Annotated in this window: 171 protein-coding genes, 3 tRNA genes and 5 pseudogenes; 85 read left to right on the forward strand and 94 right to left on the reverse strand. The window is 42.5% G+C overall.

Features of this window, described 5'->3' with window-relative positions; translation table 11 throughout:
• Positions 1 to 6: 6 nt before the first annotated feature.
• The 8 genes and pseudogenes from GKR61_RS05650 to GKR61_RS05685 all read right to left on the reverse strand — a co-directional run bounded on the left by GKR61_RS05650 (position 7) and on the right by GKR61_RS05685 (position 3,991).
• Positions 7 to 444 (reverse strand): antiterminator Q family protein, encoded by a 438-nt coding sequence (locus GKR61_RS05650; protein ID WP_172459964.1) that lies wholly within the window; start codon positions 442 to 444, stop codon positions 7 to 9.
• Positions 445 to 476: 32 nt separating this feature from the next.
• Positions 477 to 833 (reverse strand): annotated as a pseudogene (locus GKR61_RS05655) (DUF968 domain-containing protein); the annotation flags it as partial.
• 184 nt (positions 834 to 1,017) lie between these two features.
• Entirely contained in the window at positions 1,018 to 1,401 is a 384-nt protein-coding gene (locus GKR61_RS05660) for a RusA family crossover junction endodeoxyribonuclease (RefSeq protein WP_336426609.1), read from the reverse strand.
• Between the two features lie 2 nt (positions 1,402 to 1,403).
• Positions 1,404 to 1,730 (reverse strand): hypothetical protein, encoded by a 327-nt coding sequence (locus GKR61_RS17925; protein WP_154636874.1) that lies wholly within the window; start codon positions 1,728 to 1,730, stop codon positions 1,404 to 1,406.
• The gene (locus tag GKR61_RS05670) at positions 1,727 to 2,776 is read right to left on the reverse strand and encodes a helix-turn-helix domain-containing protein (protein WP_154639626.1); all 1,050 of its coding nucleotides are present in this window, start codon (positions 2,774 to 2,776) and stop codon (positions 1,727 to 1,729) included. Before GKR61_RS05670 ends, GKR61_RS17925 begins: the two co-directional genes overlap by 4 nt.
• Positions 2,777 to 2,785: 9 nt before the next feature.
• Positions 2,786 to 2,965, reverse strand: coding sequence for a DUF4222 domain-containing protein (locus tag GKR61_RS05675; RefSeq protein ID WP_112860221.1), 180 nt, complete (start codon positions 2,963 to 2,965; stop codon positions 2,786 to 2,788).
• 284 nt (positions 2,966 to 3,249) lie between these two features.
• On the reverse strand, positions 3,250 to 3,708 hold the full coding sequence (locus tag GKR61_RS05680) for a YmfL family putative regulatory protein (RefSeq protein ID WP_154639627.1): 459 nt from the start codon (positions 3,706 to 3,708) through the stop codon (positions 3,250 to 3,252).
• A gap of 37 nt (positions 3,709 to 3,745) precedes the next feature.
• A complete protein-coding gene (locus GKR61_RS05685) occupies positions 3,746 to 3,991 on the reverse strand; it encodes a transcriptional regulator (protein WP_154639628.1) in 246 nt (81 codons plus the stop codon).
• Between the two features lie 105 nt (positions 3,992 to 4,096).
• Between GKR61_RS05685 and GKR61_RS05690 the strand changes: the two genes are divergently transcribed.
• Together GKR61_RS05690 and GKR61_RS05695 are read left to right on the forward strand one after the other, a co-directional pair.
• Complete coding sequence (locus GKR61_RS05690) at positions 4,097 to 4,786, forward strand: LexA family transcriptional regulator (protein ID WP_230083125.1); 690 nt, start codon at positions 4,097 to 4,099, stop codon at positions 4,784 to 4,786.
• Positions 4,787 to 4,899: 113 nt separating this feature from the next.
• Positions 4,900 to 5,130: a hypothetical protein gene (locus GKR61_RS05695; protein WP_154639630.1), complete on the forward strand. Its 231-nt coding sequence runs from the start codon at positions 4,900 to 4,902 to the stop codon at positions 5,128 to 5,130.
• 475 nt (positions 5,131 to 5,605) lie between these two features.
• Here GKR61_RS05695 and GKR61_RS18010 read toward each other — a convergent pair whose 3' ends face one another.
• Entirely contained in the window at positions 5,606 to 6,049 is a 444-nt protein-coding gene (locus GKR61_RS18010; protein WP_154639631.1) for an ECs1072 family phage-associated protein, read from the reverse strand.
• Positions 6,050 to 6,307: 258 nt separating this feature from the next.
• On the opposite strand from GKR61_RS18010, the gene GKR61_RS05705 reads away from it, so the two are divergent.
• Together GKR61_RS05705 and GKR61_RS05710 are read left to right on the forward strand one after the other, a co-directional pair.
• The gene (locus GKR61_RS05705) at positions 6,308 to 6,550 is read left to right on the forward strand and encodes an excisionase (protein ID WP_154609795.1); all 243 of its coding nucleotides are present in this window, start codon (positions 6,308 to 6,310) and stop codon (positions 6,548 to 6,550) included.
• On the forward strand, positions 6,531 to 7,658 hold the full coding sequence (locus tag GKR61_RS05710) for a site-specific integrase (RefSeq protein WP_154639632.1): 1,128 nt from the start codon (positions 6,531 to 6,533) through the stop codon (positions 7,656 to 7,658). The genes GKR61_RS05705 and GKR61_RS05710 overlap by 20 nt, the downstream gene beginning before the upstream one ends.
• A gap of 121 nt (positions 7,659 to 7,779) precedes the next feature.
• Here the strand turns inward: GKR61_RS05710 and icd are convergent, their stop codons facing one another.
• A complete protein-coding gene (gene icd / locus GKR61_RS05715; protein ID WP_108477970.1) occupies positions 7,780 to 9,033 on the reverse strand; it encodes an NADP-dependent isocitrate dehydrogenase in 1,254 nt (417 codons plus the stop codon).
• A 545-nt stretch (positions 9,034 to 9,578) separates the two neighbouring features.
• Between icd and GKR61_RS05720 the strand changes: the two genes are divergently transcribed.
• The 9 genes and pseudogenes from GKR61_RS05720 to GKR61_RS05760 all read left to right on the forward strand — a co-directional run bounded on the left by GKR61_RS05720 (position 9,579) and on the right by GKR61_RS05760 (position 18,319).
• The gene (locus GKR61_RS05720; RefSeq protein ID WP_154639633.1) at positions 9,579 to 10,232 is read left to right on the forward strand and encodes a hypothetical protein; all 654 of its coding nucleotides are present in this window, start codon (positions 9,579 to 9,581) and stop codon (positions 10,230 to 10,232) included.
• 150 nt (positions 10,233 to 10,382) lie between these two features.
• Entirely contained in the window at positions 10,383 to 11,033 is a 651-nt protein-coding gene (rluE, locus tag GKR61_RS05725) for a 23S rRNA pseudouridine(2457) synthase RluE (RefSeq protein ID WP_108477969.1), read from the forward strand.
• Complete coding sequence (locus GKR61_RS05730) at positions 11,026 to 11,475, forward strand: NUDIX domain-containing protein (RefSeq protein ID WP_036953134.1); 450 nt, start codon at positions 11,026 to 11,028, stop codon at positions 11,473 to 11,475. The genes rluE and GKR61_RS05730 overlap by 8 nt, the downstream gene beginning before the upstream one ends.
• A gap of 83 nt (positions 11,476 to 11,558) precedes the next feature.
• Positions 11,559 to 12,680 carry a tRNA 2-thiouridine(34) synthase MnmA gene (gene mnmA / locus GKR61_RS05735; RefSeq protein ID WP_036953133.1) on the forward strand — a complete coding sequence of 374 codons (1,122 nt, stop codon included), beginning with the start codon at positions 11,559 to 11,561 and terminating at the stop codon, positions 12,678 to 12,680.
• 2 nt (positions 12,681 to 12,682) lie between these two features.
• Positions 12,683 to 13,309 (forward strand): high frequency lysogenization protein HflD, encoded by a 627-nt coding sequence (hflD, locus tag GKR61_RS05740; RefSeq protein ID WP_336426608.1) that lies wholly within the window; start codon positions 12,683 to 12,685, stop codon positions 13,307 to 13,309.
• A gap of 17 nt (positions 13,310 to 13,326) precedes the next feature.
• A complete protein-coding gene (gene purB / locus GKR61_RS05745; protein ID WP_036953131.1) occupies positions 13,327 to 14,697 on the forward strand; it encodes an adenylosuccinate lyase in 1,371 nt (456 codons plus the stop codon).
• Positions 14,698 to 14,904: 207 nt separating this feature from the next.
• Positions 14,905 to 15,579 (forward strand): two-component system response regulator PhoP, encoded by a 675-nt coding sequence (gene phoP, locus GKR61_RS05750; RefSeq protein ID WP_036953130.1) that lies wholly within the window; start codon positions 14,905 to 14,907, stop codon positions 15,577 to 15,579.
• 1 nt (position 15,580) lies between these two features.
• Positions 15,581 to 17,038 (forward strand): annotated as a pseudogene (gene phoQ / locus GKR61_RS05755) (two-component system sensor histidine kinase PhoQ).
• Positions 17,039 to 17,194: 156 nt separating this feature from the next.
• The gene (locus tag GKR61_RS05760; RefSeq protein ID WP_036953128.1) at positions 17,195 to 18,319 is read left to right on the forward strand and encodes a ribosomal protein uL16 3-hydroxylase; all 1,125 of its coding nucleotides are present in this window, start codon (positions 17,195 to 17,197) and stop codon (positions 18,317 to 18,319) included.
• Between the two features lie 94 nt (positions 18,320 to 18,413).
• On the opposite strand, the gene pepT is transcribed toward GKR61_RS05760, so the two are convergent.
• Positions 18,414 to 19,658: a peptidase T gene (gene pepT, locus GKR61_RS05765; RefSeq protein WP_036953126.1), complete on the reverse strand. Its 1,245-nt coding sequence runs from the start codon at positions 19,656 to 19,658 to the stop codon at positions 18,414 to 18,416.
• Between the two features lie 230 nt (positions 19,659 to 19,888).
• Here pepT and GKR61_RS05770 point away from each other — a divergent pair, with 230 nt between their 5' ends.
• Complete coding sequence (locus tag GKR61_RS05770) at positions 19,889 to 20,599, forward strand: SDR family oxidoreductase (RefSeq protein WP_036953124.1); 711 nt, start codon at positions 19,889 to 19,891, stop codon at positions 20,597 to 20,599.
• A gap of 53 nt (positions 20,600 to 20,652) precedes the next feature.
• Here the strand turns inward: GKR61_RS05770 and cobB are convergent, their stop codons facing one another.
• Positions 20,653 to 21,477, reverse strand: coding sequence for a Sir2 family NAD+-dependent deacetylase (gene cobB, locus GKR61_RS05775; RefSeq protein ID WP_036953415.1), 825 nt, complete (start codon positions 21,475 to 21,477; stop codon positions 20,653 to 20,655).
• Positions 21,478 to 21,766: 289 nt separating this feature from the next.
• Between cobB and GKR61_RS05780 the strand changes: the two genes are divergently transcribed.
• Positions 21,767 to 22,264 carry a TIGR00645 family protein gene (locus GKR61_RS05780; RefSeq protein WP_036953122.1) on the forward strand — a complete coding sequence of 166 codons (498 nt, stop codon included), beginning with the start codon at positions 21,767 to 21,769 and terminating at the stop codon, positions 22,262 to 22,264.
• Between the two features lie 72 nt (positions 22,265 to 22,336).
• Here the strand turns inward: GKR61_RS05780 and GKR61_RS05785 are convergent, their stop codons facing one another.
• The gene (locus GKR61_RS05785) at positions 22,337 to 23,314 is read right to left on the reverse strand and encodes an alpha/beta fold hydrolase (RefSeq protein ID WP_154599463.1); all 978 of its coding nucleotides are present in this window, start codon (positions 23,312 to 23,314) and stop codon (positions 22,337 to 22,339) included.
• Between the two features lie 208 nt (positions 23,315 to 23,522).
• On the opposite strand from GKR61_RS05785, the gene GKR61_RS05790 reads away from it, so the two are divergent.
• From GKR61_RS05790 to GKR61_RS05800, 3 genes and pseudogenes are all read left to right on the forward strand, one after another.
• Positions 23,523 to 24,131: a TetR/AcrR family transcriptional regulator gene (locus GKR61_RS05790; protein WP_036953120.1), complete on the forward strand. Its 609-nt coding sequence runs from the start codon at positions 23,523 to 23,525 to the stop codon at positions 24,129 to 24,131.
• 31 nt (positions 24,132 to 24,162) lie between these two features.
• Positions 24,163 to 25,344 (forward strand): GDSL-type esterase/lipase family protein, encoded by a 1,182-nt coding sequence (locus tag GKR61_RS05795; protein ID WP_154639634.1) that lies wholly within the window; start codon positions 24,163 to 24,165, stop codon positions 25,342 to 25,344.
• Between the two features lie 163 nt (positions 25,345 to 25,507).
• A pseudogene (locus tag GKR61_RS05800) lies at positions 25,508 to 26,055 on the forward strand (class IV adenylate cyclase).
• Between the two features lie 54 nt (positions 26,056 to 26,109).
• On the opposite strand, the gene lolE reads toward GKR61_RS05800, so the two are convergent.
• Genes lolE through lolC form a run of 3 tightly spaced genes read right to left on the reverse strand, consistent with a single transcriptional unit; the run spans position 26,110 to position 29,253 of the window.
• Complete coding sequence (gene lolE / locus GKR61_RS05805) at positions 26,110 to 27,357, reverse strand: lipoprotein-releasing ABC transporter permease subunit LolE (RefSeq protein WP_036953114.1); 1,248 nt, start codon at positions 27,355 to 27,357, stop codon at positions 26,110 to 26,112.
• The gene (gene lolD / locus GKR61_RS05810) at positions 27,357 to 28,058 is read right to left on the reverse strand and encodes a lipoprotein-releasing ABC transporter ATP-binding protein LolD (RefSeq protein WP_036953112.1); all 702 of its coding nucleotides are present in this window, start codon (positions 28,056 to 28,058) and stop codon (positions 27,357 to 27,359) included. Before lolD ends, lolE begins: the two co-directional genes overlap by 1 nt.
• Positions 28,051 to 29,253: a lipoprotein-releasing ABC transporter permease subunit LolC gene (lolC, locus tag GKR61_RS05815; RefSeq protein ID WP_154639635.1), complete on the reverse strand. Its 1,203-nt coding sequence runs from the start codon at positions 29,251 to 29,253 to the stop codon at positions 28,051 to 28,053. The genes lolD and lolC overlap by 8 nt, the downstream gene beginning before the upstream one ends.
• Positions 29,254 to 29,480: 227 nt before the next feature.
• Here lolC and mfd point away from each other — a divergent pair, with 227 nt between their 5' ends.
• Positions 29,481 to 32,927, forward strand: coding sequence for a transcription-repair coupling factor (mfd, locus tag GKR61_RS05820; RefSeq protein ID WP_154639636.1), 3,447 nt, complete (start codon positions 29,481 to 29,483; stop codon positions 32,925 to 32,927).
• 81 nt (positions 32,928 to 33,008) lie between these two features.
• On the opposite strand, the gene GKR61_RS05825 is transcribed toward mfd, so the two are convergent.
• The 23 genes from GKR61_RS05825 to yceD all read right to left on the reverse strand — a co-directional run bounded on the left by GKR61_RS05825 (position 33,009) and on the right by yceD (position 54,022).
• The gene (locus tag GKR61_RS05825; RefSeq protein WP_154599459.1) at positions 33,009 to 33,371 is read right to left on the reverse strand and encodes a tetratricopeptide repeat protein; all 363 of its coding nucleotides are present in this window, start codon (positions 33,369 to 33,371) and stop codon (positions 33,009 to 33,011) included.
• A gap of 11 nt (positions 33,372 to 33,382) precedes the next feature.
• Positions 33,383 to 33,985: a UmoD family flagellar biogenesis regulator gene (gene umoD / locus GKR61_RS05830; protein WP_036953106.1), complete on the reverse strand. Its 603-nt coding sequence runs from the start codon at positions 33,983 to 33,985 to the stop codon at positions 33,383 to 33,385.
• 511 nt (positions 33,986 to 34,496) lie between these two features.
• Positions 34,497 to 35,801, reverse strand: a complete 1,305-nt coding sequence (locus GKR61_RS05835) for an NAD(P)/FAD-dependent oxidoreductase (RefSeq protein WP_154599458.1) — start codon at positions 35,799 to 35,801, stop codon at positions 34,497 to 34,499.
• A gap of 297 nt (positions 35,802 to 36,098) precedes the next feature.
• The gene (locus GKR61_RS05840; RefSeq protein WP_108477958.1) at positions 36,099 to 37,718 is read right to left on the reverse strand and encodes a bifunctional metallophosphatase/5'-nucleotidase; all 1,620 of its coding nucleotides are present in this window, start codon (positions 37,716 to 37,718) and stop codon (positions 36,099 to 36,101) included.
• Positions 37,719 to 37,735: 17 nt separating this feature from the next.
• Positions 37,736 to 39,085 carry an OprD family outer membrane porin gene (locus GKR61_RS05845; protein WP_036953100.1) on the reverse strand — a complete coding sequence of 450 codons (1,350 nt, stop codon included), beginning with the start codon at positions 39,083 to 39,085 and terminating at the stop codon, positions 37,736 to 37,738.
• 932 nt (positions 39,086 to 40,017) lie between these two features.
• Positions 40,018 to 41,055 (reverse strand): beta-N-acetylhexosaminidase, encoded by a 1,038-nt coding sequence (gene nagZ, locus GKR61_RS05850; protein WP_410431081.1) that lies wholly within the window; start codon positions 41,053 to 41,055, stop codon positions 40,018 to 40,020.
• Positions 41,056 to 41,108: 53 nt separating this feature from the next.
• Positions 41,109 to 41,993 carry a phosphotransferase gene (locus GKR61_RS05855; protein ID WP_036953096.1) on the reverse strand — a complete coding sequence of 295 codons (885 nt, stop codon included), beginning with the start codon at positions 41,991 to 41,993 and terminating at the stop codon, positions 41,109 to 41,111.
• Positions 41,986 to 42,579, reverse strand: a complete 594-nt coding sequence (gene lpoB / locus GKR61_RS05860; protein WP_036953094.1) for a penicillin-binding protein activator LpoB — start codon at positions 42,577 to 42,579, stop codon at positions 41,986 to 41,988. Before lpoB ends, GKR61_RS05855 begins: the two co-directional genes overlap by 8 nt.
• Positions 42,576 to 42,995, reverse strand: coding sequence for a YcfL family protein (locus GKR61_RS05865; RefSeq protein WP_036953092.1), 420 nt, complete (start codon positions 42,993 to 42,995; stop codon positions 42,576 to 42,578). Before GKR61_RS05865 ends, lpoB begins: the two co-directional genes overlap by 4 nt.
• Positions 42,996 to 43,001: 6 nt before the next feature.
• Positions 43,002 to 43,352: a purine nucleoside phosphoramidase gene (gene hinT / locus GKR61_RS05870; RefSeq protein ID WP_036953089.1), complete on the reverse strand. Its 351-nt coding sequence runs from the start codon at positions 43,350 to 43,352 to the stop codon at positions 43,002 to 43,004.
• A gap of 33 nt (positions 43,353 to 43,385) precedes the next feature.
• Complete coding sequence (locus tag GKR61_RS05875; protein ID WP_036953086.1) at positions 43,386 to 44,168, reverse strand: metal-dependent hydrolase; 783 nt, start codon at positions 44,166 to 44,168, stop codon at positions 43,386 to 43,388.
• A 12-nt stretch (positions 44,169 to 44,180) separates the two neighbouring features.
• Complete coding sequence (gene holB, locus GKR61_RS05880) at positions 44,181 to 45,173, reverse strand: DNA polymerase III subunit delta' (RefSeq protein ID WP_154599499.1); 993 nt, start codon at positions 45,171 to 45,173, stop codon at positions 44,181 to 44,183.
• A 10-nt stretch (positions 45,174 to 45,183) separates the two neighbouring features.
• On the reverse strand, positions 45,184 to 45,810 hold the full coding sequence (gene tmk / locus GKR61_RS05885) for a dTMP kinase (protein ID WP_036953082.1): 627 nt from the start codon (positions 45,808 to 45,810) through the stop codon (positions 45,184 to 45,186).
• 8 nt (positions 45,811 to 45,818) lie between these two features.
• Entirely contained in the window at positions 45,819 to 46,841 is a 1,023-nt protein-coding gene (gene mltG, locus GKR61_RS05890) for an endolytic transglycosylase MltG (RefSeq protein WP_154599456.1), read from the reverse strand.
• A gap of 78 nt (positions 46,842 to 46,919) precedes the next feature.
• Complete coding sequence (gene pabC, locus GKR61_RS05895; protein ID WP_036953079.1) at positions 46,920 to 47,747, reverse strand: aminodeoxychorismate lyase; 828 nt, start codon at positions 47,745 to 47,747, stop codon at positions 46,920 to 46,922.
• A gap of 148 nt (positions 47,748 to 47,895) precedes the next feature.
• A complete protein-coding gene (gene fabF, locus GKR61_RS05900; RefSeq protein ID WP_036953077.1) occupies positions 47,896 to 49,146 on the reverse strand; it encodes a beta-ketoacyl-ACP synthase II in 1,251 nt (416 codons plus the stop codon).
• A 78-nt stretch (positions 49,147 to 49,224) separates the two neighbouring features.
• Entirely contained in the window at positions 49,225 to 49,458 is a 234-nt protein-coding gene (gene acpP, locus GKR61_RS05905) for an acyl carrier protein (RefSeq protein ID WP_006660807.1), read from the reverse strand.
• Positions 49,459 to 49,614: 156 nt separating this feature from the next.
• Positions 49,615 to 50,349: a 3-oxoacyl-ACP reductase FabG gene (fabG, locus tag GKR61_RS05910; RefSeq protein WP_036953075.1), complete on the reverse strand. Its 735-nt coding sequence runs from the start codon at positions 50,347 to 50,349 to the stop codon at positions 49,615 to 49,617.
• A gap of 8 nt (positions 50,350 to 50,357) precedes the next feature.
• A complete protein-coding gene (gene fabD, locus GKR61_RS05915; protein ID WP_036953073.1) occupies positions 50,358 to 51,290 on the reverse strand; it encodes an ACP S-malonyltransferase in 933 nt (310 codons plus the stop codon).
• A gap of 18 nt (positions 51,291 to 51,308) precedes the next feature.
• Entirely contained in the window at positions 51,309 to 52,259 is a 951-nt protein-coding gene (locus tag GKR61_RS05920) for a beta-ketoacyl-ACP synthase III (RefSeq protein WP_036953071.1), read from the reverse strand.
• A gap of 3 nt (positions 52,260 to 52,262) precedes the next feature.
• Entirely contained in the window at positions 52,263 to 53,303 is a 1,041-nt protein-coding gene (plsX, locus tag GKR61_RS05925) for a phosphate acyltransferase PlsX (protein ID WP_071992158.1), read from the reverse strand.
• Between the two features lie 11 nt (positions 53,304 to 53,314).
• Positions 53,315 to 53,485, reverse strand: coding sequence for a 50S ribosomal protein L32 (gene rpmF, locus GKR61_RS05930; RefSeq protein ID WP_006660802.1), 171 nt, complete (start codon positions 53,483 to 53,485; stop codon positions 53,315 to 53,317).
• Between the two features lie 12 nt (positions 53,486 to 53,497).
• The gene (yceD, locus tag GKR61_RS05935) at positions 53,498 to 54,022 is read right to left on the reverse strand and encodes a 23S rRNA accumulation protein YceD (protein WP_036953067.1); all 525 of its coding nucleotides are present in this window, start codon (positions 54,020 to 54,022) and stop codon (positions 53,498 to 53,500) included.
• 142 nt (positions 54,023 to 54,164) lie between these two features.
• On the opposite strand from yceD, the gene GKR61_RS05940 reads away from it, so the two are divergent.
• Positions 54,165 to 54,749 carry a Maf family protein gene (locus GKR61_RS05940; RefSeq protein WP_036953065.1) on the forward strand — a complete coding sequence of 195 codons (585 nt, stop codon included), beginning with the start codon at positions 54,165 to 54,167 and terminating at the stop codon, positions 54,747 to 54,749.
• Positions 54,750 to 54,798: 49 nt separating this feature from the next.
• Here the strand turns inward: GKR61_RS05940 and rluC are convergent, their stop codons facing one another.
• Complete coding sequence (gene rluC / locus GKR61_RS05945; protein WP_036953062.1) at positions 54,799 to 55,755, reverse strand: 23S rRNA pseudouridine(955/2504/2580) synthase RluC; 957 nt, start codon at positions 55,753 to 55,755, stop codon at positions 54,799 to 54,801.
• A 618-nt stretch (positions 55,756 to 56,373) separates the two neighbouring features.
• Here rluC and rne point away from each other — a divergent pair.
• Both rne and GKR61_RS05955 read left to right on the forward strand, forming a co-directional pair.
• The gene (gene rne, locus GKR61_RS05950; RefSeq protein WP_154599455.1) at positions 56,374 to 59,553 is read left to right on the forward strand and encodes a ribonuclease E; all 3,180 of its coding nucleotides are present in this window, start codon (positions 56,374 to 56,376) and stop codon (positions 59,551 to 59,553) included.
• A gap of 206 nt (positions 59,554 to 59,759) precedes the next feature.
• A complete protein-coding gene (locus tag GKR61_RS05955; RefSeq protein ID WP_154599454.1) occupies positions 59,760 to 60,635 on the forward strand; it encodes a colicin-like pore-forming protein in 876 nt (291 codons plus the stop codon).
• Positions 60,636 to 60,662: 27 nt separating this feature from the next.
• On the opposite strand, the gene GKR61_RS05960 is transcribed toward GKR61_RS05955, so the two are convergent.
• The 3 genes from GKR61_RS05960 to GKR61_RS05970 all read right to left on the reverse strand — a co-directional run bounded on the left by GKR61_RS05960 (position 60,663) and on the right by GKR61_RS05970 (position 62,147).
• Positions 60,663 to 60,992, reverse strand: coding sequence for a colicin E1 family microcin immunity protein (locus tag GKR61_RS05960; protein WP_036953056.1), 330 nt, complete (start codon positions 60,990 to 60,992; stop codon positions 60,663 to 60,665).
• Between the two features lie 195 nt (positions 60,993 to 61,187).
• Positions 61,188 to 61,520, reverse strand: coding sequence for a PTS system regulator TmaR (gene tmaR, locus GKR61_RS05965; protein ID WP_036953053.1), 333 nt, complete (start codon positions 61,518 to 61,520; stop codon positions 61,188 to 61,190).
• Positions 61,521 to 61,865: 345 nt separating this feature from the next.
• Complete coding sequence (locus GKR61_RS05970) at positions 61,866 to 62,147, reverse strand: type II toxin-antitoxin system ParD family antitoxin (RefSeq protein ID WP_036953050.1); 282 nt, start codon at positions 62,145 to 62,147, stop codon at positions 61,866 to 61,868.
• 108 nt (positions 62,148 to 62,255) lie between these two features.
• Here GKR61_RS05970 and GKR61_RS17800 point away from each other — a divergent pair, with 108 nt between their 5' ends.
• Both GKR61_RS17800 and sbcB read left to right on the forward strand, forming a co-directional pair.
• Positions 62,256 to 62,387 carry a hypothetical protein gene (locus tag GKR61_RS17800; protein WP_255427171.1) on the forward strand — a complete coding sequence of 44 codons (132 nt, stop codon included), beginning with the start codon at positions 62,256 to 62,258 and terminating at the stop codon, positions 62,385 to 62,387.
• A gap of 113 nt (positions 62,388 to 62,500) precedes the next feature.
• Positions 62,501 to 63,940 carry an exodeoxyribonuclease I gene (gene sbcB / locus GKR61_RS05975; RefSeq protein WP_154599497.1) on the forward strand — a complete coding sequence of 480 codons (1,440 nt, stop codon included), beginning with the start codon at positions 62,501 to 62,503 and terminating at the stop codon, positions 63,938 to 63,940.
• A gap of 178 nt (positions 63,941 to 64,118) precedes the next feature.
• On the opposite strand, the gene dld is transcribed toward sbcB, so the two are convergent.
• From dld to GKR61_RS06005, 5 genes are all read right to left on the reverse strand, one after another.
• Complete coding sequence (gene dld, locus GKR61_RS05980; protein WP_036953044.1) at positions 64,119 to 65,846, reverse strand: D-lactate dehydrogenase; 1,728 nt, start codon at positions 65,844 to 65,846, stop codon at positions 64,119 to 64,121.
• Between the two features lie 332 nt (positions 65,847 to 66,178).
• Positions 66,179 to 67,561: an APC family permease gene (locus GKR61_RS05985; RefSeq protein WP_154639637.1), complete on the reverse strand. Its 1,383-nt coding sequence runs from the start codon at positions 67,559 to 67,561 to the stop codon at positions 66,179 to 66,181.
• 524 nt (positions 67,562 to 68,085) lie between these two features.
• Positions 68,086 to 68,643 (reverse strand): hypothetical protein, encoded by a 558-nt coding sequence (locus GKR61_RS05995; protein ID WP_036953038.1) that lies wholly within the window; start codon positions 68,641 to 68,643, stop codon positions 68,086 to 68,088.
• Positions 68,644 to 68,829: 186 nt separating this feature from the next.
• Positions 68,830 to 70,809 carry a ligand-gated channel protein gene (locus GKR61_RS06000; protein ID WP_154599453.1) on the reverse strand — a complete coding sequence of 660 codons (1,980 nt, stop codon included), beginning with the start codon at positions 70,807 to 70,809 and terminating at the stop codon, positions 68,830 to 68,832.
• A gap of 383 nt (positions 70,810 to 71,192) precedes the next feature.
• The gene (locus GKR61_RS06005) at positions 71,193 to 71,978 is read right to left on the reverse strand and encodes a DJ-1/PfpI family protein (protein ID WP_154599452.1); all 786 of its coding nucleotides are present in this window, start codon (positions 71,976 to 71,978) and stop codon (positions 71,193 to 71,195) included.
• Positions 71,979 to 72,079: 101 nt separating this feature from the next.
• Here GKR61_RS06005 and GKR61_RS06010 point away from each other — a divergent pair, with 101 nt between their 5' ends.
• Positions 72,080 to 72,715 carry a TetR/AcrR family transcriptional regulator gene (locus GKR61_RS06010; RefSeq protein WP_154599451.1) on the forward strand — a complete coding sequence of 212 codons (636 nt, stop codon included), beginning with the start codon at positions 72,080 to 72,082 and terminating at the stop codon, positions 72,713 to 72,715.
• A gap of 76 nt (positions 72,716 to 72,791) precedes the next feature.
• On the opposite strand, the gene GKR61_RS06015 is transcribed toward GKR61_RS06010, so the two are convergent.
• Entirely contained in the window at positions 72,792 to 74,279 is a 1,488-nt protein-coding gene (locus GKR61_RS06015) for an amino acid permease (RefSeq protein WP_036953029.1), read from the reverse strand.
• A 145-nt stretch (positions 74,280 to 74,424) separates the two neighbouring features.
• Positions 74,425 to 75,288 carry a DNA-binding transcriptional regulator YeiE gene (yieE, locus tag GKR61_RS06020; RefSeq protein ID WP_036953026.1) on the reverse strand — a complete coding sequence of 288 codons (864 nt, stop codon included), beginning with the start codon at positions 75,286 to 75,288 and terminating at the stop codon, positions 74,425 to 74,427.
• A 190-nt stretch (positions 75,289 to 75,478) separates the two neighbouring features.
• On the opposite strand from yieE, the gene GKR61_RS06025 reads away from it, so the two are divergent.
• Both GKR61_RS06025 and nfo read left to right on the forward strand, forming a co-directional pair.
• Positions 75,479 to 76,558, forward strand: coding sequence for a YeiH family protein (locus tag GKR61_RS06025; protein ID WP_036953023.1), 1,080 nt, complete (start codon positions 75,479 to 75,481; stop codon positions 76,556 to 76,558).
• Between the two features lie 133 nt (positions 76,559 to 76,691).
• Complete coding sequence (gene nfo / locus GKR61_RS06030) at positions 76,692 to 77,537, forward strand: deoxyribonuclease IV (RefSeq protein ID WP_036953020.1); 846 nt, start codon at positions 76,692 to 76,694, stop codon at positions 77,535 to 77,537.
• Positions 77,538 to 77,618: 81 nt separating this feature from the next.
• On the opposite strand, the gene fruK is transcribed toward nfo, so the two are convergent.
• Entirely contained in the window at positions 77,619 to 78,554 is a 936-nt protein-coding gene (gene fruK / locus GKR61_RS06035) for a 1-phosphofructokinase (protein WP_036953017.1), read from the reverse strand.
• Between the two features lie 182 nt (positions 78,555 to 78,736).
• On the opposite strand from fruK, the gene GKR61_RS06040 reads away from it, so the two are divergent.
• The 3 genes from GKR61_RS06040 (at position 78,737) to yeiP (ending at position 81,284) form a co-directional block, all read left to right on the forward strand.
• Positions 78,737 to 79,177: a nucleotide triphosphate diphosphatase NUDT15 gene (locus GKR61_RS06040; protein WP_154639638.1), complete on the forward strand. Its 441-nt coding sequence runs from the start codon at positions 78,737 to 78,739 to the stop codon at positions 79,175 to 79,177.
• A 147-nt stretch (positions 79,178 to 79,324) separates the two neighbouring features.
• Positions 79,325 to 80,569, forward strand: a complete 1,245-nt coding sequence (mtr, locus tag GKR61_RS06045) for a tryptophan permease (RefSeq protein WP_108477943.1) — start codon at positions 79,325 to 79,327, stop codon at positions 80,567 to 80,569.
• A 142-nt stretch (positions 80,570 to 80,711) separates the two neighbouring features.
• A complete protein-coding gene (gene yeiP, locus GKR61_RS06050) occupies positions 80,712 to 81,284 on the forward strand; it encodes an elongation factor P-like protein YeiP (protein WP_036953010.1) in 573 nt (190 codons plus the stop codon).
• Between the two features lie 150 nt (positions 81,285 to 81,434).
• On the opposite strand, the gene GKR61_RS06055 is transcribed toward yeiP, so the two are convergent.
• On the reverse strand, positions 81,435 to 81,779 hold the full coding sequence (locus tag GKR61_RS06055; protein ID WP_108477942.1) for a hypothetical protein: 345 nt from the start codon (positions 81,777 to 81,779) through the stop codon (positions 81,435 to 81,437).
• Between the two features lie 1,052 nt (positions 81,780 to 82,831).
• On the opposite strand from GKR61_RS06055, the gene mepS reads away from it, so the two are divergent.
• Positions 82,832 to 83,419 (forward strand): bifunctional murein DD-endopeptidase/murein LD-carboxypeptidase, encoded by a 588-nt coding sequence (gene mepS / locus GKR61_RS06060; RefSeq protein ID WP_036953007.1) that lies wholly within the window; start codon positions 82,832 to 82,834, stop codon positions 83,417 to 83,419.
• Between the two features lie 132 nt (positions 83,420 to 83,551).
• Here mepS and GKR61_RS06065 read toward each other — a convergent pair whose 3' ends face one another.
• The 3 genes from GKR61_RS06065 to rsuA form a co-directional block, all read right to left on the reverse strand.
• Positions 83,552 to 83,893, reverse strand: a complete 342-nt coding sequence (locus GKR61_RS06065; RefSeq protein WP_036953005.1) for a hypothetical protein — start codon at positions 83,891 to 83,893, stop codon at positions 83,552 to 83,554.
• 723 nt (positions 83,894 to 84,616) lie between these two features.
• Positions 84,617 to 85,801, reverse strand: coding sequence for a Bcr/CflA family multidrug efflux MFS transporter (locus tag GKR61_RS06070; protein ID WP_036953002.1), 1,185 nt, complete (start codon positions 85,799 to 85,801; stop codon positions 84,617 to 84,619).
• A 24-nt stretch (positions 85,802 to 85,825) separates the two neighbouring features.
• Positions 85,826 to 86,530, reverse strand: a complete 705-nt coding sequence (rsuA, locus tag GKR61_RS06075) for a 16S rRNA pseudouridine(516) synthase RsuA (RefSeq protein ID WP_036953000.1) — start codon at positions 86,528 to 86,530, stop codon at positions 85,826 to 85,828.
• A 222-nt stretch (positions 86,531 to 86,752) separates the two neighbouring features.
• Here rsuA and GKR61_RS06080 point away from each other — a divergent pair, with 222 nt between their 5' ends.
• Together GKR61_RS06080 and rplY are read left to right on the forward strand one after the other, a co-directional pair.
• Positions 86,753 to 88,525 carry a DEAD/DEAH box helicase gene (locus GKR61_RS06080; RefSeq protein WP_154639662.1) on the forward strand — a complete coding sequence of 591 codons (1,773 nt, stop codon included), beginning with the start codon at positions 86,753 to 86,755 and terminating at the stop codon, positions 88,523 to 88,525.
• Between the two features lie 209 nt (positions 88,526 to 88,734).
• Positions 88,735 to 89,016 (forward strand): 50S ribosomal protein L25, encoded by a 282-nt coding sequence (rplY, locus tag GKR61_RS06085; RefSeq protein WP_006660420.1) that lies wholly within the window; start codon positions 88,735 to 88,737, stop codon positions 89,014 to 89,016.
• A 126-nt stretch (positions 89,017 to 89,142) separates the two neighbouring features.
• Here the strand turns inward: rplY and yejK are convergent, their stop codons facing one another.
• Positions 89,143 to 90,144 carry a nucleoid-associated protein YejK gene (gene yejK / locus GKR61_RS06090; protein ID WP_108477940.1) on the reverse strand — a complete coding sequence of 334 codons (1,002 nt, stop codon included), beginning with the start codon at positions 90,142 to 90,144 and terminating at the stop codon, positions 89,143 to 89,145.
• 238 nt (positions 90,145 to 90,382) lie between these two features.
• Here yejK and GKR61_RS06095 point away from each other — a divergent pair, with 238 nt between their 5' ends.
• The 28 genes from GKR61_RS06095 (at position 90,383) to GKR61_RS06230 (ending at position 125,701) form a co-directional block, all read left to right on the forward strand.
• A complete protein-coding gene (locus GKR61_RS06095; protein WP_108477939.1) occupies positions 90,383 to 90,610 on the forward strand; it encodes a YejL family protein in 228 nt (75 codons plus the stop codon).
• Between the two features lie 21 nt (positions 90,611 to 90,631).
• Entirely contained in the window at positions 90,632 to 92,347 is a 1,716-nt protein-coding gene (yejM, locus tag GKR61_RS06100) for an LPS biosynthesis-modulating metalloenzyme YejM (protein WP_154599449.1), read from the forward strand.
• Between the two features lie 106 nt (positions 92,348 to 92,453).
• Positions 92,454 to 92,530 (forward strand) — tRNA-Pro (locus GKR61_RS06105).
• A 141-nt stretch (positions 92,531 to 92,671) separates the two neighbouring features.
• A complete protein-coding gene (locus tag GKR61_RS06110; RefSeq protein WP_154639639.1) occupies positions 92,672 to 93,214 on the forward strand; it encodes a YcxB family protein in 543 nt (180 codons plus the stop codon).
• A 522-nt stretch (positions 93,215 to 93,736) separates the two neighbouring features.
• Positions 93,737 to 94,234, forward strand: coding sequence for a type VI secretion system contractile sheath small subunit (gene tssB, locus GKR61_RS06115; RefSeq protein WP_036952987.1), 498 nt, complete (start codon positions 93,737 to 93,739; stop codon positions 94,232 to 94,234).
• 19 nt (positions 94,235 to 94,253) lie between these two features.
• Positions 94,254 to 95,798, forward strand: a complete 1,545-nt coding sequence (gene tssC, locus GKR61_RS06120) for a type VI secretion system contractile sheath large subunit (protein WP_154639640.1) — start codon at positions 94,254 to 94,256, stop codon at positions 95,796 to 95,798.
• Between the two features lie 22 nt (positions 95,799 to 95,820).
• A complete protein-coding gene (gene tssK, locus GKR61_RS06125; RefSeq protein WP_154639641.1) occupies positions 95,821 to 97,158 on the forward strand; it encodes a type VI secretion system baseplate subunit TssK in 1,338 nt (445 codons plus the stop codon).
• The gene (gene tssL, locus GKR61_RS06130) at positions 97,155 to 97,811 is read left to right on the forward strand and encodes a type VI secretion system protein TssL, short form (protein ID WP_154599447.1); all 657 of its coding nucleotides are present in this window, start codon (positions 97,155 to 97,157) and stop codon (positions 97,809 to 97,811) included. The genes tssK and tssL overlap by 4 nt, the downstream gene beginning before the upstream one ends.
• 2 nt (positions 97,812 to 97,813) lie before the next feature.
• A complete protein-coding gene (locus tag GKR61_RS06135; RefSeq protein ID WP_154599446.1) occupies positions 97,814 to 99,553 on the forward strand; it encodes an OmpA family protein in 1,740 nt (579 codons plus the stop codon).
• A 2-nt stretch (positions 99,554 to 99,555) separates the two neighbouring features.
• Positions 99,556 to 100,047: an Hcp family type VI secretion system effector gene (locus GKR61_RS06140; RefSeq protein ID WP_006660409.1), complete on the forward strand. Its 492-nt coding sequence runs from the start codon at positions 99,556 to 99,558 to the stop codon at positions 100,045 to 100,047.
• A gap of 212 nt (positions 100,048 to 100,259) precedes the next feature.
• Positions 100,260 to 102,923, forward strand: coding sequence for a type VI secretion system ATPase TssH (gene tssH, locus GKR61_RS06145; RefSeq protein WP_154599445.1), 2,664 nt, complete (start codon positions 100,260 to 100,262; stop codon positions 102,921 to 102,923).
• Entirely contained in the window at positions 102,920 to 105,445 is a 2,526-nt protein-coding gene (locus tag GKR61_RS06150; protein WP_154599444.1) for a type VI secretion system Vgr family protein, read from the forward strand. The genes tssH and GKR61_RS06150 overlap by 4 nt, the downstream gene beginning before the upstream one ends.
• Before the next feature lie 43 nt (positions 105,446 to 105,488).
• Entirely contained in the window at positions 105,489 to 107,207 is a 1,719-nt protein-coding gene (locus tag GKR61_RS06155; RefSeq protein WP_154639642.1) for a lipase family alpha/beta hydrolase, read from the forward strand.
• Positions 107,188 to 108,300 (forward strand): T6SS immunity protein Tli4 family protein, encoded by a 1,113-nt coding sequence (locus GKR61_RS06160; protein WP_154599443.1) that lies wholly within the window; start codon positions 107,188 to 107,190, stop codon positions 108,298 to 108,300. Before GKR61_RS06155 ends, GKR61_RS06160 begins: the two co-directional genes overlap by 20 nt.
• A gap of 199 nt (positions 108,301 to 108,499) precedes the next feature.
• Positions 108,500 to 109,624 (forward strand): T6SS immunity protein Tli4 family protein, encoded by a 1,125-nt coding sequence (locus tag GKR61_RS06165; protein ID WP_154639643.1) that lies wholly within the window; start codon positions 108,500 to 108,502, stop codon positions 109,622 to 109,624.
• A gap of 190 nt (positions 109,625 to 109,814) precedes the next feature.
• Entirely contained in the window at positions 109,815 to 110,072 is a 258-nt protein-coding gene (locus GKR61_RS06170) for a PAAR domain-containing protein (RefSeq protein ID WP_154599441.1), read from the forward strand.
• Positions 110,073 to 110,089: 17 nt separating this feature from the next.
• Positions 110,090 to 111,175, forward strand: coding sequence for a hypothetical protein (locus GKR61_RS06175; RefSeq protein WP_154599440.1), 1,086 nt, complete (start codon positions 110,090 to 110,092; stop codon positions 111,173 to 111,175).
• Position 111,176: 1 nt separating this feature from the next.
• Complete coding sequence (locus GKR61_RS06180) at positions 111,177 to 114,530, forward strand: ImcF-related family protein (RefSeq protein ID WP_154599439.1); 3,354 nt, start codon at positions 111,177 to 111,179, stop codon at positions 114,528 to 114,530.
• A 20-nt stretch (positions 114,531 to 114,550) separates the two neighbouring features.
• A complete protein-coding gene (gene tssA / locus GKR61_RS06185; RefSeq protein ID WP_036952963.1) occupies positions 114,551 to 116,161 on the forward strand; it encodes a type VI secretion system protein TssA in 1,611 nt (536 codons plus the stop codon).
• A 23-nt stretch (positions 116,162 to 116,184) separates the two neighbouring features.
• Positions 116,185 to 117,936 carry a type VI secretion system baseplate subunit TssF gene (gene tssF, locus GKR61_RS06190; RefSeq protein ID WP_154639644.1) on the forward strand — a complete coding sequence of 584 codons (1,752 nt, stop codon included), beginning with the start codon at positions 116,185 to 116,187 and terminating at the stop codon, positions 117,934 to 117,936.
• Positions 117,912 to 119,003, forward strand: coding sequence for a type VI secretion system baseplate subunit TssG (tssG, locus tag GKR61_RS06195; RefSeq protein ID WP_154599437.1), 1,092 nt, complete (start codon positions 117,912 to 117,914; stop codon positions 119,001 to 119,003). Before tssF ends, tssG begins: the two co-directional genes overlap by 25 nt.
• Before the next feature lie 15 nt (positions 119,004 to 119,018).
• Positions 119,019 to 119,558, forward strand: coding sequence for a type VI secretion system lipoprotein TssJ (tssJ, locus tag GKR61_RS06200; protein ID WP_154599436.1), 540 nt, complete (start codon positions 119,019 to 119,021; stop codon positions 119,556 to 119,558).
• 1 nt (position 119,559) lies between these two features.
• Positions 119,560 to 119,988: a type VI secretion system baseplate subunit TssE gene (tssE, locus tag GKR61_RS06205; RefSeq protein ID WP_154599435.1), complete on the forward strand. Its 429-nt coding sequence runs from the start codon at positions 119,560 to 119,562 to the stop codon at positions 119,986 to 119,988.
• Between the two features lie 23 nt (positions 119,989 to 120,011).
• Positions 120,012 to 121,355, forward strand: coding sequence for a VasL domain-containing protein (locus tag GKR61_RS06210; RefSeq protein WP_154599434.1), 1,344 nt, complete (start codon positions 120,012 to 120,014; stop codon positions 121,353 to 121,355).
• A 48-nt stretch (positions 121,356 to 121,403) separates the two neighbouring features.
• Entirely contained in the window at positions 121,404 to 123,143 is a 1,740-nt protein-coding gene (locus tag GKR61_RS17930; protein ID WP_154599433.1) for a lipase family alpha/beta hydrolase, read from the forward strand.
• The gene (locus tag GKR61_RS06220) at positions 123,140 to 124,207 is read left to right on the forward strand and encodes a T6SS immunity protein Tli4 family protein (RefSeq protein WP_154599432.1); all 1,068 of its coding nucleotides are present in this window, start codon (positions 123,140 to 123,142) and stop codon (positions 124,205 to 124,207) included. Before GKR61_RS17930 ends, GKR61_RS06220 begins: the two co-directional genes overlap by 4 nt.
• A gap of 415 nt (positions 124,208 to 124,622) precedes the next feature.
• Positions 124,623 to 125,300 (forward strand): DUF1345 domain-containing protein, encoded by a 678-nt coding sequence (locus tag GKR61_RS06225; protein ID WP_036952946.1) that lies wholly within the window; start codon positions 124,623 to 124,625, stop codon positions 125,298 to 125,300.
• A 140-nt stretch (positions 125,301 to 125,440) separates the two neighbouring features.
• On the forward strand, positions 125,441 to 125,701 hold the full coding sequence (locus GKR61_RS06230; RefSeq protein WP_036952942.1) for a DinI-like family protein: 261 nt from the start codon (positions 125,441 to 125,443) through the stop codon (positions 125,699 to 125,701).
• Positions 125,702 to 125,871: 170 nt separating this feature from the next.
• On the opposite strand, the gene GKR61_RS06235 is transcribed toward GKR61_RS06230, so the two are convergent.
• Positions 125,872 to 126,111 carry a hypothetical protein gene (locus GKR61_RS06235; protein WP_036952939.1) on the reverse strand — a complete coding sequence of 80 codons (240 nt, stop codon included), beginning with the start codon at positions 126,109 to 126,111 and terminating at the stop codon, positions 125,872 to 125,874.
• Positions 126,112 to 126,272: 161 nt separating this feature from the next.
• Here GKR61_RS06235 and GKR61_RS06240 point away from each other — a divergent pair, with 161 nt between their 5' ends.
• From GKR61_RS06240 to GKR61_RS06250, 3 genes are all read left to right on the forward strand, one after another.
• Positions 126,273 to 126,947: a response regulator gene (locus tag GKR61_RS06240; protein ID WP_154639645.1), complete on the forward strand. Its 675-nt coding sequence runs from the start codon at positions 126,273 to 126,275 to the stop codon at positions 126,945 to 126,947.
• Positions 126,937 to 128,304 carry a sensor histidine kinase gene (locus tag GKR61_RS06245; protein ID WP_036952933.1) on the forward strand — a complete coding sequence of 456 codons (1,368 nt, stop codon included), beginning with the start codon at positions 126,937 to 126,939 and terminating at the stop codon, positions 128,302 to 128,304. Before GKR61_RS06240 ends, GKR61_RS06245 begins: the two co-directional genes overlap by 11 nt.
• A gap of 125 nt (positions 128,305 to 128,429) precedes the next feature.
• Positions 128,430 to 129,005, forward strand: a complete 576-nt coding sequence (locus tag GKR61_RS06250; RefSeq protein WP_108477916.1) for a cysteine hydrolase family protein — start codon at positions 128,430 to 128,432, stop codon at positions 129,003 to 129,005.
• A gap of 336 nt (positions 129,006 to 129,341) precedes the next feature.
• Here the strand turns inward: GKR61_RS06250 and GKR61_RS06255 are convergent, their stop codons facing one another.
• Entirely contained in the window at positions 129,342 to 129,857 is a 516-nt protein-coding gene (locus GKR61_RS06255) for an anti-virulence regulator CigR family protein (RefSeq protein ID WP_036952927.1), read from the reverse strand.
• A 175-nt stretch (positions 129,858 to 130,032) separates the two neighbouring features.
• On the opposite strand from GKR61_RS06255, the gene GKR61_RS06260 reads away from it, so the two are divergent.
• The 5 genes from GKR61_RS06260 (at position 130,033) to GKR61_RS06280 (ending at position 136,152) form a co-directional block, all read left to right on the forward strand.
• A complete protein-coding gene (locus tag GKR61_RS06260; protein ID WP_036952924.1) occupies positions 130,033 to 131,283 on the forward strand; it encodes a mechanosensitive ion channel family protein in 1,251 nt (416 codons plus the stop codon).
• 308 nt (positions 131,284 to 131,591) lie between these two features.
• Positions 131,592 to 134,021, forward strand: coding sequence for a DMSO/selenate family reductase complex A subunit (locus GKR61_RS06265; protein ID WP_132495376.1), 2,430 nt, complete (start codon positions 131,592 to 131,594; stop codon positions 134,019 to 134,021).
• A gap of 11 nt (positions 134,022 to 134,032) precedes the next feature.
• Entirely contained in the window at positions 134,033 to 134,650 is a 618-nt protein-coding gene (locus GKR61_RS06270) for a DMSO/selenate family reductase complex B subunit (protein ID WP_036952921.1), read from the forward strand.
• A gap of 1 nt (position 134,651) precedes the next feature.
• Complete coding sequence (locus GKR61_RS06275; RefSeq protein ID WP_154639646.1) at positions 134,652 to 135,428, forward strand: dimethyl sulfoxide reductase anchor subunit family protein; 777 nt, start codon at positions 134,652 to 134,654, stop codon at positions 135,426 to 135,428.
• A gap of 124 nt (positions 135,429 to 135,552) precedes the next feature.
• The gene (locus tag GKR61_RS06280; RefSeq protein WP_108477914.1) at positions 135,553 to 136,152 is read left to right on the forward strand and encodes a TorD/DmsD family molecular chaperone; all 600 of its coding nucleotides are present in this window, start codon (positions 135,553 to 135,555) and stop codon (positions 136,150 to 136,152) included.
• Positions 136,153 to 136,213: 61 nt separating this feature from the next.
• Here the strand turns inward: GKR61_RS06280 and GKR61_RS06285 are convergent, their stop codons facing one another.
• A complete protein-coding gene (locus GKR61_RS06285) occupies positions 136,214 to 136,756 on the reverse strand; it encodes a DUF924 family protein (protein ID WP_036952909.1) in 543 nt (180 codons plus the stop codon).
• Positions 136,757 to 137,189: 433 nt separating this feature from the next.
• Here GKR61_RS06285 and GKR61_RS06290 point away from each other — a divergent pair, with 433 nt between their 5' ends.
• The gene (locus tag GKR61_RS06290) at positions 137,190 to 137,465 is read left to right on the forward strand and encodes a hypothetical protein (RefSeq protein ID WP_154599430.1); all 276 of its coding nucleotides are present in this window, start codon (positions 137,190 to 137,192) and stop codon (positions 137,463 to 137,465) included.
• 68 nt (positions 137,466 to 137,533) lie between these two features.
• On the opposite strand, the gene GKR61_RS06295 is transcribed toward GKR61_RS06290, so the two are convergent.
• From GKR61_RS06295 to GKR61_RS06315, 5 genes are read right to left on the reverse strand one after another with little or no spacing between them, the layout of a single operon-like run.
• Positions 137,534 to 139,276 (reverse strand): acetyl/propionyl/methylcrotonyl-CoA carboxylase subunit alpha, encoded by a 1,743-nt coding sequence (locus GKR61_RS06295; RefSeq protein WP_154609582.1) that lies wholly within the window; start codon positions 139,274 to 139,276, stop codon positions 137,534 to 137,536.
• Positions 139,263 to 140,867 carry an urea amidolyase family protein gene (locus GKR61_RS06300; protein ID WP_154599429.1) on the reverse strand — a complete coding sequence of 535 codons (1,605 nt, stop codon included), beginning with the start codon at positions 140,865 to 140,867 and terminating at the stop codon, positions 139,263 to 139,265. Before GKR61_RS06300 ends, GKR61_RS06295 begins: the two co-directional genes overlap by 14 nt.
• A gap of 10 nt (positions 140,868 to 140,877) precedes the next feature.
• On the reverse strand, positions 140,878 to 141,684 hold the full coding sequence (locus GKR61_RS06305; RefSeq protein WP_036952901.1) for a putative hydro-lyase: 807 nt from the start codon (positions 141,682 to 141,684) through the stop codon (positions 140,878 to 140,880).
• The gene (locus GKR61_RS06310; RefSeq protein ID WP_154639647.1) at positions 141,681 to 142,460 is read right to left on the reverse strand and encodes a LamB/YcsF family protein; all 780 of its coding nucleotides are present in this window, start codon (positions 142,458 to 142,460) and stop codon (positions 141,681 to 141,683) included. The genes GKR61_RS06305 and GKR61_RS06310 overlap by 4 nt, the downstream gene beginning before the upstream one ends.
• Before the next feature lie 27 nt (positions 142,461 to 142,487).
• Complete coding sequence (locus tag GKR61_RS06315; RefSeq protein WP_036952895.1) at positions 142,488 to 143,726, reverse strand: NRAMP family divalent metal transporter; 1,239 nt, start codon at positions 143,724 to 143,726, stop codon at positions 142,488 to 142,490.
• Between the two features lie 429 nt (positions 143,727 to 144,155).
• On the opposite strand from GKR61_RS06315, the gene GKR61_RS06320 reads away from it, so the two are divergent.
• The 3 genes from GKR61_RS06320 to GKR61_RS17805 all read left to right on the forward strand — a co-directional run bounded on the left by GKR61_RS06320 (position 144,156) and on the right by GKR61_RS17805 (position 148,377).
• Complete coding sequence (locus GKR61_RS06320) at positions 144,156 to 144,818, forward strand: GntR family transcriptional regulator (protein ID WP_108477913.1); 663 nt, start codon at positions 144,156 to 144,158, stop codon at positions 144,816 to 144,818.
• 395 nt (positions 144,819 to 145,213) lie between these two features.
• The gene (gltP, locus tag GKR61_RS06325; RefSeq protein WP_036952889.1) at positions 145,214 to 146,521 is read left to right on the forward strand and encodes a glutamate/aspartate:proton symporter GltP; all 1,308 of its coding nucleotides are present in this window, start codon (positions 145,214 to 145,216) and stop codon (positions 146,519 to 146,521) included.
• 359 nt (positions 146,522 to 146,880) lie between these two features.
• Positions 146,881 to 148,377: a sulfatase-like hydrolase/transferase gene (locus GKR61_RS17805; protein ID WP_195848378.1), complete on the forward strand. Its 1,497-nt coding sequence runs from the start codon at positions 146,881 to 146,883 to the stop codon at positions 148,375 to 148,377.
• Positions 148,378 to 148,784: 407 nt separating this feature from the next.
• Here GKR61_RS17805 and GKR61_RS06335 read toward each other — a convergent pair whose 3' ends face one another.
• The 4 genes from GKR61_RS06335 to GKR61_RS06345 form a co-directional block, all read right to left on the reverse strand.
• Positions 148,785 to 149,072 carry a putative quinol monooxygenase gene (locus tag GKR61_RS06335; RefSeq protein WP_154599427.1) on the reverse strand — a complete coding sequence of 96 codons (288 nt, stop codon included), beginning with the start codon at positions 149,070 to 149,072 and terminating at the stop codon, positions 148,785 to 148,787.
• A gap of 70 nt (positions 149,073 to 149,142) precedes the next feature.
• Complete coding sequence (locus tag GKR61_RS17580; protein WP_165906929.1) at positions 149,143 to 149,307, reverse strand: hypothetical protein; 165 nt, start codon at positions 149,305 to 149,307, stop codon at positions 149,143 to 149,145.
• A gap of 209 nt (positions 149,308 to 149,516) precedes the next feature.
• Positions 149,517 to 149,592 (reverse strand) — tRNA-Thr (locus tag GKR61_RS06340).
• 5 nt (positions 149,593 to 149,597) lie between these two features.
• Positions 149,598 to 149,685 (reverse strand) — tRNA-Ser (locus GKR61_RS06345).
• A gap of 215 nt (positions 149,686 to 149,900) precedes the next feature.
• Here GKR61_RS06345 and rcsD point away from each other — a divergent pair.
• The gene (gene rcsD / locus GKR61_RS06350; RefSeq protein ID WP_154599426.1) at positions 149,901 to 152,600 is read left to right on the forward strand and encodes a phosphotransferase RcsD; all 2,700 of its coding nucleotides are present in this window, start codon (positions 149,901 to 149,903) and stop codon (positions 152,598 to 152,600) included.
• A 1-nt stretch (position 152,601) separates the two neighbouring features.
• Complete coding sequence (gene rcsB, locus GKR61_RS06355; protein WP_004259923.1) at positions 152,602 to 153,252, forward strand: response regulator transcription factor RcsB; 651 nt, start codon at positions 152,602 to 152,604, stop codon at positions 153,250 to 153,252.
• A gap of 81 nt (positions 153,253 to 153,333) precedes the next feature.
• Here rcsB and rcsC read toward each other — a convergent pair whose 3' ends face one another.
• Together rcsC and gyrA are read right to left on the reverse strand one after the other, a co-directional pair.
• Positions 153,334 to 156,186: a two-component system sensor histidine kinase RcsC gene (rcsC, locus tag GKR61_RS06360; RefSeq protein WP_071992156.1), complete on the reverse strand. Its 2,853-nt coding sequence runs from the start codon at positions 156,184 to 156,186 to the stop codon at positions 153,334 to 153,336.
• A gap of 147 nt (positions 156,187 to 156,333) precedes the next feature.
• Positions 156,334 to 158,937 (reverse strand): DNA topoisomerase (ATP-hydrolyzing) subunit A, encoded by a 2,604-nt coding sequence (gyrA, locus tag GKR61_RS06365; protein ID WP_154599425.1) that lies wholly within the window; start codon positions 158,935 to 158,937, stop codon positions 156,334 to 156,336.
• A 329-nt stretch (positions 158,938 to 159,266) separates the two neighbouring features.
• Here gyrA and ubiG point away from each other — a divergent pair, with 329 nt between their 5' ends.
• The 4 genes from ubiG (at position 159,267) to yfaE (ending at position 164,030) form a co-directional block, all read left to right on the forward strand.
• Positions 159,267 to 159,989 (forward strand): bifunctional 2-polyprenyl-6-hydroxyphenol methylase/3-demethylubiquinol 3-O-methyltransferase UbiG, encoded by a 723-nt coding sequence (gene ubiG / locus GKR61_RS06370; RefSeq protein WP_036952802.1) that lies wholly within the window; start codon positions 159,267 to 159,269, stop codon positions 159,987 to 159,989.
• Positions 159,990 to 160,324: 335 nt separating this feature from the next.
• On the forward strand, positions 160,325 to 162,616 hold the full coding sequence (gene nrdA, locus GKR61_RS06375) for a class 1a ribonucleoside-diphosphate reductase subunit alpha (protein WP_154599424.1): 2,292 nt from the start codon (positions 160,325 to 160,327) through the stop codon (positions 162,614 to 162,616).
• A gap of 11 nt (positions 162,617 to 162,627) precedes the next feature.
• Entirely contained in the window at positions 162,628 to 163,764 is a 1,137-nt protein-coding gene (nrdB, locus tag GKR61_RS06380; RefSeq protein WP_036952796.1) for a class Ia ribonucleoside-diphosphate reductase subunit beta, read from the forward strand.
• A gap of 2 nt (positions 163,765 to 163,766) precedes the next feature.
• On the forward strand, positions 163,767 to 164,030 hold the full coding sequence (gene yfaE / locus GKR61_RS06385; RefSeq protein ID WP_108478594.1) for a class I ribonucleotide reductase maintenance protein YfaE: 264 nt from the start codon (positions 163,767 to 163,769) through the stop codon (positions 164,028 to 164,030).
• Positions 164,031 to 164,179: 149 nt separating this feature from the next.
• Here yfaE and GKR61_RS06390 read toward each other — a convergent pair whose 3' ends face one another.
• Positions 164,180 to 165,520, reverse strand: coding sequence for an anaerobic C4-dicarboxylate transporter (locus GKR61_RS06390; RefSeq protein ID WP_006660307.1), 1,341 nt, complete (start codon positions 165,518 to 165,520; stop codon positions 164,180 to 164,182).
• Positions 165,521 to 166,003: 483 nt separating this feature from the next.
• On the opposite strand from GKR61_RS06390, the gene tyrP reads away from it, so the two are divergent.
• On the forward strand, positions 166,004 to 167,152 hold the full coding sequence (tyrP, locus tag GKR61_RS06395; protein WP_230082430.1) for a tyrosine transporter TyrP: 1,149 nt from the start codon (positions 166,004 to 166,006) through the stop codon (positions 167,150 to 167,152).
• Positions 167,153 to 167,398: 246 nt separating this feature from the next.
• On the opposite strand, the gene GKR61_RS06400 is transcribed toward tyrP, so the two are convergent.
• The gene (locus tag GKR61_RS06400; protein ID WP_006661376.1) at positions 167,399 to 167,941 is read right to left on the reverse strand and encodes a YfaZ family outer membrane protein; all 543 of its coding nucleotides are present in this window, start codon (positions 167,939 to 167,941) and stop codon (positions 167,399 to 167,401) included.
• Positions 167,942 to 168,275: 334 nt separating this feature from the next.
• Between GKR61_RS06400 and GKR61_RS06405 the strand changes: the two genes are divergently transcribed.
• The gene (locus GKR61_RS06405) at positions 168,276 to 169,715 is read left to right on the forward strand and encodes a catalase (RefSeq protein ID WP_036952784.1); all 1,440 of its coding nucleotides are present in this window, start codon (positions 168,276 to 168,278) and stop codon (positions 169,713 to 169,715) included.
• Between the two features lie 84 nt (positions 169,716 to 169,799).
• Here the strand turns inward: GKR61_RS06405 and menE are convergent, their stop codons facing one another.
• From menE to GKR61_RS06435, 6 genes are all read right to left on the reverse strand, one after another.
• Entirely contained in the window at positions 169,800 to 171,215 is a 1,416-nt protein-coding gene (gene menE / locus GKR61_RS06410; RefSeq protein WP_154639648.1) for an o-succinylbenzoate--CoA ligase, read from the reverse strand.
• Positions 171,203 to 172,174, reverse strand: a complete 972-nt coding sequence (menC, locus tag GKR61_RS06415) for an o-succinylbenzoate synthase (RefSeq protein ID WP_154639649.1) — start codon at positions 172,172 to 172,174, stop codon at positions 171,203 to 171,205. The genes menE and menC overlap by 13 nt, the downstream gene beginning before the upstream one ends.
• On the reverse strand, positions 172,174 to 173,031 hold the full coding sequence (gene menB, locus GKR61_RS06420; RefSeq protein ID WP_154639650.1) for a 1,4-dihydroxy-2-naphthoyl-CoA synthase: 858 nt from the start codon (positions 173,029 to 173,031) through the stop codon (positions 172,174 to 172,176). Before menB ends, menC begins: the two co-directional genes overlap by 1 nt.
• A 12-nt stretch (positions 173,032 to 173,043) precedes the next feature.
• Positions 173,044 to 173,826 (reverse strand): 2-succinyl-6-hydroxy-2,4-cyclohexadiene-1-carboxylate synthase, encoded by a 783-nt coding sequence (menH, locus tag GKR61_RS06425; RefSeq protein ID WP_036952772.1) that lies wholly within the window; start codon positions 173,824 to 173,826, stop codon positions 173,044 to 173,046.
• Positions 173,820 to 175,499, reverse strand: coding sequence for a 2-succinyl-5-enolpyruvyl-6-hydroxy-3-cyclohexene-1-carboxylic-acid synthase (menD, locus tag GKR61_RS06430; RefSeq protein ID WP_154599420.1), 1,680 nt, complete (start codon positions 175,497 to 175,499; stop codon positions 173,820 to 173,822). The genes menH and menD overlap by 7 nt, the downstream gene beginning before the upstream one ends.
• Before the next feature lie 157 nt (positions 175,500 to 175,656).
• Complete coding sequence (locus GKR61_RS06435; RefSeq protein ID WP_270103521.1) at positions 175,657 to 176,982, reverse strand: isochorismate synthase; 1,326 nt, start codon at positions 176,980 to 176,982, stop codon at positions 175,657 to 175,659.
• Between the two features lie 648 nt (positions 176,983 to 177,630).
• Here GKR61_RS06435 and GKR61_RS06440 point away from each other — a divergent pair.
• Together GKR61_RS06440 and GKR61_RS06445 are read left to right on the forward strand one after the other, a co-directional pair.
• Positions 177,631 to 178,842: an alpha-xenorhabdolysin family binary toxin subunit A gene (locus tag GKR61_RS06440; protein WP_036952764.1), complete on the forward strand. Its 1,212-nt coding sequence runs from the start codon at positions 177,631 to 177,633 to the stop codon at positions 178,840 to 178,842.
• Positions 178,843 to 178,853: 11 nt separating this feature from the next.
• Positions 178,854 to 179,864 carry an alpha-xenorhabdolysin family binary toxin subunit B gene (locus GKR61_RS06445; protein WP_036952761.1) on the forward strand — a complete coding sequence of 337 codons (1,011 nt, stop codon included), beginning with the start codon at positions 178,854 to 178,856 and terminating at the stop codon, positions 179,862 to 179,864.
• 78 nt (positions 179,865 to 179,942) lie between these two features.
• Here GKR61_RS06445 and nuoN read toward each other — a convergent pair whose 3' ends face one another.
• The 14 genes and pseudogenes from nuoN to GKR61_RS06515 all read right to left on the reverse strand — a co-directional run bounded on the left by nuoN (position 179,943) and on the right by GKR61_RS06515 (position 196,904).
• A complete protein-coding gene (gene nuoN / locus GKR61_RS06450) occupies positions 179,943 to 181,454 on the reverse strand; it encodes an NADH-quinone oxidoreductase subunit NuoN (RefSeq protein ID WP_036952758.1) in 1,512 nt (503 codons plus the stop codon).
• A 9-nt stretch (positions 181,455 to 181,463) separates the two neighbouring features.
• A complete protein-coding gene (gene nuoM, locus GKR61_RS06455) occupies positions 181,464 to 182,987 on the reverse strand; it encodes an NADH-quinone oxidoreductase subunit M (protein WP_036952755.1) in 1,524 nt (507 codons plus the stop codon).
• A gap of 19 nt (positions 182,988 to 183,006) precedes the next feature.
• On the reverse strand, positions 183,007 to 184,863 hold the full coding sequence (gene nuoL, locus GKR61_RS06460) for an NADH-quinone oxidoreductase subunit L (RefSeq protein ID WP_036952752.1): 1,857 nt from the start codon (positions 184,861 to 184,863) through the stop codon (positions 183,007 to 183,009).
• The gene (gene nuoK, locus GKR61_RS06465) at positions 184,860 to 185,162 is read right to left on the reverse strand and encodes an NADH-quinone oxidoreductase subunit NuoK (protein ID WP_006660292.1); all 303 of its coding nucleotides are present in this window, start codon (positions 185,160 to 185,162) and stop codon (positions 184,860 to 184,862) included. Before nuoK ends, nuoL begins: the two co-directional genes overlap by 4 nt.
• Positions 185,159 to 185,704 (reverse strand): NADH-quinone oxidoreductase subunit J, encoded by a 546-nt coding sequence (gene nuoJ / locus GKR61_RS06470; protein WP_036952750.1) that lies wholly within the window; start codon positions 185,702 to 185,704, stop codon positions 185,159 to 185,161. Before nuoJ ends, nuoK begins: the two co-directional genes overlap by 4 nt.
• Positions 185,705 to 185,716: 12 nt before the next feature.
• On the reverse strand, positions 185,717 to 186,259 hold the full coding sequence (nuoI, locus tag GKR61_RS06475) for an NADH-quinone oxidoreductase subunit NuoI (protein WP_004259834.1): 543 nt from the start codon (positions 186,257 to 186,259) through the stop codon (positions 185,717 to 185,719).
• A 14-nt stretch (positions 186,260 to 186,273) separates the two neighbouring features.
• Positions 186,274 to 187,251, reverse strand: a complete 978-nt coding sequence (gene nuoH / locus GKR61_RS06480; RefSeq protein WP_036952747.1) for an NADH-quinone oxidoreductase subunit NuoH — start codon at positions 187,249 to 187,251, stop codon at positions 186,274 to 186,276.
• Complete coding sequence (gene nuoG, locus GKR61_RS06485; RefSeq protein ID WP_036952745.1) at positions 187,251 to 189,983, reverse strand: NADH-quinone oxidoreductase subunit NuoG; 2,733 nt, start codon at positions 189,981 to 189,983, stop codon at positions 187,251 to 187,253. Before nuoG ends, nuoH begins: the two co-directional genes overlap by 1 nt.
• 88 nt (positions 189,984 to 190,071) lie before the next feature.
• Positions 190,072 to 191,433: an NADH-quinone oxidoreductase subunit NuoF gene (gene nuoF / locus GKR61_RS06490; RefSeq protein ID WP_036952742.1), complete on the reverse strand. Its 1,362-nt coding sequence runs from the start codon at positions 191,431 to 191,433 to the stop codon at positions 190,072 to 190,074.
• Positions 191,430 to 192,002, reverse strand: coding sequence for an NADH-quinone oxidoreductase subunit NuoE (nuoE, locus tag GKR61_RS06495; protein ID WP_230082422.1), 573 nt, complete (start codon positions 192,000 to 192,002; stop codon positions 191,430 to 191,432). Before nuoE ends, nuoF begins: the two co-directional genes overlap by 4 nt.
• 2 nt (positions 192,003 to 192,004) lie before the next feature.
• The gene (gene nuoC, locus GKR61_RS06500) at positions 192,005 to 193,807 is read right to left on the reverse strand and encodes an NADH-quinone oxidoreductase subunit C/D (RefSeq protein ID WP_181477305.1); all 1,803 of its coding nucleotides are present in this window, start codon (positions 193,805 to 193,807) and stop codon (positions 192,005 to 192,007) included.
• A gap of 74 nt (positions 193,808 to 193,881) precedes the next feature.
• Positions 193,882 to 194,556: pseudogene (locus GKR61_RS06505) on the reverse strand (NuoB/complex I 20 kDa subunit family protein).
• A gap of 18 nt (positions 194,557 to 194,574) precedes the next feature.
• Positions 194,575 to 195,018, reverse strand: a complete 444-nt coding sequence (locus GKR61_RS06510) for an NADH-quinone oxidoreductase subunit A (protein WP_036952734.1) — start codon at positions 195,016 to 195,018, stop codon at positions 194,575 to 194,577.
• 977 nt (positions 195,019 to 195,995) lie between these two features.
• A pseudogene (locus tag GKR61_RS06515) lies at positions 195,996 to 196,904 on the reverse strand (LysR family transcriptional regulator).
• An 809-nt stretch (positions 196,905 to 197,713) separates the two neighbouring features.
• On the opposite strand from GKR61_RS06515, the gene GKR61_RS06520 reads away from it, so the two are divergent.
• Positions 197,714 to 198,928: a pyridoxal phosphate-dependent aminotransferase gene (locus GKR61_RS06520; protein WP_154639651.1), complete on the forward strand. Its 1,215-nt coding sequence runs from the start codon at positions 197,714 to 197,716 to the stop codon at positions 198,926 to 198,928.
• A 782-nt stretch (positions 198,929 to 199,710) separates the two neighbouring features.
• Here the strand turns inward: GKR61_RS06520 and GKR61_RS06525 are convergent.
• Positions 199,711 to 200,091: a hypothetical protein gene (locus GKR61_RS06525; RefSeq protein WP_036952726.1), complete on the reverse strand. Its 381-nt coding sequence runs from the start codon at positions 200,089 to 200,091 to the stop codon at positions 199,711 to 199,713.
• A gap of 174 nt (positions 200,092 to 200,265) precedes the next feature.
• Here GKR61_RS06525 and yfbR point away from each other — a divergent pair, with 174 nt between their 5' ends.
• A complete protein-coding gene (gene yfbR / locus GKR61_RS06530) occupies positions 200,266 to 200,847 on the forward strand; it encodes a 5'-deoxynucleotidase (protein ID WP_108478584.1) in 582 nt (193 codons plus the stop codon).
• Positions 200,848 to 200,942: 95 nt separating this feature from the next.
• Here the strand turns inward: yfbR and GKR61_RS17585 are convergent.
• Positions 200,943 to 201,334: hypothetical protein (locus GKR61_RS17585; RefSeq protein WP_195848379.1), on the reverse strand; the 392-nt coding region annotated here is incomplete at its 5' end.

Here is a 201,334-nt window from a genome sequence, read left to right on the forward strand (position 1 = left end):
CTCTTATCACACTAGCATTGATTTTGCGTAGCGCACTAATACTTTTTCACTATCCACTGTGTTTTGTTTCCCCATAACTTCACTATCCATTTCTAAAACTACACCAATCATGGCTAAACACCCATCAACAAACCCTTCCGCTACTTGCATCATTTGGCGAACTCGACCCTCGCTAACCTTTAATTTTTTTGCAATGCCACGCTTTGATACACCATACAAATAATGCATAACTATCAGTTCTAGTTCTTCATCTTTTCTAACCGCTTTTAATTTAGCAATGACACTATCAATAATAATTCCATCATTATCAGTACATGAAAGCCTAGGTGCTTCTTTATTTGAGATTAGCCCCTTAAATCCAGCTGCAATATGCGAATAATCTACACCAGGGTTATTACTTGCCCAGCCTGCCCACTTTTCTAAAACTAACTGAATATCTCTCATGCAATAATCTCCACTGCGTTCCGCACAACGCATTAACCGAATACACCCAAACCGATTGACCGGTCGAGAAATTTAAATAACAAAACTAACTGGCTACCATTTTCTTGTTCCCACCCTTTCGGATCCTTGTGTAGCTCGCTGTGGTGAACTCGACATAATGGGATAGTGAACAAGTCATGAGCCTTTGTGCCTATGCCACCCTGTCCGTAGCCGATAATATGATGGGCATCGTCAGCTGTGGCGCCACAAACGCAGCAAGGCTGTGATTTAACCCATTTCAGATAATCGTTACTAGTCCAGCGCTGTAGCTTCGGAAACTTCATAAAGCTTGCTGGTGGCTCGGCGTCTACCGTTAAGTTCATTACTGGCGTTAATGCTTCAATCTCAGTCAACTTGTCGCTGAGGTATTGCTGAGAAAGAGAGATAAGCCCTGATGGTTTATGCTTTAATTCCGCGGGCAAAGTCATCAGCAACATTCTTCCGCTGAATGTATTCATGTGCATACTTGGCTTAAAAATCACAGCGCCAATTTCCGGTACCAGTATTGGCGTTAGTATCCATTGATAACTCATGCTATTCCCCCATATACGCAACCACACTTGCGCTTTCATGCAAACTGATTGTTATTTCAAAACGACCGCCTTTGACAACTTCACACCACTCCATTTCCACTCTCTTCACTTGGTCATCGTCTTTCCAAATATTGGCATGTGTTAATGCGTCAAACGGTGCTTTTAAATAGTTATCAATGTCTCGCTTGTGATTTGTTGGCGGATACATTTTGACCTTTACAGAAACGGGTCCAGTTATCGCTATCGGTTTACGCTTCAATTGCTCATATATAGCAACAATCGCACTCCCCCGAAATTTACGTCCCTTTTCACTGATTAGTGTTCTGCCATTCACATTACGCCAGCATACATTTACGCTCGGTGGAAATGGCAATACGAGTGATATGCTCATCCTCTGACTCCAGCCAGTAGTGCATCAAATTTCCGAACTAAAGCGAATAAAGCAGATTCAGCAGCAATCCCGTTTGCACTCGCAGAGGAATCATGAGAACGAAATTTCCCCTCTTTTAGCATTTGCTCACAATTAGCAGATACACGATAAAGCCCGTCCTGATCTTGATAAATCAATCCATAGTTCAATAAAGATTTGATGATAGCTGTCGCTCCAGCCCGTTTTTTCATGTTGAATTCATTGAAAAGATCATCGCGGCAAAAAGCCCTACCATTGAAATGTGTTGTGTACTCAATATACCGACGCTTTTGTGCTGAAATCATGCCATCACCTCTTTCGCTGCTTGCTCTGCTGCCTGTTGCCAAATACCCGCCCATGCCTTGCGTCCAACAAAATCACTCATTCGACGCACACCTGATTTACCTGCTAACTCTGCCGCAATTTCTTCGATGCGATTTCGAGGCTTAGAATGTGATCCGATGATGCGAGTGAATGCCTCATCACGCTGAACTTGGTCAATTGAAACCTTTTGCTCACCCGCTAAACGGAGGGTTAAATCATCCCACTGGGTACGTAGCGTTCTTGGGCACTGAACGTTTTTCTTCCAGAACTCATCATGGCTAACACGTTTGTAGAATTGGCAAATCTCTTTGTGGGTGCGACCGTCTTGGCTAACCATCAGGCGAACATCGTTAGCCCACTCTGTGAAATTAGGCTCTTTCGGTTCTTGCAGCCCAAGCTCTTTGAAAACTTCACACTTGCGGCTAAACAGCCATTCAGCACACTTGAGGTCATCCGCAGCTCCCCATTTCTGGAAGTTAGGACTGTAAATCACCGCCTCTGGGTAACGATTTAAAAAATCAATTTTAGGCTTGTCGCTGGATTCGCTAGAATTCTGCGACGAAGAGTTAGTTACTGATGGATCTTGTTTTGAAGTTACTAACGGATCGCCCCCAGATTCTGACGGGTCAAAATGATTATTTTTGCTCGATTCTGGCGAGACGAATTTTGATGCAACAGATTTTGACGCGTCAGGATTTGACGTATCAGATTCTGCTTGTTGAGGTAATGCGGCTCTCGCTGCTGAAGCTAATTTATTAACATTAAGCTGATAAATATTGCTCGCATTACGGTTACCTTTACGGCGCTTTTCTCTTGATAACCAACCATCTTTTTCTAAATCTTTGATAGCGGTACGTACTGTGCTTTCACCCGCACCGATTTGACGAGCAATTGTCGGTACCGATGGCCAGCACACGCCCTCATCGTTTGAGAAGTCAGCGAGACGAGCCATGATAGCAACCGAGGTTATCTTCAAACCTGCTGGCGCACAGCCATCCCAAACATAACTTGATAGTTTTACGCTCATAGTTGCTACCTACTCGACTCTTCTGAATTCATCTTTAAATTTGTATAACGGAGCAAAGCATTCATGCTCATAGCCTTCTCGCATGTAAATGACCCACATTTTTTCCCGGTCATAACGAACAACACGAACAGGAATGCCGCGCTTGTCGAGATAAATGCGATTGAGATTATTTGGATCTTCATCAGTCATGTGCCTCGCCTTTGCTATTGAAGTAAAAGTTAGCCCAGTCACTTCTCAACTCAGCGATATCTACCAATTTCTCATTTCTCTGGTAGTTGCCCGACTCATCTGCTGACGTTATGATTTCTACATATTGAAGCGAACCTTGTTTCGAGACTGGTAAGCATCTAAATTGCTTTATTGGTTGAATTTGGCATACACTGTTCATGCTAGTAGTTGCTCCACAAAAGTTGTTATTAGCACCGACGCTCGGGACCGCATATCCTGAGCGTCAACCTTCCTAAAGTTGGTCATTACGCTTTAACCCCATAAACAACAGGTAGTGAATCAATAAAGTGCTTTGCATAAGCAAAAACCTTTTGAGATTTTTTGTTTATCGCGGTGATTTCATCGCCAGTTAAAATGCCATCAGCTATGCTTTCTTGAATTAAAACGGCAAGCGCGCCCTGCATTGCGCCAAGCTTCATTCGAATATCAAACAGCTCAACCTGATCGAGTTTTTCAGCTTCAATGGGTTCCATCGCTGTCATGCCATGGCGATCTAGGTGATACTCCACCAGCAACTTAGTTCCCGACAATTCTTCTATTGCCTCTAATTCGTCATGCTCAAAGAATCGGCAACCATTCTTTTCATACAGCTTATTGTTGAAAGTGGTTTCAGATACCCCCAAAGCCCCCGCCATCGCTGAACGTCCACCGGGGAATGCTTTGCACATTTCTTTCACGACTTCTTTTAGTGTTTGTTTGCACATATCTACAATTCCGTTGTTTTGTTTGTAGTTAACTCAGTTAATTGGTTTTGGTACTGTTTGGTAAACCATCAAGCTCATTTGGGTAAAGATCAGGTCTAAGTTGGTGCGGAGAAATTTCCCACCCTCCCATTTTGCAGAGTTGAATTACACGCTCCGCAGGAACTTTGTTGTTTTTAATCCAATTAAAAACTGATTGAGGGGAATTAAAACCGAATAAACGTGAGACGGAAGACGGGACACCAGCGGCTCTAATTGCTCTCTCTGTAATATTTTCTTTATTCATTTTTCTTCTCCGATTAAGAATAGAATAAATACTACTTTAAGTAGAGGCTACAAGCAACTTAAAATAGAAATGACAATACTTAGAGTGCGAGATAGACTTCTACTTATGGTAGAAAAAACAAAATACAGTGATTTCGCTAAGAGACTTACTGAGCGCATGAGAGATGCTGGTGTTGATGTTAAACAGCTATCTGAGAATGTCGGTGTTTCCTATGAAATGGCTCGACGCTATACGCTTGGAACTGCAAAGCCTAGAGATGACAAAATGGAACAAGTAGCAAATACGGTACATTCCACACCTGTTTATCTCGATTATGGCGTTGATATATATGGAAGCTTTGGCGAAGAACAAGAAAGTGACACGGTAACAGTGAGGCAAATCGAAGCATTTGCGTCTGCTGGGAGTGGTTACATCAATAACCCATTTCCTGAGATAATCCGCTCTATCGAAATTCCCAAAGAAAGGGTTTATGAACTTTTCGGTAGAAATAGTCTTGATGATGTCGTAATTATAAATGCTGATGGTGATAGCATGTCACCAACACTGAACCCAAAAGATTTGCTCTTTATAGATACCAGAATTGAGCAATTTACAGGTGATGGTATTTATGTTTTTAACTTTGAAGGGTCTACATTTATAAAGAGATTACAAAGAGTTAAAGGCAGAAAGTTAGCTGTTATGTCTGATAATGAATTTTACCCACCCTTCTATATTGAAGACCATGAAATGCATGAATTATATTTTCATGGAAAATTAATTCGAAGCTTACCTATGTCGTTAAAACAATTCGCATAATTCAATAAGCCAGCAATAGCTGGTTTTATTTTGCTGTCATTTTCTACTTTTAGTTGTTGACATAATCTACTTTTAGTTGCATTCTTATTTCACACAAGGAATGGGAAAAACTCATGCAACTCAATTCAAATGAACCAATCGTAACCTTTAGCGTGCCAATGTCGCAGGAAGATGCGCAGGCATGGATCCTTCAAAAGGCCGCTGAATTTAAAACGCTAGATTCGCTTAAGGCTAAACAGGCTCTGTACGAGCAAGAAAAAGAAGATCTGCAGCGCAAGATTGAAAAGCTCGATGATGAGATTTTCGAGCAAACCGAACGCTGTAAAGTCACTATTAGTGCTTAGTTGATTTAATTTTGTGGGGTAATTGGTATGAGTAAATTAACTAGGAAAAACAAAAAGATAATTGAGCTTGTTGTTAATGGCGCTCCTGTTTCTTTTTATGACGTGAATAATGGCAATACGATTGGCGCATTATCATTTTTGAATAAAGCTATTGAAGTTTTAGCTGGTGACAATGCGGATCTTCTTGGTGAAGCAATTATTTCTCAATTTACCATTGACACAAAAAATATTAGTAAGCCAGAAACTAGAGCCATTGCAAGCGGTGAAGTTGCCTTAAATTCAACTATGGAAAATGAAGGGCAGCAAGCACTGCCCTATGGTGATGAGCCTTTTATCTATACCGCTAATTTATCCTCTGGAGAAATAGTTGATTGGCTAACTACAAGCCTAAATAAGGCCGAAGGCAAACTATATGCAATTAGGGCAATATCAAGGGGTATAGATGGCCTAATGACTCAGCTTGGAAGTCTTGATGTTAATCTTGAGAAAGAATCATTTGTCCATCACCCAGATTCCAATTTAAAGCGAGACCTAAGTCAATGTCATCACCTGTCTCAGTTAGCTTTATTTTTTCTAAGCCAGTCTGGGCTGACAAAGGGAGATTTTCCAGCCGAAGGTCTTTCAGTAGAGCAAAAACAATGCATTCTAACGAAATGTCAGAAAGCTCATGAATAGAAGCAACTTTATCAATAAGCAATTTGTGTTTTAATGCTTCAACACCCTTAATTGAAGCAAAAGCAGTTGCATATTTAGCCCTATGTTCATGAATTATTATTTCTAGTAATAAAATTAGATAACTATGAGCTTTAGCTAAATGAGTTTTGTTATTTTCTTGAAGAACCCCATACGTATATTTTGTTCCATATGCAGGGTAGACAGCTTCTTGTATTTTATTAAAAAGATTAGTGTATTTTGACATTTTAAATTCTCTTGGTTGTGTAGGGCTTCCAAGAATACCACAGCCGCCTGATGTGGCTAAGTTAGTTCAGGCTCTCATTATCATCTCTATTGGTGTTTTATTTTTGGCGGTGCCATGCCGCCTCTTTTTTCTAAATATAAATAAGACCATTGGCATCAGTCCATACGGGTAAATATGTGCTTAATTACTGTCAGTGGTCTTATTTATATTGTGGCTAAAATATACTTAATCTGTATGCGGCAGAATGTGGAGGTAATTATGCAAATGCTAACTTTGGAGGAATGGGCGAGCGAACGTTATAGAAGTCGCCCTCCTCGACTGGGGACATTACAACGCTATGCTAGGAGTGGCTTGTTCTATCCACCAGCACAAAAAGAAGGTGGTATTTGGCGCGTGAGGGAAGATGCCGACTTAGTCGGTAATTTGACATCACCGGTTATCAATAAGAGTGATAACCCAAAATTACAAAGGATTTTAAACGATGGCTGCCCGTCCACGTAAAAATAACGTCAACATCCCTAATCTCTATCCACTATTTAGCAGAAAAGCTAACAAGGTTTATTGGCGTTATCGCCACCCTATAACTGGCAAATATCATGCACTCGGTGACAATGAGGCTGAAGCCCGTGAAATTGCTATTGAAGCTAATAACCGATTAGCGGAACAACGCAGCCGTCAAGTCATGGCGATCAGCGATAGAGTAGCAAGAATTAAAGGTAAAGAGATCACCGTAAACACTTGGCTAGATCGCTACTGGGTAATACAAGAAGAGCGCCTTGCTGACGGTGATATAAAACAAAACACATATAAGCAAAAAAGAAAACCTGTGGACCTAATGCGCCACTCTCTCGCAATGAAGCCTTTGCCAGCAGTTGATGCGAGAGATATCGCATCAATACTCGATGAATATAAATCTAATGGCCAACATCGCATGGCACAAGTTATTCGATCCGTATTAATCGATGTGTTTAAAGAGGCACAACATGCTGGTGAAGTTCCACCAGGATATAACCCTGCACTCGCCACTAAGCAGCCAAAACGACGGATCACCCGCCAGCGCTTAAACTTGGAAGAATGGCAAAAAATATTTGATATTGCTGATAAACAGCATAAGTATTTAGGCAATGCGATGCTATTAGCAGTAATTACCGGACAACGACTTGGCGATATTTCAGCAATGAAGTTTAGTGATATTTGGGATGACCATTTACATATCACACAAGAAAAGACTGGGAGTAAATTAGCTATTCCATTAGCGCTAAAATCTGATGCATTGAATATGTCATTGAGAGAAGTTATTTCAAGATGTCGTGACCGCGTTGTCAGTCAGTATCTTATCCATTATTTCCATACAACTTCTCAAGCAAATCGCGGTGAGCAAGTCACAGCAAATACAATAACAACAAATTTTAAAAAAGCGCGAAATAAAACTGATATTGATTGGGGTGAAGGAACGCCAGCTTCATTTCATGAACAACGTTCTTTGTCTGAAAGGCTCTATCGCGAGCAAGGGATAAACACTAAAAATTTGCTGGGTCATAAATCGCAAAGAATGACCGATAAATATAATGATGACCGGGGTAAGAATTGGGTGAAAGTAGTTATTTAACGATCACTATTTTGATTGGTTTTGATAATTCGTTTTGATAACTTTTTGATAACCGTTTCAAATGTTACAATAAAAAACGGGAACTATTAAGTTCCCGTTATTAATCACACTACGTAATAAATTACATGTGTTTAATGATTGCGTCGCCAAATTCGCTACATTTCAGTAATTTAGCGCCTTCTAATTGACGTTCGAAATCGTAAGTTACGGTCTTAGCCGCGATTGCGCCTTCCATACCTTTAACGATTAAGTCTGCCGCTTCAACCCAACCCATATGGCGCAGCATCATCTCTGCGGACAGAATGATAGAACCTGGGTTTACTTTATCTTGGCCTGCATATTTCGGTGCCGTACCGTGAGTCGCTTCGAACAGCGCGCATTCAGAACCAATATTTGCGCCCGGTGCAATACCGATACCACCAACTTGTGCCGCTAATGCGTCAGAAATATAGTCACCGTTCAGGTTCATACACGCGATAACATCATACTCTGCTGGACGCAGCAGGATTTGTTGTAAGAATGCATCCGCGATAACGTCTTTAACGATGATATCTTTGCCAGTTTTTGGATTCTTGATTTTAACCCATGGACCGCCATCGATTAATTCACCACCGAATTCTTCTTGTGCTAATTGGTAACCCCAATCTTTAAATGCACCTTCAGTGAATTTCATAATGTTGCCTTTATGAACTAAAGTCACTGAATCACGGTTATTATCGATAGCATATTCAATCGCTGCACGAACTAAACGTTTTGTACCTTCTTCAGAACATGGCTTGATACCAATACCGCAATCTTGTGGGAAACGAATTTTCGTTACGCCCATTTCGTTTTGCAGGAATTTGATCACTTTATCTGCTTCTGCACTGCCCGCTTTCCACTCAATACCTGCATAGATATCTTCTGAGTTTTCACGGAAGATCACCATATCAGTGAGTTCAGGTTGTTTAACTGGGCTTGGTGTGCCTTTGTAGTAACGAACTGGACGTAGGCAGATGTATAAATCAAGCTGTTGACGAAGTGCAACGTTGAGGGAACGAATGCCGCCGCCAACTGGTGTGGTTAATGGGCCTTTAATAGAAACGCGGTAATCGCGGATTAAATCGAGAGTTTCTTGAGGTAACCAAACATCTTTACCATATAACTGAGTGGATTTTTCGCCAGTATAAATTTCCATCCAAGAAATTTTACGCTCACCGTTATAGGCTTTTTTAACTGCTGCATCGACAACTTTTAACATTGCTGGAGTGACATCAACCCCAATACCGTCACCTTCAATGAAAGGGATAATTGGGTTGTTCGGAACGTGTAATTTGCCTTTTGCATCAATGGTAATTTTAGCGCCTTCTGCCGGAACTACTACTTTGCTATCCATTAACCTCTCCTTCACTTGCGTATTTTGCTTGTTAATTTTTTGTAAGAGACCTGTCAATACTACTGCAATCTGCGTCGAACGCCAATGATTACTAAGCTAAGCTTGTATACAGATCGCATTTAACGCATTATCTCCGTGTCCAAACACTCAATAAAATCAAAACAAATTCAATATAATCATGATATTAAAAAAAATGTTAACACTCTAAAAAGTTAAATACTAAGCTAAATCACAACCTAAATACTGAACGACCTTATTCCATAGCTTATCTAAAATACCTTATCCAAACATTCGTACTGCTCACAGAAATTAATATATTCTCATATTATCTTTATGATTTAATAGATTTAATTAAATTATTCGCACTTAATGGTTTTAATGCACGTAAACCGAAACCGCATTGATTTTAAACAATTTTAGATTATTGCTAATTTGATTGAATTCTATCTAGATAAATAATGAAACACCATAATAGATTAAGAAAGATAAACTTTTATTTATTAAAAATATAATTATTAATTCAAGATAATATGAAAGGTGAATATATGGAAAAGTTATCAGACTTAATCAATCTCAAACAAAAAGCATTTTCACAGCATCCTTTTTTTCACAATCCTATTAACCCATCGTTACCCATCAAGGAGTCACTGGCGTTCTTACCCAAAATAGCTTTCTTTATTTTGACGTTTGGAGACATTAATAAATACATTCTTCCCTTTGAAAATCCTCAAGATGATTTAGAAATTGCGGTGAATAATCATGCGTTAGAAGATTCGGATCATTGGTATTGGTATATCGATGATCTCCGCACATTGCGTATGAATGAGCCACAACTTTTTACGGATACCTTAGTATGGTTATGGTCGCCACAAATGGAAGCTAACCGTAAGCTCACCTATGAATTAATCAGTGCCATCGTCAATCAACCTGCCAAAATTCGCTTAGCTGTCATTGAAAGCATGGAAGCAACGGGTCGCGTATTCTTTACGTACATTAATCAAATCGCTAAATTATCTCCTGCGCCACTTAAATATTGCGGTGATCTTCATTTGGCTCACGAATCTGGTCATGCGATGGGCAGTGATGCAGAATTAATTGATACCATTAATTATACGGATGAAGAATACATTCTTTGTGTGCATTTGATAGAGAAAATATTTATCGCTTTCTCTCGTTTTATCGATGAAATAAATCAGTAAGCCATAAGTCAATATCCGATAAATTAGGGAGAGCTACCTGCTGATTGCTCGTATCCCTCCCTTAAATAACCCACCCAAACAGCCTTACTTTATCGCCAAAATATCGCTATTCTATTGCCCATTACATGAATGACTCTCAATAAAAGTATTATGAACGCACCTAATCGCAAGCATACTAAGAAAACTGCACCACATTCAAAGCAACGTCGTTCATTGGCAACGAATTCATCTTCTCGCGTGGCACGCCCAACCCAGCCGCGCAAAGTGATTATTTTCAATAAACCATTTGATGTACTCCCGCAATTTACGGATGAGCAAGGGCGGGAAACGTTAAAAAACTATATTCCCATCTCTGATGTTTATGCTGCTGGGCGTTTGGATAGAGACAGTGAAGGTCTGTTAGTCCTCACTAATGATGGAAAATTACAAGCTCAGCTTACCCAACCGCAGAAAAAAACAGGAAAAATCTACTATGCTCAAGTAGAAGGTATCCCCGATGAAAGCGCCCTCGCAAAATTTCGTCAGGGATTAACCCTAAATGATGGACCTACCCTACCCGCAGGCATCGAGTTAGTCAGTGAGCCAGAATGGTTATGGGTACGAGTTCCACCGATCCGTGAGCGTAAGAACATTCCCACATCTTGGTTAAAGATCACGCTTTATGAAGGAAGAAATCGACAAGTTCGTCGAATGACTGCCAATATTGGTTTTCCCACATTGCGATTAATACGCTACGCCATGGGAAATTTTACGCTCGATAACTTATCTTCCGGCGAATGGAAGGAGGTCACTGTTGTTTAAACCCAATGTTACTGTTGCCACCATTGTCCACGCCAAAGGGCGTTTTTTAGTGGTTGAAGAGTGGATAAATAATAACCCCACATGGAATCAACCCGCAGGACACCTTGAAGCCGATGAAACGTTAGTACAAGCTGCGGCTCGCGAGCTCTATGAAGAGACGGGCATTATTGGTGAGCCTCAGACATTAATTAAAATTCACCAATGGATAGCCCCCGATAAAACCCAATTTATTCGCGTCTTATTCGCCCTTGAACTGGATGCCCCTTGCGAAACCCATCCCCACGATGATGATATCAGCGCTTGTCATTGGGTTAGCGCGGAAGACATCCTGACTAGCCAATGCCTTCGATCCCCTTTAGTGGCCCAAAGTATCCGCTGCTACCAAGAAGGTACTCGCTATCCTTTGAGCGTTTTGGCCGCCTTCGGAGAGCATTACGAATAACATTATTCTCCTAACGCTGGTGCAATAAGGGGGCAACGTGCTAAAGTATGGGGCTTGATTTTTCCGCATTGAGACTATTTCCCATGTCAAATAACAGTACCAAATCAGATAACAGCCAAATTAAGGTCATCGTCGGTATGTCCGGTGGTGTTGATTCATCCGTTTCCGCTTACCTGCTCAAGCAGCAAGGGTATCAGGTGGTCGGTCTGTTTATGAAGAACTGGGAAGAAGACGATAACGAAGAATACTGCACCGCGGCGACTGACCTTGCAGATGCACAAGCGGTATGCGACAAACTCGGTATCGAACTGCGCACCATCAACTTTGCCGCTGAATATTGGGACAATGTATTCGAACACTTTTTAGAAGAATACAAAGCCGGTCGTACCCCAAACCCAGATATTCTGTGTAACAAAGAGATCAAATTTAAAGCGTTCTTAGAGTTTGCTGCCGAAGATCTGGGCGCAGATTATATTGCAACGGGTCACTATGTGCGTCGCCGTGATGTTGATGGCAAAAGCCAGCTATTACGGGGCTTAGACAATAATAAAGACCAAAGCTACTTCCTGTATACCCTCAGCCATGAACAAGTGGCAAAAAGCTTATTCCCAGTGGGTGAATTAGAAAAACCTGAAGTACGTCGCATCGCTGAAGAAATTGGCTTAGTGACTGCGAAGAAAAAAGATTCTACTGGAATCTGCTTTATTGGTGAGCGTAAATTCCGCGATTTCCTCGGACGTTATCTCCCTGCTCAACCAGGTCCAATCGTCACCGTTGACGGTGAAACCATTGGTCAGCACGAAGGGTTGATGTACCACACATTAGGTCAACGTAAAGGGTTAGGCATTGGCGGCACCAAAGACGGTTCTGAAGAGCCATGGTATGTAGTCGATAAAGACGTTGAAAAAAATCAATTGATTGTAGCGCAAGGTCATGAGCATCCACGTTTAATGTCTACAGGCTTAATTGCTCAGCAATTAGATTGGGTTGATAGACAAACATTAACTGAGCCATTGCGCTGCGTGGTGAAAACCCGTTACCGTCAAGCGGATATCCCTTGTACAATCACCCCATTGAGCGCCGAGAAAATCCAAGTCACTTTCGATTATCCGGTTGCAGCTGTTACTCCGGGACAATCTGCGGTATTTTATATCGACGAAGTCTGCCTCGGTGGCGGCGTTATTGAAGCCCGTATTCAGGAGTAAATGTGGCTAAAAACTATTACGATATCACGCTAGCCTTAGCGGGTATCTGCCAAGCAAGTTTGATGGTACAAAAGCTCGCTCATGAAGGCACCTTTAATGAGCAAGATGGTAAAACCATGGTCAATAGCCTGACCAACATGAATCCATCCACCACACTGGATGTATTCGGTAATGACGAAGCGAATTTAAAAACCGGTTTAACTGCCCTGCTTGGCATGTTAACCGGGGGTAATAGTGGGATCTCTGCAGAGATGACCCGCTATATGCTTAGCATCATGGCGCTAGAACGCCACTTAAGTAAAGATGACAATGCCATGAACCAACTCGGTCAACGAATTGAGCAATTTGAGCGTCAAGCTAGCTATTTCGAACCGATGTCTGAAGGTGTTTTTAACGCACTCGCCGGAATTTATGTGGATGTAGTCAGCCCAGCAGGTCCTCGAATTCAAGTGACCGGCTCCCCTGATATTCTGAAAAATACCGTTGTTCAAGCCAAAGTTAGAGCCACATTGCTCGCAGGTATTCGCTGTGCAGTTCTCTGGCAGCAAGTTGGTGGAAGTCGCCTCCAACTGATGTTTTCTCGAAGCCGTCTGTCTAATCAGGCGAAACAAATTTTGTCTCACCTATAAATCTGGAGTTGCTACCAATGGAATTATCCTCACTGACCGCTGTATCCCCGATTGACGGCCGTTACGGTGATAAAGTCAGCGCTTTACGCACTATTTTTAGTGAGTTTGGCTTACTGAAATTTCGTGTGCAAGTTGAAGTTCGCTGGCTGCAAAAACTGGCTGCAACCGCTCAAATCAAAGAAGTTCCTTCATTTGATGCTGACGCAATCGCTTACTTAGATGAAATCGTCGCGAACTTCTGCGAAAAAGATGCAATGCGTATCAAAGAAATTGAACGCACAACTAACCACGATGTTAAAGCAGTAGAATATTTCCTGAAAGAAAAAGTGGCGCACATCCCTGCTCTGCATGCGGTCTCTGAATTTATTCACTTTGCTTGTACGTCGGAAGACATCAATAACCTGTCCCATGCCTTAATGCTGAAAACCGCTCGTGAAGAGGTTTTACTACCACAATGGCGTCAAATCATTGATAAAGTTAAAGCGATGGCGCACGAATACCGTACTTTACCTTTACTGTCACGTACTCACGGGCAACCAGCAACACCATCCACTATTGGTAAAGAATTTGCTAACGTTGCGTACCGTTTAGAGCGTCAATACCGCCAGTTAGAGCAAGTGGAAATTTTAGGTAAAATCAATGGTGCCGTTGGTAACTATAACGCCCACATTGCCGCTTATCCTGAGGTTAACTGGCACGAATTCAGTGAAACATTCGTAACCTCACTGGGCATTCAATGGAACCCGTTCACAACCCAAATCGAACCACACGATTATATCGCAGAACTGTTTGACTGTGTGGCGCGTTTCAACACTATCGTGTTGGACTTTGACCGTGATATCTGGGGCTATGTTGCTTTAAACCACTTTAAGCAAAAAACCATTGCCGGTGAAATTGGCTCATCCACCATGCCACACAAAGTTAACCCTATCGACTTCGAAAATTCAGAAGGTAACTTAGGTTTAGCAAACGCGGTATTAGGTCATTTAGCAAGCAAATTGCCAGTTTCTCGCTGGCAGCGTGACCTAACTGACTCAACCGTTCTGCGTAACTTAGGTGTCGGTTTAGGCTATGCCCTGATTGCTTACCAATCCACAATGAAGGGCTTGAACAAATTAGAAGTTAATGAACAGCACTTACTGGATGAATTAGATCAAAACTGGGAAGTGTTAGCGGAGCCAATCCAGACAGTAATGCGTCGTTATGGCATCGAAAAACCGTATGAAAAACTGAAAGAATTAACTCGTGGTAAACGCGTTACCGCTGAAGGCATGAAACAGTTTATCGATGGTTTAGAACTTCCAGAAAGCGAAAAAGAGCGTCTGAAAGCGATGACGCCAGCCAACTACATTGGCTATGCGATTAATTTTATTGATGAAATCAAGTAATCAATAGTTATTCAAGCAGGCGGCATTCGTGTCGCCTGTTTTTTCTATTTATTTGTTTAACCCGTTTTCCAAAAAATCTCAGATTCGACTATTTTTCCGATCTGTTTGACTTATATTTAGTTAAGATCTTGTTCCCTATCCCATCTCTTTCTACCATACTCATTATAATATTCTCATTTGCATGCTTTCTTTATGTGAGGTTCTCAGATGCGCATTCTTATCGTCGAAGATAACGCCCTACTTCGTCACCATTTAACCGTTCAGCTCAAAGAATTAGGTCATCAGGTAGATTCTGCTGAAGATGCAAAAGAAGCGGATTATTTTCTGAATGAAAGCCATCCCGATATTGCAGTCGTGGACTTAGGTCTTCCAGATGAAGATGGGCTTTCTATGATCAAACGCTGGCGCAGTAACCATGTCAGCATTCCGCTCCTCGTCCTAACTGCACGAGAAAGCTGGCAAGAAAAGGTTCAAGCTCTCAATAGCGGCGCTGATGACTATGTCACCAAACCTTTTCAACTAGAAGAGCTGGTCGCACGGATGCAAGCATTGATGCGCCGTAACAGTGGATTAGCCTCCCAAGTGCTTGAACTTGAAAACTTTGTTATTGACCTTTCCCGTAAAGAATTCACCGTTAATGGTGAGTCGGTCAAACTCACTGCATTTGAATACACCATTATTGAAACCTTGCTGCGCAATAATGGAAAAGTGGTCAGTAAAGACTCCCTCATGCGCCAGCTCTATCCAGATGCAGAGTTACGGGAAAGCCACACTATCGATGTACTTATGGGACGTTTACGTAAAAAAATCCAACAGTTCCATGCCCAAGAAGTGATTGTGACTGTTCGAGGTCAAGGCTACCGTTTCGATGTGAACAGCTAATATGAAACTGCGTAAATTTAGGTTCAAACCCATCTCTTTACAGGCGCGTTTTATTTGTGCGACGTCAGCCGTCATTCTGGCGCTAACCCTCGCTTATGGGATTGTCGCTGTTGTGGGTTATTTGGTCAGTTTTGACCGAACGACCTACACGTTACTACGTAGCCAAAGTAACCTAATTTACAGCCTTGCTCAGTGGCAAGATAATAAAATTGATATTCGCGTTCCCCCAAACTTTACGTTGAACAACCCCTCGTTGATCATTATTTATGATAAAAATGGGCAAACTGTCTGGCGCCAACGAGAAGTCCCCAGCGTCGAGCGTCTTATTCAACTCGATTGGTTAAAAAAGAATGGGTTATACGAAATTGATACCGATTTCGATGAGACGCGCCAATTGATGAACAATAACCCGGACTACAGCCATCGACTCAATGATATAGATAATATCGATGAGCCATTAACTCACTCCGTTTCAGTTAACCAGTATTTAGAAACTGAAACCATGCCAGCACTGACGATTGTCGTCGTCGATACGTTACCTCAAGACTTACAAAGCACGGGCGTTGTCTGGGACTGGTTTGGTTACGTGTTACTCGCCAACTTTATACTGGTGATCCCGCTGTTATGGCTTGCAGCCTATTGGAGTGTGCGCCCCATTAAGTCACTGATTTCGCAAATTAGTAGCCTTGAAAAAGGGGAGCGAGAAACGCTGGATGAAAACCCGCCCGCAGAACTGCGAGGCTTGGTACGGAATTTGAATATTTTGCTGAGTAACGAACGCAAGCGCTATAGCAAATATCGCACTACATTGTCCGATTTAACCCACAGCCTAAAAACCCCGTTGGCCGTATTACAATCCACATTGCGGCTTCTACGTTCTGGTAAGCAAATGACCATCGAACAAGCAGAACCTATCATGTTGGAACAAATAGGACGCATTTCTCAGCAAGTTGGCTACTATTTGCATCGCGCCTCGAATCAGGGGGATGAAAACCTGATGCTGCGGGAAATCGCTTCAGTACCTTCTATCTTAGATAGCCTCTCTAGCGCACTGCATAAAGTGTACCTCAACAAAGGTGTCTCCATCACCGTCGATATCTCCCCTGAAATCACATGGCTGGGTCAGCCTAATGATTTTATGGAAGTGATGGGCAATATTATGGAAAACGCCTGTAAATATTGCCTTGAATTTGTGGAAGTCACTGCCCTTGTCAATCACGATAGCCTAACCATTTTTGTGGATGATGATGGTCCTGGCGTCCCAGAGAGTAAGCGCAGCATGATATTTATGCGAGGACAACGCGCTGACACCCTAAGACCAGGGTAAGGTTTGGGGCTATCAATAGCGGTGGATATCATCGACCAATATGATGGCGAAATTACCATTTCAGATAGCCCACTTGGCGGTGCTCGTGTCGCCGTCACCTTTAGGCAGCAAGCGGTGATTGAAGATGCTTAGGTCTTGAATTGAGATAGCTAGGGCATAAACGAAGATAATTCACTCATCTGTAGATGAAGATGGCTAATCTGTGAACTGACGCCCTCTAAGCCCTGTTTTACAATCCATTTCCGGTATACTATTTAGGAAGTTTTGTCATAACTAGGGAACAATAAGATGGATTATAAACTGAATCTTGACTGGCAGAGTTTTCTGGACAGTCATTGGCAGAAACGACCTCTGCTTATCAAACAGGGTTTTACGCGTTTTATTGATCCTATCTCGCCTGATGAACTCGCGGGATTAGCGATGGAAGATGAGGTTGATAGCCGTTTAGTCAGCCATCAAAATGGGCTCTGGCAAGTCGCCCACGGTCCATTCGAAAGCTACGACCATTTAGGTGAAGAAAACTGGTCAATCTTGGTTCAAGCCGTTGACCACTGGCACTACCCAAGTGCGCAACTGATGAAACCTTTCCGTGTCCTTTCTGACTGGCGTATGGACGATTTAATGATCTCCTACTCCGTTCCGGGTGGTGGTGTAGGTCCTCATCTCGACCAATACGATGTATTCATTATTCAAGGCGAAGGTCGTCGTCACTGGCGTGTTGGGGAAAAAATCCCAATGAAGCAACACTCCCCACATCCTGATTTACTGCAAGTGCAGCCTTTTGACGCCATTATTGACGAAGAGATGGAACCCGGTGATATCCTGTATATCCCACCTGGATTCCCCCACGAAGGTTATGCCATTGAGCCATCACTGAATTTCTCTGTCGGTTTCCGCGCGCCTAATGCTCGTGAATTAATGAGCAGCTTTGCTGACCATTTAATTTCCAATGATTTAGGCAGTTATCGCTACAGCGACCCTGACCTTTCTTTCCGTGATAATCCGGCTGAAATTTTGCAAGGCGAACAGATTAAGCTGCGCGAAATGATGGAATCACTGATTCATGATCCAGAGCTATTCCGTAAGTGGTTAGGTGAATTTATTTCTCAATCACGTCACGAGCTGGATTTGGCACCGCCAGAGCCGCCTTATGAACAAGATGAGATTTATAATTTATTGAAAGACCAGCAAGAAACCCTATATAAACTCAATGGGTTGCGCGCTCTTCGTGTGGGTGATCAATTCTTTGTTAATGGTGAGTCTTTAGAGACTAAATGCTATGAAGCCGCTGATAGCCTGTGCCGTTTCGATTCCGTCAACCATGCAAATCTTGGTGACGCGTTAGATGATGTCAATTTTATTGCCTTAATGACAGCATTGATTAATAGCGGATATTGGTATTTTGACGACTAATTAGTCCTATAATTAACCACCAACAAACAGCAAATACCCCGAATATCATCACATCGGGGCATTTGCTGTTTTTTATATTAAGCACGCATCAAAACTATTTATCAGTATTGCGTTTTGCATGAATAGCCGTTAATTCCGCAATTCTCATAATCACGCTCACCGCCTGCTCCATTCCTTCTTGAGTAATAAACTCATGTTTACTATGGAAGTTATAGCCACCAGTAAAAATATTCGGACATGGTAAGCCCCGGTATGATAGCTGCGCTCCGTCCGTTCCCCCACGGATAGGCTTGATAACAGGCTCAATATCACAGTCCAGCATCGCTTGTTTCGCTAATTCAACAACATGCGGATATTTCATCACTTCTTTATGCATATTGTAGTAGCTATCATCCAATGTCAGCTCGATATAGCAGCTTGGGTGCAGCCCTTCACCCACTTTTTCCGCGATACGAATAATATTTTTCTTTCTCGCTTCAAAATTGGCTAAATCAAAATCACGGATAATGTAGTTCATTTCCGCTTTTTCCACGTTACCTTTAATGGACGTTAAGTGATAAAAGCCTTCGTAACCTTCCGTATTTTCAGGTGTTTCATCCGCCGGTAACATAGAATGGATTCGCGTTGCTAAACCCAACGCATTGACCATCACACCTTTGGCGCTACCAGGATGGGTATTGTTACCCACAATTTTAATAGAGACGTTGGCAGCGTTAAAGTTTTCGAATTCAAGTTCACCGACACCACCACCATCAACGGTATAAGCCCAGCGAGCATCAAATTCTTTAAAATCGATATGTTGTGCACCACGACCAATTTCTTCATCTGGCGTAAAGGCAACACAGATTTTTCCGTGTGGAACATTTTGCCCTTCTAAACGCACAATCGCGGTAATAATTTCTGCGATACCCGCTTTATCATCCGCCCCTAATAAGGTTTTGCCATCGGTCATAATCAGCGTTTTGCCAATCATTTCGTGCAATACAGGGAACATAACGGGGGATAAAACTTCATCACCAATGCCCAGAGCAATATCGCCACCACGATAATTCTCAAGCACTTGCGGGCACACATTTTTGCCCGAATAATCTGGGGCGGTATCCAAATGCGAAATGAAGCCTATCGCAGGCACATCCCAATCAACATTGGATGGCATGATAGCCGTTAAACAGCCATGTTCCGACAGCGTCACTTTTTCAAAGCCAAGGATATTTAATTCTTTGGCTAACGCGCGGGCAAATTTTAGCTGGCCAGTGCTACTAGGTACTGTTTTTGCATTCAGTTTTGATTGTGTATCAAACGCAGTGTATTCAAAAAACCGCTCCAAGAGTTTGTCCATACTTCCTCCCCCTAAATATCAATGGGGATATTATGGGAAAGATCACAGAAACAATTATTGTTTCAAATCAGATTTGCAGCTAAAGAGTGAGGAAGATAACTAATTAATTTAATTTATTGTTCATTTTGAGCTGCACTTTTGGATAACGCAACGCGTTAAGTACCATGTTATATAATGGCTATCTTATATAACGAAATGCGCTATAGAATGATTTTTAAGGTGGGAATACGATGGCAAAAACATTTTTAATTTATGGTGTCAGTAAAGGGTTAGGTAAAGCATTAGTTGAAGGAGTGCCTGACCAAACTGATACTGTGTACGGTGTTTCTCGCACTGAACCGCCTTTTGGTGGTGCGCAATTTCACTGGATATCCGCTGATCTTAGTGATATTCAATCGGCTTCAATTATCAAAAAGCAGCTAGGCGAAAAACCCATTGATACCCTAATTTATAATGTCGGCATTTGGGAAAAACTCGCCTTTACTGAAGAATATGATTTCGAGTCCACCAGCGATATTGAATTACTCACCATGATCCAGACCAATATCGGTGCCTGCCTGTTGAACTTGAAAGCACTTCTTAGCAACTTGCGTTTAGGCACCAATAGTAAAATTATTTTAATTGGCTCTACGTGGGGGTTGGATAATCATAATGGTAAAGAAGTCACCTTTAGCGCAACCAAATATGCCTTACGTGGGATTGTACAATCACTGAGAGAAACCTTGCGCCAAGATAATATTGGCATTTCTATTTTGAATTTAGGTTATCTCGCCACGGAATATCCGTTATCTATGCCAGTGAATGAGGTGATTCAAAAAAGTGAAGGTGCGTTAATTCCGCTGCAAGATGTGGTCAATGCCGTGCGCTTTATTCTTAGCACCAGCAGCGCCACCTGCGTAAAAGAAATTACCATGCCCGCCATGTTAGATGAAAACGTGTGATATCAATCTAATTTGCTCGGTGCATAAAAGGGAGCAAAAGCTCCCTTTTATGTTTATTCTTCGCTGTTTAACTTTGCCAGTAAGTCATCCACATATTCACTAACCACTTTACTCGCCAATCCATAATGGCGCTCTTCAAACTCGCTTTCCACTTGGCTTGGTTCTAAATTCAGTTGTACCGTATGAGCACCTTGTAAACGCGCTTCATGTACAAACCCTGCCGCTGGATAAACATGCCCCGATGTTCCGATGGAAATAAACAGTGTGGCATCTCCAAGTGCTTGGTAGATCCTGTCCATTTCAAACGGCATCTCACCAAACCACACAATATGCGGGCGTAATGGCTGTGGGAACTGGCAGCAATGGCAACGCTCTTCTACGGATAAATCCCCTTTCCATTCGAGGACTTGGTTTGACCAATTACAACGTACTTTTAATAATTCACCGTGCATATGCACCACGCGCTTGCTACCCGCACGCTCATGTAAATTATCAATATTCTGTGTCACTAGCAGGAATCTATCCCCCAGCGCTTGTTCTAATTTTGCTAATGCGTAGTGCGCTGCATTCGGTTGAATATTATCTTGTTGCAACTGGCGACGACGTTCATTGTAAAAGCGCTGAACTAATTGTGGATCACGAGCAAATCCTTCAGGTGTTGCCACATCTTCCACGCGATGCTCTTCCCATAAACCATCTGCCGAACGGAAGGTTTGAATCCCTGACTCTGCAGAAATACCCGCACCGGTTAATACAACCACGTTAATGTTTTGCATACTGAGCAGTCTATTATCAATGTAGTAAGAACGATTGCGAAGTCGCTGACGGCGTTTACATTTATTTTTACTTATTTTTTTCAATCTACGGCGAAATCGCAACATCGGAAATTTCCTTTCATCCTTGCAGTGAATTTGTCGGTATAAAAAGTGGAAATATAAACATGGTAAATTATGTTATTTATACATAATTTAGATAGTAACATACTAACCCCCTTCATCTCCTGCAAAGTAAAACAAATATCTCAATAACCTCGATTTAATAACTTTTTTATCATCAAAAAGACATTTTTTTCACTTTCAGATGACAAAAAACTTTATCCCCATCACACCTAACGGCTAAAATAGCCGCCATCTCACTATTTTGGTTTCTCTTATTTGAAGGATTTCCATGGAAAAGTTTTTTGAAAGAATGATGTACGCTTCACGTTGGATCCTTGCGCCCATTTATTTGGGACTATCACTGACATTGCTGGCGTTAACCATCAAATTTTTCCAAGAAGTATTTCATATTCTGCCAAGCATTTTTAGCATTCCAGAATCTGACTTGATCCTCACGCTGCTATCTCTCATTGATATGGCGCTGGTGGGTGGATTACTGGTGATGGTGATGTTCTCAGGTTACGAAAACTTCGTCTCTCAATTAAATTTGTCTGATCATCATGAAAAGCTGAATTGGATTGGGACTATGGATGCGACGTCACTGAAAAATAAAGTGGCTGCCTCCATTGTCGCCATCTCATCCATCCACTTATTGAAGATTTTCATGAACCTCAAAAACGTCGAAAACGATAAGTTGATGTGGTATGTGATCCTTCATTTAACCTTCGTGCTGTCGGCGTTTGTGATGGGTTATTTGGATAAAATGACCAAGAAAGCTAAGTATTAGTTCTCTCTCAATACACACGATTCGGCATAAAATAAGGGAAGCTCACTGTAGCTTCCCTTTTTGTTTCAAATATTATTGTTTCAAGAACGGTAAAATGTGGCTCATTAACTGTTCAGGACACTCCTCCGTCACGAAATGACCACACTCCCCAAGCATCGCCCCTTGTAATTGGGTTGCTCGCCCCTGTAACGTCAATTGCGGCGCATCTCGGGTTGCCTGATCCGCCCCAATCGCCAATACTGGCATGGTGAGCTTTTTCTGCGCTCGCTGTTTATTTTGCTCAATCGTCTGTGGAATAGCACGATAATAGGCAAAACCAGCTCGCAGTCCCCCCGGAGAAGCATACGCATCAATATACGTCTGTGCGGCAACGCGATCACGACGATAAGCCCAATTATCAAAAATAAAGTTAAGATACTCACGCTCTTTACCTGCCGTCAGCATTTCTGGTAAATCTCGTACTTGGTTGAACATAAAATGCCAGAGGAAAATATTCTCCTCAGGATCAACAAAAATCGCTGGCGCAGGTGCTAATCCCGGAATAACCGCTTCGGTTAAGGCAATCTTTTTCACGTCGGCGGGATAATCACTGGCCAGCGCATACCCTACCCACATACCAATATCATGCCCTATCACCGAATAGTGAGTATGACCCAGTTGCTTCATCATTTCGTGCAATGTGGTTGCGGCAGCGCCCGTATCATAACCACTTTCTGGCTTATCAGAATACCCTGTTCCCAATGGATCAACAGCAATAGCGGTATAACCATTAGCAGCGAGATCCGTCATCACATATCGCCACGTGTACCATGTTTGTGGCCAACCGGGGATCAATAAAATTGGCTCACCTTCCCCAGCGGTAACATAGTGAAGGCGCTGCCCGTTCACTTTCACATAGTGATGTTTAAAGCTGGCCTCATTCGCTTCAATGGTTGGAGGCGTAGCACTTTTGGCTGTTTGAGTTAGGTTTCCTGCTGCTAACGTAGCTGTTGCTTGCAAAGAGAGCGTCATCAGAGAAACGAGTAACACCTTTTTAAATACCGAATTCATATTTGTTCCATACACTTTTATGTGGGTAAAAAGCCACTCATTCACGAGTTGCATTAATTGTTTGTCGATCAGCAATGAATAGGTTAAAGGTTTTTTTAATTCTTTGTCAATCGATAAAGAATAATTATTTGTCATTCGACAAAGAAGTGATAGTATGAACGCATTCTCATTCAGCGCATCATTATCATGTATTAAGAGGAGCATCGTTATGGCGGGAAGACCGAGAGAGTTCGACAGAGACGCGGCATTGAATAAAGCTAAATTTGTCTTTTGGCAAAGAGGTTATGAAGGTACGTCGATGTCAGATTTAGTCTCTGCTCTAGGCATCGCTTCTGCTCGCATTTATGCGGCATTTGGCTCGAAAGAAAACCTATTTCGCGAAGCTATCGCCCTGTATCTAAGCCAAGAAGGCGCTTTTGCTGATACTGCGTTACAAGAGCCTAATACGCGTCTAGCAATAACACAGTTATTAACCCAAGCTGTCGAAACTTACACCCAACAAACGCATCCACAGGGGTGCATGGTAGTTTTATCACTGACCAACTATGCCAGTGAAAATGAAAACATTATGTCTTGGCTAGCGAATTACCGGAAAGACCGTACCACCGCCATCATACAACGTTTAAATAAGGGTGTAACTCAAGGGGATTTACCCAAGGAAACGAACACCCAAGTACTTGGCGATTATATATCGACACTATTTCACGGCATTTCGATTCAAGCTCGCGACGGGGTGAGTAAAGCGCATTTACTCGCGATGGTTGACGTTGCTATGACTGGGTTTGATTCCTTTATCTCAGCATCAACTGCCCACTGATTATCCACTTCAATTTTAGGAAAAAATTGCTATGTCCTCATTCGGTTCATCTCCCAGTCGTGCATGGGTTTGCACATGGCTTTCAACATCTCAACCCACCACCGGTGAGGCATTTCCGTTTCCATTGGAGATCCCAACCTTATTGAATAACCAAACCCTACAGCAAACGCTGCGCATCACATTAGGCGGGCAACAATTACGCCTTGTGTTTTCGAATCGTTATGGCTCTCAGCCCCTAGTATTGGGTGAAAATGTCATTCTTGTAAAATCACCATCTGGCCAGTCATGGAGCGCCCCTGTTCTGTTTAATGGGCAATCCGGTGTTTCTATCCCCGCAGGGCAAGTGGTGTACAGTGATGAAATCATCCATCCTATTAACGATTTGTCTGAAGTCACCCTACGAACCTATCTACCGAATCCTACGCTTATAGAGACCTTTCATTGGGATGCACGACATTATTCTCAATTAACATCGGGTAACGGTGTTCATTCCAAAATGATGAAAGAAAGCCTACCAATCAGTTCGCGTTTATTATTAGAGGCTGTTGAAATTCAGAATCAGGCGCCAAGCCAAGCGATTGTCGTTATTGGCGATTCCATGGTGGATGGCAATGGTGTCGAAATGGGAACTTATCGCCGTTGGGTAGATTTTTTTGCTGAGCGTACCGTTTCTCAGCACACAGCGGTGATCAATGCGGGCCAATCGGGTTCTCGCTTACTCAAAGATGGTATTGGCATCAGTACATTATCTCGCTTTACTCGGGATGTTATTGAGCAAGCTGGCGTAACCATTTGCATTGTACAAGTGGGTCTCAATGATATTGGGCTTGCACAAACCGCTCTAGCGCCTGCGGATATGACGCCTTCCGCTAGCCAGTTGATTGAAGGTTATCGTCAATTACTTGATATGGCGCATCAGCATCATATTCGCGTTGTCGGCGTCACGCTTGTTCCGCTACGCGGTGCAGACGAATATGGATTAGATAACTTCTATACCTCCGAAAAAGAAGCTATTCGCCAAGAAGTGAACGAATGGATACGCACTAGCGATGAATTTGATGCAGTAATTGACACTGAACAACTTGTGCGCGACTCGCAAAATCCTCAACAATTAGCGCTAATCTATGATTCTGGGGATCATCTCCACCTTAACCACGCAGGGCATCTGTTGGTTGCGAATTCAATTTCCTTTGATACTGTTATTGGAGTTTAAAACAGTCATTAGCATTGAAACCATAGGTATGAGAATAACTTTTCGTACCTAATTATTCCGCTATTCTTTGATACAGCTTAACATTACCTTCAGCCACGCCATCATTCCCTATGTTACTATCCACCGACCTAATCCATCATTTAAAACAGCCTTGGATAATAGAATGAGTGACCATTTTATCGGGAAATTTGAAGTCGAAATTAAGTTCAAACTACCCAATTCTGACACTTTTCTTAAGCAGCTTATCAATGATAATGCTGAAGCATTTACCGTAATCATGAGGTTGATGACTTTTTTGACTATCAAGATGGGCAGTTAGCCGCGCAAAATATCAGTATGTCCGTGCGGGAGATGACACCCTCAGGGATTAAACTCTGGATAGTCAAAGGACCAAGCAGTGCCGAGTGTAAAGCGATTGATATTGCAGACTGCCAACATGTCAAAAACATGCTGAACACCTTGGGATATCAATGTTACCTAACGATTGCTAAACAGCGCAGTATCTATTTTCTGGATGATATTCATATCACCATTGATTACTTGGAAGGTATTGGTTGGTTTGCTGAATTTGCGATTATGACAGACGATGAGAGCGAGTTAGACAACTTGTACACCAAATTACTGTCTACCGCGCAACACTATGGTTTTACAGAAGCATTAATTGAAACTCGCAGCTATAAGCAGATGTACCTTGAGAATTTGATGAAATAGCCTTAGATAACATGATGAAATAAGGCGCGACTGTTTCCACTCGCGCCTTATTGATTACTGACCGCTTAGAATGCGGGCTGGGTCTAACTTACTTGCGCGTCTTGCTGGATACCAGCTAGCTAATAAGCTCAGAACAACCGCGGTGGACAGCACATAAATCACATCCATCACATGCAGTTCGGAAGGCAGGAAGTCAATAAAATAGATATCCCCTGATAAGATAGGATGACCGATAATCACTTCAAGTCCCTTAATTATTGTGGTTAAATTCAAGGAGATTAGTACCCCCAGCACCACACCGATAAGTGAACCAACCAGCCCCCCGATTAAGCCATACCACAGGAAGATTGCGCGAATTTGCCTATCTTTTGCCCCCAATGTCCGCAGAACTGCAATATCACTGCTTTTATCTTTGACTGCCATCACTAGCGTAGAGACAATATTAAAACAAGCGACCCCGATGACTAAAATCATCGCCAAGTACATGACACTACGAACCACTTGAATGTCGTTGTACATATAGCCGTAATCGCCTATCCAGCTTTTCACGACCACATGATGCATCGTTTTAAGCCCAGCGTCATACACCACTTTATCGGCTTCGAAAGGATCTTTAGCTTTAATTTCAAAACCGCTAATGCCGTTTCCATAACCGAGATATTCCTGTGCATCCGCTAGCGGAACTAAAGCAAGCTGATGGTCGAGTAATCCACTTAAACGAAAAATTCCCGTCACTTGGACACGAATACGCTTAGGTTGCTGAATTTTCATGCTGTCATCGGTATTCGGAATCATAATTGTTATCCAATCCCCGACTTTTACATTCAGCGAATTCGCCACCCCTTGCCCTAAAATGATTGACTGTTTACCCGCCTCAAAATGTTGCCACGCATCATTTAGGATAAACTCAGGCAATGCACTGACTTGGGATTCCGTCTCGTGAGAAACGCCCATAATCTGGATGGCTTTCAGGTTCGCGCCGCGCTCAAGTAACCCCGTAAAATTCACATAGGGGCTGACCCCTTGCACACCCGGCGTTTTACGGATCACATTTTGGGCAAATTCCCAATCTTGATAAGGGGCTTCAACCGCGTAGATTTGCCCGTGAGGCACCACCGAGAGCACGCGGTTATTCAGTTCTCGCTCAAAGCCATTCATGGCACTTAAGCCGATAATTAACACCGCCACACCTAAGACAATGCCAAGGGTCGAAACAATCGACACCAAAGACACCATTTCTGTCCGGCGACGTCCTCGGCTAAATCGCAATGCCGCTAATAGCGTCAGAGGCATTTTAATCATTACATTGCCCCCAGCGTAATTTCCTGTTGCAAATGACCATCACGCATTTCTAAACGTCGGGATAGACGACTCGCCAGTTTCATATCATGGGTGACCACTAAAAATGCCGTTTTTTGCTTGCGGTTTAGTTCACCCAATAATTCAAAAATCGCATCCGCATTACGCAAATCGAGGTTACCTGTTGGTTCATCCGCCAGCACTAACGCGGGGTCATTCACCAATGCACGAGCAATAGCAACACGTTGGCGCTCACCACCAGATAATTCAGATGGGCGATGATTGGCTCGGTGCTCTAACCCTACCGCTTTTAACATTTCGGTGGCTTTCGCAAACGCCGTTGCTTTCGCAACACCGCCAATTAACAGTGGCATCGCCACATTTTCTAATGCTGTAAAATCAGGTAATAAATGGTGGAATTGATAAATAAAACCGAGGTCTTTATTACGAATTGCCGCACGGGCGTCGGAAGAAAGCTGATTAATCTGCTGCCCACGGAAAATGACATTACCTTGAGATGGCGTATCTAACCCGCCAAGCAGGTGTAATAAGGTACTTTTACCGGAACCTGAGCTACCCACGATAGCCATAGTTTCGCCTTCATTCATCGTGAAGCTGACATTCTTTAACACTTCTGTGGAGAGTGCGCCTTCTTGATAAATCTTACTTAAATGTTCACAGACCAGAAGTGGTTGGTTATTCATATCGTAAAGCCTCAGCAGGTTGTACCGCTGCCGCACGCCAAGAAGGATAAAGCGTCGCCAGCAAAGAAATCAGCATCGCGCACAGCGCAATAATTAAAATACCCGGATAATCGAGTACAATCGGGAGTGCCACTCCCCGTGGTAATAAGCCAATTAACGGCATAATTACGTTCAATTGGCTCGATAGCAGCGTACCCAACACGGTACCAATCAATGTACCGATAATGCCCGCGCCCGCACCTTGGATCATAAAGATAGTCAGGATTTTGCTACGTTTGAGCCCTAAGGTTTTCAAAATCGCCACTTCGCCTTGTTTTTCCATGACTAATAAGGATAACGACGTAATGATATTAAAGGCCGCTACCGCGATAATCAGGCTCAGCAGCAGACCCATCATGTTTTTTTCCATTCTTACTGCTTGGAAAAATTCGCCTTTACGCTCACGCCAATCTGTCCAAACTAACCCTTCCGGCAGTGTCTGTTTGCTCGCCACATCCACTTGCAGAGGTTCGTCCAGATATAAACGCCAGCCAGTAATGTTTCCGGTTGGGTAACGTAGCATTCGCGCTGCATCAGGCTGAGCAACAATCAATTCGCTCGTATCCGCTTCACCATTCGTTTGAAAAATACCCGCAACCGTAAATAAACGCTGACTAGGTATACGCCCCATTGGGGTTAATTGGCTCACGCCGGGAATAATCAAGCGTACTTGGTCGCCGCGTTTTACGCCGAGGGTTTCCGCCAGTCGATTACCGAGAAAAACATTGTATTCCCCATCGATTAAATCACGGCGATCTCCGCTTATCAGCTTATCGAGTAACAAGGAGGACTCATCGGAACGAATTCCTCCCATCACTCCCACTCCTACGTTAGTTCGACTTTGTAAAACCACTTCCGACTGAACAATCGGCTCAATTTTCTTAACGCCTTTGAGGTTTTTTAAGTCCGTGATGGGATGTTGATTGGGATCGATATTTCCCGTATTTGAGGTCAATATGGCCTGTGGCATATAAGCAAGTATGCTATCTTGTAACGAACGTTCAAAACCATTCATCACAGACGTCACGGCAATCAATGCCGCAACACCAAGGGTTATGCCTATTGCCGACAAGCTGGACACAAGACGTCCAAATTTATCGACTGCGCGCCCACGCATATAGCGCAGACCTATAAAGAGTGAGACAGATTGATGCATGAAAACGTAATGTCCCTGTTGCCAAAGCGAAGTGTTCAGGGATAATAAAGGGTACGATTGATGAATGGAACCACCCAACCGCGCTTTTGTGGTTTTTTTTATTATAAATACTATTTGTTTAGATCACTTTCAGACTACTCAATGAGTTCTGTGGGTCGTTTAATTAATTTTTAATTGCCTAACTAATCATTAATTAACTAGTTAGCTATGAGAAGCTGAATATTTCTATGTCGTCAAATTATCGTTATGAACTGCCCAGTCGTGCTGGAGATGTCCGCCATTTAGGCTGCTTAATTGGTGCTGCGGGTCCCTTAGAATGCGCAGAAATGATTGAACGCCATCAAGGTCCTGTCGTGATTGTTACGCGTGATATGCAAAACGCATTACGCGTTCGTGATGAACTTCAACAGTTTACCCAACATCCTATAGAGACACTGTCGGATTGGGAAACGCTACCCTACGATAATTTTTCGCCGCATCAAGAAATCATTTCTCACCGTTTATCCACTCTATACCGCTTGCCAACACTGCAAAAAGGGGCGCTGATCCTCCCCGTTAATACCTTAATGCAGAAGGTATGCCCTGCTGATTTTCTAACGGGACATGCTTTAGTGATGGCTAAAGGCGATAAGCTCTCACGCGATAGCCTGCGAGACGAACTAGATAAAGCCGGATATCGCCATGTTGAGCAAGTACTTGAGCATGGTGAATATGCGATTCGCGGAGCATTACTCGACTTATTCCCAATGGGTAGCGACCTGCCATTTCGTATCGACTTTTTTGATGATGAAATTGATAGCCTACGCACCTTTGACGTCGATACCCAACGCACTTTAGAAGAAGTCAGCGCAATCAACTTGTTGCCAGCTCACGAGTTTCCGACCGATAAAGACGCTATCGAGCGTTTTCGTAGCCAATGGCGCGAACGTTTTGAAGTTCGTCGTGATCCGGAACATATCTATCAGCAAGTGAGTAAAAACACCCTGCCAAGTGGGATTGAGTATTGGCAGCCACTGTTTTTCGCTGAACCGTTGCCCTCTTTATTTGAATATTTACCCGCTAACACCCTGTTTGTTTCGCAAAATCTGCAAGAACCCGCAGAGCGGTTCCAGCAAGATGCTCAGCAACGCTATGAAAGCCGTGGTGTTGACCCAATGCGCCCATTGCTTCCCCCTGCCGAGTTATGGTTAACCGTCGAACAGCTGAATCAAAACTTAAAAAATTGGCCTCGGGTACAGCTGTCTACGGAAAAATTACCGAAGAAAGCCGCCAATACCAATTTAGACTATCAGCCACTTCCGGATATTAGCACTCAAGGGCAAAGTAAAAACCCATTAGAAAAACTGCGTCAGTTCACCGAACAGTTTGATGGCACGATTGCGTTCTCCGTGGAGAGTGAAGGACGCCGAGAAACGGTGAGTGAATTACTCGCTCGCCTGAAAATCCGCCCTGAAATTATCAGCAATTATTTTGATCAAACCCAAGACCGTTTTGCCATTACGATTGGCGCAGCAGAGCACGGCTTTATTCAGCCAGAAAGCCACCGCGCATTAATTTGCGAAAGCGATTTACTGGGTGAACGAGTTGTTCGCCGCCGCAGTGACCAACGCCGCACCATCAATACCGATACGCTCATTCGTAACCTTGCAGAGCTACGCCCAGGTCAACCCGTGGTTCATATTGAGCATGGTGTCGGACGCTATCAAGGCTTAATCACCTTAGAAGCGGGTGGTGTTCCCGCCGAGTATTTGATCCTCACCTACGCAGGCGAAGATAAACTGTATGTCCCTGTTTCTTCATTACATTTAATTAGCCGCTATGCAGGTGGAGCCGATGAAAATGCACCGCTGCATAAGTTGGGTAGTGACAGTTGGGGACGCGCTCGCCAAAAAGCGGCGGAAAAAGTGCGAGATGTGGCAGCCGAACTTCTGGATATTTATGCTCAGCGAGCCGCAAAAGCCGGATTCGCCTTCAAACATGATAAAGAGCAGTACCAAGAATTTTGCCAAGGTTTCCCATTCGAAACTACCACCGACCAAGAGATGGCGATTAATGCAGTATTGAGTGATATGTGCCAGCCTCTGGCAATGGATCGCTTAGTCTGTGGCGATGTGGGCTTTGGTAAAACAGAAGTCGCCATGCGAGCTGCATTTTTAGCGGTCAACAATAATAAGCAAGTGGCTGTACTGGTTCCTACCACTCTACTAGCCCAGCAACATTATGATAATTTCCGCGACCGCTTTGCAAATTGGCCAGTACGTATCGAAATGCTATCGCGCTTTAAAACGGCCAAAGAGCAGCAACAAATTATTGCGGAGGCCGCAGAAGGCAAAGTGGATATTTTGATTGGTACCCATAAATTGCTACAAAGCGATATTCAATGGAAAGATCTGGGTTTACTGGTAGTGGATGAAGAGCACCGTTTCGGAGTTCGTCATAAAGAGCGCATTAAAGCGATGCGTGCTGACGTGGATATTCTGACCTTAACGGCGACACCTATTCCACGTACCCTGAATATGGCGATGAGTGGTATGCGGGATTTATCAATTATCGCAACCCCACCCGCTCGCCGCTTAGCCGTAAAAACCTTTGTTCGCCAATATGATGATTTAGTGGTGCGCGAAGCGATTCTGCGGGAAACCTTACGCGGCGGTCAGGTTTATTATCTTTATAATGATGTGGAAAATATCGAAAAAGCCAAAGCGCGTCTTGAAGCCTTAGTGCCTGAAGCGCGATTTGTTGTGGGTCATGGACAGATGCGAGAACGCGAACTTGAGCGAGTTATGACGGATTTCCACCATCAACGGTTTAATGTCTTGATCTGCACCACGATTATTGAAACGGGTATCGACATCCCAACCGCAAATACCATTATTATTGAACGTGCTGACCACTTTGGTTTAGCGCAGTTGCATCAGCTACGCGGTCGTGTGGGTCGTTCCCATCACCAAGCTTATGCTTACCTGCTGACACCGCATCCAAAAGCCATGACCACCGATGCACAGAAACGCCTTGAAGCAATATCGTCTCTTGAAGATTTAGGGGCTGGGTTTGCGCTAGCGACTCATGACCTTGAAATTCGTGGAGCTGGCGAGCTATTGGGGGAAGACCAAAGTGGGCAGATGACTACCATCGGTTTCACCTTATATATGGAGTTACTCGAAAGTGCGGTCGATGCACTGAAAGAAGGACGCGAGCCATCCCTGGAGGATCTCACCAGTCAGCAAACTGAAGTGGAACTGCGTATGCCAGTACTGCTGCCTGATGAGTATATCCATGATGTGAATATCCGCCTGTCTTTCTATAAACGTATTGCCAGCGCTAAAGATCAGACCGAACTGGATGAGCTGCGTATCGAGCTAATCGACCGCTTTGGTACCTTACCTGATGCAGGTAAATTCTTGCTGTCGACAGCAGGCATTCGTTTACAAGCGCAGAAACTGGGCATGAAGCGGATTGAAGCTCATGAGAAAGGCGGATTTATTGAGTTTAATGAACGCAACAAAGTCGATCCGATGTTCTTAATCAGCTTACTGCAAAATCAGCCGAAAACGTTCCGCATGGAAGGGCCTGTCCGTTTGAAATTCTTCCACGATTTAGCCGACAGAGCGACGCGTTTAGACTTTATCAAGCAGCTAGTCGCTGATTTTGATGAGCATCAGCTGGTATCGTAGGGGCAATCATCCTCAACAAAAAAGCCATCGATTCACTACGATTCGATGGCTTTCTTTTATGTAGTTTTAACCAATAAATGACTACTTTTTATTATCTATCGAATGACCTATCGCTTCTAAGTGTCCCAGAGCATCGCTATTGCCCTGCGCCGCAGATTTCTGAAACCATTCTAAGGATTGGTGAGAGTCATCAGATAAACGCTCACTGGTTTCATACATCATGCCCATCATATATTGCGCTTGAGCATGCCCTTGGCTAGCCGCTTTCAGATACCACTCAATGGCTTTTTCCTCATTCTCTTCAACGCCTTCCCCTACATCATACAGAGTACCAATCTCGTACTGTGCATCGAGGTCACCACTTTTGGCTTTCAACATGAGTTCATTAAATGAGGGGATATTGCGTGACCTGAAACCTAAAAATTCCAGTAATTTTTTCAGCATGCTTTCTCTTTCTACTCAAACATTCCAAAGGTATTTTTACCCGTTTTAACTTCCAGTACGGTAGACGGTTGGTAAGCTTTTGGTAGGTCATCTGGCTTCATACAGTAGAATGGCAAAATGCCTTTTGCCCCTTCACGCAGGGTTTCACATGCCGCTTTACTGGACATGGTTAAATCTAACTGCCCATTTTCATTTAGAGGAATAAACACCGTTGGCTCATACGGCATTCTCACTTTACCAATCGTATCGCCAATACGGTAAATCACATCATAACCCACAATAATCTGCTCTAAACTTTTGGTGATCACACACGTTCTTGGTTCATTGCTGGAGAATGGAGGTAGCGACCTGCCTTGTAAGGATTGGATCATCAAAATGGTTCTGCATTCGCGTTGAGCGGGATGCCAACGAGATAACGACTCTTGCGTGAATGTGCCTAAAATACCCGTGACCGAACAGTTTTCATGTTCCACCATACGCGTTGCCCTAATGGGTTCGGTAGATAAAACAGTGGCAATTTTTACTTCGTCACTGCGCACAAAAGAGAAATAAACGACAGCAATTAGGCAAACAACAACGAATGCGGCTAACAACAACTTAATTTTTAGCTTCATCGCTTGCCCTTTTTTTAAATAGTGAATGTGTTAGCTATTGTAGCTTATCTAGTATCAACTACATTAATTACATACAATAAATATGGTTTTTTAGATTAGTCTGAGTATGAGACATACATCTTATTTACTTACGCGTAATAAGTTTACCGTGAATAGTCGTAAATAATTAACTAAATCCATTTCAATATATTACACCAAATAAAAAGCCCACCTACTACTTTGTTTTATAACAAAAAAAAATAAAAACCCCAATGAATGGATATCATGAGCGATTTAAATTAACAATATGCTGCCTTTTTGTATTAAATCACACTTAACCCAAACTCATTAGGGTAATTAGCTGACTTTATGGCGTTTATTTAATGAATAAATATTTAAAATATATGTACCATTTTAACTGGGTCTATTATTTTAAATACATCTTTATTCTGATTGGAGGATACACACGATTATTCACTGATAACCGTGTATATCCTTGCGATTGCAGAACTGAAAAAACGATAACTACAGATTAATGTAATTTCAGTTTAGGTCGAATAATACGGTTAATGCTGCCAACCAGCATCATTAAGCCCGTTTTTATATAGCCATGTAATGCAATTTGGTGCATGCGATATAGGGAAATGTAGACAAAACGAGCTATACGCCCTTCTACCATCATATCTCCACGCATTAAGTTCCCCATCAAGCTACCTACCGTACTAAAACGAGATAACGAAACTAATGAACCATGATCTTTGTAAATGTAGTTTTTCAGTGGCTTATCTTTCATTAATGCCACGATATTGTCATAGCATAAGCTCGCCATTTGATGAGCGGATTGTGCTCTTGGTGGGACAAAACCACCTTCTGGTTTTGCACAAGACGCACAGTCACCAATAGCGAAAATTCCATCATCCAACGTGGTTTGTAATGTCGGCTTAACCACCAACTGATTGATACGGTTTGTTTCTAAACCTGCAATATCTTTCATAAAGTCAGGTGCTTTGATCCCAGCCGCCCACACCATTAAGTCAGCATAAATTTTGCCGTCTTCTTTGGTATTTAAGCCATCGGCATCCGCGCTGGTCACCATGGTCTTGGTTAAAACTTTCACGCCCAATTTATTCAGTTCTTGGTGTGCTGCGCTTGAAATGCGTGGAGGTAGCGCAGGTAAAATACGCTCCCCCGCTTCCACTAGCGTCACATTTAACGCATCAGTGTCTAACCCTTTAAAACCATAGCTTGTTAACTGCTCCACTGCATTATACAGTTCTGCAGAAAGCTCAACCCCCGTTGCTCCACCGCCGACAATGGCGATATTCACTTTTTCTTCCGCATTATCACGTACTGAATAACGCAAGAATAAATTCAGCATTTCATCGTGAAAGCGGTGAGCTTGTGCAGGACTATCAAGGAAAATGCAGTTTTCTTTTACGCCTGGGGTACCAAAATCATTCGAGGCACTTCCCAACGCCATGACTAAAATATCGTAATCAATTTCACGCAATGGCACTAACAGCTCGCCATCTTTATCACGCAATTCACCGAGAACCACTTTTTTGTTTTCTCGGTCGATATTCGTGAGGGAGCCTAATTGGAAGTGAAATGCATTGTGACGAGCATGGGCTAAATAGCTAATAGCATCAACACCATCATCCAGTGAACCTGTCGCCACTTCATGAAGTAATGGCTTCCATAAATGGCTTGGGTTACGATCAATCAGTGTGATATCCGCACGTTTTTTACGCCCTAATTTACGTCCTAAACGTGTTGCCAGTTCTAAACCACCAGCACCACCGCCTACAACAACGATTTTAGGTTGAGTTAAGGTCATACGCCCCTCATATAAAATATATTAATGTTATTTAAGATTTCTAATAACAAAAAACTTAAATAACACTAATTCACCGTCTTTTATTTTGTTTGGGTTTGAAGAATATCATGCTTGGTTATTTGGTCATACCAAATGTTGATGCAAATCAATTTAGTTGATTATTATGACAACGATCACGCTCGTCAAATCATTTTTTGAAAAAAAAGAAACGAGTCAGCTTTATTTAACTTAGAGACAAAAAAGCCCGAGAATGGCGTTATTCTCGGGCTTGGAAACCTAGCATTTTGTGGGGGTATTTTACTTCACTTTCTTAATACGTTCGTCAGTCGGCAACTGAATTGGCGAGTTATCTTTGAAGTATTTCATCAGCGCTTCGTTATCCGGCAGGCTATAGATACGGTCTTTACCTTGTTTAAAGGCAGAGAAACGGCTACCACCGGTTGCCAGAAATTCATTGGCAGCGACACGATAGTTTTTCTTCATATCGATTGGCTTACCATTTAATTTCATTGAGCTTGCAATCACTTTATCGCCTACCGCACGACTGTCATCCCATTCGTAATAAAAACCGTGGGAAACTGGCATGACTTGCGGGCGTTCACGATCCCACTGTTGCTCTAACGCTTGTTTGATTTGCGCGCCAGTTAATGATTGCGTAACGACCACATTCGAGAATGGCTGCACCGTAAAGATATCACCGTAAGTCAGCTCCCCTGCTTTGAGATCAGCACGAATACCGCCGCTGTTCATAAAGGCAATTTGAGCGCCGCCCGCATCTGGAGTCGCAGCAACATATAACTGAGCATCAGCGATAATTTTACCTAATGTTGAATCCCCACCCGCCGCTAGTTTTTTATCCGCCGGCGCACTCAACGTACCCATCACTTGTTCAGCAATCGGTTTGGAGATGCGTTCATAGTTTTGGATAAAACGGCTTAATTGTGGATCTTTCTCATAACGGCTGGTTTCTACCGGAATATTTTTCGCATTAATGCTAACGATATCCTTGGTTTTTCTATCGATTTCAATATTCAATTGAGACAATAATGTCCCGTTAGATTGTGCTGAAATGACTTTTTTTCCATTAATATCACAGTTATACGCTTGATGCGTATGGCCGCTCACCACAAAGTCCACATCCGCATCGAGCTGCTTAACGATCTCGACAATAGGTCCTTTGATGTTATCGCAACGGTTAATATCTTTAACCTTGGTATCCACTTGCTGAGTTGCCCCTTCGTGGATCAAAACACCAATACTGCGAATACCTTGCGCCTTAAGCAATTTCACTTGCTGGTTAATGGTTTCGGCTTCATTTTTAAACTCTAAGCCCGCAGTACCACTTGGTGTAACGATGGCAGGCGTTCCTTCCAGCGTTAAGCCAATAAATGCCATTGGTACGCCATCAAATTTCTTAACGTAATAAGATGGGAATAGCGTTTCACCGGTCTCTTTGACAATCACGTTCGCGGCTAAATAGTTAAAGTCTGCACCAGCAAAAGACTCTTTACCCACACAGCCTGCGGTAGGATGGCATCCCCCATTTTGCTTTCTCAGTAACTCGATTTTACCTTTGTCGAACTCATGGTTACCGACTGCACTAGTCTCAAGACCAATTGCGCTAAGCGCTTCAATGGTCGGTTCATCGTAGAACATCGATGACAGTAATGGACTCGCACCCACTAAATCCCCTGCGCCGACAATAATGGTGTTGTCGTTTTCCGCTTTTAATTGCTTAACCAGTGTTGCAATGGATTCGATTCCACCGAGTTTACCATCCCCCGGCGCTTGTAATGCACCGTGGAAATCGTTAATACCAATGACTTGAACTTTTACGGTATCGCTCTGTTTTGTGGCACAGCCTGCTAATAAAGCACCTGATACCAGCAATGTCACTAAACTGATTTTATGATTCATCTATTCATTGCCCTCAATTACATTTTAAAGCGATAAGTGGTTGTCATCGAACCGGATAAAGAATGTGCACGACGCGACTCACCATCATACAGTTTTGGCGTGGAGTTATCAGACTCTTGCTGATGGTGCCAGCCCATACCGCCACTTAATGAAACGGAAAGGTTTTCAGTTGGTTTCCAGTAAGTAAATAAGCCAACCTGACCTTGTTTTAAACGCTCACCGGAGTAAGAGAATTCACTGTAGTTACTGTTAGCCCCGACAGACCAAGTTGGGTTAACTTGATATTCGGCTTTTAACGCCAACATGGTTTCGCCATCACGAACATAGTCGATATCGGCATAGGCTGGTGAATTAAAACGTCCACGAGTGTTACCAATTGGGTTACGTGCAAATTGCCCTACGCCATTGGTTTTATGTGCGGTGGTATGCGTGATGCCCGTCATTAAAGTCCATGGTGTTTCTGGAACGCGCCACTCAATTTCACCCGCATAGTGCCAAGCACGCTTATCAAAGTTTTGTTTGCCACGTTTGGTATCTGTCGATGTACGCTTACCATCGCTACCATATTCATGACCATAAATTTGAGAAGATAAGGTGATATCTGAGTTAAGTTTATATTTGATCTCTAAACCTTGTTGACGGAAAACATCATCAGCCTGACCAATAAAATAAGAAGCTTTCAATGGTTTGGTGTTGTAGTTAATGCCACCTGTAACCACATGGTTGATATCGTGATTAACACCATTTCCGTCACGGAAATACATTCTGTCAATATTTGGGCTATCACGACGCATCACTTTGCCATCAAGATAGAGCAAATCTAAGTTCCAATCGCTAATTGCGGTGTTGGTATAATAACCATTATAGGTGTTTAAAGATAAACGCTGAGAGTTGGTAAAAATCCCCGTATTTTTCAACGTGAACCAACCCGCTTTACCTTTGAAATTAACAGGTTCAAAATCTAATTTAAATTTAGCGTAACGCTGACCAATTTTGTTATAGCCTTTCGCTTCGCCATCATCGTTATATAAAATTGCTCGAGAGGCGAAGTCTTTACTTGCTGCCAGTTTGATTGCGCCGTAATAAGAAGCATCAAACCCGATAAAATCAGCAAAATACCCTGATTGGTAGTCTAACTGAATATTCTGACCCCAAGCTTGTGCAACTTGTTTTCTGTAACGTTGCTCGTTGGCATCGTAACGGTTTTCTGACTTCAGGTATTTCCACATATTTCGTGTAGAAAGTTCTAATTCAGAATCTGCAACAAATGAGTTTTCCTTGATGGCATTTTCCCAATCGCCAGCATTAGCCCCAAACGCAACGAAACAAGATGGAAACAATATTAACGCTATTTTTTTGACTTTCATTTAAATTAAACCTAGTCGTGATTATTAGAATATAACTACCCGCACCCAATTTTCATTGGGTGTTATGGCACCTTGCTATCTTTCAATAAGTAACAATTTTATTTAGCTTTAATTACTGCAATAGTCTTTAATGATTATTTAATTTAAGTTGCATCCTCTATTCTTTAAGCACAATTTATTTTCTTGGCGTTAAGAATAAAATTTAATTATTTTATAAGTCGAAATAATTAATCCAAACGTGCGAATTTAATTTAAGTTCACACCATGATTTCAAACTTATTTGGGCAATATTCAACCGCACTCTGATAAGGAGCATTTTGCGTTGATATTCATAATGAAAAGTATGCTAACGTAATTTTATGTCAATTAACACGATCAGCGTCACAACAAACCAGATACATTGCAAATCACACATCATTCGATGTGATATCAATCACTTTATTGGCTATTGCAGCTATTAATTGAATTCCATATTTAAACAATAATTTTGCTATTTTAGTCATCTATATTTTAATGAAATGTTATTTACTAAAGTGAAATAACATTTTTATTTAAATCAATAACATTAACCCATAATTCAGACCTTCTATTTAAATAAATGGCTAAGTCAATCATTCTGTTTTTAAGCGATATACTGGTTTGATTAGTTGAAATGAAGAATATTTATCATCTATAGAGAGATTATTTAACGCCAATTAATCATTCTAACTAGGAATTATTCCTAGTTAATTCCATGTAGCAACTAATATTAACGTGTGATTTTTACACACATATTGAATATAGATACAGTATTACTAATCAATTTAGATAATCTCTATCTTTGCTTCTATTCAATTTATATCAATGAGGTTACCCGTAACTTATTCAGTGAATTTAGGATAAAAAAAACCGATGGGTCATTATCCCATCGGTTCAATTTCAACACAGTTTAATTAGCGGTTACGGTGTTCTTGCCATTTTTCATGTAATTCGACTAATTGACGGTGACTTTGCTTCCAACGATCCACCGATTGTAGCTCATTCAGTGAATACTGGCGGCCACTGTGGTACAGCTTAGAAGCGCGGCTGTCACTTTGTTTCGGTAAATTATCCAGTACGCTCACCGCACCTTCTCGATTATTACAAACAAGGATCATGTCACAGCCCGCATTCAATGAGGCTTTCGCTCTCTCTGGGTAACTTCCCATAATGGCAGCACCTTCCATCGATAAGTCATCAGAGAAGATAACGCCATCGAAACCAAGCTGCTCACGTAATACCGATTTTAGCCAGAATGGTGAACCACTCGCAGGACGGTCGTCCGCTTGAGTATAAACCACGTGAGCAGGCATAATCGCATCAAGCAATTCACGCTGAATAAAGTCTTTAAAAATAGACATATCTTTGCCACGAATTTGCTCGAGTGGGCGATCATCTCGTGGCGTTTCTTTATGGGAATCTGCTTTGACGGCGCCATGCCCAGGGAAGTGTTTACCTGTGGTTTTCATTCCTGCGCTGTGCATACCGCGAATAAAACGCTCTGCCATCATCATCGCAATTTCAGGATCTGCATGGAATGAACGCTCACCAATGGCGATGCTTTCATGCCCTAAATCCAGCACAGGTGCAAAGCTAATGTCGATATCCATAGCAATCATTTCTGCGGCCATTAACCAGCCTGCTTCTTGTGCTAATTTAGCACCATCCATCTGATTGTTCAGTTCAGCAAAAGCTTGTGCAGAAGGTAATGCGGTAAACCCATCACGAAAACGCTGTACACGGCCACCTTCTTGATCCACAGCAATCAATAAACGGTGTCTTGATGCATCACGGATTTGTCGCACTAACTCACGCAACTGTGCCGCATCATGGAAGTTACGAGTAAATAAAATCAACCCGCCTACCAGTGGATGAGCTAAAATTTCACGCTCTTCGTTGTCCAGTTCATAACCCTGAACATCCAGCATTATCGGACCCATAACATGCCTCACTTGATTAATTTTCACAAATTCTCGTGTATTCACGGAGATTTTATATTACCCAATCAAAGACCAAAATAGTCTCGTAATGGGGAGGAATCGTTTAAAAACTGCGCTTCTTGACGCTGGCTCCACTGGACTTCATACCACATTAACGTCATGTATTTGACCCACGGCTCCCATTGCAGGCAGTGCTCTGCCAAACGGAATTTATCTTTATAGGCGCCATAGGTGTAGCAATATTGCGTCAAGAAATAATCTCGCTGTTCTACCGTCAAGCTATTGAATTGAAAATAGGTTTCTAGGGACAAACCAATATCGGTATTTGCCGCATATTCCCAATCCACCAGCATTTTTGGTACCCCTTGCTCACACAGCACATTGCCCGGATGAATATCCATATGAGCGGGTGCGAGCTTTAATACCTTTGGCATTGGCGTGCGTAGAAAGCGACGATGTACCCGCTTCCAGCGTGCAGAGACTCTTTTATTATCAATTAAATAGCCATAATGAGCAATCTCATTACGTAACGGTAATCGGTAATTTAATACGTCATGATTATGGAGCTTAGCAACGATCTCTGCCAAGTTTTTTTGAAATTCAGAGGAAAGAAATTGTTCGCAGCTAGGATGGTCTCCATCAACCCATTCCAATAATAACCAATGGGTATTACGCCCGATGACTTGAGGTGAATAAGGAAAATCTTTCAGTTGCTTAAGAATATGCGCTTCTTTACGGCGATTAACATACAACGCATTTTGCGCTTGCCCATCTGAGCGGGCGATTAATTTGATGGAAGGAACCGTATCTTGAGTTTGAGTAGCGTATCGCTTTTCAACTAAATAGCTGCCACCTGATAACCCTGCTAATGGCGAGACTTCCCAGCATGATGCTAAAACAGCTGGGAAGCATTCAGCAAGTAATGCAAACAGTGATGATTGATTACTCAATACTCTGTTTTCCAGACCACACAATCTCACCGGTTTGCACGTCCATTAACTGCATTTCAATGCTGCGTTCTTTAGAAGAGCCTGACATGACACTGTAAATCACATATTGCGCTTGGACGTAACGTCCTAAACCAATCGCTTTACTGCGAGTTACCAGACTATCATCCTGCGACAGTCCCAATGTTTTACGGGCAGCACTGACGACGCCTTGAGGAACCACTTTAAACTTATTGGTTTTCATGACTTCACTGGTTAATGCAGCCGTGACTGCCTGTGAAGGTAAACTTCCGCTGGTATTATTTTTGACAGAATCGACCAGCAAAACTTTGCCACTTTCAACACCATCGTCCGCCACCATTTTCTTGACTAACGGCTGTAATGCCCCAGCCCAATCAATGGTTTGCTGCTTTGGTGGCATCGGTACTGTGTCTGTTGGTGGTGGAGGTGTTAATTCCGGCTGCTTTTCAGGCTGTTTCGGTGTTACACTCGGTTCAACTGGAACAATCGGGGGTTTAGGCCCTTGAGGGACTGACGGACAACCTGCCAAAATAAATGCTGCTGCTGCGACCAATAAGATCCGTTTCATTGTGACTCTCCAGCTATTGAAGGTAAGAAAACATAGATACGCGCATTACGTGCAAGCGGGGATGTTGTGACCTCTTTTAGCATCACTGACGAATTAGCAGGGATGACTTGAGATTGACTCTTTGTTGAATCCACTCTCAGTCCTTGCTCGTCATACCAAAAGATACGATACATCACAGTGACCGGTTTCTTTTCAATATTGCTCATATTGATAGTTGCGGTCGCCGTTACACTACCGACCTTGATCACTGGTTTTTCTACAATCACGCCCGCTGCTAGCACGGAAGGCTCCATCACGATGCGCTGCTGATCATTAAATGATAACCCTGTTTTTTTATTCCAAGCACAACCACTGAGAAACAACATGAGTAAGCTCAGTGTGGCGATGTATTTTAAGGTTGATGCAGCACGTTTCATGATGAATTACTTAGCCAACAATGGGCCTAATGGACGTCCACCCACTAAGTGCATATGAATGTGGAAGACTTCTTGCCCTGAATGCTTGTTACAGTTCATAATCAGGCGATAGCCATCTTCAGCAATCCCTTCTTCTTTCGCAATTTTCGCCGCCACGGTAAATAAGCGACCTAATGCCAGCTCATCATCAATCGTCACATCATTCACGGTTGGAATTAATTTGTTCGGAATAATCAAAATATGCGTCGGTGCTTGTGCCGCGATATCACGAAATGCAGTGACCAGTTCGTCTTGATAGACGATCTCAGACGGGATTTCACGTCGAATAATTTTACTGAAAATAGTCTCTTCTGCCATGACAAATTCCTTAATAATTTAATCGTTATCTATTTATTGCCCAACGTGTAAATGGAATAAACGGTTGAAGTTTTCTGTGGTAATTTGTGCCATTTCCTCAACACTCACCCCTTTCAATACAGCCATATACTCCACCACATCACGCACATACGCAGGTTGGTTCTCTTTACCACGATGCGGTACTGGGGCTAAATAAGGTGAATCTGTTTCCACTAAAATTCTATCTAATGGCACAACTCGCGCTGCTTCTCGGATCTGTTCAGCATTACGGAACGTGACAATACCAGAAAAAGAGATATACATCCCTAAATCCAGTAAATCGATGGCCGTTTGTTGGTCTTCCGTAAAGCAATGCAACACACCGCCACACTCGTCAACTTTCTCTTCACGTAAAATAGTCAGTGTATCTTCTCGAGCGGAACGAGTATGCACAATCACGGGCTTATTCACTTGACGACCAATGCGAATATGCTGACGAAATGACTCTTGCTGTAGTGCCGCATTCTCTTGCTGATAATAGTAATCTAAGCCCGTTTCACCGAGCGCGACCACTTCACTGCCCGCCGCTAATTGCGCCAATTTTTCAAAATCATAACCTTCATCCAAGTTCAATGGATGAATACCGCAAGAAAACGCGACATTGTCGCGCTTTCCAATTAACTGTTTCATGCTTTCAAAACCTGGCAAAGTGGTTGCCACGGCTAACATAAAGCCGACATCTCGTGCAGATGCCTTTGCAATAACATCATCGACGTTAGTGTGTAGTTTTTCGTAATCTAAACAATCGAGATGGCAGTGTGAATCAACAACAAACATAGTCTACTCTTTTTATCTTGAAGGCGAAGCGAATAACGCTTCCCAGTGTAATAATTGGTTGGTCAGGATCAATTCCTGATTCAGTGCAGGCACGGTTAATAGCTGGTAACGACACCCTTGCCACTGGCTATACACATCCAATAGCTGCGAGCTGCTCATGGATGTAGCCAACAAAGTGACGCACGCCATTTTATCTTGGTTAACAACATATTGCCCTGCTTTTTGCTGCAATTTTATGCCATCGGCAATTAACCCGAGTAGCCAATTAATGCATTCAGGTCCATTGTCAGTATTTAACGCTGGCAAAAGCTTTAAAAAATCTTTCTGACGTAAGCTCTGCTCTAACTCATTGCACAATAGCTGACGTCGTTGCCACTGCTCCGGCTTAAGCAACTGTAATGCGGCAACAGGAGCACCTTGACACAATGTTAACGCAGTCACAGCATCTTCTGCGGATAAGCCCGCCTGCTGTTTTTGCAGCCAATACAACGCAACTTGCTGATCCGGTGCAGGTAAAAAATGAGTTAAACAGCGACTTCTTAATGTCGCCAGCAAACTATCAATTTTTTCACAACCTAATAAAAAGTAGGTTTGCCCTGCGGGCTCTTCTAAGGTTTTGAGCAGCGCATTAGCCGCGGCATCCGTCAGTGCTTGTGCATCGGGAATGGAAATGACTTTTGCACCACTTTGCTGTGCATGACCACTTAACGTTTCTGTCAGTTTACGAACCGCATCAACACTGATGGTTGTTTTCCCTTTTTCAGGCTCTAGAACATGATAATCAGGATGTGTACCTGCCAACATTAAGCGACAGCTATGGCACTCTCCACAGCTTTTTAAACCGTCTTTATCTTGGCAAATCAACCAACGGCTCACGCCATAGCTTAATGCCTCAGCCCCATTGCCCGCTATTGAGTGAATCAACAACGCGTGGTGTCCACGTCCTGCTTGATAGGCGCTAATTAATTGACGATAAGTCTCATTAAGCCACGGATACCAATTCATCATTAGTGCCTTATTTTGCCAGCCACGTCAGTAAAGTACTGCGAATATCGGCTTGCACCTGTTCAATATTTTGGCTCGCATCGATGGTTAAAATCGTGTCGTCTGCCGCTGCCAATTCTAAATAACGCGCTCGGGTACGTTCAAAGAAAGCCAGTGATTCTTTCTCAATACGGTCTAATTCACCGCGAGAGCGGGCGCGTTGTAAACCCAATTCTGGCGGTAAATCTAAATAGAGCGTCAGTGCAGGTTTAAATTCACCAAGGACGAGGTCTCTTAATGAAGCCATTAAATGGCGATCGATTTCACGGCCACCACCTTGATAAGCTTGGGAGGATAAATCGTGTCTGTCACCGATAACCCATTTTCCTGCAGAAAGCGCAGGCTTGATGACGGTATCAACTAACTGAACACGCGCCGCGTACAACATTAATAGCTCAGCTTTGTCGGTGACTCTATCACCTTCAATGCCTTGCTTTATCAATTCACGTAGTTTTTCCGCAAGCGGCGTACCACCCGGTTCACGGGTAAACACCATATCATGGATGCCAGCTTGTTTTAATGTGTCAACAACGGTATTGATTGCCGTCGTTTTACCCGCACCTTCTAATCCTTCAATAACAATAAATTGGTTTTTCATTTCGTTTATCAATTCTTTTGCTCAATTTGTCGGTAAACCTTAACAGCGCGGTTATGGTCGTTAAGATTGCGACTAAAAGTATGTCCGCCTGTACCGTCGGCGACAAAGTATAAATAATCTGTTTTTGCTGGATGAGCTGCCGCTTTTATCGAAGCCAGACCCGGCATGGCAATTGGTGTTGGCGGTAAACCATCGATTTTATACGTGTTATACGCGGTATAGTTATCCAAATCACTACGGTAAATTTTACCACGATAGTTTTCCCCTAACCCGTAGATAACCGTAGGATCTGTTTGTAAGCGCATATTTTTCTTCAAGCGATTCACAAACACCGAAGCAACCTGCGCACGTTCGTTGTCCACGCCAGTCTCTTTTTCAACAATCGATGCCATGATCAACATTTCATAGGCATTCTTATAGGGTAGATCTTTATCGCGACCTTTCCACTCTTCGTCCACCGCAGCTTGCATGCGTTTATAAGCGCGCTTGAGTATCTCAACGTCGCTGGTTCCCGCAGTGTATAAATAGGTATCGGGGTATAACCAACCTTCGAGGTTATCTCCCTCTTTAAAATCCAGCATGGCATAAAGCTCAGTTGGCGTAGCATCTTGAGTTTTATGTTGCATATAGGGAGCATCACGCAAAATATTGCTCCAATCAGCCAATTTGTTACCTTCAATAAAACGAATACTAAATTGTGCTTCTTTTCCACTGGCGATCAACGCTAATAATTGCTCCACAGTCATATTTGGCTGTAAGCGATAGGTGCCCGCTTTGAATTGAGCTAATTCAGGACGCGCTTTAAGAAGAAGTTGGAAATTATGCCCTTCTTCAATGAATTTTTCTTTGATAAGCAACGCTTCTAAGGCCACTCGCCCTGTTCCAGAAGGCACAGTAAAAATTGTTTCTTGGACAATGTTTATGGGCTTTTTCGCATAATCAAGAATTTGGCGATATTGCAGATACACCACAATCGCGCCAATAACCGCAAGGACAAAGACAATCAGTGTTATTTTTTTCGCTAATTTCATTATGGGTCACTTAAGTGCATTGTTTGTCGATGAATAATTGTTTGTCGATGAATGATATAAGTTAAATAGTTATCAGCTTTAAATTTGTCGCTGTAATAGTAAATACTCAAACAGTTCTCTTGATTGATAACGGATTGTTTTATCTTCTGAAAACCGAATACTTTTCACCGGTAAAACAGGCATTAAAGCATTGCAAATAATCACTTCATCACATTGAGTCAAAATGGCGGGAAAGCGCTCGACTTCTGCCAGATGGTACTGACTATTATTGAGCTGTGCTATGATCTTTTGTCTCATTAATCCATTGACGCCGGAGTGACTAAGAATCGGAGTGTAAACATCACGCCCTATACGCCAAAAAATATTGGCGCTACAGCATTCAACGATGGCGCCATTCGTATCTAACACCACGGCCTCGTCTAATTTTGCATCATCAATTTCTTGGCGGATCAACACTTGCTCTAATCGATTTAAGTGCTTCATGCCAGCTAAGAGTGGATTGCGGCTTAATGGAATTTGACTGAGCAACAACGACGCCCCTTGGCACTGTAATGCTGCGTAGTGTTTTGGGAAAGGAGAAACCATCACGATAATTGTCGGATGTTCAAATCCTTGAGAGCTATAACCTCGACCGCCCTGACCACGACTTAACATGACTTTCACCACAAACTCTTCATCCGTTTGCTGCTCACAAACCTCTTCAATATGTCGCGTCAGTTGTGGCCAATCTATCACCGGTAATTTGAGACGAGCAGAATCCTGCTGTAGGCGTAAAATGTGCTTATCTAACATCTTTGCTTGTTGATTCACACCATGGATAGTCGTAAAGCAGCCATCACCAAAGGCGATAGCGCGATCGGTAATATCAATTTGTTGACAAGAAACCCTGTTAACCCAATAAGTCATGACCATTTCTTATAATAAAAGCTGATAAATCAGGCAGTAACATAGTGTGTAATATCATAAACTAAAGCAAAGAGTACTGCAAAAAGAAGGTAAAAATAAAGCCCCAGTATCAAAGACACTGGAGCTTAGAAATGCACGGTATTATTGATTATTCCGCGTGATAACGACGGAAAATTAAGGAACCGTTAGTACCACCAAAGCCGAATGAGTTACACAGAGCATACTCCATGTTTTCAACTTTACGGGCTTCACCCGGAACAAAATCAAGCTTACAACCCTCATCAGGATTATCTAAGTTGATTGTTGGTGGAATGATTTGGTCACACAGAGACAGAATAGTAAAGATAGATTCAATCGCACCCGCAGCACCTAATAAGTGACCTGTCATGGATTTTGTTGAACTGACTAATACATTCGTGTCTTCACCAAATACAGAGATAACCGCTTGCGCTTCCGCTAAGTCACCTGCTGGTGTTGATGTACCGTGAGCATTGATATAGCCAATATCACTTGGCTTAATGCCTGCATCATTTAGCGCATTCACCATCGCTAATGCAGCGCCTTCACCATTTTCTGGTGGTGACGTCATGTGGTAAGCATCACTGCTCATACCAAAGCCTGCGACTTCTGCGTAAATTTTCGCACCACGCGCTTTAGCATGTTCATATTCTTCAAGTACGATAACCCCTGCACCATCACCCAGAACAAAACCGTCACGGTCTTTGTCCCATGGGCGACTAGCCGCTTGTGGGTCATCATTACGGGTTGATAATGCACGCGCTGCACCAAAGCCAGCGACACCTAATGGTGTTGTTGCTTTTTCGGCACCACCTGCCAACATCACATCAGCATCACCATACGCAATCATACGTGCTGCGTGCCCAATATTATGAACACCAGAGGTACATGCAGTAGCGATTGAGATGCTAGGACCACGGAAGCCATACATAATGCTTAAGTGACCAGCAACCATATTGATGATTGTTGAAGGTACGAAGAATGGGCTCACTTTACGAGGACCGCCGTGTAACATAGATTCACAGTTGTCTTGAATGAGACCTAACCCGCCAATACCAGAACCAATCGCCAAACCGATACGAGTAGCATTGGCTTCTGTTACTTCCAATTCAGCATCTTTGATAGCTTGATAGCCCGCAGCAATACCGTATTGAATAAATGGGTCCATCTTCTTCGCATCTTTGCGAGAGATGTCAAAATCTTCGTAGTTGAAATCTTTTACTAAGCCAGCAAATTTAGTTGCGTGGTTAGTAGTATCAAAATGATCGATTAGGCTGATACCACTCTGTCCGTCACAAACAGCTTTCCATGATGACTCAACTGCGTTGCCGACAGGAGATAACATGCCCAGTCCGGTTACGACTACACGACGCTTAGACACGTATGTCCTCCAAGGAGGGAATTAGTTACAAAAGAAACATAGGCGATCGAATGATCGCCTAGATAAGTTTTACCGCTATTACTCAGATGCTTTGACGTAGTCAATTGCAGCCTGTACTGTAGTGATCTTTTCAGCTTCTTCGTCAGGGATTTCGCAATCGAACTCTTCTTCCAGAGCCATAACCAGTTCTACTGTGTCAAGAGAATCAGCGCCCAAGTCATCAACAAATGAAGCTGTATTCACAACTTCTTCCTCTTTAACACCCAGTTGTTCAACGATGATTTTCTTAACGCGTTCTTCGATAGTGCTCATACTATTAAAATTCCTATCAAAACTCGCTTTCGCGATGGTTTTCGTAGTTTATGAAATACAGGAAAAGATACAACCCAATCCCGGCTGTGGAAACCATTATTTTGCATAATTTTGTATTAGATAACACAAAAATATGCAAATGGTTCCCTCATTTCTTTAGATCATGTACATGCCACCATTGACATGCAATGTTTCACCTGTGATGTAAGCAGCTTCGTCAGAAGCTAAAAATGCTACAGCACTGGCAATTTCTTGTGCATCACCCAGTCTATTCGCAGGAACCTGAGATAAAATGCCTGCACGTTGTTCGTCTGTCAATGCCTTAGTCATATCAGTTTCGATAAAACCAGGCGCTACAACGTTAACAGTGATACCACGAGAAGCGACTTCTCGAGCTAATGATTTACTAAAACCAATCAGCCCAGCTTTCGCTGCCGCGTAGTTTGTTTGTCCCGCATTTCCCATGACACCCACAACAGATGCGATAGAAATAATACGCCCACAACGCTTTTTCATCATGGCACGCAAAACGGATTTAGACAAACGGTAAACGGATGAAAGATTCGTGTCAATAATATCTTGCCACTCATCATCCTTCATACGCATCAATAAGTTATCACGCGTAATACCAGCATTATTAACTAAAATATCAATTTCGCCAAATTCCGCACGGATCTGGGTCAATGTTTCTTCAATTGATGCTGGATCTGTCACGTTTAACGCTAAGCCTTTACCTTTGCCATCTAAATAGGCAGTAATTGCTTGCGCGCCTTTTTCGCTTGTTGCAGTACCGATAACGGTCGCACCGCGTGCAGTCAAGGTTAAAGCAATCGCTTTACCGATCCCACGGCTAGCACCAGTTACCAGTGCAATTTTTCCTTCAAAGCTCATTGTCGTCCTCAGATAGTTTCTAAAGCCGAGTCTAATGATACAGGATCATTGACTGCAACGGCAGTTAAATTAGAGACAATTCGCTTGGTTAGACCAGTCAGGACTTTACCTGGACCCATCTCAACCAATTGCTCAATGCCTTGTTCTGCCATGAATTCGACTGTTTCAGTCCAGCGCACCGGATTATATAATTGGCGCACTAATGCATCACGGATATTTTTCGCAGACGTTTCCATTTTAACATCAACGTTGTTAATAACTGGATAGGTCGGCTCACAAAATTCAATTTTTTCTAATGCTTCAGCTAATTTATCTGCAGCTGGCTTCATTAATGCACAGTGGGAAGGCACGCTAACAGACAGTGGCAATGCACGTTTTGCGCCGGCTTCTTTACAAGCAGCACCTGCACGCTCAACCGCAGCTTTCTCACCCGCAATAACAACTTGACCCGGTGAGTTAAAGTTAACAGGTGAAACCACCTGCCCTTGTGCTGCATCCTTGCATGCTTTCTCGATAGATTCGTTATCTAAACCGATGATTGCATACATTGCGCCCGTGCCTTCAGGAACCGCTTCTTGCATTAGTTTACCGCGCAGTTCCACTAATTTAATGGCTTGTTTGAAGTCGATAACGCCCGCACAAACTAGCGCTGAATATTCGCCAAGGCTGTGACCTGCCATCAATGCAGGCATTTTGCCATTTTTTGCTTGCCAAACACGGAAGATAGCTACAGACGCTGCTAATAATGCGGGTTGAGTCTGCCATGTTTTATTTAACTCTTCTTCGGGTCCATTTTGAACTAGTGCCCAGAGATCGTAACCCAATGCTTCAGACGCTTCAGCGAATGTTTCTTTAACCAGCTGATTTTGTTCTGCTAAATCAGCTAACATTCCTAAAGACTGGGAACCTTGTCCCGGGAATACCATAGCAAATTGTGTCATGTTTGTTTTCTCAGTAAATTAAAAACGAACCAGTGCGGAGCCCCAAGTAAAGCCGCCACCAAATGCTTCTAATAACACTAATTGGCCACGCTGAATGCGACCATCACGCACTGCTTCATCGAGTGCTGTTGGGACTGATGCCGCAGAAGTATTTCCATGACGATCCAGCGTAACAACCACTTTATCCATGGTCATATCCAATTTTTTTGCGGTCGCGGAAATAATTCGTAAATTTGCTTGATGTGGTACTAACCAATCAAGTTCTTCTTTTGCTATGTCGTTTTGCGCCAATGTTTCATCAACGATATGGGCTAATTCACGCACAGCAACTTTGAATACTTCGTTACCTGTCATGGACAAGTAAGCTTGGTCATCTGAACAGCGGCTACGGTTTGGTAAGGAGAGTAAATCTCCATAACGCCCATCAGCGTGCAGATGTGTAGAAATGATACCCGGTTCTTCAGAAGCGCCAATTACCACAGCGCCCGCAGCATCACCAAATAGAATAATGGTTCCGCGATCATTCGGGTCTAACGTTTTAGATAACGCATCCGCACCAATCACCAATGCTTTTTTAGTCATGCCCGTTTTAACGAACTGATCAGCGATACTGATAGCATAAGTAAAACCAGCGCAAGCTGCTGCTACATCAAATGCCGCACAGTCATTAATTTCCAGCATTTGCTGAATTTGACATGCAGCGCTTGGGAATGCGTGAGTTGCGGATGTTGTCGCGACAATAATTAAACCAATTTCACTGCTGTCGACCTGTGCCATTTCCAGCGCATTTTTTGCTGCTTGGAAACCCATTGTGGACACGTTCTCATCGTCAGCTGAAATTCGTCTCTCTTTAATACCCGTACGCGTTACAATCCATTCATCAGAAGTATCAACCATTTTTTCCAGATCAGCATTGGTACGAACTTGCGATGGCAAATAGCTGCCTGTTCCTAATATTTTACTGTACATAGGTTATTGATCACTCCTGGGTAAAACAATATTAAGTCGAGCTGTTATTCTTTCGGGAACTTGTCGTTCAACAGCCTGTACCGCACGTTCAATCGCGGCTTTAAACGCATTCTCATTCGCTGCGCCATGACTTTTGATGACAATCCCTTTTAATCCTAACAGAGTCGCGCCGTTATACTGGTCGGGGTTCATATCCCCAAAACGCTTCATTAGCCGTTTTTTCAACCATTTCTTAGCGAGTTGCATAAACCAACTGCTTTTTTTGTTCTCTTCACCGGCTGATTTTAACAATGAAAGAATGACACGAATCACCCCTTCCATTGTTTTTAGTGAGACATTACCTGCGAAGCCGTCACACACTAATACATCTGTTTTACCTGTCAGCAACTCGTTGCCTTCAACATAACCAATGTAATTAATTGACGCCGTTTCTTTTAACATAGCGGCGGCTTCGCGGATATTGTCCAGCCCTTTACTCTCTTCTTCACCAATATTGAGTAAAGCGACTTTAGGTTGATTGATGTTGGCAACTTCTTCCGCCATCACTGAACCCATCACTGCAAATTGCACGAGCATTTCACTGCTGCAATTCACGTTAGCCCCTAAATCGAGGACAACGGTTTTTCCTTTTTTCTGATTTGGCAAAATGGTCATTAACGCTGGGCGTTCAATACCCTCAATTGATTTTAACATCAATTTTGCCAAGCCCATCAATGCACCCGTATTACCTGCACTCACGCAAGCCTGCGCTTGACCTGTTTTCACTAACTCTAATGCCACTCGCATTGATGTCCCTTTGCTTTGGCGAATTGCATGGGATGGCTTAGCATCGTTAGCAATGACGTTTTCAGCAGGGATAATTTCGATACGCGAAATTTGCTCAGCACTTTGTTGTGCAAGCAAGGGATGAATGGCTTCGGGTTGACCGACAAGCAGTAATTTTAATGCTGGATTAGATGCCAGTGCCTGCAATGCAGCAGGCACCGTGACGCGGGGACCAACATCCCCGCCCATGGCATCTAACGCGATGGTTAGACTAGCCAAAGTATCAACAATTACTTGCTGATAACCTTACGGCCACGGTAGTAACCATCTGCAGTCACGTGGTGACGCAGGTGAGTTTCACCGGAAGTTTTATCTACAGAAACTAGGGTAGCAGTCAGTGCATCATGTGAACGACGCATACCGCGTTTTGAACGAGTTGGTTTATTCTGTTGTACGGCCATTGACCTTACTCCTTAAGTACTTTTCTTTAAACTGGCTAATACGGCAAATGGATTTGGTTTCTCTACCTCAGGAGGTAGTTCACCATACACCATGTCCGCTTCGGACACTTCACAGTGTTCAGAATCATGAACCGGAACCACTGGTAGGGATAGAATTATTTCATCTTCTAACATTCCCAGCAAATTTATTTCACCAAATTCATCTACATAAACTGGTTCATACTGTTCCGGTAATGCTTCGGCCTTTTCGTCACTGACGACAGGACTAAAACAATACGATACGTAGACATGATGTTTGAAATCTTTTCTGCAACGTTGGCATTGTAGGGTGACATCCAATTCAGAATGCCCCTCTATGACCGTCAAGCGCTGATTATCAATTTTAAATGATAATTTGCTTTCAACATCACTATCTACACTGACTACTGATTCGGCAATTCGTGTAACTTGCTCAGGTGTGTAACTCCCGACATAGTCGAGGTTTTTCTGAGCTGCACGCTGCGCATCGATAGTCAGGGGTAATTTTACCTTTTGCATAAGGCGCGCATATTAACTTTGTAATGAACTATAGTCAAAGAAAAAGGCGGGATAAACTCGCCTTTTCACCAAAAAATCGCCGGTTAAGCGGATATAGTTTAAAATGAGTTAACCCTTTTGGCTATGAGTTTCGAGAAAAATCATGAAATCGATTATTTTGGCGTCAACCTCTGAATACCGACAAGCCTTACTGAAGAAGTTGGGTATCCCATTTCTCTCCGCCGCGCCCAACATTGATGAAACCCCTGTTTTACAGGAATCGGCTCAAGCTTTAGTGATGCGCTTATCTCACGAAAAAGCCAATGCATTGGCTCAACGGTATCCACAACATTTAATTATTGGCTCTGACCAAGTTTGCGTCATCGACGATAAAATCGTCGGAAAGCCGCATAATTTTGATAATGCCTTTAAACAACTCAAGGCAGCGTCAGGTCATCGGGTGACTTTTTATACTGGGCTTTGCTTATTAGATAGTGCGACAGGTAAATTCAATCTCCAGTGCGAACCCTTCGATGTCTATTTTAGACAGCTCACTGATGAAGAAATCACCCAATACCTAAATAAAGACGAACCTTATCAATGTGCGGGTAGTTTTAAATCGGAAGGACTAGGCATTAGCCTGTTTGATAAACTTTCAGGGCGAGATCCAAACACACTGATTGGCTTGCCGACTATTTTATTGCTGGAAATGTTACGCCAGCATGGCGTCAATCCACTCTTAGACTAAATAATAAGGTTAGCTAACCTGCGGGAGTTGCTAACCTTTATTATCATTATTACTGCGCTTTTTTCGCTCTCAAGACTTTCAGGCACTGATTCAAATCGTTATGTAACGGCGCAACGACTCGCATCTCTTCACCTGTTTTAGGATGAGTAAATTTCAGTGAATACGCGTGCAAAAACAAACGTTTCAGCCCTGTATCTGCCAGCTGGCTATCAAATTGCCTATCACCATAACGATCATCAAAAGCAATTGGATGGCCTGCATGCAAAGTATGCACGCGGATCTGGTGAGTGCGCCCGGTTACTGGGCTCGCTTTAACTAACGTTGCATTTTCAAAACGTTCTTCGACTTTAAAGCGTGTTTCAGAAGGCTTGCCTTCACTACTCACTCGAACAATACGCTCACCACTTTGTAAAATATTTTTCAATAACGGCGCTTGCACAACTTTAGTATGTGACTGCCAATTACCGCGCACTAACGCTAAATAATCTTTTTGCATCTGTTTCAGGCGTAATTGTTCGTGAAGCGCACGTAACGCCGAACGTTTTTTAGCAACCAATAAGATGCCGGAAGTATCTCTGTCTAAACGATGTACCAGCTCTAAAAAGCGGGCTTCTGGACGTAATGCGCGCAGCCCTTCAATCACGCCAAAGCTTAATCCACTGCCACCATGAACCGCGGTACCTGATGGCTTATTAATGACTAGAATAGATTCATCTTCAAATAGAATGCAATCTGTTAATGCTGCCACCTTATCCAATTTCGCTGAAACAGGTGCGGTTTCACGTTCAGCCACACGCACTGGCGGCACGCGAACTTGATCCCCTTCGAGTAGTTTGTATTCAGGCTTAATTCGCCCTTTGTTGACGCGCACTTCACCTTTACGGATGATGCGATAAATCATGCTCTTAGGAACACCTTTTAACTTGCTCAGCAAGAAATTATCAATGCGTTGCCCTGCTTCGTCATCGCTAATATCAATAAATTGGACTTGGTTTTCTGTTTTCATTCGGGAATGCGTTAACTCTGATTGATGAATAAATAGTCTCACTTACATCGTTATATCATACCGACTCCACGAATTTTTTTATGTTTTTTTTTAAATTGGTCAATTTCTGCATGATTGGCTCAATTTCTTAATAAAATTTCCATATAACTTACGTTGCACTTGCTATAATGCACTTGGCAATGGAATAATAAGCGGCGCCAAGATGTTTAAAAACGAAAATTGGCTTTGCTATGTTAGCTTTAGGTGTTTTTGCACTTTCGGCTATAATTATTTTTAGCTAGTAGAATACAAGTTAGACGTAATACTGTAGGAATTTATTATTTGATGGCGTAACGATGCTGCAATGGCGTAAGACATCTAACTAAATCAAATAAATTAGCGAGCAACGAATTTTAGCTTATTGGGTTGGGAGTCTCCGTTTTCTAAGAAATCTACGGCATCCTGATTAAGAACGCTGAATTTTTAATCTAAAAATCAGGTTCACCGAATACTGCGCGTCTCTATACGAACGACTGCCGAGAGGTAGACGGCTTTGTAAAAATCATGAGGCCATCGGTTTACAGTAGCTCCTTCTTTCGCTGCTCTTTATTATTTAAAAAATAATGAGTAAGTAATAACATGAAAAGAATGCTAATCAACGCAACTCAACAGGAAGAGTTGCGTGTTGCCCTTGTTGACGGGCAACGACTCTACGATTTGGATATTGAAAGCCCAGGTCATGAGCAAAAAAAAGCCAACATTTATAAAGGTAAAATCACCCGTATTGAACCAAGCCTCGAAGCTGCTTTTGTTGATTATGGCGCTGAAAGACACGGTTTCCTGCCTATCAAAGAAATCGCTCGCGAATACTTCCCTAGCAATTACCACTCCCAAGGTCGTCCTAACATCAAAGATGTGCTTAAAGAAGGCCAAGAGGTTATTGTTCAAGTTGATAAAGAAGAACGTGGTAATAAAGGTGCAGCCTTAACCACATTCATCAGCTTAGCGGGTAGTTATTTAGTTCTGATGCCAAACAACCCACGTGCTGGTGGTATTTCTCGCCGCATCGAAGGTGAAGATCGTACAGAATTAAAAGAAGCGTTATCTTGCTTAGAAATTCCAGATGGTATGGGGCTCATCGTCCGTACTGCGGGTGTGGGTAAATCAGCAGAATCCCTGCAACAAGATTTACTGTATCGTTTACGCCACTGGGAAGCGATTCAAAAAGCCGCTGAAAACCGTCCAGCTCCGTTCTTAATCCACCAAGAAAGTAATGTGATTGTCCGTGCTTTCCGTGATTATTTACGTCCTGACATCGGTGAAATCCTGATCGATAACCCGAAAGTGGTTGAGATGGCACGTAACCATATCGAAGCGATTGGTCGTGGTGATTTTGCTAGCAAAATTAAACATTATAGTGGCGATGTACCTCTGTTTAGTCACTATCAAATCGAATCTCAAATCGAATCGGCGTTCCAGCGTGAAGTGCGTTTACCTTCAGGCGGTGCGTTAGTTATCGATACAACCGAAGCATTAACGGCTATTGATATCAACTCCTCACGCTCAACCCGTGGCGGTGATATCGAAGAAACGGCATTCAATACTAACCTTGAAGCCGCTGACGAAATTGCACGTCAATTACGTTTACGTGACTTAGGTGGGCTGATTGTTATCGACTTTATCGATATGACCCCAGTTCGCCACCAACGTGAAGTTGAAAACCGCCTACGTGAAGCCGTTCGCCAAGACCGTGCGCGTATTCAAATCGCACGTATTTCACGCTTTGGTCTGTTAGAAATGTCTCGTCAGCGCCTTAGCCCATCACTAGGTGAGTCCAGCCATCACGTCTGCCCACGCTGTACAGGTACGGGGACTATCCGTGATAACGAATCGCTGTCACTGTCAGTACTGCGTTTAATCGAAGAAGAAGCACTGAAAGAAAATACCCATGAAGTGCATGCGATTGTCCCTGTGCAAATCGCGTCATACCTGTTAAACGAGAAACGCCAAGCAGTCACGGAAATTGAGCAGCGTCAGCGTAACGTGCGCGTTGTGATTGTACCGAATGACCAGATGCAAACACCTCACTTCCACGTCATCCGTATCCGTAAAGGTGAAGAAGTTCAAACTCTGAGTTACAACTTAGCCCAGTATCATGAAACTGAAACTTTAAACCACGGTGAAGAAGCGACGACTGAGCGTAAAGCACCGGAGCAACCTGCTATTTCAGCATTTGCACTGCAAGAGCCAGTTGAAGTTCCTGCACTGAAACCAAAAGAAGCTCCGGCTAAAGCACCTGTTCGTGCCAAAGTGGATGAACAACCTAAAGTTGGTTTATTTAGCAAAATTGCTGCTTTCTTTAAAGGTCTCTTTGCTGAAGAAGAAAAAGCGGTTGAAAAACCGGCTCAAAAACCACGTCAAAATAACAATGACCGTCGCCGCAATAATGATCGTCGTCGTAATAATAACGACCGCCGTAATAACAATCGTCGCGACCGCGATGATAATTACGAAAATCGTGATAACCGCGACAATCGTGACAACCGCGATAACCGTAATAATCGCAATGCACAATCTGAAGATGCTGCCAACCGCAACAAGGGACGTAATAACAAAAATACGAACCAAGTTGAAGAGCAAACCACTGACAATGCAAACCGCGAAAATCAGCAGCAACGTCGTGATCAGCGTGCAGAACGTCGCCGCCGTCAAGATGAAAAACGTCAACAACAAACTGCAAAAACGCAGCAAGATAACCAGCAAACCGCTGTTGATAATGCAGCTGTAGAAAAAGATGAAGAAGAACAACGTCCTGTTGCTCCTCGTCGTCAACGTCGTCAATTAACACAAAAAATTCGTGTGACTGACAATGACCAAGCAGCAGAAACGTCAATGGTTGCTGATACCGCCGTTGTTGCAGAAAAATCTGCGCCGATTGCGGCATTACCAGCAGCAGTGAATGTTGAGAAAAAACAATCTCATGTTTCGCTGGACGAAGATGACAACTTAGTGACTAACTCAGAACAATTGGATGATGATGAAAAACAAGACACCATCATTCCACGCCGTTCTCGTCGTTCACCACGTCATCTGCGTGTGAGTGGTCAGCGTCGTCGCCGTTACCGTGATGAACGTCATCTGAATAAATCACCAATGCCTTTAGCGGCGGCTGTAGCTTCCCCTGAATTAGCCTCTGGTAAAGTGTTTATTCGTTACCCTGTCGTTCAGCCTCAACAAGAAAGCATGGCTATCATGACCAATGAAGAGATGCTGGAACAACAAAATACCGTTCAGGCCCCTGTGGTAGCTGCTCCAATTGAACATGCTGAAGTAAAAGCCGAGCTCACTGAAGCCCCAGTTGTTACTGAAACTGTTATCGAAGCACCAAAAGTAGAAACTGAAGCCAGCGTTGTTGTTGAAACCTCAGCAATCGAAAGCGATGTGCCTGAAAATGTTGTTGCTGAGAATATTGTTGAGAGTGTCGCAGCCGACGTTATCGAAGAGACAAAATCAGCAGTCGTTGAAGAGGTCAAAACTGTTGTTGAACCTGTCGTTGCTGATGTAGTGATTGAAACCGCAGTTACAGCAATTGTTGAAACCGCCGTAATTGAACCAGCTTCAACAGCAAATGCAGTTAGCTTACACAAACGTCATGCATACTCACCAATGACGAAAGCCCCAGCGCCTGCTGTAGTGGCTTCAGACTTTGAAATTAAAGAGTATCAACGTGAGCCATCAACCTTTGAATCTAAAGGCGCAGGTGGACATGTAGCAGCCAACGTTGCGACATCAGAAATGGCAAAACCTGCTAGTTTCTGATTTTAGCAAGTTACTGACGAAAGCCTTGATAGGAAACTATCAAGGCTTTTTTTTGCCCAATAAAAATTGAGTCTGTTGTAATTTATTAAATACTAAGGAAATTTATCATCTTAAAGCCTTTGACGAAATATCGTAGATAACTGCATTGTACATTTGCATAAAAGACATATGTACCGTGGGAAAACACACTTAATGAGGATATTTCTATGGATTATGATTATACACAAATAGACCATTGGAAAAATGGCCATGCCTATGCAAGCGATGGTGTATTACTACTCCCAACCCTTCATGTAAGTTACAACAGAATTCTTCCTGACCACATTCTGAATGCGATGGCAAAAGGATTATGTGGTGTCTGTGGGATCAGTAATTGCCGTTTCGAAAAGACATCTCCTTATAAAAAAATGTTAAGCGCCTATCAAAGTGGACAACTTGAATTAATGTATACCATTTATTGGCGCTCTTTTGGCGGGTTGTACCCAATGATGAAACCGAAAATAGAGCAGGATTTAAATGAAATAAATAAAATAGAGTCAGAGGAGATTAAGGAGTCAGTTAAATTTACAACTGATTTTTATAAAGAAGTTTTTAATACCTATGGAGAAAAAGCAGAAAAACTGGCTAAAACTATAGCGGAGCAATCCAGAGGAAAAAGGATTCGTAATGTTGAAGATGCATTAAGAGCTTATGATAAATATAAAACTAATATTAATAAAAAGATCGATACTAAAAACCGGAAAATTATTGCATCAGCATTAGAATCACTCAACGTTGATGAGATTGCAAAAAACTTGAAAAAATTCAGTAAAGGCATGGGCTTTGTAAGCTATTCAATTGATGCTAACGACCTAAGAATTGAATTGGTTAAAGCCGTAGAAACTGATAATTGGAGACCATTTTTTGTGAAAGTAGAAACTATATTAATAGGAATTAGTGCTACGGGTATTGCTGGCTTAGGTTTTAGTTTTTTATTAGGTGGACCAGTTGGTATATTAGGCTATGGACTTATACTTGCCGGAATAGGGTCTCTAATTGATGATAGCTTGGTAGAAAAAGCAAATAAGCTAGTTGGTTTATAGTAAGCCACAAGAAGGCAGTTCATTTGGTTACTGCCATCTTTTTATAAAGATAATTATTATAAATATTAACGTTATTGGAATTGCGAAGAAAAAAACAACACCATGATACAAAGCTAATCCTCCAGCCTTACCTGGAGTGTCCATCAACAAGCCTCTACTCCAAAATTCTTTAGTAGTAAAAATTAAAAAAAAGCTTTCCACAGCCCATTTAGCCAGCGGAAAAATTACAATGCCAATAATACTTATCAGTATAATTAATGGTTTATATTTAAGCTCATTATCTAAACAAGAGTATAAAAATAATAAACCCATAAACCATCCCCAGTACATATTTTTAATATAATATCGTTTATTCATTGCGTGCTTTCTTACCAACTAAAGAGTTAATGATAACAAAACACATATGCGAATGAAAACTCATAATAAAATTAAGTTATTAATATATATGCATTTTAAATCCAATCAACTAATCACTAAGTGAACCATCTCATTTTATTACTAAAAAAAAGCTGAGACATAGCTCAGCTTCCTTAAAATTAAATCAGACGACAATTACTTAGTTTCAGGTCGCGCCAGTTCACCCATTTCTTTAAGTTTTTTAGAGATCTCACGACGCTCTTTGGATAACTCAGCATTCTTAATGATGTAATCATCGATACGATCATCATAGTCGCTACGCATGTTTGCGATGATGCCATGGATATCATCAATGGACATACCTGGTTTGATATACTCACTCAGGTTATCTAACAGCAAAACACGTTTTTGGTTATCACGAATTTTCTTTTCGTTATCCGTGATTTCGCGACGAATTTTATTTTTACGACGAAACATACGCACAAATTCCAGTACATTCTGGAAAGTTGGTTTGTTGGCGTTGTCCATGTTTAAAATCCCCTATTCAATAATCAAAATGTATTGTCTATTAACACAATACCTTCTTCTAGGGTCACCTTACAAGATACATTCGCTATTTTATTGATTTAATGTTACTCATAACATCTTGGTATTGATTCAATACACGGATCACTGTTTTGGAGTATTTGGAAGGAATAAAAAAGACAGTATGATTCTCAACGGGTAACGAGAATATATTTCGTCCTAACTCTCGTCGTTGTACACCAATAGTGAGCTAACAACTCAAAACTGTTAGTGAGCCGAATGAGATACTCTTCCGCCTTTTTAGTCCCAAAATGCTTCTGGCTATATCACCAAATAGCTTCTAAATCCTCATTCGCTTTTGGGGTCAGATTTATCGTTTTCATTTTTAACCTTATCTTTCATCCGTTGAAGGAATTTGGTTTGATCCCAAGCGATTGGCGTTCCACTGCTCAATCCTTCAGCAATAAGATCTTTTAATTCTTGCACATGGGATTGCGCTTGCTTTTCTTTAAGTAAACGCAAGGCATCACGTAAAACTTCACTCTGCGTTCTGTAATCACCTGAATTAACTAATGAATCGATGAAATCACGAAGTTCATCACCGAGATCGACTGTCATTGTTCTTGCCATAAGCTTTCTCGTATAAGATATATTCTTACATCTAGTATAGGTTCATCTATTTTTTTGATCCAGATTATTTTCTATACTCAATTTTTCTAGACTACTTTTGAGGTTAATATGGATAAAACACGCCTTCATAGCGATGCCATCGCTGAGCTTCTACGAAATGAACCCCACCTTATTAAATATTATTTAGAGCACGCTTTGCTTGAAGCTAATGAAGATGGCGGCCAAGAGGCTCTTATTTAGTGTCTATCCCATATAATGCAATCGCTATCCCCCACATAAGTTTAGATTTTCTGCCAGATGGTTTACCATAGCATCAAACCGTTATGCGTTTGCATTTCTCACCTAAATCGACGATGGATCTCATTTTGAAAAATAAGCATAATCAGCCGACCTTTTTTATCCATGACTATGAAACATTTGGTAAGCATCCGGCTCTGGATCGCCCTGCTCAGTTTGCGGGTGTGCGGACAGACTTAGATTTCAACATCATCGATGAACCTGAAGTATTTTACTGCAAACCTACGGATGATTATCTTCCTCAACCAGAAGCGGTAATGATAACCGGCATTACCCCGCAAATCGCAATGGCCAACGGCATGAATGAAGCGGAATTTGCGAAGCGCATCCATAACGCATTCAGCGTACCTAACACCTGCATTATGGGTTACAACAATATTCGCTTTGATGATGAAGTGACGCGAAATATTTTTTATCGTAACTTTTATGACCCTTACGCCTATAGCTGGCAGCAAGGTAATTCTCGCTGGGATTTATTGGATGCATTACGTGCTTGCTTTGCGCTGCGCTCTGAAGGGATCAATTGGCCAGAAAATGATGACGGGTTACCTAGCTTACGCCTTGAGCACTTAACCAAGGCCAACGGTGTGGCTCATGAAAATGCCCATGATGCGATGTCTGACGTTTTAGCCACCATTAATATGGCTAAGTTACTGAAACAAGCTCAACCTCGTATGTTTGATTATTTCTATCAACTGCGAAATAAAAACAAAGTTAACCAGCTGATCGACATCGTGGATATGACCCCGTTAGTTCATGTATCGGGGATGTTTGGCGCGGTACGCTCTTATGTCAGCTTAGTGGCCCCTCTCGCTTGGCACCCTGAGAATAAAAACGCGGTGATTATGTGTGACCTGTCAGCAGATATGTCGCCACTACTAACGTTAAATGCGGATGAACTTCGTGAGCGCTTATACACACCGAAAGCTGAGTTAGGTGACGAGCTACCCGTCCCAGTTAAACTGGTACATATTAACAAATGCCCAATCCTTGCCCCTGAGAAGACCTTGCGAACAGTAGATGCTGAACGTACAGGCATTGACCGTGACCTGTGCATGCGTAATTTAGAGCTGTTACGTAAGAATCCTGATGTGCGTAATAAACTGATTGAGTTGTTTAGCGTCGCCCAACAATTTGAAGAAAATAATGATGTAGATAGCCAAATCTATAATGGTTTTTTCAGCCCATCTGATCGCTCTACGATGGATATTATTCGCGAAACGCCACCCCAGAATTTACCTGCGTTAGATCTTAGCTTTGAAGATAAGCGAATGAAGGAGCTATTTTTCCGTTATAAGGCACGCAATTTCCCTGCGACACTCTCTTATGATGAGCAACAGCGTTGGTTACAGCATCGCCGCGATTATTTTACTGAGAGCCGTTTAACGGATTATCTACAGCAAATTCAATTACTCATGGAAGTTCATCATGAAGATGAAAAACGCTGTCAGCAATTAAAAGCCTTAGTGAACTATGCCGCAGAATTAGCAAGTTGATTGTCAGTGATAGGGATGAAAATGGCTCTTTTTGAGTTGTAAAATTAACGAGGAAAATCAATTTGTTGATTTTCGCCTGATAACACAAAGAGGGAAAAACCACGCTTTTATCCCTCTTTGTGATCAATCTCATGGGCAGAAAACCCGCCCATTTTATTATCTTCTATCTTTTAGTGGTCTAGTGGTCACAACCACAATCCCCTTCCCAATGTTTCCGCTTAGTGGTCTTTCCAAGACCTGGATTCATGGTATTTGTTGGGTCGGACTCTTTATAGAACGATTTCAATTGTTCCGGTGCTTTATATAAATGCCCAACGTTGTGCTCTGCTGGGTACTGAGCGCCTCGCGCATCCAGTAATTCCAACATTTTTTGCTTCAGCTCTTTCGGATCTACGCCTTTTTTCAAAACATAATCTTGGTGCATGACGTGGCACATAAAATGTCCGCAATATAATTTATGCACAATCAGATTTTCAATTTCTGGTGGCAATTTTTCAAACCAATCACGGTCATTACGTCTTAGTGCAATATCTAGCGGTAGGACATCTTCCACATCATTATTATGTACGGCATGATAGCGAACGGCAGATCCCGCAGCGGCAAAGCGATGTAAGAATGCTTTTGCACCTTCTTCTGGTGTGCATTCAAAATAGCCGCCATCGGCTGTGGCGAAGAAGGATTTCAACCAAACTTTAGCTTCATCAATACCGTCCCCCGCCATTTTGAGCATTAAATGGTGCTCGTACTGGTCACGGAACTGTTTCATGCGCGGTGGTAGATGAGATGGCCACAGTTTGCTTAGCAGCTGCATGGTGCGGTCAATTAAGTTTGATGGCAGAAATGGTACTTTATTCAGCACCGCATCCATACGTCCTTTAATGGTAAAGAAGGTTGGCATTTTGTCGGTGCCAAATTTATCGATCATTAAGAACGTATCTTTGCCGTAAATTTCGGCAATATCAAAGCAGCCACGGTGCATATATTCACCTGCGACAGGCAAATTTTCAAACTCACTCAAAATATGGCGACGAATGTCTTCTAGGACATCTGGATTGTTTGAACCAATATAGAAAACTTGTGTGGCTTTGTCCGCAGGGAAAGTATCTAAGCGAACAGCGAAAACAGCTAACTTACCCGCACAGCCTGAGGCTTCAAACAAACGACGCTCATCCGCATTAAAGCGCGATGGCGTGTCTGCATCGACATCTCGCACGCGTTCTGCGTAATCATGATCGGATGCCAACTTTTCACTATTTTCGATATCTTCACTGCTATAGCGACGGTTTTGTAGGTTGGTTAAGATCTCTTCTGGAGTTTTCCCCAATTCGATACCTAAATGGTTTACCAGCTCAACCTTGCCATCTTCATTGACGCGTCCATATAGGGCCAACTCCGTATAAGCCGGACCACGACGCACAAGGGAGCCACCAGAACTATTACAGATCCCTCCCACAACGGATGCACCAATACATGAAGAGCCAATTAAGGAGTGCGGTTCACGCCCCAGTGGTTTGAGGATTTTTTCGAGGTCATAGAGCGTACTGCCAGGCATCGCAACCACTTGGTTAAATTCGGGTAGGACTTGAATTTGGTTTAGGCGTAACGTGCTGATAATGACGATATCGCGATCATAATCATAACCGCTTGGGGTTGAGCCTTCAGTGAGCCCCGTGTTTGCCGCTTGCATGATCACAATTTTGTCAGCTTCGACACAGGCTTTAAATACATACCACTGTTCGAGTAACGTGGTTGGGAATACAACGGCAATGGCATCACCCACTCCTGAGCGGAAGCCTTTGCGATAACGTTCTGTTTTATGGGATTCGGTAAGGATATTTTTTTTGCCAACAATGTTCCTGAGTGTGAGTAATAATCGTTGGTTCTCAGGATTTTTTACATCATTCATCTCATGCCTTCCTGTCAGGGTCTTGTCATTAAACCCATCCACAATATCACATAAGATTAATATGTTAAGAAATTATTAATACTCTTTAGAAACAAAAACAGCACCCAAAGGCGCTGTTTTTATTAGTCATCAATTTCAGTTCGCAGTTTAACTATTTTGATGCCAACCTGTATTTGAAGTTATATTTAGGCAGCTATGCTGACATATATTCAAAATAATTCGTGTTGTAGCTAGGCGGCAAGCAAGCTAGACCCTAGGAGCATACATAAGTATGTGACTAGGGCTAGCGCGTGCAGCCAACAACGCTACGACGCGAAGAATGAAGAATATATTTATAGGTCGCTCATCTGCGGCATAGGCCTACGGAACATACGAGTCAGCACCGCCATATACACCAGACCAACCGCCGTCCAAATCAGACCATAAACCATTGAATCTTCTTCGATATTCAGCCACAGCACACAGACTGTTAGCGTACCGATGATCGGTAATATCAAATAGTTCATGATATTTTTGAAGCCTTTAATTCGGCGTTCACGAATAAAGAACTGGCTGATGACTGAAATATTGACGAATGTAAATGCAATCAGCGCACCAAAGTTAATTAATGCTGTTGCAAAATCCATCTCAAACCAGATAGCGCCGAGGGCTAAGAAGCCAACTAATAAGACGTTATAAGCTGGGGTACGCCATGTTGGGCTAACATAGCCGAACACTTTTTCTGGGAATACACCATCACGACCCATTACATACATTAAACGCGCACTACCCGCATGAGCTGCCATACCGGATGCTAATACCGTGACACAGGAGAACACAAGGATAATGGCTTGGAAGAATGACCCCGCCACAAATCGCATAATGTCAGGCTGTGTTTCGTTAATATTCGCAAAACGTGAAACGTCTGGGAAAAATTGCTGTAAGAAGAACGAAACGGTAATAAAGATCACACCACCAATCAGTGCAGTTAAGAAAATTGCACGAGGAATGACTTTACCTGCGTTTGGTGTCTCTTCTGACAGTGAACTTAACCCATCAAAACCTAAGAATGAGAAACAGAGTATGGTTGCCCCAGCTATCAGCGGGATCATCTCAGTTTTTTCATTCGCAAATGGATTGAATGTCCAGATCTCCCCTGTCCCTTCACCATTTGAAACGCCGTGGATCACTAAACCTGTGAATACTGCCATTACCCCCATTTGGATAATCGCAATTACAGTACTTAAGTTTGCAATCACGTTGATACCCCGTAAGTTGGCGGCAGTCATTAAAATAACCAAACCAATAACAAAATACGCAGGTTCAACATTCGGGAAAATATCTTGTAAATAAATTTTCGCCAATAAGATGTTGATCATTGGCATGAAAATGTAGGACAGCAAAGATGTCCAACCCACAAGGAAACCAATATGTGGACTCATTGATTTCTGGGCATAAGTATAGGCTGAACCCGCTGATGGGAAGCGTTTAACCAGCTTACCGTAGCTCAGTGCAGTAAACAGTATCGCAGCAAGTGCAATAATGTATGAAGTCGGGACGTGACCACCAGTCTTATCTGATATCATTCCGAAAGTATCAAAGATAGTCATTGGCTGGATATACGCAATACCAATCATAACAACTTGTACAAGCGTTAATGTCTTCGCAAGTTGAACACGGTTATTGGCGCCAGTTTGGTTGTGGCCGATATCTAAAGGTACGGAATTATTTTGCATGATAAAGCCCCCCCATAACTTTCGATTGCGTACTTCGACTCAATCGACAGTTACTGGGAAGACTTTGCATCTGCCTATAAGCAGAGAAGAAAGAAGAGAAGTGGAAAAGCGTCTGTGCGAAGCCGGTGTTTGCTCCGTAGTCATCAATGCGGCAACGACGACCGCTTGGCCCTGCTGCCAGTGCGAAAAAGTAAGCCATAAAAGCATTCCTCAAAGCTGTAGCATGAAATATTAGCTACACGTAAATATTTATTTATCTATCCGGCCTGATATCCGGCCCCGTTAAAATGAAAGAACCCTAAAAAGCAAAAAAACCGATGCCGGTTTTTATCAGGCATCAGTCATTTTTTAGTCCGCGCATTTTGCACGTCATACCTGTAAATAGCAAGCCAATTTGTTAACAAAACGCCCCCTTTTCGATGAGAAATTCTGATAATTTTAGACTTTCCGTTCTGATAGCTAATATGACATGCTTTTAAGACGATAAATGACACTAAAGCCGATTGATTATCCTTAATAAAATGCTAAACCGGTCGGTCTAATTTCGCGGCACTTTTTTCCAATAACATATCTAAACTTGAGTGCAGTAATTTACTTTTTACGGCTTTGGTTTCTGACTGCAATGGACTACCAACTTTGTTATCCATCGTATAGACCGTTACTTTTCCCTCTTGATGGTTATAAATCAATAAACCATCCACGCCATAATCATATTGGTCTTTAAAATTACCCAGTACCGATTGCATACTGTTTCTCGCCTCAACATCACCATTGACGGCTTTACGGAGTGCTTCGATGGATAATCCCACAGGAACCGAGTAGACATACAACACTTCCACATCAGAATCACCATCATCACTGCCATTACACATAAAGCAGCCGTCTCTTTGAACAGAGGATAGCCTCTCCATTTTGCGCAGTTCGATTAATAATTTTTGTCCATCTTGATACGGTGATTCTGAAATATCGAGAAAAACGAGTCGGTAAGGTCCCGGATCACCCGCAAGGGCATTGGAAATATAGCCTATAAAGAGTAAAAAACTCAGACAACTAGCTCTAAAATAACGGTTAAATTTGGGCATAGTCTATTCCTGCTTGGCTCCATATCGCGGTGAGGAAGATTGACGCAGTTAGAGATAAATAACCATATCTTTATTTCCGAATTACTGATTTTCTTTTTGGATATCTATTTTCTTTTTAAATAATAGTACAAAAAGCCCTTTGGCGATTAACCAAAGGGCTTAGATAAACAAAAACTAATGGTTTAATTAGAAGTTGTAGTTGATGCCGATATTATAACGACGACCTTCTAATTCCGCGCCATAGGTGCCTTGATCTACACGACGGTCCAATACGTTATAAACACCACCAACAATATTGGCATTTTTACTTAGTTTATAGCTCGTACCCAGGTCAAACATTGCATAGGATGGTGTCCCTTTACTCATTTGCTGACCACGACCTTGATAATCTGAAGTTTCACTACGGAAATTCATACGACCCCAAGTTTGTAAATCTTCCGTTGTATCCCAAGTCAAGGTGGTATTTACCATGTGCTTAGGCTGCTTACTCAACGGCTTACCTTTATTTACGCCACTTTTTTGTTCTGTATGCGTATAGGTATAGTTCGCTGCAAATTCGAGGTTATCAAGAATTCCCCAGTTGAAAGTCACTTCAACACCTTGCATTCTTGCTTTGTCAACGTTGGCTTTATCGCTAACAAAACGGTACGGTTTACCTGGGGTATCACCTTCACCATCCGCTAACGTACAGTCTCTGATTGTGTCAATGCTATTGTCACAACGTCTGATTTCCGTAATTTTATCTTTGAAATCAGTATTATAAATAGTAACCCCAGCAGTTAAGTTATCTTGATTATTCCAAATAACACCAATCTCTTCAGTGATACTTTTTTCTGGTTTAAGATCTGGGTTACCGTAAATGACGGCATTTCCTTTACCACCGCCAGTTGCTTGTCCCCAGTTTGCCGACGATTCACGTAAACTTGGTGCTTTATAACCTGTGGATACACCACCTTTAATCGTCCATTGCTCATCTGCATGCCAAACACCGTATAAACGGGGGGTCCAATGAGCACCGTAGTTTTCATCATTATCCATTCGCAGACCACCTGTTAATGCAAAGTCATTTGTCATTAACCATTCATCTTCTGCAAATAATGCCCAGCTATATCTGTCTAACTCACTATTTCCCGGCAGCTTGTTACTTTGATCTTTTAGCTTTTCCTTACGGTACTGACCACCAATACTGACACTGTGATCACCCAGTAAGAAAACACTTTGGTTACGGACGACTAAATCTTCTACCGTCATTTTACGGCCTGGGTTTTTCGCTTCATCGTACTGAACATAAGTGTCCGTCGATGCAAGATCATAAGTACCTGTATGCGTTAAAGCTACATGAGTCATATCGTACTTACTAAATCCGCTACCATCACCATATGCAGCGGTATAACCCTCACGATAGTCACGATGCTGGTTATCTTTTTTAAAGTCTAAATCAAAGGCGTTTTGCTCATTTGGTGTCAGTGATAATGTACCGCCACCACTAGTCATAATTTGGCGACCAAATCCATCAATAATTTTATCTTCACTTCGGTGTGAATATTGACCTTGTAACTTTATTCCTAATAAACCATCAACTAATGGTCCCGAGGTATAGAAGCTACCTTGCCCTGTATTACCTGAATTTTTGCGTTCTGTAATGGTAGTATCTGCTCGTAAACTTGTTGTCCACTCTTGCTGAACACGACGAGTAATAATATTGATAACCCCGCCCATCGCATCAGAGCCGTAAAGAGAGGACATTGGACCGCGAACCACTTCGATGCGTTCAATAGCAGGTAATGGTGGCAACCAGCCTTGTTCGATACCTGATCCATCACTATTTGGTCGGATGCTACGAGTATCCACACGTTTTCCATCGATAAGGATCATAGTGTATTTTGCATCCATCCCTCGGATACTAATATCGGAGCTACTACCGCCACCAGTAACAAGAACACCAGGAACATCCTTCAGGGCATCCGTCACATCGCGATAAGCTTTAGTTTCTAGCTGTTCACGTGTCACAACGGAAATTGATGCTGGCGCATCTTCAATCTTTTGCTGATAGCCTGATGCAGTTGTTACAAAAATTTTATCGCTGCTGTCATCCGCAAAAGCAGGTACCGCAGTGATAGCCGCAATAATACTAACTGCTATTTTTCTTTTAGTAAAAACAACCATTCCCAATTCTCCAAGAGATTTCTTTATCTTAACAATGAATTTTCTATGCTCAGCATGGGTCGTCTAACGCCCCAAAGGTTTATTATTCTTTTGACATGATACTTTCTGAGGTTTACCACTTTCGAAGCTAAATCAATTAAGTAATTAACTCTCATTCGCAGGCGGTAACAATAATGTAAATGGTAATACTTATCAATACCATTATTGAATGATTCATGACTTTCCGTGATGAATTGTGTGACTTAAGTCAAAGGTTAAATCTTTTGAATCAAGATCTGCGGCTGATTATTCATCAGTCGTAGATCCGATTAAAAACGAAGAAAGGTGAGCGCTTGTCAAAAGAAGGCTAAATACAAGCGCAAAAAGGCAGTAGATACGGAAGGTTATTGATTAATATTCAGGCTAAATTGTGCGTAACCGCGTTTTGCCGCAGCGTGATACTGTTGGTTTAGTGGTGCAGTCATCTGTTGTGCTATTGCCGTCATTTCAGGGCCTGCAAGTTCAGGTGAACCAGTACGAAACGGCGGGCGAGGATCATACTCAATTGCCAATTCGACAAGGGAGGCAACCTCTTCCCCACACAAGGCTTTGAGCACCAACAGTGAAGCGTCAAATGAACCAGTTGCCGGTCCAGAGGTATAAATCGACCCATCGATGACGACATCGCTGCCCCCTACAGGAATTGCCCCTACGTCTGGTAGCATCGGGACAACATTGCTATTACTTGTTGCCCGTTTACCCCGCAATAACCCTGCCGTTCCTAGCATTAACGAGCCATAGCAAGTACCAATCACCGTTTTTGCGGTATGCCCAACCCGTGCAAAAAACTGAATCACTTCAGGATCTTCAATAACCTCCGGAGGCACCATACCCGTGACTAAAACATCTAAATCATCAGGGCACTCATCGAATGTCATTGTTGGCATAGTTGGCCACCCTGTGTAGCCCTCAAGCAACTCTTTACGCTTCCAGATAAAATAAATTTCAGCGCCCACGATAGTAAAAACGGATTGCGCCCCATTAATGTCCATTGGCATAAATCCTGGGCAGACAAAAATACCCACTTTAAGTAAAGAAGATTGTTGTGCCCTACCCCCTGCAATCAGCGCCTGAATTGACGGAGTCGTTAACCCAGCAGCCGTGCTAATAGCATAATCATATTTATTCATTCTATTACCTTTGGTTATTTAATTGCCATTATTATACTGATCGGTAAGATAATATATGATATACAATGAAGTAAACTATTTTTGTACTGAATGGTAATAAAATGGCACAAAAAGGTAGACCACGAAATTATGATAGCCATGAAGCACTAAATAACATCATGGCGTTATTCTGGCGCAAGGGGTATTCCGCGACTTCACTTGAAGATTTGGTTAACGTCACTGCGATGAAAAAGCCGAGTCTCTACGCCGCTTTTGGAAACAAAGCGCGACTGTATGAATTAGCAATGGCACGGTTTGGTGAAATCGCGCAGGCACATTACGCAGCTGCGCTGGCTGAGCAATCGCCAAATGAGTCATTGTTCGCACGACTTAGCCGTTGGCTTCGTGCCACCGTCTCCTTGTATAACGGAGTAGACGGTAAAACGGGCTGTATGGTGCTCTCTACTGCCGTAGCAGAAACCGATGACCCACAGGTACAAGCCTTCCTAAAAGACGTTATCCTTGCACAGGAGACGATGCTTATCACTTGTATCGAAAAGGAAAAATCGACCTTACGTGAACCTGAAAATGCGCGATTACTCGTAAAAACGCTTATCGCATTACTGCATTCAGTATCGCTACGGGCGAGAGCGGGCGAAACAGAAGAGGAGTTGTCCGCGCTAATTGATGCGGGAGAGATGGTGCTGCGTGCAACGCTAGTTATACCAGAAAACACCCAATCAACGTCATCCCCTTAGAAAACAAAAATGGGTAATGTTGTCAGCAAACTCACTGACCAACATTACCCATTAACATCTTAATTTTAAGAGAAAATTACTTCTCTAAATTCTCTTTATATGACGGGAAGCTCATCTCTTTATAACGGATAATCGAGGTTTTCTTCACGATTTTATATCCGAACCAGATAGCTAAGAATAGAGGAATACCGATATAGGTTGCGGTAACACCTACCCAGTCAATCTTATCTTCTAAGAAAGCTTGATAGTTTTGACCCAGTGTAATCACTAAGCACAGGATAAAGGCGAAAATTGGCCCGATTGGGAAGAAACCAGAGCGGTATGGCAAGTCATTAAGATCTCTACCTTGCGCAATATAGCCTCTTCTGAAGCGGTAATGGCTGATGGCAATCCCTAACCACGCGATAAACCCAGTCATACCTGACGTGTTTAATAACCACAGATATACCGTTTGGTTACCAAACATTGAGCTTAAGAAGCACAGACCCGCCACAACCGTGGTTGCCAGCAATGCATAACGTGGTACGCCACCTTTTGACAGGCGAGCAAAGATTTTCGGTGCTTTACCTTCACGAGCCAAGGTGTACAGCATACGCGTTGAGGCATACATCCCGGAGTTACCCGCAGAGAGAACCGCAGTTAAGATAACGGCATTCATCACCGCTGCCGCTGATAATAAACCTGCATTCTCAAATACTAATGTAAATGGACTTACGCTAATGTCTTTCACGTCGTTACGCAGTAAGCTTGGATCAGTGTAAGGGATAATTAAGCTAATGATTAAAATCGCGAAGATATAAAACAGCAAAATACGCCAGAACACTTTACGCACCGCACGAGGGATATTTTTCGCTGGATCTTTTGACTCACCCGCCGCAATACCGATTAATTCAGTACCTTGGAATGAAAACCCTACGATCATCGCCACACCAATCATGGCAGAGAAACCACCAGCAAATGGTGCATCACCAATTTCCCAGTTATGCCAACCCGCGTTTTCTGCGCCGTTCATAATGCCGAAAATCATCAGCACGCCAACGACGATAAAAATAACCACCGTGGTCACTTTGATTAGCGAGAACCAATATTCCGCTTCACCGAAGCCTTTAACGGAAATGTAGTTCAGTAAGAAAATGATTGCTAAGAAGATAGCACTCCAGATCCAGCCTGGGGTATCTGGGAACCAGTAGGTCATCACTAATTGTGCCGCTACAAGGTCAACCGCGATAGTCACCGCCCAGTTGTACCAGTAGTTCCAACCTAATGCGAAGCCAAAGCCTTCATCGACATATTTTGCGCCATAAGTCGCAAAGGAGCCAGAGACTGGCATGTACGCAGCTAATTCACCTAAGCTGGTCATTAAGAAATACACCATTAAACCAATAATGGCATATGAGAGGAGCGCTCCACCCGGTCCAGCTTGTGCTACTGTGGCACCGGATGCCACAAATAAACCGGTTCCGATGGAGCCGCCAATTGCGATCATCGCGAGGTGGCGAGCTTTTAGTTCTCGACGTAATCTTGGTCCGCCGCTCATCGATGTCGTTGTATGTTGTTCTGCCATCTGTTCCCTGTATTTTATTTTCAGTCAATAACGCGGGGGATTCTAACAAACTCAAACGGCAGAACTAAGCAACTCTTTGCTGTTATAAGATACCTTCATAATCCAGCGATAATTATTAGCAAAACACGTTATAGTGAATAAAACGTCAATTACAATAATCCAGCAGATTCGTTATCGCGTTAGAAAGATGCTTCTGACGGTGATAAATCAGGTATAACGTACGCTCAAGTTGTAACTCTTCCACTTCAAGCTCTACCAGCGTGCCATTCTCTAACTGCTCCGCAATCACGCGTCGAGATAAACAGCTGATGCCCATCCCAAAACGTACCGCATGTTTAATCGCTTCGGAATTACCTAACTCCATTAAAATATGGAAGCCTGGAAGGTGAGCAAAGAGTAGTTGATCTAGTACATCACGCGTACCAGAGCCTCTTTCACGCAAAATCCATGGCGCATCTTTTAACTCTTTTAAGGTGACTTTTTTCTGTGCTAAGGGGTTACTTGGTGCGGAAAACACCACTAATTCATCTTTTAACCACGGTTTTGAGATGAGTTCAGGACTGTGGCAAACCCCTTCTATCAGCCCCACATCAGCCCGAAACTCCATCACGCCTTTAATGACTTCCTCGGTATTGCCGATAAATAATTCCAGTGGAATTTCAGGATTATCATGACGGTACCCGGCTAAAATCTCAGGCAACATATAGTTACCGATTGTGGTACTTGCCGCCAAACGAACTGCACCCATCTCTTTTTTGAACAGTTGCTCGACTTCAAATGCTTGTTCTAATAACGCTAATGCCTTTGGGTAAAGTAGGCGCCCATGTTCGTTAGTGACAAGTCGTTTACCTACACGGTCAAAGAGTTGCACACCTAATTGCCCTTCCAAGTCAGTCAGTGAAGCGCTCACTGCGGACTGCGATAACGCTAATAATTGCGATGCTTGCGTCGTGGAGCCACTTTTCAATACTTCCGTGAAAACTTCAAGCTGCCTCAATGTAATACGCATACAGAAAGCTCCAAGATGATTATGTAGTTGTAATAATATTGTTAATATTAATCATTTATTAGCAATATACCAGAAGAAACTCTTAATCTGTTTTTTAGATAAATAATACAAAAACAATCAATTTAGATTATTACATTTTTTGTTATATGCTTATTCCAACTTAATCTAAGTCGTCATAAAGAGTGTAGTCATGGATAAAACTGGAACCAAAGCAATCACACAAAATAATTCATTCCCTATTCTAAAACTTGTTCCGGGGATCATTTTAGCGGGAATTTTAACAGCCATTGCCATATATCTTGGTGAACAATCATGGTTTATGGATATCGGGCTGGGCGCGCTCACTCTGGCTATTCTTCTTGGTATTTGTGTGGGAAATACCGTTTACCCTGCGATTAGTACAAGTAGCGATGCAGGGATTAAATTCGCTAAGCACTATTTTTTACGTGCCGGTATTATTTTGTATGGCTTTCGCCTGACTTTTCAGCAAATTACCGACGTGGGAGCCACAGGACTGATTATTGATGCACTCACATTAACCTCCACTTTTTTCTTAGCTTATTGGCTTGGTAAAAAAGTATTCAAACTTGATGATGAAACCACCATGTTAATTGGTGCGGGTAGCAGTATTTGTGGTGCAGCTGCCGTAATGGCAACCGAGCCGGTCGTTAAAGCGTCCGCAAGTAAGGTCGCAGTTGCCGTTTCAACCGTGGTGATCTTTGGTACCATTGGTATTTTTGTCTACCCATGGTTATATCAGTTAAATGCGCATTTCGGCTGGATCCCTGCGACTCAAGAAACATTCGGGATTTATATCGGTTCAACCGTACATGAAGTCGCCCAAGTTGTTGCCGCAGGTCATACTATTGGTCCAGATGCAGAAAATGCTTCTGTGATAGCGAAAATGTTACGCGTGATGATGCTGGCGCCGTTTTTAATTATCTTATCTGCATTTATTAGCCGTAAAAATGCGGCCAGCACGCAAGAGGGCGCCCAAAAAAGTAAAATTACGATCCCTTGGTTTGCGGTGATTTTTATCTTAGTCGCCGCGTTTAACTCATTCAACTTATTACCTGAGCAACTGGTTAAACAAATTATTACGTTAGATACCATCCTATTAGCGATGGCGATGGTGGCATTAGGGTTGACAACGCATGTCAGTGCGATTCGACAAGCGGGGATCAAACCTTTATTGATGGCTGCTATCTTGTTCGCTTGGTTAATTTTCGGCGGTATAGTGATTAACGTTGTTATTCAGTCGGTGTTTTAACCCTCATTTTCTACTTGCTAAGTTTGTCTCCTTTTTTGAGCACCTCCGATTGCCGCTTTTTATAAGCGGCATTTTTTTATTGGTTTCATTTCTTTAGTTATTAATGGCATACTCCTGAAAAAAGGAGTCTATCATGAAATATGTTGGAGCACATGTCAGCGCCTCTGGCGGCGTAGACCAAGCAGTGATTCGCGCCCATGAAATTGGAGCCACTGCATTTGCCTTATTTACCAAGAATCAACGTCAATGGAAAGCCGCCCCCCTTAGTGATGAATCAATTAAAAGCTTCAAACAAAACTGCGCTAAATACGGTTATGGAAAGCACCAAATTTTACCCCACGACAGTTATCTCATTAACTTGGGGCATCCTGAATTTGAAGCATTAGAGAAATCTCGCGTCGCTTTTATTGATGAAATGCAGCGTTGTATGCAATTGGGAATTGACCTGCTGAACTTCCATCCCGGCAGCCACCTTAAGCAAATTGAAGTTGATGATTGCCTCGCGCGTATTGCAGAATCGATCAATATCGCCTTAGAAGAAACTGAAGGTGTTATCGCCGTCATTGAAAATACTGCAGGACAAGGGACAAATCTGGGGTTTGATTTTACACATCTAGCTAAAATCATCGAGCGCGTTAAAGATCAAAGCCGTGTCGGTGTTTGTATTGATACGTGCCATGCCTTTGCCGCAGGTTATGACCTGCGCACAGCAGAAGATTGCGAGAAAACATTCCAACAATTTTCTGACATTGTGGGCTTTGAATTCTTAAAAGGTATGCATCTTAATGATGCGAAAAGTGAATTTGCCAGCCGTGTTGACCGCCATCATAGCTTAGGTGAAGGCAATATTGGCTATGCACCATTTAGCTATATTATGAAAGACCCACGTTTTGATGGTATCCCGCTGATTTTAGAGACCATCAATCCCGATATTTGGCCACAAGAGATTGCATGGTTAAAATCGCAACAAAATAGCTAAGACAGCTAATAGACAAAAACCATCGCAAACAAAAAGGCGGCCTTCTATAGCCGCCTTCTCAATGAAATAATCGTACAATATTTACAATGATTTCATCTCAATTTTCGCCATCATATCCGCCAGCTTATTACGATTTTTTAAGCCAACATCAGGCTGAGAAACCGATAACGCAGAAATTGCGGTCGCCATACGGAGTGTATGCTCGCTAGTCTCACCATTTAATAAGCCGTAAGCTAACCCTGCAACCATTGAATCCCCAGCACCTACCGTACTGACAACCTCACATTGAGGCGGTTTTGCAAGCCAAGATCCTGAAGCATTTACCCAAAGAGCACCTTCTTCACCAAGGGAAATGACCACGTGAGAAATGCCTTTATCACGCAGCTCATGTGCCGCCGCAATAACATCTTTTAAATCAGGTAATTTACGCCCTACCCATGTTTCTAACTCTTGACGATTAGGTTTAACTAACCATGGGGATGCTTTCAGACCCGCTTTTAATGCTTCGCGGCTACTATCAAAGATAATACAAGGGCATAATTGACGCAGACGAGTCATCCAACGTGTGAATTCTTCAGGTTCAATCCCATTAGGTAAACTTCCGCTTACCACCACCATGTCAAAATGACCAAGCCAATTAAGGGATTCTGTGGAAAAACGGTTCCAATCTTCTTTACTGACATCAAAACCAGAGAAATTAAAGTCTGTCGATTCACCGTTATTTTCTGTGAGCTTAACATTAATGCGCGTACGACCTGGCACCATGCTAAAGCGGTTTGCCATGCCATTTTCACTAAAGAAGTGTTGGAATTCTTCTTGGTTGTCCTTACCCATAAAGCCGCTAACAGTGATATCAATACCGAGGTCACGCAGGACTTTTCCTACATTAACCCCTTTGCCTCCAGCATTGAGACTAGCGGTCTTAACTAAATTGACTTCACCGACTTCGATGGAAGGGCATAGCCCCACAAGGTCATAAGCAGGATTTAATGTAATTGTAGCAACCCGGCGAGTCATAACCACTTATCTCCCTTATCATTATTGTCTTCGTGCAGACGGTCTTATCACAAGATTTTCAGGGCATAGTTATAACACTAATAACTGTTAGTTTCAGTGATATTTGTATTTTTTCCTGATTGTAATTTGAAAGTAACGTGGCAAAATTCTTTCCTTTATAAAAATAAGAAGAAGGAAAAATAATGTCGGATCCTCAATATGTTGTTGTTGGTATCGGCGTACTGATTACTAACGCCCAAGGGCAAATTCTCCTAGGTAAACGTAGCAGTCAGCATGCGCCTTACTGGTCTATTTTCGGAGGCCATGTTGACCCAGGAGAATCTTTCGAAGCCTGTGCAATCCGTGAAATAAAAGAAGAGATTGGTATTGATATCGAGACCCCAACCGTATTTGGTATCAGCAATAATATCGAAACCTTCCAACAAGAAGGAAAACATACCGTTTCCATCTGCATGCATGTGGAATATAACGGAGAAAAAGCCCCACAGATCATGGAAGCGGATAAATGCGAAAGCCTGTTGTGGATCTCCCCAACTGACCCATTACCTGAGCCTCATTTTGAAGCTAGCCGTAATACCATTGAGCTATGGCTCAACAAACGCTTTTATCAGCCTCACCACTAAACCCCATATGCACAAATTTTATCCTATTTGTGCATATAGTAATCACCATTAATTATTTTTTATTTTATTATCTTTTAGATGTTTACATTATTTCAGTCCTAATGTATCGTTCAGCTAGTACAGTGAAACAATCATTCAGGAGTCATCATGGAAGCCGATGTAACAAAACCACCAAAGCGCCCCTCTATTTTAGGCGGTTCAATGATCATAGCCGGTACCGCAGTCGGTGCAGGTATGTTTTCTATTCCGATGGTGACTTCAGGTGTTTGGTTTTCCGGTTCAGTTGTCTTACTGATCTACACATTTATCTGTATGTTATTATCAGGATTAATGATTTTAGAAGCCAATATGAATTATCCTGCAGGTGCTAGTTTTCATACCATGGTAAAAGATTTATTAGGCTCCGGCTGGAATACCATTAATACCCTCTCCATTACGTTTGTATTATATATTTTGACCTATGCCTATATTTCGGCAGGTAGTTCAATTATTACAGAGAACATTTCTCAATATGTTCAAGTTCCACAAGCACTCTCAGGCTTTGTTTTTGCGGTCGTTATCGCGTTTTTTGTTTGGTTATCTACCCGCGCGGTTGATAGGTTAAGTACGATTTTAATTGGTGGGATGGTGATCACGTTCGTCATGTCTATTGGTGGCATGGTCACAACCGCTTCGCCTTTAGTTCTCTTCGACCAATATGAAAATAGCCACAGTGAATATTTACCTTATGCATTAGCTGCATTGCCTTATTTACTGACCTCTTTTGGTTATCATGGTAACGTGCCGGGATTAGTGAAGTACTACAATAAAGATAGCCGTAGTGTCATGTTGAGCTTAGTCTACGGTGCAGGAATTACCGTCACTATCTATATCTTATGGCAGTATGCTATTCAGGGTAATATTCCGCGCTCATCCTTTATTGCGATCAGAGAAAATGGTAACAATATTGGTGCGTTACTGAATCAAATGAATATTTCCGCACAGAGTAGCTTTATTTCACAATTTTTAACGCTGTTCTCTTACATGGCATTAGCTAGCTCGTTTTTAGGCGTATCCCTCGGCTTATTTGATTTTATCGCTGACTTCTTTAAATTTAACGATAGCCATCAAGGGCGATTTAAATCAGTCATTATTACTTTCTTACCGCCAACAGTTTTAGGTTTAGCGTTCCCTGACGGCTTTATTTATGCCATCGGTTTTGCAGGACTTGCAGCCACTATTTGGGCGGTCATTGTCCCTGCCATGATGGCAAGAGCAAGCCGTAAGCGTTTTCCTAATAATAGCTATCGAACACCCGGCGGAAGCTTTGTGATTGGGTTCGTAATCTTATTTGGTTTGATTAACGCAGCAGCCCATATTTTGTCTCTGTTAGGTTTATTGCCTGTTTATTAAGTTATTCAAAGACAATCATTGGTTAAAAAGAGATCCCTAGCGTGAAAACTAGGGATTTTTTTGATGTTAACATCTTGCCTAATCCGTTATCTGCGAGTAATTTTGTCGAACTCTTTTTGACTAATAACAAAGAAGGTTATTTATGGCTAAGGCCAACGAAATCAAACGTGGTTTTGCAATAAACTACAACGGGAAATTACTGCTGGTTAAAGACATTGATATCCAATCCCCAAGCGCTCGTGGCGCAAGTACACTGTATAAAATGCGCTTTACCGATATCAAAACTGGCCAAAAAGTTGAAGAGCGCTTCAAAGGCGATGATATTTTAGACACAATTTCACTCACTCGCCGTGCGGTAAGCTTCTCGTATATTGATGGTGATGAGTATGTGTTCATGGACAATGAAGACTATACCCCATATATCTTTAAAAAATCTGATATTGAAGAAGAGCTACTATTTATTCCTGAAGAAGGTTTACCAGGAATGCAGGTTTTAACAATGGATGGGCAAGTGCTAGCACTTGAATTGCCACAAACTGTCGATATGGTGATTGCTGAAACAACACCAGGTATTAAAGGCGCTTCTGCAAGTGCTCGTACTAAACCTGCAACAATGCCGACTGGCTTAACAGTTCAAGTTCCTGAATATTTAACTACCGGTGAAAAAATCCGTATTCACATTCCTGAACGCCGTTATATGGGGCGTTGTGATTAATTATTTTGCTCTATTTTCTCAGTTTGAAAATAAGCTTACATTACCTATGGGCATTCCGCCCATAGGCGTCATTATAAATAAATATCACTCATCCTAGAAACGCATTCCATTTAACATTCAAAAATTAATATAAAAATGACAATTTAGTTATTAGTCATAAATAACCGTGTAAACCCCTATTTTATTTTCCTTATTAATCCATTTGAATGTTTGAGTTCCTTTATGATTTGGAAGTACAGTTCCTTTTTCAGTCAATTTATTAAACTTTACTGACGTCGTTTTAACGGCTCCATCATCATTCCAACATTTTGTATCAATACTCTGTTCAATACTCGTGATAACGCAAGGTGATGCGACAATCGCGCCGACAAAGTGGATAGTACCTGATGCAACGGGTTTTGCTTCGCTATGTGTAGAGGCTTTAGCGTGCATACCGAATGTTAATGCCATTAAAGAAAATACTGCTAATGTTATTTTTTTTACTGAGTGATCCACAAGAATTTCTCCGCTTAAAATTAAGTTATCGTCAATTACTAGAATTTATTTACATCTAATTGATGCGTTGTTTAATAAATTTCGGATATAAGCTTAATTTGAGTAGGGAAATAGTTATTTCACATATGGTCGCCATTTTTTATTTTTAGAAACCCGCAAAGGGAGGCAAGATTTTTAGCGTTTAAAATTTAACTTAGATACAATAAATTTCATTGGAATTGATTTCATTTATACAACAAATCACTTTCTATTTTATTAAAATTAGTCATCTTATCCATCAATCACATTAGATGTTTATTAATTAGAACTGCTATCAACAATTCTCTAATTAAATTCATTTTCTTAGTAAATTTTTAATCTATTTAATTCCTTTCACTTATTAAAGGAGTAAAATTTCGTAGCATCGAATAATGAACATAACTGTTTAGCTCTCTTCATTGGAAGCTTAATGCATAAAAAACACACGATAATGTAGTAAGAATATCCGCAACATATACCTATCTAATACGGACAATTTGTTTTTACATTTAAGTGACAAACAATATAAATTTAAACTTCTTTACAAATCAGATTGAAATTTAAAAAATCACCACTGTTTTTATAAAGATATTAGATAATAAACGTGACTATGATCATGTTTTCTTTGAAAACGGTCTTCCTAAGAGCGCAAAAACACTGGATTATTCGCATTCTGAAGGCAAGTTAATGATGGATCTCTCGTTTTATATAATGTTTTGTAAATTATGCCCCTATTAACTCGCCATTTCAGCTTTGTTTATGTATATTCTTTATGTTTGGTTAAAGAACCTAATATTCATCAGCCAAATATATAAAATAAGTACGATTTTTAGCAGCTTCTGATTATCTTTTTATAATCAACAGGTGTTAGAGCACAAGATAGCTGCTAATTTAGAGCATAATTTGTTCGATACATAAACACTTTCTGCGAAAAATACACTCAGTCGTTTAATGCGTTTTTCACAGGGATCAGTTTAAGTGTGTTGTGTAATTTCCACACGGCAACAAATAAAATGGCAAGGGATATTCTATTAATGTTAACTTCTGAAAAATTTAAGCGCTATATCTGGCGCATTGTTCCGGCAGTCGCAATTGCCGTAACGCTTTCAGCATGTACGGCACCGAAAACGTCGAAGAATGGTCAGACAACCACAAGATCTTCAGATGCTCGTATGTTAAATGCAACATCGAATGACTCACTCGCAATGGCATCTCAAGATGAGTTCGAAGATTTAGTCAGAAGTGTTGATACCAAATCCAAAATAATGGATCAATATGCAAGCTGGAAAGGCGTAAGCTACCGTTTAGGTGGAACCACGAAAAGTGGTGTTGACTGTTCTAGCTTCGTACAACGTACTTTCCTCGAACAATTTGGCGTGCAATTACCACGTACTACCTCTGAACAAGAGTCTTCAGGTAAAAGTGTAAAACGCAATAATTTAAGAGCGGGTGACTTAGTTCTGTTTAAAACAGGTCGCACGATGAAACATGTAGGGATTTATATCGGGGACAATAAGTTTGTTCACGCCTCTACAAGCAATGGCGTTATTGTTTCTGAAATGACTAACGATTATTGGAGCAAGCGTTATTACGCAAGCCGCCGTGTGGTTAATGGTTCATAGAACCCAGAAACATTAATGCAGTAACATATAGATACCTTGCCAATAAAAAAGCTTCCAGGCTCTAAACCGGAAGCTTTTTTATTGGGCCGAATATCATAAAGACGACCTTAAGATTAAATAGTTTCAATGCCATTAAGCACAATAGAAACCAGAAGCCATTTCTGCGATAGCAACACCGGATGCTTTTAAACGGCACATTGCGGTTAGCTCATCACTCGCTCGGATAAATAAACACATCTCTTTTTGCCATTCTAAAATGGCGTTATCGATCTGCATTTCCGATAACGATTCAGATAAATGCTTCATTGCAATACAATCTGTTGCACAGTCGTGGCTCAGCAATTTTAGCCCTACTAGCTTATCGCTATTCATATCATTCATAGGTACAACTTCAACATCAGTCCCTATTTTTCCCGATAACCAGCGGTAGCTTTGCGGTAGCCTGTGCACCACCGAAAGACCTAATTTTTCCACAAAAATTTCCTATTAAAACATGTCATCATTTTGCCAAGTAAATTGACTAGCCAAATCGCCATTTAATTTACATTTCACTCAATGAATATCGATTCTTTTAGATACTGAAACTCCCCCAAGAGACAACGTCCCTCTTCCTTGTACCTCTCTCTATATTAGAGAGTGAATAGAGCTACATATGTCTTAAAGAAATCCTCGTTCAAACCGAACTTTTAACTCAATCAAAAAGTAACATGAATGTTAAAAGCAAGAACTTAAATATAACATTAAAAAAGTAGCATGTCGTTAAATTTTTGTGACATACATCATTGCATACGAATTTTTTTGACAAAAAAGTTAATTATTAAACAAATTTTGAGAACAACCATCAAAATAAACCATAGTAAATCAATTTATTTTTTACATTATTATTCAAATGTATTAACAATTATCTCTTTTTTAAGCTCATATAGCCTTATTTCGGATTATTAAAAAATGAGTTCCACTTTTCATCGAAAACAGAAATTTAACAAACATTCCATTTAAGTTAATTGATATGGATCATTTTTTGATAAATACTTTAATTTCATTACGAAATTAATCGATTTTATCGAAGTGTTGAGTAGGTTAATCCATAGGTATCATGAATAATATATTGGTGAGATAAATCAGCATGATATAAATAATTGAGGGAAACTAATGAGTTTATCAGCTTCATCCTTGAAACTGATTCTATTGGAGATGTTATTTTGCTCTTTTCGCTAAAAGCACAAATAACATGGAGAGAGCCACACAACCTACCATCGAGCCTACCATCGGCCATGCATTTTTAGCAGGAATCATTGATAACAAAGTCCCCACCAATGCACCAATAGAAAAACGAATTGTGCCGGCAAGTGAAGACACTGTTCCTGCAATATGAGGATAATTATCGAGGATCACTGCCATCGAGTTTGAGGTGATCATTGCAATCCCACTCACATAAATCGCGACGCCGATCACTAATGTCCAGAAATCCATACCCAATGCTGTCGTCGTTAATAACCATATTCCCATAACGAACTGAACAATAATCCCGAAATACAACATTCGCTCAGCGCCAAATTGCCTTACAAATTTGCCGTTAATCGTCGTCATAATAAATAAGAAGACAATATTGATGCCAAAGTAATAGCCAAAATGTTGAGGCGATACTCCGTTAAGGTCGATATAGACAAATGACCCCGCATTCAAGAAAGAAAACATACCGGAAAACGAAAATGAGCTGGCCAAAATATAGAACAACACTTGGCGGGCTCTGAATAACGTCGCAAATTGGCGTAATGTGGTTCCGATATGGAATTTTTGTCGCCTTTCAACGGGTAGTGTTTCTCGGATAAATAAACTGACTAGCACCACAGCGATAACAGCCGCAATTGCAATACTCCAGAAAATGGCATGCCATGAGAACCAGCGCATCATTTCGCCGCCCATGATAGGTGCCATCAACGGTGCAATTGTCATCACCAATACGACGAAAGACATGCTTCTGGAGAATTCATCTTTAGTAAACATGTCGCGCATTAATGCGTTGATCACGACGCTGGCTGCGGCTGCCGCAAATCCATGAAGGAAACGCAACCAGATAAATGTATCGATCGATTCCGCAACTGCACAAGCCGCCGAGGCTAATGCAAAGACAATCACCCCACCTAAAATTACGGGTTTACGTCCTAGACTGTCCGCCATCGGACCATAAAAAAGCTGACCAATTGCAAAACCAAAAATGTAGCTGTTTAGGGTCATCTGAATGCGCCCTTCATCTACATTAAAGTAACCTGTCATTGCAGGGAAACTCGGTAAATACATATCAATCGCTAATGGCATTAGCATTGATAGCAAACCTAAAATTAAAATCAGCCCCAAATAGGATGAACGCTGTTGTTGCACTTATTAACTCCTGCTATGACATCATTAACGGGGAACCGTAATACTCTCAATCTCAGCTTCAGTCAGTGGACGATATTCCCCCGGCTCTAGCTGCTCATCTAAACGAATTTCCCCGACTCGCTCACGATGCAAACCACACACATGATTTCCGACGGCCGCAAACATCCGCTTAACTTGATGATAGCGCCCTTCACTGATTGTCAGCCGGACGTCACGTGGAGAAATAATCTCCAATTGAGCAGGTTTCGTGAGTGATTTCTCACCATTTAACATGACGCCTTGTTCAAATTGAATAGCGACATCGTCGGTAATATCTTCACTCAGTTGAACTCGGTAGGTTTTCTCACAATGATGTTTTGGCGAGGTAATGCGGTGAGACCATTGCCCGTCATCTGTTAATAACACTAACCCTGTCGTATCAATATCCAAGCGACCTGCTGCATGCAGTTTTTGGGCGACGGGCTCATCAATAAAATAGAGAATTGTTGGGTGCGTTGGGTCATCAGTAGAGCAAACATAGCCTTCAGGCTTATTGAGCATAAAATAGCGAGGTCCTGTGACTTGCACTAACACATTGCCATCATAGGCAACTTCATTATCAAGACCCACCTGCATTGAACCTGATTTTACAACTTCATCGTCAACCATGACATTACCGGCACGTAGCTCACGCGCCACCAAACTCCGGCTTATCCCAAGTTGCTGGGACAAAAATTTATCCAGTCGCATAGATTCTCTTAACTTGATGGAATGTCAGCGAGAGGTACAATAGCACCGCGCTGTCATAAGATAGAAAGATGGATTGCTGTGATTACTATCACATAATTTATTATACCAATAACCTGTTACAAGTGATAGCGCAGCAAGGGGAACGCTTAAATTTAGACCTAGCAACGGATTTAACTTAAATTTAACATTAATAATCTGACTTTTTTGAAAAAACTAACTCATATGCCTGCAGCCTCATCCCGTTTTACTTTACGCCCTTACCAACAAGAAGCCGTTGACGCGACGATCCAGCATTTCCGTCGTCATACTACACCAGCAGTGATTGTGCTTCCGACAGGGGCAGGAAAAAGCTTAGTGATCGCAGAATTAGCGAGGCTGGCTCGTGGGCGCGTATTAGTTTTAGCGCATGTCAAAGAGTTAGTTGAGCAAAACCACGCTAAATATCTGACTTATGGTCTAGAGGCAGATATATTCGCAGCAGGTCTCAATCGCAAAGAATCCCACAGTAAAGTGGTCTTTGGGAGCGTACAATCGGTAGCGCGTAACCTTGAACACTTTGACGACAAATTCTCCTTAGTGATCATCGATGAATGTCATCGCATCAGCTTAAACGAAGAAAGTCAGTATCAACAAATTATCCTAAGCTTACAAAAGCATAACTCTGCACTACGCATTTTGGGCTTGACCGCGACGCCCTATCGCCTTGGCCATGGGTGGATTTACCAATACCACTACCACGGAATGGTTAAAGGTGATGAACACTGTTTTTTCCGTGATTGTATCTATGAATTACCGCTGCATTACATGATCAAAAACCAATTTTTGGTTCCCCCTGAACGCTTAGATATGCCAGTGCTACAATATGATTTTAGTCAGGTATCGGTTAACCAATCGGGAATTTTTAGTGAGCAAGAACTCAATTTATCTCTCAAAAAACAGCAGCGCATTACACCAAAAATTGTGGCGCAGATTATTGAGTATGCAACGCCATTACAAGGTTGCATGATTTTTGCCGCTACGGTTGAACATGCTAAAGAGATCCTCAGTTATTTACCTCAAGATACTGCGGCATTAGTCACCGCGGATACACCATCCCTCGAGCGCCAAAGCATCATTCAGCAATTTAAAAACAAGCAATTACATTATCTTGTCAACGTTTCAGTACTGACCACTGGTTTTGATGCGCCACACGTAGACGTAATTGCCATCTTACGCCCGACAGAGTCTGTCAGCTTATATCAGCAAATCGTTGGACGTGGCTTACGTTTGAGTGAAGGAAAAAAACAGTGCCTAATTCTGGACTATGCCGGAAATCCTCACGACCTCTTTCGCCCCGAAGTGGGTAGCAGCAAACCCAACTCCACCAGCGTTCCAGTCCAAATTTTCTGTCCACTGTGTCAGTTTGCCAATGTTTTTTGGGGGAAATGCACCGCTGATGGTCAAATTGTCGAGCACTACGGGCGTCGCTGCCAAGGGTGGGAAGAAGATGAGCATGGACGAAAACAACAATGTGAGTTCCGCTTTCGATTTAAGCAATGCCCCCATTGTGGCGCTGAAAATGACATTGCCGCACGACGTTGCCATAAATGCCAAGAAGTGCTTACTGACCCCGATGATATGCTTAAAGCCGCATTACAACTCAAAGATGCGCTAATCTTACGCTGCGGGGGAATGGAACTCACGTCAGGCTCGGATGCAAAAGGCGAATGGCTTAAAATTGCCTACTATGATGAAGATGGTACGTCGGTGTCTGAGCGCTTTCGACTCACCACTCCAGCTCAAAAACGCGCATTTGAATTCCGATTCTTGCGAGAACATCATCGAGCCCCAGGTGTTCCTTTCCATTGGAATAATGCAAACGACATTATTTCACAACAAGCTTTATTACGTTACCCACAATTTATTGTTGCGCGAAAAAAAGAAAACTACTGGGAGATTAGAGAGAAAATCTTTGATTATCAGGGGCGTTTCCGTCTTGCAGCATCGTTAAGATGAGCAGAAAAGACGCGATTAATGATGAATAAATCATGCCAAGTCAGAAAGATAATGATCTTAATGATTGCCCGCTGACCGTTTTTTCGTTAAAATGCCGCCCGCCTTTGTATGTCTCGCTTAGCGAAATGATGTTACAGGGCCAAATCTCGAACCTGCTGCTGGGTCGCCTGTAGCAGGATTTTTATTTTTTCTTTTATAGAGAAATTGTAATGTTAACTATCAATGCAATTGAACGTAAAGAGCAGGGTAAGGGTGCGAGCCGCCGCCTGCGCAGAGCTAACCAACTGCCAGCTATCGTTTACGGTGGCAACCAAGAAGCTATCTCTGTTACTCTGAACCACGATGAAATCATTAACCAAGAAAGCAAAGCAGAATTTTACGAAGTTCTGACTCTGGTTATCGATGGTAAAGAAACTAAAGTAAAAGTTCAGGCTGTTCAACGTCACCCATTTAAGCCAAAAGTGACGCACATTGACTTCCTGCGCGCTTAATTAAGCCCATAGCCGAGCTTTAAAGTTTTTTCGGGACGCCGAGTAAATAACGCCGCAATTGCGGCGTTATTTATTTCAAACATACGATTTCTAACATAAAAATTTCGATAGTGAATCCATCATTCACTATTTATTACCGCGACGTTGCAACTGGTCACGCAGATTCGGCGGTGTACCACGGATAGTCAATGTGTCCGTCACGGGATCCCAGAAAATACGTTCTCCCATTAACATCGCGTCAAAGCTAATCGTAATACCCCCACCACTGCCTGAAAATTTCGTTAATTGCTTCAACGTACCGCGATCAGCAGGAAAACTCTCTTCCAGTTGATAATCATTTTGGCGAGTAAAATCTTCAAAGCTTTGCTCTTCCACCATTGGTAACTCTTTTGAGAGTTCCTTCAGCTCAATCTCTTCGCCTGATTGCAGTTGCTCACTGCAATAGCTGTGAACTTGCTGGCGATAGGCTTGGCGAGTGTTTTTATCCATTTGCGCATTATCACAAAAATCATCCAATGCTTGGACTAACCCTTTATTCTGTACCTTCGCATTCAAACCTTCAGACGCAGCTAAAAAGTCCATAAAGAAATCAGATACTTTACGCCCCACTCGTCCTTTAAGGAAAGTCAGATAACGCTTCGACTCAGGATTAGTTTCCCATTCAGTCAAATCAATACGCGCTACAATATCCGCATGAGGAATATCTAAATAGTGAGTCGTACCCAAATCGAGGGACTCAGTCACAAACATACTGTCGCAACTATTCAGAACAGCGATAAGGAGATATTCCACTGCCAAGTAACGATATTGGCAGAAGAGAACGATTCCGCCTTCAGCAAACGGGTATTTTGCCAGCTCATCTTTTAAACGTACGGTCATTGCACGGCTAAAGCCTAAAAACTCTTCTTCACCCTTACGCAGTAACGTTAACGCTTCAGCCAGTTCACTCTCTTCGTTGAACTCACCAAACGCCTTACTTTTTGCACTGTATACACGATGTAATTCTGCCATCATGTCTTGCACAACATTGTCTGTCGTCAATAACGAATCACGTAACATGACTTCTAAGGTCTGTTCATCTCGTTTAATCAACTGGTGTAACGCTATCTGGGTAATTTCCAGACTCATTGTTGGCTCCTTTCGCTAGCAGAAATAATGTCGCGTATTCAAACACTGTTAGTATTTGTCTGCAACTGAAACCGTTAACCGCCATTTTTTTATTACTTTTGTGGCGAACTATTATCCACTTCGGTGATCTAAATAAACATTATTATCAATTAAACGAAAATTTGTTTAAAGAAAGAAGAAAAGTCACCCACAATGGGCTATCATATGGAGCTTTCATTAATTTAGGATGCCATAATTTATGCCACAATCATCTCGCTATAGTGATGAAAAAGTTGAAGGTTTACTGTCTGACCTTGTTAGTGTGTTAGAAAAAAACCATACTCCCGTTGATCTATCATTAATGGTACTCGGTAACATGGTTACCAATCTGCTGAATACGTCTGTCGCCCCTGCTCAGCGTAAAATGATTGCAGAGTCCTTTGCCAATGCATTACTTTCTTCTGTACAAGAAGATAAATCACACTAATTTGGTTGATAAATAAACAGCATGGTCACCCATCAGCGCTACCGTGATAAAGTCTCCAACATGATTGGTTGGGGGCATTGGTTTGCACTTTTTAATATACTACTTTGCCTTTTGCTAAGTAGCAGCTATCTGTTTATTTTTGACTGGCCAGATACCTTCGCTGGTCGCGCTTATGCCTTCGTCAGTTGGTTGGGTCATTTCAGTTTTGTGGTGTTCGCTACTTACTTGCTAATCATCTTTCCGCTGACCTTTATCGTTATGTCCCAACGATTGTTGAGGGTTATCTGTGTGGCGCTAGCCACCGCGGGACTTACCTTATTACTCTTTGATATTCGCGTCTTTAGCCAATTTGGTCTTCACCTTACCCCGCAGGTATGGGATTTAGTCATTAACCCTGCCAAGGGTGAAATGGCGCGCGAATGGCAATTGATGTTCATCAGCATCCCCATTATTTTTCTGGTTGAGATGCTATTTGCGACCTGGAGCTGGCAAAAACTACGCAGCTTAAGCCGACAAACATTTGGGCGCCCGCTGGCAGGTCTATTCATCGCAACATTTGTGATGTCACATTTAATGTATGCGTGGGCGGATGCCAATTTTTATCGCCCAATCACGATGCAACGCTATAATTACCCGCTGTCTCAACCAATGACAGCGCGTAAGCTACTTGATAAATATGGTCTACTCGACCTAACTGCACATCAAAATCGTGTATTCCAGCAAGGTAGCCCAACTGCACTGAAACTTCAGTATCCATTGAAGCCGCTTAGCTACCAAGACCAAGGTACGGGTTACAATTTACTGTTATTGGTTGTTGATGATTTAGGTAATGTTTCTCAGCAAAACCAAATGAACTCATTGAAAGAGTTCAAAAATATCAGCTCCCAATTTACCAATCACTATACTTCTGGGTTGCGCAATGACACCGCCCTATTTGGGCTGTTCTACGGTATCTCATCAAGTTATATTGATAACATTCTCAATGGTCGCCACCCTTCTGTACTGATTGAAGCTTTACAGCATCAAGGCTATCAGTTTGGTTTATTCTCCACTGATGGATTTAGCTCACCATTATTCCGACAAGCGATTTTGTCTGACTACTCCTTGCCGACAAAAGCAGCGGACAATGACAAACAAACTATTGCACAGTGGAATTTATGGCTAGATAACGTGAAACATGGCTCTCCTTGGTTCTCATTCTTAAATATCAAGGGAACGCCGGGAAGTAATCAAACGGATAACCAAATCAGTCAAGTCATTGAGACGTTGAAGAGCCAGAACAAGCTGAATAATACCATTGTGGTGATCACGGCAAACTACAACAGTAACGGTTCGCAAGATACTGACTGGGTGAATAAAAAACACTTTAACCGCGACAGTATGCAAGTTCCGTTATTTATCTACTGGCCTAATACTCCAGCGCAACAAATTGATAAGCTGACTAGTCATCAAGATGTAATGACCACCCTCATGCAGCGGGTATTACATGTTAATAATCCGCCTGATGATTACAGCCAAGGAGAAGATCTCTTCAGTGCGCAGCGCACTTATCCGTGGGTGATCACCGGCGATAAAAGCGATGTCGTCATTACCACCAACAGCGCTACCATGTATATGGATCATAACGGACAATTTAATATCTATGACCCACAAGGCAACGAGCAAACTGACGACAAACCAGACCTTGCTGAGCTACTGAAAATCTTTACTGAACTTAAACGCTTCAATGAAAATTAGCGCTTAAATTTCAATCAGTCATATGAATTTGCTCTTGATTTCGCCAATGTTTTGAGTAGTATATTTTTACCTAAAGCCTTGCTTTAAAGGCATACAATTCGTTAATCGGCACGTAGCGCAGCTTGGTAGCGCACGGTCATGGGGTGTCCGGGGTCGGAGGTTCAAATCCTCTCGTGCCGACCAAATTCTCACTCAAGCCAGCCTTTTCGGTTGGCTTTTTGTTATTCAATACTTCCCTTTCTTTAACCATTATCTGATAGCCAAATTGCATCGCTATCGGGATAATAGCCACTATTCTTTTAACCTTTTATTGAGTTATACAGCATGTCGCTATCCGTCACGGTTGCGTTATCACGCCAAGAATTTATCGCCTTTAGCCGCTACTGCCATAAAAACAACTACTTTTTACCCAAAAACCGCAGCTTGCTCACTTATACCCTGCTCTATTTGGCTTTCTTTGCCATCATGGGAGGGGTATTCACCTTACTCCAACATTTTGATATCGAGCTTAATCTAGGGCAATTTGTTGTCTCTGTTCTGATGGCGGTATTACTTTATGCCATCTTTGCAATACGTTTGTTTAAAACATTGAACAAAGCGATTCCTGATGCGGATAGCTCGACTTTCTGCACAAAAACATTCACGGCAGATGAGAATGGATTACACATTGAGAGTACCTATGGATTATGGCACTACAATTGGAATTCAATGGGTTTTATAAAACAAAATGGAGACACGCATTATCTATTTATTGATAGAACTAGCGCCTTTATTTTCCCAAAACGAGCGTTTGATTCACACGAAAACTATCTAAAGTTTGTGCAATACCTCACTCAACAAAATTATTTTTTAAATAATCCAGAATAAATCTTAGTAAACTAAATTAATTTAGCATAATCATCCGTTATGCTTTATTTTAAATTTTGCGAAGCATTTATATTCACTACACATTTTTTTACACTTTATTTTTAGCTTTAATTAACGATTTATATTAAAAATTAGAAATAACTCCACGAATAGTATTTCGTCTATATTATCACCTGTTACCACCCCCTTTGTGAGTAAAAATATTTATATATTCTGTTTTTCTTAAGAATAATCTCTATTTTCACTATTTAAATTTCCTGCCAATTATCTACTCACATTTATTGTGACTTTAAATTCACATTGATTTTAAATGATTTTTAATTAATTAAATAGGTTTGCATACGTAAAAATACGTTGTATCGCACTCAAGCATAAAATCAAATCCATTAGAAACCTTGATCTATCCATCTTAAAACTATATAAAATAGCAAACTGATTTAAGCTAAATTAAAGTTAAAGAATATATTTCATTTACCAATAATTCATATTTAAAGCGAGTAATACCACTAAAGGACTCCTAAAATGTCAGATAGCTTCCAAAATGAAGTACCGAAGGCTCGGGTTAATATCAAATTAGACTTGCACACGGGTGGTGCGCAGAAAAAAGTGGAATTACCACTTAAATTATTAGCTGTTGGTGATTACAGCAATGGACAAGATAATCGAGCATTATCTGAGCGCGAAAAAGTTAATATCAATAAAAATAACTTTAACAGTGTACTCACTGAATTTGCGCCGACCATTAACCTCACGGTGAAAAATACCCTTGCCGGTGATGGAAGTGAAGAAAGCATCAACCTCTCTTTCAAAAACATGAAAGATTTTGAGCCTGAGCAAGTTGCCCGCCAAATTCCTCAACTGCGCGCAATGTTAGCAATGCGCAATCTGCTGCGTGACCTGAAATCTAATCTCCTCGATAACGCAACGTTCCGCCGTGAACTGGAAAATATTCTTAAGGATCCAGAGCTCAGTGATGAACTTCGTGAAGAACTAGCACAGCTAGCGCCGAAGAAAGATTAATTTGGATTATTAAAGGATTATGCTGATGTCTGTAAAAACTGAATCAACTCAAGGCGCAACAACTGTGCTGGATGACACCTCAAACCAAGGTGTTTACGCTTCTTTGTTCGAAAAAATCAATTTAACGCCAGTCGCATCAATCAGTGATATTAACGCATTCCAAGACAATGCTGCCTTGGCAGACGCAACGGCTGATGAGCGAGTCACTGTCGCCGTTCAAGTCTTCCTAGATCGTTTAAAATCATCAGGTCAAAAAGTCAAGCGTTTAGACCGAAACCTACTCGACCATCATATCGCTGAACTTGATAAACAAATCAGCCAACAACTGGATGAAGTCATGCACCACCAAGACTTCCAACAAGTTGAATCCACTTGGCGTGGCCTGAAATTCCTCGTTGACCGCACTGATTTCCGTCAAAACGTTAAAATTGAGCTGTTAGATATCGCTAAAGACGATTTACGTCAAGATTTCGAAGATAGCCCTGAGATCATTCAAAGTGGTCTTTATCACCATACCTACATTGCTGAATATGACACCCCAGGTGGCGAACCTATCGCAGCCATGATTTCCAACTATGAATTTGACCGTAGCCCGCAAGATATCGCCTTACTGCGTAGTATCTCCAAAGTCTCAGCATCCGCACATATGCCATTTATTGGTTCTGTGGGACCAAAATTCTTCGGCAAAGAGACGATGGAAGAAGTCGCAGCAATCAAAGATATTGGCAACTATTTTGACCGCGCCGAGTACATCAAGTGGAAATCATTCCGTGACTCTGATGATGCTCGATATATCGGCTTAACGATGCCTCGCGTGCTAGGTCGTCTACCATACGGACCAGATACCGTGCCTGTTCGTAGCTTCAACTACGTTGAAGAAGTTAAAGGTCCTGATCACGAGAAATACCTGTGGACCAACGCCACCTTTGCTTTTGCTGCCAACATGGTAAAAAGTTTTATCAACAACGGTTGGTGCGTACAAATTCGTGGACCTCAAGCCGGCGGTGCCGTTAAAGATCTCCCAATCCACCTGTTTGATTTAGGTACGGGTAGCCAGGTAAAAATTCCATCCGAAGTGATGATCCCTGAGACCCGTGAATTTGAGTTCGCCAATCTTGGATTTATCCCGCTGTCTTACTACAAAAACCGTGATTACTCCTGCTTCTTCTCGGCTAACTCGGCGCAAAAACCGGCGTTATACGATACCGCTGATGCCACCGCGAACAGCCGTATCAACGCCCGCTTACCGTACATTTTCTTACTGTCTCGTATCGCCCATTACTTGAAGCTTATTCAACGCGAAAACATTGGTACCACCAAAGACAGACGCTTACTTGAATTAGAACTCAACAACTGGGTTCGTGGCTTAGTCACTGAAATGACCGATCCAGGTGATGATTTACAAGCTTCTCACCCACTACGTGATGCAAAAGTGGTTGTAGAGGATATTGAAGATAACCCGGGCTTCTTCCGTGTGAAACTGTACGCGGTTCCACACTTCCAAGTCGAAGGTATGGATGTTGATTTATCGCTAGTTTCTCAAATGCCTAAAGCTAAAGCCTAACGGTTATTAAAGGTCATTCAGGATGAAAATCTACCATCCCCTATGGACAGACGGGGCCTTTTTGGCCCCTCAGCAATTTCAACAGCAAGCCCGTTGGGACGGTCATGTTGCTGAAGTCGTCGCACAAATGGGTATCGCCTCCACGTGGGGCGTCATTAATACCGAGTTTGATGTCAGTGCATTAACGCTCTCTCGCGTAAGCGCCCAAAAAATCGTGGTGCGCTTTCACGACGGCACACTGATTGACACTACCTTAGCGGATGCCCTTCCTCCGGTATTGTCCCTCAATGATTATGCAGATCGCCAGTCATTGGATATCGTTCTGGCGTTGCCTTTAATGTTAGCCAATGGCGGAAACTTAGTTCCCGAAACAGGAACCGATCGCCCACGTCGATTTAGCCAAGAATGGGTTAAAGTCCAAGACTTATTAGGGCATGAACAAACAGATATTGCCGTGCTACGTCACGTGGCAACACTGCGTTTTGCTCATGATGAGAATGAAGCCTATATGACCTGCCCTGTTGCACGCCTTATTCGCAACGCTCAAGGGATGTGGGAATTTGATAGCCACTTCATTCCTCCCTTACTTTCCTGCCAGGGAAGTGCTGAATTACGAACATTACTTTCTGAGTTTATGCACCGTTTAGTGGCTAAGCGCCGTCGTTTAATGGCACTACGTCGTGAAAGTAATGAAAAAATGGCCGACTTTGTGGTCGCTGATGTTTCACTGTTTTGGTTACTGAATTCACTCAATAGTGCCGAACCAGTCCTCAATGAGCTCAGCACCGCATTACATCGTCATCCTGAATTACTCTATCGAGAGCTAGCTCGTTTAGCCGGCAGCTTATTAACTTTTTCTTTAGAAAGTAAGCTGGAAGACATCCCGCTATACAAACATGAGCAGCCAGAGCTCGTTTTCCCACCTCTTTTTGCCTTGTTAAATACACTGCTTGAAGCCAGTTTGCCTTCTCGCGTGATTAGCATTGAATTGGCGAAAGAAGGTCCATTTTGGAAAGGTCAACTCCATGACGGTCGATTACGTGAAGAAGCCGATTTTTACTTATCGGTTCGCTCATCATTGCCTGCTCACTTATTGATCGCCCAATTTCCACTCCTTTGCAAAGCGGGCAGTAGTGATGATGTGGCTGATGTCGTTAATGTGGCCCTCAATGGTATTCCATTGAAACCGCTCAGCCATGTCCCAACGGCAGTTCCTCTTCGCCTAGAAAATCAATACTTTGCGCTAGATATTGAAACACCTGCGGGTCAAGCCATGCTCTCTTCTGGGCAATGTGCATTCTATGTTCCAAGCACGTTAGGTGACATTCAATTAGAGCTGTTTGCGGTACTTCGCTCATGAACAATACAACATCACACCATACTATCGACATGATCTTCGCCCAAACTTGGCTGATGGTTTGTCAGTTACATCAAGGCACCGCCATCACTCAAGGGGATAGTTTTTATCGTCGCGTTTGCCAACTCATTGATGAAACACGTCAAAAACTGCTCGAACATGGCTACCCTGAATCCGCCATTGAGCATATGCAATACGCACAATGTGCCCTGATTGATGAATCTGTGATGAATCGCCAGCACCAAGATGATGGCTACAACACATGGATCCAGTCTCCTTTGCAAGCACGTTACTTCAATACATTAGAAGCGGGAGACAAACTTTGGGATCGTCTACGCAGCATTTTAAACGAAACCGCCCCGAATCCTGACGTTTTGCTCTGTTTTCATCGCGTGCTTACCCTCGGGTTTGTCGGTAAGTTTCGCCAAAAAGAGGCGCCAGAACGTGAACGTATCGTCGCTCAACTCAATGTTCAGCTTCCAGATTATCTGATCACGTCAGAATTACCTCTCGTCGTAAAACCTAAATTACGGTTTAGCCGTCGCAGACTTTACTGGTTTGGTTGGATAGGCGGCATCCTCATACTCGCCGCCATGTGGTGGGGGTTCAGTGCTTCGTTAGAACATTTACTACAACAGTGGATGACACAAGGATAGGCATGCAAAATCCAATCAAACAGTGTCTGACGCTTTTTGCTACGGGGCTTTTCTTGTGGCTACTCTGGGGATTTTGGTCTCTAGGGCAAAGTGTCACCATTTTTGTTTCCGTCTTCGTCTTAGTACTGACGGGGGGAATGTTGTTTTGGCAATATAAACAACGACGCCAAGTGCTATCCACTGAACATGAATATACGGGTGCATTTCCTACTGATAATTATCAGGGGCCTGTCATTTTAGTCTGTGGTCAATCTCAAGCACTATTCCTTGATGACCAATTACACAGAGAAACAAATCAAGGTTGGTATATTCGCGTATCCGCGCCCACTGAGCTCGTTAAACTGATTGCCGCATTGGTGGAATATGCCCCTTCACTATCTGGGCACTTATCCTTGCTTTACGTTGTATTACCCGAGCAACTGACCCAACAAGAAACCCTGACACAAGCGCTACTCAACTGGCGTCGAGCTATTGGGGAAGGTCGTCAAAAAATCGGTGCTAAATTGCCATTTTGGGTAACGGTATACCTTTCTAAACCTCATCATGCTGATACCGCTATGCATGTTGATGATGAACATACACCTTGGATGACGTTACTCAGCCACCAAACTGAATTTCAGGTGGAGCAAGAAGGTGCGATGTCAGTCCCTTACTCCGTGTGGCTACCTGCGCATTTCGGACAGTCAGAACAAAGCCTGCAATTTTCTCTATGGCTAGATACCTTACAAAGCTGGCTAAACCAAGTTTTAGTTCCTCAATTTACCCTACCTCAAGCTGGAGCACCGAAGCAAATCCCTTCCGCATGGGCCATTCAGTGGATTAATATCACTAGCCAGCCGAACAATTTATGGCAGCAATTCATCCAAGAAAAAACCACATTGCCATTGCTTTCCTCAGCGCAAAAAACGGATTTACTCCCTTTGCCGGATGTCATGCTACGCCGCTTACATCATGATATTAACCTAAGCAGAACAGAAAAAAGCCTCGGTGCAATTGGCGTCATTTTTGGGGTTTTCTTCATGGGTGCTTTAGTCGGTAGCTACCACCATAACCAGCAACTCATTCGCCATATTGGTGAAGATATTGCTCGTTTCTCTCAGCTTTCAGAAGTTCCACTCGCACCCAAATTGACCGCTTATCAGCAGCTACAAGATGATGCTGCTGAAATTGCACGCTGGGAGCGTGAAGGGATCCCAAGCGCTTACTCTTTAGCGTTATATCAAGGTAATCGAATATTGCCTTACTTACATACTCTGCTAGGGAGTTGGGCGCCTTCTCAACCTGAAATCACTCCTGAAGCGCCAGCTGCACCACCTCAAATCGTCACTTTGGACAGCTTGTCCTTATTCGATGTTGGACAATACACACTCAAAACGGGCGCGACCAAAGTGTTAGTTGATGCGCTACTCAATATCAAAGCCAAACCCGGCTGGTTAATTATGGTTTCTGGCTATACCGATAACACCGGGAATCCAGAGCAAAACCAAAAACTGTCTTTAAAACGCGCAGAGTCTGTCCGTGATTGGATGATCCAAACCAGCGATATCTCGCCAACCTGCTTTGCTGTGCAGGGATACGGACAAAATAACCCCGTTGCCGACAACAACACCGCTGACGGACGAGCTCGCAATCGCCGCGTAGAAATTCGCCTGATACCGCAAGCTGAAGCTTGTCAGATATTAGGCGTCAACACCGTACCATCGATGGATGGTGGTACACATTCCACACGAAAGGAGAAGTAGTTATGGCTATTCCAGTTTATTTATGGCTGAAAGATGATGGCGGTGCTGAAATTAAAGGTTCTGTCGACGTACAAGACCGTGAAGGCAGCATCGAAGTGGTTGCTCAAGACCATAACCTGTACATCCCAACGGATAACAATACCGGTAAATTAACAGGTACTCGTATCCATACGCCATTCATTTTCGTTAAAGAAATTGATGCTTCAAGCCCTTACCTTTACAAGGCTGTGACCACGGGTCAAACCTTGAAAGAAGCGGAATTCAAATGGTATCGCATTGATGACGCAGGACAAGAAGTCGAATATTTCAACACCAAACTTGAAAACGTCAAAGTCGTGAAAGTCGCTCCCAAAATGCACGACATCAAAGATCCAGGTAAAGAGAAGCACAACCATCTCGAAGAGATTGAGCTGCGCTATGAAAAAATCACTTGGACATACAAAGACGGCAACATCATCCATTCCGATTCTTGGAATGAGCGTGCTACCGCTTAATTAAGACAAGCAGGCGTTTCGGCGTCTGCTTTTTTCTTGCGCCCCTTGCGCAACATCACTCACACACAACACATTTTGCCATTAAACAAGCAATACGCGCTTTCAACCGCGCATTCCCATCGCGAATATCACCTTATGAACCTCGGTTAACGGTTAGGGGCGGTAGCGTGCCTAAACACATTGATATCCACCAGATTATCTAGGGAGAGAACATGGAAAATTCTTCAGTTATGTTATTGCGTCGCCTAAACCCTTTCTGTGCAAATGCACTAGAGGCAGCAGCTTCCTTGTGCCAAACACGCGCCCATGCTGAGGTTACCATCGAACATTGGTTACTCAAGCTGCTTGAGCTAGGAGAAAGTGATATCACTGTGTTAGCGCGCCGTTATGAGTGGGATATTTCTGAACTTTGGCAAAGCCTGCTAACAGAAATCGACAGCCTACCCCGCTCTATCCATAGCCGCCCCTCCCTCTCGAAATCACTCCTAAACTTAATTCAAAACGCATGGGTGATAGCCTCATTGGATGAAGATATCGAGCACATTCGCAGCGTCCATATTCTTGCAGCGATGGTGAAGCAACCCTCTTTAGTTCCGAACGACGCCCTTTGGCCATTAATGACCTTAAGCATCACACAATTACAACGCTTAAGACCGATGCTGGATGCGCAATCCGATGAGCGCCCTGAAGTTCAGCAACTTGCGGCGCATAATCAATCTTTGCCGGCAGAAGCGCCACTTGAAACGCAATCAACAAATGAAGCTCCTGCACCGAATGTCATCGGAAACACACTGAATGAAGCCTTACTGGCCGTGCTGAATAAATTTACGGTGGATGTGACCGAAAAAGCACGCGAAGGCGCAATTGACCCAGTCTTTGGACGTGATGACGAAATCCGTCAAATGGTGGATATTCTTTCTCGCCGTCGCAAAAACAACCCCATTCTCGTGGGCGAACCGGGTGTTGGAAAAACCGCGTTAGTGGAAGGCTTAGCCCTACGTATCGTTGAAGGTAATGTTCCTGTCAGTCTGCAAACCACATCATTACGTACATTAGATTTAGGTCTACTGCAAGCGGGGGCTGGCGTCAAAGGCGAATTTGAACAGCGCTTAAAAAACGTGATTGAAGCCGTACAACAATCTCCTACTCCGATTTTACTGTTTATCGATGAAGCCCATACCATCATTGGCGCAGGCAACCAAGCTGGTGGCGCTGATGCCGCTAACTTACTCAAACCCGCCCTTGCCCGTGGTGAATTACGCACGATTGCCGCCACCACTTGGTCTGAATATAAACAATATTTCGAGCGTGACGCCGCTTTAGAACGCCGTTTCCAAGTCGTCAAAGTCGATGAACCTGATGATGAAAAAGCCTGTTTAATGCTGCGGGGGCTAAAACCGCGCTACGCCAAATATCATGGTGTTCACATTACCGATGATGCGGTCAAAGCCGCTGTTACCTTATCCCGCCGTTACTTAACCGGTCGCCAACTCCCCGATAAAGCCGTGGATTTACTCGATACCGCCAGCGCCCGTATCCGCATGAGCCTCGATACACTCCCTGAAGAATTGACGCGTTTAAAGGCCAAGCGCAATGCATTAGAACTTGAACAGCAAGCGATCCTTGATGATTTGGCGATTGGCAACACCACCAACCAATCCCTACTGAGCGAATTAGTCACTCAAGATGCCCAAATAGCGATACAGCTGGCTGAGTTAGAACAGCGTTTTGAGCAAGAAAAAAACCTTATCAGCGAGCTCTTAGAACAGCGCCGTCAATCCCAAGATGTCAGCGATATCCAATCACAGTTAGAACTCGTTCAACAAAATGAGCCGCTGATCACCCCCGATGTGGATGTTAGAACTGTGGCCACAGTCATCGCCGACTGGACAGGCGTACCATTATCCAGCCTCTTAAAAGACGAACAAACCGAACTGCTGGAGTTAGAAGACTCGCTAAGCAAACGTGTTGTGGGTCAAGAAAGCCCATTACTGGGGCTTGGACAAAGACTGCGTGCTGCTCGCACGGGTCTCGCCTCAGAAAATGGTCCTCAAGGGGTATTTTTATTAGTGGGTCCAAGCGGAATCGGTAAAACTGAAACCGCCTTAGCCTTGGCTGATGTCCTATTTGGTGGCGAAAAATCCTTAATTACCATCAACATGTCAGAGTATCAAGAAGCCCACACTGTCAGCCAATTAAAAGGCTCGCCTCCAGGTTATGTGGGTTATGGTCAAGGCGGGATTTTAACGGAAGCCGTTCGCAAGCGCCCTTACAGCGTCGTGTTACTCGATGAAGTGGAAAAAGCCCACCGCGATGTGCTCAACCTGTTTTATCAAGTTTTCGACCGTGGATTTATGCGCGATGGCGAAGGCCGTGAAATTGATTTTCGTAATACCGTGATCTTAATGACAGCCAACTTGGGCAGTGATTTGTTGATGCAGCAACTCGAAGAGTTCCCTGAATCTACCGACGGCGAGCTGCAAGAACTGCTGCGTCCAACTTTGCGCGAACACTTCCAACCTGCCTTACTCGCACGCTTCCAAACCTTAATTTATCGCCCATTAGGCCCAGCCGCTCTGCGCCAAATTGTTGAAATGAAACTGGGCAGCGTCATTAAGCGTCTTTACACCCACTACAAGCTTGAAGGCATTATCGAAGAAGCGCTGTATGACACGCTCGTGAGCGCCTGCTTATTACCCGACACCGGCGCCCGCAATATAGACAGCCTACTGAATCAGCAGATTTTACCAGTACTGAGTCGGCAATTACTCATGCGCCAAGCTAACCACCAGCAAGCGCAAAGCCTGACTTTGGGGTATAGCGAAGAAGACGGGATCACCCTGAGTTTCAGTGATATTGAGGAGATAAATCCATGAGCCTACTCGATACAGCCAAAAACCTCCTTCAAGGTCAAAACCGCTATCGCCTAGAAGTGCAAGGCTGCTCAGATTTACTGGACGTTGAACATTTTACCGGGCGTGAAGCCGCTAGCGATACTTATCGCTATCAAATTACGTTTACCTGTTCCGCCCAAGATCTTTCTGCTCAGCAATTATTGCGCCGCAATGCCAGCCTGACCTTTTCCGCGCCGATAAATAACTTAATGGGACTCTCCACTCAGCCGAGCATTGCCAAGCGCGTTCATGGCGTAGTGACGGATTTCCGTCGTCTCTCTGGCTCTGCGGATGAAGCTCGCTACCAGCTAGTTATTGAGCCTTTTTTTGCGCTACTCCGCCATCAAATTCGCAGCCACCGTTTCTTTATCAACCAATCCATCCCTGATGTGGTTGAACAGATCCTGCGCGAACATAATTTCAAAGGCTGGGAATTCGAATTTCATCTCGAAAAAGAGTACCCAAAACGCGAACAAATCAACCAAATTAACGAAAGTGACCGCCAATTTATCGAGCGTTTACTCAGTGAAGTGGGTATTTTTTACCGCTTTGGTTTACAAGATGATACCCAAACCGAAGTGCTCCACTTTACGGACAGTCAACGCGGTTATGTGTATGACAAAATGCTGCCATTAAATAGCCCATCTGGGCTGAGCGATAACCATGTTGACAGTGTTTGGGGATTATCTTTGCGCCATCAAGTGGTTGAAAGTACTGTTTTTGCCAAAGACTATAACCACCGACTGGCGGAAGATACGTTGATTTCCGCCGTCGCGGACATGACTCGCGGTGATGGCGAAAAAATCAACTACGGCGATGTTTACCACTATAAAGGTCGCCACCTGACCCGTGGGGATAAAATTCGCCCTGAAACCGAAACCGCTAACTTCTGGGCAAGACTCGACCACGAACGCTTTTTAGCTCGCCAGACTTTACTACGCGGAGAAAGTAGCGCAGCAGGTCTGACGCCATTATTAGTATTAAGCATTCAAGATAACCCGCTCAGTTCAACGTTACCCAGCGTATTCAAATCACCCGTTTTAATTACTCGCCTACGTTTTACTGCCAGCCGAGATAAAGCGCTGACTGTTCGCTTTGACGCCGTGCCTTACACGGAATCACTGTGCTGGCGCCCTGCTCTAAAACCACGCCCGGTCATTGCTGGAACCTTAATGGCGCGCATCACCAGCGCAAAAGACCACGACATTTATGCCCACCAAAATGAACATGGCTTTTATTGGGTAAAATTCGACGCAGATCGCGATGATAAAACCAAGGGCTATGAAAGTATGCCCGTGCGTTTGGCGAAACCTTACGCCGGAGATACTTATGGGATGCATTTCCCACTGATTCAAGGGACTGAGGTCGCTATCGCCTTCCATGAGGGTGATCCAGACCGCCCTTACATCGCCCACGCACTACATGATTCCCGCCACCCCGACCACGTGACGGATAAAAATAACACCCGTAATGTGATCCGCACGCCTGCGAATAACAAACTGCGCATGGAAGATAAACGCGGGCAAGAGCATATTAAGCTCAGCACCGAGTATGGCGGAAAAACCCAGTTAAACTTGGGGCATTTGGTCAACGCCGAGCGCGAACAACGCGGTGATGGTTTTGAGTTACGTACAGATAGCTGGGGCGCAATTCGCGCGGGTAAAGGGCTGTTTATTACCACCGATAAGCAGGATAAGGCCGGTGGGGATGTGTTGGCGATGGAAGAGGCTGTTGCCCAGTTAAAACAAGCCCAGCAGCTGACTGAATCTCTTAAAGAAGCAGCAAAGATCGCAAAAGCTGAGCTGGCTGATTTACAAACTCAAAAAATTCTGCTCTCTGACACTCTTCACGAACTTAAACAATCTGCGTTGCTTGTTTCTTCTCCAGAAGGTATCGCACATACCTCACCTAAAAGTATTCAACTTTCATCGGGTGAAAACATTATTGCAACCGCACAGAAAAGTGCCGATTTTAGTATTGCAAAAAAATTCACAGTTGCGGCAGGTGAAATTATTAGCTTGTTCGCTCAAAAATTAGGCATAAAAATCTTTGCTAACCAAGGTAAAATTTCCATAGAAGCTCAGCACGACGAAATGTCATTAGATGCATTAAAAGATTTAAGCATCAGCAGTCATGATGGCAAAGTCATTATCAAGGCTAAAAAAGAAATCATTTTAACTAGTGGTGGAGGTTATATCCGTATTGCGGATGGTTCTGTTGAATGTGCCGCACCCGATAAAATCATCGAGCGTGGGGCTGTCTGGCAAAAATTTGGTGGGCAAAGTATTAATACTGCAATGCAATCTTGGGAAAGCTCTGAGTTTGCAGTTAAGCCTCAGTTTGTGAGTTATGACAAAGAAGCACAAATTGATTTATCACATCCTGTTGGCATTATTGCTGACGGTACTAAAAGTTCTAGCACTAGTGACACATTAGGAAACGTATCTGAGCAAAAAGGATTAGGTCTCGATAAATTGAACATTGAATTTAACGACAAGAAATAGTTTGTCAGCAATGGATGCAGCGATTCCATTTTAAGGAGATTATATGGCCGATAAATCAGATCATGCAGCAAAAATTGGCGAGTGCCAGCACACTTCATATCATTTACCTCAATGGGATGAAAATGGGAAATGCAGTTGGGTTGATATCCAACGTCAACATAAACCCCTCAATGCTGAAGCGAAATGTATCGTACCGCCAACAAAAGTAATACCTATTATTTTTATCCCTGGGGTCATGGGAACAAATCTTAAAAGTAGTGTTGGTGAAGATTCTTGGAAAGCGGAATCGATTAAGGGGGCTGATACTCTTTGGTTTGTTCCTAAAGACGGTCATGAACGTAGAAAAACTTTAAACCCAGACACTACTACTGTTGAAAACAGGAAAACAAGTATTAGCTCTCGAGTTCATTCTCTCTTCCCTGATAATGGAAATCTACTCCCTACTAGACAGGAGCGGCATTGGGGTGAAGCGTTATATTTAAGTTATGGAAAATTTTTAGAATTTTTTCAATATGCTTTGTTGGATGATTGGCAGACTGATGTTTATCGTATGTATTCTGACGCTAAACTAAAACAATTCAAACGTTCAGGTGTATTAGCTAACTTAGTTAACCGAAAATTAGGGGATACTCATGACTCTCCGCTAACCGATCCTGAGCTAACGCACTTTAAACGCTTCCTCTTTTCTGTTCATGTTTTTGGCTATAATTGGCTGAAGGATAATGTTATATCCGCTGAAGAACTGACTAAATATATTGATGATGTTTTAGATATCTACAAAAATAAGCATGGGTATGGTTTAGCAGTAGAAAAAGTCATTTTAGTCACGCATTCTATGGGGGGATTAGTCGCTCGTTACGCAATGAGCCCCCCTGAAGGGGTTGAATTTAAAGGTTGTCAAGATAAGGTTTTAGGCGTTGTTCACGGGGTTATCCCTGATTTGGGGTCTCCTGCAGCTTATCGCCGAATGAAAACCGGAGCGGGTAAAGAAGATATTCCAGGGCAAGTTCTAGGAGGAAACGCAGAAAAATTAATGCCTGTTTTAGCTAGAGCACCAGCTCCATTACAATTACTGCCGTATCCGTCATACCCATCAGGATGGTTAAAAATTGATGGTGAGAGTGCATATCCTAAAGTAGACCCTTTTGACGAAATTTACTTACGTAATGATGTGTGGTGGAAATTGTATCAATCTGACATTATTGATTCCGATAATGCGAAGGTCACGAGTAATTGGGATGAATATGATAAATTAATGGAAGGTTCGGTTAGACCTTTTATGGAGCATCAGGAAAAAGGCTTTTATCACCCTAACACTTACGTATTTTATGGTAATGAAAAAGAATCCGATAATTATCTATCATGGAGTCGAGTTTCATATAAACGAGAAATACAACTGAGTGAGGATGCATTGCGACGTTTACCGGCCGTTAAAAATGTTCGATTTGAAAAACAATCAGATGGTAAAATGTATGTTATTCCTACAGGAGATGTTCCGCATTATTATTACAAAATAGATGACGATAATGTTTATGAGTTAGTTTCGTCGTTAGGCAAAGGTGATAGCACCGTTCCCATTGAGTCACTCAATAAAATAAAAATACATACATCAATTAAAAGTGTCTTGGCGACAAATGTTGATCATCAAAATGCTTATGCATTAGATGATACGGCTTATTCTGAATTTAGTGATGCCATTAAATTTACATTAAGATCAATAATTAAAATTGTACAAGAGGTTGATGCCAGTGCAGCTGACTAAATTACAAGCATCGTTCATGATAATTTTGTTTATGCTCATAATTTCATTTTTATGGCTCATTCGTGAAGTTGCTCCAGCTCCGTTAAGTGACAAGGAAAAGATTGTGATAGAAACTCTGTTTGATAAAACGAAACCTCAATGTATTGGTCGTTATGTTATTGATGTTCCTGCATCATTTAATAATAAATTGCAGGATAAGATATTTATTGATGATTTTAAAATTGAGAGCAAATTTATTTATCCCCCTGCATTTCGGCAACGAATTGAGTTACGAGAAAAGGAGTTAATAGAAAGAAAAACGAGTAAAGAAAATACACCTGTACTGAAGGAGGTTATACAATTGCCAGATGGAAAAGGCGTTATTTTCGATGCGAATCAGTCTGGATCTAATGATGCTTATAGAACATTAGAAGCTCATGTGTATGTTAATCATATCGCGTTTATAATTACTACTGACATCCGAGATCTTTCTGATAAAAAATATGAAAAAAGAAAAGCTAGCTTTTTAGCTAGAGGTGGAACAGAATTTCAATCAAACCAAAAACCAGCTAAATTAGCTGCTATGCAATCTTTGATCTCACGATTAAGTGGGCGGTTAGATCATGTCGTTCCCACAGAGAAAGGGGTTTGCATTCCTAATGGTTTTATTTTAGATGATAATAGTAAACAACAAGAAGATATTTATTTTTTATATGAAAATAGTGATTTTAGTTTAGCCATAAACATGGATCATCATGAGACGCCGCAAGATGAAATATTATTAAATAAATCTTTTGAAATAAAAAAAGCAATGGCGTTAAATAATATGCACACGTTTAAAAAAGGTGAAATAAAACCTAATGGAGTCCCTGCTCAAGAATGGCTAATGTATGGGAGACAAAAAGTTTATAACGAAGAAAATAACGAAGAGTCAGGATTTTCTCATTATTCTTTTCTTTTGAAGGTAAATCAAGGTACATCCTCTTTCGCTAAACCATTTTTAAGTATAACTTTATTTAACAATGATAAAGAAACAACATACAGTGATGCCGAAATGGTCGAAATTTGGGATCGAATTGCCAGCTCACTACGTTATAAACCCAACGCCTTTTAATTTAAAAACTATAATTAACCAATTGAATTTCAGGTAAAAATACCATTAATTACTCATATTAAATCATCATCTATCATCGCCTATTTCACTTTTATACATTATTATTTAGTAATAATGTATGTGGTGTGTTACTGGCCTAAAAACACCATGATTCTATTAAATAACGTTTTACCGTTAGATAGTAAAATAATAGGAACTAATGTCTGTGCGAATAATTAAGAATCACTATTGGGGTATAATCATACTTGTTGTGCTTATGATACTTGTTGGACTCATTCTTTTTACAGAAAAACAAGCAAACACCAAACTGAACGATAAAGAAAAAATCGTGGTAGACGCATTATTTGAAAAAACTAAACCTCAATGTATTGGGCGTTATATCATCGATGTTCCAATTAACTGGGAAAACGGTTCTCATGATAGTCTGTTTATTGATGATTTTCATATTGAAAGTAAATTTATTTATCCTCCAGCCTTTAAACAACGTATTGAACTCCGAGAAAAAGAATTAAGAGAATGGAAGCAAAGCACAGAAAATTCACCTGCACTTAAAGAAGTTATCCAATTGCCAAATAGTAAAGGTGTTATTTTTGATCGAAATGAGCCTGGGGCAGATGATGCTTATCGAGTATTAGAAGCTCATGTCTATGTTGACCATATCGCATTTATTATTACTACTGAAATCCGAGATTTTTCGGATAAAAAATATGAAAAAAGAAAAGCCAGTTTTTTAGCTAGAGGTGGGACAGAAGTTCAATCAAACCAAAAGCCAACTCGTTTAGCGGCTATGTATTCATTAATTTCTCGATTAAGTGGGCGATTAGATCATGAAATCCCGACCGATAAAGGTATTTGTATCCCGAATGGGTTCATTTTGGATGATGATAATAATAAGCACCAGCAAAAAATCGCTATGGTCTATAAAAATGATGAATTGTTATTGTTCTTGGAATCTGACAATCGTTATTTTGGGTCTAATGATACGTTACTAAATAGAGAAAAAGAGATAAATGAGGCGATGAAGCAACAAGGGTTACACACAATAAAAAAAAGAGATTTATCAATTAGTAATATTCCAGCACAAGAATGGTTAATGACAGGGAATCAGGAAATTTACTCTAAGGAAGAGAATAAAAGAATATCCAATTTACCATATTATGATTTTTGGTTTTTTGCCAATGAGGCAACATCAACTGAAATAATACCACTACTACATATTGGTATGAATAATCGAAATAAATTCACTTCATACAGTGATGCACAAATGGTCGAAATATGGGATCGAATTGTCGGCTCTCTGCGTTATAAGCCCAATGCATTTTAATCTATACAAAAGGGATAATAAATATCTAAACACTTAGCCCTATTTCTGATACGAATCCGAAAGGGAACGATAAAATAACGGTTAAAAAATACTGTGTATTTTGGTGGTTCAGATAAAAATGGTCTTCCATTATCAATGACTGAACTTTCGCATAAAGATAATAACGTTATTTCCAAAAAGTAGGTTCAAAATGAAAGGTTTTGTCTGTCTAGGTGACAAAAATACCCATGGGGGATATGTACTGTCCGCCTCATCAAGTTTATTTATTAATGGTAAACAAGTTGCACTCATCGGAGATCTTGTTTCCTGCCCTAAGCACGGTAATAACTCCATTATAGAAGGGTCTGATTCAACTTTTGATAATGGAACTGCCGTTGTGGTTGATCAGTGCCTATGTTCATGTAGATGTCGAGTAATCAGTTCTGAGCCTACTACTTGTATAGAATAGATAAGGATATCAAACTAATGCATTGGAAAATCCCCTCTATCCCTGATAAAACACCAAGAAAGAATCCCAGCTATAAAATTTTAATTGCCTTTTTCATAGGGATAGTTACCGCAATTTATGCTTATGGAGTAACATTACCTACCGAACAAAAAATGCGTTTATTTATTATCACATTACCTGTGACGGCTCTTTTATTTCTGGCATGTTTTAGTTTTTTATATATACGCTATCAGCATTCCGTAATCACCTGTAATAACTGGGAAAAAGAAAAGAAAATCACCGAAATGGAATGGCAGCATTGGTGCCAATCCTCAATTACATCTCTTGGTTATGTTAACTATACACCAGATAAAGATGGCGCTGGCGTATTTTTAAAAGATGACGAATCTATCCCAATGTTCCCAGATAAGCCACGGCAGTTATTCAACAAACAAAAAACTGATGAAGACCTTTTTTCAAAAATTGATAAAAATCTTGAAAAGCAGTGTCCAAACTACAGAGTGTATCTATCAAATATTTATATCTTCGATAATGAAAATCGCGTTGATAACAACCTACTAATTTACAATCAATGGCATCTTAAACCGACTGAGTTATCATCATATCAAACTATTTTCTCCGCTTATGACACTAAACATGAAGATACATTTTTGATTATTACTATCCAATCAGAACCAAAATTTAGTCAATTCGTTTCAGCTCAATTATTTTCAACTAATAATCAATTAATTAATCCAAGTCATTCTCGTATAAGTATAGAAAGGATTATGGAGATTGATATGCAAGATATTGACAATGAAATAATCAAGTTTATCAACTATAGCGGAATATCAAGAAAGCATAGATTTCAGACCTGGGTAACAGAGTCCAAGCAAGATATAATTGATAGTATTCTAATCAATTATAGTGATAAAAAAATCGAATTTGATAAACATCGCCCTATTTACTCTCTAGCATTATCTTATTCAGTTCCCCATCCTAATGCATTTTTAAGCTATCTCTCGTTAGTGAGTGAAATAGCAAAAAAATCAGGTACAGATCAGGTTCTCATCCATTCTAATACTAATGGCTCTAGCTATGCCGTTTACATTCGCAGGTTTTAATATGATAAATAGAACATCTATCAGTTTACCTAGAGGGAAATTGTTTTTTATTCTTTTCCTCGTTGTTATTCTCTCATTGATAACTATGTTTTTTGTTTATCAATATAAACCTTTTGATACAAATCCATTCCTGATAGGAATATCTGTACTTAGTGTAATTGCTTTATTTCTTATTTCTTTTTATCCCATAAAAAATAAGTTAACACAAAAAAAACAACAAAAAGAATTCAAACCTCAAAATACCCCAATCGATTTGAATGCACCAACTAAAGAAATAAGCTTATTGCATAATCAAATTATTCAAGCACTACGCAACCAATACGGCACTTTCTGGCATTCCAAAGTCTCCATTCAGCTCCTCCTTGGCTCCCACTCCGCCGTCGAAAAACTCGCTCCTAGCCTGACGCAAGAAATCTGGCAAGAGTGTGATGGAACCCTACTTATCTACGGTGGCGATATCGGGAGTTCCATCGATTCAGAGCGACTAGAAACCCTCAAACACCTACGCCGACGTCGTCCGCTCGATGGCGTGATTTGGGTGACTGAAAACAGCATTTCATCTCAGCTTTTAGACAACAACGTCACTTTCACTAACCTCAATACCGCAACAGCCCATAACGCAGGGCGCGCTATCCAGAACCTCTTCCAAGAATTAGGTTGGCGTGCGCCTGTTTGGGTATGGAGTGTCAGTGACCAACAATCCCTCAGCGCGGTTGAAACGCCCTCGATCCTCTGCATGACAGAACAAAACATGCCAGCCGAGGCGCTATCCCCTAGCTTATTAAGCCTGATCCCCGCGCTCGTTATCAACGGAACTCAAGCGTTACTGCGAGAACAAAAACACACCTATCTGCTTGCTTTAGCTCAATTTTTACAAAACGGTGGCAGTCAGCAGCTTGCAACCACATTAGCCCCACTCAATACCCAATTACGTACGCTGCCTTTTTCCGGCATTGCATTTAGCCCTTGTATCAATCCGTTAAATCAGCAACGTTTACCCAATAGTTGGCACCCTGATACCCGCTGGAAAAGCTGGTTGAATGTGCAATCTGAACTAGCATCCGGTTTACAGCCTGCCTCTTTAGGCTTTGACAAAAAACGTCTCGTTCAATATGGCGCAGCCACCGCCATGACTTTGTGGGGCGCGGGCATGATCGTCTCTTACTTCGCCAATCGCCAGCTTATTGAAGAGAGCTACCAAAGCGCGAGTGTCGCCGCTAACAGCCAATTACCGGAAACTGAACGCCTCAAAGCCCAATACGATTTTCAGCAAACCCTAGGCTTACTCAATCATCGCGAACAAACTTCTGTGCCTTTCTGGCTCCATTTTGGGCTAAACAGTAATCAACCACTATTAGCCCATTTATGGCCACTGTATCAACAAACGGTATTACCGCCTTTGCGTGATACCATCGCTCAACAATTGTCTCAACAATTACAGGCGTATGCTCAGCTATCCCCTAACAGTGATGACCGTCGCCAAGCCACCCAAGGGGCGTATCAAAGCCTAAAAACCTACTTAATGATGAGTACCCCAGAGCGCATGGATCCGGCGTTTTTTACTGATAGCGTGCTCTCGACTCTCCCCGTCCCGCAAGGAATGAACGAAGGCGAATGGCAAACCCTCGGTAAAGAATTACTTATGTTCTATGCCCAACAGCTACCGAAACACCCCGAATGGCAATTGACTGCCAACAATAACCTGATTAATCAAAGCCGTACTTTACTTATTCGTCAAATTGGTCAACGCAGCGAAAGTGCCACGCTGTATCAAGAAGTATTATTACAAGCGCAGCATCAGTTCCCGGATATGACATTAGATGATATGACCGGTGATACCGATGCCAGCTTTTTATTCACCACCGATGAGTTTGTTTCGGGCATTTTTACCCGCAAAGCGTGGGAAGAATCTATTCAACCCGCCATCAAAAAAGTGGTTGAATCCCGCCGTAATGAAATTGACTGGGTATTAAGTGATAGCCAACATGAACTTAGCCAAGATATTTCGCCTGATGCACTTAAGCAGCAGCTTACTGAACGCTATTTTGCTGACTTTTCTGATAGCTGGTTAAACTTCCTCAATAGCCTGCAATGGCGCCATACTGAAAGCTTGTCTGATACTATCGACCAGTTATCCTTGATGAGCGATGTGCGCCAGTCACCTGTCATTGCGTTAATGAATACCGTGGCTTATCAAGGGAAAACCGGACGCCAGCAAGAAAAGCTCGCCGATTCCTTTATGAACTCCGCGAAAGACCTGCTCAATAAAGAACAGAAACCGGTCATTAGTCAGAAAGCCGACTTTACGGGTCCGCTTGAAGATACCTTTGCCCCTATTCTGAATTTTGTGGACCCGCAAGCCACCGCGCAAACAAGCGATAACCTCAGCCTACAAGCCTATCTCACCCGCATAACCCGCGTGCGATTAAAACTTCAGCAAGTGGTTAATGCACCGGATCCGCAAGCGATGTCTCAATCCTTCGCGCAAAGTATTCTAGAAGGTAAAAATGTCGATTTCGCCGAAGCGCGGGATATGGGTAGTTTGATTGCCGCCAGCTTTGGGCAAGAGTGGCAAAGCTTTGGGGATGCGCTGTTAGTGGAGCCGATGACCCAAGCGTGGCAGCAATTACTCACACCAACCGCCCAAGGCATTAATAGCGAATGGCAAAATGCCATTGTCAGTGAATGGAACAACGCTTTCGGCGGACGCTATCCTCTAAAAAATACCCAAAGCGATATCTCCTTACCGTTGATGGCGCAATATCTGCGCCCCGATAATGGTCGGATCCAACGCTTCTTAGAAACTCGCCTACAAGGAGTTTTACGCAAAGAAGGCAACCATTGGGTCCCCAATAGCACCAATGCCCAAGGCTTACGCTTTAATCCTGCTTTTTTAACCGCGCTAAATACCCTGACAGAGTTAGGTGATGTGGCTTTCGCGAACGGGGAAGCGCGTCTCTATTTTGAAATGCGTCCAGGCACCAGTAAAAATGTGATGCAAACCATATTGGTGATCGATAAACAAAATCTTACCTACGATAACCAATTCCCTGAATGGCAACGTTTTGTTTGGCCTGCCGATACCGTCGCGTCCGGCGCATCTTTAACCTGGATGACCACGTCATCGGGTACCCGACTCTATGGCGATCATCGTGGTGTTTGGGGTTTGATCCGTTTACTCGAAACGGCCAACGTCGCGCCTTATGCGGGCAGCACTAGCAGCTATACCGTCTCGTGGGTAACACCCGATGGCATCTCTCTAAATTACCAACTACGCACCGAAATGGGTCAAGGCCCGCTGGCGCTATTAAAACTGCGTAATTTCGTTTTACCTGAAAAAATCTTTTTGGATTAGCCATCGATAGGACATCACCTATGCCTTTATTAACTGCCTTGCGCACCGCTTGCTTTACTGGAAATCCGCTTGCTGCTAACCAGCTTGTTGAGCAACAAGTGGCACTATGGGAGCGCTGGCTACTGCCCATTACAGCTGAAAATCCAATGGGGGATGACCCCGGTTATGACGATGACTTCGAACGCATGAAAGAAGAAGTCAACAAACTCTCTGGGTCAGACACTGAATTAATTTGTGCTCTTGCCGAGAACCTCCTGACCAACGTCTGCAAAGATGCGCGAGTTATCACTTACTATATTTGGGCGCGTTTGCATCGCGAAGGGGAAACAGGGTTAGCCGATGGGCTCGGTCTACTCACAGGATTACTACATCGCTACCATGACAGCCTACTACCTTCGCGCCCAAATAGCCGAAAAGCCGCCATCGAATGGCTGGCGGGTCAACGTGTCATCGACAGCTTATCCCTCTACCCTGAGGTGGATAGCAACGAATTTTCCCGCATTGTGGCACTACTTAGCGCGATCGTGGATGAGTTTAATACGTGGGATGAAGCAAGCCGCCCTAACCTTGCCCCCCTCTTACGAGCTTTAGAAAATCGGCTCGCCCAATCCGGTGGGGCTGATAGCGTCATCCCGCAAAATATCAAAGCGTCGGAAAATGTCGCGACAAAGCAAACGGCCTCGGGGATCAGCCCTATCGCCCCCATACAATCAGGTCGTGAGCTGCTCGACCAAGCCAAAGTGCTTGCCAATTATTTGCGTAATCAACCCAACGGCTGGCTGTCGGGTCACCGGCTGATGAAATCTGTCCGTTGGGATACCCTGCACCAATCGCCACCACAGAACCAGCATGGTTGCACACGTTTAGCCCCACCGCGCTCGGATGCGAAAGCCCAATTAAAACGTTTATATCTGCAACAAAACTGGTTGGAGCTCACCGAACAAGCCGACCGCCTATTTGCTGAAGGCGTTAACCATTTTTGGTTAGATGTTCAATGGTACCTACACCAAGCGCTCAGTAAATCTCCCGCGCCTTGGAACGGTTGGGCAGACGTTATTGCCTCGGATTTAAAACAATTTTTATTGCGCCTACCCGGGTTAGAAAATCTCGCATGGGAAGATGGCACCCCCTTTGCTGATGAAGTGACCCTCGCGTGGATCAAACAACAGATTCTGGAAGATAACATTCAGTCTCTGCACTCTATGCCAGTTCAAGGCGCGGATGATGATGATAACGGCTCGATATTTGCCTTAGAGCAAGAAGCATTAACGCAAGCCGATACCGAAGGGGTAGAAGCCGCCTTAGCATGGTTAATGTCTCGCCCGAATATTCAGACCACCCGCCAAAAATGGCTATTGCAATTGGTAATGGCAAGAGTGGCAGAGCAGTTTGCCCGTCATGATTTGGCGCTGAACTTATTGCGTGAATTAGACAATCGCGCTGAACACATGCAACTGGCTGATTGGGAACCGCATTCCCTGTTTGAAGTCAAAGCCCGCCAATTACAACTTCTGCGCGGTAAAGCGCAACGTAACACACCGGATAAGGCCGAGTTACATCACCAAATGTCTGAGTTATTGGCTCAATTGACTCGCTTAGATCCTGTCCGAGCGCTAGTACTCTACCCTTAAATTAATCAGTGAGAGTGATACGAATGGATGATTTAACCCTTCGCTATTATGATGCAGAAATGCGCTATCTACGCGAAGCTGCGAAAGAGTTCGCCCAAGCTCATCCCGACCGGGCGGCACTATTAGATTTAGATAAAGCCGGCATTCCCGACCCTTTTGTTGAGCGACTATTTGAAGGTTTTGCCTTTTCGATGGGGCAGCTGCGCCAGAAAATTGATGATGATTTACCGGAATTAACGGAAGGATTGGTCAGCCTACTTTGGCCTCATTATTTACAAACCATCCCTTCCCTGTCCGTGGTTGAACTCGCACCGGATATTCACGATATGAAATTATCGTCGGTGATCCCCGCCAATTTTGAAGTACTTTCACGCCCGATTGGCGAGAAGAAAACCGTTTGTCGTTACCGCACCACGCGGGATTTAACACTGAACCCTATTGCGCTATCCACAGTGAATTTAACCACTGAGCCTGATGGACGTTCCGTGATCCGATTACGCTTCGATTGTGCAAAACTTGTCGATTGGAAACAGAGCCCACTTGGGACCATTTCCTTTTATTTGGCGGGTGACGTTCCAACCACTTACGCCCTGCATCTGGCTCTCACTAAACATGTCGCGGCGACCTATATCCGTTTACCGTCATCCCCTGACCGCGTTCGTTTGCCGCTGTGGTTTTCCCCTGGGGGATTTGCTGAAGAAGATCAATTGTGGCCCAAAGGAGATAGTACCTTTAGTGGCTACCAGTTGTTGCTGGAGTATTTTTCTTTTCGAGAAAAGTTTTTCTTCGTCAACTTAAACGGGCTTGAAGAGATTCAATTGCCCGAAGGATTAAGCCACTTTGAGCTAGAAATTGTGCTCGATACCCTGTGGGATAGCGACACTCCATTAAGTCACGATAACCTAAAATTGCACAGCGTGCCGGTGATCAACTTATTCAATATTGAAGCTGATCCACTCACTGTTAACGGGTTAGAAAGTGAATATTTACTGCGCCCTCGCCGTCTACAAGATGGACACACCGAAATTTATGCTGTCGATACCGTTCATGGTACAAGGCGAGGTGAACACATTCACTATGTCCCATTTAGCAGCTTTCGCCATCGAGGTGGCATGTTGCGCCGCAATGCACCAGAACACTACTACCACACTCGCGTTAAGCGCGGTGTCAGCGGGTTACATGATACATGGCTGATTTTAGGGGGAGAACGCGAACAGCCGACCGCTGCCCTTGAAAGTGAAACCTTATCTTTGCAATTAACTGGCACTAACGGGCAACTTCCACGCAAAGCGCTGCAAAGTACATTGCTCGACAGGACCGAAGAAACCCTACAAACCCAATTGCAGGTTCGCAATTTATGCAAGCCAACCCTGCCTTGCTATCCCCCAGCAGAAGACCGATTTCATTGGCGCGTTCTCAGCCACCTTGGCGCCAGCTTCCTCAATATGATGGACAACGTAGAGGTATTGCGCGGCACATTGGCACTCTATGACTGGCGAGAGGATGATTTAAACAGCCGCAAACTCGATGCCATGATCCACGTTGAACAGCACCTTATTGAGCGTTTCGAAAAAGGCTTTTTACAGCGCGGTATTGCCATCGATATCACTCTTGATAGCAACGGATTTAACGGTGAAGGGGATATTCATCTCTTTGGTGAAATGCTCAACCGCTTTTTCGCACTGTATACCGACGTGCATCTATTTAACCAATTGACTCTCCATATTTTACCAACAGGAAATAACCTCACATGGACAGAGAACCATCCTCAGTAAATCAGCTTTTTGATGCACTAGGGGAGCGTCTACCACTGGTTAACTTCTATCGGTTTTGCCAACTGCTAGAACAGAGTAATAAACAGCGCCCGCCACTTGGTAGCACCCAAGACCCGAAAACAGATGTTATCCGGTTTCGTCCCCATCGTGGGATGGGTTTTCCTGTCACCGAAATTAAAGGCATCGACATTGAAGACCGCTACCGAGATAGCAACACACCCAGTATTCGAACTACCTTTTTAGGGTTATATGGTGTCACATCACCGTTACCCACCGCCTACCTCGATGACATCGCACAACAGCGGGAAGGAACCGAATCGCTCACGGACTTCTTGGATATTTTTAACCATCGGCTCACGACGCAGTTTTACCGTATTTGGCGAAAATATTCCTATCCAGCAACTTTTTCCGCAGGTGGCGAAGATGAAACATCCCAGTATTTGTATGGGTTAATTGGCTTGGGGATCCCCGGCACTGCTCAACATGTGCAAGCGCCTTTATCCCGCTTTCTCGCCTTACTGGGCACGTTACGTTTTCCAACCCGCACCGCAGAAGGCGTTGTGTCACTCGTAAAATTACTCGCGCCTGACACTCATGTGAAAATCAAACCCCATGACCCGCGGCGTATCGAGCAAACAACTCAAACAGGGCTGTCGTGCAAAACCCCAATGACCTTAACCAATAAGCCCGTTTTAGGTCAGTATTCTACCGATGTAAACAGCCAAATTTTGATTACCTTACGGACAGATAACTTTGATGAAGCCCGCAATTGGCTGCCTGACGGACAGCTGTATCAAGATTTAATGGCGCTATTGCATGTTTACCTAGGGTCAAGAGTCAATGCCCGTCTTTGTCTTAAATTACCCAGAAAGTTGCTCCCTAACGCAACGTTAAGCTCGCAATCTCACCAAGGTGTTCAGCTGGGACGGACCGCCGCGATGGGCACATTGGCGCCTAATGTCGCTCTCCGCGAACACATTATTACCTTAAATCTGGGGCGCTATCAGCGATTATCGGCAACATCACACTCTACGCCGCCCTCACATTACGCTAATTATCGATTCTGATTCCGGGACTCTCCTATGAAACACATCCCTTTATTGCCATTTTGCGGCAAAACATTGGTGCTTCTGACTGCATTAAACCTCACTGGATGCGGGCTCACTCAAATGGTCAGCGATGGCACTCGCAGTGCAGCAAGCGCGATATTTTATAAGCAAGTGAAAGTCGTCCATCTTGATTTCGTGGCACGTGAAGCGCTCAATACCGATGATACAGGCGCATCGCTGTCCACCATCATTCGTGTATATCAATTGAAAGATACTGAAAGCTTTGATGAGAGTGACTACGCATCGTTATTTGCCAAAGATAGCCAAGTACTAAAATCCTCTCTCGTGGTACAAAAAGATTTACGCATTCGCCCGGGTGAGTCGATTTCCCTTGATATGCCCCTTGAAGACGGCGCTGAATTTGTTGCCATCGCCGTGATGTTCCATCACCCAGACCTTATCACCGATGACTGGCGCGTAGTGATCCCCAAAAAGCGGTTACTACCGGATGACCCACGCTTACTCACCCTTGCTGATAACTCCATGACCTTAAAACCACTTGGAGAAAAATAGCATGTCCCAGCCTTCATTATATGAAATGTTGACGGGGTATTTTGCGGGAGGATTGGATATTGATACTATCCCAGAACATGACCAAGTGATGGTTTCTGTGATGGACAATATTCGCCGCATTCTCAACGCCAGAGCGGGCAGTATCGAGCACCTTCCCGACTACGGGCTACCAGATATGAGTAAAATGATCCAAGGTCTCCCCGGCACTGCTCACAATATGATGACCATTTTATCGGCAACGTTACTCAAGTATGAGCCCCGCATCAAATCACTCTCTTTAGTGTTATTACCGCAAAACAGCTTTGGGGCACTCCATTACGCCCTTGAGGTTGAATTACATGAGCAAGGTTTGATCCGTTATGGCACTGAATTTATGCCGGATGGGCGCATTCTCGTACACCATCTAAAAAAACAATTCGATACGATTTAAACTGACGACTGCGTGAGAAGACTATGAACCCAGATTTAAACACATTGCGCCTTGGTGGCGACCCGCGCACGCTGGCTGATTTTGCCGCGCTCAAAGAAGAATTAAATAAACGCTTTCACCCCGCCCGCCCAGATGTAGACTGGGCGCGCGCTCATGGGCTATGTTTGTCCTTATTCAACCAAAACGGCGCTGATTTACAAACTTGCGCATGGTTTACCTTGATCCGCCAGCATCAAAATAGCATCGCGGGATTAAACGAAGGCTTATCTTTACTTCAACATTTACTGAGCCGCCACTGGCAAGGATTATGGCCACAACAGACCCATGCCCGGGTTGAGATCCTCGCTACGCTGAGCCAACAACTCATGACAGGGTTACGCGCCCATGCACCTGTTTATGCAGACCTGCCAGCTCTGTATCAGACTGAAGCGACGCTAAACCAAATTGGACAGTTGCTACAAACATTAGAGCTCAAACACCTCACTCAGCTGGAACGACTGCAAAACTTGCTCACCACTCAAGCCAAGCAGCTCGAAAATACCGATGTTCCCGACAGTGGTTTTATTCCACCAACGCCGCTGCAATTGCCAAAAACTGCGCCATCGTCATTTCATGCCCGTACCGCAGCAACGCCAATTTCCATCAAGGCCAATGCCACTATCAGCACACCAACACCGACCAAGCCTTCTTACCGCAAAGGCATTTGTGTGGGTATGGCTTTCGGTATTGTGCTCACAGGCGCGCTGTGTGCAGGAACTTTGTATGTGTTACACCCACAAATCAATAACCACGTTTTAGCGCAAGCGCTACCCCAATTACCTGACTTTACGCCGAATATTGCCTCAATTCTTGAGCAACAATTGCAGCCTAATGCCGCACAACCGAATAGTTTTTCTCCTGAAAAACTCAAGATAATCGATAACTACCTCGTGGAATTAGAGTCCGTCTCCCCAATTTGGTCTCAGCAGTATGGATTAAACATGGTGAGTTACCTCACTAAACAATATGGTGACCGGCAAGAAGTCAGCGCATTTAACGATAAATGGCAGCAAAATATGCAAATTAATGCGCTATCTAACGATAAATTACAACAGTGGTCTGAAGGGATGGCAGAGTTAAATAATCTCAGTACGCGCTTAGACAGTCTTGATGGTAAACCTCGCAGCTATATCACGGGGTCTGAATTAAAAACCATTATTTTCAATGCCCGCCAGCATTTTAATCAAAGCGTTCCGTTAGAAGAAGAATTGCGTCGTCTTGAGCAACTTCAAACCCAAGGCTCCGTCCCTGAGTCTGAATACCAACGGATTGATAACCATTTTAAACAGCTACTCAATCGCTATGCGTTGATTCAGCAAAATAAATAATTCTTCATCTCTCAATTAAGCCAGCATGCTCAATTAAAAGGACACGCAATGAGCCAAGATGAACAAAGCGAAAATATTCAGCATTGTTTTGCTGAATTTGATGACAATAAATGTGCAGTTTGGAAAGACTTACAGCGGAAGCACCAATCTGAAAATGCCAAAGCGAATTGTTATCTCCCATCAACTAAAGTGGTTCCCGTTATTTTTCTACCCGGCATTATGGGGTCTAACTTAAAACATAAAGATACGGGAGACTCTGTCTGGCGGATACGCAGTAATATGGCGTTAATGCTATGGGATGCGTTGGGTTGGGGATTGACTGGCGGAAAACGTCGTCGTGAATTGCTAGATCCTAATGCCGTTGTAACGGATTTTGGTCAAAAAGTGGGTAATGATGATAACGAATCAACCTATTTTGCCAGTTCACGTCAAAAACGAGGTTGGGGCAGCGCATTAGAGTTCTCTTACTTTGAACCCTTAGAGCAATTACAAAAAGAATTACTGGTTTGGGAGCAGTATTACAATAAAGCGAAAGATCAGGGATGCGCGACGGCAGATGAAGCTGAGGAGTATTTCTCTCAACACTCTATTTTTAAAAATATTCTAGAGAAACCACTTTCGCCAGAGGATACTAACCTGCTTTCATATGGTGAAACGGGGAAATACCGTAGCTTACTGCTTCCACTTCATGTTTTTGGTTATAACTGGTTACAAGACAACGCTCAGTCCGCACAAGATCTCGCCAAATACATTGATGAGGTTTTAAATTTATACCGTCCTAAACAGAATGGCGGGATTGGGCATGGACTCGCCTTTGAAGAAGGGCAGGAGAAAGTCATTCTTGTGACCCATTCGATGGGAGGCTTAGTATCACGTTACGCTTCCGAATTATTAGCAACACCCTGCAAAGATAAAATTCTTGGTATCGTGCATGGTGTGATGCCCGATTTAGGTTCGCCAACCGCCTATAAGATGATGAAAATCGGGGAACATGCGTTTCCGATGTCACTTGTTTTGGGGGCCAGTGCCACACGGCTTATGTCTGTTTTAGCGCAATCCCCTGCACCGTTACAACTTTTACCTTCTCCGAAATATAACCATGGTCAACCGTGGATGCGGGTTGAAAAAGGCAGTCCTGATGGGGTAACTGATTTATTGTTGCCGCAAAAAGGTGATCCATTTAAGGAAATCTATCTTCAAGATAAAGTTTGGTGGCGAATGTATGAGTCTGATATTTTGGATAAAAAAGAGGATAAAATTACTACTAACTTTATAAATTATAAAATGTTAATGATAAAACAAGTAATACCATTCATGGAAAAAATGAATTCTCATTATCATGCCAATACTTACCAATTTTACGGGGCGTATGACGATAAAAATGACACTACGCTGGCTAAAGATCCTCGCCGTTCAGATGAAACGGTGACCTGGAAATTACGGGATAAAACGTCGTGGTTATGGGTATCTGACGATAGTCGAGAGACAACGGAATATGGTGATAAACGGGAGTATACATTACTTAAATCGAGCTATGCGTGGAAAAGCCCCAATGGAAATTATGAAGGAGGTGCGGGAGATGGTACGGTGCCTAAATACGCTATCAATCTACAGGAATCGTGGCGATTTAAAGACATTTTAGAAACGAATGTTGACCATCAGAATGCCTATAAATTTGAGCCCATGAAGGGGGATGGTATTTATGGTGAGGGTAAATTATCACCAGCGATAAAATTCACCTTACGCTCCTTATGCAAAATATTGCAAACGGGTGAGGTTAAACCATGATAAGAAATAAATTTATTGCTTTTTTAAGCTTGGTCTTATTGGGGGCTTTAGTTGCGTGTTCCGTGCCCAATAAAACCTATTCCCGCTCACTTAATGAAAAGGATTCTGCTGTGATTAATACTCTGTTTGATGATGCACCGACCTACTGTTTAGGTCGCTACACCTTTAATTACCCAAAAGCGTTAACCCAAGAGCTTTCCTCGGTCATCACCATCGATGATATGACGATTGAAAGTCAATTTATGTATCCCCCTTCATTTAAACAACGTATTGAATTACGAGAAGACGAATTAAAAAAACAGCGAGTGAGTGAGGAGCGGGATGGACCCTTTTTGAAAGATATTGTGCGATTAGAAAAGGGGGTAATTTTTGATAAAAATGAAAGCTATGCTTACCCTGGATTTGCCAGAGAGCTAGAAGCTCATGTGTATATTGATAATGTAGCGTTTATTATAAAAACTAAGTTCCATGATCTGACATCAGATAAGTATGCTAAAGAAAGATCATATTTTACAGGTGATTATCCTATTACAGATAAGTCTCAAAAACTAGCAGCGATGCAATCCTTAATTTCTCGCTTACAAGGGCGACCAAAGAATGAAATTCCGACCGATAAAGGGATTTGTATTCCTTATGGCTTTATTCACGATGATGGACGTGACCACAAATTTAAATTGTCCATGCTCTTTAAAAACAATCAATTTGCATGGGCAATTGTGATAGATAATTTATTGGGAAGTGAAGATGACAGTTTGCTTGAACGCTCATCTGAAATTAAACCGATTATGCGGCAATTAGGGGCTTCTACCTTGAAAAAAGGCCCAGTGAAATACAATACGATTGCTGGTGAAGAGTGGTTAATTTCCGGTGAAGAAGACGGAGATAAAAAATACCGTTTTCAATACAATGCCAATGAGAAAAATGTCACTTATTTACAACCTTTAGTGCTTATTTTACTTCATAACTCCGGAATATTGACAGTGAAAGATTACACCGATGCGCAAATGGTTGAAATCTGGGATCGGGTTTTACAGTCATTTAAACTTCGTCCTAACGCGTATTAAGATTTAATGCAATGACAGATTATCCCCTGTCATTGCGCTTTCTATTCCTGTCATTATCATCAGACACCGCATAGTAATTGGAAAGAAGAAACGCCCCTTCCACTTCCATTTGTCCAGACACTTGGCCGCCAGAAATGACGAAAACATCCACAACTAAAAATGTGTCATCTGTTGTATAATAAAAATAGGCTTTATACTTAACTATCATGGCACTAAACATCAGCAGTAGAAAGGTCTGCGACCTTTTCACACAATTCATTTGCATATAACGGCGCTGAAAAGCACAGCAGCAAGCATAAATAGAACTGTTTCATTTCATTCCTTGAAACGCAGTGATTAGTGCATCCTTTTTACCAATGGTATACTCAATTTAATTTAGGAAAAACACCCGATTATTAAATTCAAGGAATACCCCATGCTTCGCTGTGCTGCTCGTATCACCCACCAGCTACGTCATGCATTTCATTCTCGACCGCGCTTTTTGGTCTCGCTCATTGTTGCTTTCATCACTTTCTTCGCTTTATTTCAAACACAAAGTCTGATTATTAACTTAATTATCAGTTGGAACGCATTTGCGTGGTGTTATTTGTTGTTTCTGTTCCAGAGAATTATTAGCCACAATGTGAAAGACATTCGTAAGCTGACAAAAATCGAAGACGAAAGCGCGAGCATGGTAATATTTTTCTTGATGTCAGGCTGCTGCGTCAGTTTATTAGCCTTATTTTTTGCCTTGGGCGGACACAGTGATATCCCGAAAGCCGATAAAATTTACTCTTATATTTTAACTGCCTCGACATTGATATCCTCTTGGCTGCTCTTACCTACGGGCTTTACCATGCACTATGCCCATCTCTATTACGGCAATAGTGAAAATGAAAAACCGTGGCTAATTTTCCCCGATAAAATCACCCAACCCAGCTATTCGGATTTTATGTATTTCTCATTCACCATTGCCGTCGCCTCACAAACGGCAGATGTAGAAGTAGCCTCAACCCCTATGCGTCGCGCAGTATTGCTCCAATCCGTTATTTCATTTGTCTTTAATATGGCCATTTTAGGGTTGTGTATTAATATTTCTGCCAGCTTCTTTTAAAGGTTATCGGATTAACTTGTCGAAATAAAAAGAGTTAGCCTGCTATCACAATAAAAAAATATTCAATGCAGGATATTGACAATATCCCCATATAGATCTAAAAATACTGTATATTAATACAGTCTTTAGTAGAGGCTATTATGTTACGCATCGAAGTGTTATTTGATAAGAATTCACCGCAAAAACCAAGTGGCTTGGTTTTACAAGCTTTAGAGTCTGAGATTTTACGCAAACTACAGTCACAGTACCCTGATATGGTCACTCGAGTGGGCTTTAGCTCTCAGCAGGCGATTAATATTTCAGGAACGAAGATTGCGGATGATAAATTACGCATTGAAGAGATCTTAGAAGAAATTTGGATGGATGACGGCTGGCTACCTGAAGCAAATACCGATGACTAGATGATTAGCAGAGAAATGGAAGGGTAATATCCATCTTCCATTTCTTAATTCATTATTCTTTGAAGTTAATCTGAGTCACTTTCAATCTATTTCTGCCTATCGTTTATACGCTTCTGTGTATAAAAACCGATAGCACCACAATTCACTATTCCGCCATTATCGAAAGAGTATTAATAAAGTTTCTGACGAAGATACGATTTAAACTCATTCACCGGATTACGTTTCGTTTTACTCACTTCAAGTATTCGAGCCTCTACTAAGCAAGTTTTCGCATCAGTGCATCGCTGAACTTCATTTAATTTCGTCGGATTCAACGCCAATTGTGGTTTATTGAAACTCGCCCCCATAAATACCATGGCAAAAAAAATAATCCCGATAAATAGAGGCACTTCAATATACGCTTTTTTCATGATGAATGCTCTTGTTATGGTTGTTGAGGGTATATTAGTGCTTTTGCATTTTAGTACCTTAATATTTGGTTAAACCAACCTTAAGGGATGCTTAAGGGGATAAATATCCTAGTTGCTGGGTGAGCGGAGTCTGCTTATACTCCGCAACAGAGGTAATAAATATGAATATTTTATTGGTAGAAGATGATCTTCAGCTCGGCAAAGCGTTATGTCGTGGACTGGAATTAGCCGGATTTAATCCTTGCTGGGTCAGATTATTATCTGATGCTAAGCAGCAATTACAGGCACGCAATTTTGATGTCATGCTTTTAGACTTGGGATTACCTGATGGTGATGGTCAAGAGGAATTAATTGCATGGCGCCAATCTGGAGAATCAATACCGATTATTATTCTTACCGCCCGTAATAAAATGGATAATTTAGTGGCGAGCTTAGATTCTGGTGCCGATGATTTCTTAACAAAACCCCTTGAAATGCCAGAGTTGATTTCTCGCGTAAAGGCTATTAGCCGCCGTATGGCTGGGTTTTCATCTGAAATTTGGCAATTAGATAATCTGCAATTAAATCCATTAAACCATCAAGTCACCTTGGATGGTCAATTATTATTACTCTCCGGTAAAGAATATCTGTTGCTATACGAGTTAATTAAAAATGCCGACAATGTCGTGCGAAAAACAGATTTAGAGCAACGTTTATTTGGCTTGGATGATGTGGAAAGTAACTCCCTTGAAGTCCATATTCATAATTTACGCCGCAAAATTGGTAAAGACAGAATTATTACTATCCGTGGCATCGGTTATTTACTAAAAAAAGAAGCGCAATCTGGTGAAGATTAAATCCTTTCTGGTCTACACATTTGGTATTCAGATTGGCGCAGTCATCTTTTTATGGCTGCTGCTAGTCGGTTGGTTACAATTTTTTTATCTACCTGATTTGGTCGATGATGATGAATTTAACCAACAACAGCAAATCGTCACACAAGGGATTGCGCGTACATTAGGTACAGTATCAGATACCCCAGAATATTTTGATAAGCTCGCGGTTATTCTGCAAAAAATGTATACCGATGCCATGGAAAACGGCATTGAAACTAGCTATAAACCGTATATGGTTGTGCGGGATAATCTGGGACATGTGCTATATCGCAATAGTGAAAAGATTTCAGACCCATCACTAAAATCAGTCGATATGCTAACTGCCCAACATAAAGATTGGCATTTCACTTCTGCATGGGATGATGATCATACCCTCGAAGTTGTGATTGCAGAATCGTATCTTGAGCGACGAAAGTTAATTGGTAATCCAGCCGAAGGCACTGCCATTCCTCTCGCCTTTATTTTGGGCATAATGTTAATCGCTATTTTGATCACTGCCTATTTTAGTATTCGCCCCATTAAACAAGTCGCTAAAATTATTTCATCGCGTCAACCGGGAAATTTAACGCCGATTGATACCAAAGATATGTATAAAGAAACTCGCCCTATTATTTCCGCGATTAACCAATTAATGGCACGAGTCGATGCCGCGAATTTACGCGAAAAACGTTTTATGGCAGATGCGGCTCATGAATTGCGGACTCCGATTGCAGCGGTAACAGCACAATTGCATGTGTTAATGCATATCGATAATCCAAAAGAAAAAGCCGAGATTATTAATGATATGAAAGAGACATTAACGCGCGCCGCCTCTTTATCTCATCAATTAATTGATCTCGCACGTTTGGAAGCGGAAGATTTTGCCATTCGTAAAGAGCAAATTGATTTACCTATGTTAATCAGTAATCTCATTTCATCCCATATTCCTTATGCTCTCAATAAACATATTGATGTGGAATTATCCAGTCCAGATTCTTTTTATGTCGAAACTGATAAGCTGGCACTGAGTAATGTGTTCACTAATTTAATCGAAAATGCGATTAAATATTCTCCTGAAAAAGCCAAAATAAAAGTGACACTGGTCGATCTCACCCCTTTTGGTGCCACCATTACGGTTCAAGATAATGGACGCGGTATTCCGGAAGAGAGCCGAGCACATCTATTTTCTCGCTTTTACCGTGTACCCGGAACATTAGAAACAGGAAGCGGTTTAGGATTATCTATTGCCCATAATCTGGCATCGAAAATAGGTGCAACATTAAAAGTCACTGATGGATTAGAGAATAAAGGTATTGGATTTATTATTGATTTGCCTTAATTAAGGCGGCAGTCGAGAATAATACCATTATTTAAAATAATGTTATTCAGTTAACATCCCTAGTGCATAATAAACATTACAATCCCCTTTTACGTTAAATTACTTAGCCATAAAAAGGGGCAATAATGTCACAGGCGCTAATCATCATTGATCTTATTAACGATATTGTGGGTAAAAATGGTTTATCCAATAGCAGTTATTCCCAAGTCAATTCCCGCAATATTATTGAAAAGGCGAATCAAGCCGCTAATTACGCAAGAAGTCAGCGTATTCCTGTTATTTGGGTCAAAGTTGGCTTTAGCGATAATTATCAAGATATCCCCGCTGGCTCCCCACTTTTTTCACAAGCTAAACAGAGAGGCGCATTAAAATTAAGTGGCTACGGCTGCCATTGGGTGGAAGATTTGGTCGTTCATATGCAAGACAGAGTGATCATTAAGAAAGGCGTTTCTGCATTTGCAGGCAATAAACTCCACCAATGGCTTAACGATAATAATATTACTCAGCTCTATTTCGGTGGAGTCAGTTCGGTGATGGCAATCCAAAGTAGCGTAAGACAAGCCCATGATTTAGGTTATTTTTGCCATGTCCTCGAAGATGTGTGTGCCGCTGCAACCATTGAACTACACGAACAAAGCATGCAGGCACTGGCAGGTCTAGCCACCATTTCATCCAGCAAAACCTTTATGCAAGGTAATTAGCCGGCATGATGAGTAAGCTGTAAACAATAATTTACAAGGTTCGACCTAAAAATTAGTTTAATATTTAAAATATCTTTTGGCTGATTATTGACTTTGATCAATAAAAAACTAGAATGCTCCTACGTGATCAAGATCACACATTAACATTCGGAGCGAACATGAAAAGCATCAAAGAATTTTTCGTTAACCTGCAAGAAGTTGTTGAATTACTGTCCAAGCGTTTTATGTAATTTGCTTTAAACTTTGGTTAGTTAAACCATAGTCAATCAAACCTTTCATTTACCTCATTCAAGTATTTGCAAATTTTTGCTAACGGCCTTTTTTAAGGCCGTTTTTTTATTCAAATACGTTCTCAATAATTTCAGCAACCACTGCCGTGCCAATCGCTACCAAAATAAGATCTTTACCACTCATTTTCCATTCATAGCCCGCATAAACAGGCAACTGATGGATAAACTTTGATGGTAGAACCTTTTTAGCTATCCCCGGAGGTAACGGTTTTCCTCTTCTTACTTGCTTTGCAATTCCTGGTGGTAGCCCTTTGTAGCCCGTAAGACCGTACTCAATGGCTAAAGGTCGAACATTCCCAAAATTCAAGCTAAAACTAATATTAGGTGAAATACGCAACGTTCCTTGAATGCCTGAATTATCACCGTTCCATTGCTTCGCTTTATAATGGTCATCATCTTTATTTTTATGGCCGTTGTTGCCTTTAAATTCTTTATTATTATGTTTGTTACCGTTTCCATGCCCGTTGTTACCACTTGGGTCAGAAAACGCAAGTGGTGATGTCCCCATGAATGCTAAAAGAACAATCAGTGGTAGACAGCTATTTTTCGTAGGCTTTTTCATCAGTATTTCCTCATAAACATGATCGTTTGAGAGTATTCCTCAAAGTATAGAGCATCAATCAGAATAACCGCCATTTTCCGTAATCTTATGTAAATATTCGGTATATTTCACAAACTTAAGTCCTATTTGCTTATACTGGGTCGTCATTTATGGATAACGTAATAAAGGAGAATTTATGCAGCAGCAACTGCTCGACTGGGCTCGCCAGTTTAATCAAGACTATGCCACCCTCGCCTCTCTCTTAATGGTTCTTGGGCTGATACTGATTGTCGCCCTGATTTTGCATCTTTTTCTGCACAAAATTTTGCTTCCCACGATTGAAAAAAGAGGATTAAAAGCGGGTTCCGGTTGGCAACATCAACTCACCCAATATAATCTGTTCAATCGAATTGCCTTTATTATTCAAGGTATTGTTGTCAACATTCAATCCACCTTATGGCTATCTTCGGGCTCAACGACACAAATGGTATTGAATGTCGCTTCCCAAGCATGGTGCTTACTGTTTGGCTTACTGACGATTTATTCCATTTTGGATATCACGCTGGGCGTATTACAACGTGCGGCAAAAACAGCTCATCTCCCGCTACGTGGAATTTTCCAAAGCATTAAGCTTATCGCCACCGTTTTGATTTCGATTATGATCATCGCGCTACTGATTGGTAAATCTCCGTTGATTATCCTCAGTGGGTTAGGGGCGATGACCGCCGTCATGATGTTGGTGTTTAAAGACCCGATTATGGGCTTAGTCGCTGGTATTCAGCTCTCTGCAAATAACATGGTCAACATTGGTGATTGGCTGGAAATGCCTAAATACGGTGCTGATGGTGCGGTAATTGATATTGGATTGACCACAGTTAAGGTTCGAAATTGGGATAATACCGTCACCACTATTCCAACTTATGCACTGATTTCCGATTCATTTAAAAACTGGAAAGGCATGACTGAATCAGGCGGGCGCCGTATCAAGCGCAGCCTACGTATCGATGCCAATAGTATTCATTTTTTGAAACCTGAAGAAGTTAGCAACTTTGAAAAAGCCAACTTATTAGAGCCTTACATCGGGAAAAAAGTCTCTGAGATCCAGGTCTACAACTCTGCTTTACCAGAGGATAAAGCGACGCCACTCAACCAGCGACGCCTCACTAATATCGGGACATTTCGCGCCTATATTGAAGCGTATCTACGCGCTCACCCGCAGATCCATAAAAATATGACCATCATGGTTCGCCAATTAGAGTCAGACTCAAACGGTATCCCAATTGAGATTTACGCGTTTACCAACACGACAGTGTGGTTAGAATACGAACGCATCCAATCGGATATTTTTGACCATATTTTTTCCATTCTGCCGCAGTTCAATTTATCTGTGCATCAATCACCTACCGGTAATGATGTTCGATTCTTAGGTCATTCAACAAATAAATAACTCATCATAGGTAACTTATAAATACTACTTAATGATTAGCAAACATGGCCAGCCTACCTAGAGGGGGAAACCCCTCTTATACTCACAGATCCCACCCTACCATTATATAATTCTCAATATAACGATTGATAATAAAAACAGAACAAAAATGGCATCTATGACAAGAAAACTCCTTATAAATTAAATAAATAAAAATATTTCCCTTGGTTTTTTCAAGGATATTGTTGATGCATATCATGTTAGTGAGTGGGTATTTTTTCTAACATATTGAACATACCTAATACGTTATTTACATATAGGCAATGTCAATGCATAAAAATAAAACAAATACTCATTTCGCAGAACTGAGCAGGAGGGAGTTTCTTCAGACCTCCGCAACCGTAGCGGGTGCAGCCGCCGTTGCAGGCTCAATCACTCTGCCTTTTGCTGCTCAAGCAAAAACACCAACCATCATGCCTGACGAAGTCAGTGAGAAAATCAGCTACAGCGCTTGTTTAGTTAACTGCGGTAGTCGCTGCCCTCTAAAAGTTCATGTGAAAGATGGCGTTATCAGCCGTATTTCCAATGAAACCATGTATGACGATTCAACACTGGGAGAACATCAGATTCGCCCTTGTCTGCGTGGTCGTTCAGTTCGCTGGAAAACCTATAATCCAGACCGTTTAAAATACCCAATGGTGCGTGTGGGTAAACGTGGTGAAGGTAAGTTCAAAAAAATTAGCTGGGATGAAGCTACCACTATCATTGCAGAAAAACTGAAATACACCATCGATAAATACGGCAACGATGCCATTTATTACCAATATGGTTCTGGTTCAACGGGTGCCAACTTGCACGGTCGTGCGGCCTGTAAACGTCTTTTAAGTCTAACGGGTGGATTTTTAGGTGACTACGGAACTTATTCCTACGCACAGCTAATGGAGATCACGCCATATGTTTACGGCAGTGTGGAAGAATCTTATTTAACGGAAATCCAAAACTCCGATCTCGTGGTGATGTTCGGTCATAACTTGGCTGAAACCCGTATGTCCGGTGGTGGTCAGTTCTATGAAACACTCAATGCCCTCGATAAGAGCAAAGCAAAAGTCATCATTATCGACCCACGCCGTACCGATAGCGTCACAACATTAGGCGCAGAATGGATCCCTATTTATCCAGGTACTGACGCCGCGTTAGTGGCAGCCCTGGGTTATGTGATGATCCAAGAAGGCTTAACCGACGAAGAATTCCTGAAAAATTACTGTGTAGGCTGGGATGAATCAACCCTGCCAGCTTCAGCACCACGTAATGCCTCTTACAAAGATTACATCTTAGGCAATGGTCCTGATGGGATTGCAAAAACCCCTGAGTGGGCGAGCAAATTAACGGGTATTTCGGTTTCACGAATCATTCAGTTAGCCCGTGAAATTGGTAACGCTCAACGTGCTTGGATCTCACAAGGCTGGGGCTTACAACGTACTGAAAATGGTGAGCAAGCCTGTCGCTCTATCATGATGCTGCCTATTATGTCTGGCAATATCGGTCGTTCTGGGACTAACACCGGTTTATGGGGTAACAGTTTCGCCTATCCAGTGGCTGGATTTGGCTTGCCAAACCCTGTGAAAGCGTTGATCCCTACTTATATGTGGTCAGAAGCGATTGTGCGCGGTAAAGAATTAACCGCAGAAAATGGCGGGATCAAAGGCGTTGATAAGCTGAATAATGACATCAAATTTATGTGGTGTTATTCCAGTAACGTCATCGGAAACCAGCATGGTGACTTGAATAAGACCCATGAAATTCTGTCTGATGAATCAAAATGTGAGTTTATCCTTGTTTGGGATAACCACGATACCCCATCGGCAAAATATGCGGACTTACTACTGCCAGATGTGACCACCGTCGAAACAAACGACCTGATCAATAACTCCTATGCAAGTGGGGCTTATCACTACCTAGTTCGTCTACAAAACGCCATTGAACCACTGTGGGAAAACCGTCCAAACTACGATGTATTAGTCGAAATCGCAGAGAAAATGGGCGTAAAAGATCAATTCACTGAAGGTCGTACCTACGCAGAATGGATTGAGTTTTGCTACAACAAAACCCGTGAAAAAATGCCTCATTTGCCCGAATTTAGTGAAACTGATGGCGCGGGGATCATCGACCGTAAGTTCCTTAATAGTGCTGAAAACGTGGCACTGAAAAGCTTCCGTGATGACCCAGTGAATAATCCACTGAAAACACCATCGGGCAAAATTGAAATTTACTCCGAAAAACTGGCTGAACGCGTGAAAAACTGGGAACTTCCAGAAGGTCAGCGTATTCCAGCTATTCCTGAATATTGTGTGAATAGAGAAGGTGTTGAAGCGCAATCTGCACAGAAAAAACACTCTTTATTAATGACAGGCTTCCACGATAAGGGTCATGTTCACTCAACCTATTACAACGTGGCTATGCTGCGTGAGGCTATTCCTCATCAATTCTGGTTAAACCCAATTGATGCACAAGAACGTGGCTTGAAGAACGGCGATTTAGCTGAAATCTTCAATGATCGCGGACGTATTCAGATTAAAGTCAAAGTGACTGAGCGCGTCTTACCGGGTGTGATTGCGGTTCCTCAAGGTGCATGGCGCACATTGAATACCGAAGGTTTAGATGTTGGTGGTTGTATCAACACCCTAACCTCCCATGTCCCTTCTCCACTGGCGAAAGGCACACCACAACATACTAACCTTGTTGAAGTCAAACGCGCTTAAGGAGTTAATTGATGAAACAGTATGGCTTTTATTTTGACTCCACAAAATGCACTGGCTGTAAAACCTGTCAGGTAAGTTGTAAGGACGAAAAAGATTTAGATTTAGGTCCTAAATTCCGCCGTGTGTATGAATTCGGTGGCGGTAGCTGGCAGAAACAAGACGGTATTTGGCAACAAAACGTCTATAGCTACTACCTGTCTATTTCGTGTAACCACTGCTCGAATCCAACTTGTGTAGAAGGTTGCCCAACTGGTGCAATGCACAAACGCAGTGAAGATGGCTTAGTGGTTGTTGACCAGTCTATCTGCGTAGGCTGTCGTTACTGTGAACTGCGCTGCCCATACGGTGCGCCACAGTTTGACGAAAAGAAAAAACTGATGAGCAAATGCGATGGCTGTTATGAACGTGTCGCAAAAGGAATGAAGCCGGTTTGTGTAGAGTCTTGCCCGCAGCGCGCTTTAGATTTCGATGACATTACCGTTTTACGTGAGTTACACGGTACGGAGTGCGGCATTGCACCGATGCCAGATCCAAGCCTGACTAACCCGAATATCGTCATCAAGCCACACAAAGATGCTAAGCCATCAGGTGATAAAAGTGGCGAATTGAAAAACCCTGCGGAGGTCTAATATGCATGAGTTACCACTGGTTTTCTTTACTGTCTTAGGGCAATCCGCGGCGGGTTTATTTCTGTTAGCTTATATTGCAAAAAAAATGGGCTCAATTGACGATAAACAGCTGAAAACAGCCAATATTGTCGGGTTTATCATTGTGATGATTGGCTTAGGTATTGGCGCACTGCACGTCGGTCAACCACTGCGTTTCTTCAATATGTTGTTGGGCGTGGGTCGCTCACCAATGAGTAATGAAGCGTTCTTAAGTGGCGTATTTGTGGGTTGTGCTGCCGCTACGCTGTTTTTCACCCACTTTGTTAAACAAGCGGCTCTGCGTGAACTGTCTAACATTGCGGCGGTGATTTCAGGATTAGCGTTCGTTTGGTCAATCCCGCAAGTGTATAACATTGCAACCATTGCTAACTGGGATACCCAATTCACTACGCTGCAAATGTGGACAACCCTGTTTGTGGGTGGTGGCGCACTTGCAATGGCAATCGGCGCTCGTGGTTTAGGATTAACGGCGTTTTTAGTCGGTACCTTTGCGATTTTTGCCAGCCGTGCCAGCTACCAAGCATTTTTAAGCGAAACTGCACCCGCATTAAGCGCAGAGCAGACTGGTTTTTGGGGCTTCCAAGTGATTGTATTAGCGATTGCCTTAGCGGCATTCGTTGGGTTCGCTATCAAGCAACGTTCACCAAAAATCCCTTTACTGGTCTGTGCAGCAGCCGTATTACTTGCTGAATTGTCTGGCCGTATTGCCTTTTATAACCTGTGGCAAATCACCATGTAAGGTGCTATAACCACAGATTATGGTTAGCAGTATAAAATAAATAATAATATAAGAGCCTGAATTCAGGCTCTTTCTTTTAAGTTAATTGAAGCTTTAAATTAATTGCAGCTTTATAGGTAATATCATGCAAACTCTCGATACCACTCTTTTTCGTATTTTAGGGGGAATGTTTTACTACTCTCCTGAAACCCCCACATTTCAAACGTTACAACCTGTACTGCGTGAAATCCCATCCCTGTATGATTGGCAAGAACCTGCTCAGCTGATTGCCGATTGTGAGGCATTAAGTGATTACCCAGCAGATACGCTTACCTATGATTTTTCAATTCTTTTTGAAGGTCAAGGTGCAATGCCAGCACCACCGTGGGGCTCGGTGTATCTGTCTCACGACAACACCGTTATGGGGGATTCCACCAGCGCCTATCGCCAGTTTTTGATGTCCCATGGATTGGTTACCGATACAGGATTACGAGAGCCGGAAGACCAATTTGGTTTGATGTTAATGGCCATTTCAGCACTGGCAGAGCAAGGTCAAGACGATGCCATTGTGGAATTACTTGAGCAGCATTTATTACCTTGGGCGGAACGTTACTTAACGTTGGTTCAGCAAACGTCAACTGAACATGGGTTTTACCCTACCCTTGCAAAAATCACTCAGACCTATTTGGCTAGTGTGCAAAAACAGCTCGGTTTACAGCCTGCAACGGCTGAGCTTTTCCGTTAATAAACCTTGAAAGAAAATGAGTTTGCTAGTGCGTAAGCAAACTCATTTTTATGTAGACGAATTAGAATGACGAGTTAGGTTGCTGTAGAAAAGCAATTTCTTCTCGAGTTGATGGCCGACCGAGAATCTCATTGCGATGCGGGTAGCGCCCAAACTTATCGATAATAGCCTTATGGCGCATTTCATAATCCAGCGTACTATCATCCCCCAACATTCGGAATAGCTCCACCGCTTGCAGGTGGATAAAGCTCGATTCTGAATGCATAAACGGCATTAACATAAATTTTCGCTGAGATAGCGTAAGTAGATGATAATCCGGCTGTTTAATGGCTTCTTGTGCCAGTGCTAGCGCCATCGCATCTTGCGCGAACGCTCTTGGTGTATCTCGCCATAAATTACGGGAAAACTGGTCAAGAATAATAATTTCCGCTAAACGGCCGCGAATAGAGGCTCGCCAATAAGCCAGCTCCCCTTTTGCCGCCTGTTCACTGAGCGCAGTAAAACGTTTTGCGATGGTTAAATCGAATTTCTCGCTTTTTTCAAACCACTGTTTTGGGGTCGATTCTTCAAACCAAAATGAAAGCACTTCTTCCATGGCATTCATAAGTTACCTATTTATATTATTATTGCGATTATTATTACGATATCGGGTTCATCGTAGATAAAAATAGTTCAAATTGACAGGATGGAGATCTAAAAACACAAATTTGCAGATAAAAATTTTGTTATTTGCGAGCTAGCCCTAAAATAATCGCGATAGCACTCTGTAACTCCCTACTGTTTTTTATTGCATCAAGATAAGTATTCTTTTTTTGATAATGATAAATGCTCGATCACACATTATTATTTGCTGTTTAATGTGAATTTAAATTTATCTATCGTATGAATACATACATTTATTTAATCCAATGTTAGAATTTGACTTATATTTTATAGACAAAGCATTTTATAGACAAAGAACACGCCCCCATATATTAAGCGTGTTAATTTGACATCTTGGGTGTACTTCATTAGCGGTGAGTGGGAAGGCAAGATAAATGGCAGGACATATGGTACTTATCGGTTGGGCTTTGTGGGTCAGTCCTTGTGGCACTGATTCATGCGATGCATTACCCGTGACCGAAACCATTTTTACCCAAGAACAGTGCATGAGCCGAAAATCCTATTTAGAGGCAAAACGCCCTAATTTGTTTTTCTTATGTGGTGAGGTTTATCGTGATAGCGATGAAATCGCCAAAGAGGAAAAAAGTATCGTGCCCGCACCTAATCCACCATTACCTGTACGCAACTTACCGGAACGCAAATCACGTTGAGTTACGATCAAATAGGTAAGGCGGTGGCTATTCGCCACCCCTTATTAACGATTAATCGCCATTAGCGATTAGATAATCTCCGCAATTTTATTATCTGCATTGATAAAATCCCCTTGTTTAGCCGTATATTTCAGTTCCCCTGAACGGTGGGCGATGACTTGAACTTCCATTTTCATTGCCTCCATCACGCCAATAATGTCCCCTTCTGTTACCTTATTTCCTTGAGGAACTAGCCAATTGAATAGCACGCCAGAAATGGGGGCGTTCACGCTGTTAGGGTTGTTTTCAACGCTTTGAGGTGCAGAAGTTGCTGTCGTTGGGTTCACCGCCATTCCAGCAAACAATTGCGCGGGCAACCCCAGTTCGCAACGTTTCCCATCAATTTCAATAAATGACCGTGTTAACGCTTGTTCGGCTTGTGGTAATTGGCGTTTCGCAGGGGGAATTTCAACACTAAATTCCGTTTCAATCCAACGGGTATGCACCTTAAAGTTTTCACAAAAATCCGCTTGCTCCATCACCGCACGATGAAAAGGCAATACGGACGCGATCCCTTCAATCTTAAATTCAGCTAATGCGCGACGAGCACGTACAATCGCTTGTTCACGGGTTTGACCGACCACAATCAATTTTGCCATTAGCGAGTCAAAGGTACCGGGAATAGTTTTGCCTGTTTCAACTCCACTATCAACACGGACGCCTGGGCCTGATGGTGCATCAAAACGTAAGATGGTTCCCGGAGTTGGTAAGAAGCCATTCCCTGCATCTTCCGCATTGATACGAAATTCAAAAGCGTGACCACGAGGTTTAGGCGTTTCTTGAATACTCAGCGGCAAACCTTCAGCAATACGTAGCTGCTCAACCACTAAGTCAATTCCTGCCGTTTCTTCTGTGACTGGGTGCTCAACCTGCAAACGAGTGTTCACTTCTAAGAAGGATAAAGTGCCTTCTTGGCTTAATAAGAACTCAACCGTTCCCGCGCCCACATAGCCGGCTTTACGGCAAATATCTGTGGAAGCGCGAATGATTTGTTGCTCCAGTTCAGGGGCTAAAAACGGGGCTGGAGACTCTTCCACTAACTTTTGGTTTCGGCGTTGCAACGAACAATCTCGCGTTCCCACGACAACAACGTTACCGTGGGTATCAGCGATGACTTGCGCTTCAATATGGCGAGGGTTATGCAAAAATTGCTCAATAAAACATTCCCCGCGACCGAATGCCGCTGTCGCCTCACGCACCGCAGAGTGGTATAACTCTTCCACTTCGTGCATCTGCCATGCCACCTTTAAACCGCGACCACCGCCGCCAAATGCAGCTTTAATTGCGATTGGTAGCCCATGTTGATGGGCAAACTGCACCACTTCCTGCGCGGTTTCAACGGGATCTTTGGTTCCCACGACAAGCGGCGCACCCACTTGTAAGGCGATATGTCGGGCTTGAACTTTATCCCCTAAAATATCAATACTCTCTGGGCTTGGACCAACCCAAATCAAGCCAGCTTGTTGTACTGCTCGCGCGAATTCAGCACGTTCAGAAAGAAAACCGTAGCCCGGATGCACCATGGTTGCACCGGATTTTTTTGCTACCTCAATCAGTTTCTCAATGTTTAAGTAGCTCTGTACTGGGGTGTTGCCACCTAACCCATAAGCTTCGTCCGCCATGTTGACATGCAATGCGTCAATATCGCTATCGGCATACACCGCCACAGACGCAAAACCATAATCGCGGCAAGCTCGAATAATACGTACGGCGATCTCACCACGGTTGGCAATCAATACCTTATGCTGTGCATTTTTATTATTGGTATTCATAAGCTTCATGACTCCCTTCAAGTTGATAAAATTCACGTAATGGATTAAAGCGGATTTTGCCATTCACGGGGATTTGCCCTGCAAGATCCAAATGATAGTCACACACCGCACCTATCACCGGATATCCTCCCGTCAATGGGTGGTCATTTAAAAATAAGACCGGCTGCCCATTAGCTGGGACTTGGATGGCGCCAATACAGGTTCCTTCGCTTGGTAATTCTTGTAACAGTTCACGACTTAGCGGCACTTCACCCGTAAGGCGTAACCCAATACGGTTTGAGGCGGCAGTCACTTGCCAAACTTGCTGACGCAGTAATTCGGCGGCTTGTTCAGTAAACCAATCTGTTCTGGGTCCCATTACTACATCCAATACCACCACATCATCTGCTGTCGGGTAGTCAAAGGCTGGGGATTCTGTGAGCGAAATGGCGCGATGATTCATTTTTTGATGAATCGATAAAGATTGTCCAACCATCAATGGTGCGGGTCCTACTTGGGCTAAGGTATCGAATGAGCAGCTTTCAAGAACTGGCGCCACAGAAAAGCCCCCGCGTACGGCAAAATAACTACGTACACCGTTGATTGGGCGTCCTAATTGAATGACATCCCCTTTCGCGAGGTGAATCGGTTGGTAGGTTGCTGAGGTAAATATTTGCCCGTCTTCTGTCGTGATGGTGACAGGGCACTGGGCACCTGTAATACCGACCAAAAGGTCTCGATTAGCACGGACTTTTAAGCCACCTTGTGTGACTTCCAGTACAGTGGATTGGGTACAATTACCGACCAAACGATTTGCACTGTATAGCGCCGATTTATCCATCGCTCCTGATTCGGAGATCCCTAATGCTGACTGCCCAATACGCCCTCTATCCTGAAATAAGGTTTGTAGCCCGGTCGCCAACACGGTGAGATCGTACGTTTGGTTTTCATCGATAGATTTAATGTCAGTTTGACTCGGTAAACTATAGCTCACGGAACTCTTGCTTTGGTCAACAAATTGTACCCGATAACCCGCTTGTAAAAGTGCCGGTTCTGGTCGATTAATATCCCACACGGCTAAATCAGTCTGACCTATCAGTTGCCAACCACCGGGGCTGGCTTGTGGATACACACTGCTAAATTCTCCCGCCAATGCCACTGAACCAGCGGGAATTCGCACACGAGGGGATTGGCGGCGCGGTACCTGTAATTGCGCTTGCTTCGATACCATATAACCAAATCCAGGCGCGAAACCGCTAAATGCCACCAGATATTCATTTTCCGTATGGCGACGGATCACCTCTTCGATAGTGACCCCTAAATACTCCGCCACTTCCGGTAAGTCTTCCCCGGTATAGTGCACGGGAATAGTGACTAATTTCCCCGTTTTAGCTTCGCCGCCTTCAATGTTGCGCAGAGAAATTTGCTGCACAATCGCATTAATATGCTCAATTGCTGGGTTATAACGCACTAATACCGTTCGTGCCGCTGGGGTTATCTCTTCAATGCCGTTAATTGGGCGATGCGTTAATGAGTCTGTCAGTGCCATCGTCTGTTCGAGACTTGGCAGTTCAACCATAAACGCGCTTAAATTGACAGGTAAGAAACGCATAAGCCCCCCCCTATACGTGGTAAGCGGCGTCAGGAACATCCGTGATAAACATATATCCCGGAGCATGACTTAACGCAAAAGGAACACCCGATTTCATCACCGCCGCTTGAGGCGTCACACCACAAGCCCAAAATACAGGAATTTCACCTTGTTCAATGCGGACTGCATCCCCAAAATCAGGGCGCATAATATCTTGGATCCCCAGTAATTCAGGTGCGCCAATATGTACGGGAGAGCCATGTACCGCGGGAAAACGCCCCGATATCATGACGGCATCGGCAACACGATCGGCAGGGATTGGGCGCATGGATACCACAAGCTCGCCCTCTAGACGCCCCGCAGGACGACACAGTCGGTTTGTTTTATACATCGGCACATTGGAACCATCAGTAATGTGGCGAACATCAATACCCGCCTCTATCATCGGTGTTTCAAAGGTAAAACTGCAACCAATCAAGAAAGTGACTAAATCAGGATGTTGCTGATAAATAGCCGTCGCATCCGTAATTTCATCCACCAGCTTGCCCTGTTCCCAAACGCGATAACGAGGAATATCAGTACGCAGATCGGCGCCTTCGGCTAACACAGTTTGCCAACTCCCTGATTCGCACACATCCAAGACAGGGCAACTTTTGGGATTACGTTGAGCATAAAGTAGGAAATCAAACGCCCAATCTCTCGGCAACGCAATCATATTGGCTTGAGTCATTCCCGGCGCCATACCTGCTGTGGGTTTATCATAGCCATGGCGAATCGCTTCTCTCGCTGATTTCGCCGCTTGAATAGCCTCTTTTGAGGCTTTCATTAATGCATTCATGCTTGGCCTCCCTTTCCTGCAAACGCACGGATACCGATTCCTTGCAGTTCAAAGAGTTCACGCACTTTTTTCGCCATCTCTAACGCACCGGGGCTATCTCCATGTACACAAATAGAGCCCGCTTCAATAGGAGTGAATTTCCCATCAATAGCGACTACGCCACCTTCATTCACTAACTGCAACATGCGCTTAGCCACTAACTCTGGATCATGCAGAACGGAACCTGCTAACTTGCGAGAAACCAGCGTACCATCGCTGTTGTAAGCTCTATCAGCAAAGGCTTCTGCGACCACCTTCAATCCGCTCTCTTTTACCCAACCAATCAATGGGGATCCCGCTAATGCCACCAGCGTTAACTGGTTATCAATCTTCAAGATCCCATCAATGACAGCCATTGCTTGGCGTTTGTCATGGGCGATGGTGTTATATAACGCGCCGTGTGGTTTAACATATTCCACGTGGGTGCCAGCCGCCGTTGCAAGCCCCTTTAATGCGCCAATTTGATAAATCACGTCTGCGGTTAATTCGTTAGACGCAATGTCCATATTTCGACGACCAAATCCGACTAAGTCTGGATATCCCACATGCGCTCCTACCGTCACACCCTGCTTTTGCGCGGCAATGAGCGTTTGGAGGATCCCATCGGGAGACCCCGCATGAAATCCACAGGCAATGTTGGCGCTACTGACAATGCTCAACATCGCCTCATCATTGCCCATTTTCCATTGACCAAAACTTTCACCAAGGTCGCTATTTAGGTCGATTTGCTTATTCATTATTGTTCCTCAATCCTTGATAACGACTTATTTTAAGTAGTTGAAAATTGCACTCACGGACATGGCACCCATGTACCACGTTAACGCACAGGTCACGACCCCCGACCACAGTAACCAACGTGGATAATGATACCCTTCCATTAAATCTGCACGTTTCCAGCCAATATAAACAAACAGCGTCAGACCAATCGGTAAAATCAAGCCGTTAAAGCCACCGGCAAAGACCAATAGAGCGGCTGGCGCGGTTCCCATAAACAGGTAAACAGCCAATGAAACAGCGATGAACAGGATAGTGGCAATATTACGTTGTCTTTCTGTAATGGAAGATTTGAACGCTTTTAAGAAGCTCATGGAGGTGTACGCTGCACCGATAACGCTAGTCAGTGCTGCCGCCCATAAAATTAAACCGAAAATACGTAAACCGAAATTACCCGCCGCGGCTTGGAAGGCTTGAGAGGCAGGGTTCGCCGCTTTACCTGAAATATCAATCGTCACGCCACTAGCAACCACACCTAAGATAGCTAAAAACAGGACATAGCGCATGACACCGACGACGATAATCCCTTTGGTCGCTGCGCTAGAAACCGCTTTGATGTTTTCGACACCAACTTCGCCTTTATCCAGTAAACGATGCGCCCCTGCGTAGCAGATATAACCACCGACCGTTCCGCCAACAATCGTGGTGATCATCGCAAAATCGACGGTATCAGGGAGTACGCTTTGACGTAACGCTTCACCAATTGGTGGGTTAGATGCAATCATCACAAAGAGGGTTAGACCAATCATGACCAAACCTAATGCAATGATTAATCTATCAATAAAACTACTAGCTTTGCGGGACGAGAATATATAAATCGCTAAGAGCGCACTGAGTAAACCGCCCCACTTAGGGTCAAGACCAACGAGTGCATTCAAACCTAAACCAGCCCCAGCAATGTTACCAATATTAAATATCAATCCACCAAAGATGACTAACACCGCCAGTAAATAGCCACTTCCGGGAATTGTCGCATTGGCGATATCGGATGAGTGCATTTTCGTGAGTGTCACCACTCGCCAAATATTTTGCTGTACCACGAAATCAATCACGATGGAGGCTAAAATACCAAAAGCAAACGCGGCACCTAAAGTAACGGTAAATGTCGCGGTTTGGGTGATAAATCCGGGACCAATCGCTGATGTTGCCATTAAAAAAATAGCGCCAATCAGCGAGGAACGACGTTTCTTCACATATTCTGCTGTCGAGATATTTTCATGAGCTGCCATATGCATACTCCTCTGTAGTTTTTGTTGTTATCTGTATTTTGATGTTGTGCAAGTTTTTTAATACTGAACTCATTTGTAGAGGCAATTTTCGTGCCATTGTTCTATCAGTGGTATGGATTGTTAATTTATTGAATGAAGATTGTTGAACAATTAATACGGAGCGATGAATAATTAAGCAATCAAAATCGTTTCTGGTAAGTTAAAAATCAAATCTTGATCACTTTTTTAACAATTAATGTTTATCTGTAACATTAAGAATGAGAGGCGTAATACGCCAAAGCACCAATTTAGTGCTCAAAAAGGAAAATGCCCTGAATTAGTGCATAAAAGGAGTCTTGCTGCCCTACAGCGAATATGTGAAGATAGCGCTCAAATACCTGTTTTAATGAACTGTTCACCCTACTTTTCTTCAACTAGGCTCACCTTTTTATGAAAAAACAGCCCGTCGCACAAACCTTGTCAGTCACTATCGCAGAAACTATCCGCCATAAAATTACGATTGGTGAGTTAACGCCGGGACAACGTTTATCAGAAGCCGCATTGAGTGAAGAGTTGGATATTTCCCGTAATACCTTAAGGGAAGTCTTTCGTGTATTAACCCAAGAAGGTCTACTCACCTACGCTCCCAATAAAGGGGTATATGTTTCCGTCCCAGATATGGCGGCGATTATTGATATTTACCAAGTGCGTCGATTAATTGAATGTGATTCATTGACCCATGCTTATGCTCTGCATCCTGCCGTTCAAAAAATGAAACTCGCTGTCGCTGAAGCTCGAAAGCATGAAAAAACGGAAGATTGGGTAGGTGTCGGTACCGCCAATATGAAGTTTCATACCGCGATTGTGGAATTGTCGGACAGTGAAAGGTTAATTAAGCTTTATCATAATATTGCCGCTGAACTACGTTTAGCTTTTGGTCATTTAAATGATGCCAAACTGCTCTATGCTCCCTACATTGATAAAAACCAAGCTATTTTAGAGTTACTTGATGCAGGTAAAAATCAAGAAGCGGCCGCAGCACTTTTACACTACCTCGATTTATCTGAACGCACATTACTTGCCGCCTACAAGCGCAGCCAATCACTGCTATAAAATCCTCATTTTTACAGATGGCTCGCTTTATCCCATGTCTTTTGTTACCCCTTTATTTTTTTAATTCAATATCTATGCAAATAATTTTGCATAGATATTGCAGAATTAAACACTCCACAGAAAATCCAACTCATAAAAATTGTATTTAACAATCTTTATAGATTAGATTAATCACTTTTTATTATCAATTTAGCAACACATATAGATACAAATAGAAATAAATATTAACAAATCATTCAATTTCAGAAACTTAATTTACAATTTGTTATAAGTAACCATTGTAAATAACTCTACTTTCTCGAATAAATGATTGTGGTTTTTCCGAATATTGGTTATAAAACTGAGCATAATAAAAATACAATGTTAAATATTATTAATATAAACGAGAATTATTTATGACACTAAACAACATCGTTCCAAAAAAACCGTTTAAATTTGGGTTAGGGTGGCAGATTCTAGTTGCGCTTTTTTTAGGTGTTATCGTTGGTGCTTTACTGCATGAAAGCGTGGAATACAAAGATTGGTTAATACTGAATGTTCTCTCTCCCGCCGGTAAGATTTTTATTCAGTTAATCAAAATGATTGTGGTACCTATCGTCATTTCGACCTTGATTGTGGGGATCGCTGGTGTCGGGAATACAAAACAATTAGGCACATTGGGTTTCAAAACGATTCTTTACTTTGAAATCATTACTACCATTGCCATCATTGTGGGTATTTCGTTTGCCAATATCTTCCAACCAGGTGTGGGCATTGATATGTCTCAGCTCACTCAAGTGGATATTTCTCAGTACCAAAAAACGACGCAGGAGGTTGCTAGCCATCCTTCAGGGATCGTGAATACTTTATTATCTTTGGTACCGAGCAATATTTTTGCTGCCATGGCGAGTGGCGATATGCTTCCTGTTATTTTCTTCGCGGTTTTATTTGGTTTAGGATTATCTTCTCTACCAGTAGCAAAGAAACAGCCACTATTAGATGTTCTGCAAACTTTTTCTGAAACCATGTTCCGCGTGACTAACATGATCATGATGTATGCACCAATCGGGGTGTTTGCATTAATTTCCGTCACCGTTGCAAACTTTGGGTTTACTTCACTGGTTCCTCTGCTGAAGTTAGTTATTTTGGTTCACTGTGCGATTATTTTCTTCGCTGTTGTGGTGCTCGGAATTGTTGCACGTTATTGCAAAATTAATATTTTTACTCTGATGAGAATATTAAAGGATGAGTTACTGCTTGCTTATTCAACCGCCAGCTCTGAAACTGTACTTCCTCGTATTATGGATAAAATGGAGAAGTATGGTGCACCAAAATCTGTCACCAGTTTCGTTATCCCAATTGGTTATTCATTTAACTTAGATGGTTCCACCTTATATCAAAGTATCGCTGCCATTTTTATTGCTCAGCTATATGGTATTGAGCTGTCATTAGGGCAAGAGCTTATTTTAGTCTTTACCTTAATGATCACGTCAAAAGGTATTGCAGGGGTTCCGGGAGTTTCATTCGTCGTCTTGCTGGCAACGTTAGGCTCTGTGGGGATTCCATTAGAAGGTTTGGCATTCATTGCCGGTGTTGACCGTATTCTCGATATGGCAAGGACTGCACTTAATGTGGTTGGTAACGCATTAGCTGCCTTGATTATCGCCAAATGGGAACACAATTATGATGAGAAAAAAGCCCGAGAGTATGAGGAAAGTTTTTAATTAAAGACTAAATATCCAGGCTCTTCTTATTTCTAATTTCTAACCCTAGCCATCTTTAAACGATTAAAGATGGCTTTGAATCAGCGTATTTATCGTTGATTGCCCTCACTCATCCCTATAAAAATTATTTTACCATTCAATCAGTTATGCTAATATCACCTAAAATCAGTTAATTATTAGAAATAATACCTAGCTTTATCAAAAAATGATTTATTAAATATTTTTTATTATACTATTATTTCATTCTACTGCTGATATTTGTACACTATTTTATCTACGATTGATATATACTCAATGATACATGCTAAGCGATAACCTCTTACTCAAAAACAGAAATTGATGAAAATATGCACAACTTAGTGAAAAATAATTTCTTATTAAAATTTATTGCGTTATTTTTGTTCTTTACCGCTATTCATTATGCAATGGGTTACCACTTCAAGATTTTCTACATCCTAGCCATCACAGGAATATTAATTGTCGTTAATGACTATCCTAAAGTGTATAAAACCATTATTGCCATTTATACCCTAGTGGGTATCTTCTATCTACCTGTAGGGTTACTTTACGGCTATCCTGATTATAATATCTTTTCATCTTTTTATTATACGGATAGCGAGGAAGCTAAAGGCTTTCTTAAAAACATCAATTACAAGTATTATTTATTATCAATTCTTCTCTTGTGTTTCAGTTATTTCATATTCAAATTGAAGTTTGAGGTTAATAAAAAAAGTAAATTTGCTTTCTCTGCTATTTTTTTGATAATCACCGCGATATCTCCTATTAAAGCTATTTCTGAAGGAAGCTGGCGGTTACTTTTAACATCTGGATTACCTGAGTATCGTTTCTTTACTGAAAGCCTCTTTTACCTAGATTATTTACAGCAAGAAAAAAAATCTATTGAAGGTAATGATACCTTTGAAACAGTCACCTCCAATCCTAAATATCATGTTTATGTCATTGTTATTGGCGAAAGTGTTCGCCGTGACTTCATGCACAGTTATGGTTTTCCAATAGAAAACACCCCTTTTACCGATACAGTAAAAGGCTATATATTCGATAATTATATTTCTGCATCAGGTTCAACCAACCTTTCGTTGTCAAATACCTTATCTTTATATCCAAAAATGCAAAATAATATTATTTCTCTCGCAAACAAAGCGGGTTTCAAAACTTTTTGGATTTCGAGACAAGGCACTTACGGTAAGCATGATGGTCCTGTAGCATCAATCGCCAAGCGTGCAACACATGCTTATTTTGTCGGTGGAAGTGCGTTACTCGATAATAATGTTATGTCTCAAGATGCCTCTGTAATCCCTAATTTTGTAGAATCCTTAGAGCAGCCTGCTCAACATAAGCTTATTGTGGTGCATTTAATTGGTAGCCATTCACCATTCTGCGATAGAATTGATAACACTTATGAGCAATTTCATATAAGCGACAAACTTTCTTGCTATATTCAATCTATTAAGAATACGGATATCTTGTTATCTCAAATTCAGCAACTACTTATAAAACAAAATACATCATGGTCTATGCTTTACTTTTCTGACCATGGTCTGTCTTTTATCGACAACCAAACTGATCTGATCCATGGTGATAAAACACGGCAAAATTATGAAGTACCGTTTTTTATCACATCGTCTGATTCCACTCAACGCGAGGTTATTTCTACTCGTCGAAGTGCAATGAGTTTTATGACATTATTCTCTCAGTGGACTGGAATATCGGAGAAGAGTATTTCTCAATCATGTACAATGATTTCGAATCAAGAATGTGAAAATCAAAATACCGTCATTAATTTTGATAAAGATTCAATGAACTTTGAACGTCTTAATAACGATAAAAAGAAATAAAATACCAATCAAAGGCGATAAATTAACTCAGTTTATCGCCTTTTTAATAGTTACTTTTACGTAATTTGAAATTTAATTTATTACTTATGTGATATTTACTCGCAAGATTTCATTTCATTGCTACGCTAAATATACACTTTAATTTAGGTCATTCTTTATTTGGGTTTGCAGCAATGAATCAAGTCAGACGCTTTCTTTTATTCTTAAAAGTTTTACAGCACCTAATGATTATCTTTGTATTTACCCTGTCATATTTTATGTTTCAGAATTGGCTATAATTCGATAAAGTTGAACGTAAACCCAAAGCCCCCTTCTATAGTAAAACAATACACCGACTATTTAGGGGGAGCTTCTGAGACATTATTTGGATGAGTTTTACATACGATACTTAAATGTTTTCTTCCGTATTAAAACGCCGCATCCATCAAGATAAATTTAGGCTCTGCTCTTTGATAGTGGTTAATCATCGGTACTAATCGTTGGAAGTGTTCAGACGCACAATGTGAATCTAATGCAGCACGATTCGGCCACTCTTCAATAAAAACAAAATGTCCAGGATCCTTTTCATCAATATAAAGGTCATAAGCGATACATAGCGGTTCTTTCTTTGTGGCTTCAACAAGTGCCTTATAGAGCGGCAATACAATTTCTACCGCTTCCGGCTTGATAAAATCTTCAGCAATGACTTTTAGCATGGTAATCCTCTTTGTTTAGCTTGTTAAAACTCAAATCAATCCCTTTCAACTAAGCGAGCTTCAAAAGCTCTTATTGATTCAGCTTATCATCCACATTTTTAATTATCTGCGCTAATTTTGCTTTATCTTTATCAGAGAGATAGTCATGGTATTTTTCAACAAAGCGCTGGATTCGCTCTGCCCCAGCAATAATTATCTGAGCAGCCTTGTTGATGTCATCTTGATGGGTATTCATGTTGAACCTCATTAATCTGTGCCATGACAAAGAAGGTACCATGCGTTTAATAAATGATCACCAAACTAACCTTTAGTGACATATGAGGATTACTGAAAACAGATATTGTCGACGGACGGAGCATACGGAAAATACAACGTAAAACAGAGGGTATAGATGACTGACAAAGAAAAAACCCGCTATATCTTTCGATATAGCGGGTTCTTATTTGGTGCCGGCTACCGGAGTCGAACTGGTGACCTACTGATTACAAGTCAGTTGCTCTACCAACTGAGCTAAGCCGGCTAATTTGGCGGAGAGATAGAGATTCGAACTCTAGGATGGTTTCCCATCGGCGGTTTTCAAGACCGCTGCCTTCAGCCGCTCGGCCATCTCTCCATGGGGCGCGATTATGGAGGAATCCCGGGGGCTTGTCTACCCCTGATAGTAAAATAATTGCATTTTTTTGTTCGTTTGACTAATCTTCACTCAATTGTTCTCTATTGCCCTAAAAAAATGCTAATATCTGTGCAAAATCGGTGTCTATAACGTACCTAGGCGTATGATTTTTAATCTGATTAATCTAATTTGCCAGTGTGACGGCGTGGGACTGTATGTACAAACAATCATTATTAAAACCGAATGTTCTTTCTCGCATTTTTATTGCCTTTATTGTGCTGCTCGTCACAATGCTGTCGTTGTCCCTCTATAATTATTATCACGCATGGATGTTAGCGCACCAAACGGCCATCAACACTCTCGCTAATCGACTCGCTTATCAAATTGAAGATTATCGCTATCAAGCGGGTCACATCTATAAGCTTGCCAATGATAAAACTACACCTGACTCTGTTAACGACATTTCCGTGACTGAAATGCGCCACGATGTTTATTGGCTAAGTAGCAATAACCAGACCATTGATTCCATTGTGTTTGGTCTCAATAAACCAAGCAGTAAAGTCTTAGCGACAAAGCTCGCAAACTATATGGAGATTGTATGGGGGGCACGGAATGAATTTAACTCCATGTACTACCTTAATGGTCAAGACAACTCCTTAGTTCTGGTAACTACCCATTCCATTCTAAAACCAGAGTTACGCTATAAAGAAAGCTATTTAACACTAACGGCGGAAGATAAGCGCTCTGATATGATCACCCAATCGACATTATTAGATCGCCGTGAAGTTATCTCCAATATGCAGAAAAATGCGCAGGATAATGTTTACTTCTATACCTATCGTTTAGTCTTTAACTCGCCAGGGCGCCTTAGTAGTGTGATCTCCTTTGATATTTCTATCAATTCAATCCTCCCCTTTACATTACAGGGTGATGATATTTCGATTTCACAGCGACCAAACAATCAAGAAAATAGCCAAGCGGCCAGCGAACTCGTCGGCACCAGCCTTATGCTATCTCAACCCATTGAAGGCACTAATTACCAGATTAGCTATACCCTTTCTCTGAAAAGTATTATTTTCGGGGTGCTAAGTTACAATTTTTGGTTAATTACCTGCATGATTGCGGTCAGTATTTTGGCGCTGATCACCACCATGTTTATCCGCAAGCGAATTATTTCACCCAATGCTTCAATGCTGGATGAGCTCCAGTTTAAAGATGCCCTCAATAATGACATTCTTAACCATATTTCTTATGGCATCCTAGTCTTTGATTTTAATAGCAATAAAAAATTATTAAGTAACAGTATCGCGAATCACTTATTACCATCTATGGATCTGATACATATCAAAGAAATGGCAACCGATCATAATGATGTCATTCAAGTTTCCATAGAAAACAATATCTATGAAATCATTTTGGTGAAAAGCTTAATTAAAGAAAACACCATTTTGTTTATCATCATAGATAAAGATAAAGAAGTTCTGACGCAAAAACGCCAAGAAATGGCTACGCGTGAGCACCAACGAAATATTCAACTTAGAAAAGTGGTTTTCGAAAATATTTGCCAGGAAATTCTACCCGCTGTTAACCAAATTGATGCCAAATTTAACCAATTAAGCTCTTCACTCGGCGAGCCTAAAAATCCATTATTATCTGAAATTCAAAACCAACTGTTTTATATCAATAATTGGTTTAGAAATATCGAACTTATTAGTCAATTAGAAACTCAACAGATTGAGTTTAAAACAGAAAAATTTGCTATTGGTCAGATGATTAACCAATATCTTAAACAAAATTTAGCACATTTAAATCGAAAAGGACTTTCGTTCTATTTTTATAACAACATTAATCCTGACTCATTAATTGAAAATAACCCGGATTATTTCCAGATTTTATTCCAATCAATTTGGGAATACTCAATAGAAACTACAGCCTTTGGTAAAATTACCGTTTCAATTGACTATATTGAAGAAAAAAGTGAAGTTTCTATTGATATAAAAGACAGCGGAATTGGGTTAACTCATATTGAATTGAATAACTTGCAAAGCCCATTCACAGGGAAAGCACAAAGTTCAAATCAATTTAAGCGTTCTGGCATGACTTTTTACCTCTGCAAATTATTAACGAAAAAAATGCAGGGAACATTTAGTATCAAGTCAAGTGATGCCATCGGTAGCCATTATCAAATTAAGCTCCCCGCGCAACCCCAGATGCAAAGCCATGAATACCCTGCTCTGCTTGAAGATATGTATATTCGCTTGAATATTCAGAATATTGATACTCGTCGCATTGTTAAACAGACCTTATCGCATTATGGTGCAGAGTTTCTTGATATCGATGAGAGCTCACCACATAGCCACTGGGATCTCTTGATCGCCGACAATGATGACGTTTCCTTTAATAACATAATTAAAATTAAGGGAAATCTATCTTCAATAAATTGTATTAACCCAAATTATATTGAAGTTAACTACAATTTCGCGGATGAACTTATCGATGCTATCTCATTATTGATAGAACAAGCGAATGAGACAGAAGATAATAATGAATCCAACCTATCTTCATCACTCGTTCTACGAGAAAATAACTCTCAGTCGAATAATTCTGTCGATAATATTATTTCAGGCTATCATTTAATTCTGTCGAAGAGCGATTATAAAGATTTGTTTATCTCAACAGTACCGATAGATATTAATAAACTGTATAATAGTGAAAGTGTTGCGAATTTAACCGAATTAAAAGACACTGCACATCGTTTAAAAGGAGTTTTTGCTATGCTTGAATTCCATTATCTTCATAAACTTTGTGAAGATTTGGAACATTACATAGCAGATGAAAACGGATTTGAAATAAAAAATTGCATTAGAGAACTGGATGTCTCAGTGAAAAGACTAATGCCAGAAGGTAACCAATAATATGAATAACCTAAATGTCATTGTTGCCGATGATCATCCTATTGTTCTTTTCGGTATCAGAAAGTCGCTTGAACAGATTGAATGGGTAAACATCGTCGGTGAATTTGAAGATTCTACTTCTTTAATTAATAACTTAGCGCGCCTGAATGCAGACGTTCTGGTTACTGATTTGTCTATGCCTGGCGATAAATACGGCGATGGTATTACATTAATTAAATACATTAAGCGTCACTACCCTGACTTATCGATTATTGTCCTCACCATGAACAATAATCCGGCGATCTTAAGCGCTATTCTTGAGCTTGATATTGAAGGTATCGTACTAAAACAAGGTGCGCCTGCTGACTTACCAAAAGCGCTAGCTGCCTTACAAAAAGGGAAGAAATTTACCCCTGAAAGCGTCAGTAAATTGCTTGAGAAAGTGAATGCGAGTGGATATGGCGATAAGCGTTTATCACCAAAAGAAAGTGAAGTGCTACGCTTATTTGCAGAAGGATTCTTAGTCACTGAGATTGCTAAAAAACTAAATCGCAGCATCAAAACCATTAGTAGCCAGAAAAAATCGGCGATGTTAAAGCTGGGTGTTGAAAATGATATCGCACTGCTGAATTACCTTTCATCAGTCAGTATCGACAATTCCCCTTCTGAATAATCGTTTTTTGGCGCTAAAATAGAAGCCCGTTCAGGGCTTTTATTTTTTTCTATTCAATATGTTAACTGTTTAATAAATAATTTATTCATTAGGTTTAACATATTTCACCAACGACTCCCGTAGCACACTGATCGATGTAGGCTTCGAGAGACAATCATTCATACCCGCATCAAGACAACGCTGCTTCTCTTCTGCCATGGCATTTGCCGTTAACGCTACAATAGGCTGCCTAAAACCTTGTTCTCGCAACGTGCGCGCCAATTGATAACCGTCCATATTGGGCATATTCACATCAGAAAGAACAATGTCCGCATGATTATGCTCAAGGAATTTCAACGCATCTAATCCATCGACTGCCGTACTTGTCATAAAGCCAATGCTTGTCAGCTGCTCTGTCAATAGCATTCGGTTAATAGGATGGTCATCAACAATTAAGACTTTAAACGTATTCAAATCTGCATCGGCATCTTCAAGGTCATGGTTCTCTAAACTCTCTTTAGTACCTTGAACCAACTTAACAATGATTTTATCAATCAACATTGGCAGCTTATCGAGCTGATAAGTGTTATAGAGCCAATTACTTGGTTGAGTTTCAAATAATTCACCTGAATATAAACTACTGAGTTTCAGCAAGTTTCTATTCTGTAAGGCAACACTTTCTTGGGTATCCGTAATCAACAAGTCATACGTCTCATTGATATCAATGGATGAGCCCGTTACCACATTAAAATGATGGTGTTCGAGCAATCTTACAAGAAAATCAATTAAGAATGCATTTTGACCCGTCACGGCGACACGGTAATTTTTTCGGTACTCAGGAATAACGGGTTCTAAATATTGCTGGTCATAGAGTGGAATGCGGATCGTAAACGTACTCCCCAGCCCCGCTTGAGAATCCACACCAATATCACCATCCATCAAGTTGATGAGTTTCTCACAAATAGCGAGCCCTAACCCTGTCCCTTTGTGTCCATTATTTTGATCGTATACTTGGAAGAATGGGTCAAATAATTGCATAACCACTGCTGGGGTCATTCCAATCCCCGAATCCTTGATTTCAATTTTTAAATAATTTTCATCTTTCCAAACATGCAGCATCACAAAACCAGAGTCTGTGAACTTTATGCTGTTATTCACAATATTGGAGATAACTTGTTGTAGGCGCACTGGGTCGCTAAGCATCATGTCTGGAATGTTCGGCTCAATATAAGAGTAAAGTGACACTTGTTTTTTAGTTGCTAAAGGCACGTAGTTAGCGAGGACATAAGCAAATACATTGCGGCAATTGAATAATTTATTTTCTATTTTTAATTGTTTGGATTCAATTTTGGAGAAATCCAAAATATCACTGATAATCTGCAACAATAGCGATGACGAATTATCCATTGTAGAAACTAATCGAAGCGCTTTATCTGATAAATCATACCGTTGCAATAACTCAATATTACCGATGATCCCATACAACGGTGTTCTTAATTCATGGCTCACCGTGGCTAAGAACATCGATTTCGCTTGGTTCGCCTGATCCGCTGCATCTGCGACATCCTGCAATGATTTTTCCATCTGCACACGAATACTAATGTCGATCAATACGCAGATAGCCACATCTTCATTTTGATAACGTGAATTCACAAAACTAATTTGCAGATGGGTGCCATTCGTTGCAACAACATCAATATAGTTGCTAGATTTTTGACGAATAATCGTCAAAATTCGCTGTTTATCATCTTCACTCAGTAAACGGAAATAGTTATGTGCGAGCTCATTACTCAGAATATTGCCGCCATCACTTAGCCTTAGGATAATGATCCCAACAGGAGCTGATGCCACAATTTTATGGTTAAATTGTTCATGCTCTTCAAGACGAATCGCTGTATTGGCTGCAGGCTCTAACATTCGTCTTTCTAATAACCAAATTAAAAAGAAAATTAACGTACCAGACAAAATATTAATTAATATTGCGTAAATTATTGATGTTTTTAGGTTGCTGATTAAATACGATGTCTCAATTGAATAAATAACCGTTAGTTGCGAAGGTGCTAAACGCTTCTTAAAAAACAGCTGAGTATAATCAGAGTTAAAACCGAAATAATTTATCTCTCCAGATGTCAGCAATGGTGAATTTTTAATATTCGAATCTGATGAAGTGTAGAGAACAGGTTGATTTGATGAGTTAATTAATGTGATTTCAACGGCTGGATTATTACGTAAATTAAACTGATTTAAGTTTATCGCTCGCTCAATCCCAATAAAACCAACAATTAAGCTTTTCTCATAGATAGGGATCATCAAATAGAGTTGACCATTTGATGGTTGAGAACTGTGGGTGATGGTATATAAATTGCGCTCTTGACCCTGCTGTCTTAACTGTTTGTAGATCCGCGCATTGTCATAGACCACTTTTTTTAGCGTATCAATATCAGAAACTGCAGCACGAATTGAATAATCCATCATGCAGTAACTGCCTGTTCCAAAGACAAATACGTGATTTAAGCCTTGGGGGACCGCAATGCTGTCTTTCCAGAAAATATTGAGTTGTTCAAAAGCAGAAAGATAATTCTGAGTTCGCTGCTTAAATACATCACAATCTGCCGATGGCATGAGTGGATATAGCGAGTATGACGTGGATGCGGGTAAAGTGATATCTTCTTGTTGAATACCCACTTTTTGTTGATGTTCTTCGTCTTTGAGTCGTTGCTGCTCCGTCATGGAATGAATAAGGCGAAGTGTAGCATTTGACTGCTGAATATAAACTTGCAGGTTTTCATAACCAGAATGGAATTGCTGGCGCAGATCAGATTTATGTTCATTGAACTGCATATAAAGGAAAAACAGAGTGATGAAAAGCCCCATTCCCCATAGCATAACGCCTAGGACACGAAAAAGATCTCTAGATAATCTGAGGGATGTTTTAAACGAGGGTAAATATCTCAATCCGTTACCTACAAGTACATTATCACTAATACTGAGTATACTCGATTAACTCGATGAAAAGCGACAACCAATAACTTCCATGTATATTGCTAGTGTAAAGATACAAAAACGGGCGGATAATCCGCCCGTTTCATTGATGAATGATACTTACTCTTCGGTATCTGCATCAGTTTGTGCTTCACCGTCAACATCAATACCCTCTTCATCGGTATTGTCATCGTCTTCAGTTTCAGCAACACGTTGTAAACCAACTACTTTTTCATCTTCAGCAGTACGGATCAACGTCACACCTTGAGTATTACGCCCAACGACGCTAACTTCAGAAACGCGGGTACGAACCAGAGTCCCAGCATCCGTAATCATCATAATTTGGTCGGTATCCTCAACTTGGATAGCGCCAACAACTTGACCATTACGCTCGCTCACTTTAATAGAGATAACCCCTTGAGTTGCACGAGATTTTGTTGGGTATTCTGCTTCTTCAGTACGCTTACCGAAGCCGTTTTCAGTCACGGTCAGAATATGGCCTTCACCACGAGGAATAATTAAAGAAACAACTTTATCGTCGTCCATTAATTTAATACCGCGAACACCTGTCGCTGTACGTCCCATCGCACGAACCGCATCTTCTGCAAAGCGCACCACTTTACCTTGCGCAGAGAACAGCATGACTTCATTGCTACCGTTGGTTAAATCAACACCAATCAGCTCATCGCCTTCATTCAAGTTCACGGCAATAATACCGGCACTTCTTGGGCGACTGAAATCTTGCAGAGGGGTTTTCTTCACGGTACCGCTCGCGGTCGCCATAAAGACATAATAGCCCTCTTCGTATTCACGCACTGGTAAAATCGCGGTGATACGTTCATCTTGCTCAAGTGGCAGTAAGTTCACAATTGGACGTCCACGAGCACCACGGCTAGCTTCAGGCAATTGATAGACTTTCATCCAATATAAGCGACCACGACTGGAGAAACACAAGATAGTATCGTGGGTATTCGCCACCAGCAGACGCTCAATAAAGTCTTCTTCTTTAATACGCGCTGCGGATTTACCTTTACCACCACGGCGTTGTGCTTCGTAGTCAGACAATGGCTGATACTTCACATAACCTTGGTGAGATAGCGTTACCACCACATCTTCTTGGTTGATCAAATCTTCAATATTGATATCTGCGGTATTTTCAGTGATCTCAGTACGACGCGGGTCGTTATAAGCATCACGAATTGCTTCTAACTCTTCACGAATAACTTCCATTAAACGCTCAGGGCTACGCAGAATAAACAGTAATTCTTCGATTTGTTTCAGAAGTTCACGGTACTCTTCCAGCAGTTTTTCATGCTCAAGACCGGTTAATTTCTGTAAACGCAGATCCAAAATTGCTTGTGCTTGCTGTTCAGTCAGGAAATATTGACCTTCATGAACACCATATTGTGGCTCTAACCACTCAGGACGTGCAGCATCATCACCCGCACGTTCCAGCATCGCAGCAACATTACCCAGAGCCCAAGAACGGGCAATCAGCCCAGCTTTTGCTTCAGCTGGTGTTGGTGCTTTACGGATCAATTCGATAATTGGGTCGATATTCGCCAGTGCCACCGCCAACGCTTCAAGGATGTGCGCACGGTCACGGGCTTTACGCAGTTCGAAAATAGTACGGCGTGTAACAACTTCACGACGATGGCGAACAAACGCGGCAATAATATCTTTCAGGTTCAAGATTTTTGGTTGACCCTGATGCAGTGCCACCATGTTGATACCGAAAGAAACTTGCAATTGCGTCAGTGAATACAGGTTATTTAGTACTACTTCGCCGACTGCATCGCGCTTAATTTCAATGACAATACGCATACCGTCTTTATCAGACTCATCACGCAGTGCACTGATACCTTCAACGCGTTTTTCTTTAACCAATTCCGCAATTTTTTCAATCAAGCGCGCTTTGTTCACTTGATACGGAATTTCGTTGACGATAATGGTTTCACGACCATTTTTCTCATCAACTTCGACCTCGGCACGTGCACGAATGTACACTTTACCGCGACCGGTACGATACGCATCGATAATACCACGACGACCATTGATAATAGCGGCAGTCGGGAAGTCAGGGCCTGGGATGTGTTCCATCAAGCCTTCGATACTAATATCTTCGTCTTCTATATAAGCTAAGCAACCATTAATCACTTCCCCTAAGTTGTGCGGAGGAATGTTAGTGGCCATCCCGACAGCAATCCCTGAAGAACCATTGACCAAAAGGTTAGGTATCTTCGTTGGCATCACTTCTGGGATTTGCTCTGTACCATCATAGTTAGGAACAAAGTCTACGGTTTCTTTTTCTAAATCAGCCAGCATTTCATGGGCAATTTTCGCCATACGGATTTCCGTATAACGCATTGCAGCGGCGGAGTCTCCGTCAACTGAACCAAAGTTCCCCTGACCATCTACCAGCATGTAGCGCATAGAGAAAGGCTGCGCGAGACGAACGATGGTCTCATAAACGGCGCTGTCTCCATGTGGATGGTATTTACCGATGACGTCCCCAACGATACGGGCAGACTTTTTATAGGGTTTATTCCAATCATTTCCCAGTACATTCATCGCAAATAACACTCGGCGGTGTACTGGCTTCAGCCCATCTCGAACATCTGGAAGTGCACGGCCGACGATAACGGACATTGCATAATCCAAATAGGAACTTTTCAGTTCTTCTTCGATATTGACTGGGGTGATTTCTCTGGCAATCTCGCTCATGGAACCACTGTCCCTCATAACTTCAGATTCAAAGAGTAAACTATACCACAACTCCCTTATTTAATTAAGAGATAAGAGAAGTGAGTATTTGTCTTTCAAGCTATGTATAATAGCGGAAAAATGCGCTTATGTGTCCGAATCTTGTAGATTTTCAAGCAATAGTCTCTCAAGGATTTTCATATTTGGTCCATAATCCCAATAAATTAACTCACGGGCGACTATCGTCCCATTACGAATTCCAACCTGTTTTTGCATTTTGCAAAATAAATATAGTCCAATAGGTAAAAATAAGTAATGCGAGGATAGAAATAGATATAGGAGTTCCTCAGATGAATGATACCCAAGACCAAACGTACCTAAACGTCGACAAACAAGAAATTGAAAAGTTTGAATCGATAGCATCACGTTGGTGGGATCTTGAAGGCGAGTTTGCCCCATTACACCGCATTAATCCGCTGCGTTTAGGCTACATCATGCAACGTGTAGACGGCATTTTTGGTAAGAAAATCCTCGACGTTGGCTGCGGTGGCGGTATTTTATCTGAAAGCATGGCGCGCGAAGGTGCGGATGTCACGGGTTTAGATATGGGTGCAGACCCATTAATGGTCGCTCGTCTACACTCTCTGGAATCGGGCATTCCTGTGGAATACGTCCAAGAAACCGTCGAACAGCATGCAGATAAACACCCTCAGAGCTACGATATCGTCACTTGCATGGAAATGCTTGAGCACGTTCCAGACCCAGAATCTGTGGTAAGAGCCTGCGCGAAATTAGTTAAACCTGGCGGACATGTTATTTTTTCCACCATTAATCGCAACAGAAAAGCATGGCTAATGGCTGTCGTGGCAGCGGAATATGTGATGAAAATGGTTCCAAAAGGCACCCATGATGCTAATAAGTTTATCCGCCCATCCGAATTAATTAGCTGGGTCGATAAAACGCAATTAAAAGAACAACATATGATGGGACTGCATTATAATCCAATCACCGATAAATTTTGGTTAGGCCCTAACGTTGATGTGAACTATATGCTGCATACGATCAGCGAATAAATAGCAAGCGGTACGTTTAAGAAAACAGCAAACGGTCTCAACTTTACAAAATAATTTTTAGGTTAATGTCGGTAAGTCAATTTTTGGCAACTCCACTTCTCATGCTGCTTACCGACATGATCAATTTTTCTTATCCAGTTGTTATCCACAAAAACTATCAGATTTGTACACTTGATAAAATCGCACATTAACATTATCTTGTTATTAGATTCTTAACAAACTACTACATATAGTGGTCATCACAAATATAATATACAAGTCTCATGATTGTTCATCATGAGCTTTTTTACGTTTGGGAGACTCTATTTTGTAACTCAACCAAGGTGTACTTGCTCATGAACCAGAGTCTGTTAGTCACAAAACGTGATGGACATAAAGAACGCATTGACCTCGACAAAATCCATAAAGTTATTACATGGGCGGCGGAAGGTCTTAGTAACGTATCAGTTTCACAGGTGGAGTTACGTTCTCAGATTCAGTTTTATGATGGGATCAGAACTTCTGATATTCACGAAACGATGATTAAAGCCGCTGCTGACTTAATCACCGGTGAAACACCAGATTACCAATATCTTGCTGCACGTTTAGCGATTTTTAACCTGCGCAAAAAAGCCTATGGCCAGTTTGAGCCACCAAAATTATATGCCCACGTAAAACATCTGGTTGAGATGGGTAAATATGATAAGCATTTGCTGGAAGACTACACCGAAGCAGATTTCGAGCAAATGGATGGTTTTATTGACCATTGGCGTGATATGAATTTCTCCTACGCCGCTGTTAAACAGTTGGAAGGGAAATATTTAGTTCAAAACCGTGTCACCGGTGAAATCTACGAAAGCGCCCAGTTTTTATATATTCTGGTTGCTGCATGCTTGTTCTCTCATTATCCACAAGCAACCCGTTTAGATTACATCCGCCGCTTCTATGACGCGGTATCAACATTCAAAATTTCTTTACCTACGCCAATTATGGCGGGGGTACGTACACCTACACGTCAATTCAGCTCATGTGTTCTGATTGAGTGCGGTGACAGCCTTGATTCTATCAATGCAACCTCAAGTGCTATCGTGAAATATGTCTCTCAGCGTGCCGGTATCGGTATCAACGCGGGTCGCATTCGTGCGCTGGGTAGCCCAATCCGTGGTGGCGAAGCATTCCACACTGGCTGTATCCCATTCTATAAGCATTTCCAAACTGCGGTAAAATCTTGCTCTCAAGGTGGCGTACGTGGTGGTGCAGCAACCTTGTTCTACCCTATCTGGCACTTAGAAGTAGAAAGTTTATTAGTGCTGAAAAACAACCGTGGTGTTGAAGGGAACCGTGTTCGCCATATGGACTACGGTGTACAGCTCAACAAATTAATGTACGAGCGCCTGATCAAAAACCAAGATATCACCCTATTCAGCCCGTCTGATGTTCCGGGCTTGTACGATGCATTCTTCGCGGATCAAGACGAGTTCGAACGCCTATATGTGCAATATGAGCAAGATGAGAAAATCCGTAAATCTAGCGTGAAAGCGGTTGAATTATTCTCATTGATGATGCAAGAACGCGCATCTACAGGTCGTATCTATATTCAAAACGTTGACCACTGCAACACCCACAGCCCATTTGACCCGCAGGTTGCCCCTGTTCGTCAATCCAACCTGTGTCTGGAAATTGCACTGCCAACTAAACCATTAAATAACGTCAATGACGAAAATGGTGAAATTGCCTTGTGTACGCTGTCAGCGTTTAACTTAGGTGCCATTGAAAGCCTCGATGAGTTAGAAGAGTTAGCTATCTTAGCGGTTCGTGCATTAGACGCACTGTTAGACTACCAAGATTACCCAATCCCTGCGGCGAAGAAAGGCTCTATGGGTCGTCGTACTCTGGGTATTGGTGTGATTAACTACGCTTACTACTTAGCGAAGCACGGTGTTCGTTACTCCGATGGTAGCGCCAACAACCTGACGCACAAAACATTCGAAGCAATCCAATATTACTTACTGAAAGCCTCAAATGAATTAGCGAAAGAGCAAGGTGCTTGCCCGTGGTTCAATGAAACCACTTATGCGCAAGGCGTGTTACCTATCGATACTTACAAACGTGAGCTCGATAAATTAACTGACGAACCACTGCATTATGATTGGGAAGCGCTGCGCAAAGAGATCAAACAGTACGGTCTGCGTAACTCAACGCTGTCTGCATTAATGCCATCAGAGACCTCGTCTCAGATTTCTAACGCGACCAATGGTATCGAACCACCACGTGGTTATATCAGTATTAAAGCATCAAAAGACGGTATCCTGCGCCAAGTGGTGCCAGATTACGAAAATCTGAAAGGTGCTTACGAGCTATTATGGCAAATGCCTTCCAATAGCGGCTATTTGCAGTTAGTTGGGATCATGCAGAAGTTTATCGACCAGTCGATTTCTTCTAACACAAACTATGACCCAACCCGTTTCCCGAATGGCAAAGTGCCAATGAATCAACTGTTAAAAGATTTATTGTTAGCCTACAAGTTTGGTGTGAAAACACTTTACTACCACAACACCCGCGACGGTGCTGAAGATGTTCAGGGGGATCTGGAAGAAGTTGTTGAAAGCGCAGATTCTGATTGTGAAGGCGGGGCTTGTAAAATTTAATAGGGATGGTTATGTCACATTCATACACGATTTTTTCTCAGAAAAAAAATAACCAGCTGCTGGAGCCGATGTTTTTCGGCCAGCCTGTGAACGTTGCCCGTTTTGATCAGCAAAAATATCCTATTTTTGAAAAACTGATTGAAAAGCAACTCTCATTCTTCTGGCGCCCAGAAGAAGTTGACGTGGCGCGCGACCGTATTGACTATAATGCGCTGCCTGATCATGAAAAACACATTTTTATCAGTAACCTGAAATACCAAACGCTGCTCGACTCTATTCAGGGTCGCAGCCCTAACGTGGCATTTTTGCCACTGATTTCAATCCCAGAATTAGAAACTTGGGTTGAGACTTGGTCATTCTCAGAAACAATTCACTCACGTTCATACACACATATTATTCGTAATATCGTGAATGACCCGGCGATTATCTTCGATGATATCGTTGAAAATGAAGAAATTCTCAAGCGTGCAAAAGATATTTCTGAGTACTACGACACGCTGATCGAAATGACCAACTATTACCATATGTTTGGTGAAGGGACCCATACGCTGGGTGGTAAACAAGTCACTGTTTCACTGCGAGCACTGAAAAAGCAACTTTATTTATGCTTAATGAGCGTTAACGCCCTTGAAGCAATTCGTTTCTACGTCAGCTTCGCGTGCTCTTTCGCCTTTGCTGAGCGCGAATTGATGGAAGGTAACGCAAAAATCATCAAGCTGATTGCTCGAGATGAAGCGCTGCACTTAACGGGAACTCAGCATATGCTGAACCTGTTACGCTCAGGTCAAGACGATCCTGAAATGGCAGAGATTGCCGCTGAGTGTGAAGATGAATGCTATCGCCTGTTTGTGGATGCGGCAGAACAAGAAAAAGAGTGGGCTGAATATCTGTTCAGCGAAGGCTCGATGATTGGTCTGAACAAAGATATTCTGTGCCAATATGTGGAATATATTACCAACATTCGTATGCAAGCAGTTGGCCTGAAATTACCATTTGAAGCGCGTTCTAACCCTATTCCATGGATCAACGCATGGTTAGTGTCTGACAACGTTCAAGTGGCGCCACAAGAAGTCGAAGTCAGCTCTTATTTAGTCGGTCAGATTGACGCTGAAGTTAACACCGATGATTTGAGTGATTTCGAACTGTAATTATGGCAAGTCATAAAATCACCCTGCGTCTTACGCAGGGTGTGCAAGTTCCCTACCACACGGATGTTCACACCAGTTTATTGGATGCCCTTGAAGATAGCCGAGTGCCTGTCGAGTACCAATGTCGAGAAGGCTACTGTGGCTCATGCCGCGTAACATTATTAAAGGGAAAGGTTGGATACAAACGTAAACCGCTCGCTTTTGTTCAAGAGGGTGAAATTCTGCCCTGCTGTTGTCACCCGCTATCCGATATTGAAATCGAGTAGCCGCGCTAGTAATACTGCATATCTAACAATAAAAAGCGATTGCTTTGATGACTCGAGCAATCGCTTTTTGCTTATAAAATCATACCTAAAATAATGCGAGTTACCGGTAAGCAGCTAACCCCCTGCAATTTGAAGTATGACGGGTATTTTTATAGATAACCGTACATTGCAGCAAAAATCCAACCAAACACACAGGATACACCCACCCCAATTAGACCAGGCAAGATAAAGCTGTGGTTGATAACAAACTTACCAATACGTGTAGTACCAGAACGGTCAAACTGAATCGCCGCAAGGTCACTTGGATAAGTTGGCAGGATATAGTAACCGTAACACGCTGGTGCAGAAGCAATAATATATGCAGGGTCAACACCAATACCCAGAGCGATTGGCACTACTGCCGCTAATGCCGCTGCTTGTGAGTTAACAAACTTGGATACCAACAGCAAAATCACCGCATACGCCCAAGGGAAATCTTTGACTAATGAACCTAAAGTGCCTTTGATTTCATCCATATGGGCACCGAACATGGTTTCTGCCATCCACGCGATACCATATACCGCCACGATAGCAATCATCCCCGACCGGAACACTTCGTTTTTAGAAATCTGTCCTGGATTGGTTTTACAGATGATAATGATCAGCGCACCCGCTAATAACATAAACATCTGGATCACTAGCACCATCGATAACGGCTTACCGTTAATTAATGGTCTGAGCTCAGAAAATGCACCCAGTAATGCCACCACCACGATGGATGCTAAGAAAATCCACATTGCTACCCAGTTAATTTTTGGCAATTTTTTATCTAACAGCGTAACGCTATCACCATAAACATAGTCATGGTTTTCAGGCACTGAGATAAATTCTTGGAATACCGGGTCTTTATCCAGATCTTTACCGCGGAACCAGCTAAAGATACCTATCGCTAAGATACCGATTAAGGTTGATGGGATAGTGATTGCCAGTAAATCTAAAAATTCTAATGATTTACCGTTGATGGACACGCCATTTAACATTGCGACTAAAGAAACAACTGCCACGGAAACAGGGCTGGCAATAATCCCCATTTGCGCCCCGATACTACTCGCCGCCATTGGTCTTTCAGGACGAATATTATTCTTGATCGCTGCATCGTAAATGATTGGCAAAATGGTATATACCACATGCCCGGTACCACACAAAATGGTTAAAATACAGGTAACGAAAGGTGCAACAATAGAGATGTATTTTGGATTTTTACGCAGTAAACGTTCTGCGATTTGTAGCATAACGTCCAAACCGCCTGATGCTTGTAAGGTTGCTGATGCTGCAACAACAGCAATGATAACAAGCATAACGTCTACAGGCGGTTTTCCTGGAGGCAAACCAAAACCAAAGACAAGTATAACTAGGCCAACACCGCCTAGCAGCCCGAGCGCCATACCCCCTTTTCTTGCTCCGTAGAACAAGCAGACAAGAATAATGGCAAGTTGAATCATAAAGTCCATAGGTCCATCCTTTATTTATAGGTTTCCCTTATTATCCAGATGGTCTTAACGTATTAATTTGATTTATATTAATTTAAAAAACAATATTGTTTTATTTTCATTCCTAATATTTTGGTCCCATCACAAAATTCCCCTTTAGTTGCTGCCATAATACTCAGTTAAATAATATAATGAGTAAAATCAATCTTATAAACCCCATTTTTTAACATTTAACCCTCATCAAGTTTCACTTCTTATTTTCATTCTTAACAAAAATTCACCCTTAGCGAGCAAGTTGTTACTTGCCCATACATTAATAGAATTTTTGACTTATTTAGACTGTTAATATTTATTTACACACACTGTAATTCAGATTTGACAGAGTAATCGCAATCGCATAATCTGCTTAAATTATTAATAACCCGAATTCAATCAGAGGAATTTGTGAAGAATCGTACCCTTGGCAGTATTTTGATCGTGGCAGGAACAACAATTGGCGCAGGAATGCTAGCAATGCCGCTAGCGGCAGCAGGTGTTGGCTTCACTGGAATAGTATGTTTGTTGATTGGTTTATGGATGCTAATGAGTTATACCTCATTACTACTAGTCGAGGTATATCAACATAATCCTGCCAATATGGGGCTCGGTAGTGTTGCGAAAAAGTACCTCGGTCCTGTCGGTCAAATTGTCACTGGTTTGAGTATGTTATTACTGATGTATGCTCTGACAACTGCCTATATTGGCGGGGCTGGAGTGCTTATCTCTGATAGCCTATCTTCTTGGTGGGGGATTACGGTTTCGACTCAAACAGCCATTATTATGTTCACCATTGTTGGCGGTGCTGTGGTCTGTGTGGGTACACACTCTGTTGATTTTATTAACCGTATTCTTTTCACCGCTAAGACGATTTTCTTAGTGATTATGCTGGCCGTTATGATGCCTCATGCCGAGGCGGTTAACCTAAGCACAATGCCGCTGGAAAAAGGCCTTATACTCGCTGCTGTTCCCGTGATTTTTACCTCTTTTGGGTTCCACGGAAGCGTACCTAGTTTAGTCAATTACATGAATGGTGATGTACGCAAGCTGCGTATCATTTTCATTACAGGGAGTGCAATTCCTCTGGTTGCCTACATTTTATGGCAAATCGCAACTCTCGGCGCTATCCCATCCAATACATTTATGGGGATCCTTGCCCAGTCTTCAGGTTTAAATGGATTATTAACCGCAATCCGTGATGTGGTTGCCACCCCTCGAGTGAATATGGCAGTTGCCCTGTTTATGGATTTAGCGTTAGCGACTTCCTTCTTAGGTGTGGCTTTAGGTTTGTTTGATTACCTTGCAGACTTATTTAAGCGTAGTAATGATTTTATTGGTCGTGCACAAACCACGCTGCTGACCTTCGTACCCCCGTTACTCGCAGCGTTGTTCTTCAGTAGTTTTGTTCAAGCATTAACTTACGCCGCTGTCGCATTATCAGTCCTAGCATTAATCATACCGGCACTGTTAACCATGCGCGTACGCAAGTTAGAAGCGAATGGCATTTACCGCGTCAAAGGCGGCACACCAATCCTCACTTTAGTTCTGCTGTGCGGTATCGCAGTCATCGCCATCCAATTCGCCATCGTGGCCGGCTTCCTACCAAACGTTGGTTAATCCCTAGAGTTTCATTCATAAAAAAACACCCCAATTTGGGGTGTTTTTCTTGGCATTTTTTGATGTTTTTTTTGAAAAACTATCACTGCCATTTTTCAACTCATAATGAGCACTAGCATTATTCTCTAAATAGTTTGAATTGTGGCTAGGCGGCAAACGAGGATATCTTGGGGAGCATACATGAGTATGTGACCCGAGTATCCGAGTGCAGCCAACAACGCCACAAATCAAAATATGACGAGAATATTAGAAGGATAGGCCGGCGCCCACATACCATCCGTCTGCCAACTTCTCATTACGATCATCATGCGCGCCTTTCATCTCAATCAGACGATAACCCGCATCAACCGACAGCGGTTTAAACACGGTATAGCGCGCACCTGCTTTCGCTTCCATGTAGGATTTGCTGCCTGAAGTCAGTGATTCTGGTGCGCCATACGCTTCACCGTAGAAACTTAATGATGGCAGTGCTTGCCAACTTAAGCCGCCGCCTAATGCTGCCGCTGCACCGTTAGAACCATCTTCAGGAGATAAATACAATGCTTTACCACCTACATAGGCATTAAATGGTCCTAATGGCAGACCGAAAGTTGCGCCTAAGCTACCTAACTCGCCATTATGATCGCTACGAGCCCAAGAGCCATTAAATGCTAAACCTGAACCTTGAGTTCCTAAACCAGCACTTAATTCTGTAAAATGTTCACCCGCGCTGAAATCAGCAGAAATTGCTTGGGCAGCACCCATATAAAATGCAGAGGTCGCTGCAACAGCTAAAAGAACTTTGCGCATTATCATTTCCTTTATTATTAAAAATTAAAGTATCGTGACGATGTTACGTGATTTAGTGCACGTACTCAGTCTTTTTTGCTTAAATTTACGTTAGAACACCGTTTAACGCACAATAAGTGAAATTCATCAGTGGTTTACTTCAATCAATTCTTCATTTTCTGACTAAACTTCTTACTATGATTACAGTGATTGGTCAGAGCGATTAGATAATTAATTCTTTGCTTATTATACTGTTCATCAAGTTTATTATAGAGATGAAGTGATATTCTACAAATATTCATCCAGTTAGTTACTTTTGTGTAGTCTATAAATCTAATAGCTTGGGAGTATTGTGATGAAAAAAAGAGGTTTAACTACCGCTTCAGGCGCACCTGTTGTGGATAACAATAACGTGATGACTGCGGGTAAACGTGGCCCGATGCTGTTGCAAGATGTTTGGTTTTTGGAAAAGCTCGCCCACTTCGATCGTGAAGTGATCCCAGAGCGCCGTATGCACGCTAAAGGTTCAGGGGCATTCGGTACTTTCACTGTCACCCATGACATTACCCGCTATACCCGCGCAAAATTATTCAGTGAAATTGGCAAGAAAACTGATTTATTTGTTCGCTTCTCCACCGTAGCCGGTGAACGTGGTGCAGCTGATGCCGAGCGCGATATCCGTGGTTTCGCCATGAAGTTTTATACCGAAGAAGGCAACTGGGATATGGTGGGTAACAACACCCCTGTATTCTATCTGCGTGACCCGCTGAAATTCCCTGACTTAAACCACGTTGTTAAACGCTGCCCTTACACCAATATGCGTAGCGCTGCCTATAAATGGGATTTCTTCTCCCACTTACCTGAAGCGCTTCATCAATTAACCATTGATGTCAGCGACCGCGGCTTACCAAAAAGTTATCGCTTTATGCACGGTTTTGGTAGCCATACCTATAGCTTTATCAATGCGAATAACGAACGTTTTTGGGTGAAATTCCACTTCCGTAGCCAGCAAGGTATCGAAAACCTTATGGATGACGAAGCAGAAGCGCTGATTGGTAAAGATCGTGAAAGCTCTCAACGTGACCTGTTCGATGCTATCCAACGTAAAGAATACCCTCGCTGGAACTTACAGATTCAGATCATGCCAGAAAAAGAGGCGTCAACCGTCCCTTATAACCCATTTGATCTAACCAAAGTGTGGCCACACAAAGATTATCCATTGATTGATGTGGGCTATTTTGAACTGAACCGCAACCCAGATAACTATTTCTCGGATGTGGAACAAGCGGCATTTAGCCCAGCGAATATCGTTCCGGGCATTGGATTCTCTCCAGACAAAATGCTGCAAGGTCGCTTATTCTCTTATGGGGATACTCAGCGTTACCGTTTAGGTATTAACCACTATCAAATTCCGGTGAATGCCCCACGCTGCCCATTCCACAATTATCATCGTGATGGTGCAATGCGCATTGATGGTAATAGCAGCAATACCGTGACTTATGAGCCAAACAGCGCAGGTATGTTCCAAGAACAACCGGACTATAGCGAACCACCATTATCCATCGAAGGTGCGGCTGATCACTGGAATCACCGTGAAGATGAAGATTACTTCAGCCAACCTCGTGCACTGTATGAATTGCTGGACGATGCCGAACATCAACGTATGTTCCAACGTTTAGCGGGTGAGTTGATTGAAGCGTCAGAAGAGACACAAAAACGTCAAATCGAGTTGTTTAAGAAAGTGCACCCAGAATACGGTGCTGGTGTTGAAAAAGCGTTGAATGCGCTGAAATAAACAAGCATTTCCTGTTATGACCAAGCGCTAGAACTTTCTAGCGCTTTTATCTATTCCTTAATTCATTCTGCGTTTAGTTCATCACTATCTTTGTGTTAACACCCATCGCTTCACCTGCTGGCGAGAGACTTTAATCCCCCCCGCTTTCAATTCAGGTTCTAGGCGATAAAACGCCATGGGGAATTGATACGGGGCTAATTTATCTTTTAGCCAATCCGCCAACATGTTCAAATTCATTGATTCATCAGCGTCAATCACTGCCACTGGGCGCTGTCCAAATTGCACATCATCAACAGGAACAGTAAAGCTTTGGTGCACACCAGGATGAGCATTGATCACCGCTTCAATATCTTCAGGCTGCACACACTCCCCGCCACTAATGAATAGATTATCCAAACGACCTAAAACCTGATATTCACCCTCAATAAAGGCACCTTTGTCATTGGTTTTAAACCATCCATCCACTAAATTTAAAGGATGTAATTGCCCATCAAACCAATACCCTAAAGATTGGCTGTCCGACTGAATTTGAATTTCATCATCCACCAGCCGTACTTGTTTACCCGCTAATGGAAGCCCTACACCTTTCTTACCATCTGTACGTTTGGCACACACGGTTGACGCCATTTCTGTCATCCCATAACCACTCCAACATACAATACCACGTTGCTCGGCTAGCTCCGTTAAACTGGTTGGGATCATAGCCCCCCCCAACAAGACTTCTTTTAACGAAAGATTTAACGGCATCTCGTCATTCAGTAACCGCCATAGTTGAGTCGGCACTAATGATGCATGGGTGACACCCTGTAATGCTTCGGGCAATGGTGTAGAACGAATGGCGAGTTTTGCACCGCTCAGTAACCAACGCCATACAATTCCTTGCCCTGAAACGTGAAATAATGGCAATGAAAGTAGCCAGCAATCCTCTTGCTGATAATTCATGGCATCCAACACGCCAGCCGCACTGTTCAAATGCGCCGAAATACTGTGTACAGCCGCTTTAGGTAACCCCGTAGAACCTGAGGTTAAAATTAACGTTGCAGGTTGCTCAGCAATTTTCTGAAAGCTTACCGAAGGAAAATCGTCATATTCAATAAAATGATAATAAAGCTGGTGGTCCAAATGACGATAATTCGCGAGCGCGTTTTGTTCATCGGTAAAATCAATCACTGCGCTAATATCAAGATGTGGCAGTAATTCATCTAACAACCGTTCAGGAAGGCGAGGATTGATAGGCAAGACTTTCGCCCCACAAGCTAGCAACGCCAATTGACTGAGTAGCAGTTCAACGGAGTTTTTACCGCGCAAAGCGACACATTGCCCTTCTTGCACGCCTTGCATCGCAAAGTAAGTGACTAAATCGGCAATCTGCTGATTTAATGCCGCCCACGTTACCGCATCAGTATCCGTAAAAAGTGCAATGTTATTTGGTTGAAGACTGGCCCAATGCTGCCAAGGCCAGTCGGTAAAGCGGCTAGACGATGATGCTAACTCTGCCATACAACTGTCAGCTCATCTAACTGTTGAACAGGAATTTGGCATTGTGGCCAAGGTCTCACCAATTGAGATTGGATCAGTGAAACCGTATCTAAACCTGGAATGGTATTCGGCGTTAGCCAATTTGCGACCCGCGCTAATTGGGTTAAACCAAAGCTGCTTTCGATGGATGAGCTGATCACAGCCTGCATCCCTAACTGATGAGCTTGCTCCACCAAACTACGGCAATAACTCAAGCTGCCCGTTAAGGTCGGTTTAATGATAATAGCCGCCACACCCGGTCGCGCTTCTACTTTGAAGTCATCTTCGCGCACACTTTCATCCCATGCGATGGCGATGCCAGTATCCGCAGAAAATTGCAAAGACTCCTCACGGGTTTTGCATGGCTCTTCAAGGAACGCAATTCGTGCACGGTAATCTGGATTCACATATTTAGCGAAACCATCTGCTTTTGCTCGGGTCCAGCTGCGGTTAGCATCTAAGCGCAGTTTTAGCTCAGGCACCGCTTCCAATAATAAGTTTGCCACCATGCCATCACGCACAGCTTCATAAAGCCCCACTTTCACTTTGGCGACTTTTTCCCCTTCCATGGCATCGAGGCTTAGGATTAGGTCATCAGGGTCACCGCTGCATAATGGCGCTTTACGATAATTAGCTTGTTGTGGAAGTTCACCGGTCAGCTCTGCTAATGCACAGCTACAGCCAAAGGCAACTGAAGGTAAATGGCTTGGCGTCATTGTGCCTTCATTCACCCATTCATTTAGCCATGCGATGGTGTCGGCTGTTGCTTCTTCCAACGTTTCACGGCTAAATTCTGGCAGAGGTGAAATTTCCCCCCAGCCTTCGCTATCCCCATCTTGTAAACAAACCAAAAGCCCATCACGGGTTTTTAGTCGTTGATAGCGAAGGATAACGCCTGCCTCCATCGGCAGGCTGAACGAGTAAAGTTTGGCTTTTCTCATTATGGATTACGCTTATATTTAGAAAAATCTGGCGCACGCTTTTCGTTGAATGCGTTACGCCCTTCTTGACCTTCATCGGTCATATAGAACAGCATCGTTGCGTTACCCGCTAATTCTTGCAGACCCGCTTGACCATCACAGTCAGCGTTCAGTGCCGCTTTCAAGCAACGTAATGCCATTGGGCTGTTTTCCAGCATTTCTCGGCACCAGCGTACTGTTTCTTTTTCTAAGCCAGCATAAGGTACAACGGTGTTTACCAGACCCATGTCTAACGCTTCTTGCGCATTGTACTGACGGCACAGGAACCAAATTTCGCGGGCTTTCTTTTGACCGACGATACGCGCCATATAAGATGCGCCCCAGCCGCCATCAAACGAGCCAACTTTAGGACCCGTTTGACCGAAAATCGCGTTATCGGCTGCGATGGTTAAGTCACACATCATATGTAAAACGTGACCGCCACCGATGGAGAAACCAGCAACCATTGCAACAACAGGTTTTGGACAGGTACGAATTTGACGTTGGAAATCCAATACGTTCAGATGGTGCGTACCGCTTTCATCGCGATACCCGCCGTAGTCGCCACGAATTTTCTGGTCACCACCAGCACAGAACGCTTTTTCACCTTCACCCGTTAGGATGATAGTCCCGATATGGTCGTCATAACGCGCGTCTGATAATGCTTGGATCATCTCTTTTACGGTTTGCGGACGGAATGCATTGCGCACTTCAGGGCGGTTAATGGTAATTTTAGCAATCCCTTCAGGGGATTTGTGATATCGAATATCGTCAAAACCTGCTGAGCAATCTTGCCACTCAATCGGTGCGTACAGTTTTTCTTCGCTTGGATAAATCATTATCAAGTTCCTTTAACCACAGTGTGATAAAAAATAGTGAAGTGCAGCTGCATAATGTTGGGGATTTTCCCGATGCGCATTATGCCCTGCATTATCAATTAGCGTAAACGGCAATGCATATTGTTGCGAAACGCCTCGAAATTTTTGGTCTTTCTCACCGCAAAAATAACAGTAAGGGACCGATAATTGCTTTAATGACTCAGCTAAAAATGGTTGTTTGGATAGCGACGTATTTTCTAGCATATCGGCAACGGCCAATGGGTTATTTTGACCTCGGAGTGCTACCAATTTTTCACGCTGAGCCGATGTAAGGTCGGCAAAAACCGCTTGTTGATACCAGTCATTCAAAACCTGTTCGATTGGCTGATGTCGAAAACGTTCTGCCCAGCGATGGTCGTTATCAGCTCTCGCAATACGTTCTTGTTCACTCTGTAAACCAACGTTGCCCCCTTCAATCACCAACCCTTGTAGCCCTTGATGAGTGCTAAAGCAGGCAAAGTGCATCGCTAAGCGGGCGCCGAGCGAATAGCCAATCAACACATATTGCGAAACAGAGTAACGCGCCAACAACTGAGTCAGTTGCGTATCAAAATCAACAAAACCTTGGCAGCCGATATTGCGTGAATCACCATGCCCCGGCAAATCGACCACTAAGCGCGGATAATTGGGGCAAGCCTCAACAATCGATGACCAATCATCGTGACTCCCTAATAAGCCATGAAGGAAAACTAGCCACGGTGTTTTTTTGCCGTTGGCAGGTTGTTCCTGACTCGGATAATAGTGCGCCGCTAGCACGGTAAACTTTCCACGTCTTGCAGTAATTGTTTTAGTGTTCGAGCACCTTCATCCCCATCAACCACTAACTCAATCAGCAGTGTACCGCGTTGCTTGAACCAGAATTCTTGCACTGTCTCTTTTAAGCTCGACCAATCTGTTGGCGCGCAGTATTGCAGACCAAACATCATCGCCGCACCTTCAAAGCTTACATTTTGTGGCATGCAATAATAGTTTTGGCGAGCTTCTGGGGAGGTTGGCAGCATCGAGAAAATTTGCCCGCCATTATTGTTCACAATAATCAACACACTAGGAGCAGAAGGTTCGCGCAACAATGCCAAACTGTTCAAATCATACAATGCGGATATATCCCCGACGATACCGAGTGTCGGTTTTGCTGTCGCTCTCTGTACACCAGCCATCGTCGAGATCAACCCGTCGATACCACTGGCGCCACGGTTACTAAATACCGGGTAACCCGCAGGCAATTGAGCCAGTGCATCAATTAAACGCACAATTAAGCTATTCCCCACGAAAAGTTGTCCGCAAGGCGGGAGAAGTTCAGGGAGTTGATGCGCTACCGCAGCTTCAGAAAATTGGTTTTGCAGCTGGGTTTGAACATGTTGCAAGGTACGATTTGTTAAGTCCGTTAAGCCTTCGCACCATGCACCGCGCGGTTGAGCAGGATGTTGCTCTATCCACCCTTTTACGCTGCAAGTGAGCTTACGACCCTGATGGTTGGCAGGATCTAAACGCCCGGGAATAGTATCAATTATCCAATACTCTTGAGGATGACACTGGCTTTGCCACTGTAATGCGCGTTTTCCTGTTATGCTGGAGCCAAACTGAACCACTAATTCTGCTTCATCTAACCAGGCTTTAGCGTTCGGGTGTTGTAACCATAAATCAGCACATGGATAAGGTTGTCCAGTCTGAGAGAGCACATCACCGATAACTGGCCAGCCTAGTTCTGCCGCCCATTTTGCAACAAGCTCGCCATCATTGCTGCTCATACGCCCTGCGATCACGACCCCTTTTTTCTGACGCCAGAAATACCAGTCAGCCACTAATGCGACAGTATGGGTTAGAGGTTCGCTTAGCCACGGGTGAGATGATTGCCACCAATTACCTAAACTGGCTTGCCACTCGGTTTCCCCTTCAGTTTCACCATACAGCGGTTCAGCAAAAGGACAGTTCACATGGAATGCCCCATGACGCAGCTGATTCATCCCGTTATCTAGCGCAGAAACCAGCCACTTCGCTGAAATATCGCGCGTGGGTCTTGGTAGCATTAAACTTTCGAACGGATGGCTAGCAAAAATATGGGTTTGGCGGATAGCCTGATTGGCACCGCAGTCAATTAATTCTGGCGGTCTGTCTGCCGTGAGGAAAATGACTTTTTCCCCCGTTAATCCAGCTTCTATCAGAGAGGGATACAGGTTAGCGACTGCCGTCCCTGAGGTGACAATCACGCCAACAGGTTCTCCACTCGCTTTCGCAAGCCCAAGAGCAAGATGACCTAATCCGCGCTCATCAAAGTGCGTATGGCAATGAAGTTTTGCATTATTCACAGCGGCTAACGTTAACGGCGTGGAGCGAGAGCCGGGAGCTATGCAGATATTTTTCATTCCGTGACGGGCTAGCGCCTCAATAATTACCTCAGCCCAACGGAGATTAAATGCTGAATTCGACATAATGTGCTCGGTAACTTATTCATGATGCTGAGTGTAATAGGATTGAGAAAAATTTCTTGATCTCAAAACAATTTTTCATGAACTAATTGAAAATAAAAAAGAAATAACCATTTTAGCTATAGGGTTTTTAGGCTATTTTTTCATTGTGCTTGGTTTTTCATTGCGTTTTAAGTAAGGATTTCAGCCCAGCCGCTTTGTTTTCAATTTCTTCCCACTCTTGTTCAGGATCTGAACCACTCACAATCCCTGCGCCTGAATAGAGGGATATCTGGGTACCATCAATTTGAGCGCAGCGCAGAGAAACCGCAAATTCACTGCGATTTAAACTGACAAAGCCACCCGTTCCTGCATACCAACCACGAGAAAATGGCTCGTGCTCGGCAAGGAATTCACGAGCAACGCGACGGGGTAAGCCGCATACCGCTGCCGTCGGTTGTAAACGTTGCAAACAATCGCTGTCTGAGGGCGCTAATAGGGTCGCGGCAATGGAGCGATATAAATGTTGGATTTTTCTCAGGCGGATCACCTTCGCGGGGGAGACATCAATACCCGTTACCGCACCTTGTAATTGCTGACAAATATCATCAACCACCACTAAATTTTCATGCTGGTTTTTACTGTCTTCCATTAACCATTTGGCATTTTCAGCCGCAATCCCATCATCAACATGGTTAGCAACCGTACCGGCTAGTGCTTCAGAATTAAGTTGAGTGCCTTGGCGCAAGTAAAGGCGCTCTGGGGTCGATGACATAAAGCCGGAGTGCGCACTAAACGCCATCATAAAATGGTAGCAATGGTGATTCACTTTTTGGCTAGCAGATAAAAACTCTGCCGCAGTTATGGGCTTAGATAGTGACAATTTGGTTTCCCGTGCCATCACCACTTTCTCCATTTTACCTGCACGCATATCGTGAATTGCCCCAGTGAGTAACGCACACCATTCATCATGATCGGGAATATGCTGCTGCCCAATGATTTGAGTGGATAATGGGGATACGCTATTCGATACCGAATTTAACTGCTGTACAAAAGCAATAGCGGCTTGGAGATCCTGTGCACCATCAATATTTAGAGCAACAGTCACCGTTGAGCGCAAGCGGAAGATTTCTAATCGAGGTAGAAAATAGAATGCGGATTCTCGCTTAAGGGTTTCACTGATACCTTCGCCCACACCATTCCAACCATTGAGGCCCCATAATCGCATATCAGGGATTTCAGTATGCTCGGAGATAAATTGCTCAGCATCCATGATAGCATTAAATGATTTTACTGTGCCTAACGCACTACATTCCTCTGAGCCAGTACGGTGATACCAATAGAATTGAGGGTAGCTATCTTGGGACGATAACCACGCTAATCCAGGAAACGCCTCTTTTGCATCCATCTTCCACGCTAAGCGGGTATATTCGTTAGGATTGAGTACTAATGTAGACAAATGGGTCAGAATTTCAGCTAATAATTTATCAATTTTTGTTTTTGTCACTTTAGATTCCCACTGCACCATCACAACGACATCGATTTACTTACAATTATTATATATCGCAATGTAATTTATTAATACATTCATTATTAATATCACAAGATGTTTAAAAAACCGTCAGATAGAAATCAAAAATGATAAGCTTACGACATGGGGGCATTTTCAAAATCATGTCATATCAAACTGTTAAATAAAGTCTCTCACCCTTCTTATTTGTATAACTCCACTATCAACTTATGAGTAAAATATAAAATTTCAATAATTCACCTTATAAACCACTTTTATTCTTTAATTAGTTCTAGATATTGAATCCTAATTAAGATTAATTACTTATTATTTGAAATCATAATATTCAGCTTAAGAACTCAGTGATGATCCTATATCTAAATTTTAAAATTGTAATTTATGTAATAAATGAATATTTAAAACTACAACCAATGAGTTATTTTTTAGCGCTGATTTTCATTTTTTAATATCAACATAAGCCCTGCGTTTCTAGTAGGTTATGAGTTATAAATTTGAACGTTACAAGCCCCTTGTTTATTACTATTAAAAACGAAAAGTAAAAAATAAATTAATCATCAAAGCAACAAGATAATTAGCTCTCTAATTTTATCATTCCACCTTCATTTAATTAATTGGAAATCCAGAATGAATACTCAGTCTAACTATGACAGAATTATTGAAAAGGAAAATATTGGCGATGCAACATTGGCATTGTTAACCAATCAAGACTCCTTATCCGCAAGATCAGCGGGTATATTCACCCTCGAAGATTTAATTAATATTCACCGACACGTCCAGTTTGCGCTAACCCTTCCTATCAAAGAAATTGATATTTTAAAATGGTTCGGCATTAATGATAAAAATGATTCATTACTACCAGCTAGTGAATTAACTGAGACGATTCTGAGTATTCGTAAACACGCTAACACCTGGGATAACGTTGAACTCAAAGTGAAAGAGCAATCCATTGATTTGTCATTAACAAGTCGTAACATCATACAAACTGGTGATCAAATTCTTGAATATATTAATCACATGCCGATTATTCAAAAAATCTCAGATAGCTTAGAGGATTTATCTGAAAGCGATTTAAACCAAATCACCTATCAAAATGACGACCAACAAATTGCCACTGAACTTTTAAGCATTTTGCAGTTAATTAAAGGAGATATAAAACAGCAATCGATTAAAACCATTCAAATTAAAAACACAGTCTCAGATTTTCGTGCGCATATTACCGGTGGATATCTTTCAGACTACACCCATGTAGATTCATTACTCTTCACAATAAAAGGACTATATCAACAATTAGAATCTAACGAGGATCCCAGCAATAACGAGTCATTTTATAAAGAGCTTATCGCCTTTAAGAAAAACGAACTATACCAATTAGAGCAGGAATATAGCCACTTTGTTAAGCTTTGCTTTACAGGTCTTGCGGGGGGCATTATTGGTTTAGTGATTACAGGCAGTATTTTTGGTGTAAAAGCAGAAAATATCCGTGATAGGAAAAATAAATTAATCAAAGAAATCGAAGGAATAAATCATAAGTTACATCAAGAACAGCTACTACAGAAAACTATCTTTGATATTCAAATTAATTTACAAAAAATTGAAAGTTTATTTAAAGATGCACGTCTAGCTATTGACCACTTAGATTATATGTGGCTCGTAATCCTCACAGAGATTAAACAATCTATTGATATATTTGCAAGGATAAACAATGCAGAAAAACTGATCCGGTTTATCACGCAATTCAAACGTATCATCACATCTTGGACTTCTATTCAAGATTATTCAGTTCATTTGATTAAGCTATTTGATGAGCTACAAATCAATGAAAAAAACTCACAATAAAAGGCGTTAATATGCATGATAACCTCGAATTACCTATGTTACCCTCCATTGATATCTACCAATTAAGGTGTATTTCAAATAGCATTAGCTCTTTTAATAAAAATATTCTTAACTACGACTATATTATTTATGGTCGCATTCAAAAAATTGCAATTAAGATTGAAAGACTCAATGAACTGATTAGAAACTCTGTTCCCATTCTAAAAATCAAATTGAACTATATTATTAAAAATGATGATTATGCATTGCTGACATATGAAAATAATGATGATGATCTATCTGATATTCGCCGAAAAATTGCAATTACAGGCTTTGTCGATGACTTAATGGATGTCAAATTTGAACTTGAAAAGCTTATTTCAAAAACACGCTATACATTAGAATCATTATTAGTTTTTCATCTAAATGAACCTAACAAACTGAAGCATTCTCAATATACCAAACAAAAAGAATTTCTTGTTAACTCTAAAAATAGTAAGCAATCTAAGATTAATGAATTAAATAACAATCTCTCTGTGATCCTCGCAGCAGAAGATATTATATTAAAGCATAAAATTACAGATTTCTTTGACCGATATTTTCAAGGGAAAGAGCTTATTGATTCTATTGATATCCAACCCAATAAAAAAGACATTCTGAAAGCGGCTATTAGTTATATTCGTAATTTATTAACGATGGTGGATGATGGGCTCGAGTTTAGTCAACTTGTTGATGTAAGGATCTATATCAGTGACCAAATTATTGAGGCGCGTGAAGAAATAAATACGATAGATAATAATATATTTCGACTCTCGCAGCTCATGAGCTATGCCAATGATATTAATCAGATAGAAACCCATAAACAGACCATAATCACTCAAGCCGGCGCTTTAAAATCTTATTGGGAGTCTTGGTGCGGTTTTATGAGTGAAAAAGTCTCAGAGGAGTGTTTGAATTTTGATCAAATTAAAACCGTTAGCCAAATGCTAATGACCTATTTGAACGATATTGAGTACCAATATCAACGACAATTACCGGATTAAAAAAATCCCCGTTACTGTTAAGTAACGGGGATTTTATCGGAACTGACTTGTTGACTAAACCTAGCTGTTTACTAAAACTTAGCTAAGTGCTGGCAGTGTCGATGTTGCAATATCAATAATCGGTTGTGGCCACAGACCAAACACAATAACCGCTATCGCACACAGCGCTGCAAACACAGTTCCCAACGTCATTTTTTCTGGTCCAGTATAGCGGTCTGCATGTTCTGCATCACGGCTATATAAGCTCGCCATAAAGCGCAAGTAGTAGAACAATCCAAGTGCACTACCTACCACCACAGCCCCTGTCAGCCACCACAATTGTGCGTATACGGCCGAAAGGATGGCATAGAACTTACCAATGAACCCAAGCGTAATAGGAATACCCGCTAGAGATAACATCATCACCGTCATCACCATCGCCAAGACTGGCTTGTGCCAGAATAAGCCGCGGAATGCACTGAAATCATCTTGGTCATCACCACGGTATGGGCTAGAAATTACGCTAACCACACCAAACGCACCCAAGCTCGCTAACAAATAGCTCACCAGGTAGATAGCAATGGTGACTTGTGCCAATTGAGCATCAACACGCATTGCCACTAACGTAACCAGTAAGTACCCCATATGAGCGATAGATGAGTAACCAAGCAGACGCTTCGCACTCTTCTGAGTCAATGCCAGCAAGTTACCAAACAAGATTGACGCAATCGCAATCACACCAACAACTGCTAATAATGTATCTGTTTGTGCGATGCCATCAACATGCGTAATTGGTGCTTCTAAGAAGATGCGAACCAACACCGCAAAGATAGCGATTTTACTGCCCGTTGCTAAGAAAGCGGCAACGGGTGCAGGTGCACCTTGATAAACGTCTGGGGTCCATAATTGGAATGGGAACAACGATAATTTAAAGCCAAAGCCCACAATCATCATACCTAAACCAACTAAAATCAGTGGCGCGTGAATGCTGCTATTCGCTAAACTTTGACCGACGACGCTGAAGCTTAAGCTACCTGATTCTGCGTATAATAAAGCGATACCAAACAGCAGAAATGACGACGCTGCTGCGGATAACACCATATACTTGATACCCGCTTCTAAAGTACGGCTACGTTCAAAGGTATAAGCCACCAGGCCAAATAGTGGAATAGAGATCAATTCAATACCGATGAACATCGAAGCCATATGGTTCGACATTCCCAGTAGAACACCACCCGTCACCGCAATGCTCAATAAGAGGTAAAACTCTTCTTTGTTATCATTAAAGCCTTCTAGCCAATGATAAGCAAAAATAGCGGTACCCATACCTGCGATCAGAACCAGTCCTGAGTAGAACAGTGCAAAACCATCAACTAACAGCAATGAAGTCACTGCTCTTGGTAGTAATGCTTCTTCGCCCACTGATGTAGGAATGGCATAGCCGTTAACCCAAATCAGTGAAACAAATGTCAGGAGAAAGCCAACAACCGTTATTCCGGCACTGGTTAAATGATCTCGCCGCCACGCAATTGACAGCATCACAATCACTGCAGTCAATCCAGAAAGGATTAACGGCAGCATTGCTAACAATTCTAAAGTTGTTATTGTCATGGCGAATTACTACCCTTGTGTTGAAAGTGAAGCAGAATACAGGTTATGCAGTGTTTCCATCGAACCCGCAGACGTATCTAAGATAGGTTGTGGGTAGAAACCAATGATAACCAATAAAGCCGCCAGAACCAGTAAAACACCAAACTCACGAGCCGTTAGCCCTTTCAGTTCAGTCTCTGATTTCGGCGTTCCGTAGTAAGTCTGCTGCATCATCCATAGTGCATAGATAGAGGCAAACACCACACCAAACACCATAATGCAGGTCACTAATGTGAATTGGCTGAAGCTACCGAAGAAGATCATGAATTCGCCGATAAAGTTACCTGTGCCCGGCATACCTAAGGTTGCTGCGGCAAAGAACAGGGATAAACCCGGTAACCATTTGATGCGTTTCCATAATCCACCCATCATGCGCATATCACGAGTCTGAGTACGTTCGTACAGCTGACCACTGATAATAATCAGCGCCGCACCCGACAGACCGTTAGTGATCATTTGCACCACAGCACCTTGATAGGCCAGTGTCGATGCTGCATAGATAGCCACGGTCACAAAGCCCATGTGCGATAAGCTACTGTACGCCGCTAAACGTTTAATATCCGTCTGTTTGAATGCTAACCATGCACCGTAGAAGATACTGATCACACCCAGCGTCATTGCCACTGGTGTAAATTGCAGTGAAGCTTCAGGGAACAATGGCAGTACAAAACGTAACAAACCGTATGCGGCTGTTTTCAGCATGATACCGGAGATATCGACAGAACCCGCCGTTGGCGACTGTTCTTGGGTATCTGCCATCCACCCATGGAATGGCACTAATGGCATTTTTACTGCGAAAGCAATAAAGAAGCCCAGCATCAGCAAGAAGCCCGCCGTACCTGACAACGCACTTTCAGTACCTAGCAACGCGTTATAGTCGAATGTCAGCTCATTGAACGCAATCCAGTGAAGGATAACTAAGCCGATAATCGCCACCAGCATGATCAAACCGCTGACTTGCGTATAGATAAAGAATTTTGTCGCTGCCTTAACATGCTGGCGGTTACCTGACCCTTTGTGTCCCCAATTCGCAATCAGGAAGTACATCGGGATCAACATCATTTCCCAGAAGAAGAAGAATAAGAACAGGTCAACCGCCGTGAAGATCCCCATCACACCTGCAATAATCCATAACAGGTTAAAGTGATAAGCACCTTGGTTCTCTTGCTGCTCGCTCCACGAACTGAGGATTGAAAACGCGCCCATGATGGCGGTTAACACCACCATCAACAGCGATAATCCATCAACCGCTAACGAGAAATTGATACCTAGCGCAGGGATCCATTCCCTTGAGTATGTATTTTGCCACTCTGGAATACCTTGCGGGTTAACCAGCGAATAATCCCCTTGCGCCCAAAATAGTACCGCAAGGATAAGCGTGATCCCCATTGTCCCCAGCGCAACCCAACGAGGTGCGCGGTGACTGAATCGGTCGGCCTGCCAGCTTAGCAGGGCACCGATAAAGGGAATAAGTATTAGCCAATATAATTGCATGGCGCAATGTGTCCCTTAATTAAACCAAAAGCAGCAGAGCAAGAATCAGCACTGCACCCAGCCCCAGAGAGGCAACATACCAACGGATCTGACCGTTTTCACTCACTGCAAGCCCTTTGTTTGCCCAACGTGAAAGATGTGCAGGGATATTCATCAGTGAGTTAATCGGATCGCTTTCGAGTAACCATGCAATTCCTTTGAAAGGTTTTACAAAAATTACATCATACAACCAGTCGAAGCCCCATGCGTGGTACCACCACGTTGAGAAGAAACGACCAATTGCTGTTTTCGCAATCGCATCAACGATAGAACGTCTAAACAGATAGAGGAACGTCGCAATCAACAGACCTGCGATAGCAAAACCACCCGAGATAGCTTCGATAAACAGTTTACCGTCTTCAGCTTCCATAGGTTTTGCAGGGAATACGCCCTCTAATGGCTGGTGGATCATCGCACCCACGAAGGTTGCAAGGATTGCCAAAATAGCCAGTGGTACAGTGTGAGTGATGCCTTTAACTTTATGCGCTTTGATTTTGGCTTCACCGTGGAAGACGATGAAAATCATACGGAAGGTGTAAATTGCGGTCATTAATGCACCGATGATACCCGCCCATAACAGCACAGTTTGCCCATCCACTTTCGCGCCCCACAAGATGGCATCTTTACTGTAGAAGCCAGAAGTAAACAGAGGCAACGCGGCCAATGCACTACCACCGATTAACATCACAATATAAACGAATGGAATTTGCTTACGCAGCCCACCCATTTTGAAGATGTTTTGCTCGTGATGACACGCGATGATCACCGAACCTGCGGACAGGAACAGTAACGCTTTGAAGAAGGCATGTGTCATTAAGTGGAAAATTGCCGCATCCCATGCTTGTACACCGAGAGCCAAGAACATGTAACCAATCTGGCTCATAGTAGAGTAAGCAAGAACACGTTTGATATCCGTTTGAACCAATGCTGCGAAACCTGCAAACAGCAATGTTACCGCACCCACAACACCCACTAAATGCAGAATATCTGGGGTTAATAGGAACAGACCATGAGTACGCGCGATTAAGTACACACCCGCAGTAACCATGGTTGCGGCGTGGATCAGCGCAGATACTGGCGTTGGACCCGCCATCGCATCAGCTAACCATGTTTGTAATGGCAGCTGAGCTGATTTACCTACCGCACCGCCTAATAACATCAGCGTTGCCCAGTTCAGCATCGATAAGCCTTCTGGAGACAACTGAGTCGCACGTTGTGCCATTTCGCTGAAGTTTAAGGTACCCAATTCGTTGTACAGGATAAACATGCCGATAGCCAAGAACACGTCACCGATACGGGTCACAAAGAAGGCTTTCATTGCCGCTTTGCCGTTCTCTGGATTGGTGTAATAGAAACCAATCAACAGATAACTGCACAGCCCTACCCCTTCCCAACCGAGATACATCAGCATCATGTTATCAGCCAGCACTAATACCACCATGCTCGCGATAAACAGGTTAGTGTAAGTGAAGAAACGTGAGTAACCTTCCTCGCCACGCATATACCAAGAGGCATACACATGAATAAGGAAGCCCACACCCGTTACCACACCTAACATGGTCAGAGAAAGACCATCAAGGGACAGGCTAAATGGGATGGTGAAATTACCCACAGACATCCAAGTCCATAACATTTGTGGGTATGGCTCATATCCACCATTAGCTAAAACAGGTTGGGCTAAAAATTCAGAGCCTGCATAAAATGCAACTAGAGCGGCCAGACCCACTGAGCCTGCACCGATAATCGCGGATACATTTTCTGACCAACGACCGCGGGAAAATGCGAGAAGCACAGACCCTAACAGCGGGAACAGAATCGTTAAATAGAGTAAGTTCATTCGCGCATCTCACTGACTTTATCAATGTTCAGGTTTTGACGATGACGATGGAGTTGCAGTAACAACGCCAATCCAATACTCGCCTCCGCTGCCGCCAGAGTGATAGCCAGAATATACATAATCTGACCATCTGGTTGCCCCCAAAAACTGCCTGCGACCACAAAGGCTAATGCCGTTGCGTTCACCATGATTTCCAGTCCGATCAGCATGAAAAGCAGGTTACGGCGAATAACAAGACAGCTCAGTCCCATTACAAAGATAATTGCCGCTAAAATCAGACCATGTTGAAGAGGTATCATTGTTTCTCCCCCGCATTACGGCTGTTGCTGACAAGATCAGCGCTGTTTTCTGAACGGTCACGACCCACGTGGAAGGCAACAACCAGACCCGCGAGCAATAATAACGATGCTAATTCAACGGCTAAGACGTAAGGACCAAACAAGCTGATACCCACTTCTTTCGCTGTGATAATCACACCTTCCGTTTTTTCTTGGTGAGAAAGGCTGGTGATCCCATACACTAAAATGCCCAGTAAAACGGCAGATAGCACTGCGGGACCAATCCACGTTTTCGGTGTTAACCAAGCGCGCTCTTGTTCTTGTACTGAGCGACCTAAGTTCAACATCATCACCACGAAAACAAACAGAACCATAATGGCGCCAGCGTAAACGATAATCTCCAACGCTCCGGCAAAATACGCCCCGAGCGAGAAGAACACCATTGACAGTGCCAACAGAGAAACCACCAGATACAGTAGCGCATGCACTGGATTGGTATTAGTAATCACCCTCAAAGTTGCTAGAACAGCAACTAGACCGGCGATATAAAATGTAAATTCCATGAATATCGCTCCTTACGGCAACAGGTCTTTGACGTTGATAGGTTTCGCTTCGTTATCCGCTTCGCCTTTATCTTTGCCTGCGATCGCCATACCTGATTTACGGTAAAAGTTATAATCAGGATATTTACCCGGTCCTGAAATCAACAGGTCGTTTTTCTCATAAACCAGATCCTGACGACGCCAATCTGCCATTTCGAAATCTGGCGTCAATTGGATTGCCGTGGTTGGGCAAGCCTCTTCGCACAGACCACAGAAAATGCAGCGAGAGAAGTTCACGCGGAAAAATTCGGGATACCAGCGTCCATCTTCGTGCTCAGCTTTTTGCAGTGAGATACATCCCACTGGGCAAGCAACCGCACATAAGTTACACGCAACACAACGCTCTTCACCGTCAGGATCGCGCGTTAGCACGATGCGCCCACGGTAACGGGGTGGCAGATAAACCGGCTCTTCTGGGTACATTTGCGTTTCCCGTTTATCGAACGCATGTAGACCCACCATCCAAATACTGCGTACTTGGGTGGCGAAACCGACCAATAACTCTTTTAATGTCATGGTTCAATCACCCCTTACTGAGCGTTGTATAAAATCACTGCTGCGGTACCCAGCAGGTTAAGCAGTGTCAGCGGCAGACAAATTTTCCAGCCGAAGGACATTACTTGGTCATAACGTGGGCGCGGTAATGAAGCACGGATCAAGATGAACATCATCATGAAGAAGGCTGTTTTAATCGCAAACCACAGGAAAGCAGGCAGGAATGGACCATGCCAACCACCAAAGAACAGTGTCACAATCAGCGCGGACACGGTCACGATACCGATATATTCACCCACGAAGAACAGACCGAATTTCATACCGGAATATTCTACGTGGTAACCGTCGGCAATCTCTTGTTCCGCTTCTGGCTGGTCAAATGGATGACGGTGACACACTGCGACACCCGCAATCGCAAACGTGATAAAACCAAAGAATTGTGGGATCACGTTCCACATACCCTCTTGGGAATTCACGATGTCGATTAAGTTGAATGAACCCGCTTGCGCGACCACACCCATCAGTGACAAGCCTAAGAACACTTCATAACTCACCGTTTGAGCCGATGCACGCATCGCACCCAATAAGGAGTATTTGTTGTTACTTGACCAACCAGCGAACAGTACCGCGTACACTGCCAGACCTGCCATCATCAGGAAGAATAAGATCCCGATGTTCAAGTCAGCGACGTGCCAAGTCGGGCTGACTGGCACAATGGCAAATGCTAAGAACAGAGAACAAAATGCGATAACCGGCGCAAGCGTAAAGATTTTCTTGTCCGCGAACTCTGGGATCCAGTCCTCTTTAAACAGCATTTTGAACATGTCGGCAATCAGTTGTCCCATTCCAAATGGACCCACACGGTTAGGACCGTAACGGTTCTGGAATAGACCGAGAATACGGCGTTCACCGAGACTCATGTATGCCCCGCAGGTCACAACAACCAGCAAGATAACAACCGATTTAAGGATGGAAATCAGGACTTCCATCACCGCAGGAGAAATCCAATCCATCATGCGCCCCTCCGCAGATTATTCACTGACACGCCCGCCATTACCGGAGCAATTCCCGGCATACCCAGAGGTAAACCGATTTGACCCACTGCAAGGTGCTGACTAATGCGCACTGGCAGATTAAAGGTTTGACCTGCATGACTAAATTCAGCTTTCACGCCAGCATTTAGACCGAGTGTCGCCGCATCTTGCGCGTTCAACATGATATAAGGCTCTGGCATACGTTGCTGGATCACATCAGAACGTTGTGAAGTTTCATCACTACCAAATAGATGATAGTAAGGTGCCACAACCCACTGTGCTTCGCCGCTTTGGTAAGCCGCCGGAACCTCAGTGAAGTACGCCAATTTGTTTTCTTTCGAATTGAATAAACGCACACCCGGATCACCAAACAGTAAGTGTCCGCCCACCTCTGCTTGGAATTTGTTCCATGCTTGTGGTGAGTTCCAGCCCGGTGCCCATGCAAATGGAATTTGCTGGCGTGGCGCTTTCGGTTGGTTATTCCCTTCCATTGAGAACGCAAATGGTGAGTCGATATCTTGCGGTTGACGCGGTTCATGAACCGATTTGTCTGCCAGCATTGCCGTACGACCGCTGTAACGATGAGGTTCACGTGCCAGTTTCTGCCCACGAATGCGGAAAGAGGCTTTCGGTGCCGTATCTCTAATACCCGCAAATTGTGGCAGAGCTGCCACACACTCTTCGATAACGTGGTCTAATTGCGACCAATCTGCATCACGTTGCTGCGCTTCAGTTTGCAGTGAATGCATCCAGCGCCAGCTTTCGTTCATCACGATGCTGTTATCGTAGTAAGTTGGGTCAAAGACTTGGAAGAAGCGTTGAGCACGACCTTCTTGGTTGATAAGCGTACCGTCCGCTTCAGCAAAACTTGCCGCTGGCAGGACTAATGTCGCTTTATCCATGATGTCTGTGTGCTGGTGGTCTGCCACGATCAGGTGCTTCAGTTTCGCTAATGCGCTATTGACAGCATCCACGGTGCTATGACGGTAAAGGTCATTTTCCATCACGATAGCCACATCCGCTTCATTAGCTTCAATGCGTGAGAACGCATTTTCTAATGGCAATGCGTTCATCATCGCAAGACCAAAGCTGTTGGCATGAGACGCGACATAAGACAGACCGACGTTCGCACCCTTCGCTTTCAGCGCAAATGCCACGTTAGCGGCGGCTTCGATCACCGCATCGCTAGCGCTATGGCTACCACTGATAATCAGAGGTTTTTTCGCACCCGCTAAGGCTTGAGCTACGGTTTCTACTTTCGCTTTCACATCAGCCGGTAAATCATTTACCGCCGGTGCGTCACCGTTGATCAGGTTAGCAATCGCAAAACCGAAACGTGCTTGATCAGTCACTGGCGCACGGTAGTTGTATGCGGCTACATCATCTAAACGCGTGTCATCCACGTTAGTGATAAACAGTGGATATTTGGCGTGTTGACCAATGTTTTGAATCGCTGCGATTTGCCAGTCAGCGACTTTCTGTGCCGCTGCCATTTCACGGGCTTTACCTTTCACTGCTTGGCGAACAGATAATGCCATACGGGCGCCTGTCTGAGTTAAATCTTCACCCAGAACTAATACCGCATCATAGCCTTCGATTTCACGCAATGTTGGGGTGTAAACACCGCCGTTTTGCAGAATGTTTTGCATCAACGCTAAGCGGCGCTGTTCATCCTTAGAAATACCGGAATAGAAGTTTTCAGCGCCAACTAAAGCACGCAGTGCATAGTTGCTTTCGACGCTAGCACGTGGAGAACCGATACCAATCACTTTCTTCGCTTGATTGATGATCTGTGCACCACTTTGCATTGCTTCAATCGCCGAAACCACCTGCTGTACGCCATCTTTGGTTAACAGCGCTTGGCGAGGACGGTCTTTACGGTTCACGTAACCATAACCGAAGCGACCACGGTCACACAGGAAGTAATGGTTTACAGAACCGTTATAACGGTTTTCAATACGGCGCAGTTCACCATAACGCTCACCTGGGCTGGTGTTACAACCGATGCTGCACTGTTGGCAGATACCCGGTGCAAATTGCATATCCCATTTACGGTTATAGCGTTCTGAATGCGTTTTGTCGGTGAATACCCCTGTTGGGCACACTTCGACGAGGTTACCGGAAAATTCACTTTCCAGCGTGCCGTCTTCAGTACGACCAAAGTAGACATAGTTATGCGCGCCATACACACCTAAATCGGTGCCATCGGCATAATCTTTGTAGTAACGAACGCAACGGTAACACGCGATACAACGGTTCATTTCATGACTAATGAATGGACCGAGATCTTGGTTTACGTGCGTGCGTTTTGTAAAACGATACTTACGCATAGTATGACCAGTCATCACCGTCATATCTTGTAAGTGGCAGTTACCACCCTCCTCACAGACTGGGCAGTCGTGTGGGTGGTTGGTCATCAGCCATTCAACAACACTTTCACGGAATTGTTTGGCTTCTTCATCATCGATTGAGATGTAAGTGCCTTCCGTTGCCGGTGTCATACAAGACATCACGAGACGACCACGAGTGTCATCTGCGTTTTGATACTGCTTCACCGCACACTGGCGGCAAGCGCCAACGCTTCCCAGCGCCGGATGCCAGCAAAAATAAGGAATATCTAGCCCCAACGATAAGCAGGCTTGTAACAGGTTTTCAGACCCGTTTACGTCATATTCTTTGCCGTCTACATATATCGTAGCCATAGTCAGCATGCTTCCCAAAGGCCCGCTTTAGCAGGCGTTAAACATAAATACGTTCTTCGTCAAAAATTCGTTTAGCGGTTGCTCAATCGCTAAATGCTTACCAACGCTGCTTGAGCAGGTTTGGCTGGATCCCGGCAATCTGCACGATGTTGCGCAGATCTTTTTTCGAGATACCCGCTTCGAACTCTCCACGGAAATATTTGATGGCGCTTTGTAATGGCTCAACCGCACCCGGTGCGTGTGCACAGAAGGTTTTGCCTGGTCCTAAGAAACGGCAAAGTTGTTCAAGAGTTTCGATATCCCCTTCTTGACCTTCACCTTTTTCTAATGCCTGTAGAATTTTTACGCTCCAAGGCAGACCATCACGGCACGGTGTACACCAACCACAGGATTCACGCGCGAAGAAGGTTTCTAAGTTACGTACTAAAGAAACCATGTTGATTTCGTTATCGACTGCCATCGCTAGCGCTGTACCTAAACGACTGCCTGCTTTTGCAATATTTTCGAAATCCATCGGTAAATCGAGGTGATCGTTGGTCAGGAAGTCAGTTCCTGCACCACCCGGTTGCCATGCTTTGAGTTTTAATCCATCACGCATACCGCCCGCGTAGTCTTCTAAGACTTCACGTGCAGTTGTACCAAATGGCAGTTCCCACAGACCCGGATTTTTCACGCGTCCAGAGAAGCCCATCAGCTTAGTGCCCGCATCTTTACTTTTGCCCGCGCTTAAATCGATATACCACTGGTCACCGTGCTCTAGAATTGCTGGCACGTTACAGATAGTTTCAACGTTATTAACGCAGGTCGGTTTACCCCATGCACCTGAACTTGCAGGGAATGGTGGTTTAGAGCGTGGGTTTGCACGACGACCTTCAAGGGAGTTAATCAATGCGGTTTCTTCACCGCAGATATAACGACCTGCACCGGTATGCACGAATAGCTCAAAATCAAAGCCCGAACCGAGAATATTTTTACCTAATAGCCCCGCTGCTTTGGCTTCTTCGATGGCACGACGCAAATGTTTAGCCGCTTCAACATATTCGCCACGTAAGAAGATATAACCACGATACGCTTTCAATGCATAAGCGCCGATAATCATCCCTTCCACTAATAAGTGTGGCAGTTGTTCCATCAGTAAACGGTCTTTGTAAGTGCCCGGTTCCATTTCATCCGCATTACATAAGAAGTAACGCAGTTTCATGTTTTCGTCTTTCGGCATTAAGCTCCACTTCAGACCCGTCGAGAACCCTGCACCACCACGACCTTTCAGTCCGGCGTCTTTGACAAGGTTAACCACTTCATCAGGAGCCATGCCTTTAAGGGCACGTTCGACACCTTTGTATCCGTTTTTACTGCGATACTCATCTAACCAGACTGGCTGCGCGTCATCGCGTAGACGCCAAGTTAATGGATGAGTTTCCGCGGTACGGATCACAGGGTTTGCGGAGAAGTTTGTCATGGATACTGCTCCAGTAGCTTTTGAATATTTTCAGGCTGCACATGACTGTGGGTATCGTCATCGATCATCATCGTTGGACCCTTGTCACAATTACCTAAGCAACAGGTTGGCAGCAGCGTAAAGCGACCATCAGCTGTGGTTTGACCTGGGCGAATACTCAGCTGTTTAATAATTTCAGCTTCTAAGCCTTGGTAGCCCGTAATATGGCAAACAACACTGTCGCAATAACGAATAATGTGGCGACCCACTGGTTGACGGAAAATTTGGCTATAGAATGTTGCCACGCCTTCCACATCACTCGCAGGAATGCCGAGAACTTCTGCGATAGCGTGAATTGCGCCATCTTCGACCCAGCCACGATTTTTTTGCACAATTTTCAGCGCTTCAATTGACGCCGCGCGTGCATCTTCATAGTGGTGTTTTTCCCCTTCAATTTCCGCACGCTCATGTTCGGTTAACACAAAACCGTGATTGACTTGCGGTTCGAAGGTATTCACCACGTCAGACTGGCTGTTACAGCCGCATTGGCTCGTGCCACATTGACCTTGTTTATCTTGTTCATTATGCATGGTTAGCGATCCACATCCGACATTACAAAATCGATACTACCCAGATAGACAATTAAGTCAGAAACCAAGCTACCTCTGATTGTCGCCGGAATTTGCTGCAAGTGCGCATAACTCGGAGTACGAATACGTGTACGGTAGCTCATGGTGCTGCCGTCACTGGTTAAGTAGTAGCTGTTGATCCCTTTGGTTGCTTCAACCATCTGGAATGATTCGTTAGCTGGCATTACCGGACCCCAAGACACTTGTAAGAAGTGGTTGATCAGGGTTTCGATATGCTGCAATGTGCGCTCTTTCGGTGGCGGCGTTGTCAGTGGATGGTCAGCTTTAAATGGACCTTCAGGCATATTCTTCAGACACTGCTCAAGAATACGGATACTTTGACGCATCTCTTCCACTTTGATCATTACGCGGTCATAGCAGTCACCGTTATGGGCGATTGGAATGTCGAATTCAAAGTTTTCATAACCTGAATAAGGACGTGCTTTACGTACGTCAAAGTCCACACCCGTTGCACGCAAGCCTGCACCTGTCACACCCCACGCTAATGCCTCTTCCTTGGTGTAAGATGCCACACCAATAGAACGACCTTTCAAAATGGAGTTTTTCAGCGCAGAGGTCACATAGGATTCTAGACGTTTCGGTAACCAGTCTAATAATTCACGCAGTAATTTATCCCAGCCACGCGGTAAATCGTGAGCAACCCCACCGATGCGGAACCAAGCTGGGTGCATACGGAAACCAGTGATTGCTTCAATGACGTTGTACACTTTTTGTCTATCAGTAAACGCAAAGAACACCGGCGTCATCGCACCAACGTCTTGAATATAGGTACTGATATACAGTAGGTGACTGTTGATACGGAACAGTTCAGACATCATCACACGGATAGTTTTTACGCGATCCGGTACTTCGATACCTGCCAGTTTTTCAACCGCAAGAATATATGGCATTTCATTCACACAGCCGCCGAGGTATTCGATACGGTCGGTATAAGGAATGTAGCTATGCCATGACTGACGCTCACCCATTTTTTCCGCACCACGGTGGTGGTAGCCGATGTCGGGAACGCAGTTAACAATCTCTTCACCATCCAATTGCAGCACGATACGGAATGCACCGTGAGAAGATGGGTGGTTTGGACCCAAGTTCAGGAACATGAAATCTTCGTTTTCATTTCCACGATCTAAGCCCCACTCTTCTGGTTTGAAAGTCAATGCTTCCATTTCCAGATCTTGCTTTTGCTTAGTCAGAACAAATGGGTCGAATTCCGTGGCGCGCGCAGGGTAATCTTTGCGCAGCGGGTGACCTTCCCAGCTTGGAGACATCAGCAAGCGACGTAAATTTGGGTGACCTTGGAAGGTGATCCCGAACATGTCCCACACTTCACGCTCATACCAGTTGGCATTTGGGAATAAAGAAACCACTGATGGCACGTTTAAGTCTTTCTCGTTAAGAGCCACTTTCAACATGATATCGCGGTTTCGGTCAATGGAAATGATGTGGTAGAACACACTAAAGTCCGCTTCAGGCAGACCTTGGCGATGAATACGCTGGCGTTCATCGACTCCATGTAAGTCGAACAACATCACATAAGGTTTAGGTAGCTTCTGTAAGAAATCTACAATTTCCAGTAATTGTTCACGGCGCACCCAAACCACTGGCATGCCAGTGCGGGTTGCTTGAACTGAAAAGGCATCCGGGCCAAATTGGTTGCGCAGTTCCAGAAGCACAGGATCATTAATGTGATCTTGTGTCTGCCATTCTGGCTGATTATGACTCGCTTGCGCTATCTGATCTGTCATCATTCTTCACCATAACGCTTGATCAGGTTTATTATTTCGCAACAACATTGCTCTGTTACGCTGTATGGCTAAAAGCCTTAAATTTCGTCAGGGGTACGCAGGTTGGTTACTGCAATACGTTCACCGTGTTTTCTTTCTCTTTCTGACTGCATATTCGCACGATAAACACCCTGATCACCGACAACCCATGAAAGTGGGCGACGTTCTTTGCCGATGGATTCTTGTAACAGAAGGAGAGCCTGCATATAGGCTTCAGGGCGTGGCGGGCAGCCTGGAATGTACACATCCACGGGAATAAATTTATCGACGCCTTGAACAACAGAGTAGATGTCATACATCCCACCGGAGTTCGCACATGAACCCATGGAGATAACCCATTTTGGTTCAAGCATTTGGTCATAAAGGCGCTGGATGACGGGAGCCATTTTGGTAAAACAAGTTCCCGCAACAACCATAAAGTCGGCTTGACGAGGAGAAGCACGCAGTACTTCCGCACCAAAGCGGGCTACGTCATGAACAGCCGTGAACGACGTCACCATTTCTACATAGCAACATGAAAGACCGAAGTTGTATGGTCACAGGGAGTTTTTACGTCCCCAGTTCACCACATCATGAAGTGCATGGGATAATTTCCCCATATACACGCTGTTTTCAACTTGCTGCTCAAGAGGATCAGTAACGATTTCTTGAGTTTGCAGTGGGTAACGGTCGTTCTCACCGTTCGGATCTATGCGGGTGAGCGTATAATCCATTGTATAATGCCTCGCTTTTTACTGCGGATGACGATTGCTGATTTTAATAACTTCACTAGGACCTTTAACTGCGCGACGTGAACGGATTGGAGTCCAATCGAGTGCACCAACGCGGATCAGATAAAATAATCCCGCCAACAATACCAAGATAAAAATAGCGGCTTCGATGAAACCGACCCATCCCGCTTCGCGGATGGCGACAGACCATGCAAATAAGAACATAGCCTCCACATCGAAGATCACGAAAAACATCGCGACCAAGTAAAACTTGGCTGACATACGAAGACGAGCACTACCGACAGAGTCAATACCTGACTCGTAGGGAACATGTTTTGTTCTGGCTTTAGCGCGGCTACCCAAGAAATGACCTGCGGTCAACATGAAAGCGCAAAGACCAATAGCGCCGAGAAGGAATATAGCAAAGCCCCAGTTATGGGCTAACTCTAGGATTGATGTAGACATACTCGTTGCTTACTCATTACTTATGGCACTTAACTGCTCTTTTTATAACACGGCAGTATTGCACCACAATTGCCCAGTTAATCGAGAAGAAAGACTAAAATTGACCTCTAAACTAAAAGATCCCCCAAACTAAAATCAGCCTGACGACTGCTGTTTGGTTTGCCCTTCTCTCACTACATTTTATTTTGCTCAAATGAGACAAAATAACCGTATTTATTACAAATAATTCACACGTCAAAAACATTTGTGAAACAAAAATAACTCATTAACTGCTAAAACGTGTCAGTGTTACTATACACAAATAAACACGCAAAGTAGTCTAACTGATTATTCGCTTTTACTACACTATTATCTCAGGAAAAACCTGTCTTAACAGACGAAAAAATGTGCTTTTTATTTGATCTAACGCACAGATTTATTGAAAAAATACTCAATTTGTTTACATAACATCCGAATTTAATTTAATAAGCGATAACGAATTTTTATTCATCATGCCCACTAAGCCACTGACTACTCTCAGCTATTTTATCAATTCAGCAAATAAATTTTGTTAACGGCGTAACAAATCGTTAACTAACTAATGAATTTCATGTTATGCCATATACATCACAATTATTTCATGCTCTTACGCGTAAATCCATACTCAATAAGTGGTTAATTCGTGTGTTTTGTCACCTATTGAGCAGAAACATTGTTCACTATTTTGTCACCTGAACTTTAAGTAAAATATCGTACTGGCAAAATCCCCTTCTTCCCCTATTAACCACTTAATGAGTATGGTTAGTAAATTTCAGTTAAAAACAATTTGATAACAATATAAATGCGTAAAATAGTCAGGTCGGTTTTAAGGAAGATATAGATGGAAAAAAAACGGCTGAGCCAGAATTAACTGACTCAGCCGGATAAACATATTTTGATTTATTTGACACTTATCTTTGATAAAAATCCTATTTTATCGATAAGGACAGTTCTCTATCTTATTGAGCGCCGTTCTCAACTTGTTCAGCGACAGAATAAGAGATTTTTTTGTTTTCAATTGCATTAAAAACAGTGAGCACGAAATCTTTTTGCTCATCCGCATTTTTATATAACCAGTACTGAATATCTGGTAAACGAGGTAAGCCATCTGACTCGCCTAAAACACGCAGATCCGCATTTTGCATTTCCATTGGACGTGCAGTTACTCCAACTTCGGCATTCACCGCTGCGCGAACAGCAGGTAATGATGCCGCTTCATAAGCCACATGCCATGGTAATCCTGCTTCATCTAATGCATGAGTACATAACTTACGGTATGGGTTAGTTTCATCCATTACCACCAATGGGATTGGCTCATTTGGGCGTAGCTGAAAATCAGGTGCGCTGTGCCATAAAATCGGGACAGTTCTTAATGCTGTTTTTGGGTGCTGAGGAATACGACTTGTCGTTAATGCTAGATCAATTTCATGATTATCTAACATTGACTCAATAAACTGAGCACGTTTAATTCTCACTTCTACCGCGATGCGTGGAAATACGGAGGCAATACGGTTTAGTAAGAAAGGTAATAAGATATCGACGGTATCGTCGGATGCCCCAATACGCAATTCGCCATCTGCATCGTTATAGGTTAAAGATGCGGTGGCATCATCATTAGCGCGTAAAATTTGTCTCGCATAACCGAGTAATTGCAAACCGTGGGCGGTTAACAGCTTATTACGCCCGTGACGTGCAAATAATTCACGACCAACTAATTGCTCTAAACGTTGCATCTACTGGCTAACAGCGGACTGGGTTCGACATACTGCGGCAGCAGCAGCGGCAAAAGTGTTAAGATCAGCCACTGCGACAAATGTGCGTAGTAAATCGAGATCTAAGTTCATTATGGGACGATTGGAATTTATCATCGTACATTCTCTTTATATAATTTTATGATACCTGGTGTTTCTGCTCTCCTCCGTGAGAATCAGCGAGTCTTAAAAATAATCCAACTTTTGCATTTCTAATCCGTAGATCTGCATTTATTGTATTCAATACTCTATATTGCTATATCTATTTGATAATTAACTTAAACAGCTTAATTATCCAATTAGTGTTTTAAATTTCTATCAATTAAAGCGGGGTTGATTAACGTAAAACTCAATAAGCGCGAAATAATTGAAGAAGACTAAATAGTAACATATTTAATGTAGTTGCAATTATTTTAATGTAAGCTGTTTATGTAACATATGATGTAAATTAACAATTTTATTAATTATCAATACACTAAACATTATAACCACGGTTTCACTAAGAATATTCTCATTAAAATAATCAATATTGCTAACAAAAAAAGTCAAAAAGCACCCAAAATGCCCCGACCAATAGTTAAATTTATTTCTAATTTAATGATTTAAGATGCAAACTTACAGAGTGATACAATTTTTGTTACTTTGTCATTATGCGACTTTTCTGCCATTTTTTTATAACTCATCCACTGACACACTCCAAAACAACGATAATTATCAGAATTAGATTCCAACTTAATAACTATAATTGGAATCATCATCTAACTTATTCAATACTTTAAGATAGCACATATCTGATTTATGTCTAAACCAACCTTTTACACCAAAAATTATCTAGCATCTTCAAAAGCTTCCGAGGGAGGAGTACAGTAGATAGTAACGCCGGAAGTCCCCTATGATTGCTAGCCCGTTAGGGTAATGAGAGAACCATGAATACGATAATGAAATCCAATAAGCTTGATAATGTTTGCTATGACATTCGCGGGCCAGTTTTAAAAGAAGCTAAACGCTTAGAAGAAGAAGGCAATAAAGTCCTAAAACTGAACATTGGTAACCCGGCACCGTTTGGCTTTGAAGCACCTGATGAGATCCTCGTTGATGTCCTGCGCAATCTGCCAAGCTCACAAGGTTACTGTGATTCTAAAGGCTTATATTCTGCGCGTAAGGCAATTGTTCAACACTACCAAGCCCGTGATATCCACGATATGACGGTTGAAGATGTTTATATTGGTAACGGTGTTTCTGAATTAATCGTTCAAGCAATGCAAGCGCTATTAAACAATGGCGATGAAATGCTGGTTCCAGCCCCTGATTATCCACTCTGGACAGCGGCTGTTTCGTTATCGGGCGGTAATGCTGTTCACTATATGTGTGATGAACAACAAGGCTGGATGCCGGATATTGACGATATCCGCAAAAAAATCAGCCCACGTACCCGCGGGATTGTCATCATCAACCCAAATAACCCAACAGGTGCGGTGTACAGCAAAGAACTATTAATGGAAATCGTCGAGATTGCTCGCCAACATAGTTTGATTATCTTTGCCGACGAAATTTACGATAAAATTCTGTATGACAATGCGCAGCACCACTCTATCGCAGCATTGGCTCCTGACTTACTGACAGTGACCTTTAACGGGTTATCAAAAACCTACCGTGTCGCAGGTTTCCGCCAAGGTTGGATGGTATTAAATGGTCCGAAAAAGCAGGCCAAAAGTTATATTGAAGGCTTAGAAATGTTAGCCTCCATGCGCTTATGCGCTAACGTGCCAATGCAACACGCTATCCAAACAGCATTAGGCGGTTACCAAAGTATCAGTGAATTTATCCAACCGGGTGGTCGTTTATATGAGCAGCGTAATCGTGCATGGGAATTGATTAACCAAATTCCTGGTGTCTCTTGTGTTAAGCCACAAGGCGCTCTGTATATGTTCCCGAAAATTGATATTAAACGTTTTAATATCCACGATGACCAAAAAATGATCCTTGACCTGCTACTGCAAGAAAAAGTGCTATTAGTTCAGGGAACTGCATTTAACTGGCCACATCCAGACCATTTCCGTATTGTCACCCTGCCTTATGCAGATGATTTAGAAATGGCGATTACCAAGTTCGGGCGTTTCCTTAGCGGATATAAGCAGTAATTAGAACATTACTAAGATTTTTGTTAGTCAATAAATAGCTCCTCAGTGAGCTATTTATTTTTGATAGCCTATAAAATGAAATATTACTGTTATAACTAATTAAAATGACCCATCCTATAATCAAAGTTATCTCAAAATACTTTAAATTATTTAAGTGTGATTAATTTCAGGATGAGCAGGCAAATAGAATAGTCCTAAAAGAACCATTCTATTTATTACATATCATCTCTTAATACGACTATCTTTATCTGATATTTAAATGATAGAAATAAGATAAACTGCCGCAAGAAAAAACAACACTAATATTACTGGAAAGTATTTCATAAAAACCTCGATTAGCTGACAAGTTAGAATAATATCGATGATTATAAATCATTCTTCCTTTATATCAATTAATCGTTCAATAAATTAATTTCAATCCATTTAAGAGCATCCTTATGAGATTGACTGAATTCCTATTTATATATAACAATAAATCCATCCTTAGATTAACCATGTACTACAGCCATTAGAATGTATAAACACCACAGATATTGTTTTAGCATAACCATTTATGGATTAAATCTCTAAAAACTCAAAACCATTCAAATTAATATACTCTGCATGACCCTATTTATTTCTTTTTTCACCCTACTTTACATTAAGCTTATGGTTAGCAGAATTATGTTTAACGACTGTTAAATCTTCACACTAGAAATTTTCAAAGGTAATATATATCAACCTTATTTCAAATACTTTACCGATGTTTCTCGCAATAGCTATTTGATTGAAAAAAGAAAAACTCAGTAATACATAGACATTTTTGTCGAAAAAGTTCCTGATACTGGGTATGTAACATTTAATTGCTTGTTTTTACCATCAACGGATAATTTAACTCGCCCTATTTTTTTATCTTCCTCACTAATTGAGCAAAAAAATCCGTCAGGCGTAGTATAAGAACCCGACAACGTTACAATATGAACACGCCAGTAATCACTTGTTTGTCCAACATCATGTTGAATAATATATTCAAATGCATTTTCAATCAGTTCATTATTTTGTATACCCCCAAGTGAAATTGAAGCCAATCTAATTGAAGTGTGCTGTAAATTAGCCATCAATATCTCTTCTCCCCAATGGTTTTCAAATGAGGCAATACCACCACTTAGTTTTTCTATGTTCATACATCCTCCTTTTTAGATAGAGTCTCATCATAGCGGTATTTAAGTAACCTTAAACCACTTGTATTTATTAGTTTTTTATAAGAAAAGCCCTCTTAAGCCTGACAAAATAAACTTACCAGCCTCATAAATTTTGAGATATAATTTAGACCATCACCGGATCACTGAAGAGGGATTATGAGTTATTTTTTTGCCCACCTTGCTAGAATGAAACTTATTCATCGCTGGCCACTCATGCGCAATGTGCGTACCGAGAATGTCTCCGAGCATAGCTTACAAGTTGCCATGGTAGCACATGCTCTTGCGGTCATTAAAAACCGCAAATTCGAGGGAAATGTCAACCCTGAAAAAATTGCGCTATTTGCCATGTATCATGATGCCAGTGAAGTCATCACTGGTGACTTACCAACGCCAATTAAATATCACAATCAGCAAATCGCCCACGAATATAAAAAAATCGAGAAATTTGCCCAGCAAAAATTGTTGGATATGCTGCCAGAAGAGTTGCAAGACGATTTTAAATGCTTACTGGTAGAAGATCTGCAATCCGAGGAAGAACATTTCATCGTAAAACAGGCAGATACCTTATGTGCCTATTTAAAATGTTTAGAAGAGCTATCCGCAGGTAATAGCGAATTCAAGTTAGCCAAAAAACGTCTTGAAAAAATGTTAGCGGAGCGCAATAGCCCTGAAATGGAATATTTTATAAAAACGTTTGTACCTAGCTTTACTCTGTCTTTAGATGAAATAAGCAATTAATATATAAGTAGTGGTATGCGATGCCCACTTATATAGTATATTTATTGTTCTACCAATCTAAAAACTTCAAGTCTAAACTCGTCTAACAAAAGAGCTTAATCAACCTTTTCTAATTTTACATTACAACCTATCATTACAGAGAATGCAATATAAAATGTTTTTGCATCCCCATTAATACCCAATATTACAAACTCAGAATCATCAATTGAAATAGTACAACGTAAAGGTTCTTTCGTTTCATAAACCTCTCCACTCTTCGTGACTAATTTTAATGACCAAAAATCATATGAATCTATTTTATTTCGCTCAAATAATATAGTGAACACCTTTTTCAGTTCAGCCTTATTCGGAATGTCATATATTTCTTTTGAAGTTAACAGTTTTTTAGTTATATCAAAATAACCAGAGACAAAGTGAGTTAACACAACATGTGATAAATCCTCCCCCCAATAATTTTCAAAATCGCAATAACCGTAAACAAACTTCT

It is taken from the genome of Providencia sp. wls1916, assembly GCF_009706585.1.
GTDB classification, from domain to species: Bacteria; Pseudomonadota; Gammaproteobacteria; order Enterobacterales; family Enterobacteriaceae; genus Providencia; species Providencia lanzhouensis.

What these genes read in the sequence shown, in the direction of transcription:
- GKR61_RS06265 (WP_132495376.1), top strand. Translation starts at nt 131,592, where the DNA reads ATGCATAAAAATAAAACAAATACTCATTTCGCAGAACTGAGCAGGAGG.
- tssB (WP_036952987.1), top strand. Translation starts at nt 93,737, where the DNA reads ATGTCAGATAGCTTCCAAAATGAAGTACCGAAGGCTCGGGTTAATATC.
- rcsB (WP_004259923.1), top strand. Translation starts at nt 152,602, where the DNA reads ATGAATAACCTAAATGTCATTGTTGCCGATGATCATCCTATTGTTCTT.
- GKR61_RS05770 (WP_036953124.1), top strand. Translation starts at nt 19,889, where the DNA reads ATGGCAAAAACATTTTTAATTTATGGTGTCAGTAAAGGGTTAGGTAAA.
- GKR61_RS18010 (WP_154639631.1), bottom strand. Translation starts at nt 6,049, where the DNA reads ATGTCAAAATACACTAATCTTTTTAATAAAATACAAGAAGCTGTCTAC.
- GKR61_RS06285 (WP_036952909.1), bottom strand. Translation starts at nt 136,756, where the DNA reads ATGAATGCCATGGAAGAAGTGCTTTCATTTTGGTTTGAAGAATCGACC.
- rcsD (WP_154599426.1), top strand. Translation starts at nt 149,901, where the DNA reads ATGTACAAACAATCATTATTAAAACCGAATGTTCTTTCTCGCATTTTT.
- GKR61_RS06300 (WP_154599429.1), bottom strand. Translation starts at nt 140,867, where the DNA reads ATGCGTTTCTTACCTGTCAATTTAAGCGCGTTTATGGTTGAACTGCCA.
- GKR61_RS06140 (WP_006660409.1), top strand. Translation starts at nt 99,556, where the DNA reads ATGGCTATTCCAGTTTATTTATGGCTGAAAGATGATGGCGGTGCTGAA.
- tssH (WP_154599445.1), top strand. Translation starts at nt 100,260, where the DNA reads ATGGAAAATTCTTCAGTTATGTTATTGCGTCGCCTAAACCCTTTCTGT.
- yfbR (WP_108478584.1), top strand. Translation starts at nt 200,266, where the DNA reads ATGAGTTATTTTTTTGCCCACCTTGCTAGAATGAAACTTATTCATCGC.
- nuoG (WP_036952745.1), bottom strand. Translation starts at nt 189,983, where the DNA reads ATGCTGACTATGGCTACGATATATGTAGACGGCAAAGAATATGACGTA.
- rluE (WP_108477969.1), top strand. Translation starts at nt 10,383, where the DNA reads ATGAACGCACCTAATCGCAAGCATACTAAGAAAACTGCACCACATTCA.
- tssG (WP_154599437.1), top strand. Translation starts at nt 117,912, where the DNA reads ATGGACAGAGAACCATCCTCAGTAAATCAGCTTTTTGATGCACTAGGG.
- GKR61_RS05785 (WP_154599463.1), bottom strand. Translation starts at nt 23,314, where the DNA reads ATGAATTCGGTATTTAAAAAGGTGTTACTCGTTTCTCTGATGACGCTC.
- tmk (WP_036953082.1), bottom strand. Translation starts at nt 45,810, where the DNA reads ATGAAAAACCAATTTATTGTTATTGAAGGATTAGAAGGTGCGGGTAAA.
- lolC (WP_154639635.1), bottom strand. Translation starts at nt 29,253, where the DNA reads ATGCATCAATCTGTCTCACTCTTTATAGGTCTGCGCTATATGCGTGGG.
- nuoJ (WP_036952750.1), bottom strand. Translation starts at nt 185,704, where the DNA reads ATGGAATTTACATTTTATATCGCCGGTCTAGTTGCTGTTCTAGCAACT.
- GKR61_RS05675 (WP_112860221.1), bottom strand. Translation starts at nt 2,965, where the DNA reads ATGACTGATGAAGATCCAAATAATCTCAATCGCATTTATCTCGACAAG.
- yejK (WP_108477940.1), bottom strand. Translation starts at nt 90,144, where the DNA reads ATGAGTCTGGAAATTACCCAGATAGCGTTACACCAGTTGATTAAACGA.
- tssJ (WP_154599436.1), top strand. Translation starts at nt 119,019, where the DNA reads ATGAAACACATCCCTTTATTGCCATTTTGCGGCAAAACATTGGTGCTT.
- purB (WP_036953131.1), top strand. Translation starts at nt 13,327, where the DNA reads ATGGAATTATCCTCACTGACCGCTGTATCCCCGATTGACGGCCGTTAC.
- GKR61_RS06525 (WP_036952726.1), bottom strand. Translation starts at nt 200,091, where the DNA reads ATGAACATAGAAAAACTAAGTGGTGGTATTGCCTCATTTGAAAACCAT.
- gyrA (WP_154599425.1), bottom strand. Translation starts at nt 158,937, where the DNA reads ATGAGCGAGATTGCCAGAGAAATCACCCCAGTCAATATCGAAGAAGAA.
- nrdB (WP_036952796.1), top strand. Translation starts at nt 162,628, where the DNA reads ATGTCACATTCATACACGATTTTTTCTCAGAAAAAAAATAACCAGCTG.
- lolE (WP_036953114.1), bottom strand. Translation starts at nt 27,357, where the DNA reads ATGATTAAAATGCCTCTGACGCTATTAGCGGCATTGCGATTTAGCCGA.
- GKR61_RS05680 (WP_154639627.1), bottom strand. Translation starts at nt 3,708, where the DNA reads ATGTGCAAACAAACACTAAAAGAAGTCGTGAAAGAAATGTGCAAAGCA.
- GKR61_RS06005 (WP_154599452.1), bottom strand. Translation starts at nt 71,978, where the DNA reads ATGAATAAATATGATTATGCTATTAGCACGGCTGCTGGGTTAACGACT.
- tssL (WP_154599447.1), top strand. Translation starts at nt 97,155, where the DNA reads ATGAACAATACAACATCACACCATACTATCGACATGATCTTCGCCCAA.
- GKR61_RS06015 (WP_036953029.1), bottom strand. Translation starts at nt 74,279, where the DNA reads ATGGCAGAACAACATACAACGACATCGATGAGCGGCGGACCAAGATTA.
- acpP (WP_006660807.1), bottom strand. Translation starts at nt 49,458, where the DNA reads ATGAGCACTATCGAAGAACGCGTTAAGAAAATCATCGTTGAACAACTG.
- GKR61_RS06025 (WP_036953023.1), top strand. Translation starts at nt 75,479, where the DNA reads ATGGATAAAACTGGAACCAAAGCAATCACACAAAATAATTCATTCCCT.
- tssK (WP_154639641.1), top strand. Translation starts at nt 95,821, where the DNA reads ATGAAAATCTACCATCCCCTATGGACAGACGGGGCCTTTTTGGCCCCT.
- GKR61_RS06255 (WP_036952927.1), bottom strand. Translation starts at nt 129,857, where the DNA reads ATGAAAAAGCCTACGAAAAATAGCTGTCTACCACTGATTGTTCTTTTA.
- GKR61_RS06080 (WP_154639662.1), top strand. Translation starts at nt 86,753, where the DNA reads ATGCCTGCAGCCTCATCCCGTTTTACTTTACGCCCTTACCAACAAGAA.
- GKR61_RS05865 (WP_036953092.1), bottom strand. Translation starts at nt 42,995, where the DNA reads ATGAAACGTGCTGCATCAACCTTAAAATACATCGCCACACTGAGCTTA.
- GKR61_RS06110 (WP_154639639.1), top strand. Translation starts at nt 92,672, where the DNA reads ATGTCGCTATCCGTCACGGTTGCGTTATCACGCCAAGAATTTATCGCC.
- tssF (WP_154639644.1), top strand. Translation starts at nt 116,185, where the DNA reads ATGGATGATTTAACCCTTCGCTATTATGATGCAGAAATGCGCTATCTA.
- GKR61_RS17800 (WP_255427171.1), top strand. Translation starts at nt 62,256, where the DNA reads ATGGATAAAACACGCCTTCATAGCGATGCCATCGCTGAGCTTCTACGA.
- nuoM (WP_036952755.1), bottom strand. Translation starts at nt 182,987, where the DNA reads ATGCAATTATATTGGCTAATACTTATTCCCTTTATCGGTGCCCTGCTA.
- GKR61_RS06510 (WP_036952734.1), bottom strand. Translation starts at nt 195,018, where the DNA reads ATGTCTACATCAATCCTAGAGTTAGCCCATAACTGGGGCTTTGCTATA.
- yfaE (WP_108478594.1), top strand. Translation starts at nt 163,767, where the DNA reads ATGGCAAGTCATAAAATCACCCTGCGTCTTACGCAGGGTGTGCAAGTT.
- GKR61_RS05720 (WP_154639633.1), top strand. Translation starts at nt 9,579, where the DNA reads ATGGAAAAGTTATCAGACTTAATCAATCTCAAACAAAAAGCATTTTCA.
- tssE (WP_154599435.1), top strand. Translation starts at nt 119,560, where the DNA reads ATGTCCCAGCCTTCATTATATGAAATGTTGACGGGGTATTTTGCGGGA.
- tssC (WP_154639640.1), top strand. Translation starts at nt 94,254, where the DNA reads ATGCTGATGTCTGTAAAAACTGAATCAACTCAAGGCGCAACAACTGTG.
- fabG (WP_036953075.1), bottom strand. Translation starts at nt 50,349, where the DNA reads ATGAGCTTTGAAGGAAAAATTGCACTGGTAACTGGTGCTAGCCGTGGG.
- nfo (WP_036953020.1), top strand. Translation starts at nt 76,692, where the DNA reads ATGAAATATGTTGGAGCACATGTCAGCGCCTCTGGCGGCGTAGACCAA.
- GKR61_RS06010 (WP_154599451.1), top strand. Translation starts at nt 72,080, where the DNA reads ATGGCACAAAAAGGTAGACCACGAAATTATGATAGCCATGAAGCACTA.
- GKR61_RS06520 (WP_154639651.1), top strand. Translation starts at nt 197,714, where the DNA reads ATGAATACGATAATGAAATCCAATAAGCTTGATAATGTTTGCTATGAC.
- yeiP (WP_036953010.1), top strand. Translation starts at nt 80,712, where the DNA reads ATGGCTAAGGCCAACGAAATCAAACGTGGTTTTGCAATAAACTACAAC.
- menB (WP_154639650.1), bottom strand. Translation starts at nt 173,031, where the DNA reads ATGATTTATCCAAGCGAAGAAAAACTGTACGCACCGATTGAGTGGCAA.
- GKR61_RS06405 (WP_036952784.1), top strand. Translation starts at nt 168,276, where the DNA reads ATGAAAAAAAGAGGTTTAACTACCGCTTCAGGCGCACCTGTTGTGGAT.
- GKR61_RS05840 (WP_108477958.1), bottom strand. Translation starts at nt 37,718, where the DNA reads ATGAATCATAAAATCAGTTTAGTGACATTGCTGGTATCAGGTGCTTTA.
- GKR61_RS05825 (WP_154599459.1), bottom strand. Translation starts at nt 33,371, where the DNA reads ATGCTGAAAAAATTACTGGAATTTTTAGGTTTCAGGTCACGCAATATC.
- GKR61_RS06240 (WP_154639645.1), top strand. Translation starts at nt 126,273, where the DNA reads ATGAATATTTTATTGGTAGAAGATGATCTTCAGCTCGGCAAAGCGTTA.
- GKR61_RS06180 (WP_154599439.1), top strand. Translation starts at nt 111,177, where the DNA reads ATGATAAATAGAACATCTATCAGTTTACCTAGAGGGAAATTGTTTTTT.
- yejM (WP_154599449.1), top strand. Translation starts at nt 90,632, where the DNA reads ATGGTCACCCATCAGCGCTACCGTGATAAAGTCTCCAACATGATTGGT.
- GKR61_RS05795 (WP_154639634.1), top strand. Translation starts at nt 24,163, where the DNA reads ATGTCCTCATTCGGTTCATCTCCCAGTCGTGCATGGGTTTGCACATGG.
- GKR61_RS05985 (WP_154639637.1), bottom strand. Translation starts at nt 67,561, where the DNA reads ATGCAAAATAATTCCGTACCTTTAGATATCGGCCACAACCAAACTGGC.
- phoP (WP_036953130.1), top strand. Translation starts at nt 14,905, where the DNA reads ATGCGCATTCTTATCGTCGAAGATAACGCCCTACTTCGTCACCATTTA.
- GKR61_RS06290 (WP_154599430.1), top strand. Translation starts at nt 137,190, where the DNA reads ATGGCAGGACATATGGTACTTATCGGTTGGGCTTTGTGGGTCAGTCCT.
- GKR61_RS06445 (WP_036952761.1), top strand. Translation starts at nt 178,854, where the DNA reads ATGCATGATAACCTCGAATTACCTATGTTACCCTCCATTGATATCTAC.
- menD (WP_154599420.1), bottom strand. Translation starts at nt 175,499, where the DNA reads ATGTCGAATTCAGCATTTAATCTCCGTTGGGCTGAGGTAATTATTGAG.
- rluC (WP_036953062.1), bottom strand. Translation starts at nt 55,755, where the DNA reads ATGAAAACAGAAAACCAAGTCCAATTTATTGATATTAGCGATGACGAA.
- nuoI (WP_004259834.1), bottom strand. Translation starts at nt 186,259, where the DNA reads ATGACATTAAAAGAGTTATTGGTCGGTTTCGCCACCCAAGTACGCAGT.
- nrdA (WP_154599424.1), top strand. Translation starts at nt 160,325, where the DNA reads ATGAACCAGAGTCTGTTAGTCACAAAACGTGATGGACATAAAGAACGC.
- GKR61_RS05960 (WP_036953056.1), bottom strand. Translation starts at nt 60,992, where the DNA reads ATGAATAAACGATATTATATTAAAAATATGTACTGGGGATGGTTTATG.
- GKR61_RS05940 (WP_036953065.1), top strand. Translation starts at nt 54,165, where the DNA reads ATGAAATCGATTATTTTGGCGTCAACCTCTGAATACCGACAAGCCTTA.
- GKR61_RS05955 (WP_154599454.1), top strand. Translation starts at nt 59,760, where the DNA reads ATGGATTATGATTATACACAAATAGACCATTGGAAAAATGGCCATGCC.
- rplY (WP_006660420.1), top strand. Translation starts at nt 88,735, where the DNA reads ATGTTAACTATCAATGCAATTGAACGTAAAGAGCAGGGTAAGGGTGCG.
- GKR61_RS06220 (WP_154599432.1), top strand. Translation starts at nt 123,140, where the DNA reads ATGATAAGAAATAAATTTATTGCTTTTTTAAGCTTGGTCTTATTGGGG.
- GKR61_RS06275 (WP_154639646.1), top strand. Translation starts at nt 134,652, where the DNA reads ATGCATGAGTTACCACTGGTTTTCTTTACTGTCTTAGGGCAATCCGCG.
- nuoE (WP_230082422.1), bottom strand. Translation starts at nt 192,002, where the DNA reads ATGCATAATGAACAAGATAAACAAGGTCAATGTGGCACGAGCCAATGC.
- GKR61_RS05685 (WP_154639628.1), bottom strand. Translation starts at nt 3,991, where the DNA reads ATGAATAAAGAAAATATTACAGAGAGAGCAATTAGAGCCGCTGGTGTC.
- GKR61_RS06280 (WP_108477914.1), top strand. Translation starts at nt 135,553, where the DNA reads ATGCAAACTCTCGATACCACTCTTTTTCGTATTTTAGGGGGAATGTTT.
- GKR61_RS06250 (WP_108477916.1), top strand. Translation starts at nt 128,430, where the DNA reads ATGTCACAGGCGCTAATCATCATTGATCTTATTAACGATATTGTGGGT.
- rsuA (WP_036953000.1), bottom strand. Translation starts at nt 86,530, where the DNA reads ATGCGACTGGATAAATTTTTGTCCCAGCAACTTGGGATAAGCCGGAGT.
- GKR61_RS17580 (WP_165906929.1), bottom strand. Translation starts at nt 149,307, where the DNA reads ATGAATACCCATCAAGATGACATCAACAAGGCTGCTCAGATAATTATT.
- GKR61_RS05650 (WP_172459964.1), bottom strand. Translation starts at nt 444, where the DNA reads ATGAGAGATATTCAGTTAGTTTTAGAAAAGTGGGCAGGCTGGGCAAGT.
- fabD (WP_036953073.1), bottom strand. Translation starts at nt 51,290, where the DNA reads ATGACACAATTTGCTATGGTATTCCCGGGACAAGGTTCCCAGTCTTTA.
- GKR61_RS06315 (WP_036952895.1), bottom strand. Translation starts at nt 143,726, where the DNA reads ATGGCAGCTCATGAAAATATCTCGACAGCAGAATATGTGAAGAAACGT.
- GKR61_RS06170 (WP_154599441.1), top strand. Translation starts at nt 109,815, where the DNA reads ATGAAAGGTTTTGTCTGTCTAGGTGACAAAAATACCCATGGGGGATAT.
- gltP (WP_036952889.1), top strand. Translation starts at nt 145,214, where the DNA reads ATGACACTAAACAACATCGTTCCAAAAAAACCGTTTAAATTTGGGTTA.
- yceD (WP_036953067.1), bottom strand. Translation starts at nt 54,022, where the DNA reads ATGCAAAAGGTAAAATTACCCCTGACTATCGATGCGCAGCGTGCAGCT.
- GKR61_RS05995 (WP_036953038.1), bottom strand. Translation starts at nt 68,643, where the DNA reads ATGCCCAAATTTAACCGTTATTTTAGAGCTAGTTGTCTGAGTTTTTTA.
- GKR61_RS05780 (WP_036953122.1), top strand. Translation starts at nt 21,767, where the DNA reads ATGGAAAAGTTTTTTGAAAGAATGATGTACGCTTCACGTTGGATCCTT.
- GKR61_RS05710 (WP_154639632.1), top strand. Translation starts at nt 6,531, where the DNA reads ATGGCTGCCCGTCCACGTAAAAATAACGTCAACATCCCTAATCTCTAT.
- lolD (WP_036953112.1), bottom strand. Translation starts at nt 28,058, where the DNA reads ATGAATAACCAACCACTTCTGGTCTGTGAACATTTAAGTAAGATTTAT.
- GKR61_RS06095 (WP_108477939.1), top strand. Translation starts at nt 90,383, where the DNA reads ATGCCACAATCATCTCGCTATAGTGATGAAAAAGTTGAAGGTTTACTG.
- GKR61_RS06160 (WP_154599443.1), top strand. Translation starts at nt 107,188, where the DNA reads ATGCCAGTGCAGCTGACTAAATTACAAGCATCGTTCATGATAATTTTG.
- GKR61_RS17925 (WP_154636874.1), bottom strand. Translation starts at nt 1,730, where the DNA reads ATGATTTCAGCACAAAAGCGTCGGTATATTGAGTACACAACACATTTC.
- GKR61_RS06390 (WP_006660307.1), bottom strand. Translation starts at nt 165,520, where the DNA reads ATGGACTTTATGATTCAACTTGCCATTATTCTTGTCTGCTTGTTCTAC.
- nuoL (WP_036952752.1), bottom strand. Translation starts at nt 184,863, where the DNA reads ATGAACTTACTCTATTTAACGATTCTGTTCCCGCTGTTAGGGTCTGTG.
- sbcB (WP_154599497.1), top strand. Translation starts at nt 62,501, where the DNA reads ATGGATCTCATTTTGAAAAATAAGCATAATCAGCCGACCTTTTTTATC.
- GKR61_RS06165 (WP_154639643.1), top strand. Translation starts at nt 108,500, where the DNA reads ATGTCTGTGCGAATAATTAAGAATCACTATTGGGGTATAATCATACTT.
- tmaR (WP_036953053.1), bottom strand. Translation starts at nt 61,520, where the DNA reads ATGGACAACGCCAACAAACCAACTTTCCAGAATGTACTGGAATTTGTG.
- GKR61_RS05835 (WP_154599458.1), bottom strand. Translation starts at nt 35,801, where the DNA reads ATGACCTTAACTCAACCTAAAATCGTTGTTGTAGGCGGTGGTGCTGGT.
- ubiG (WP_036952802.1), top strand. Translation starts at nt 159,267, where the DNA reads ATGAATGATACCCAAGACCAAACGTACCTAAACGTCGACAAACAAGAA.
- pabC (WP_036953079.1), bottom strand. Translation starts at nt 47,747, where the DNA reads ATGACTTATTGGGTTAACAGGGTTTCTTGTCAACAAATTGATATTACC.
- nuoF (WP_036952742.1), bottom strand. Translation starts at nt 191,433, where the DNA reads ATGACAAACTTCTCCGCAAACCCTGTGATCCGTACCGCGGAAACTCAT.
- GKR61_RS06310 (WP_154639647.1), bottom strand. Translation starts at nt 142,460, where the DNA reads ATGAATAAGCAAATCGACCTAAATAGCGACCTTGGTGAAAGTTTTGGT.
- GKR61_RS05875 (WP_036953086.1), bottom strand. Translation starts at nt 44,168, where the DNA reads ATGTTTGTTGTTGATTCACACTGCCATCTCGATTGTTTAGATTACGAA.
- GKR61_RS06295 (WP_154609582.1), bottom strand. Translation starts at nt 139,276, where the DNA reads ATGAATACCAATAATAAAAATGCACAGCATAAGGTATTGATTGCCAAC.
- GKR61_RS05760 (WP_036953128.1), top strand. Translation starts at nt 17,195, where the DNA reads ATGGATTATAAACTGAATCTTGACTGGCAGAGTTTTCTGGACAGTCAT.
- menE (WP_154639648.1), bottom strand. Translation starts at nt 171,215, where the DNA reads ATGGCAGAGTTAGCATCATCGTCTAGCCGCTTTACCGACTGGCCTTGG.
- GKR61_RS06175 (WP_154599440.1), top strand. Translation starts at nt 110,090, where the DNA reads ATGCATTGGAAAATCCCCTCTATCCCTGATAAAACACCAAGAAAGAAT.
- GKR61_RS06135 (WP_154599446.1), top strand. Translation starts at nt 97,814, where the DNA reads ATGCAAAATCCAATCAAACAGTGTCTGACGCTTTTTGCTACGGGGCTT.
- GKR61_RS06155 (WP_154639642.1), top strand. Translation starts at nt 105,489, where the DNA reads ATGGCCGATAAATCAGATCATGCAGCAAAAATTGGCGAGTGCCAGCAC.
- tssA (WP_036952963.1), top strand. Translation starts at nt 114,551, where the DNA reads ATGCCTTTATTAACTGCCTTGCGCACCGCTTGCTTTACTGGAAATCCG.
- nuoC (WP_181477305.1), bottom strand. Translation starts at nt 193,807, where the DNA reads ATGATGACAGATCAGATAGCGCAAGCGAGTCATAATCAGCCAGAATGG.
- GKR61_RS06320 (WP_108477913.1), top strand. Translation starts at nt 144,156, where the DNA reads ATGAAAAAACAGCCCGTCGCACAAACCTTGTCAGTCACTATCGCAGAA.
- dld (WP_036953044.1), bottom strand. Translation starts at nt 65,846, where the DNA reads ATGAATGATGTAAAAAATCCTGAGAACCAACGATTATTACTCACACTC.
- mepS (WP_036953007.1), top strand. Translation starts at nt 82,832, where the DNA reads ATGTTAACTTCTGAAAAATTTAAGCGCTATATCTGGCGCATTGTTCCG.
- GKR61_RS06150 (WP_154599444.1), top strand. Translation starts at nt 102,920, where the DNA reads ATGAGCCTACTCGATACAGCCAAAAACCTCCTTCAAGGTCAAAACCGC.
- pepT (WP_036953126.1), bottom strand. Translation starts at nt 19,658, where the DNA reads ATGGACAAACTCTTGGAGCGGTTTTTTGAATACACTGCGTTTGATACA.
- umoD (WP_036953106.1), bottom strand. Translation starts at nt 33,985, where the DNA reads ATGAAGCTAAAAATTAAGTTGTTGTTAGCCGCATTCGTTGTTGTTTGC.
- tyrP (WP_230082430.1), top strand. Translation starts at nt 166,004, where the DNA reads ATGCTAGCAATGCCGCTAGCGGCAGCAGGTGTTGGCTTCACTGGAATA.
- GKR61_RS06335 (WP_154599427.1), bottom strand. Translation starts at nt 149,072, where the DNA reads ATGCTAAAAGTCATTGCTGAAGATTTTATCAAGCCGGAAGCGGTAGAA.
- mfd (WP_154639636.1), top strand. Translation starts at nt 29,481, where the DNA reads ATGTCGTCAAATTATCGTTATGAACTGCCCAGTCGTGCTGGAGATGTC.
- GKR61_RS06000 (WP_154599453.1), bottom strand. Translation starts at nt 70,809, where the DNA reads ATGGTTGTTTTTACTAAAAGAAAAATAGCAGTTAGTATTATTGCGGCT.
- mtr (WP_108477943.1), top strand. Translation starts at nt 79,325, where the DNA reads ATGGAAGCCGATGTAACAAAACCACCAAAGCGCCCCTCTATTTTAGGC.
- GKR61_RS06440 (WP_036952764.1), top strand. Translation starts at nt 177,631, where the DNA reads ATGAATACTCAGTCTAACTATGACAGAATTATTGAAAAGGAAAATATT.
- GKR61_RS06305 (WP_036952901.1), bottom strand. Translation starts at nt 141,684, where the DNA reads ATGAATGCATTAATGAAAGCCTCAAAAGAGGCTATTCAAGCGGCGAAA.
- GKR61_RS05920 (WP_036953071.1), bottom strand. Translation starts at nt 52,259, where the DNA reads ATGTACAGTAAAATATTAGGAACAGGCAGCTATTTGCCATCGCAAGTT.
- GKR61_RS05695 (WP_154639630.1), top strand. Translation starts at nt 4,900, where the DNA reads ATGCAACTCAATTCAAATGAACCAATCGTAACCTTTAGCGTGCCAATG.
- GKR61_RS06260 (WP_036952924.1), top strand. Translation starts at nt 130,033, where the DNA reads ATGCAGCAGCAACTGCTCGACTGGGCTCGCCAGTTTAATCAAGACTAT.
- GKR61_RS06040 (WP_154639638.1), top strand. Translation starts at nt 78,737, where the DNA reads ATGTCGGATCCTCAATATGTTGTTGTTGGTATCGGCGTACTGATTACT.
- GKR61_RS06225 (WP_036952946.1), top strand. Translation starts at nt 124,623, where the DNA reads ATGCTTCGCTGTGCTGCTCGTATCACCCACCAGCTACGTCATGCATTT.
- rpmF (WP_006660802.1), bottom strand. Translation starts at nt 53,485, where the DNA reads ATGGCCGTACAACAGAATAAACCAACTCGTTCAAAACGCGGTATGCGT.
- GKR61_RS06230 (WP_036952942.1), top strand. Translation starts at nt 125,441, where the DNA reads ATGTTACGCATCGAAGTGTTATTTGATAAGAATTCACCGCAAAAACCA.
- GKR61_RS17930 (WP_154599433.1), top strand. Translation starts at nt 121,404, where the DNA reads ATGAGCCAAGATGAACAAAGCGAAAATATTCAGCATTGTTTTGCTGAA.
- rne (WP_154599455.1), top strand. Translation starts at nt 56,374, where the DNA reads ATGAAAAGAATGCTAATCAACGCAACTCAACAGGAAGAGTTGCGTGTT.
- icd (WP_108477970.1), bottom strand. Translation starts at nt 9,033, where the DNA reads ATGGATAGCAAAGTAGTAGTTCCGGCAGAAGGCGCTAAAATTACCATT.
- mnmA (WP_036953133.1), top strand. Translation starts at nt 11,559, where the DNA reads ATGTCAAATAACAGTACCAAATCAGATAACAGCCAAATTAAGGTCATC.
- GKR61_RS05970 (WP_036953050.1), bottom strand. Translation starts at nt 62,147, where the DNA reads ATGGCAAGAACAATGACAGTCGATCTCGGTGATGAACTTCGTGATTTC.
- hinT (WP_036953089.1), bottom strand. Translation starts at nt 43,352, where the DNA reads ATGGCAGAAGAGACTATTTTCAGTAAAATTATTCGACGTGAAATCCCG.
- GKR61_RS05670 (WP_154639626.1), bottom strand. Translation starts at nt 2,776, where the DNA reads ATGAGCGTAAAACTATCAAGTTATGTTTGGGATGGCTGTGCGCCAGCA.
- fruK (WP_036953017.1), bottom strand. Translation starts at nt 78,554, where the DNA reads ATGACTCGCCGGGTTGCTACAATTACATTAAATCCTGCTTATGACCTT.
- menC (WP_154639649.1), bottom strand. Translation starts at nt 172,174, where the DNA reads ATGAGAAAAGCCAAACTTTACTCGTTCAGCCTGCCGATGGAGGCAGGC.
- yieE (WP_036953026.1), bottom strand. Translation starts at nt 75,288, where the DNA reads ATGCGTATTACATTGAGGCAGCTTGAAGTTTTCACGGAAGTATTGAAA.
- nuoH (WP_036952747.1), bottom strand. Translation starts at nt 187,251, where the DNA reads ATGGATTGGATTTCTCCTGCGGTGATGGAAGTCCTGATTTCCATCCTT.
- GKR61_RS06235 (WP_036952939.1), bottom strand. Translation starts at nt 126,111, where the DNA reads ATGAAAAAAGCGTATATTGAAGTGCCTCTATTTATCGGGATTATTTTT.
- mltG (WP_154599456.1), bottom strand. Translation starts at nt 46,841, where the DNA reads ATGAAATTAGCGAAAAAAATAACACTGATTGTCTTTGTCCTTGCGGTT.
- GKR61_RS05790 (WP_036953120.1), top strand. Translation starts at nt 23,523, where the DNA reads ATGGCGGGAAGACCGAGAGAGTTCGACAGAGACGCGGCATTGAATAAA.
- holB (WP_154599499.1), bottom strand. Translation starts at nt 45,173, where the DNA reads ATGAATTGGTATCCGTGGCTTAATGAGACTTATCGTCAATTAATTAGC.
- GKR61_RS05845 (WP_036953100.1), bottom strand. Translation starts at nt 39,085, where the DNA reads ATGAAAGTCAAAAAAATAGCGTTAATATTGTTTCCATCTTGTTTCGTT.
- lpoB (WP_036953094.1), bottom strand. Translation starts at nt 42,579, where the DNA reads ATGAAACGGATCTTATTGGTCGCAGCAGCAGCATTTATTTTGGCAGGT.
- GKR61_RS06210 (WP_154599434.1), top strand. Translation starts at nt 120,012, where the DNA reads ATGAACCCAGATTTAAACACATTGCGCCTTGGTGGCGACCCGCGCACG.
- GKR61_RS05690 (WP_230083125.1), top strand. Translation starts at nt 4,097, where the DNA reads ATGGTAGAAAAAACAAAATACAGTGATTTCGCTAAGAGACTTACTGAG.
- GKR61_RS06270 (WP_036952921.1), top strand. Translation starts at nt 134,033, where the DNA reads ATGAAACAGTATGGCTTTTATTTTGACTCCACAAAATGCACTGGCTGT.
- GKR61_RS05705 (WP_154609795.1), top strand. Translation starts at nt 6,308, where the DNA reads ATGCAAATGCTAACTTTGGAGGAATGGGCGAGCGAACGTTATAGAAGT.
- nuoN (WP_036952758.1), bottom strand. Translation starts at nt 181,454, where the DNA reads ATGACAATAACAACTTTAGAATTGTTAGCAATGCTGCCGTTAATCCTT.
- GKR61_RS06400 (WP_006661376.1), bottom strand. Translation starts at nt 167,941, where the DNA reads ATGCGCAAAGTTCTTTTAGCTGTTGCAGCGACCTCTGCATTTTATATG.
- nuoK (WP_006660292.1), bottom strand. Translation starts at nt 185,162, where the DNA reads ATGATACCTCTTCAACATGGTCTGATTTTAGCGGCAATTATCTTTGTA.